Annotated in this window: 206 protein-coding genes, 2 tRNA genes, 4 rRNA genes, 1 pseudogene, 1 riboswitch and 2 other annotated features (2 of these 216 cut by a window edge); of the genes and pseudogenes, 70 read left to right on the top strand and 143 right to left on the bottom strand. The window is 37.1% G+C overall.

Translation table 11 applies throughout. The features are described 5' to 3' along the window. The 15 genes from AC4BC7_RS12850 to pth form a co-directional block, all read right to left on the bottom strand. A 23S ribosomal RNA gene (locus tag AC4BC7_RS12850) occupies positions 1-516 on the bottom strand; it reaches 2,399 nt to the left of the window's first position. Positions 517-696: 180 nt separating this feature from the next. After that, positions 697-769: transfer RNA gene (locus tag AC4BC7_RS12845), tRNA-Ala, on the bottom strand. 72 nt (positions 770-841) lie between these two features. Next, a 16S ribosomal RNA gene (locus tag AC4BC7_RS12840) occupies positions 842-2,399 on the bottom strand. A gap of 639 nt (positions 2,400-3,038) precedes the next feature. Beyond that, a complete protein-coding gene (gene lysS / locus AC4BC7_RS12835; RefSeq protein ID WP_207942039.1) occupies positions 3,039-4,532 on the bottom strand; it encodes a lysine--tRNA ligase in 1,494 nt (497 codons plus the stop codon). 102 nt (positions 4,533-4,634) lie between these two features. Further along, positions 4,635-5,633, bottom strand: a complete 999-nt coding sequence (gene dusB, locus AC4BC7_RS12830) for a tRNA dihydrouridine synthase DusB (RefSeq protein WP_207942038.1) — start codon at positions 5,631-5,633, stop codon at positions 4,635-4,637. Beyond that, on the bottom strand, positions 5,634-6,524 hold the full coding sequence (gene hslO, locus AC4BC7_RS12825; RefSeq protein ID WP_490503042.1) for an Hsp33 family molecular chaperone HslO: 891 nt from the start codon (positions 6,522-6,524) through the stop codon (positions 5,634-5,636). A gap of 121 nt (positions 6,525-6,645) precedes the next feature. Beyond that, positions 6,646-8,730, bottom strand: a complete 2,085-nt coding sequence (ftsH, locus tag AC4BC7_RS12820) for an ATP-dependent zinc metalloprotease FtsH (RefSeq protein WP_207942036.1) — start codon at positions 8,728-8,730, stop codon at positions 6,646-6,648. Between the two features lie 67 nt (positions 8,731-8,797). Continuing rightward, on the bottom strand, positions 8,798-9,346 hold the full coding sequence (gene hpt / locus AC4BC7_RS12815) for a hypoxanthine phosphoribosyltransferase (RefSeq protein ID WP_207942035.1): 549 nt from the start codon (positions 9,344-9,346) through the stop codon (positions 8,798-8,800). A gap of 175 nt (positions 9,347-9,521) precedes the next feature. Then, entirely contained in the window at positions 9,522-10,889 is a 1,368-nt protein-coding gene (gene tilS / locus AC4BC7_RS12810) for a tRNA lysidine(34) synthetase TilS (RefSeq protein WP_490503041.1), read from the bottom strand. A gap of 82 nt (positions 10,890-10,971) precedes the next feature. Continuing rightward, positions 10,972-11,427, bottom strand: a complete 456-nt coding sequence (locus tag AC4BC7_RS12805) for a S1 domain-containing RNA-binding protein (RefSeq protein WP_207942033.1) — start codon at positions 11,425-11,427, stop codon at positions 10,972-10,974. 183 nt (positions 11,428-11,610) lie between these two features. Next, positions 11,611-12,027 (bottom strand): septum formation initiator family protein, encoded by a 417-nt coding sequence (locus AC4BC7_RS12800; RefSeq protein WP_207942032.1) that lies wholly within the window; start codon positions 12,025-12,027, stop codon positions 11,611-11,613. A gap of 72 nt (positions 12,028-12,099) precedes the next feature. Then, positions 12,100-12,366 carry an RNA-binding S4 domain-containing protein gene (locus tag AC4BC7_RS12795; protein ID WP_207942031.1) on the bottom strand — a complete coding sequence of 89 codons (267 nt, stop codon included), beginning with the start codon at positions 12,364-12,366 and terminating at the stop codon, positions 12,100-12,102. Next, on the bottom strand, positions 12,366-13,955 hold the full coding sequence (locus AC4BC7_RS12790; RefSeq protein ID WP_490503040.1) for a putative polysaccharide biosynthesis protein: 1,590 nt from the start codon (positions 13,953-13,955) through the stop codon (positions 12,366-12,368). Before AC4BC7_RS12790 ends, AC4BC7_RS12795 begins: the two co-directional genes overlap by 1 nt. Positions 13,956-13,970: 15 nt before the next feature. After that, entirely contained in the window at positions 13,971-17,501 is a 3,531-nt protein-coding gene (gene mfd / locus AC4BC7_RS12785) for a transcription-repair coupling factor (protein WP_490503039.1), read from the bottom strand. A gap of 10 nt (positions 17,502-17,511) precedes the next feature. Beyond that, the gene (pth, locus tag AC4BC7_RS12780) at positions 17,512-18,072 is read right to left on the bottom strand and encodes an aminoacyl-tRNA hydrolase (RefSeq protein WP_490503038.1); all 561 of its coding nucleotides are present in this window, start codon (positions 18,070-18,072) and stop codon (positions 17,512-17,514) included. Between the two features lie 323 nt (positions 18,073-18,395). Between pth and AC4BC7_RS12775 the strand changes: the two genes are divergently transcribed. Next, the gene (locus AC4BC7_RS12775; RefSeq protein ID WP_490503037.1) at positions 18,396-19,385 is read left to right on the top strand and encodes an L-lactate dehydrogenase; all 990 of its coding nucleotides are present in this window, start codon (positions 18,396-18,398) and stop codon (positions 19,383-19,385) included. A 201-nt stretch (positions 19,386-19,586) separates the two neighbouring features. After that, positions 19,587-20,993 carry a L,D-transpeptidase family protein gene (locus AC4BC7_RS12770; protein WP_207942026.1) on the top strand — a complete coding sequence of 469 codons (1,407 nt, stop codon included), beginning with the start codon at positions 19,587-19,589 and terminating at the stop codon, positions 20,991-20,993. Between the two features lie 35 nt (positions 20,994-21,028). Here AC4BC7_RS12770 and AC4BC7_RS12765 read toward each other — a convergent pair whose 3' ends face one another. Both AC4BC7_RS12765 and AC4BC7_RS12760 read right to left on the bottom strand, forming a co-directional pair. After that, positions 21,029-21,751, bottom strand: a complete 723-nt coding sequence (locus AC4BC7_RS12765; protein WP_207942025.1) for a YebC/PmpR family DNA-binding transcriptional regulator — start codon at positions 21,749-21,751, stop codon at positions 21,029-21,031. A gap of 15 nt (positions 21,752-21,766) precedes the next feature. Then, positions 21,767-22,270 (bottom strand): VanZ family protein, encoded by a 504-nt coding sequence (locus tag AC4BC7_RS12760; RefSeq protein WP_490503036.1) that lies wholly within the window; start codon positions 22,268-22,270, stop codon positions 21,767-21,769. Positions 22,271-22,366: 96 nt separating this feature from the next. Between AC4BC7_RS12760 and AC4BC7_RS12755 the strand changes: the two genes are divergently transcribed. Continuing rightward, positions 22,367-24,169, top strand: a complete 1,803-nt coding sequence (locus tag AC4BC7_RS12755) for a M3 family oligoendopeptidase (protein ID WP_490503035.1) — start codon at positions 22,367-22,369, stop codon at positions 24,167-24,169. A gap of 89 nt (positions 24,170-24,258) precedes the next feature. On the opposite strand, the gene AC4BC7_RS12750 is transcribed toward AC4BC7_RS12755, so the two are convergent. The 3 genes from AC4BC7_RS12750 to AC4BC7_RS12740 are packed head-to-tail and all read right to left on the bottom strand — an operon-like array spanning position 24,259 to position 26,713. Continuing rightward, positions 24,259-24,720 carry a TspO/MBR family protein gene (locus tag AC4BC7_RS12750; protein ID WP_490503034.1) on the bottom strand — a complete coding sequence of 154 codons (462 nt, stop codon included), beginning with the start codon at positions 24,718-24,720 and terminating at the stop codon, positions 24,259-24,261. Positions 24,721-24,780: 60 nt separating this feature from the next. Continuing rightward, a complete protein-coding gene (locus AC4BC7_RS12745) occupies positions 24,781-25,476 on the bottom strand; it encodes a DUF554 domain-containing protein (protein ID WP_490503033.1) in 696 nt (231 codons plus the stop codon). Between the two features lie 49 nt (positions 25,477-25,525). Beyond that, positions 25,526-26,713 (bottom strand): MFS transporter, encoded by a 1,188-nt coding sequence (locus tag AC4BC7_RS12740; protein WP_207942020.1) that lies wholly within the window; start codon positions 26,711-26,713, stop codon positions 25,526-25,528. A 132-nt stretch (positions 26,714-26,845) separates the two neighbouring features. Between AC4BC7_RS12740 and AC4BC7_RS12735 the strand changes: the two genes are divergently transcribed. From AC4BC7_RS12735 to AC4BC7_RS12720, 4 genes are all read left to right on the top strand, one after another. Beyond that, positions 26,846-27,313, top strand: a complete 468-nt coding sequence (locus AC4BC7_RS12735; RefSeq protein WP_490503032.1) for a GNAT family N-acetyltransferase — start codon at positions 26,846-26,848, stop codon at positions 27,311-27,313. A 108-nt stretch (positions 27,314-27,421) separates the two neighbouring features. Next, on the top strand, positions 27,422-28,477 hold the full coding sequence (locus AC4BC7_RS12730) for an ABC transporter permease (RefSeq protein ID WP_207942018.1): 1,056 nt from the start codon (positions 27,422-27,424) through the stop codon (positions 28,475-28,477). A gap of 3 nt (positions 28,478-28,480) precedes the next feature. Then, on the top strand, positions 28,481-29,164 hold the full coding sequence (locus tag AC4BC7_RS12725) for an ABC transporter ATP-binding protein (RefSeq protein ID WP_490503031.1): 684 nt from the start codon (positions 28,481-28,483) through the stop codon (positions 29,162-29,164). Positions 29,165-29,221: 57 nt separating this feature from the next. Continuing rightward, entirely contained in the window at positions 29,222-29,821 is a 600-nt protein-coding gene (locus tag AC4BC7_RS12720) for a TetR/AcrR family transcriptional regulator (RefSeq protein ID WP_490503030.1), read from the top strand. A gap of 37 nt (positions 29,822-29,858) precedes the next feature. Here the strand turns inward: AC4BC7_RS12720 and AC4BC7_RS12715 are convergent, their stop codons facing one another. The 8 genes from AC4BC7_RS12715 to AC4BC7_RS12680 form a co-directional block, all read right to left on the bottom strand. After that, a complete protein-coding gene (locus tag AC4BC7_RS12715) occupies positions 29,859-31,739 on the bottom strand; it encodes a BglG family transcription antiterminator (RefSeq protein ID WP_490503029.1) in 1,881 nt (626 codons plus the stop codon). Between the two features lie 84 nt (positions 31,740-31,823). After that, positions 31,824-32,882, bottom strand: coding sequence for a tyrosine-protein phosphatase (locus AC4BC7_RS12710; protein WP_207942014.1), 1,059 nt, complete (start codon positions 32,880-32,882; stop codon positions 31,824-31,826). Between the two features lie 2 nt (positions 32,883-32,884). Further along, a complete protein-coding gene (locus AC4BC7_RS12705; protein ID WP_207942013.1) occupies positions 32,885-33,376 on the bottom strand; it encodes a PTS sugar transporter subunit IIB in 492 nt (163 codons plus the stop codon). After that, on the bottom strand, positions 33,351-33,794 hold the full coding sequence (locus AC4BC7_RS12700) for a PTS sugar transporter subunit IIA (protein WP_207942012.1): 444 nt from the start codon (positions 33,792-33,794) through the stop codon (positions 33,351-33,353). The genes AC4BC7_RS12705 and AC4BC7_RS12700 overlap by 26 nt, the downstream gene beginning before the upstream one ends. 21 nt (positions 33,795-33,815) lie before the next feature. Beyond that, positions 33,816-34,673 (bottom strand): PTS system mannose/fructose/sorbose family transporter subunit IID, encoded by an 858-nt coding sequence (locus AC4BC7_RS12695; protein WP_207942011.1) that lies wholly within the window; start codon positions 34,671-34,673, stop codon positions 33,816-33,818. Further along, on the bottom strand, positions 34,670-35,482 hold the full coding sequence (locus AC4BC7_RS12690; RefSeq protein WP_207942010.1) for a PTS mannose/fructose/sorbose/N-acetylgalactosamine transporter subunit IIC: 813 nt from the start codon (positions 35,480-35,482) through the stop codon (positions 34,670-34,672). Before AC4BC7_RS12690 ends, AC4BC7_RS12695 begins: the two co-directional genes overlap by 4 nt. 182 nt (positions 35,483-35,664) lie before the next feature. After that, on the bottom strand, positions 35,665-38,112 hold the full coding sequence (locus tag AC4BC7_RS12685) for a heavy metal translocating P-type ATPase (protein WP_207942045.1): 2,448 nt from the start codon (positions 38,110-38,112) through the stop codon (positions 35,665-35,667). An 8-nt stretch (positions 38,113-38,120) separates the two neighbouring features. After that, a complete protein-coding gene (locus tag AC4BC7_RS12680) occupies positions 38,121-38,528 on the bottom strand; it encodes a CopY/TcrY family copper transport repressor (protein WP_207942009.1) in 408 nt (135 codons plus the stop codon). Positions 38,529-38,718: 190 nt separating this feature from the next. Here AC4BC7_RS12680 and AC4BC7_RS12675 point away from each other — a divergent pair, with 190 nt between their 5' ends. From AC4BC7_RS12675 to AC4BC7_RS12665, 3 genes are read left to right on the top strand one after another with little or no spacing between them, the layout of a single operon-like run. Next, complete coding sequence (locus AC4BC7_RS12675) at positions 38,719-39,036, top strand: PadR family transcriptional regulator (protein ID WP_490503028.1); 318 nt, start codon at positions 38,719-38,721, stop codon at positions 39,034-39,036. After that, positions 39,033-39,617 carry a DUF1700 domain-containing protein gene (locus tag AC4BC7_RS12670; protein ID WP_490503027.1) on the top strand — a complete coding sequence of 195 codons (585 nt, stop codon included), beginning with the start codon at positions 39,033-39,035 and terminating at the stop codon, positions 39,615-39,617. The genes AC4BC7_RS12675 and AC4BC7_RS12670 overlap by 4 nt, the downstream gene beginning before the upstream one ends. Then, positions 39,614-40,621 (top strand): DUF4097 family beta strand repeat-containing protein, encoded by a 1,008-nt coding sequence (locus AC4BC7_RS12665; RefSeq protein WP_490503026.1) that lies wholly within the window; start codon positions 39,614-39,616, stop codon positions 40,619-40,621. Before AC4BC7_RS12670 ends, AC4BC7_RS12665 begins: the two co-directional genes overlap by 4 nt. Before the next feature lie 32 nt (positions 40,622-40,653). Here the strand turns inward: AC4BC7_RS12665 and AC4BC7_RS12660 are convergent, their stop codons facing one another. Continuing rightward, positions 40,654-41,352 (bottom strand): DUF4811 domain-containing protein, encoded by a 699-nt coding sequence (locus tag AC4BC7_RS12660; RefSeq protein WP_490503025.1) that lies wholly within the window; start codon positions 41,350-41,352, stop codon positions 40,654-40,656. Next, positions 41,349-42,827 carry an MDR family MFS transporter gene (locus AC4BC7_RS12655; RefSeq protein ID WP_207942004.1) on the bottom strand — a complete coding sequence of 493 codons (1,479 nt, stop codon included), beginning with the start codon at positions 42,825-42,827 and terminating at the stop codon, positions 41,349-41,351. The genes AC4BC7_RS12660 and AC4BC7_RS12655 overlap by 4 nt, the downstream gene beginning before the upstream one ends. Before the next feature lie 131 nt (positions 42,828-42,958). Between AC4BC7_RS12655 and AC4BC7_RS12650 the strand changes: the two genes are divergently transcribed. Then, a complete protein-coding gene (locus tag AC4BC7_RS12650; protein WP_207942003.1) occupies positions 42,959-43,435 on the top strand; it encodes a MerR family transcriptional regulator in 477 nt (158 codons plus the stop codon). A 54-nt stretch (positions 43,436-43,489) separates the two neighbouring features. Here the strand turns inward: AC4BC7_RS12650 and AC4BC7_RS12645 are convergent, their stop codons facing one another. The 4 genes from AC4BC7_RS12645 to AC4BC7_RS12630 all read right to left on the bottom strand — a co-directional run bounded on the left by AC4BC7_RS12645 (position 43,490) and on the right by AC4BC7_RS12630 (position 48,128). Beyond that, positions 43,490-44,353 (bottom strand): formylglycine-generating enzyme family protein, encoded by an 864-nt coding sequence (locus tag AC4BC7_RS12645; RefSeq protein WP_490503024.1) that lies wholly within the window; start codon positions 44,351-44,353, stop codon positions 43,490-43,492. Beyond that, on the bottom strand, positions 44,350-45,846 hold the full coding sequence (locus AC4BC7_RS12640; RefSeq protein ID WP_490503023.1) for a sulfatase family protein: 1,497 nt from the start codon (positions 45,844-45,846) through the stop codon (positions 44,350-44,352). Before AC4BC7_RS12640 ends, AC4BC7_RS12645 begins: the two co-directional genes overlap by 4 nt. Before the next feature lie 142 nt (positions 45,847-45,988). Then, on the bottom strand, positions 45,989-47,191 hold the full coding sequence (locus tag AC4BC7_RS12635; protein WP_207942000.1) for an NAD(P)/FAD-dependent oxidoreductase: 1,203 nt from the start codon (positions 47,189-47,191) through the stop codon (positions 45,989-45,991). Positions 47,192-47,225: 34 nt separating this feature from the next. Beyond that, positions 47,226-48,128: a prenyltransferase gene (locus tag AC4BC7_RS12630; protein WP_207941999.1), complete on the bottom strand. Its 903-nt coding sequence runs from the start codon at positions 48,126-48,128 to the stop codon at positions 47,226-47,228. 98 nt (positions 48,129-48,226) lie between these two features. On the opposite strand from AC4BC7_RS12630, the gene AC4BC7_RS12625 reads away from it, so the two are divergent. Continuing rightward, entirely contained in the window at positions 48,227-49,207 is a 981-nt protein-coding gene (locus AC4BC7_RS12625) for a polyprenyl synthetase family protein (protein WP_490503022.1), read from the top strand. A 119-nt stretch (positions 49,208-49,326) separates the two neighbouring features. On the opposite strand, the gene AC4BC7_RS12620 is transcribed toward AC4BC7_RS12625, so the two are convergent. Continuing rightward, complete coding sequence (locus tag AC4BC7_RS12620; RefSeq protein WP_207941997.1) at positions 49,327-49,665, bottom strand: hypothetical protein; 339 nt, start codon at positions 49,663-49,665, stop codon at positions 49,327-49,329. Positions 49,666-50,198: 533 nt separating this feature from the next. Here AC4BC7_RS12620 and AC4BC7_RS12615 point away from each other — a divergent pair. The 3 genes from AC4BC7_RS12615 to AC4BC7_RS12605 all read left to right on the top strand — a co-directional run bounded on the left by AC4BC7_RS12615 (position 50,199) and on the right by AC4BC7_RS12605 (position 52,701). Next, on the top strand, positions 50,199-50,939 hold the full coding sequence (locus AC4BC7_RS12615) for a LytR/AlgR family response regulator transcription factor (RefSeq protein WP_207941996.1): 741 nt from the start codon (positions 50,199-50,201) through the stop codon (positions 50,937-50,939). 138 nt (positions 50,940-51,077) lie between these two features. Beyond that, a complete protein-coding gene (locus AC4BC7_RS12610; RefSeq protein ID WP_207941995.1) occupies positions 51,078-52,388 on the top strand; it encodes a sensor histidine kinase in 1,311 nt (436 codons plus the stop codon). 100 nt (positions 52,389-52,488) lie between these two features. After that, entirely contained in the window at positions 52,489-52,701 is a 213-nt protein-coding gene (locus AC4BC7_RS12605) for a hypothetical protein (RefSeq protein WP_207941994.1), read from the top strand. Between the two features lie 207 nt (positions 52,702-52,908). Here the strand turns inward: AC4BC7_RS12605 and lrgB are convergent, their stop codons facing one another. The 4 genes from lrgB to AC4BC7_RS12585 all read right to left on the bottom strand — a co-directional run bounded on the left by lrgB (position 52,909) and on the right by AC4BC7_RS12585 (position 56,646). Next, positions 52,909-53,592, bottom strand: coding sequence for an antiholin-like protein LrgB (gene lrgB, locus AC4BC7_RS12600; protein WP_490503021.1), 684 nt, complete (start codon positions 53,590-53,592; stop codon positions 52,909-52,911). Beyond that, positions 53,589-54,014, bottom strand: coding sequence for an antiholin-like murein hydrolase modulator LrgA (gene lrgA / locus AC4BC7_RS12595; protein WP_207941992.1), 426 nt, complete (start codon positions 54,012-54,014; stop codon positions 53,589-53,591). Before lrgA ends, lrgB begins: the two co-directional genes overlap by 4 nt. A 159-nt stretch (positions 54,015-54,173) precedes the next feature. Further along, a complete protein-coding gene (locus tag AC4BC7_RS12590; protein ID WP_490503020.1) occupies positions 54,174-54,890 on the bottom strand; it encodes a LytR/AlgR family response regulator transcription factor in 717 nt (238 codons plus the stop codon). Between the two features lie 7 nt (positions 54,891-54,897). Further along, positions 54,898-56,646: a LytS/YhcK type 5TM receptor domain-containing protein gene (locus AC4BC7_RS12585; protein ID WP_490503019.1), complete on the bottom strand. Its 1,749-nt coding sequence runs from the start codon at positions 56,644-56,646 to the stop codon at positions 54,898-54,900. 168 nt (positions 56,647-56,814) lie between these two features. Between AC4BC7_RS12585 and AC4BC7_RS12580 the strand changes: the two genes are divergently transcribed. Genes AC4BC7_RS12580 through AC4BC7_RS12570 form a run of 3 tightly spaced genes read left to right on the top strand, consistent with a single transcriptional unit; the run spans position 56,815 to position 60,977 of the window. Then, a complete protein-coding gene (locus AC4BC7_RS12580; protein ID WP_490503018.1) occupies positions 56,815-57,882 on the top strand; it encodes a dipeptide epimerase in 1,068 nt (355 codons plus the stop codon). A gap of 22 nt (positions 57,883-57,904) precedes the next feature. Further along, a complete protein-coding gene (locus AC4BC7_RS12575; protein WP_490503017.1) occupies positions 57,905-59,320 on the top strand; it encodes a transglutaminase-like domain-containing protein in 1,416 nt (471 codons plus the stop codon). A 13-nt stretch (positions 59,321-59,333) separates the two neighbouring features. Further along, positions 59,334-60,977 (top strand): peptide ABC transporter substrate-binding protein, encoded by a 1,644-nt coding sequence (locus tag AC4BC7_RS12570; RefSeq protein ID WP_207941987.1) that lies wholly within the window; start codon positions 59,334-59,336, stop codon positions 60,975-60,977. Between the two features lie 114 nt (positions 60,978-61,091). Here AC4BC7_RS12570 and cydC read toward each other — a convergent pair whose 3' ends face one another. The 5 genes from cydC to AC4BC7_RS12545 form a co-directional block, all read right to left on the bottom strand. Next, positions 61,092-62,834 carry a thiol reductant ABC exporter subunit CydC gene (gene cydC, locus AC4BC7_RS12565; RefSeq protein WP_490503016.1) on the bottom strand — a complete coding sequence of 581 codons (1,743 nt, stop codon included), beginning with the start codon at positions 62,832-62,834 and terminating at the stop codon, positions 61,092-61,094. After that, a complete protein-coding gene (gene cydD / locus AC4BC7_RS12560; RefSeq protein ID WP_490503015.1) occupies positions 62,827-64,545 on the bottom strand; it encodes a thiol reductant ABC exporter subunit CydD in 1,719 nt (572 codons plus the stop codon). The genes cydC and cydD overlap by 8 nt, the downstream gene beginning before the upstream one ends. A gap of 4 nt (positions 64,546-64,549) precedes the next feature. Then, positions 64,550-65,563, bottom strand: a complete 1,014-nt coding sequence (gene cydB / locus AC4BC7_RS12555; protein WP_207941984.1) for a cytochrome d ubiquinol oxidase subunit II — start codon at positions 65,561-65,563, stop codon at positions 64,550-64,552. Continuing rightward, complete coding sequence (locus tag AC4BC7_RS12550) at positions 65,556-66,980, bottom strand: cytochrome ubiquinol oxidase subunit I (protein ID WP_207942044.1); 1,425 nt, start codon at positions 66,978-66,980, stop codon at positions 65,556-65,558. The genes cydB and AC4BC7_RS12550 overlap by 8 nt, the downstream gene beginning before the upstream one ends. A gap of 279 nt (positions 66,981-67,259) precedes the next feature. Next, entirely contained in the window at positions 67,260-68,033 is a 774-nt protein-coding gene (locus AC4BC7_RS12545; protein WP_490503014.1) for a sulfite exporter TauE/SafE family protein, read from the bottom strand. Between the two features lie 251 nt (positions 68,034-68,284). Between AC4BC7_RS12545 and AC4BC7_RS12540 the strand changes: the two genes are divergently transcribed. The 11 genes from AC4BC7_RS12540 to istB all read left to right on the top strand — a co-directional run bounded on the left by AC4BC7_RS12540 (position 68,285) and on the right by istB (position 79,252). Then, positions 68,285-69,367: a FecCD family ABC transporter permease gene (locus AC4BC7_RS12540; protein ID WP_207941982.1), complete on the top strand. Its 1,083-nt coding sequence runs from the start codon at positions 68,285-68,287 to the stop codon at positions 69,365-69,367. Between the two features lie 2 nt (positions 69,368-69,369). Further along, complete coding sequence (locus tag AC4BC7_RS12535) at positions 69,370-70,128, top strand: ABC transporter ATP-binding protein (RefSeq protein WP_207941981.1); 759 nt, start codon at positions 69,370-69,372, stop codon at positions 70,126-70,128. Between the two features lie 16 nt (positions 70,129-70,144). Beyond that, a complete protein-coding gene (locus AC4BC7_RS12530) occupies positions 70,145-71,158 on the top strand; it encodes an ABC transporter substrate-binding protein (protein ID WP_490503013.1) in 1,014 nt (337 codons plus the stop codon). A 13-nt stretch (positions 71,159-71,171) separates the two neighbouring features. After that, positions 71,172-72,179, top strand: a complete 1,008-nt coding sequence (locus AC4BC7_RS12525; protein ID WP_243430663.1) for an NAD(P)/FAD-dependent oxidoreductase — start codon at positions 71,172-71,174, stop codon at positions 72,177-72,179. A gap of 142 nt (positions 72,180-72,321) precedes the next feature. Next, positions 72,322-73,233: an ABC transporter ATP-binding protein gene (locus tag AC4BC7_RS12520; protein ID WP_207941979.1), complete on the top strand. Its 912-nt coding sequence runs from the start codon at positions 72,322-72,324 to the stop codon at positions 73,231-73,233. Then, positions 73,230-74,009, top strand: coding sequence for a DUF2705 family protein (locus AC4BC7_RS12515; RefSeq protein ID WP_490503012.1), 780 nt, complete (start codon positions 73,230-73,232; stop codon positions 74,007-74,009). Before AC4BC7_RS12520 ends, AC4BC7_RS12515 begins: the two co-directional genes overlap by 4 nt. 8 nt (positions 74,010-74,017) lie before the next feature. Beyond that, complete coding sequence (locus tag AC4BC7_RS12510; protein WP_490503011.1) at positions 74,018-74,683, top strand: response regulator transcription factor; 666 nt, start codon at positions 74,018-74,020, stop codon at positions 74,681-74,683. Positions 74,684-74,696: 13 nt separating this feature from the next. Then, positions 74,697-75,587, top strand: a complete 891-nt coding sequence (locus AC4BC7_RS12505) for a sensor histidine kinase (protein WP_490503010.1) — start codon at positions 74,697-74,699, stop codon at positions 75,585-75,587. Between the two features lie 324 nt (positions 75,588-75,911). After that, a complete protein-coding gene (locus AC4BC7_RS12500; RefSeq protein ID WP_490503009.1) occupies positions 75,912-76,901 on the top strand; it encodes a helix-turn-helix domain-containing protein in 990 nt (329 codons plus the stop codon). 195 nt (positions 76,902-77,096) lie between these two features. Continuing rightward, positions 77,097-78,524: an IS21 family transposase gene (istA, locus tag AC4BC7_RS12495; protein WP_093365140.1), complete on the top strand. Its 1,428-nt coding sequence runs from the start codon at positions 77,097-77,099 to the stop codon at positions 78,522-78,524. Next, the gene (gene istB, locus AC4BC7_RS12490) at positions 78,524-79,252 is read left to right on the top strand and encodes an IS21-like element helper ATPase IstB (protein ID WP_490502869.1); all 729 of its coding nucleotides are present in this window, start codon (positions 78,524-78,526) and stop codon (positions 79,250-79,252) included. The genes istA and istB overlap by 1 nt, the downstream gene beginning before the upstream one ends. A gap of 377 nt (positions 79,253-79,629) precedes the next feature. Here the strand turns inward: istB and AC4BC7_RS12485 are convergent, their stop codons facing one another. Further along, positions 79,630-80,673 carry an LLM class flavin-dependent oxidoreductase gene (locus AC4BC7_RS12485; RefSeq protein ID WP_490503008.1) on the bottom strand — a complete coding sequence of 348 codons (1,044 nt, stop codon included), beginning with the start codon at positions 80,671-80,673 and terminating at the stop codon, positions 79,630-79,632. A gap of 178 nt (positions 80,674-80,851) precedes the next feature. Between AC4BC7_RS12485 and AC4BC7_RS12480 the strand changes: the two genes are divergently transcribed. Beyond that, the gene (locus AC4BC7_RS12480) at positions 80,852-81,301 is read left to right on the top strand and encodes a DUF2188 domain-containing protein (protein WP_207941973.1); all 450 of its coding nucleotides are present in this window, start codon (positions 80,852-80,854) and stop codon (positions 81,299-81,301) included. A 42-nt stretch (positions 81,302-81,343) separates the two neighbouring features. Here AC4BC7_RS12480 and AC4BC7_RS12475 read toward each other — a convergent pair whose 3' ends face one another. The 14 genes from AC4BC7_RS12475 to AC4BC7_RS12410 form a co-directional block, all read right to left on the bottom strand. Then, positions 81,344-83,824, bottom strand: a complete 2,481-nt coding sequence (locus AC4BC7_RS12475) for an ATP-dependent Clp protease ATP-binding subunit (RefSeq protein ID WP_207941972.1) — start codon at positions 83,822-83,824, stop codon at positions 81,344-81,346. 5 nt (positions 83,825-83,829) lie between these two features. After that, positions 83,830-84,297: a CtsR family transcriptional regulator gene (locus tag AC4BC7_RS12470; RefSeq protein ID WP_207941971.1), complete on the bottom strand. Its 468-nt coding sequence runs from the start codon at positions 84,295-84,297 to the stop codon at positions 83,830-83,832. A 130-nt stretch (positions 84,298-84,427) separates the two neighbouring features. Further along, on the bottom strand, positions 84,428-86,647 hold the full coding sequence (gene pknB, locus AC4BC7_RS12465) for a Stk1 family PASTA domain-containing Ser/Thr kinase (RefSeq protein ID WP_207941970.1): 2,220 nt from the start codon (positions 86,645-86,647) through the stop codon (positions 84,428-84,430). Continuing rightward, the gene (locus tag AC4BC7_RS12460) at positions 86,644-87,384 is read right to left on the bottom strand and encodes a Stp1/IreP family PP2C-type Ser/Thr phosphatase (protein ID WP_207941969.1); all 741 of its coding nucleotides are present in this window, start codon (positions 87,382-87,384) and stop codon (positions 86,644-86,646) included. Before AC4BC7_RS12460 ends, pknB begins: the two co-directional genes overlap by 4 nt. Positions 87,385-87,397: 13 nt before the next feature. Then, positions 87,398-88,747 carry a 16S rRNA (cytosine(967)-C(5))-methyltransferase RsmB gene (gene rsmB, locus AC4BC7_RS12455; protein ID WP_490503007.1) on the bottom strand — a complete coding sequence of 450 codons (1,350 nt, stop codon included), beginning with the start codon at positions 88,745-88,747 and terminating at the stop codon, positions 87,398-87,400. A gap of 1 nt (position 88,748) precedes the next feature. Next, the gene (fmt, locus tag AC4BC7_RS12450) at positions 88,749-89,690 is read right to left on the bottom strand and encodes a methionyl-tRNA formyltransferase (RefSeq protein WP_207941967.1); all 942 of its coding nucleotides are present in this window, start codon (positions 89,688-89,690) and stop codon (positions 88,749-88,751) included. Continuing rightward, a complete protein-coding gene (def, locus tag AC4BC7_RS12445) occupies positions 89,683-90,174 on the bottom strand; it encodes a peptide deformylase (protein ID WP_207941966.1) in 492 nt (163 codons plus the stop codon). The genes fmt and def overlap by 8 nt, the downstream gene beginning before the upstream one ends. A gap of 15 nt (positions 90,175-90,189) precedes the next feature. After that, positions 90,190-92,550, bottom strand: a complete 2,361-nt coding sequence (gene priA, locus AC4BC7_RS12440) for a primosomal protein N' (protein ID WP_243430691.1) — start codon at positions 92,548-92,550, stop codon at positions 90,190-90,192. Between the two features lie 163 nt (positions 92,551-92,713). After that, entirely contained in the window at positions 92,714-93,019 is a 306-nt protein-coding gene (rpoZ, locus tag AC4BC7_RS12435; RefSeq protein WP_207941964.1) for a DNA-directed RNA polymerase subunit omega, read from the bottom strand. 5 nt (positions 93,020-93,024) lie between these two features. After that, positions 93,025-93,639: a guanylate kinase gene (gene gmk, locus AC4BC7_RS12430; protein WP_207941963.1), complete on the bottom strand. Its 615-nt coding sequence runs from the start codon at positions 93,637-93,639 to the stop codon at positions 93,025-93,027. Between the two features lie 143 nt (positions 93,640-93,782). Next, entirely contained in the window at positions 93,783-94,664 is an 882-nt protein-coding gene (locus tag AC4BC7_RS12425; RefSeq protein ID WP_490503006.1) for a YicC/YloC family endoribonuclease, read from the bottom strand. 15 nt (positions 94,665-94,679) lie between these two features. Continuing rightward, a complete protein-coding gene (locus tag AC4BC7_RS12420) occupies positions 94,680-94,898 on the bottom strand; it encodes a YdbC family protein (protein WP_490503005.1) in 219 nt (72 codons plus the stop codon). Between the two features lie 31 nt (positions 94,899-94,929). Further along, a complete protein-coding gene (locus AC4BC7_RS12415; protein WP_490503004.1) occupies positions 94,930-96,603 on the bottom strand; it encodes a patatin-like phospholipase family protein in 1,674 nt (557 codons plus the stop codon). 18 nt (positions 96,604-96,621) lie between these two features. Then, positions 96,622-97,335: a class A sortase gene (locus AC4BC7_RS12410; protein ID WP_490503003.1), complete on the bottom strand. Its 714-nt coding sequence runs from the start codon at positions 97,333-97,335 to the stop codon at positions 96,622-96,624. A gap of 188 nt (positions 97,336-97,523) precedes the next feature. On the opposite strand from AC4BC7_RS12410, the gene AC4BC7_RS12405 reads away from it, so the two are divergent. Beyond that, positions 97,524-98,312, top strand: a complete 789-nt coding sequence (locus tag AC4BC7_RS12405) for a hypothetical protein (protein WP_490503002.1) — start codon at positions 97,524-97,526, stop codon at positions 98,310-98,312. 301 nt (positions 98,313-98,613) lie between these two features. Here AC4BC7_RS12405 and thiD read toward each other — a convergent pair whose 3' ends face one another. Genes thiD through thiT form a run of 6 tightly spaced genes read right to left on the bottom strand, consistent with a single transcriptional unit; the run spans position 98,614 to position 102,646 of the window. After that, the gene (gene thiD / locus AC4BC7_RS12400) at positions 98,614-99,453 is read right to left on the bottom strand and encodes a bifunctional hydroxymethylpyrimidine kinase/phosphomethylpyrimidine kinase (RefSeq protein WP_207941957.1); all 840 of its coding nucleotides are present in this window, start codon (positions 99,451-99,453) and stop codon (positions 98,614-98,616) included. Beyond that, positions 99,454-100,074, bottom strand: coding sequence for a thiamine phosphate synthase (gene thiE / locus AC4BC7_RS12395; protein ID WP_490503001.1), 621 nt, complete (start codon positions 100,072-100,074; stop codon positions 99,454-99,456). Then, complete coding sequence (gene thiM, locus AC4BC7_RS12390; protein WP_490503000.1) at positions 100,071-100,892, bottom strand: hydroxyethylthiazole kinase; 822 nt, start codon at positions 100,890-100,892, stop codon at positions 100,071-100,073. Before thiM ends, thiE begins: the two co-directional genes overlap by 4 nt. Next, positions 100,889-101,362: an energy coupling factor transporter S component ThiW gene (gene thiW, locus AC4BC7_RS12385; RefSeq protein WP_243430689.1), complete on the bottom strand. Its 474-nt coding sequence runs from the start codon at positions 101,360-101,362 to the stop codon at positions 100,889-100,891. Before thiW ends, thiM begins: the two co-directional genes overlap by 4 nt. Before the next feature lie 53 nt (positions 101,363-101,415). Then, entirely contained in the window at positions 101,416-102,063 is a 648-nt protein-coding gene (tenA, locus tag AC4BC7_RS12380; RefSeq protein ID WP_207941953.1) for a thiaminase II, read from the bottom strand. 10 nt (positions 102,064-102,073) lie between these two features. After that, positions 102,074-102,646 (bottom strand): energy-coupled thiamine transporter ThiT, encoded by a 573-nt coding sequence (gene thiT / locus AC4BC7_RS12375; RefSeq protein WP_207941952.1) that lies wholly within the window; start codon positions 102,644-102,646, stop codon positions 102,074-102,076. Between the two features lie 66 nt (positions 102,647-102,712). Continuing rightward, a riboswitch (TPP riboswitch) is annotated at positions 102,713-102,814 on the bottom strand. Between the two features lie 161 nt (positions 102,815-102,975). On the opposite strand from thiT, the gene AC4BC7_RS12370 reads away from it, so the two are divergent. Together AC4BC7_RS12370 and AC4BC7_RS12365 are read left to right on the top strand one after the other, a co-directional pair. Next, positions 102,976-103,293 carry a cupin domain-containing protein gene (locus AC4BC7_RS12370; RefSeq protein ID WP_207941951.1) on the top strand — a complete coding sequence of 106 codons (318 nt, stop codon included), beginning with the start codon at positions 102,976-102,978 and terminating at the stop codon, positions 103,291-103,293. 10 nt (positions 103,294-103,303) lie between these two features. Continuing rightward, a complete protein-coding gene (locus AC4BC7_RS12365; protein WP_490502999.1) occupies positions 103,304-104,923 on the top strand; it encodes a peptide ABC transporter substrate-binding protein in 1,620 nt (539 codons plus the stop codon). Positions 104,924-105,326: 403 nt separating this feature from the next. Here AC4BC7_RS12365 and AC4BC7_RS12360 read toward each other — a convergent pair whose 3' ends face one another. The 13 genes from AC4BC7_RS12360 to treP all read right to left on the bottom strand — a co-directional run bounded on the left by AC4BC7_RS12360 (position 105,327) and on the right by treP (position 118,753). Then, positions 105,327-105,506 (bottom strand): hypothetical protein, encoded by a 180-nt coding sequence (locus tag AC4BC7_RS12360; protein ID WP_207941949.1) that lies wholly within the window; start codon positions 105,504-105,506, stop codon positions 105,327-105,329. Positions 105,507-106,008: 502 nt separating this feature from the next. Continuing rightward, complete coding sequence (locus tag AC4BC7_RS12355; protein WP_207941948.1) at positions 106,009-106,863, bottom strand: histidine phosphatase family protein; 855 nt, start codon at positions 106,861-106,863, stop codon at positions 106,009-106,011. A gap of 341 nt (positions 106,864-107,204) precedes the next feature. Beyond that, a complete protein-coding gene (locus AC4BC7_RS12350; protein WP_207941947.1) occupies positions 107,205-108,185 on the bottom strand; it encodes a ribose-phosphate diphosphokinase in 981 nt (326 codons plus the stop codon). A gap of 113 nt (positions 108,186-108,298) precedes the next feature. Next, the gene (gene glmU, locus AC4BC7_RS12345) at positions 108,299-109,672 is read right to left on the bottom strand and encodes a bifunctional UDP-N-acetylglucosamine diphosphorylase/glucosamine-1-phosphate N-acetyltransferase GlmU (RefSeq protein ID WP_207941946.1); all 1,374 of its coding nucleotides are present in this window, start codon (positions 109,670-109,672) and stop codon (positions 108,299-108,301) included. A gap of 91 nt (positions 109,673-109,763) precedes the next feature. Continuing rightward, complete coding sequence (ndk, locus tag AC4BC7_RS12340) at positions 109,764-110,165, bottom strand: nucleoside-diphosphate kinase (RefSeq protein ID WP_207941945.1); 402 nt, start codon at positions 110,163-110,165, stop codon at positions 109,764-109,766. A 203-nt stretch (positions 110,166-110,368) separates the two neighbouring features. After that, on the bottom strand, positions 110,369-111,190 hold the full coding sequence (purR, locus tag AC4BC7_RS12335) for a pur operon repressor (RefSeq protein WP_207941944.1): 822 nt from the start codon (positions 111,188-111,190) through the stop codon (positions 110,369-110,371). A 152-nt stretch (positions 111,191-111,342) separates the two neighbouring features. Beyond that, the gene (locus tag AC4BC7_RS12330; RefSeq protein WP_207941943.1) at positions 111,343-112,176 is read right to left on the bottom strand and encodes a metal ABC transporter permease; all 834 of its coding nucleotides are present in this window, start codon (positions 112,174-112,176) and stop codon (positions 111,343-111,345) included. Beyond that, positions 112,149-112,829 carry an ATP-binding cassette domain-containing protein gene (locus AC4BC7_RS12325; RefSeq protein WP_207941942.1) on the bottom strand — a complete coding sequence of 227 codons (681 nt, stop codon included), beginning with the start codon at positions 112,827-112,829 and terminating at the stop codon, positions 112,149-112,151. The genes AC4BC7_RS12330 and AC4BC7_RS12325 overlap by 28 nt, the downstream gene beginning before the upstream one ends. Before the next feature lie 12 nt (positions 112,830-112,841). After that, positions 112,842-113,765 carry a metal ABC transporter substrate-binding protein gene (locus AC4BC7_RS12320; RefSeq protein WP_490502998.1) on the bottom strand — a complete coding sequence of 308 codons (924 nt, stop codon included), beginning with the start codon at positions 113,763-113,765 and terminating at the stop codon, positions 112,842-112,844. 161 nt (positions 113,766-113,926) lie between these two features. After that, positions 113,927-114,778 carry a 4-(cytidine 5'-diphospho)-2-C-methyl-D-erythritol kinase gene (gene ispE / locus AC4BC7_RS12315; protein ID WP_207941940.1) on the bottom strand — a complete coding sequence of 284 codons (852 nt, stop codon included), beginning with the start codon at positions 114,776-114,778 and terminating at the stop codon, positions 113,927-113,929. A 284-nt stretch (positions 114,779-115,062) separates the two neighbouring features. Then, positions 115,063-115,650, bottom strand: coding sequence for a pentapeptide repeat-containing protein (locus AC4BC7_RS12310; RefSeq protein WP_490502997.1), 588 nt, complete (start codon positions 115,648-115,650; stop codon positions 115,063-115,065). 9 nt (positions 115,651-115,659) lie between these two features. Beyond that, entirely contained in the window at positions 115,660-116,463 is an 804-nt protein-coding gene (locus tag AC4BC7_RS12305; protein ID WP_207941938.1) for a Cof-type HAD-IIB family hydrolase, read from the bottom strand. Positions 116,464-116,719: 256 nt separating this feature from the next. Beyond that, positions 116,720-118,753 carry a PTS system trehalose-specific EIIBC component gene (gene treP / locus AC4BC7_RS12300; RefSeq protein WP_207941937.1) on the bottom strand — a complete coding sequence of 678 codons (2,034 nt, stop codon included), beginning with the start codon at positions 118,751-118,753 and terminating at the stop codon, positions 116,720-116,722. A 294-nt stretch (positions 118,754-119,047) separates the two neighbouring features. Between treP and AC4BC7_RS12295 the strand changes: the two genes are divergently transcribed. From AC4BC7_RS12295 to treR, 3 genes are read left to right on the top strand one after another with little or no spacing between them, the layout of a single operon-like run. Then, complete coding sequence (locus tag AC4BC7_RS12295) at positions 119,048-121,654, top strand: glycoside hydrolase family 65 protein (protein WP_207941936.1); 2,607 nt, start codon at positions 119,048-119,050, stop codon at positions 121,652-121,654. Between the two features lie 15 nt (positions 121,655-121,669). Then, the gene (pgmB, locus tag AC4BC7_RS12290) at positions 121,670-122,320 is read left to right on the top strand and encodes a beta-phosphoglucomutase (protein WP_207941935.1); all 651 of its coding nucleotides are present in this window, start codon (positions 121,670-121,672) and stop codon (positions 122,318-122,320) included. Positions 122,321-122,373: 53 nt separating this feature from the next. After that, positions 122,374-123,090, top strand: a complete 717-nt coding sequence (treR, locus tag AC4BC7_RS12285; protein WP_207941934.1) for a trehalose operon repressor — start codon at positions 122,374-122,376, stop codon at positions 123,088-123,090. A gap of 115 nt (positions 123,091-123,205) precedes the next feature. Here the strand turns inward: treR and AC4BC7_RS12280 are convergent. Then, positions 123,206-123,751, bottom strand: a pseudogene (locus AC4BC7_RS12280) (transposase); the annotation flags it as partial. A gap of 318 nt (positions 123,752-124,069) precedes the next feature. Between AC4BC7_RS12280 and AC4BC7_RS12275 the strand changes: the two are divergent. The 3 genes from AC4BC7_RS12275 (at position 124,070) to AC4BC7_RS12265 (ending at position 125,164) form a co-directional block, all read left to right on the top strand. Next, on the top strand, positions 124,070-124,276 hold the full coding sequence (locus AC4BC7_RS12275) for a hypothetical protein (protein WP_207941933.1): 207 nt from the start codon (positions 124,070-124,072) through the stop codon (positions 124,274-124,276). A gap of 69 nt (positions 124,277-124,345) precedes the next feature. Beyond that, positions 124,346-124,870, top strand: coding sequence for a hypothetical protein (locus AC4BC7_RS12270; RefSeq protein ID WP_490502996.1), 525 nt, complete (start codon positions 124,346-124,348; stop codon positions 124,868-124,870). A 108-nt stretch (positions 124,871-124,978) separates the two neighbouring features. Next, positions 124,979-125,164, top strand: coding sequence for a hypothetical protein (locus AC4BC7_RS12265; RefSeq protein ID WP_490502995.1), 186 nt, complete (start codon positions 124,979-124,981; stop codon positions 125,162-125,164). 798 nt (positions 125,165-125,962) lie between these two features. Here AC4BC7_RS12265 and AC4BC7_RS12260 read toward each other — a convergent pair. From AC4BC7_RS12260 to yfmF, 12 genes are all read right to left on the bottom strand, one after another. Then, positions 125,963-126,238: a hypothetical protein gene (locus AC4BC7_RS12260; protein WP_207941931.1), complete on the bottom strand. Its 276-nt coding sequence runs from the start codon at positions 126,236-126,238 to the stop codon at positions 125,963-125,965. Between the two features lie 138 nt (positions 126,239-126,376). Further along, positions 126,377-126,718 carry a P-II family nitrogen regulator gene (locus AC4BC7_RS12255; RefSeq protein WP_207941930.1) on the bottom strand — a complete coding sequence of 114 codons (342 nt, stop codon included), beginning with the start codon at positions 126,716-126,718 and terminating at the stop codon, positions 126,377-126,379. A gap of 13 nt (positions 126,719-126,731) precedes the next feature. Then, a complete protein-coding gene (locus tag AC4BC7_RS12250; protein WP_207941929.1) occupies positions 126,732-127,949 on the bottom strand; it encodes an ammonium transporter in 1,218 nt (405 codons plus the stop codon). A 157-nt stretch (positions 127,950-128,106) separates the two neighbouring features. Then, positions 128,107-128,547: a hypothetical protein gene (locus AC4BC7_RS12245; RefSeq protein WP_243430659.1), complete on the bottom strand. Its 441-nt coding sequence runs from the start codon at positions 128,545-128,547 to the stop codon at positions 128,107-128,109. 62 nt (positions 128,548-128,609) lie between these two features. Continuing rightward, a complete protein-coding gene (locus AC4BC7_RS12240) occupies positions 128,610-128,834 on the bottom strand; it encodes a hypothetical protein (protein ID WP_207941928.1) in 225 nt (74 codons plus the stop codon). Positions 128,835-128,900: 66 nt separating this feature from the next. Further along, positions 128,901-130,457, bottom strand: a complete 1,557-nt coding sequence (rny, locus tag AC4BC7_RS12235) for a ribonuclease Y (RefSeq protein WP_207941927.1) — start codon at positions 130,455-130,457, stop codon at positions 128,901-128,903. A 265-nt stretch (positions 130,458-130,722) separates the two neighbouring features. Beyond that, entirely contained in the window at positions 130,723-131,763 is a 1,041-nt protein-coding gene (gene recA / locus AC4BC7_RS12230; protein WP_207941926.1) for a recombinase RecA, read from the bottom strand. Between the two features lie 111 nt (positions 131,764-131,874). Continuing rightward, positions 131,875-133,119, bottom strand: a complete 1,245-nt coding sequence (locus AC4BC7_RS12225; protein WP_207941925.1) for a competence/damage-inducible protein A — start codon at positions 133,117-133,119, stop codon at positions 131,875-131,877. A gap of 126 nt (positions 133,120-133,245) precedes the next feature. Continuing rightward, entirely contained in the window at positions 133,246-133,827 is a 582-nt protein-coding gene (pgsA, locus tag AC4BC7_RS12220) for a CDP-diacylglycerol--glycerol-3-phosphate 3-phosphatidyltransferase (protein ID WP_207941924.1), read from the bottom strand. A 40-nt stretch (positions 133,828-133,867) separates the two neighbouring features. Next, entirely contained in the window at positions 133,868-134,749 is an 882-nt protein-coding gene (locus AC4BC7_RS12215) for a helix-turn-helix domain-containing protein (RefSeq protein WP_490502994.1), read from the bottom strand. Between the two features lie 102 nt (positions 134,750-134,851). After that, entirely contained in the window at positions 134,852-136,147 is a 1,296-nt protein-coding gene (yfmH, locus tag AC4BC7_RS12210) for an EF-P 5-aminopentanol modification-associated protein YfmH (protein WP_490502993.1), read from the bottom strand. A gap of 1 nt (position 136,148) precedes the next feature. Further along, on the bottom strand, positions 136,149-137,408 hold the full coding sequence (gene yfmF, locus AC4BC7_RS12205) for an EF-P 5-aminopentanol modification-associated protein YfmF (protein ID WP_490502992.1): 1,260 nt from the start codon (positions 137,406-137,408) through the stop codon (positions 136,149-136,151). A 146-nt stretch (positions 137,409-137,554) separates the two neighbouring features. Between yfmF and mscL the strand changes: the two genes are divergently transcribed. Then, positions 137,555-138,022 (top strand): large conductance mechanosensitive channel protein MscL, encoded by a 468-nt coding sequence (gene mscL, locus AC4BC7_RS12200; RefSeq protein ID WP_207941920.1) that lies wholly within the window; start codon positions 137,555-137,557, stop codon positions 138,020-138,022. A 40-nt stretch (positions 138,023-138,062) separates the two neighbouring features. On the opposite strand, the gene AC4BC7_RS12195 is transcribed toward mscL, so the two are convergent. The 10 genes from AC4BC7_RS12195 to gltX form a co-directional block, all read right to left on the bottom strand. Next, positions 138,063-138,506 carry a GNAT family N-acetyltransferase gene (locus tag AC4BC7_RS12195; protein WP_490502991.1) on the bottom strand — a complete coding sequence of 148 codons (444 nt, stop codon included), beginning with the start codon at positions 138,504-138,506 and terminating at the stop codon, positions 138,063-138,065. A 56-nt stretch (positions 138,507-138,562) separates the two neighbouring features. Continuing rightward, positions 138,563-138,808, bottom strand: a complete 246-nt coding sequence (locus AC4BC7_RS12190) for a Veg family protein (RefSeq protein ID WP_016176080.1) — start codon at positions 138,806-138,808, stop codon at positions 138,563-138,565. Between the two features lie 157 nt (positions 138,809-138,965). Then, positions 138,966-139,520, bottom strand: a complete 555-nt coding sequence (locus AC4BC7_RS12185; protein WP_490502990.1) for an RNA polymerase sigma factor — start codon at positions 139,518-139,520, stop codon at positions 138,966-138,968. A gap of 102 nt (positions 139,521-139,622) precedes the next feature. Continuing rightward, complete coding sequence (locus tag AC4BC7_RS12180; protein ID WP_207941917.1) at positions 139,623-140,165, bottom strand: NYN domain-containing protein; 543 nt, start codon at positions 140,163-140,165, stop codon at positions 139,623-139,625. Beyond that, the gene (gene rlmB / locus AC4BC7_RS12175; RefSeq protein WP_490502989.1) at positions 140,162-140,995 is read right to left on the bottom strand and encodes a 23S rRNA (guanosine(2251)-2'-O)-methyltransferase RlmB; all 834 of its coding nucleotides are present in this window, start codon (positions 140,993-140,995) and stop codon (positions 140,162-140,164) included. The genes AC4BC7_RS12180 and rlmB overlap by 4 nt, the downstream gene beginning before the upstream one ends. Before the next feature lie 54 nt (positions 140,996-141,049). Then, the gene (hemH, locus tag AC4BC7_RS12170) at positions 141,050-141,991 is read right to left on the bottom strand and encodes a ferrochelatase (protein WP_490502988.1); all 942 of its coding nucleotides are present in this window, start codon (positions 141,989-141,991) and stop codon (positions 141,050-141,052) included. 19 nt (positions 141,992-142,010) lie between these two features. After that, positions 142,011-142,403: a Mini-ribonuclease 3 gene (locus AC4BC7_RS12165; protein ID WP_490502987.1), complete on the bottom strand. Its 393-nt coding sequence runs from the start codon at positions 142,401-142,403 to the stop codon at positions 142,011-142,013. Further along, positions 142,403-143,809, bottom strand: a complete 1,407-nt coding sequence (gene cysS / locus AC4BC7_RS12160; RefSeq protein ID WP_490502986.1) for a cysteine--tRNA ligase — start codon at positions 143,807-143,809, stop codon at positions 142,403-142,405. The genes AC4BC7_RS12165 and cysS overlap by 1 nt, the downstream gene beginning before the upstream one ends. Next, positions 143,781-144,335, bottom strand: coding sequence for a serine O-acetyltransferase EpsC (epsC, locus tag AC4BC7_RS12155; RefSeq protein ID WP_207941912.1), 555 nt, complete (start codon positions 144,333-144,335; stop codon positions 143,781-143,783). The genes cysS and epsC overlap by 29 nt, the downstream gene beginning before the upstream one ends. Positions 144,336-144,658: 323 nt before the next feature. Then, positions 144,659-144,857 (bottom strand) — a binding site (T-box leader). Beyond that, positions 144,857-146,314, bottom strand: a complete 1,458-nt coding sequence (gene gltX / locus AC4BC7_RS12150; protein ID WP_207941911.1) for a glutamate--tRNA ligase — start codon at positions 146,312-146,314, stop codon at positions 144,857-144,859. Its footprint overlaps the feature before it by 1 nt. 330 nt (positions 146,315-146,644) lie before the next feature. Between gltX and AC4BC7_RS12145 the strand changes: the two genes are divergently transcribed. Continuing rightward, on the top strand, positions 146,645-147,100 hold the full coding sequence (locus AC4BC7_RS12145) for a helix-turn-helix domain-containing protein (RefSeq protein ID WP_490502985.1): 456 nt from the start codon (positions 146,645-146,647) through the stop codon (positions 147,098-147,100). A 75-nt stretch (positions 147,101-147,175) separates the two neighbouring features. On the opposite strand, the gene AC4BC7_RS12140 is transcribed toward AC4BC7_RS12145, so the two are convergent. From AC4BC7_RS12140 to AC4BC7_RS12125, 4 genes are all read right to left on the bottom strand, one after another. Further along, a complete protein-coding gene (locus AC4BC7_RS12140; RefSeq protein ID WP_490502984.1) occupies positions 147,176-148,294 on the bottom strand; it encodes a PIN/TRAM domain-containing protein in 1,119 nt (372 codons plus the stop codon). Positions 148,295-148,373: 79 nt separating this feature from the next. Next, positions 148,374-149,744: a DNA repair protein RadA gene (radA, locus tag AC4BC7_RS12135; RefSeq protein ID WP_207941908.1), complete on the bottom strand. Its 1,371-nt coding sequence runs from the start codon at positions 149,742-149,744 to the stop codon at positions 148,374-148,376. Positions 149,745-149,755: 11 nt separating this feature from the next. Continuing rightward, on the bottom strand, positions 149,756-150,259 hold the full coding sequence (locus AC4BC7_RS12130) for a dCTP deaminase/dUTPase family protein (RefSeq protein WP_207941907.1): 504 nt from the start codon (positions 150,257-150,259) through the stop codon (positions 149,756-149,758). 223 nt (positions 150,260-150,482) lie between these two features. Then, positions 150,483-151,460: a P1 family peptidase gene (locus AC4BC7_RS12125; RefSeq protein ID WP_490502983.1), complete on the bottom strand. Its 978-nt coding sequence runs from the start codon at positions 151,458-151,460 to the stop codon at positions 150,483-150,485. 261 nt (positions 151,461-151,721) lie between these two features. Between AC4BC7_RS12125 and proB the strand changes: the two genes are divergently transcribed. The 3 genes from proB to AC4BC7_RS12110 all read left to right on the top strand — a co-directional run bounded on the left by proB (position 151,722) and on the right by AC4BC7_RS12110 (position 154,046). Continuing rightward, the gene (gene proB, locus AC4BC7_RS12120) at positions 151,722-152,522 is read left to right on the top strand and encodes a glutamate 5-kinase (RefSeq protein WP_207941905.1); all 801 of its coding nucleotides are present in this window, start codon (positions 151,722-151,724) and stop codon (positions 152,520-152,522) included. A 2-nt stretch (positions 152,523-152,524) separates the two neighbouring features. Next, a complete protein-coding gene (locus tag AC4BC7_RS12115) occupies positions 152,525-153,769 on the top strand; it encodes a glutamate-5-semialdehyde dehydrogenase (protein WP_490502982.1) in 1,245 nt (414 codons plus the stop codon). 76 nt (positions 153,770-153,845) lie between these two features. Beyond that, entirely contained in the window at positions 153,846-154,046 is a 201-nt protein-coding gene (locus tag AC4BC7_RS12110) for a hypothetical protein (protein ID WP_490502981.1), read from the top strand. Between the two features lie 46 nt (positions 154,047-154,092). Here AC4BC7_RS12110 and AC4BC7_RS12105 read toward each other — a convergent pair whose 3' ends face one another. Then, complete coding sequence (locus AC4BC7_RS12105) at positions 154,093-154,785, bottom strand: PASTA domain-containing protein (protein ID WP_490502980.1); 693 nt, start codon at positions 154,783-154,785, stop codon at positions 154,093-154,095. A 174-nt stretch (positions 154,786-154,959) separates the two neighbouring features. Here AC4BC7_RS12105 and AC4BC7_RS12100 point away from each other — a divergent pair, with 174 nt between their 5' ends. Then, positions 154,960-155,457, top strand: a complete 498-nt coding sequence (locus AC4BC7_RS12100; protein WP_207941901.1) for an FUSC family protein — start codon at positions 154,960-154,962, stop codon at positions 155,455-155,457. Positions 155,458-155,494: 37 nt separating this feature from the next. On the opposite strand, the gene AC4BC7_RS12095 is transcribed toward AC4BC7_RS12100, so the two are convergent. Beyond that, positions 155,495-156,313, bottom strand: coding sequence for a ZIP family metal transporter (locus AC4BC7_RS12095; RefSeq protein ID WP_490502979.1), 819 nt, complete (start codon positions 156,311-156,313; stop codon positions 155,495-155,497). A gap of 141 nt (positions 156,314-156,454) precedes the next feature. Between AC4BC7_RS12095 and AC4BC7_RS12090 the strand changes: the two genes are divergently transcribed. Both AC4BC7_RS12090 and AC4BC7_RS12085 read left to right on the top strand, forming a co-directional pair. Continuing rightward, a complete protein-coding gene (locus AC4BC7_RS12090) occupies positions 156,455-156,727 on the top strand; it encodes a hypothetical protein (protein ID WP_207941899.1) in 273 nt (90 codons plus the stop codon). A gap of 111 nt (positions 156,728-156,838) precedes the next feature. Further along, the gene (locus AC4BC7_RS12085) at positions 156,839-158,461 is read left to right on the top strand and encodes an ABC-F family ATP-binding cassette domain-containing protein (RefSeq protein WP_490502978.1); all 1,623 of its coding nucleotides are present in this window, start codon (positions 156,839-156,841) and stop codon (positions 158,459-158,461) included. A 37-nt stretch (positions 158,462-158,498) separates the two neighbouring features. On the opposite strand, the gene AC4BC7_RS12080 is transcribed toward AC4BC7_RS12085, so the two are convergent. From AC4BC7_RS12080 to AC4BC7_RS12010, 15 genes are all read right to left on the bottom strand, one after another. After that, positions 158,499-159,143, bottom strand: coding sequence for a VTT domain-containing protein (locus tag AC4BC7_RS12080; RefSeq protein ID WP_207941897.1), 645 nt, complete (start codon positions 159,141-159,143; stop codon positions 158,499-158,501). Between the two features lie 151 nt (positions 159,144-159,294). Further along, the gene (locus tag AC4BC7_RS12075; protein WP_207941896.1) at positions 159,295-160,119 is read right to left on the bottom strand and encodes a PTS system mannose/fructose/sorbose family transporter subunit IID; all 825 of its coding nucleotides are present in this window, start codon (positions 160,117-160,119) and stop codon (positions 159,295-159,297) included. Further along, positions 160,119-160,907, bottom strand: a complete 789-nt coding sequence (locus AC4BC7_RS12070; RefSeq protein WP_207941895.1) for a PTS mannose/fructose/sorbose/N-acetylgalactosamine transporter subunit IIC — start codon at positions 160,905-160,907, stop codon at positions 160,119-160,121. The genes AC4BC7_RS12075 and AC4BC7_RS12070 overlap by 1 nt, the downstream gene beginning before the upstream one ends. 2 nt (positions 160,908-160,909) lie before the next feature. Continuing rightward, positions 160,910-161,380, bottom strand: a complete 471-nt coding sequence (locus AC4BC7_RS12065; protein ID WP_207941894.1) for a PTS sugar transporter subunit IIB — start codon at positions 161,378-161,380, stop codon at positions 160,910-160,912. Next, positions 161,361-161,795, bottom strand: a complete 435-nt coding sequence (locus tag AC4BC7_RS12060) for a PTS sugar transporter subunit IIA (RefSeq protein WP_490502977.1) — start codon at positions 161,793-161,795, stop codon at positions 161,361-161,363. Before AC4BC7_RS12060 ends, AC4BC7_RS12065 begins: the two co-directional genes overlap by 20 nt. Beyond that, positions 161,792-162,877 (bottom strand): tyrosine-protein phosphatase, encoded by a 1,086-nt coding sequence (locus AC4BC7_RS12055; RefSeq protein WP_207941892.1) that lies wholly within the window; start codon positions 162,875-162,877, stop codon positions 161,792-161,794. The genes AC4BC7_RS12060 and AC4BC7_RS12055 overlap by 4 nt, the downstream gene beginning before the upstream one ends. A gap of 210 nt (positions 162,878-163,087) precedes the next feature. Then, positions 163,088-163,888: a MurR/RpiR family transcriptional regulator gene (locus AC4BC7_RS12050; RefSeq protein WP_207941891.1), complete on the bottom strand. Its 801-nt coding sequence runs from the start codon at positions 163,886-163,888 to the stop codon at positions 163,088-163,090. A gap of 99 nt (positions 163,889-163,987) precedes the next feature. Continuing rightward, complete coding sequence (locus AC4BC7_RS12045) at positions 163,988-164,854, bottom strand: DegV family protein (RefSeq protein WP_207941890.1); 867 nt, start codon at positions 164,852-164,854, stop codon at positions 163,988-163,990. Between the two features lie 88 nt (positions 164,855-164,942). Next, the gene (locus AC4BC7_RS12040; RefSeq protein WP_207941889.1) at positions 164,943-166,235 is read right to left on the bottom strand and encodes an adenylosuccinate synthase; all 1,293 of its coding nucleotides are present in this window, start codon (positions 166,233-166,235) and stop codon (positions 164,943-164,945) included. A 219-nt stretch (positions 166,236-166,454) separates the two neighbouring features. Continuing rightward, positions 166,455-167,420 (bottom strand): tagatose-bisphosphate aldolase, encoded by a 966-nt coding sequence (lacD, locus tag AC4BC7_RS12035; RefSeq protein WP_490502976.1) that lies wholly within the window; start codon positions 167,418-167,420, stop codon positions 166,455-166,457. Then, entirely contained in the window at positions 167,417-168,469 is a 1,053-nt protein-coding gene (locus AC4BC7_RS12030) for an alcohol dehydrogenase catalytic domain-containing protein (RefSeq protein ID WP_207941887.1), read from the bottom strand. The genes lacD and AC4BC7_RS12030 overlap by 4 nt, the downstream gene beginning before the upstream one ends. Before the next feature lie 4 nt (positions 168,470-168,473). Continuing rightward, a complete protein-coding gene (locus tag AC4BC7_RS12025) occupies positions 168,474-169,817 on the bottom strand; it encodes a PTS galactitol transporter subunit IIC (RefSeq protein ID WP_490502975.1) in 1,344 nt (447 codons plus the stop codon). Between the two features lie 18 nt (positions 169,818-169,835). Beyond that, positions 169,836-170,114: a PTS galactitol transporter subunit IIB gene (gene gatB, locus AC4BC7_RS12020; RefSeq protein WP_207941885.1), complete on the bottom strand. Its 279-nt coding sequence runs from the start codon at positions 170,112-170,114 to the stop codon at positions 169,836-169,838. 26 nt (positions 170,115-170,140) lie between these two features. Further along, the gene (locus AC4BC7_RS12015; protein ID WP_490502974.1) at positions 170,141-170,584 is read right to left on the bottom strand and encodes a PTS sugar transporter subunit IIA; all 444 of its coding nucleotides are present in this window, start codon (positions 170,582-170,584) and stop codon (positions 170,141-170,143) included. Next, positions 170,577-171,353: a DeoR/GlpR family DNA-binding transcription regulator gene (locus AC4BC7_RS12010; RefSeq protein WP_207941883.1), complete on the bottom strand. Its 777-nt coding sequence runs from the start codon at positions 171,351-171,353 to the stop codon at positions 170,577-170,579. Before AC4BC7_RS12010 ends, AC4BC7_RS12015 begins: the two co-directional genes overlap by 8 nt. Positions 171,354-171,517: 164 nt before the next feature. Between AC4BC7_RS12010 and AC4BC7_RS12005 the strand changes: the two genes are divergently transcribed. Continuing rightward, positions 171,518-172,477: a 1-phosphofructokinase family hexose kinase gene (locus tag AC4BC7_RS12005; RefSeq protein WP_243430654.1), complete on the top strand. Its 960-nt coding sequence runs from the start codon at positions 171,518-171,520 to the stop codon at positions 172,475-172,477. Positions 172,478-172,546: 69 nt separating this feature from the next. On the opposite strand, the gene AC4BC7_RS12000 is transcribed toward AC4BC7_RS12005, so the two are convergent. From AC4BC7_RS12000 to AC4BC7_RS11965, 8 genes are all read right to left on the bottom strand, one after another. Continuing rightward, positions 172,547-174,472 (bottom strand): fructose-1,6-bisphosphatase, encoded by a 1,926-nt coding sequence (locus AC4BC7_RS12000; RefSeq protein WP_207941882.1) that lies wholly within the window; start codon positions 174,470-174,472, stop codon positions 172,547-172,549. Positions 174,473-174,569: 97 nt separating this feature from the next. Then, positions 174,570-175,940 carry a replicative DNA helicase gene (dnaB, locus tag AC4BC7_RS11995; RefSeq protein ID WP_207941881.1) on the bottom strand — a complete coding sequence of 457 codons (1,371 nt, stop codon included), beginning with the start codon at positions 175,938-175,940 and terminating at the stop codon, positions 174,570-174,572. Positions 175,941-176,044: 104 nt separating this feature from the next. Then, positions 176,045-176,497 carry a 50S ribosomal protein L9 gene (gene rplI, locus AC4BC7_RS11990; protein WP_207941880.1) on the bottom strand — a complete coding sequence of 151 codons (453 nt, stop codon included), beginning with the start codon at positions 176,495-176,497 and terminating at the stop codon, positions 176,045-176,047. After that, positions 176,494-177,960, bottom strand: a complete 1,467-nt coding sequence (locus tag AC4BC7_RS11985) for a GGDEF domain-containing protein (RefSeq protein WP_490502973.1) — start codon at positions 177,958-177,960, stop codon at positions 176,494-176,496. The genes rplI and AC4BC7_RS11985 overlap by 4 nt, the downstream gene beginning before the upstream one ends. A gap of 155 nt (positions 177,961-178,115) precedes the next feature. After that, positions 178,116-178,355: a 30S ribosomal protein S18 gene (gene rpsR, locus AC4BC7_RS11980; RefSeq protein ID WP_071874537.1), complete on the bottom strand. Its 240-nt coding sequence runs from the start codon at positions 178,353-178,355 to the stop codon at positions 178,116-178,118. A 24-nt stretch (positions 178,356-178,379) separates the two neighbouring features. After that, complete coding sequence (ssb, locus tag AC4BC7_RS11975; RefSeq protein ID WP_207941878.1) at positions 178,380-178,886, bottom strand: single-stranded DNA-binding protein; 507 nt, start codon at positions 178,884-178,886, stop codon at positions 178,380-178,382. A gap of 48 nt (positions 178,887-178,934) precedes the next feature. Next, positions 178,935-179,234 (bottom strand): 30S ribosomal protein S6, encoded by a 300-nt coding sequence (rpsF, locus tag AC4BC7_RS11970; protein WP_016176042.1) that lies wholly within the window; start codon positions 179,232-179,234, stop codon positions 178,935-178,937. A gap of 232 nt (positions 179,235-179,466) precedes the next feature. Continuing rightward, positions 179,467-180,912: a glycoside hydrolase family 1 protein gene (locus tag AC4BC7_RS11965; RefSeq protein WP_490502972.1), complete on the bottom strand. Its 1,446-nt coding sequence runs from the start codon at positions 180,910-180,912 to the stop codon at positions 179,467-179,469. A 156-nt stretch (positions 180,913-181,068) separates the two neighbouring features. Here AC4BC7_RS11965 and AC4BC7_RS11960 point away from each other — a divergent pair, with 156 nt between their 5' ends. Then, entirely contained in the window at positions 181,069-181,875 is an 807-nt protein-coding gene (locus AC4BC7_RS11960) for a MurR/RpiR family transcriptional regulator (protein ID WP_490502971.1), read from the top strand. Positions 181,876-181,916: 41 nt separating this feature from the next. Here AC4BC7_RS11960 and gyrA read toward each other — a convergent pair whose 3' ends face one another. From gyrA to dnaA, 6 genes are all read right to left on the bottom strand, one after another. After that, on the bottom strand, positions 181,917-184,334 hold the full coding sequence (gene gyrA / locus AC4BC7_RS11955) for a DNA gyrase subunit A (protein ID WP_243430676.1): 2,418 nt from the start codon (positions 184,332-184,334) through the stop codon (positions 181,917-181,919). A gap of 66 nt (positions 184,335-184,400) precedes the next feature. After that, complete coding sequence (gyrB, locus tag AC4BC7_RS11950) at positions 184,401-186,350, bottom strand: DNA topoisomerase (ATP-hydrolyzing) subunit B (RefSeq protein WP_207941875.1); 1,950 nt, start codon at positions 186,348-186,350, stop codon at positions 184,401-184,403. After that, positions 186,347-187,471 carry a DNA replication/repair protein RecF gene (recF, locus tag AC4BC7_RS11945; RefSeq protein ID WP_490502970.1) on the bottom strand — a complete coding sequence of 375 codons (1,125 nt, stop codon included), beginning with the start codon at positions 187,469-187,471 and terminating at the stop codon, positions 186,347-186,349. Before recF ends, gyrB begins: the two co-directional genes overlap by 4 nt. Next, entirely contained in the window at positions 187,458-187,694 is a 237-nt protein-coding gene (yaaA, locus tag AC4BC7_RS11940; protein ID WP_207941873.1) for a S4 domain-containing protein YaaA, read from the bottom strand. The genes recF and yaaA overlap by 14 nt, the downstream gene beginning before the upstream one ends. 226 nt (positions 187,695-187,920) lie before the next feature. After that, positions 187,921-189,051 carry a DNA polymerase III subunit beta gene (dnaN, locus tag AC4BC7_RS11935; RefSeq protein ID WP_207941872.1) on the bottom strand — a complete coding sequence of 377 codons (1,131 nt, stop codon included), beginning with the start codon at positions 189,049-189,051 and terminating at the stop codon, positions 187,921-187,923. A gap of 159 nt (positions 189,052-189,210) precedes the next feature. Then, a complete protein-coding gene (gene dnaA, locus AC4BC7_RS11930) occupies positions 189,211-190,548 on the bottom strand; it encodes a chromosomal replication initiator protein DnaA (RefSeq protein WP_207941871.1) in 1,338 nt (445 codons plus the stop codon). A gap of 644 nt (positions 190,549-191,192) precedes the next feature. On the opposite strand from dnaA, the gene rpmH reads away from it, so the two are divergent. The 5 genes from rpmH (at position 191,193) to AC4BC7_RS11905 (ending at position 195,635) form a co-directional block, all read left to right on the top strand. Further along, the gene (rpmH, locus tag AC4BC7_RS11925; protein ID WP_002293121.1) at positions 191,193-191,327 is read left to right on the top strand and encodes a 50S ribosomal protein L34; all 135 of its coding nucleotides are present in this window, start codon (positions 191,193-191,195) and stop codon (positions 191,325-191,327) included. Between the two features lie 121 nt (positions 191,328-191,448). Further along, positions 191,449-191,784, top strand: a complete 336-nt coding sequence (gene rnpA / locus AC4BC7_RS11920) for a ribonuclease P protein component (protein WP_207941870.1) — start codon at positions 191,449-191,451, stop codon at positions 191,782-191,784. A gap of 19 nt (positions 191,785-191,803) precedes the next feature. Next, the gene (locus AC4BC7_RS11915; RefSeq protein WP_207941869.1) at positions 191,804-192,631 is read left to right on the top strand and encodes a membrane protein insertase YidC; all 828 of its coding nucleotides are present in this window, start codon (positions 191,804-191,806) and stop codon (positions 192,629-192,631) included. 17 nt (positions 192,632-192,648) lie between these two features. Beyond that, positions 192,649-193,422 (top strand): RNA-binding cell elongation regulator Jag/EloR, encoded by a 774-nt coding sequence (gene jag, locus AC4BC7_RS11910; RefSeq protein ID WP_207941868.1) that lies wholly within the window; start codon positions 192,649-192,651, stop codon positions 193,420-193,422. A 215-nt stretch (positions 193,423-193,637) separates the two neighbouring features. Further along, on the top strand, positions 193,638-195,635 hold the full coding sequence (locus tag AC4BC7_RS11905; RefSeq protein ID WP_490502967.1) for a KUP/HAK/KT family potassium transporter: 1,998 nt from the start codon (positions 193,638-193,640) through the stop codon (positions 195,633-195,635). Positions 195,636-195,767: 132 nt separating this feature from the next. Here the strand turns inward: AC4BC7_RS11905 and AC4BC7_RS11900 are convergent, their stop codons facing one another. After that, positions 195,768-196,100: a heavy metal-binding domain-containing protein gene (locus tag AC4BC7_RS11900; RefSeq protein WP_490502965.1), complete on the bottom strand. Its 333-nt coding sequence runs from the start codon at positions 196,098-196,100 to the stop codon at positions 195,768-195,770. 237 nt (positions 196,101-196,337) lie between these two features. Here AC4BC7_RS11900 and mnmE point away from each other — a divergent pair, with 237 nt between their 5' ends. Together mnmE and mnmG are read left to right on the top strand one after the other, a co-directional pair. Continuing rightward, positions 196,338-197,732: a tRNA uridine-5-carboxymethylaminomethyl(34) synthesis GTPase MnmE gene (gene mnmE / locus AC4BC7_RS11895; protein WP_490502963.1), complete on the top strand. Its 1,395-nt coding sequence runs from the start codon at positions 196,338-196,340 to the stop codon at positions 197,730-197,732. Positions 197,733-197,748: 16 nt separating this feature from the next. Beyond that, complete coding sequence (mnmG, locus tag AC4BC7_RS11890) at positions 197,749-199,653, top strand: tRNA uridine-5-carboxymethylaminomethyl(34) synthesis enzyme MnmG (RefSeq protein WP_490502961.1); 1,905 nt, start codon at positions 197,749-197,751, stop codon at positions 199,651-199,653. Between the two features lie 106 nt (positions 199,654-199,759). Here mnmG and AC4BC7_RS11885 read toward each other — a convergent pair whose 3' ends face one another. Beyond that, positions 199,760-201,283: a class I adenylate-forming enzyme family protein gene (locus tag AC4BC7_RS11885; RefSeq protein ID WP_490502959.1), complete on the bottom strand. Its 1,524-nt coding sequence runs from the start codon at positions 201,281-201,283 to the stop codon at positions 199,760-199,762. 136 nt (positions 201,284-201,419) lie between these two features. Here AC4BC7_RS11885 and AC4BC7_RS11880 point away from each other — a divergent pair, with 136 nt between their 5' ends. From AC4BC7_RS11880 to guaB, 11 genes are all read left to right on the top strand, one after another. Then, complete coding sequence (locus AC4BC7_RS11880) at positions 201,420-201,668, top strand: DUF2922 family protein (RefSeq protein ID WP_490502957.1); 249 nt, start codon at positions 201,420-201,422, stop codon at positions 201,666-201,668. Between the two features lie 262 nt (positions 201,669-201,930). Beyond that, entirely contained in the window at positions 201,931-202,569 is a 639-nt protein-coding gene (locus AC4BC7_RS11875; RefSeq protein WP_207941861.1) for a FusB/FusC family EF-G-binding protein, read from the top strand. Positions 202,570-202,753: 184 nt separating this feature from the next. Then, positions 202,754-203,332, top strand: a complete 579-nt coding sequence (locus AC4BC7_RS11870; RefSeq protein ID WP_207941860.1) for a nitroreductase family protein — start codon at positions 202,754-202,756, stop codon at positions 203,330-203,332. A 238-nt stretch (positions 203,333-203,570) separates the two neighbouring features. Further along, entirely contained in the window at positions 203,571-204,389 is an 819-nt protein-coding gene (locus tag AC4BC7_RS11865) for a DUF6612 family protein (RefSeq protein WP_207941859.1), read from the top strand. A gap of 148 nt (positions 204,390-204,537) precedes the next feature. Continuing rightward, positions 204,538-205,254, top strand: a complete 717-nt coding sequence (gene rsmG, locus AC4BC7_RS11860; protein ID WP_490504432.1) for a 16S rRNA (guanine(527)-N(7))-methyltransferase RsmG — start codon at positions 204,538-204,540, stop codon at positions 205,252-205,254. Between the two features lie 11 nt (positions 205,255-205,265). After that, positions 205,266-206,030 (top strand): ParA family protein, encoded by a 765-nt coding sequence (locus AC4BC7_RS11855; protein ID WP_207941857.1) that lies wholly within the window; start codon positions 205,266-205,268, stop codon positions 206,028-206,030. Beyond that, positions 206,020-206,907: a ParB/RepB/Spo0J family partition protein gene (locus tag AC4BC7_RS11850; protein WP_207941856.1), complete on the top strand. Its 888-nt coding sequence runs from the start codon at positions 206,020-206,022 to the stop codon at positions 206,905-206,907. The genes AC4BC7_RS11855 and AC4BC7_RS11850 overlap by 11 nt, the downstream gene beginning before the upstream one ends. A 12-nt stretch (positions 206,908-206,919) precedes the next feature. Continuing rightward, the gene (locus AC4BC7_RS11845) at positions 206,920-207,108 is read left to right on the top strand and encodes a DUF951 domain-containing protein (protein ID WP_016176019.1); all 189 of its coding nucleotides are present in this window, start codon (positions 206,920-206,922) and stop codon (positions 207,106-207,108) included. A 7-nt stretch (positions 207,109-207,115) separates the two neighbouring features. Beyond that, complete coding sequence (ychF, locus tag AC4BC7_RS11840; RefSeq protein WP_207941855.1) at positions 207,116-208,228, top strand: redox-regulated ATPase YchF; 1,113 nt, start codon at positions 207,116-207,118, stop codon at positions 208,226-208,228. Positions 208,229-208,330: 102 nt separating this feature from the next. Beyond that, positions 208,331-209,023, top strand: coding sequence for a DUF1129 domain-containing protein (locus tag AC4BC7_RS11835; protein WP_207941854.1), 693 nt, complete (start codon positions 208,331-208,333; stop codon positions 209,021-209,023). A 162-nt stretch (positions 209,024-209,185) separates the two neighbouring features. After that, entirely contained in the window at positions 209,186-210,670 is a 1,485-nt protein-coding gene (gene guaB / locus AC4BC7_RS11830; protein WP_207941853.1) for an IMP dehydrogenase, read from the top strand. Positions 210,671-210,719: 49 nt separating this feature from the next. Here the strand turns inward: guaB and AC4BC7_RS11825 are convergent, their stop codons facing one another. The 5 genes from AC4BC7_RS11825 to AC4BC7_RS11805 form a co-directional block, all read right to left on the bottom strand. Next, positions 210,720-212,177, bottom strand: coding sequence for a polysaccharide deacetylase family protein (locus tag AC4BC7_RS11825; protein WP_490502952.1), 1,458 nt, complete (start codon positions 212,175-212,177; stop codon positions 210,720-210,722). A 107-nt stretch (positions 212,178-212,284) separates the two neighbouring features. Continuing rightward, positions 212,285-213,559: a serine--tRNA ligase gene (gene serS / locus AC4BC7_RS11820; protein WP_490502950.1), complete on the bottom strand. Its 1,275-nt coding sequence runs from the start codon at positions 213,557-213,559 to the stop codon at positions 212,285-212,287. Positions 213,560-213,617: 58 nt separating this feature from the next. Continuing rightward, positions 213,618-213,817, bottom strand: a binding site (T-box leader). 38 nt (positions 213,818-213,855) lie between these two features. Beyond that, a complete protein-coding gene (locus tag AC4BC7_RS11815; protein ID WP_207941850.1) occupies positions 213,856-215,037 on the bottom strand; it encodes a sensor histidine kinase in 1,182 nt (393 codons plus the stop codon). Then, positions 215,027-215,716 (bottom strand): response regulator transcription factor CroR, encoded by a 690-nt coding sequence (gene croR / locus AC4BC7_RS11810; protein WP_207941849.1) that lies wholly within the window; start codon positions 215,714-215,716, stop codon positions 215,027-215,029. Before croR ends, AC4BC7_RS11815 begins: the two co-directional genes overlap by 11 nt. Before the next feature lie 748 nt (positions 215,717-216,464). Continuing rightward, entirely contained in the window at positions 216,465-217,532 is a 1,068-nt protein-coding gene (locus AC4BC7_RS11805; RefSeq protein WP_490502703.1) for an IS30 family transposase, read from the bottom strand. A gap of 575 nt (positions 217,533-218,107) precedes the next feature. Here AC4BC7_RS11805 and AC4BC7_RS11800 point away from each other — a divergent pair. The 3 genes from AC4BC7_RS11800 to AC4BC7_RS11790 all read left to right on the top strand — a co-directional run. Further along, a 16S ribosomal RNA gene (locus tag AC4BC7_RS11800) occupies positions 218,108-219,665 on the top strand. A 72-nt stretch (positions 219,666-219,737) separates the two neighbouring features. Next, a tRNA-Ala gene (locus tag AC4BC7_RS11795) sits at positions 219,738-219,810 on the top strand. 180 nt (positions 219,811-219,990) lie between these two features. Then, positions 219,991-220,000 (top strand): 23S ribosomal RNA (locus AC4BC7_RS11790); it runs 2,905 nt beyond the window's last position.

Here is a 220,000-nt window from a genome sequence, read left to right as displayed (position 1 = left end):
TCACCTTTCCCTCACGGTACTGGTTCACTATCGGTCACTAGGGAGTATTTAGCCTTGGGAGATGGTCCTCCCGGATTCCGACGGAATTCCTCGTGTTCCGCCGTACTCAGGATCCTCCTAGGTGTCTTTCACATTTCGTCTACGGGGCTTTCACCCTCTTTAGCTAACTTTTCCAAGTTATTCAACTATCTGAAAGAACTACCATATCGGAGTCCTACAACCCCAAGATGCAAGCATCTTGGTTTGGGCTTTTCCCGTTTCGCTCGCCGCTACTCAGGGAATCGAATTTTCTTTCTCTTCCTGCAGGTACTTAGATGTTTCAGTTCTCTGCGTCTACCTCCTGTCAGCTATGTATTCACTGACAAGTAACATCCTATAAAAGATGTTGGGTTCCCCCATTCGGAAATCTCTGGATCAAAGCTTACTTACAGCTCCCCAAAGCATATCGGTGTTAGTCCCGTCCTTCATCGGCTCCTAGTGCCAAGGCATCCACCATGCGCCCTTATTCACTTAACCTTATCAACCTTACGGTTGGGTTTTGATAAAGATCTTCTAGCGATAGAAGTTTTATCAAGAAAAATAAGCAATTGAACTTATTAAAAAACTCATTCAACGCGGTGTTCTCGGTTTGTTTTGATTTCTTTACTTTAAATATCCAGTTTTCAATGAACAATACTTAACGACCATTGTCGTTAATGGAGCCTAGCGGGATCGAACCGCTGACCTCCTGCGTGCAAAGCAGGCGCTCTCCCAGCTGAGCTAAGGCCCCAATAAATTTAAGAGTAAACCTCTCAAAACTGAACAAAGGCAAACGATGTGTAGTTTCCGTAATATTCCTTAGAAAGGAGGTGATCCAGCCGCACCTTCCGATACGGCTACCTTGTTACGACTTCACCCCAATCATCTATCCCACCTTAGGCGGCTGGCTCCAAAAAGGTTACCTCACCGACTTCGGGTGTTACAAACTCTCGTGGTGTGACGGGCGGTGTGTACAAGGCCCGGGAACGTATTCACCGCGGCGTGCTGATCCGCGATTACTAGCGATTCCGGCTTCATGTAGGCGAGTTGCAGCCTACAATCCGAACTGAGAGAAGTTTTAAGAGATTAGCTTAGCCTCGCGACTTCGCAACTCGTTGTACTTCCCATTGTAGCACGTGTGTAGCCCAGGTCATAAGGGGCATGATGATTTGACGTCATCCCCACCTTCCTCCGGTTTGTCACCGGCAGTCTCGCTAGAGTGCCCAACTAAATGATGGCAACTAACAATAAGGGTTGCGCTCGTTGCGGGACTTAACCCAACATCTCACGACACGAGCTGACGACAACCATGCACCACCTGTCACTTTGTCCCCGAAGGGAAAGCTCTATCTCTAGAGTGGTCAAAGGATGTCAAGACCTGGTAAGGTTCTTCGCGTTGCTTCGAATTAAACCACATGCTCCACCGCTTGTGCGGGCCCCCGTCAATTCCTTTGAGTTTCAACCTTGCGGTCGTACTCCCCAGGCGGAGTGCTTAATGCGTTTGCTGCAGCACTGAAGGGCGGAAACCCTCCAACACTTAGCACTCATCGTTTACGGCGTGGACTACCAGGGTATCTAATCCTGTTCGCTCCCCACGCTTTCGAGCCTCAGCGTCAGTTACAGACCAGAGAGCCGCCTTCGCCACTGGTGTTCCTCCATATATCTACGCATTTCACCGCTACACATGGAATTCCACTCTCCTCTTCTGCACTCAAGTCTCCCAGTTTCCAATGACCCTCCCCGGTTAAGCCGGGGGCTTTCACATCAGACTTAAGAAACCGCCTGCGCTCGCTTTACGCCCAATAAATCCGGACAACGCTTGCCACCTACGTATTACCGCGGCTGCTGGCACGTAGTTAGCCGTGGCTTTCTGGTTAGATACCGTCAAGGGATGAACATTCTCTTCTCATCCTTGTTCTTCTCTAACAACAGAGTTTTACGATCCGAAAACCTTCTTCACTCACGCGGCGTTGCTCGGTCAGACTTTCGTCCATTGCCGAAGATTCCCTACTGCTGCCTCCCGTAGGAGTCTGGGCCGTGTCTCAGTCCCAGTGTGGCCGATCACCCTCTCAGGTCGGCTATGCATCGTTGCCTTGGTGAGCCGTTACCTCACCAACTAGCTAATGCACCGCGGGTCCATCCATCAGTGACGCAAAAGCGCCTTTCAGCTTTTTCTCATGCGAAAAAAAACATTATGCGGTATTAGCACCTGTTTCCAAGTGTTATCCCCCTCTGATGGGCAGGTTACCCACGTGTTACTCACCCGTTCGCCACTCCTCTTTTCCAGTGAACCGAAGTTCGGCGGAAAAGAAGCGTTCGACTTGCATGTATTAGGCACGCCGCCAGCGTTCGTCCTGAGCCAGGATCAAACTCTCATAAAAAGTTGAAACAATCTTTCGATTGTTAAGCTCATAAATAACGTTTGCTAGCATTACTGCTTGCTTGTTTTGTGTTACTTCTATCTAATAGAAGTGTCCTACACAATTGGTTCGTTTGCTTGCTTTGTTCAGTTTTCAAAGGTCTACTTTTGCTGTTCTAGCAACTTTTATATCATAACAGATTGATATTTCATTGTCAATGTTTTTTAAAAAAAGTTTTTTTCAAGAAGTTCAAACTTCTTGAATGCTTTTTGACAGCGACTTGATTATTTTAACAAACTCATTATTACTTGTCAACAACTTTTTTTCAATTAATCCGTTGATATTTCAACGTTTTTCTCGAATTCATTTTGACGACTTTGTTATAATATCATGTGTCATTTACTTCGTCAACTCTTTTTTTCAAAAGTTTTAAAAGTTTTTTTGTCGTTTAGGACAAGTAATAATATACCAAGGAAATCCCTTAAGGTCAATGAATTTCTTATGTTTTTTCGAAGTTTTTTTATTCCCGATTGTTGAAAAATAAAGTGCTTAAAAATGTTCGCCTTTAGATAGAAACATCCCCTTTTTTCTTATTTTTATTTCATTGAAACAAATAAAAAAGTCACGGATAAAATATCCGTAACTTTTTCTACTATATTATTAGCGCATTGTTGGGAACAATAAAACGTCACGAATCGATTGTGCATCTGTCAACAGCATCACTAAACGGTCAATTCCAATTCCTAAACCACCAGTTGGCGGCATACCATATTCTAATGCTTCTAAGAAATCTTCATCCACACCATGTGCTTCATCATTTCCTGCTGCACGTTCTTTTTCTTGTTCTTCAAAACGTTCTCTTTGATCAATTGGATCATTTAATTCTGTAAAGGCGTTCGCAAATTCCCGACCAACGATAAATAATTCAAAACGATCGGTAAAACGAGGATCTTCCGGATTTTTCTTTGCTAATGGAGATACTTCAACTGGATGACCATAAATAAACGTTGGTTGTTGCAATGTTTCTTCAACAAAGGTTTCAAAGAACTCGTTAATAATATGACCAATGCTCATCGCATCGGTAATTTCAACCTTATGTTCTTTTGCCAATTGACGAGCTTCTTCCACTGTCATTTCTTGCCAGAAATCCACACCAGTAATTTCTTTTACTGCATCTACCATGTGAATACGATTGAAATTAGATGCTAAATCTACTTCCTGACCATCATAAACAAGATGTGCGGTTCCTAATGTTTTTTCTGCTGCATGACGAATAATACCTTCTGTTAAATCCATGATATCTTTATAATCTGTATAAGCAGTATAACATTCTAGCATAGTGAACTCAGGATTATGCGTTGTGTCGATACCTTCATTACGGAACACACGACCAATCTCATACACTTTTTCCATCCCACCAACGATTAAACGTTTCAAGTGTAATTCCAACGCAATGCGTAGATATAAATCCATATCTAAGGCATTGTGGTGTGTAATAAATGGACGAGCGGCTGCGCCCCCTGCTTGATTGTGTAAAACAGGTGTTTCGACTTCTAAATAACCTTGGGCATCTAAGTAACGACGAATTTCACTGATGATTTGGCTACGTTTTGTAAAACGGTCAAAGCTTTCTTGATTACTAATTAAATCTAAATAACGTTGACGATAGCGTTGTTCAATATTTGTTAAGCCATGATATTTATCTGGTAATGGACGTAAAGCTTTTGATAAGATGGTAATCTCTTTTGCTTTAACGGATACTTCACCAGTATTTGTTTTCATAATTTGACCAGTAACACCAAAGAAGTCCCCTAAATCTGCATGTTTAAATACGTCATATGCTTCATCGCCCACTTCATCTTTACGTACATAAATTTGGATACGGCCTTCGCGATCTTGTAAATGTGCGAAACCAGCTTTTCCTTTCCCACGTTTAGTAACGATACGTCCAGCGATACTTGCTGTAAGTTCCATTTCACTTAACTCTTCTTTTGTACGTGGTTCAAATAATTCATGCAACTCGGCAGAATTATGAGTACGGTCAAATCGTTGGCCAAATGGATCAATGCCTTCTTCGCGCAATTGTTCCATCTTTTGTCGACGTACCAGCATTTGGTCATTTAATTCTTCTTGTGTTTGTCGTTCCTCTGTCACGAGTTTTCCTCCATTCTCTGATATGTTTCCTTTCTATAATGCCAATGTTGACAAAAAAAAGCAAGTCGAAGTTATTTCTCGACTTGAATTTTTCTTAGATAATTAACTCTTAACTGGTTGATTCTCAACTTTCTCAAGAAATTCTTCTAACAAGTGTACTGTGGTTGCGCGATTTTCAGATTGATTAATCGCGGCTTTCACTTTAGCTGCACGTGAAATACCTTTTAAATAGTACGCTGCATGTTGACGAAATTCTAAAGATGCTACTTTTTCACCCTTTAAGTCTATCAAACGGTCATAATGTAAGATAGCCGTTTCGATTTTTTCTCTTGGTGTGGGTTCAGCAATTAATTCACCAGTTTCTAAATAATGTTTTGTCCGACGAATCATCCATGGGTTGCCTAAAGCAGCACGACCAATCATCACAGCATCACAACCAACTTCGTCAAACATCTGTTTTGCGTCTTCTGGTGTGCGAACATCACCATTGCCCATAAACGGAATCGAAATATTCTCTTTAACTTCTTTTAAAATGTCCCAATTTGCTTGTCCTTCATACATCTGTACTCGTGTCCGACCGTGCATAGCAATTGCTGAGGCACCAGCGGCTTCAGCAGCTTGTGCATTTTGCACTGCAAAAACATGCTGTTCATCCCAGCCGATACGCATTTTAACAGTTACAGGTTTATCAATTGCTGAAGAAACAGCATGAACCATTTCATAAACTTTGTCAGGATCAAGCAACCATTTTGCACCAGCTTCTGCTTTAATAATTTTATTGACAGGACAACCCATATTAATATCAATAATATCGGCTGTCGTATTTTCAGCTACAAACTGTGCAGCTTCAACTAAAGAATCTTTATTGCCACCGAAAATTTGTAGACTTAACGGATGTTCCGTTTCATCAATATGCAACATACTCAACGTTTTTTTATTACGCATTTGAATCCCTTGGTCACTAATCATCTCACAGACAACTAATCCCGCACCGGCTTCTTTCACAGTTACTCGAAAAGCCGAATTTGAAATACCTGCCATTGGTGCAACGACGACACGATTAGGAATTTCTACGTTACCAATTTTCCACGTGTGTTCCATCTATTCTTTTTCTCCTGTGATTTCTTGAATCAATTCTTCCAATTCAGGTTCGTCAAAATAATATTTTTCTCCACAGAATGAACAAACTGCTTCTGCACCATGATCTTCATCAATCATTGCTTGAATTTCACTTGTGCCTAATGTGATAATCGCTGTCGCAAATTTTTCTTTTGAACACTCACAGTTAAATTGAACTGGTGAGTCTTCCAAAATCATGACTGCTTCTCCTTCAAAGATAATTTCTAAGATATCTTCTGGTGTTTTTCCTTCTTCTAATAATGAAGACACATTTGGTAAGTTTTTCAAACGTTCTTCTAATGCTTCGATTACTTCATCACTGGCACCTGGCATTACTTGCAGCATAAATCCACCAGCAGTTTTAATTGTATCATCTGTATTAACCAATACACTCAAGCCTACTGCTGAAGGAATTTGTTCAGAAACTGCTAAATAATACGTAAAATCTTCGCCTAATTCACCAGAAACAATTGGTGTTTGTCCAGAAAATGGTTCTTTCAAACCTAAATCTTTAATTACAGTAAATACGCCATTTGTTCCAACTGCTCCACGTACATCTATTTTTCCTTTTTCATTTAAAGGTAAGCTAATATGTGGATTTTGAATATAGCCTTTCACATCACCGTTCCCGTTACTATCAACAATAATCGCACCAGTCGGGCCGTCCCCTTGAATTTTAACGGTCATTTTGTCGTCACCTTTTAAGGTTGCACCTAATAGTAGTCCACCAACTAATGAACGACCTAATGCTGCGGAAGCTATATTCCAAGTATCATGACGACGTTGTGCTTCTGCTACAGTCTCTGTTGCATTGACTGCATAGGCACGAACATAGCCACCATACGCTAATGCTTTTACTAAATAATCTTTCATGGGTTGTTTTCTCTCCTTCATTCTTTCACTAGTGAATCATACTAGTATCTGCTTTTTTTTTCAACTTTATCGTTTTTAACAAGAGAAGAGGCTGCGACAGGAGTCACAGCCTACTTTTTTCTTATTCTTTTGAATCATCTTTATCCGCGTCTTGAGACTCTTCACGGATATGTGCAAAGTAATCTTTCGCTTCTTCAAAATCTTCTTTTTCTTCCGCTTGCTTCTCTGCATCTTTTGCTTCTAAAGCACGTTTTGCTTCTTCAAACGATTGCGCTTTTTCACTTGGGTAATCACTGTTTTCTGATCCTTCAGGCATTTTACCTGTTTCAAACAATGATTTAATTGCTTTGGCATCTAGCGTTTCAAACTCTAGTAATTTCTCAGCAATTAATTTATGTTGTTCGCTGTATTCTTCAATGATTTCACGTGCTTTCGTGTGAGCTTTCATTAAGATAGAACGAACTTCTTGGTCGATTTCAAAGGCAACTTGTTCAGAGTAAGCTTTTGTTTGACCATAGTCACGACCTACAAAGACTTGATGATTGCCTTCATATTGAACAGGTCCAAGTTTGTCACTCATTCCATATTCAGTAACCATACTACGTGCTAAAGCAGTTGCTTGTTCAAAGTCATTTGAAGCGCCTGTTGATTGAACGTTGAAGACAATTTCTTCGGCTGTACGTCCACCCAATAGTCCAACAATTTGTTCAAACATATCATCTTTTGTCATTAGCATTTGATCTTCTTTTGGTAAAGCAATCATGTAACCACCTGCACGACCACGTGGAATAATCGTTACTTTATGAACGATACGTGCACGGCTTAAAACTAAACCGACAATTGTATGCCCTGCTTCATGATAGGCAACCATTTCACGTTCACGTTTGCTGATAACACGATCTTTCTTCGCTGGACCAGCAATCACACGATCTTCTGCTTCATCAATATCCGAAGCATCGATTTTCTTTTTATTACGACGAGCAGCAACTAAGGCAGCTTCGTTTAAAACATTTTCTAATTCAGCACCGGCAAAACCTGGTGTTTGTTGTGCCACAACTTTTAAATCAACGTCATCTGCTAGTGGTTTATTACGAGCATGTACACGTAAAATTGCTTCACGACCTTTGACATCTGGGCGCCCAACAAGAATTTGACGGTCAAAACGACCTGGACGTAACAACGCTGGGTCTAAGACATCTGAACGGTTCGTTGCAGCAATAACGATAACACCTTCGTTACCACCAAATCCATCCATTTCAACTAATAATTGGTTAAGGGTTTGTTCACGTTCATCGTGTCCGCCACCCATACCAGCGCCACGTTGACGACCAACTGCATCGATTTCATCGATAAAGATAATCGCTGGAGCATTTTTCTTCGCTGTTTCAAATAAATCACGCACACGGCTGGCACCGACTCCGACAAACATTTCCACGAAATCTGAACCAGAGATTGAATAAAACGGTACGCCTGCTTCACCAGCAACGGCTTTTGCAAGCAATGTTTTACCAGTTCCGGGAGGTCCTTCTAAAAGAACACCTGCAGGAATACGTGCTCCTAATTCAGAAAAACGACGAGGGTCTTTTAAGAATTCAACAACTTCAACTAATTCTTGTTTTTCTTCTTCGGCTCCGGCTACGTCAGAGAAACGAACGCGGTTTGCTTTTTTGTCAGCTTCTTTGGCTTTCGATTTACCAAAGTTCATGACACGGCCATTACCGCCACCGCCACCACCTTGTTGTCCCATCATCATGTAGAAGAAGAAAATGATGATAACTAATGGTAAGAAACTAATTAATAGCGATAACCAAATACCGCTACTAGATTCCTCTTCAATTGTTGTTTTTACAGAATGTTCACTTGCCAGCGCAGTAACTTCGCTGAGAGTTGAGTCATTTGGCAAAATAATTGTAGTGAATCGTGTGGTTGTTGCTTGAGTTGAGCCTAGAACAGCTAACCCATTATTATTATTGATTTTTTGTTCTTCATTGTATTCGCCGACGATACGATAGACACCATTCGCGGGCTGTACTTTAAACTCTTTGATCTCGCCTTCTTCTAATTGTTCAGTGAACTTAGAATATTCGATTTCAGGCGTTTGGTTTCCACCATTCCCTAGGAAGAAGTAAACAACCATGACCATTGCCAGTATGACCAGCACATAGTATAGGGTGTTTCTTACTGTTCCGTTATTTTTTTTATTCATGCGGCCCCTCCTTGCCAATTTGTCTTACTTTGACCTTTCCATTGTATCACAAGTTTTTTAGAAACGGTCACTCTTTTGTTTCGTACACGCTTGGTTTTAAAACCCCTACATAAGGAAGGTTACGATATTGCTCTGCGTAGTCTAAACCATAGCCCACAACAAACTCATTTGGTACATCAAAACCAATGTAATCTGCTTCGATATCCACGACACGTCCTTCAGGTTTATCTAGTAATGTAACGATACGAACCGATTTCGCTTTACGGTACTTAAATAAATCAACTAAGTAAGCTAATGTACGACCACTGTCGATGATATCTTCAACAATTAACATGTCACGACCTTCAACATTTGTGTCTAAGTCTTTGATGATTTTTACTTCACCAGATGAGACAGTTGCATTACCATAACTTGAAACATCCATAAAATCTAATTCTAGGTAACAATCCATTTCACGAACAATATCTGCCATAAATGGTACAGCACCTTTTAAAACGCCGACCACTAGGGGATTTTTATCTGCGTATTCCGCTGTTAATTCTTTTCCCAATTCCTCGCAACGTGACTGGATTTCTTCTCTTGTAATTAAGATTTTTTCAATGTCTTTTTCTAACATTTTGTTTCTCCTTCCAAATTCTACTCCTGATGTGTGCGAACATTTCTTGAAAAAAGGGTTAGTTTACCCTTTCAAGCAAACCCCATTGTTCAGGCGGTTTGACTTCTTATCATCTCGATGATTTTCTTCTTAAAATCAAAAAGCAATTATTTTAACACTACAAATTGTAGCTCATTTATTTCATCCTTCGATAAAGCAGTACGTAGTGTATTTTATCAGTTTCTTTCGTAATACTCAAATAGGAAAAGACGTAAGGAATCACTCCCAAAATCTCATCTTGTTCGTTTGTTAAAATCCATGCTTCTTCTCGCTTATCGTTAGGAATTTTTTGATCAATAAAAATGCGGCTAATTTTTTTAGTTAAATGTGGTGTTAAAGCGATTTTATCACCATTTTGACGTTTTCTGAGGATGGTTACAGAAGGAAATTTTACCGCCAAATCTTGGCGATACTCTGACCAAAGTTTGACTTTTTCGGGAATTTTTTCTTCTCCTACCAAAAAAACACCTATCCACTCATCCTCTGACAAAAATTGTGACTCGCCAATTTTCAAGCGAACGGCTACCTCACTAGCCTGCTTTTCTTTTTTGGGCGCAATCGTGATATGCTGATAGGTTTTTTTGACCTGCCAGTGCTTCGCTAAGGTGAGCGTTCCTTGTGATGGACCAACTAAAAGCTCCATTAGTTGTTGAATCTGTTTCTCGGTAAGAACAATTTTCTGCTCTTGTTGTAGCTGTTGTTTTATTGCTTGTATAAAAAAATACTGCTTGGCTTCTGAAAGGTGTAAATAATGAGTTACATCAAAATGATACCCCACATTGTCTACTTTTAGATACTTTGTCAACCATTGTTGTTGCTGCTCAGCAATGATTTCTTGCGCCCAAATTGTTTGTTCTGACCATTGTTGAAAATGCTGCATGGCTTGCGAATTTTCTTTTTTTAAAACAGGCAACACTTGTGAACGCAAACGATTACGTTGCATGGCTAGAGACGTATTGGTTTCATCTTCAAAATACGGAACATGATTTTCTTGACTGTATGTTCGGATTTCTGCTTTGGTGGTTGTCAGCAACGGTCGCACAAGTCTCCCTGAACCAAATGACTGATTCAACCGAATACCACTACTACTAAAGAAATTTCCCTCACGAATCAACTTCATCAAAATGGTTTCCATCTGGTCATCGCTGTGATGTGCCGTCAATAAAACAGAATATTGGTGTTGCTTCATAATTTTTTCGAAAAAAGTATACCGAAATTTACGAGCAGCTGCCTCAACACCTGTTGTTGCAGGTTGCTCCCACCGCGTTTGATAGAAGGGAATCTGGCGCGTTTGACAATATTCAGTTAAAAAAAGAGCTTCCTTTTCAGATGCGGCTCGCAACTGATGATTCACATGAACCACGCCAAAAGATACGTGCAGTTGTGTCAATAAATGGAGCAACACCATTGAATCAACTCCAGTTGAAACAGCGACTAAAAGACGATCTGTGGGTTGCCATAATTGTTTCTCTTGCACTAATTTCGCCACTTTCGATACTAGCATGTTGGTTTCCTCCTTGGATTTAAAAACAAAAAACAGGTGAGGAGATTCGTCTCAAAATCTCCTACCTGTTCAAATTCAATCATTAATTACGACGACCACCACGGCCTCCACGTTTGCCTTCAGTGTTACGACGCAAAGATGATAAACGATCGTCACTGTCTTTTAAGAACGAACTCATTAATGAATCGAAGTCTTGTTTGTTATTCCCTGTGCTTTGTTGATTGTTATTACGTGGGAATGTTTTTTTCGGACTTGATCGATTAAAGTCTTTTTTCGGAAAGTCACGTTTCTCTTCTTTTGGCTTGTCTTCTGCCTTACGGATTGATAATCCAATTTTCCCATCATTACCAATGGTTGTTACAAGTACGGTTACTTCATCGCCAACTTTTAAAACATCATTAATATCTTTAACAAAACCATTCGATACTTCGCTGATGTGAACCAGTCCAGTTTTGCCTCCACCTAAATCAATAAACGCACCAAAATTTGTAATCCCTGACACTTTTCCAGGTAGTTTCGCTCCAACTTCGATTGACATAAAAAAATGTTCCTCCTAATTTTTGTCCCATTTTGAAAACTTCTTATGATTTCTTCATAAGATTCTCGTCATACGAGCAATCCCCATAGTTTCTACGGTTTTTTTATTTATGCTTTATACGTGCGTAGATTATTCTACACACACGTTGCACGACACAAGTTAATAAGCAATGAACAATGCGAATTATTCACTCGATTCAGTTGTTGAATCCTCTGCTTTCTCAGCGGCCTCATTCCCAGGTAAAGGGAAAATTAACTCACCTTCTTTTGAATACAAGAAACGGCTACGGGCAACTTTTGCGACATAATCATCGTCTTTTAGCAATGCCACGTCTCTATTTAAATCAGCCATTTTTTGTTTCACTTCTGCTTGTTTCACGATGGTTTCTTGTTTTACATCTTGCAATCGTTGCAGACGTAAATAATCGTTAAACAAGGAAATGCCGACACTCAAAAAAACAACGAAGGCGACTATAAAAACAGCCATTAAACGACGACGGCGAAAAATAATTTGTCGTTGTTGATACGCATATTTCGCATATTGTTCTTTGGCATAGTCTGTGTCTAAGATTTTCACATTATTTTTGACCTCTTTACTCACAGGTACTCGCTCCAATCTTTCTTGACTGTCTTTTTTATTATACCAACATCAGAAACGCTTGTCTAACCTAATTTACTCGAAATTATCGACTCTTTTTTCTGATAAAATTTCATACATTTTTGCTGCATCTTCTTTTTTAGTTGATTCATGTAATTCATTCACTTTTACTTCTAAAATACGGTTTCCAAATTGAATTTTTAAGGTATCGCCCACTTTGACTGAACTACTTGATTTTGCTAAAGTGCCATTAATTTGAATACGTCCTTTATCTGCTACTTCTTTCGCAACAGAGCGACGTTTAATAATTCTTGAAATTTTTAGAAACTTGTCTAAACGCATTATTTTCCTCCCATAAAACGTAATATTTTTTTGCCAAATGGAATCATTAGCCATTCGCGTAACGTTAATAATTCTAAACGTATCGCCAATTGGATAAAAATGGTTACGCCCACAACGACTCCTGACAAACTAAAAAGCAATGCTTGCAAACGACTGTCCGGTGCACCAACCACATACGTTAATAATCCATAAAAAACCCATAAACCAATAGCCATCCCCACGGCACATGTGATTAATTTACGACCAAAATGTCGTTCTCTCCAAAAAACATTAACCTGCGCATCTTCTTTTTTGATAAGATACCACAAGATGACGGTTAATCCTACTAAAGTTGATAAACTTGCACCAATCGTTCCAAATAAAACTGTTAATGGCCCAGTCACTACAAATTTAATTCCAATGCCCCAACCTGCTGCTTTTAATGAACGGCGAAAATAATTTTGACTTTGAGCAATACTTTGATAGGCCTGAATAGTTGCTGTTAATACAATCGCAAACACAAATAGCGTTAGCGCCATATTGCCAGCATTATCTTTAAACAGAGCATAATTAATATACGGCAATAATACCGCTAATCCAGTTGATGCAGCCAGCGCTAGACCAATTGTTAAACGAAGGTATATTTTAGCTGACTTCAAAAATTGTTCGCCTCGTTCTTCCATTAAACAAGCTGTCAGTGCGGGTAAAAAAGTAGCACTTAAAGCAGTTGCAGCGACTAATCCTAATTGTACTAGCGGTTGTCCACGATCATATACCCCTTTCGCAATCCGCGCACTTTGTTCAGCAACACCTTGAAACTCTAACGCATTTACGATAAAAAAAGAATCTACTAATTGAAATAAAATTAATAAACCACTATAAATCGATAGCAAGCCGCCTTCAACAAAAAATTTACGACGCATGCGTTGCGACACCGAGAATGTCTGCGGTATTCGTAAAAAGCGTTGCTTAGTTCCAAAAATTTTATGATCGTAATACATCAAAATCAGCCAAGCAACGACACCACCAACAAAGGCACCTGTCATGGCTAATGTCCCTACTTGATAAATAGTTAACGACAACCGGCGAAAAGCCGCAGCGGCAGCTAAAATGACACCCACGCGCAAAAATTGTTCAGAAACTTGAGAAATAGCAGAAGGCACCATCAATAAATTCCCTTGAAAATTCCCACGGTAAAACGATAAGGGCGGCACTAATAAAAATGTAAATGATACCACTTGAATCAACGGTTTCAACAAGCTATTTCCCATGATAGTCGCAATAACACCACTAAAGAAAAAGGTCAGCCCCCATAAACAAATCGAAAACCAAAATACTAAAGGGTAAATTTCATCTAACGTTTGTTGTTGCTTTTGCGGATTTTTTTGGCTTGCCACTAATTTTGAAATAAACTGTGGTAACCCCGATAACGCCAACGTCATAGCCAATCCATAAATGGGATAGACTTGTTGATACACATAAAACCCTTCGTCACCAACTAAGTTTTGAAAAGGAACGCGATAGACTGCACTCAATAATTTGGCGATAAAAGAAGCTAATGTTAATACAAAAGCGCCTTTCATCATCCGTTGCATTTGATTTCGAGCCATGGGGCATCCTCCTTGCTAGCGCTTTTGTTGTAGTTGCTCTTGGTAACGTATTTCACGTAAAGCCTTAACAAATTCTTGCACTTCATGCAACCAAACCATTTGTTTCATCCCTTTTGGCACGGTTAGTTTGATATGCATTTGTTCTTTTTCAACACCTAATGTCGCTTTTAATTTCGTAGCTGATAATGCTTCAAACAGTTGTTCAACAGTATAAGCTTTCGTCCCTGCTTTACTCAAAATAAATTGAATAATTGGGCCATGTTTACGAATCGTATCTATTAATGCCCGTTCACCATTCATCTTAATTTCACCGACCATTAATAAGTGAGCAACTTCGTCTGGGTATTCGCCAAAGCGATCGATTAAATCATCTTGTAATTCATCTAAACTATCCATACTTTCCAGTTCGCGAATGCGTTTGTAGATTTCAATTTTCTGACGTTCATCATCAATATATTCCGTTGGTAGGTAGGCATCAATTCCCAAATCAATTTCCACGGATGTTTTTTCCGTTTGTGTATTTTTGCCCTGCTTACGATCAACTGCTTCTGACAACATTTGTGCATACATGTCAAATCCAACAGAATCGATAAAGCCGTGTTGTTGCGCGCCTAATAAATTACCGGCACCACGAATTGATAAGTCCCGCATTGCAATTTTAAATCCAGAACCTAATTCGGTAAAGTCTTTGATTGCTTGCAGGCGTTTCTCACTGACTTCATTTAAGATTTTTTGTTGCTCATACATGAAATACGCATAGGCAACCCGATTACTTCGACCCACACGCCCACGCAATTGATACAACGTAGATAAGCCCATATAATCGGCATTTTCTACAAATAAAGTATTCGCGTTGGGAATATCGACGCCTGTTTCAATAATGGTTGTTGTAACTAAGACGTCAAATTGACCTTCGATAAAATCAAACAAAGTATTTTCCAACTGCACTTCTGTCATTTGCCCATGCGCATACCCAATCCGCGCATCTGGTACTAACGCTTGAAGTTCTTCAACTTTTTGTTCAATCGTATCTACACGATTATATAAGTAGAAAACTTGTCCGCCACGTGCCATTTCGCGCAAAATTGCTTCACGAATCGCTCCTGGATTGGTTTCCATCACATACGTTTGAATAGGGTAGCGATTTTCCGGTGGCGTTTCAATTACGGATAAATCACGAACGCCCAGCATCGACATGTGCAAGGTTCTTGGAATTGGTGTAGCTGTTAAAGTTAAAACATCGACTTGCGAACGAAGCTGTTTCAAACGTTCTTTATGTTTAACACCAAAGCGTTGTTCTTCATCAATTACCAACAAGCCTAAATCAGCAAATTCAATATCTTGAGATAAAATTCGATGCGTTCCTACGACAATATCTATTTTACCTTCTTTAATTTCTTTAATCGTTTCATTTTGTTGTTTCTTGGTACGAAAACGACTTAACAAACCCACATTCACAGGAAATCCTTCGAAACGATCAACCATCGTTTCGTAATGTTGTTGAGCTAAGATAGTTGTCGGCACTAAAAAGGCGACTTGTTTGCTTTCTTTGATGGCTTTAAATGCCGCCCGCAATGCCACTTCAGTTTTCCCAAAACCAACATCTCCTACTAACAAACGATCCATCGGTTTTTCTTTTTCCATATCTCGTTTAATTTCAGAGGTGCTACGTAATTGGTCGTCCGTTTCGCTGTATGGAAAAGCATCTTCAAATTCACGCTGATAGGCATCATCTGGCGCAAAAGCATACCCTTCTTCAGCTTCACGCTTGGCATAAAGTTGAATTAAATCATCTGCAATATCCTCAATTTTTTTCGAAACTTTCCGCTTAGTTTTTGCCCACTCGGTTCCACCTAATTTGTTAATTTTGGGTGATTTCGATTCAGAAGCGACATATTTTTGAATTAAATTTAGCTGAGTAACTGGGATAAATAATTTATCGTCATTTTGATAAACAATCGTCATATAATCTTGGTGAACGCCATCTACTTCTAAAGTCTGCATACCAATGTATTTACCAATCCCATGATTGGCATGTACGACATAATCGCCGGTTTTCAATTCATTGTAACTTTTTAAGCGTTCTGCATTGGTAACTGTTTGACGACGTGTACGTTTTTTGGTCACTTTTTGGAACAGCTCTTGTTCAGTAACTACGACAACGTGATCTTGCGGTAGTTCAAATCCGCTTTGCAACGTTCCTTCAACGATTTGAGAACGCCCTGTGAATAATCTATCCGGTGTTGTTTCGACTGCATAAATTTCATGGTCTCGAAAATCTTGCTCTAATTTTTTGGCACGTTCATGACTGCCAACTAAAAAGATAACCGTTTGTTGTTGTTTTTCCCAACGATCAATTTCAACCTTTAATAAACCCATTTGTCCAAAAAATTGTTGCATTGGACGATATTGAATATTGTGAATGGCTTGGAAACGTAAATTCCCCATGCCTTTTTGAAAGAGTGAAAAATACGTGGTGGTAAACGTTAAACGTTGGAATAATTGATGGAGATTGACGCCAAATGTTTGTTCAGAAAACACACGCAGTTCAGAAATTTTTTGCGTGTGCCATTCGCTTTCTTCACGTTCAATTTCACGATTGGTTTCCATGATACGACCATAATCATCAACTAATAATAAAGCATCTTTCGCAAAATAATCTAAAATGGTTTGTTTTTCTTGATATAAAAGATCCGTATAGAAATTGGCAGTGTCTCCTGGAATTCCATCTTTCCATGAAGCTATCAATTGACCAAAATAATCCGATAAAAATTGCTTATCGGTTGGCTCATTGGTCACTGCTAAGCGTTTGGTTAATAATTCTTGGAGCTTTTCACTACCCTTTACTAAGTTTTCTTTTGAAAAAACTAATTCTGTTGTCGGCAAAATCAAGACTTCATCCAAATTAGTCACAGAACGTTGGGTTTCCACATCGAAATAGCGCATCGAATCGATTTCGACATCGAATAGTTCTATACGCACAGGATATTCCGTATGTAGAGGATAAATATCAATAATACTTCCTCGAATGCTAAATTCACCCGGTTTACCAATCATCGTTTGGCGTTCATACCCCATTAACACTAATTGTTGTGGCAATTGCTCTACATCGATTTCATCGCCTACCTGCCATGAAAATTGGACTTCTTGCCAAGTCTTTAATGTAGGTAAAAATTTACGAATAGCTGCCACAGGTAATACGTATACACCTGGTTGGTTTGCAGCAATCGCATGTAAGGTTAATACCCGTTCAGCTTTGGCTTCTGGTGAAGCAAAGGCCATTTCTGCAGAAAGAACTTCATCTACTGGAAAAATATAAACATCGTCGATTACTTGACGTAAGTCTTCTACTAATTGGTTGGCATAATACAAATTCGCCGTCACAACAACGGTTGGACGACGGAATTTTTGATAGGTACTCGCAATCGCTAACGTTTTAGCAGAACCTGCTAATCCCGTCATTAATTGGCGCTGCATCTTCTCTTCAATGCCTTGATGCCACTCTTTAATAAAAGGAGTTTTTTCTATTAAATTAATTAAATCCATGCTTTCCCTCCTAATTAAAACGATTCATCGTAGCAATAAAATCATTTTTTTCGATAAAGTCGATAGTCGCTTCTACAGCTTTATCAATACTACCTTCAATTAATGGTTGATGCTCTTTTGAAAAACCACTCAAGACATGATTCACTACAGTCATGCCTGATTGCGGACGATCAACCCCAATTTTGATGCGATCAAATTCTTGTGTATTGAGATGCGAGATAATACTCTTCATCCCATTATGTCCCCCTGCGCTCCCTTTTTGACGAAGGCGAATTTTCCCTAAGGCTAAATCTAAATCGTCATAAATGACAACCAGTTCTTCTGGATAAACACCAAAATACGTCATTAATGGTCCCACTGCTCGTCCGGATTCATTCATAAATGTTTGTGGTTTAACTAATAAAACTTTTTCTCCGTTCACAAAAAAATCAGCAACTTCTGCTTCAAAAGGATTTTTTTTGAATGTAGTATTAAAGTGTTGCGCTAAACGATCCACTGCCATAAAGCCAACATTATGTTTTGTATGTTCATATTTTCTACCGGGATTTCCCAGTCCGACAATCATTTTCATCTATCTATCTCCATTTGTTCCATTTTTTTCAACCTCACGCAAAATGCTGGACAATTGTTCATTGTCCAGTTTCTCTGCGTATTTTTCTAAATTATAACATAATCCGTCCTAATAGCCCAAAATTCAATGCTTTAATAAGGATTTCTTTAACTATTTTACCTATTAAAGATAAATACAGATTTGTGAAGTAAGCATTTACAACTAGCACAGTTAAAAAAACTGTTATATTGTTTCATAAATCACATGACAAATCCTCGTGAAGATGGTAACATAGTAAATGTAAAGGAAATATTAAAACAAAAATTGGAAGGATTGATACACCAATGACTGCACAAACATTAAAGAAAGATCATCAAAAAGTTATTCTTGTTGGAGATGGCGCAGTAGGTTCTAGCTACGCATTTGCCTTAGTAACTCAAAACATTGCCCAAGAAATCGGCATTATTGATATCAACGTAGCAAAAACTGAAGGAGATGCTTTGGATTTGTCTCATGCCTTAGCTTTCACTTCACCTAAAAAAATCTATGCAGCCACTTATGCAGATGCACATGATGCTGATATTGTGGTTATCACTGCTGGTGCTCCTCAAAAACCGGGAGAAACACGTTTAGATTTAGTTCACAAAAACCTAAAAATCAATCGTGAAGTAGTGACACAGATTGTTGCGTCAGGTTTTAATGGGATTTTCTTAATCGCAGCCAATCCGGTCGATATCTTAACTTATTCAACTTGGAAGTTTTCAGGTTTCCCTAAAGAACGCGTAATTGGTTCAGGAACATCTCTAGATTCTGCACGTTTCCGTCAAGCATTAGCACAATTATTAGATGTTGATGCTCGTAATGTTCATGCTTATATCTTAGGAGAACATGGCGATTCAGAATTCCCTGTATGGTCTCACGCCAACGTTGCTGGGTTGCAAATTTACGAATGGGTTAAAAATCATCCAGAAGTTGATGAAGAAGCAATGGTTAACTTATTCTTTAGCGTGCGTGATGCTGCTTACACCATCATTGAGAGAAAAGGCGCAACTTTTTATGGAATTGCTGTTGCTTTAGCACGTATCACTAAAGCGATTTTAGGCGATGAAAATGCGGTATTACCTTTATCTGTTTATATGAATGGTGAATATGGATTATCTGACATCTATATTGGTGCACCTGCCATTATTAATGCACAAGGTATCCAACAAGTCATTGAAATTCCATTAAATGACGGCGAAAAAGATCGTATGGCCGCTTCAGCAAAACAATTGAAAGATATTCTAGATGCGGCTTTTGCCAAACTAGATGCTGAAGATGCTAAAAACAACTAATTTGTAACGAAGCGAGAAAATAGCAGAAGGGAACATGTCCATACTTTACGGTCATGTTCCCCTCTTTTTTAAATATTTATTAGAATTCATCCACTTTTTAAGCATTATTCTCGTTTTCAATTGTAAATATGCTATGATATTACTAACTTATTGTGTTGTATTGTAGCTCAATTTTAAATTTATGAGGAGTTGAATATCTTTATGTCTCTTTCTGGAAAACGTTCAATGACGTCTACGACTCAAAAAGTCATCATTGGCGTGTTGGTGGGTATTTTAGTTATTGTCGCAGGTTATTCTTATCGTAGTACATATTATGTTGATCGTTTTTTACCAAAAACATATGTTGAAGATATCAATGTAAGTGAGTTAACTGTAGAAGAAGCAAATAAAAAGTTGCATGATCGTTATGCAGCACAAGAATTTACTTTAAAAGAAAATGACCAAGAATGGAAAACCATTAATAAACATGAATTTGGTTTAAATACAGACTTTACTTCTGATTTAGAAAAAATGCAAAATGACCAAAGTCAATGGTTATGGGGTACAGCTTCCCTCGGCTCAAAACAAAATCTTTCTCTAAACGAAGCAGCTTTTGATGAAGATATTTTAGCTGACAAAACTGAAGAATTAAAAAAAGAACTTGATGAACTAAATAAAGATCGTCAAGTAACTGAAGATGCAAAATTAACTAAGGGCGAAGATGGTTTTGAAATTACTCCTGAAGTGACTGGTACCAAATTTGATGTTCAACAAACGATTGAAGATTTCAAAACAGAATTATTAACGGGTAAAGACGAATTAAATCTAGACACTTATAAAACAACACCGAAGATTACATCTGATAATGCAGAACTAAATAAAGAAGCAGATGCCTTAAATAAAATTGCGCATGTAAATGCTTCTTATACAATTAATGGAAACACGTTTGAAATTCCTAAAGATAAAATCATGGACTGGTTATCTTACAAAGATGGCAAAGCAGACATTAATCGCGACAAAGTCCGTGAATATGTTGCCTCTTTAGGGGAGAAATATAATACAAGTACCAATGATTCTAAATTTAATAGTACCAAACGTGGTGAAGTGACGGTTCCTGCTGGGACATTGAGTTGGACAATCGCACCAGATGATGAAACTGATGCCTTGATTGCTGATTTATCAAATGGTGAAGATTTTACTCGCACACCAATTGCTCAAGGAAGCGCCGATGCGGGAGCACCACTATTTAGTGATACTTACGTTGAAGTTGATTTACAAAATCAACACATGTGGTACTACAAAGAAGGCAAAGTGGTACTAGAAACCGATATTGTTTCTGGAAAACCTAAAACACCTACCCCTCCAGGAGTCTTTTATATCTGGAATAAAGAACGTAACGCTACCTTACGTGGAACAAATGATGACGGTTCAAAATATGCAGAACCTGTTGATTATTGGATGCCAATTGATTGGACAGGTGTTGGTATTCATGATTCTAACTGGCAACCTGCTTATGGTGGCGAATTATGGAAAACAGTTGGTTCTCATGGTTGCGTGAATACACCACCTGGAGTCATGGCAGAATTATTCGATATGGTTGAAGTTGGAACACCAGTTATTGTCCTATAAACAGAAAAGCTGAACGGCAATCGTTCAGCTTTTTTTTATTCTTCGATAGATGTATAAACTTCTGATACATCGTCATCATCTTCTAGTTTTTCGATTAATTGGTCAAATTGTGCTTTTTGTGCATCTGACAATACTGTAGTAGTTTGTGGCAACATCGTTAATTCAGCTTGTGCTAAGGTAAAGCTTTGTTCTAATTCATCACGAACTGTCGTAAAATCTTCAGGCGCTGTGTAAATTTCAAATACTTCCGGGGAGGTAATTAAATCTTCACCGCCGACTTCCAACACTTTCTCCAGCATTTCATCTTCATCCAAAGCTAAATTTTCTCTTTCAATCGCCAGATACCCTTTGCGGTCAAACATATAACTTACCGAGCCAGTTTCTCCTAGATTCCCCCCATTGCGACTAAAGGCAACGCGGACATTGGTTCCTGTTCGGTTGCGATTATCCGTTAGCGTTTCTACTAGAATCGCCACCCCACCTGGTCCATAACCTTCATAAACAACTTCATCATAGTTTGCGCCATCAGTTGAGCTGGTAGCTTTTTTGATGGCACGTTCCACATTATCATTGGGCATATTGGCTGCTTTGGCTTTGTCTAAAGCTAAACGCAATGCCGGATTTGAAGCACTGTCTGCCCCACCATTTTTTGCCGCAATATAAATTTCTCTTGATAGTTTTTGGAAAATTTTGCCTCGTTTTGCATCTTGAGCATTTTTTCTTCCTTGAATATTTTTCCATTTACTATGTCCCGCCAATTCTATCCTCTCCTTTTAGAAAATTCGTTGTTGCCGAAAGCCAATGAATATCCAACATAACAGAACTGCTGTTAACGCGCCAACTGAATCTAACATCACATCTTGAAATAACGGTGTGCGTCCATTGGTCATCATTTGGTGAAATTCGTCCATTCCTGCATAACCCGTTGCTGCCATCCAACCAAAGAAAGCCGACAAACCTAATGAGTTTAATTTAGGAAACAATCCCAAGAAAAAGCTACCACCTAAAACAAAATACGTCCCAAAATGCGCAAATTTCCGCACAAAAAATTCAATAAAAGCAAAATAACCTTTTGCTTGGATACTAACTTCGCTATCTGCATAGATAAAAGAAATTTTACTTAGCCACTCTTTGAACGGTTCATTTTTTAACAACACGGTAAGTAAACCAATTTGAGACTGCTCCTCATAGGATTGCGAAGAGCTATAAAAGAGAACTGCCATCACAACAAAACCGATAATTAAATAGGTATTTCCATTTTTCATACCTTTTTTCACTGTTTCATCACCTCAATATCTCATCTTAGCATTTTCTGTTTAGCAAAGAAACAGTTATGTTATACTGTATACGGAAAACAGAAGGGAGTTTTTTTCATGACTTATGCAATCAACTGGGATTTAGAAACTATTTTTCCAGGAGGAAGCGATTCAGAAAAATTAACACAACGTATGGCACAATTATCAGATGAAATTCATGCGTATCACCAAGCAGTAACGGCTTGGTCACCAACTGAAGATGCAACAGATGCCTTGGTGAAATTGTTACAATTAGCTGAAACCATTAGCAATGGCTTTGGGCAATGTTCGAGTTTCATCAATGCCCTACTTTCAAGTAATGTCAACGATAGTAAAGCAAAAATATTATCTGGCGACTTATACAGTAAATTACCAGAATATCAATTAGCACGTACTATTTTCTCTAAAAAATTAACAGAAATTGACGATAATACATGGACCACACAAATGGAAACGGAACAATTACAACCAGTTGCTTTCCGTCTAACAGAGATTCGTCGTGACGGGAACGAACTATTATCTGAAGCTGAAGAAAACATTATTAATACATTGAAATTGGATGGGTTAAATGCTTGGAGCGAACATTACGATACAATTGTCGCTAGTATCACGATTCCATTTACGCAAGAAGATGGAACAAAAATTCACTTATCAGCAGGACAAGCCTTTAATAAAATGATGGGTGATCCTGATGCCAACATTCGTCAAGAATTATTTGAGAAATGGGAGCAAGCTTGGAATGAAAAAGCTGATTTATTTGCAGATACTCTTAATCACTTAGACGGCTTCCGCTTGTCCACTCAAAAATTGCATGGAATTGATAACTACTTAAAAGAACCATTAGAATATAATCGTTTAGAACAAGCAACGCTAGATACCATGTGGGCAACGATTCAAAAAAATAAACAACCTATCGTTGACTTTTTAACACGTAAGGCGCAATTATTTGGGAAAGAAAAAATGGATTGGCAAGACCAAGATGCGCCTATTATTTTAGGCGAGATGCAAGAACGTACCTATTCGTTTGATGCTGCAGCGACATTTATCGTGGAAAATTTTGAGAAATTCAGTCCAAAAATGTCCAAATTTGCGCAAATGGCATTTGATAACGCATGGATTGAAGCGGAAGATCGTCCAGGCAAACGCCCTGGCGGTTATTGCACTAGCTTACCTGAAACACAAGAATCACGTATTTTCATGACTTATAGTAATTCTGTCAATGAAGTAGCGACGTTAGCACACGAATTAGGACATGCGTTTCACAGTAGTGTGATGTGGGACTTGCCTAGCTTAAATCAAGACTATGCGATGAACGTTGCCGAAACCGCTAGCACCTTTGCCGAATTAATTGTTGCTGATGCGACATTAAAAGAAGCAACGACCAAAGAAGAAAAAATCAATTTGCTGGATGCTAAAATGCAAAATGCAATTGCAATGTTCATGAATATCCATACCCGTTACATTTTTGAAAATAATTTCTACCAAGCGCGTCAAAAAGGGCTAGTTTCTGCTGAACAGATCACTGAAATGATGTTAGCTGCTCAAAAAGAAAGTTATTTAGATAGCTTAGGTACGTATCATCCCCATTTTTGGGCTGCAAAATTACATTTCTTTATTGATGATGTACCATTTTACAACTTCCCGTATACATTTGGTTATCTATTCAGCATGGGTATTTATGCTTATGCCAATCAAAAAGGTTCAAATTTTGAAGATGAATATATTGCCTTGTTACGCGACACAGCGTCTATGACAACCGAAGAATTAGCACAAAAACATCTACAAGTTGATTTAACAAAACCTGATTTCTGGCAAGCAGGTATCGATATGGTCTTAAAAGATATCAATGAATTTATGACGTTAACAGAAGAATATATTTAGACAAAAAAATAAACTATCCGGATCATCGAGAAAACGGCTGCGCTTTCGCACCTTTTTCTATCATCTGGATAGTTTTTTATCTACTTTTTTTAATTTAAAATAGCAATGCCAATGCATAAATAGCCTGCAAAGATACACCATAAGAGATACGGAACAAATAAATAACTTGCGAAAGGCTGAATCCGATAAAAAACTTTGATGCACGCTACAATTAAGAGAATCAGCGCAACAATCACGACACTCGCAAGCCAATAGTGACCGCCACCAAAGAAAATAATACTCCATGAGAAATTTAAAACTTGTTGAATAATAAATAACACAATTGCTGTTTGTTTTCCTTTATTAACTTTTGACGTAATTAATAGAAACAAGGCTGTCCCAATCATCGCATAAAGAATCGTCCACATAATTCCAAAGACACCGCCTGCTGGAGACAAGGGTGGCTTTTGCAACTCTTGGTAGACCGTTTGAATATCCCCCGCAAAAAAACTAGAAATAAAACCCGTTAACTCAATTCCAATCACACTCAGTAACCAAATAAGCCATTTCATCCAAATGACCTCCTCTTTTCTAGAGTAACACAAGCAAAATAAGAAACCTATCGATAACTATTAGTAGAAATATTGGATACACATCAACAACACCATTATGAGAATTCCTGGTAAAAAATTCGACACTCGAATGTAGCTGATTTTCAAAATATTCATTCCAATCCCCAAAATCATAATACCACCAATGGCACTAATTTCACCCATTAATTCGGTCATCAGTTCAGGAGGAATCAAGCGGACTAATACGCTTGCCGCTAAAACAATAGCCCCTTGATATAAAAGAATAGGAATCGAAGAAAATAACACACCAACACCTAAAGAGGCTGTCAACATAATGGATAAAAAGCCATCCATGACTGCTTTTGTGTACAGTGTTGCATGATTTCCAGAAACACCACTTTCAATCGAACCGACAATCCCCATGGAACCAATCACAAAAATAAGCGATGCCGTCACAAAGCCTTCAGCAAAATTACTATTAGAACGCGCAAATTTCTTTTCTAAAAATAGACCCAAGCGATTCATACCCTTTTCAATTCCAAAAAATTCACCAATCATTGCACCGATACACAAACTAATAATGACCATTGTAAAAGATTTGGTTTGAATAGCCATTTGGATTCCCAACGCAACGACCCCTAAACCAATTCCTTTTGTAACCGTATCTTTCATTTCTTCACTAATATTTCGCAACACCGCACCCAAGCAACCACCTAAAATAATTGCTGCACTATTGACGAGCACCCCATTTAACATCGATCTTCTCCTTTACATAAAATAAAAAAGGAGTAAAAATACTCCTCTTTTACACTTGTTCATTTAAAGCTTTAATCCCCGGAATTGTCATTAATACTGTCAAACTAACTAAGTAAATTAACGATAAGAATAAAACCACTGCTTGTAAATCATAATTATCCATTAAGAAGCCAATAACAATTGACGAAAAACCACCGACAGCTCGTCCTAAGTTCATAATGAAATTATTTGCTGTTGCTCGAATGGCTGTTGGGTATAATCGACTAATAATTGCGCCATAACCACCATACATTCCATTAATAAAATAACCAACTATAACTGCTGCGGTAATTAACGTCCACTGATTTCTAGCTAATACTAATAAATAAACTGAAAGTGCGGAACAAATTAAAAAGATTACGTATGAACGTCTGGCACCAATTTTATCCATGATTGTTCCAAAGGTTAACATTCCTACTGACATCCCTAAAATAGTACTAACCATCCATAAAGAAGAACCTGAAACCGACAAGCCCAAACGCGTTTGCATAATTGACGGTAACCAGTTCATCAGACCAAAGTAACCCGCAATTTGGACAGTAACCATTGCAGTTAAACCAATCGTTTGCCATGCTGTTTTAGGATTAGCAAACAATGACCATAAACTCGTGTTACGACCGCTTGCTTTTGTTTCTTCAAACGCTTCGGGTTCTTTCAAGTCCCGACGAATAAACAAGACCATAATGACTGGTAACACACCAATTACATAAAGCATTTCCCAACCAAATGTCGGAATAATCAATGAAGCTAAAATAGCAGCTAACATAGCTCCAACTTGTCCACCAATACCAGCCATTGACGTTGCTTTTCCTAAATGTTTCTTAGGGAATGTTTCGGAAATTAATGACATACATGCGCCATATTCTCCACCTGCACCAATTCCAGCAATAAAACGAAACAAATAAACCAAATAAATATTTGATGCAAAATACATTAATAATGATGCCACTGAAAATAAAATAACTGTTTGTGAGAAAACTTTGACACGACCATATTTATCAGCCATCAAGCCAAAAAAGATCCCACCTACTAACATTCCTAAATTGGTGATTGTTGCAATTAAACCTGCTTGTGTACCTGAAATCCCAAAGGTTGAAATGATAGAAGAGAGCGAAAAAGCTAGAAACATGATATCCATGTTTTCTAATGCGATTCCAGCAGAAGTAGACACTAAAACTTTTCGTTGATACTTAGACATTGCAAAACCATCCCCAACTCTATAAAATTAATTAAACCTTCAAAATTCTACATGAATTTTCTGAAACTTTCAAGCATAAAAGAATATTTTCAGTATTATTTTTGAATAAAACTACTCAAAAGGAGAAAAAACATGCTTATTCGCCCATTACAAGAAAAAGACAATGCTGCTATGGCAAAAATTATTCGTGACAATTTAGAATATTATCACTTAGATATTCCCGGAACAGCTTATTTTGATTCTCAACTAGATCAGTTATACGAATTTTATCATTCTCTACCAAATGCTGCTTATTGGGTGCTTGTGGAAAAAGAACAAGTGCTTGGCGGGGTTGGTGTTGCTCCGTTTACAGAAGACGTGGCAGAACTTCAAAAATTATATCTAAGCCCTAGTGCAAAAGGGAAAGGCTATGGACAACAACTGATGTCTCATGCTCTTCATTTTGCAAAAAAATACTATCAAGGGCTATATCTAGAAACATTTTCAACAATGGATAAAGCTCTTCAATTATATGAAAAAAATCAATTTGAAAAGTTATCTGCTCCACTAGGTTCAAGCGGACATGAGACCATGGATTGTTGGTATTTGAAACAATTTTAAAGAAGGAAATTCCTTCTTTTTGCATTACAAGTGACAAAATGTCACTTTTTCGTTACACTCTTTCTAGAAGTGACATTTTGTCACTATAAAACACAAGGAGGAATACCCATGTTTTTAGCAATCAAAGAAATGCGTTACGCTAAATTGCGTTATGGACTAATTATTGGCATGATGCTTTTAATTGCTTATGTCGTCTTTATGCTCTCTGGCTTAGCGCGAGGATTAGCAGAAGAATTTAAAAAAGGAGTGGAAGATTGGCAAGCCCAAGAAATCATTTTATCCGAAGAAGCCAATAAAACACTCACGGCTTCCCAACTGACCATGGATGATTTTGATCAAATTACAGCTAAACAAAAAGCACCAGTTGGTATCTATAATGGTGCCATCAAAGGAGCTGAACAAAATGTTACTGTTTTTGGTACAGCAGAAAAAGCTTTTTTACTCCCTACTCTTATCAAAGGGACAAGATTCAAACAGAACAATGAGATTATCATTCCTGAAAATTTAGCAAAAGATGGCTATCATCTTGGTGATACCATCAAAATTGGTAATTATCCAGAAGCGTTAACCATCGTTGGCATTACTTCAGAAAATTATTACACAGTGACGCCTGTTATCTATACGAATCTTGAAACGTGGACGCAACTCAAATTTGGAGATCAGCCCTTGAATAACCAACCCATTAATGCTGTGGTAACCAAAGAAAAGGCGCAACTTCCGTCTACAAATGAAAAGATGACATCCTTAACAACGCCTGAACTAATTGAAAATATTCCAGGATATTCTGCTCAAAATCTTACCTTGGATGCGATGATTTATTTCTTATTTGTGGTTGCAACCGCAGTGGTGGGAATTTTCATGTACGTAATTACGTTACAAAAAACTGCCATTTTCGGTGTGATGAAAGCTCAAGGGATTCGTAATAGCTTTCTTGCAAATTCCTTAATCGCACAAGCTTTTATCGTAGGGGTAATCGGAGTTGGATTAGCAATTTTCTTGGCATTTGGTACCAGTTTAGTATTACCAGATGCGATGCCTTTTGCCATTATTTGGTCACAGTGGGGCTTATACAGTGGGCTATTGATTAGTGTCGCAATAATTGGCGGGTTATTTTCTATACGAACAGTTACCAAAGTCGATCCCATTACAGCAATAGGAGGATAAAAAATGAAAGATATTTTAGTTATGAAAAATATTGTTAAGAGATTCGGTACCGGACATACTGAGGTGACCGCCCTAAAAGAAATTAATTTTACCGTCAAACAAGGGGAGTTCGTCAGTATTATTGGGCCTTCTGGTTCAGGAAAAAGCACTTTTTTAACAATTTCTGGTGGATTACAGACCGCAACTTCTGGAGACATTTTGATTAATGGACACGCCTTTTCAAATTTAAATGAAAAAAAACGTGCGGATTTACGCTTTAAAGAAATTGGATTTATTTTACAAAGTTCAAATCTCGTTCCTTTTTTAAAAGTTCATGAACAGTTTACTCTAGTAAAAAAAGTCGCTAAGCGAAAAGAAGATAATACACGCTTGGATTCCTTGCTTCGTTCATTGGATATTTATGATTTAAAAGAGAAATACCCACGTGATTTATCCGGTGGAGAACGACAACGAGTTGCCATCGCGCGTGCCTTGTTCAACGAACCAAGTTTGATTTTAGCAGATGAACCTACAGCGAGTTTAGATACTGAACATGCCTATGATGTCGTCAATTTATTGATTAAAGAAGCGCATGAAAAACAAAAAGCGACTATCATGGTCACGCATGATGAACGTATGATTCAACATAGTGACCGCATTTTTCATATGGAGGATGGACAATTAGTAGAACAACCTTTCCAACAGTGACAAAGAAAATCGTTGCGAGTATAATACAAGGAGACTGTATTGAAAAGGAGAAACATCATGCCAAAAGAAACCTTCCAAAATTTGTCTGTTGAAAAAAAGGCGTATATTGAACAAATTCTCTTGGAAAATTTTTATAATCGCCATGTCAGTCAAGTAAAAGTCTCTGAAATTGTTGAAGCCATGCAAATGTCACGAGGGGCTTTTTATAAATATTTTCAAGATTTAGAAGATGCCTATACGTATCTTATTCATAAATGTTCTATAAGTGTTCATAACGCCATTCTCTCGTCGATTCAACAACATGAGCAAGATTTTTTCTTAGGAATTGAACAATTTCTCATTCATTGTAGCGAACTTGATCGTAATAGTGACTATTGGAAAAAATTACAATTATTAACTCAAAATAATGAATTACAAGCAATGAAGCGTACCCAGATGTCGCCAAATTCTCCAATGGTTAAGCAATGGTTAACGCTACTTTCTGCAAATCATTTTGTGATGGATTCATTAGAAGAAGCCCTAAGTTTTTTATATTTCATCATGGCCTTAGTAATGAATTCCTTAACTGATTGTATCGTTAACGGTTGGTCAACCGAAGAACTAGTTATTGATTTTCGCTTTAGAAAAGACTGGTTATTGCAAGGAGTTACCAAATAAAGCAAAACGACTACTGAAATTGGCAGTAGTCGTTTTTTCATTGCTGTACATATCTGCGAAATTGAGAATCCCCATTTTTGATTTCTAATAGACCCTTGGATATATCTAGAAAAACAAATTGTAAGCTACTAATTTTTTTCCCACGAACGAAGACAGGTTCGGCAAAACGAAAAATAAAATAGCGATCTTCCATGGCTTCTGTCGCAAATAAATTCAGTAATTTATTAACTGATGGATGGCTATAATCAGCAGTGTTAATTACCATCTCAATAAATTTTTGAAATGTTTCTTGTGGTATATCAGGATGATAGTTGGTAAGTCGCCATAAATAATCACTAATTTGTAAAACGATCTCTGAAAACGTACCTGTTAATTCAATAATTTGTGGATGAACGAGATAATTAATTACTGAACCAAATTTTCGTTTTGAAACAAAAACGCGTGACCATAACAAACTAACAAAATTATGGCTTAAGAAAAAGTCAAAAGTCAAAGTGGGAATGGGAATTTTAGAAGTATCATAGTGGTAAGCATCTGATAAAAAAACAAAATCATAGTTTTTAAAATCTAGGTTTTCTAATTCATAAAAATAATGATAGTGATAGTGTACATTGTATTGACTGTATTGTTTTAACTTAACCATTAAGGTTTCGTTAGCAATTTTTCCTCCTTCATTAATTACAATAATACGCGTGGGCTCATATTCATTTTTTAAACGACAAGCCAAATTGTACAAGTGCATAACAAAGTCGAAAAATAAACGGTCATAAAAATCCGCTTCTTGCCATTGAGGTAGCTCACAGTAAATAGTACTTGCCAATGCAACAGAAGAGGAAAATTTTTTAATAACATGCTGTGTTGACCTTAAAACTTCTAGTTCTGTAAAATGATATGTTTTACGCAATTGAAATTGGTAAAAAAACTGTAATAAATAATTGGAGAAATCCGGATAAGCTGTCAACTGTAAGCCGTATTGCTGATAAATACGTTGCATAATACGTTGATGCATCGCTGAAACTTCTGGTAAAAGTAATTTGACTGTTTCATCTGTCCATTGACTAACTTCACTATTGTTAAAAAGAAACAAGGCAAATATCTCAATTTCTTGTGGTATGGTTAGCGGTAAAAGCTGTTGAGCAAGAGCGTATGTTGGTAATTGGCGAATCAGTTGGCTTTCTTTTTCAGAAAGGGTGGATTGCAACCCTTCACGTAATGGAAATATCAGTAAATATTTGATTACACGCCGAAAACCACTATCTGTTAATGGATAATTAGTTGCTGCCAAAACACTTCTTGCTTGTGCCATGACCTTTAATACTTCTTCTTTACGTAATCCATATTGCTCCAAACTCATCTCAAAAAACAATGGCGCTTCTGAATAACTATAAATATCTAATAAATCAATCATACATGAACGAATTGCTTGCTCTTGACCTTCGATAATCATGCCATAATAAGGCATCGATTGTAGAGATAGACCATAAAATTTTAAAAAATGACGAACGGCACGCATATCTTTATTTACCGTAGCAACACTCACGTTCATTGCTAGAGCAATATCTTCAATTTTAGTATATTCTCTTGTAGCAAAAAATTCGCGACAAATAAATGCGATTCGAAGGTTTTCACTAAAACGTTTATTCAAAGAAACATTTAAATAGTTTTTGCAATGACGATTGAGCTTTTCAATCCAATTAATTTGCTCCATTGGATAATCTAAAGCATATCCTTTTCCACGCTGATTAATAATTTGAATATCAGGTGATTGCTTAGCGAGGGCATCGTTAATAAAACTAATTTCTGCGTGTAAGGTTCGCAATGATATATTTGATGCTTGCATCAATTCTTCTGCTGAAACAAACTCTTGTGTTAATAAGATATTTAAAAGCTTAATTTCTCTAAATGTGAGTTTTTTCATTGTTACCCCTTTCATTTTTTTAATAAAATAACTGATGAAAGTCGACTTATTGTTCTCAGTCTGCTTCCACCAGTTATTTTAACCTTATTCTTCTTCTAAAAACAACTCTTCTAGAGCAGAAATTTCTTCATCGGAAAGTTCAAGAACGATTTGAGCATATTGCCGAATTGTTCCATAATTTGTAACTATTTTTTCAATTGATGCACAGATAAATTCTTCTTTTGTATCAAAAAGTGAGTATAAATATTGTGCAATTTTTTCATTCCCAGTTTCTTCTAAAAAACGATTATAATAACTGACATTTTTCTTCGCTCGAGCGCGATTCGTTAACATATAATCATAAACTAGAGAAGACGTTGGCACGCCTAAAAGTCCTTCTAAAACCATTAAAGCAAACCCTGTGCGATCTTTCCCACCGCGACAATGTTGCATCGTAGGAATATTTTCTGCTTGTGCAACAGTTTTTAACGTTTGTTTAAAGGCTTCAATACTTGTTGGACTGTCAACAAACGCTAATTGTTGATCAACCATCTGTTGCGCTCCTGTTTCACCGCTGGCAATTGCTTTTAATGCACGCTCTTTCATATCCTCACTTGTATCAAGATTTTGTGCTGATCCAGCAGCCATCGCTACGTGTGCTTGTGGATCAAAATTAAATGCCTGAGCTGCCTCACTAAAGAATGGATTCGGATCCTTATCCACTTCAAATGGACTTCTAAAGTCAATGACTGATTTCAATCCAATACTTCGTAAAAACTCAAATCCATCATCATTCAAATTTTGTAAATGATCTGATCGAAAACCAACACCCCACTTAATACGTTTACCTTCCTCAGTGCGATAGCCACCAATATCTCGAAAGTTATACATTCCTGACATTGGTAAAATTCGATAACCAAATAACAATGGTCGATGGTTTTCAAATTCAATAATAAAATAATTCACACGATCAGTATTATATGCAAATTCAAATGTTTGATTTTTTTGATCAGATTCTAAAATAAATTCTTTATCTTCTGTAAGAGCATTCCTCTCATATGTCCAATAAAGCTGATATTTGCCGATATCTTCTATATCTGTGACAATATTCAATTCATTTTGATTGTCTTCTAAAAAAAATGCTTCAACATAATCAATTCGCATATCTACTCTCCTTTTTTCACTTGACTTATATACGTCAATAACGGTGTGGGTGCATCATAGGCTGCCATTTGATAGTCGATTTTTACGCCTGAATCTACTAATGTTTTTAACGCTTCTTCTTCTTCTGCGGTAAAGCATAAATCATGATCATAACGAATTGTACGATCATTACGCTCACGCATGCCGCCATAATTCACTTCGGTGATATTCACACCACCTTCTTTTAATTTCAATAAATCCGCCGTACTACCTAAAATTAAAAAAGTAGATTTTTTTATTGGGTTTTTTTGATATACCCGAATGAATTTATCAACTCCAAAAACATGTACCATATAGCCTGGTGCCGCCATTTTTAATACTTGTGCTTGTACCGGATTACTTGCGGCACTATCGCTCACACAAATAATTTGTTCTGCTCCCACATGTCGTAACCATGAGCTTGCTACCTGTCCATGAATTAAACGATCATCAATACGTATCCATTGAATCGCCATCTTCTCCCATCCCCTCTTTAGCTTTTGCCGTAATATCTACTAATGAAACCCCATGTACACTTTCAATAATGTTTTTAGCTTGCTCCATATTTTCTGGATTGCTTAAAAACAACTCTAATAACATCGGGATATTCAAACCTGAATAAACTTGAACATCCTCTTTGGTCAATGTTAAATACGTGGCGATATTTGCTGGTGTTCCCCCAAAAATATCGACTAAAACCAACGTACCATTTCCTTTTTTACTTTGTTGATTGTATATATTTGTTAATTCCTCTAAACATTCTTCAGACGTGCGTCCTGCAGTAATTGATACAACAGCAGCATTTTCTTGTGGCACGCCTAAAATCATTTCAGCTGATTTTAATGCCTCTTGGGCAAACAAACCATGACTTGCAACGATTAGATTAATTGCCATGCAAACCTTCCTTTCTACTCCCTACACTAAAATTCCCATTACTGCTAACACTGTACCAATAGCTAAAATAGCGAAGATTAAATAAGTTAAATATTTTCTTGGCATGTAGCTGTGTAATTTAAATAAACTAATCGTGAATATTAATGGTAATAGTTTTGGTAAAATACCGTCTAATAGACTTTGAATACTGATAACCGTTTCATCCATCTTAATTTCAGTACCAACATTAATTTTCACGTATTGAGCAATTAATGCCCCTAAGACGATAACCCCTACCATGGTAGAAATGTTGATAATTTTTTGCATGACTTTTGCTTGTTCACCACTTTGGATAAATTCCATGCCCTTTTCATAACCAGCAATGATTCCGTAGTATTTTACGCCAATATTTAATCCGTTATAGATTAGAAACATTAAGATAGGCCCTAAGATACTCCCCTGCATCGCATAAGCTGCACCAATACTACCCGCAATGGCTTGAATCGTAATCTTAAATACGCTGTCTCCAATACCAGCTAAAGGCCCCATCATACCTGCTTTAATTGCTACAACAGCTTCTTTTTCATCTTCTTTCGTCGTTTCTTCGACCGCAGCAGTTATCCCTAAAATCATACCCGTCGCAGTGATTTGTGATAAAAAGTAAAGTAAATGTCGACGCATCGCTCTTGCACGTGTTTCTTTGTCTGCATCACCATATAAACGTTTCAATACGGGTGTCATTGCATTTAAGAACCCATTTGCCTGTGTATTTACCATCGTTGACGTTAAATTTAATCCCCAAATTTGTAAACGCCAGAAGACTTTATTTAAATCTTTACGAGTCAATTTTTCATAAGCCACACGTTGAGAACCATTATTCAATTGTTTTTCTTCACTCATAAGTCATACCCCTCATCTTCATCGATCGTTACTTTTGCGTTGGGCATAGCTGCCATCTCATTTTGACGATCGATAATTTCCATAATATAAGAATAAACGATTGCAAATGACAAGGAAATCAACGTAATTGGTAAAATACCTAGCTCAAGATAAGCTGATAGCACGAATCCTAATAATAAAAAGGGCCATAAAACACCTTTCATCATTAGTGTCATCAAAATAGATAAACCGACAGCAGGTAGAATTGCTGAAGCAGTACCTAAACCACCTAAGATATTGTCTGGCACGGCTGATAAAATTTTATCTACGATTCCTGCTTGGAAGTAAACAACAAGAAATGTTGGTACTGCTCGTAATAAAAATTGAATGATAAATGCAACAATATTGATTTTCATCATACCATCCAAGTCACCTTCATTGGCCAATCGATCTGCCCAAGGCTCGAAAAATTGTTTTAAGACACGTGACATCACTAGTAATTGTTGGACTAAAATTGCTACAGTTGTCGCTGCGGCTACACCCGCTGCAATTCCTTCTGGCGTAGCACCTGTCCCTGAAGTAATCGAAACGGTCACCCCTAAAATAGTCCCAACAATCATATCCGGTGTTTGATAACCTGCCATATTTCCTAAGCCCATCCACATTAACTCTAATGTTGCCGAAATAATTAAACCTGTTGTGATATCTCCTAAAATAATACCGACTAATGGACCAACTAATAATGGTCGACGCAGCATCTGTGGCGCTACATCATCATATGAACAATATCCCGCCCATGCAGCTATTAAAAGCGCTTGAACTAATGTCATGCTTGTTTCCTCCTTAAATTTGATACACTCAGTATATAAATGAAAGCGCTAAACCTCCATGTGGATTTTGTATTTTTTTATTAGCAATTAATTCTAGGGAAGTTTTTGCACATTAATAAGCAAAAAAATATCGCTAAAAAAAAGACATTCACCAATCAGATACTTGATGAATGTCTTTAAGCTTATTTTTTTGGTTTGAATCCTTTTAAACGCAACGCATTTAGCAAAACAGAAACTGAACTAAAACTCATCGCTGCTCCAGCAATCATTGGGTTTAATAACGGTCCACCAAACAGATGTAAAATTCCCATTGCTACGGGTATTCCCAGTACATTATAAGCAAATGCCCAGAAAAGATTTTCTTTAATATTTTTGATGGTCGCACGACTTAACTCAATAGCCGTCGGAACATCCATCAAATCACTACGCATCAAAACAATGTCCGCCGATTCAATCGCAACATCGGTTCCTGAACCAATCGCAATGCCCACATCGGCTTGTGCTAAAGCCGGTGCGTCATTAATGCCATCGCCAACCATCGCAACATGAAGGCCTTCATTTTGTAGATTTTTTACTTCTTTCGCTTTGTCTTCTGGTAACACTTCACTAAATACGCGGTCAATTCCTACTTGTTTCGCAATCGCTTCGGCAGTTCGTTTGTTATCGCCAGTAATCATCGCTACTTGAAGCCCCATTCGATGTAATTTATCGATGGCAGCCACACTATTTTCTTTAATCGTATCTGCAACGGCTACAATACCAATCAATTGCCCCTCTGCTGCCACAAACATCGGTGTTTTTCCATCATTCGCTAATTGATCAGCTCTAATTAGTGCATCTAATAAATCAATGTTGTTTTCTTTCATTAATTTTTGATTTCCTAGCAGTAAGCTCTGATTTTCGACTTTAACAGCAATCCCATGTCCAGGAATTGCTTGGAAATCGCTAGGAGTTTTTAACGACAATCCACGTGTTTGCGCACTTTCGACGATTGCTTCCCCTAAAGGATGTTCTGAACCTGTCTCTGCCGAAGCTGCTAATACCAAAACTTCTTCTTCTGCACTATGATTATAAGTAATGATATCAGTCACAATTGGTTTGCCTTCTGTAATGGTACCTGTTTTGTCAAAAACAATCGTTTGAATTTTTTGCGTTGCTTCTAATGCATCACCACTTTTGATTAAGACCCCATTTTCAGCACCCTTTCCTGTTCCTACCATAATCGCAGTTGGTGTTGCTAAACCAAGCGCACATGGACAAGCAATCACTAACACAGAAATTGTAATGCTTAATGCAAAGATCCACGATTCTTGTCCAAAGAAAAACCATGCCAATCCAGATAAAATTGCCAAAATAATGACTACTGGTACAAATATTCCTGAGACTTTATCGGCCAATTTGGCAATCGGCGCTTTTGAGCCTTGCGCATCTTCCACTAAACGAATAATTTGAGATAAAGTGGTGTCTTTTCCTACTTTCGTTGCTTTGAAACGAAAAGAACCATTTTTATTGATACTCGCTCCAATGACATTGTCTCCTTCACGTTTTTCAACTGGGATACTTTCCCCAGTTAGCATCGATTCATCGACTGTCGAATTTCCAGAAAGTATCCTCCCGTCGACAGGAATTTTATCACCTGGACGTACTACTACAATGTCGCCTGTTTGTACTTGTTCAATTGGTAGCTCAACTTCTTTGTCTTGACGAATAACACGAGCGGTTTTTGGTGCTAGCCCCATCAATTTTTTTATCGCATCAGATGTTTTACCCTTTGAGACTGCTTCAAAATATTTTCCTAATGTGATTAATGCCAAGATAACCCCTGCTGATTCAAAATATAAATCAGGATGGTTTCCATGATGTACGACAATCTTCCCCATTGCTAAAAGTGTCGTCATAACAATTCCCTGTAAAATAGCGGCTGACGTACCAATCGCAATGAGTGAATCCATGTTGGGATGTCCTTTAATTAATGCTTTAAATCCAACTGTGTAAAAAGAACGACCGATATAGACAATTGGCAAAGTTAAAATTAATTGCAACACCGCAAAAGCTGTTACGTTATGATCTGGATGAATAAAATTCGGCAGTGGTAATCCGACCATTGGCCCCATCGCGATGTATAGCAACGGCACCGCAAAAATTGCTGACCACAAAAAACGAGACCACATCTCTTGAATGTGCGCGGCTTTTTTATCAACTTTCGCTGATTCTTCACCAATAATTGCCTTGTAGCCAGCATCTGCAACGGCATTTGCTATCGTTGCAGTAGTCGCTTCTTCTGGATTAAAACGAACCACCATTTTTTCTGTTGCCAAATTGACGGATGCTTCTTTGACTCCTGCTACTTTTTTTGTTGCCTTTTCAACGGTTTGAACACACGAAGCACAGGTCATCCCTTCAATACTAAACGTTTGCTCAACCGTCGAATCAGCGACTTGATAACCCGCATCAGTGACCGCTTGTGCAATTTGTTCTTCACTGACATCTTCTGCGGTTACGCTAAGTTTTTCTGTTGCTAAATTGACAGTTGCTTCTTGTACCCCTTCAATTTTTTGAACAGCTTTTTCAACAGTTTGCGCACAAGATGCACACGTCATTCCTTCGATACTATAGGTTTCTTTCATTATTCTCTCTCCTAACATTGATGGTTTTCAGGAAGACAGTCACAAGTAATTTCTCCAACAACCTCTTTTGCTTGTAAAGCTGTCATCAAATCTGCTACGTCCTCAGCCGTTAATTCATTTTGTTGAATCAAATCCATAATAACTAAAGGAATTTTTTTCGTACACACTTTATTAGAAACGTCCTGACTGATTGCTAACACACTTGCTTCTTCCGTGATTAATGGACTATATAAATAACGATTACCTGTCTTCTTAGTCGTTACAATATTTTTTGCCACCAAACGCGTCAATAACGTCTTGACTGTGGAAGCTGTCCAATGAAATTTTTCTTGTAGCAACTGCGTAATTTCTTTACTAGTCGTTTGTTCTTGTGACCAGATAATACGCATCACTTGCCATTCTGCATTTGAAATTTGCATACAAACACCCTCTTTTGTTTACGAATGTAATCTTTATGTATTCACTATACAATTATCGTCTACAACTGTCAACAATTAATATCCCAATTTCTATTTGCTTTTTAAATTATTTCATAGTAGGATATATATAAATTATATATATAAAATATTTATATATAAAAAAGGCTTATCTATCAAGGATGTGAAAGAAATGTATTATCCCGTATCATCTGTTTTGATTGAATGTATCATTTTATCCGTTGTAGAAACAGCAGATTCTTATGGCTATGAAATTAGTCAAACCGTTAAATTAGTCGCTGATATTAAAGAGTCTACGCTCTATCCAATTTTAAAAAAATTAGAAAAAAATGGGGACTTAACGACCTATACCCAAATTTTTCAGGGTCGAAAAAGAAAATATTATTCACTGACACCCGTTGGCAAAGAACACTTACAGTTTCTAAGACATGAATGGTCAAATTACCGTGATAGTCTAGATGCAATTATTGAAGGAGGCATTCGAGAATGAATCGAGAAAGCTATTTACAACAACTAAAAAAATACTTAAAAAAACTTCCACATGAAGATTATGTTGATGCCATTGATTATTTCACTGAATATTTCGATGAAGCCGGAATTGAAAATGAACAGATTGTCATTAAAGAACTAGGCACACCCAAACAAGCCGCCAGTGAATTACTCAATCAATTAGTAGAAAAACAAACTCACGCGTCAGTCAAAACTTGGTCAATGAAGCGGACCTTCTGGCTAGCTCTTTTAGCAATTTTTGCGGCACCTATTGGGATTCCGCTTGCATTGACCGCTATTTTATTATTGTTTTCAGGTATCCTCGTTTTGTTTAGCTTGTTAGTAGCATTTATTTCGCTACTCGTTGCTGATTTCCTAGTAGCCGGTAAATTAATTTTGCGTGGTTTGGTGGCATTGCCTGTTTCATTTTCAGGTGGTGTGTCCTTGATTGGCTTAGGCGCTCTATTGATAGGCATTGGACTTTTAGTCTTACCCGTGATTCCTACAATTTGGAAAATTACTAAGCGTTGGAGCTTAAGCACCGTTACTCGTTTAACTAGAAAGCAGGTGATTCGTCCATGAAACAATTTTTACATCGACGAATTGCGTTAACCTTTATCGGTATTGGTTTTGTTTTGATTGCTTTGGGATTTATATTAGGAGGCAGAGAGTATGTCGCATATGCGAATTTGAATGATTTCAGTTCAAAAGGAAAACAAACTGTCAAAAAAATTGAGTTAGTCAAAGAACCTTTGAGCACCTTCCAAAACTTGGAAGTCAATTTAGATCTGGCTAACTTTAGTATTGAACCTTCCACTGACAATCAAGCGTATCTTTCCTATAGAAGTACCAATCGTGATGTTGCTTCTCCTTTGAATTACGAGGAAAAAGACAATACATTGATTCTTGAAAAAACACATTCGCGCAACTATTTTATTGATATTTCATTTTTTAACCATTTATTTAATTCTGATAATATCGCTCGGAGCGATCAAATCTCAGTCACTTTATATCTTCCAGAAAAAATGCTTGAAACTGTGACAATGAATATTGAGGCTGGCTCGGCCACAATCCGTAACTTACAAGCCAAACAGGCAACTCTTAGTTCACAAAAATTAACATTGTCAGATTCAAACATTAATTCTTTACAAGTGCTTAACGAAATAGATCATTCTATCTTTAACAATACCCAGATTGAAGAACTGACTATGCGTTCTGAATCGGGAAACTTAACTTTTGAAGAAACAACTGTTCAAAAAGGTGACATACACACTGAATTCGGAACTATCACTTTGACTGATAGCGCCTTTAAAAACACCAAATTTCAAACCGAAAGTGGCAATATCAAAGGTGAACAATTAACCTTTACCGGTGAGAACAATCTAAAAAGCGAATATGGTGACATCACCCTAGGTTTAACTAAAGAAACACTTCAACACACACAGTTTTTCTTACAGACAGAATATGGAAAAGTAATTGTGCCTCATTTAGAGGGCAAACAAACCAACACTTCTTTTACAAGTGTAGAAACAGCTAAAAACATTTTTAACGCCACCATTGAAAGTGGCAATATTACGATTAAATAGCAAAAAGCGTGGAATTTCTTCCACGCTTTTTGCTATTTTACTTCATTTAATAAATCTTGCATCATTTGATTTTGTAATTCAACTGTCCATTGATCAATCATTGTTTGTTGCTTTTCTTTATCCGTTGCTAATGACGGATCTTTTTGAATAGCTTCCATCATTTTCGCTTGAATTTCTTTTTGAGCAGCTTCTTTAAAAGAAGCTTGGCGTTCTTTAGCTAATTCGCCAAATTCTTTCATTTGATCGACACTCAACACTTCCCAAGTTTCAGGAATGTTAAAGGTGTTCTCTGCTTCGATAAATTCATGATTATTATTGACAATTCCGAAAAATAATTTATAAAAATCATTTTCATATTCCCAATAACTTTTTTCTGTAACTAATTCTGGGGGCGTACCTTCTGTTACTGTATTCGTCACATAATCTGTATCTGTTGGTTTTGGTTCTTTTGTGTCAGGTGTTTGATACAAATAAACTTTCTCAGAGCCATCTCCTAACGGCTGATAAAGTAACACATCTAGTCCATCCGCACTAGAAACCAACTCAATGGACTGTGTTTCTACTACTTTTTTCATTCCAAAATGACTGACGAAATTGGCCGTAACTAATAGTAAAGATAAGATAAAAATCCCACCGCAAACGACACCCACACCAGTTTGCCAAGATTTTTTCGCAAGTACAAAGGTAAACGCAAAACCGATCACGCTTAAAAGTAGAATAAAAATAATCATGCGTTAACCTCCTTTGGTTCAATTTCGATTGTTTTCTTATTATCTTTAATGAAGAACGCTACAACCACACCAATTAACCCAAAGATAATCGCAACCATGAAGGCTGAATGGTAACCAGACAATGTTGCATTCACAGCTTGTTCTTTATAGGCAAGTGGTGTTTTATCCAACATCGCTTCATCAGGTAAGTTTGCAGTCGTTACATTGGTTAACACACTAATTAAAATAGCTGTTCCAATCGAGCTAGCAACTTGACGGAACGTATTATTGACAGCTGTACCATGACTAATTAAATTCATTGGTAAAGCATTCATTCCAGAAGTAGTAACTGGCATCATTACCATTGAAATCCCAAACATTCGAATCGCATATAATACCATGATATACATAATTGGTGTCTCTGCTGTTAAAAAGGCAAATGGCGCTGTAGCAGCAGTTAGAATAATCATCCCAACAATTGCTAGACGACGAGCACCATATTTATCAAAGATAGCACCAGTTACAGGCATCATAACCCCCATCACTAAAGCACCTGGTAATAACATTAAACCAGAATGGAAGGCAGTCTCCCCATGAATATTTTGAATATATAATGGCACAACCATTTCTGCACCAATCATCGCCATATTAGTGACACCTGATAAAATCGCAGCAATGGTAAAAATAGGTGATTTAAATACGCGTAATTCTAAGAATGGTTGTGGTAAACGTAATTGTCTCCAAACAAAGAGTCCAATTACGACAACACCCAAACTAATATACCCTAAGACTTCTACACTATCCCAGCCTTTGTTTCCGACGCTTGAAAAACCGTAAAGTAAGGCACCAAAACCAACACTTGATAGCAACGCAGAGAAAATATCAATGCTTGGATTGGACAACGGAATCACACTACGCATTAAGAAAAACGCCAAGATTAAGACAATTACGGCAATCGGCAGAATCATGCCAAATAATTCACGCCAAGAATAATGGTCAATAATCCAACCTGATAATGTTGGTCCTAAAGCTGGTGCTAAACCAATAACGACACCAGACATTCCCATTGCCGCTCCACGTTTTTCTGGTGGAAAAATAGATAACATAATATTTTGTAGCAAAGGCATTGAAAGCCCGACACCACAAGCTTGGATCAAACGACCAACTAATAATATCGAAAAATTTGGTGCCATAAAACATGTCAATGTTCCTAATAAAAAGACAGACATTGCAAATAAATACAAGCTTCGTGAGCTAAATTTATTGATTAACCATGCACTAATCGGAATCATAATTCCATTTACTAATAAAAAGCCAGTTGTTAACCATTGAACATCGGATGCTGTAATATCAAATGCCTTCATTAATGCTGGAAAGGCAGTTGTTAACAATGTTTGGTTCAATACCGTACAAAAAGTACCAATTAATAAAATTGCCACTAATAACGTACGGTTATAAGGTTTTCCATAGATATCTAAAGGTTGTTTGTTGCTCATTTGTTCATCTCCTTTTTTCTTGTTCAGCATTGCATACTTTATTCCTTTTTTTTAACTTTGTCAACCAACTTGACACAGATGTAATTAAAAGTACAATAAAGAGAGAGACACGATAGAAAAGAGGAAAAAAAATGAAATCTTCTCTGCTAAAACAATTATTAGATAGTGATCATTTATTGGTAGGTATTAGTGAATTAAGCGACATGAGTGGCACGTCACCCAGACAACTACGCTATTGGGAAGAAAAAGGCTGGATTACTTCAGTTGCTGACAAAAATCACGCGGCCCGTCGTTACCGATTACCAACTGTCGTAAAAGTCGAGCTAATTAAATATTATTTAGACGAAGGTTTTACATTGAAAAAAGCAGTAGAAAAAGCAGATGAACGCATCAAAAAAGTGCATCATATCCGGAAAGTATTGTCTCAATCATTACGTGATATCGAAATTATTGATGACCGCTTTACAGTCTTTTCAATTAATCATTTTGAACCTGAACAAGAGCGTTTAGTTATTTTACATGATGGAAATGACGATACGTTACACTATCGTTTATTCTCCGCAGATCAAACCGTCAATTATGAACAATTGTGTAACGAATTGCATTAAAAAATATCTGAACGAAGGGAATGACACTCCTCTCGTTCAGATATTTTTTCTACCTCACAGTTCGAGGTTTACATCCCGTACACAACGAAATCCCATATTATTACTTGCCGACATGCCGGTATTGCCATTTCTAGCAGCAATTCGGTATCTTTTACAATAAGAAGCATGACATAAAAATGATCCTCCACGAATCCCGTACGCTGCATCGTCTACTTGCTGATACTTTTGCCAAAACTCTGCACCTGTTTTCGTTTGAAATTCTGTCAATGCTATTTTTTGAGGATTGACACACCATTCCCACACGTTACCAATCATTTGATAAAGTCCATAGCCATTTGGTTCAAAGCTTTGAACTGGAGCTGTTGCTAAGAAGCCATCTGCTTGGGTATTTTCATGAGGAAATTTTCCTTGCCAAATATTGCAATGATGCTGATTGTTGGCTAAAAACTCTGCGCCCCACGGATAGCGTTCAAAAGTCGTACCGCCTTTCGCTGCAATCTCCCATTCTACTTCTGTTGGCAAGCGTTTATTCGCCCATTGACAATAAGCCAATGTATCATTACGTGACACATGAACAACAGGGTGATCGAGACGGTTGGCTAAAGTAGCTTCTGGACCTTCTGGATGCCGCCAATTTGCCCCACGGACGGCAAACCAATTGGGATTTTGAGCAATCGAACGCTGCTTATCTTTCTCGGAAACAAAATAAGCAAAAACTGACGACCAACCAAAACGTTCGGAATCCGTTACGTAGCCTGTTTCTGTCACAAATTTTGCAAACTCTTCATTCGTGACGGTTGTTTCATCTATCCAAAAGTCCGTCACTTGTACAAGTATTTGCGGACCTTCGCAATCTTGTAAAAAACCATCGGGACGATTCGTTCCAATCTTGTATTCACCACCAGCAATCAGCTTCATGGGCGCACACCACGCATACGTAATGCTTGATATTCAAAAATCAAGTTATCATTATTTTCTATCATCCAATTATACAAGGCTTGGCGCATTTCTTGGACGATTGACTGATAGGCTTCTTGTTCGATTTTATTATCCATTTCATAAGGATCACTGGCTAAGTCGTACAATTCATCCACATCCCCACAATTAAATACATATTTGATGTCTTTTTTACGAATCATCCGTTGTGAAAATAAAATACTGCCAATCCCTGAACATTCCGTAACAACAGTCTCTGGCCAAACTAGATGGACATTTTCCATCAGTGGACGCATCGATTGTCCGTCTCGTTCGCGTTGTGCTTCCGACACACCCGCATAATCTAAAATTGTCGAATAAATATCGCAGCTCGTCACAAATTCCGTCAATTCTTGGCGAGTTTGTGATTTCGCTGGTTTAACAAACAGGGGAATACTCACCGTTTCATCATACATAAATATCGCTTTATCACAAAGTCCATCATGAATACCTAAAGATTCTCCATGGTCTGCGCTAAAAATAATAACTGTATCATCATATAAGTCATTGTCTTTCAAATAGCGAATAACTTCACCAATTTGATAGTCAATGTGCGACACACCAGCAAAATAATGCTTGACTACAGGTTCAATTTCTTCCCATGTAGTAAAATCTCCCCGTTTAACATCATGAATGCGGGGTTTCAATACGCCTTTATCTTCAAAATTTTCCCATGCAGGAATAGCGACATCTTTATATGGTTCCAAAAATTCTTGTGGCACAAAATAAGGTTCATGTGGTCCCCAAAAATTCAATTGGAAATACCACGGTGCTTGTTCTTTTTGAAATTCAGATAAAATCATCTTGGTCCGATGAACTAAAAAGCTTTCGATAGTCGTTTCAACACCAGTTGTTACTATCCCTGCTTGATGTTGTTGATAAAAACCATTGATAATTTGTTCAATTTTAAAATCTAAGTTGTTTTCTGCTAAATACTCTTGAAATTGTGGGTAATAGTGACCACCAAAGCCATGTCCGGGAAAATCATCGCCCGTATAACCTACTGTCGTGGGCAACGCATCATTGCGCAATCCAAATTCCGCAAATTGAATATCTCCCATATATTTTTGAATATACGCATCTTGTTTCACATTATCTACGCCTGATCCTAAATGCCATTTGCCAGTATAGCCTACTTGGTATCCCATTTTCACCAATTGACGACTCAATAGCTCAGGTGTATCTGCTAGTTCTTGAACCATATTGCCATAGTTATAAGAATTCGTTAGCATGCCATGATGCATCGGATATAACCCCGTTTGTAAGGACGCTCTAGCAGGCGTACAAATTGGACAGGTTGTGTAGGCATTCTCAAAAATGTACGACTCCTCACTTAATTCATCCAAATGAGGGGTTGTACACGGTAGATTTCCATAGGCTGATAACGTATCTTTACGCTGTTGGTCAGTTAAAATAAATAATATATTCGGTTGCATTCTTTTTCCTCCTTACTCAGTAACCGCTTTCCATTTATTATCTAGCGTGCCAAGAAATTAGACAACCCTTTTACACTATGTATCTTTTGCATACAAAAAAACTGCCAAACAGAAATTCTGTTTGACAGTTTGATTTTTCGGCTTAATGATATAAATCAAAACGGCCTTTCGCCATTACTTCTTTCACGCCACCTGTTTCAAGTAATGATTTGTTCATAATCATTTTTTTGATGAATGAAGCTGGATAGCCTTTAACGCCAGTTTTTCCAACCATACCAAATGCATGTGTGTTACCAATTGAAGCGACAGAACCTGCCGATTTGAAAACAAATCCTGGTAATGTTTGTCCTTTTGAACGACTAATAATGTGTTTTGCTGCATAATCGCCCATTTTCAACGCAATTTGCGCAGTTGTTGGATAAGGACGATTTGATTCTTTATCCATTACAGCAGCAACGTCACCAATGATGTAAATATCATCTTGTCCTGGTGCAGTTAAGTTATCGTTAACCATTACGCGACCACGACGTTCTTCAAAGCCAGATTCACCCATAACAAAACTTCCACTTACACCTGTTGTCCAGATAATTGTTGCTGCTTCTAATTCTTTTTCAGTGTCGCCATTTGCATAAACAACATGCTCTGGTTTGATTCCTTTAATTGCGCAACCTGTCATCAAATGTACATTCCATTTGTCTAAGTATTTCAAGCAATAGTTTGTTAATTCATCATTAAACATTGGTAAAATAGTTGGCGCTGCTTCTACGCAATAAATTTCGATAGCATCTGGATTGACCCCAGCAATTTTTGCGTAGCCTTTTTTCGCTTCAACAAGAGAACCAACTAATTCGATTCCTGTAAATCCAGCACCACAAACAACTAATTTTAAGTATTTTTTATCTTGTGTTGCTTTGTATTTCGCCATTGCATCTTTGATATGTTCATAAATTTTTACTGCTGATTCGATGTTAACCATTTCTAGAGCGTTTTCTTCTGCACCTGGAATACCGAATGTTTCTGAACGGAAACCTAAACCAACAATTAAGTAGTCATAATGTAAAGGTTTGTTGTTTTTTAATGTAACTTCTTTTTTATCTGAATCAATTTTTACGACTTCATCTTGAATGAATGTTGTTACTTTAGGGTTAACAACATCTTTAATGTCATACGTGATTTTTTCTTTTGGTTGTGTACCGGCAGCAACTTCATGTAAATCGGTTGCTTCATAGTGATACTCATTACGATCTACTAATGTGATGTGAAATGCTCCTGTTGCTTTCTTTTGTAACTCATATAAAGCTCGTAACCCAGCGTACCCAGCGCCTAAAATCGCTACTTCCTTCATAACTTTTCCACTTCTTTCTTTTCAATATTATTTATTATATAAGGATACCTAGCAAGTAGGTGATTACTTGTGCTGCTGAACCTACAGCGAGAATTCGCACGGCACAAATAAATGTTTCCCGTTTTACCTGTTTGTTTCTAAAAAGAGTTATTTGTTTCCAAATAAATGGTGCGACTAGAAATGTTAATAAGACTGTCACCGGTGCAATCTTTAGCACAACGGATAAGATAATTCCTAGAAAAGCTAGGATATTCATGCCCACAAACAAATTAATTGAACGTTGTTTTCCTAAATAATGAACTAAGGTGTAACGTTCATTTTTTTCATCTTCTTCTTTATCACAAATGTTGTTTGCAAGCATTAAATTCGCAATCCACATTGTATTAGGCAACGCAATTATAAAGATACTGAATATTTCAGAAAAATTCCAATGAAATGTTTCGAAAGTATTCAAATACACACAAATAAATGAAATCATAATACCCATAGTCGATCCAGAGAAAAATTCTCCAAGTGGTAGACTTGATAATGGTCTAGGTCCGGAAGAATAAAAAATACCGACTAAGTAGCAATACAATCCCATCCATAATAATGGCCAGCCCACGACAGCTGCTAGTGCAATCCCTAAGATTGCCGAAATAATAATCATGCTCGTCATTAACCAAAACACCAAGCGTAACGATAAATTTTCACGCCCAATAATATTGGTCTTTTGTTTGTAATCATGTCCTTCTGTTGCATGGTGATAGTCATTATAATTATCTAAAATATCTACTGCCATATTAAAAATAAACATTGCAACAAAATAAACGAGAACATAACCAAGATGCAGCGTACCATAATGATACCAACTATAACAAAGTCCTATCAAAAATGGCAGGACACTTGCCGTCTTAGCTTTCATCTCAACGAGCTCAAAAAAAACAGATAGTGACATCAGACACTCCTTTCTAAATTTGGACAGCATTACATTGCCTTTTTAAACGAAAATAAGTTAAAATAGAACTACTATCTAACATCGAAAGGGTTATAAACATGCTATCTTACTGGAACGATTATCCCACTATTCAAAATAAACTCCAAATCGTTTGCTCACTAATAGAGAAACAAATGCGAGTTCGCAATAAAGATATCCAAGAAACGCTGATTGATTTTTCACAAGCTGGCGGAAAATATTTACGCCCGGCTTTCTTTTTGTTATTCGCTTCCTTAGGAGACCCTGAAAAACAAGACGAAGAGCAATTAATCAAGATTGCAGCATCTCTTGAAATACTTCACATGGCAACGTTGATTCATGACGACATTATTGATGATTCACCATTGCGCAGAGGGACGAAAACTGTCCAATCACGCTATGGTAAAGATATTGCCGTTTATACCGGCGACTTATTATTCACAGAATTCTTTAAATTAATCATTGAAGCGATGAATGGCTCGAAATTTTTAGCCATTAATGCTCGTTCAATGCACCGTTTATTATTGGGCGAACTCGATCAAATGAACACCCGTTATAACAAAACAGAGACCATTCGTGATTATTTACGCAGTGTGAATGGCAAAACCGCTGAGTTATTCTGGTTAGCTTGTGCACAAGGCGCACATTTTGGACATACAGAAGCGTATGTCCAACGTATCGCTGGTCGTATTGGTCGAAATATCGGCATTGCTTTTCAAGTTTACGATGACATTTTAGACTATACCGCCGATGAAGAAACTTTAAAAAAACCAATTTTAGAAGATTTGGCACAAGGTGTGTATACCTTGCCTCTACTCTTAGCGAAAGCCGAACATCCTGCTGTTTTCTTGCCTTATTTAGAAAAAGAAGACAAAATCACCCCTGAAGAATCACAAGAGGTAGCAGATTTAGTTGTAAAATACCAAGGTGTCGAAATGGCAAAAGACATCGCCCGTCGCTATACACAAAAAGCGCTTGTTGATATCGAGATCTTACCTGATGGTGAAGCCAAAGAAATGTTGCAATTATTAACGACACAATTATTGTTACGCAGCTATTAATCAATTTATAGAACAAGACACTATGACAAAAATATCCGAAGATCGAGCGTAAGAAACAATCTGCTCTATCATTCGGATATTTTTTATTTAGATAAACTTGGCAACTATCTTCTTCTATTTTATTGAGAAAAATGGCTAAAAAATAAATAAGCTACCATGATTGAAAAACCTAAATCAACAATCAGAAAAGACATCCCCTCATATAATACTTGTGGCAATAGAATTTTGCCTAGGTACATGACAAAAAAGAAGACAACAATCCCTACAACAACACTTACCATTTGTACAATCAAGTCTTTCTGCTCGATTTTCTTACGTTTTCTATCAGAGGGCAATAAATTTTGTCCGCGACCAATTGGATTTGCTTGTCTTGTCATATTTGTATTATGGCGATCAAACTCACTGCTTTTAAGATACGATTGCTGCTCAAATTTCTTTTGCCGTTCTCTATCACTCATAAGATCAACGCTCCTTTATTTTCTGAACGAGATTTTCCATCAAATAATACCGCAACACCTAACACTGCCTACATTTTGCCTCACTTGTCTTATTTCAGATAAATAACTTTTACGAATCAACAATCTACCGAAACCGATTCTTTGCCAACAAATAGCATGTATATAAAAAATAGTTCTTTTTATCCTATAGAGAAAAATAGTTTCTAACAAAAAACTGCTTGATTAGACATCCTGTTCGCTGTCTAATCAAGCAGTTTCTGATTCTATACCAGGTTAGTTTAACAAATTTTTGTTGCTTATAACCAAAAATACCCTAAACGTAGCAAATTCGTGCCTGAACGTCGTAATTTTGATATTTGTAGCCAAATCAAGCAGAATTAATTGCCTTTTAAATGAAAAATGAGAGCAATAAAGAAACTTTTAGTCGAAACCTTCAAAATTCCCCTTTATTACGCACAAATCATGATATAATTTTGTAAATTGATTCCTTTAATTTCTATAAGAAACAATAAATGATTATATGGAGGAAAAAAATGATTAATGTATTTATTTGTGAAGACAATTTAATTCAGCGAACAAGATTAGAAACAATCATTAATAACTTCCTTTTAATGGAAGATATAGATATGAAATTAGCGTTAAGTACAGCGAATCCGGAAGAATTACTGACCTATTTACATCGCCATCCCCAATCACAAAGCATTTTCTTTTTAGATATTGACTTAAATCATACGCTAGATGGCATTCAACTAGGTTCACAAATTCGCGATTTATGTATTGATAGTAAAATTGTTTTTATTACGACACACAGTGAGTTAGCACCACTAACATTTAAATATAAAGTCGAAGCGATGGATTACATTGTCAAAGATGATCCTGAAGAATTAGCTTCTCGAGTGAAAGACGCATTGAATCAAGCAAAAAAACATTATTTAGCTGAACATAAAAAAGATGAAACACATATCCGCTTGCGAGTGGGTAGCCAAATTCGCTTATTCGAATTAGCAGATATTATGTTTATTGAAACATCGCCTGGTTCTCACAAGCTTGTTTTACATTTAACAAATAGTTTAGTGGAATTCTATGGTACGATTACCGAAGTTGAAAAATTATCCTCAGACTTTGTAAGAGTTCATAAATCATTTGTCGCAAATCAAAAAAATATTTTGCAAGTCGACACTAAGAATCGATATTTAACTTTTATAAATGGTGAAACTTGTTGGGCATCTTTTCGAAAACTGAGCCAGTTAAATAGAACCTTAACAGAAACATAGGCTATTTATATTGCACGCTATATACTAAAAAACATGATTCTGTTGCTTCCGAATCATGTTTTTATTATTGATATATAAACTGTAAAAAAATCATGCTATAATTTCGTAGCAACTGAATTTAGATTGGAGGTAAGTTTGATGTTTTATTTATTGGTGGCTTCAAGTGTTATTCAAATTTTTTGTAATTTTCTTATTTTAGATAAACTTCCTATTTTAAAAAAATATAACCTGTTTTTATCAAGTATTATCCTAATTATTTCATTTAACTTGAGTATTTATATTTCACAAATAGACACACTTGTTTTGTTTGTTCTACTTTTTTCTCTTTCTTACATGAATAATCGAACACAAATGTTTGGAAAAATATTATTTCATTTTGCAATAGCTTATTTTGTAGTCTTCTCCTTTAATTATTTATTCACCGATATAGTTATTAAAATCATATTGAGTGAAAATAGTTTATTAATGTTTCTCTGGTTTTGTTTTACTTTAACCCTCAATATTTCTCTTGCATTTTTTATCCGTCGTTTCTTACTATCCAAACTTACAAATAAGTTAAGTTTATTTGGTGGATACATATTATTCACACTAGTTTTTAGTTATCAGTTATATAAATTAAGTGAGTATGTCCAAATAAGTCCAACTGATTTGAAGCTAGATACACTTTTGCGTATTTTTAACATTTTTATTATTTTGCTAGTTATCAGTGGAATTATTAGTATTGTAATGGTAAAACGTCATCAAAAATTAGCTTTGGAAACACAGAAAAAAGAAATTGAATATCAATCGATGCAACTCTACACAGCAGAATTAAATAAACAGTATCAAGAAATACGAAAATTTAGACATGATTATATTAACATTTTGTCCTCCATGGAAAGCTATATGGAACTGGAACAGATGTCTGAATTAAAAGACTATTATCATCAACATATTCAACCAACGCGAGCCATTTTTTCCGAACACTTTACTAAATTAAATGACTTACAGAAAATTGAAGACCCAGCTATTCGAAGTATTTTTATGACAAAATTAGTATTAGCACAAGAAAAAAATATCTCTGTGCAATTAGAAATCAGCGAATTAATTCAACTTCCGGACTCAATAGATCCCGTCATTCTTGTCCGTATTTTCGGTATCTTATTAGATAATGCTATTGAAGAACTCACTATTTTGAACAAAGGCGAACTAGAAATTGCTATCTTTAAATTAGAACAAGATACTATATTCATAATTCAAAATACAGCACGTGTGAATATTGAACCGTTACATCAACTTAAAACAAATGGTTTCTCAACCAAAGGAAATCATCGTGGTATTGGATTAAGTACTGTAGATAATTTAATTAAACAAGTTCCAAATCTTTTATTAGAAACAATAATTGAGAATCAGTTATTTACGCAAAAATTAACGATTTTAACAGATAGATATCACAAATTACCTAACTAATTTGACGTTCAGGACAGAATAAGCGACGTTTACGACAAATTTCGTTTTTGGTATCTAATCTATAGTACAATCAGCTCAAATATATAAGGAGCTGAACAAAATGAAGAAAATCGTTATTGCTGCACTCATGTTTTGTATTATTGGTGGTAGTCAAGTAGCTCATGCTGAAGAGGTTACTTCTGCAGAAGATGTAACAACACTTTCACTTATCACACCCTTTGACTTTAAGAATTATCCACCTTCTACTTATGCTGGCAAAACTTTAGTAAAAGTAGAAAAAATCAAGAATGGTTATCGAGGCTGGTATATATGATTCGTGCAGTTCTTTCTGTTCTGCTGATTCTCTTGATTATAATGACTGTATTTCAACCATTTAATAGCCATATACAAATATTAATTATGATTGGAATTGCTATATTTGTAGCACTTCTTATGTTTAGAATGGCGCATCTGGAAGAAAACGATAACTAAAAAAAACCAAATGATTTCCCTTGTATTCAAGAGTAATCATTTGGTTTTTTTATATCCCAATCAATGTCGCAAATACGGGTACGACAATAACTGTAATTACGCCAACAACCACAACTGAAATACTTGCCATTGCTGCTTCGGTTTCGCCCATTTCTAATCCTACTGCTACACCAAGGGCATGGCCTGCTGCACCTAATGCTAATCCTTTGGCAACCGGATGTTGGATATGGAACCACTTCAATGCTATGCGACCTAATGCGTACGTCAATACGCCATTAAAGATAACTGTAAATGCAGTGATTGAAGCCACACCACCAACTGATTCAGAAATCGGTACGGCAATTGCTGTTGTTGCCGCTTGGGGTAAAATAGAAGCAATAATACTTGGATTCATTTGAATCAATTTTCCTGCAAGTACCACCGCAATTAATGAACCAAATGAGCCGATTGTTAATGCTGTTAAAATTTCAATCCAGTATTTCTTCAAGACATCTCTTTTTTTATACAAAGGAATCGCAAACGCAACGGTTGCTGGTTCTAAGAAGAAACTAATAAATTTGCCACCTTCGTTATATTCTTCATAACTAATGCCAGTAACTTTCAAGACTACTACGCCTAAAATCATCGCAACAAATAATGGCGTAAACAAGAAAAATCCTTTGCTTTTTTTAAATGCCCAACTACCAATACCAAAAACTACCAATGAAATGATAATACCCACGTATGGACTCATAATGACACGCCTCCTTTATGCTCTGTAGGAACGTGTTTTTCTGTTTTTTCAGTCGTTCGATTATCTTTAATGTGTAATAAGAACGCGCCTGTCCAACCTGTGGAAGCTAATAATGCTAAGGTTGCGACTAGGATGACAAACAGAATTTGAAAACCATATTGTTTCATAATATCCAATGAATTAATTAACGAAATTCCAGAAGGTACAAATAAGAAAGTAATGACTCGCGATAACGAATTACTCAAATCTTCTACTTGTTCTAATTTAATAATCTTGGTACATAATCCTACAAAAAGTAAAATCATTCCAATTACTGATGCAGGTACGGGAATCGGCATGATTTTAGTTAAACCATTGGCAATTAACATAATCAATGCAAAAATAAAGGCTTGTTGTAAAAATGAATATACTTTCTTTTCCATAAATCCCATCTCCTCTTGTTTTCTACATGTTTAGTATAGAATGGAAACGAATTTTTGGATGCAAAATTTCACGAGTTGCACGAAATCCAACATGAAATGCAAAAATAACCTCCTCACTTGCACAAAAAAACAAGTCTACCTAAATAGACCTGCTTTTCATTACTCCAAACCGACTTGCTCTCTAAAAATTTTCACATACGAACGACTGACAGGAACCCGCGAACCATTTTCCAAAATCACTTGAAGTGTATGATTGAACCACGGTTGAATCTCTTGAATTTTGGTACGATTTAAAATAAAACTACGATGCGTTTTCAAAAATAATTCAGACGGCAGTTTTTGTTCAATTTTATTTAATGTGCCGGTCATTTGATAATGTTGTTCTCTGGTTTCAATATTTAATTGTCTTTCCTCGACAGAGATTAAATAGATGTCTTCCGGAGCAACTAAATAAATACGGTCATCCCCTTGAATCGGAATGGCTTCAAATTTGGATGTTGCGACAACGTGTTGCGGAGTGATTTCTTTCATTGCTTTATCCAAGGCTTGATGAATTTTCTTTTCTTCAAATGGCTTTAACAGATAATCTTTCGCATTTACTTGAAAAGCTTGGAGCGCATAAGCATCATACGCTGTCGCAAAAATTAAATACGGCGCTTTTTTTAAATGAGTTAGTTTTTCTGCCAGTTCAAATCCACTTTCATTTGTTAAATGAATATCTAAGAAGATAATATCAGGTTTTTGGTCCATCATTTCTGCCATTGCTTCTTCGACAGATTCTGCTTCTGCCGTAGAGGTAATTTTTGGATGTTGCAGCACTAAGTAACTTAATTCTTCACGTGCTAACGGTTCATCATCCACAATTAATACGTGCATTTATTTCTCACCTCGGGTCTCTAATTGGAACTGCTAAACGCGCATGACTGCCACCAGTTGGACGATTTTCAATTTGAAATTTTCCATCGCCACCATAAAGATTTTCAATGCGTCGTGCCAAATTTTCCAATGCGGTTCCAGTTCCTTTTTCAGATTTCACTGGTTCTCTACCTAATAATACACGTCTATCTTCGGGAATACCAATGCCATTGTCCCAAACATCAATAATCAAATTTTTTTCAATTTTACGAACAACGACCTTTACATGATTATTCGTTTTTCGATTGCCAAACGCATGTCGGATAGTATTTTCTACCAGTACTTGAATGGCATATGGAGGTACATAATACTCGTCTGTTCCTGTTTCAATATCAAATTCTACTTGATAACGGTCTGGAAAACGAGCCTGTTCTAAAGACAAATACGCACTCACCTGATCAAGTTCTTGCTCTAAAGGAATCGTGGTTTGTACCGCACCTTGTAAATTCCCTCTAAAATACGTGCTTAATTGTAATAACAAACGTCGTGCATGCTCACTGTCTTTACGCATCAGTGCAGAAATTGTATTGATTGCATTGAAGAAGAAGTGCGGATTGACTTGTGCTTGTAAACTTTTAATTTCAGCTTCTTTTAATAATTTCGATTGCAGTTCAGCTTCTCCTAACTCGATTTGTGAAGAAAAAATCGTTCCTAAGCCTTCTGCTAATTGTTCTTCCACGTGTGTTAAATGTGTTGGATCCGTGAAATACATTTTTAATGTACCAACAATTTTTTGATGCGACAATAGCGGAATGACAATAGCCGCTTGCAGGGGACAATCAGGATGAGAACAACCTACCTCTGCTTTAGAATGAGCAATTGTCATCTTACCAGTTCGTAAGACTTCTTTTGACAACTCCGTAATCACTTCAAGCTCAGGAATGTGGTGGTCATCACCAGCGCCAACATGTGCCAAAATTTGATGATTATCCGTCATGCTAATAGCGCTAACTTTCGTATAATGTTGAATGATACGAGCGACTTTCTGACACGAATGCTCATTAAGCCCTTCCCGAAAATAAGGCAACGTTTCGGCAGCTAGTTCTAAGACATCATGCGTTTGCACAGCTTTTGCTTGTTCTTCTTGCTTTAATGTTGTGGTTAAAATAGATAGAAAAATAAAGGTTCCCACGCTGTTTAATAAAATCATTGGCAACGCAATTAAACGTACTAGCATCACCCCATCCATGAAACTACCACTAAAAAATAAAATAAAGAGCATTTGAATAACTTCCATAATAATACCCACCATTGCTGCTTGTGTAGCTTTGGGAAATTGATAATCTTTAGTCAATTTTTTCCCAAGAATTCCGGATAAAATACCAACAAGCAAGGAGGCTGGAATATAAAATAGTCCCGTTCCTGCTCCTTGAATCACTCGGTGAATCCCCGCAATTAAACCAACCGCTCCCCCAACAAATGGCCCCCCTATTAAACCAGACACACCAATGACTAAAGTCCGTGTGTTGGCAATTGACGCATCGCTACTCAAATACGTTAAGACATTGCTTGGAATAATCTGATTAGCCGTAATTTCAATTCCTGTAAAATTAGAAATAATGGCAAAAACACCAAAAATAAGTACCAATCGAATTTTAGAATGAATGGTTTCTCTACTCAATAAAACCTTTTTAAAATAAGACACATTAACCAATAAAAAAGCTAATAAAATAATTAATCCTACACGTTCCATCATTAAAATAAATAATTCAAACATTCTCACCGCTCCTCCTTTCTTATATTATCATTTAAACAAGGAGATTTAAAATGAACCTATTAATTATATGTGATAAAAATAATTTTTGAAAATTGACGAAATTTTCTGTCAATTTAATAAATATATGTTATACTCTTAGTTATTATTTTGATATTAGGAGGAGTCAACATGAAAATTGTTAGTATTGACTTCCAAACACAATCCATTGCGTTGAAAAAACCATTTACGATTGCCTTAGGAACGATTACTCAAGCAGACAATATTTTTGTCAAGATTACTACGGATGAGGGCATCGTAGGACTGGGCGAAGCAGCTCCCGAAACGTTCGTCACTGGTGAAACATTAAAAAGTTGTACAGCAGCGTTAGAACTGCTGACACAAAAGTTAATTGGCGAAAATCCTCTAAACATCGCTAAAATTCATGAAATCATGAACCGAGCAATGCTAGGAAATGGTGCCGCCAAAGCAGCAATTGATATTGCTTGCTACGATATTTTAGGAAAAACTGCAAACTTACCATTGTATAAATTGCTAGGTGGACATAGTGACTTTGTACAAACGGATATGACAATTAGCATTGACACACCTGCTGTGATGGCAGCTGAAGCTAAAAAATATGTCGACTTAGGATTTGAAGCCATAAAAATTAAAGTGGGCGTTGATCCAATTGAAGATGTTGAACGCATCATCGCTATTCGAAAAGCGGTAGGGCCAGACGTTCAACTCCGTGTGGATGCCAACCAAGGCTGGACACCTAAAGAAGCTGTGCGTGCGATTGAACGAATCAGTCCGTACAATATTGCATTTATTGAACAACCTGTTGCTGCTAAAAATATCGATGGGTTAAAATTTGTGCGTGACCATGTAACCGAAAACATTATGTCTGACGAAAGTGCGTTTGTGCCACAAGACGCCTTTTCATTAGTTAAAAAAGATGTGGTTGATTACGTCAATATCAAGTTAATGAAATGTGGGGGAATTTACCCCGCATTAAAAATTGCGGCAACTTGTGAAAGTGCAGGTGTTGCGTGCATGATTGGTTGTATGAGTGGCGAGACAAATATCAGTGTCGCCGCAGCTGCTCATTTAGCCGCAGCACAGCCAATTATTCGCTTTGCTGATTTAGATGCAACATTTGCTTTGAATCAATTAAATTATTCAGGTGTTATTGCTACTACCCCTGTGCCAGTTATTGATTTAAGTGCGAGTCCCGCTGGCTTAGGGATTCAATTGTAACAAATTATTAGGAGGTTTTTTTATGGAATCATTTGAGCTAAACGAAATATCTTATCTATCTACCCCGATTCCAGAAGATATTCAACGTGCGAAAGACTATGGCGATACCGCTTTAGCAAAAAAATTAATCGAGCATAAACTCGCAAAAAAAGAAACTAGTCAGACTTTAAAACGTCGCTTAGAAGGTGAATTAGCCATTCTTTCCGTTTTAGAAGCCGATCAGTTCCCATTTGATGAGCAAGAAGCCTTACGTTTGATGGCTGATGCTTTTGAAGACTTTGATTCACAAGAACTAGAAGATATCGTTGTTTCAGCTGATGTTGAATGGACGTATAAAGAGGGTAAAAAATATTATCATCGACGTTTCATTGAAAATTTGGTCAAAACCCGTCGTGATTATTATGAACGTTACCGTTATGAAGAAGGCAATACCATTGATAACGAACGTCAAACGGAACTAGATGACAATGTTGTTTTAATGAAACAAACACAAAAACGAACAGCTCGCATTCGTTTCAAACAATCGATTGCCCCCAAAGAAAAGTTAAGTACAGCAGATGGCCCTTTTTTAGCACATCTACCTTTACCACGTAATAATGGGAACATTCATCACACAAAAATCATTGAAACAAAGGGAAATGTGATTCATGTTGATGATGAAACAGCGATCCAACGTACCATTGCTTTTCAAACGGATGATCCAGAACAAGTTTTCTTTGAAGTGGTGCATGAATACGAAATTGAAGCAATCTATCATGATTTATTTACGTTGATGGAAGATAAGTCTTTTCCAAAAGAACTATCTGAAAGTGAGAAACTGCAATACAAAGAAGCACTACAAGAAAAAAGTCCACATATTATGTTTACCGATTTCTTGAAAACTTTATTAGCAGAAATCACTACAGAAGACATGACACTTGTCGAAAAAGCCTTCAAAATTTACGAATTTGTGACTACACAAGTGAATTATTCCTTTATGCGTGAATATTATACGATTCCAAATATCAGTGAATTTTGTGCGATGAATCAAAAAGGTGATTGTGGTGTGCAAGCCATTTTATTTATTACGTTAAGTCGCATGGCAGGAATTCCGGCTAAATGGGAGTCTGGTATCTATATATCAGAATATACACAAGGCTGTCATGACTGGGCAAAATTTTATCTGCCGACTGTTGGATGGGTATATGCCGATGCGTCATTTGGAGGAAGCGCATACCGAGGAAATAATGAATCGCGCTGGAAATATTACTTTGGAAACTTAGATATTTTCCGGATGCCAGCAAATGATGACATACAGACAGATTTCACGATTAGTAAAAAACAATTACGTGGCGATCCAATTGACAATCAACGCGGAGAATTCGAGAGCAGTCAACGAGGGTTCCGCTACAATGAACTTGATTGGGAAATGTCTTTAGTAGATTTTACATTATTATAAGGAGGAAACAAAAATGAAAAAAAAGGCGATTTGGTTATTCGCTAGTTTGCTGATGGTCGGCTCACTAGCAGCTTGTACAACAGGCAAACAAACAGATGATTCCGGCGAAGCAGCTGGTGAAGAAAAAGTAGTTAATTTAATGGAAGCAAATGAAATTGCTTCGATGAATACTTTAGTAACTCAAGATACAGGAAGTATTAATGCACAGGTTCACGTTTTTGAAGGCTTGTATCAAATCAACGATCAGAATGAGGTTGTTCCGGCAGTTGCCAAAGAACTTCCTGAAATTTCAGAAGACGGAAAAACCTATACTATTCAATTACGTGATGATGCAAAATGGAGTAACGGAGAAGATGTGACTGCAGATGATTTTGTCTATGCATGGCAACGTTTAGCTGACCCAGCGAACCAAGCAAACTATCTATTCTTATTAGAAGGTACAATTTTAAACGGAACACAAATCATTAATGATGGCATGTCACCAACCGAGTTAGGTGTCGAAGCAGTGAATGAAAAAGAATTAAAAGTACAATTGGAAAAACCGGTACCTTACTTCACGTCACTATTGACATTCCCAGCCTTCTTCCCGCAAAATCAAGAATTTGTTGAACAACAAGGGAAAGAATACGGTAATTCAAGCGAACAAATTTTATCAAATGGTGCTTTTAACATTGAAAATTGGGATCAATCATCAATGAAATGGGACCTGGTTAAAAATCCTGAATATTACGATGCAGATAAAGTAAAAATCGAAAAAATCCATGTAGATGTAGTCAAAGAAGCGGTTACTGCCTTTAACTTATTTGAAGATGATCAATTAGATATGGCGGAAATCTTTGGAGAATATGTCAAACAAAATCAAGACAATCCATTGATGCACACTGCACCGATGTCTCGTGTTTATTACTTTAAAATGAACCAAAAAATTGATGGTAAAGATACGATTTTTGCCAACAGTGATGTTCGTAAAGCCTTAGCTTACGCGCTTGATAAAGAATCATTGATTAATGATGTATTGGCTGATGGTTCCGTTGCAAGTTATGGTTACATTCCAAAAGGATTTGTTTACAATCCAGAAACGGGCGCTGACTTCCGTGAAGATGCAGGGAACTTGATGGAAACGGATAAAGACAAAGCGTTAGAACATTGGGATGCAGCTAAAAAAGCAATTGGTGATAACATCCAAATTGAAATGCTAACTTCAGATACCGATGCTGAGAAAAAAGTTGCTGAATTCATCCAATATCAACTAGAAGATGCTCTACCTGGTCTAAAAGTTGAAATTAAAGCTGTACCATTAAACAACTCGATTGAACTTACACGTAACAGCGAATACGAATTAGCAATTGGACGTTGGGGACCAGACTATCAAGATCCAATGACTTACCTAGCAAGCTTACGTTCACCAAACAACACGAATTATGAAAGTAAAGAATACAATGATTTGTTAGATAAAATTGAAAATGATTATGCCAATGATTTAAGCGTACGTTGGGATGCGATGGTTGAAGCTGAAAAAATTCTAGTCGAAAAAGATTCAGCAATCGTACCACTATACCAACAATCACGTGCATTATTGATTAATGAACACCTAACAGGGATTTATTACCCAAGCTTTGGTGCTTCAACCATTTTCAAATATGCTGAATACAACTAATCAAAAAAGAAATTAAATAAATACAAAAACATCCGAGCAATAGGCGACTTGTTAATTTACGACTGCTAAATCACAAGTCTTGCCTCTATTGTTCGGATGTTTTATCTTTTCATGTTAACGACCATCATCAATTGCTTTAAGTTTTTGATAACGGACATTCGTTTTGGCGAGTTCTTGAGGAGAACCGCTCATTTCTAATTGACCATCTTCAATGAAGATAACTCGTTGCATCTTCTCAATGCCTTGTAGATGATGCGTAATCCAAATAACTGTTTTCCCAGCTAATTCTCCAAAGAAGGTATCAATTAACGCTTGTTCGGTAATTGGGTCTAGACCTACAGTTGGTTCATCTAATAAAACAATCGGTGTATCTTTTAATAAGATACGCGCTAATGCCATCCGGTGACGTTCACCACCAGAAAAACGTAAGCCTGCTTCATCTACCATTGTATCCAAACCAGCTGGTAAGTTTGCAACTAACTCTTTTAAGCCAACTCGTTCAAGAACTTCCCACACCTCTTCTACGCTTGCCTGTTCATTACCAATGCGTAAATTATTCAAAATCGTCGTATGGAATAAATACGGTGCTTGCTGGATGACCCCAATATAATCTGAAATCGTATCTCCTAAGCGATAGGTTTCTACACCAGCTAACGTTAACTTTCCACTATTTGGAATCAAATCGCCACGAATTAACGTAGCTAGGGTACTTTTTCCTGAACCGCTACGTCCAAGAATCGCAATTTTTTCCCCTTGAGGAATTGTCAAACTCAAGTGATCTAAAACTTGACGTGTCCCCTGTTCATAACGAAACGAAAGAGCTTGCACCTCAATATCCAATGGACCATTTAGCTTGGTGACTGGTTCACTATCTGTTTTATCAGGTAAATTGTTTAATCGTTCCAACGAATCTTTATAAATATTCGTTTCTTGCGCTGCATCAGGTAACACTGCAAAGGCATCAACTAGCGGGAACACACATAAAACAAAGGCTGCAATCCAGTTCGCTGCGCCTCCATGGTCACCGACAAATTGTTGACTTGTCCAAAAGATGAGTAACACAACGATGAGACCAAAGACACTTTGTAACAATAAATTACGACGACGATTAAATCGGCGCAACTTATCTTGTACATTTAAAAGTCCAGCTTCTGATTCTTCATGTAATTGCACATATTCTTGTCCACGTTGACTGAAGATCCAATCTGAAATCCCTAAAACATTATCAGTTAAATCTGTATATAAGGCATTTTTCAATTGTTTTTCTTTTTCTTGTCGTGCACCATTCACTAAAACTGACCACAACGGCAGCAAGAATGTAACAATAAACAACATCAATGCCATCACTAAAGCAAACCACCAAGAAAAATAACCTAAACCAATAATCAAGAAAGCATACAAAATCCATGCAATGACTGTTGGAAAAATCGTACGTAAATACAAATTTTGAATATGGTTAATATCTTCTGCTAATAACCCTAAAATATCTCCCATTCGGTAGTTACGTTTAAAGAAAATAGCATCTTTTTCTAATGTGGTATACAGCTTCAAACGTAATTCTGAGGTCATTCTCAACACCCAGTTATGACTAACTAAACGTTCTACGTAACGAAAAACTGGTCGACTAACACCAAAGCCTCGTGTGAAAACAATCGGTACATAAATCATCAAAATATTTTCCGGCAACGATGCTGCACGACTAATCAAATAACCTGAGTTAAACATTAATGCTCCCGCAGAGAAAAAGGTTAGAAAACCTAAAACTAACGCAAGAACTAACGCTTTTTTGTATTTTTTCAAAAATGGTTTCACCCAAGTATCTTTTTTGAAAGCTTTAAATAGAGGAATATTATGCATGCTCTTCCCTCCTCATTTGTTGCGTGAGGGCGTAAAAATGACCCTTTTGTGCCGTTAACTCTGCAAAACTTCCTATTTCTACAACTTGTCCTTTTTCGATAACAATAATTTCATCCATTTGATGCATCCAATGCAAACGATGGGTTGCAAAAAAGACTAAACGGTTATCCATTAAAGGCAACATGCGCTCTTTTAATTCTACCTCAGTTTCAATATCCAAATGGGCGGTTGGTTCATCCAGCAAGAGAATTTTACGTTCTTTATCTAAGAATGCTCGTGCTACTGCAATTCGCTGTGCTTGTCCACCGCTTAATGCTCGCGCACCACCACCTAATTGCGTATTCAAACCATCTGGTAATTCGGCAACCAATTCAGATAACCCAGCGACATGCACTGCTTCTAAAATCTCTTCTTCCGTTGCTTCTGGTGTATAAAAGGCAATATTTTCACGTAAAGATGTTTGGAAAACGTAAGGATTTTGTGGAATATAAATCATTTGTTTTTGCCAATCTTGTTGTGCAAAGTTGTTCACTGATTGACCATCCAGCATAATCTCTCCAGAAGTTGGTTGTAAAAAACCACTCAACGTATTGATAAACGTTGATTTGCCAGAACCACTCATGCCGATAATTCCAATTTTTTTAAAGCCCTTCACTTGATAATCCACTGCTAATGCTTCTTGTTCCTCATAAGCTACTTTGACATCGGTTAATGCCAAGGTGGATTTGTTAGACCAGGTTGCCACAGCGACTTGTTCGCCTTCAATTTCAGGCTCTTCTAAAATTTCACGAATAGCTGTCATCGCATTTTTTCCATCTAACGTTGCATGATAGTCACTTGCAAAATCACGTACTGGTAAGAAATATTCTGGTGATAAAATTAAAACCGTTAATGCTGGAAACAATAAAATGCCACCTTCAATTAAACGTAGCCCTAACAATACCGCCACAATCGCCACTGATAACGTCGTAAAGAAATCTAACGCAAAGGTTGATAAAATCCCAATACGTAAGGTACTCATTGTTGCCTTACGGAATTGCTCACTTGTTTTAAAAATACTTTTGCCATATTTTTTACTCAAACCAAACATCTTCAATGTATCAATTCCTCGCAAAGAATCGATAAAATGATTGGATAAAATTTGAAAAGCTTTGTATTGTCGATCGGCTTTGGCTTGTGCGGCGTATCCTAAAATAATCATAAAAATAATAATTAATGGGAAAACCAACAACAAGACAACTCCCGATTCAATATCTAAAAAGAACACCACTGCCAAAATTGGCCAAGGAATAATCGTCATATTCATCATTTTTGCTAAAATCAAGTGAATATAATTTTCAACTTTACCAATTCCGTCTAACGCCATGGTAGTCATATTTCCTGTTCCTTGTTTTTGGACAATTTGGGGCCCAACACGGAAGATTTTTTCTAATAACTGCTGACGCAAATAACTCGCTTGTTCAGCTGAATAATGATCCAATAATTTATCACGTAAAAAAGTCACACCATGGCGTGCAAAATAAATCACAGCAAAAGCACCAATCATCAAATATTGATCGGTGATTTTTTCGCCACTCCATAAATTCGTGATAACTGTTGCTAATGTATAAGCTTGCCCAATTATAAAGAGGGCTTGCAAGGCTGAAAGCCCTGCAAGCATCCCCATAATTTTTCGAATATTGGGCAAACCGAGAATCGCTTTGTCCATCATAAGATTAGTACCCCGCTACATTTGTGTGTTTAATACGTTTTCTAAAGATATAATATGACCAAATTGTATAACCTAAAACAAATGGTAATAAGCCAATTGCTACAAAGCTCATAATTTTTAACGTATATGGTGAAGAAGAGGCATTTTCAATTAATAAATCGTATTCTGGACTAATTGAACTAATAATCAAACGAGGGAACAACCCTGTAAATAACAATGCCACTAGTGACACCAATGTTAAACCACTTGCAAGGAAAGCTGTTTTTTCTTTTCCTTTAAACAAGGCTAAGTTTGCGACAACTGTTAAAATAACCATTAACGCTAGGAAGATAACTGTTGATGTCAAACGAACTTCAAAGAAATCAGTGTTAAAGTACAACAAGATTGCAAAAGCCGCAAGTCCAACATACGCAACTCCATATAACGCTTGGGCATAGTTACGCGCACGCGTACGAATTGGTCCAGTTGTTTTTAATGAAATATAGTTTAATCCATGTAAATAAGATAATAAGGTTAATGCTACCCCACCTACAATTGAAAGAGGATTAACGTAATCCGTAAAGGTTGCACTTAAATCACCGTTGGCATTAATCGGCATACCTTGCACTAAACTAGTGAAAAGTAAGCCAAAACAAAATGGCACAATTAAACTCCCAATACTTAATGTCCAGCCCCAAATCCAACGTTTGTCAGCTGGCATGTGGTGACGGAATTCAAACGATACTCCACGAATAATTAAACCGACTAATACGAGTAACAAAATCAGATAATAACCACTAAATAGCGACGCATACCAGTATGGAAACGATGCAAACATTGCGCCTCCTGCAGTAACTAACCACACTTCATTTCCATCCCAAACCGGTCCAATTGTTTCAATCAATTGATCTTCTTCTTTTTCATTGTGTGCTAGTGTTTTCACAGACATCCCAACCCCAAAGTCAAATCCTTCGAGGAAGAAGAAGCCTGCAAACAAGACACCAATTAAAATGTACCAAAATAATTGTAGATTACTCATTAAAAGCACCTCCTGCAAATGGATCGATTGTAGGTTCTTCATGTTCTGCAGCTTCTAATGCATCGGGTCCTTTTTTCAATGTACGAACAACTAAATACACCATAATAGAACCTAGAATAGTAAATAACGTAAAGTACGAAATATTTGAAATGAGTAAGGATGTTGCTGAAACGTTTGGTGACACACTTTCTTCAATTGTAAATAATCCGTAAGCAGTCCAAGGATAACGACCTAACTCTGTTAATAACCAACCAGCTGTATTTGCTAAGAATGGTGCAAAAGTAGTCAATGCCACAATCCAAAGCATCCACGGCTTTTCGTAGAGAATTGGTTTCTTCTTCCGTGTGAAGAATAAGCCAACTATTGAGACCATCAACATTAACATCCCAAACCCTGCCATTACGCGGAAGTTCCAGAATAAAGCATTAACTGGTGGGAAGTAATTTCTTTCTCCATATTCTTCAATTAATCGTTCATTGATGGTGTTCATTCCATCTACTGAACCTGATAATTCATGATAAGATAAAATACTTAAAATATACGGTACTTCAATACCAAAGACACGTTCTTTTTCTTTTTCATTCATCCATGCAACTAGCGTCCAGGCTGCGGGATCTTCTGAATCTTCATACAATCCTTCTGCTGCTGCAAATTTCATTGGTTGTGTTTCCAACATTGCTTTCATTTGGAAGTCTCCTGCTGCTAATACCGCAACTGAACCAACTAAACCGACCCATAAACCGACCCGTAATGATTTTTGATATACGGTACGACTAAGCTCTGTTAAGCTGTTTTTCTTCAATAAACGGAAAGCCGCCATCCCAGCCACAGCAATCCCACCTAACGTAATCGCCCCTGCAATAACATGAGAGAACTCATACATTACTTTCGGGTTAGTAACTAAGGCCACGAAATCATTCATTTCCGCACGACCATTGTTGATTGTATAACCTACTGGATGTTGCATGAAACTATTGGCAACTAAAATCCAGAATGCTGACATCATTGACCCTACGAAAACCAACCACATAAAAACAACGTGTAATTTAGGGCTAACTTTATCCCAAGTAAACATCCACAAACCTAAGAATGTTGATTCCAAGAAGAAAGCAAGTAAGGCTTCCACGGCTAATGGTGCACCAAAAATGTCTCCCATAAAACGAGAATATTCTGACCAGTTCATGCCAAATTGGAATTCTTGAATAAGTCCTGTCACTACCCCTACTGCAAAACTCAGTAAGAATATATTTCCCCAAAATTTCGCCATTTTTTTGTAAAATTCATCTTTTTTCGTCACATAGAGAGTTTCCATAATTGCAACAACTAATCCTGTACCGATAGAAAAGGGTACAAAGAAATAGTGGAATACAGTTGTCATCGCAAACTGGATTCGAGCTAATGTAACAATATCCATAATGATTCCTCCTCTTCTTTATTTTAATCAAAATAAAGATAATTAAATCTGTGCGTGAACCCATGAAATAGTACTAAAATTACGTAATTTGTTACAAATTACTCTTGCTAATAATTTCTTTAAAAAATAATCGTTTCTCAGTAATTTTTTCCCTAAATCGTTCACTCACACTTCTTCATTATCAATGATATTCCTTTTTTGCGGAATTGCAATAAATAGGCTTAAAAAAGTGCTTTCTTTGCGCATTTATTTTAACTTTGTGAAAAAATAATATTATTTTTATTAAAATAAACGACTTGCGTTATAAATGTTAATTAATAAAACACATAAAATAATTCCTTGAAAGATAATCGTCACCTTTTTGGCAGAAAACATGCGACTCGCTCTTGCGCCCAATAAACCACCTAAAATAGCTGCTGGCACAACAAACCACAGCATTGTTAAATCATATCTCGCGAAACCTGTCGACGAAGCAATCGTGACTAATTTAGAAAGCTGTGAAAAGAAAATCGTACAAATCGAATACACTGTTGCATCTTTAATCGGCATTGCAAACATTAACATCAAAACTGATACATTGATCGGTCCCCCACCAATTCCTAAAAAACTGGCAAGAAATCCTAAAATCAATCCGCACAAAAGATACCAAGGAATGCCCTCCAACGTAAAATTTTTCCATTCATAACGAGAATAGAAAAAAGCAAATAGCAAGGTGATTATTGTCAAAATGATTTGAAGCAATTGAACCAGCTTTTCGTCTGCTACATGCAACAACGCTTCAAATAAAAGATTTCCAAAAATACCACCCAAAACGGCACCTAATGAAATCCAACTAACTAAGTCAAAACGAATGGACATCCCGTTTTTAACTTGGCGATAGGTTGAAACAATCGACATGACAAACACAGCGACTGTCGAATAAAAAGAAATGGCAACCACTGAATCCAGTGCTATAAAATCCAACACCGGTTTGATAATTACGCCACCGCCCATACCTGAAACAGAACCAATCGTGTTTGCAAAGATAATGACTAGAAAATACAAGAGACCTTTCATTCTTTCTTCCTCCTTTCCTTTAAAATGCTTCAAAATAAAGCCTTTTCTTTTAATGATACTCTTTCAAAAATAAAAAGCCAATGGTCGAAAATATTTATCTTGATGGAATAAAAAAAACAGAAAATTTGAATAATTCACAAAAAAATAGATTGAAAAATAAAAAATTGCGTGTTAATATAGCTGACAATGAGAATCGTTCTCATTTAAAAGAAGGAATTCTCATTAAGTTAAGCAGAACAGAAGGTGACTCTTTGCAATTAGCAAAAACAATTAATAAACCCACTCTCCCACGCAATGCGCAGTTTTCTATCACATTGGGATTCGTTGCACTTTTTATTTTTTCCATTTTGTTTTCATTAGGAAATGGCCAAGCCGATATTTCGTTTACTGATATTTGGCAAATCCTTTTATATAAAACAACTCACGGAGCACTCGGTTCGATTGATAATGTCAATCAATCCGTAATCAATATTATTTGGTTTGTTCGTACGCCACGAGTTTTAGCTGCCATTTTTATTGGCTGTGGGTTAGCGATTAGTGGCACGGTCATGCAAGCGGTGGTCCAAAATCCTTTGGCTGATCCGTATATTTTAGGAATTTCTTCTGGAGCTTCTCTGGGAGCGACCTTTGCTATTATGGTTGGCTTTGGAACGGCTAGTATTTTTTCACAAATTAGTTTATCGTTTAGCGCGTTTCTAGGCGCACTATTGGCAACTTTTTTTGTTCTTTTGCTTTCTAGTTTTGGCGGTAAAATGACTTCAATTAAGCTGGTCTTATCAGGTACCGTGATCAATTCTATTTTCGGATCAATTTCTAGTTTGATTGTCTTTTTAGCAAATAATGCAGAAGGAATGAAAACAGTCACGTTTTGGTCGATGGGAAGTTTGGCTTCCGCAAGTTGGGGCAAATTACCTCTTCTAGCTATCGTCACAATGTTGGTGAGTGTATTCTTTTCCTTCCAATTTCGAGTGTTAAACACGATGCTTTTAGGTGATGAAGCGGCCGTGACCTTAGGCATTCCCTTAGCAACCTATCGCAAGCTTTATATGGTGATTGCTTCATTGCTAACAGGTCTAATTGTAGCGAACTCCGGCATGATTGGTTTTGTTGGTTTAATTATTCCCCATATCGTGCGTGGTGTGTATGGTTCCGACCATAAAAAATTATTGCCAATGTCTGGATTTGTAGGTGCTTTATTTTTAGTTTGGACCGATTTATTGTCTCGTGTGTTATTACCAAATACAGATTTACCAATTGGTATCTTAACAGCAATTATCGGCGCACCGATTTTTATCTATATTATTCTTAAAAAAGAATATCGTTTTGGAGGTTAGGGATGTTAGAAATACAAAATTTGTCAGTCAAATTAGGGAAAAAAGATATCATTCAACAACTCTCTCTTTCCATGGAGACTAATCAGTTCGTAGGCATCATTGGTGCAAATGGGAGTGGCAAATCAACCTTGCTAAAAACAATTTATAAAGGTTTAGTACCGACAACAGGAAAGATTGTTTATAACGAGATGGATTTACTGCATACCCCTGCTAAAAAGGTGGCGCAAAAACTGAGTGTGGTTGGTCAATTTAATGAATTAAGTTTTGATTTTACGGTTTTTCAAATGGTTTTATTAGGTCGAACTCCTCATAAACGTTTGTTAGAAACTGATTCTCAAGAAGATTACGACATTGTTGAACATGCCTTACACGAAATGGGCTTAACAGATTACCGTGATGAAAGCTTTCTTTCTCTTTCTGGTGGTGAAAAACAACGGGTGATTTTAGCACGTGCACTGGCACAGCAACCAGAATTTTTAATTTTGGATGAGCCTACAAATCATTTAGATATTCGTTACCAATTAGAATTGATGGAAAGCGTCAAAAACCTGAATATCGGTATTTTAGCGGCTTTACATGATTTAGATTTAGCCGCAGCTTATTGCGATTACGTTTTTGCTATGAAAAATGGTGAAATTATCGCTGCCGGTACGCCGGAAGAAATTTTTACAGAAACATTAATTGAAGAATTGTACGGGATTCGCTGTGTCGTTTACCGCAACCCGATTACGGAACATTTAGCATTTCATTATTATATTTAGAATAGGTGGAACTTAGATGAAAAAAACATTAACTCTTTTAGCAACAGCCTTTATCTTTACATTAAGTGGCTGTGGAAATACAAATGATGCAACAGATAGCACAAGCTCAACGGATAACAAGTATCCCCTAACCATCAAAAACGTCACAAAAGTTGAAGGTGGTACAGAATGGACTGAAAAAGATCAAGTGTTTGACAAAGCGCCCGAACGCGTCTTAGCAAATACTCGCCCAGCAGCAGAGCTATTGTTACACTTAGGTTTGAAAGATAAGATTGCCGGTGTGGGAGCCGTGTTTGGCATGGATGATCCAGATGTGAAGGCTGAATTTGATGAATTAAATCATCTATCAGATGGGTACATCAATAAAGAAACGGCCTTGAGTGTTGACCCTGATTTGATTTTTGGTCGCGGTGGTTTATTTGATAACGCCGAATGGGGCAATGGAACTGTCGACTCCATTAATGAAATGGGTATTCCAACTTATGTACAAGAAACATCTACTCAAAATGCTACCTTCGAATCTGTTTACAATGACATTGATAACTTAGGAAAAATCTTTGATGTCGAGCCTGCTGCCGAAAGCTTCAAAGCAGATCTAAAAGAGCGTGAACAACATTTAAAAGATCGTGTCAAAGAAGTTGGCAAAGATCAAAGCTTTGTTATATTGTTTATGAGTGATCCAAGTGAAGTATCTATTTATCCTGCTTATGGCGAAAGTTTCTTTAACTCAATGTTTGATATGATTGGTTTAGATAACGTATTGCGTGATGTGCAAGGCGATGTTTCTTTAGAAACATTAATTGAAACAGACCCTGACGTGTTAATCGTTCCTGACTGGACAACAACGACAGCCGGTACAAAAAAGAACGACATGATTGATGCTGTGTTAAGCAATGAAAAATTATCAAGCATGAAAGCAGTCAAAAATAAACAAGTGTATTCAGTTGATTACAACTACATGTTTGGTTATGGCTACCAATCATTAGCGGGTATGGAATTATTAATTGACGAAATGTATGGTGAGGAATAGAAAGAGGGATTCGATGACACAATCAATGGTTGATGTGGTAATTATTGGTGGCGGTCCAGCTGGATTGTACGCTGCCTTTTATGCAGGTCTTCGTGATTTAACTGTAACAGTGCTTGAAGCACAAGACGAGCTCGGTGGAAAAATCAATTTTTATCCAGAAAAATTTGTTTGGGATGTCGGCGCACTTCCTGCAACACGTGGGATTGATGTACGTACGAACTTAATCCAACAAGCCCAAACGTTTAACGCAAACTTCTACACAAGCTCCAAAGCTGTAGAAATTACTAAAGAAGAGAACGTCTTCTATGTTGAAGATGAACAAGGACGCATTCACCCTTGCCGTACGGTGTTATTTGCAATTGGTGGTGGGATTGTTTCCCCTAAAAAATTAACTGTACCGATTGATACAGCCGTTCAAGACCATGTCTATTACGCCTTTCCAGACTATCGTATTTTAAAAGATACACATATGATTGTTTCTGGTGGTGGTGATGGGGCGGTTGATTATGCTAATGAATGCTTAAAATTTACAGATAATGTGACCATTATCTATCGTGGTGAAAAGCTAAAAGCCCATGAAGCTTCTGTCACCTCTTTTAAAGAAAATGGTGGAAAAGTAGTTCTAGCAAGCGATATTCGTGCGATTCGTCAAAATCCTGCGCAACGAATGGAACTCTTGTTAGACGATCATACCACTTTAACTGCTGATCATCTTTTAGTACAACACGGACATGATCGCGACAGTTCATTTTTAGATAAGCTTTCTTTTGAATTTAACCGCGAGCAAGATTTTTATTTGTCTTGTGATGAGCCGACAATTACTAATATTCCTGGTTGTTTTGCAGCAGGTGATATTCAATTTTCAAAAGGAAAAGTCTATTTGTTAGCTGGTGCCTTTCAAGAAGCAGCTTTGAGCGTCAATCAAATCAAGCAATATCTTGACCCTGAAAGCTATGGACATGGCATGGTTTCTTCTCATAATGAAAAATTTGATGATTTGAATCAAGCCTTAATTGATTAATGAATGGAGTTAGAACTTCTAAGTAAGAACGTTCTAACTCTTTTTTTGTATAAAAATTTACCTTTTCTTTATACTTTATTGGGAGAGTTTTTATTGCTAGCTGATATAGTCAGTATAGCTATTAATCAAAGGAGAATAACATATGGCAGAAATTATTTTAAAAACCAATCAATTAACTAAGACCTATAAGCACCAACATGCTCTAGATAATGTCAATGTCACTGTTCGTCGAGGCATGATTTACGGATTAATCGGTGAAAATGGTGCTGGAAAGTCAACCTTCATGCGCGCTGTAATGGGTTTGATTCATCCAACCAGTGGGGAGCTTAGCCTATTTGGCGGGCATACGCGCAAGGAGTTATTAGCTGCTCGCAGAAAAATCGGTCAATCTATTGAAACACCGGCATTGTATTTAGATTTAACAGGCAAACAAAATATGCAAATTCAAGTTGCTTATGGTGGCGTCAGCGAACGTCAAATTGAGGACCTCTTAGCTTTAGTCAAATTAAATAGTGCTGAGAAAAAGAAAGTCAAAAATTATTCACTTGGTATGAAACAACGGTTAGCGATTGCTATGGCCTTAGTAACTAATCCAGAGTTACTCATTTTAGATGAACCAATGAATGGCTTAGATCCTTTAGGAATTGTTGAAATTAGAGAGTTGCTAAAACAATTAGTCACAGAAAAAGGCTTAACGGTTATCTTGTCTAGCCACTTATTAAGTGAATTATCTGAAATCGCCACTCATTATGGCATTATTCACAATGGAAAATTAATCAAAGAAATGTCAAAAGAACAGTTAGAAACAGAAACAAAAAAATACATTGCTTTATGCGTGGACAATCCCGAACAAGCAATTGTAGTTTTTAACCAATTAAATATTCAAAATTATCGTTTAGTTGATACAGGAACTTTTCGGATTTTTGATCATAACGAACAGATTAGTCAAATCAACCAAGCCCTAGTACAGCAAGATATTGCGGTGACAAAAATCGATGTAGTTAATCAAACGTTAGAAAATTATTTTATGGATTTAATTGGAGGTGCCCAATGAGTTGTTTATTAGTTGCAGAAAAAATTAAATTAATTCACAGTAAAAAACTACTCTTTATTTTGATTCTATGCATTTTAACACCCCTTCTAGAAGGCATAAATAGCTTTTTTCTAGTGGAGAATGGCAACAGCTTAGAACTAGCGACAGATGTTGTTGTCAATGGTGCTACTGGGATTTTAATGGCGAAAAAAAATAGTTTTGTTCTCTTTACTATTTTTGCAATCTTTATTAGTTTTTCAGTAGGTGAAGAATTTCAAAATGGAACAATTCGCAATGCTCTTTCCTTAGGTGTCAGTCGTGAAAAAGTTTATTTATCGAAGTTTCTAACGGTTATTTTCATTATTTTATTGAGTATGTTCATCATGACAACTCTAGGAATCGGAATATTTAGTCTCTTTTTTGGGTTTGGTCACAATCCTGTTTCCTTCAATTACTATAGTTATGCTTTTTATACGTTAGTAGTCCAATTATTTATTTTATTAGCTAATTCATCCATTTATTTGATGATTGCATTTGGAAGTCGCCATATCGGGGTTTCTATGATTTATTGTCTGTCTTATACTGTAATCATGGTTTTTTTACCAGGACTCTTTTATAAAATTCCGCAATTAACTTTTTTAGTTGATTGGGTTGTACAAACTCATTTATTATATAAAGATTTTACACAATTAGCGACAATCGACCAATATCCAATGATTCTGCTTGTAGCAATTTCAACAATTGTGCTATCGTTTTTAGTAGGCGTCCTATTATTTCATAAAACAGATATCAAGTAGGTGAACAAATGACCAAAATTTTAGTCGTGGAAGACGATCCAGCGATTCAAGAAATGTTAAAAGCATGCCTCGAAAAAGCCAATTATCAAATTTTATCCGCTTTTTCTGGAACAGAAGGCAAACTCTTATTACAACAAACAGCCGTTGATTTAATTTTATTGGATTTAATGCTGCCAGGTATGACTGGTGAAGCCTTATTAACAAACATTCGTCAATTGTCTTCCGTACCAGTAATTGTAATTTCAGCCAAAAAAGATGTTCAAGAACGTGTCCATTTGTTGCAAAATGGCGTAGATGATTATCTGATCAAACCGTTTGATTTAGCTGAGTTACTCGCTAGAATTCAAATCCAGTTACGCCACCAAAGATACACTCAAAATACTCAAAAAATCGTCTACCAAGACATCGAACTAGATCTAGAAACCCATGAAGTGAGCGTAGCGAATCAACCCGTCAATCTAACAATGAAGGAGTTTCAATTACTCACGCTTTTTTTAACTTATCCGCAAAAAGTTTTTAGTAGACAAAATATTTACGAAACAATCTGGGAAGAGCCTTATTATGATAGCGACAAAACGATTAATGTACACATCAGTAATTTAAGAGCAAAGATTAATTTATCCAATCAATCGTATATTAAAACTGTTTGGGGAATTGGATTTAAATTTGACTAGTCTGGAGGCAATTATGGTTGTGATTTTAAGTTTATTACTGATTGGATTAGTGCTATATCTTTTTTTCTTAAAAAGAGAGATGCGCTTATTAACTAAATCTGTTCATAATATCCCAACAACATCAAAATATGGCAGTCGGCTTTTTAATACTTTTTATGAACGTGATTTAGTGAAGTTAGTTGATGAATTAAACACGATGATTGATACCTATGAAGCAGAAAGAGAACAGTTAAATGTGACTGAGCAAACGATTCAACATGCCATTACCAGCGTTTCTCACGATTTACGAACGCCTTTAACTGCGATTAAAGGATATCTGCAGTTATTGCAAAATGAGCAAGAGCTAAATCCAACACATCTGATACAAATTGAGACATCGGTTGAACGGTTGATTGTACTGACGAATGAATTCTATGAATTAGCTAAATTCACCATTGATTCAGAGCAAATGAATTGGCAAAAAATTGAAGTCATTCAAACAATTGAAACCATCTTTTTAAGCTATTACGAAAATTTTGAAAAACAAGGTATTCAAGTTGATTTTCCAACAGATTGCCCTACTTATTGGCTCATTACTGATGAACAAAAGTTTCAACGAATCATCGAAAATCTCATCCAAAATATTTTACGTTACGGACAAAGCACGGCTGCCCTTCACTACGAAGAAGAAAATAACCACTTGAAAATCTCCTTTTGCAACGATACCGACCGTTCTACCTTAGCAACTAATCGCATCTTTGAGCCTTTTTATACGGATAACATTAGTCGAACCAATCAAAACGGTTCGGGATTAGGGTTGTTTTATACTAAGAAAATGGTGGCTGAATTACATGGCACGATTACCGCTTCTTCAAAGGAAAACCTATTTTGTCTCACCCTACGCTTTGAAAGTACTTCTGATTAAACCATCAGAAGTACTTTTTTCTTTTACGCAAGACGCATTATGAGGAAATTTTATGCCTTATGAAATCTAAGAAAAAAAGAAAAACCGCGTTATCTTCGTATTTATAGAATGAGTAGCTAAAAACAACCCCCTGGAAATTCGCTCTTACTAAGAGAAAATAGTGCTTATTGGCTATAATTTCTTGCTTTTTTGGACTAAAATCTACGTAATTAAACGAATTACAATTAATTAAGCAGGTTTTTAGCACATTAAGTGTGCAAAATAGCCGTTAAGGAATTTTTATCTGGAAAACATCTTATGATATGTTTGCAATGAGGTGATGATATGTTCAAGTTATTGTTAGAAAAACCCGATCAATTAATCTATCAAATTTTTGGTTATTTACAAGAAACGAATCCATATTCGTTAACAACTTTAGCCTTCCACGTCAATAAAAAACCTGAAACTATCCGTCGTGCCTTACAAGAGTGGCAACAAGATGCGTATAATCGTTCAACAGGAATTGGCTTCTACATAAAAAAAGACGAAATCCACGGTATCTATGCCAAAGAACATGCGCAGCTTTTTTTTAGTACCTTGTTGCACCGTAGTGAGTCCTTTCAACTTCTATTGAAAGTTTTACGTCATCCGTATCGTTCTGCGACTCAGTTACAACAAGAAATGCATTTAAGTGCAGCGACTTTTCAACGACGTGTGCACCAATTACAACCAATTTTACAAAATTATCATTTAGAATTGTCCTTTATGCACCATCCTGTTTTAAAAGGCGACGAAATGCAAATTCGTTGGTTAACTTTTTTTGTCTCGTTGCTTGCCGATCCACCTTTTCATTTTTCACCCATCGATTGGTGGCATCGTTATGAAGAAATTTGTACCATTCGTCCACTATGGTTAGAGACCTGGCAACCACCTAAAACTGCCTATTATCAGCCAACATTCCAGTTAAATGAACGCGGCAGTATGTTTTTATGGCGACAATTAATTGGGTTAGAACCACTCTGGATGAAAAAAGAAATGGCTGAGATATTGTCTTTTGCTTTATCCGCACATACCAACCTAAATCCTATTAATTTTAGTGAGGTACTGCAAGAACTTCATCGCATCCATTGCTGTTGTTCTTTATTCAGCGGTACATTATTTTTTCCACCCATTGCTGTGTCAAAAGAAGCGCACTCGTTGACGCAAAGTTTCCGTTTATTATTGCCACAATATAATGATTTGTTAACAGAACATCCTGAATTGCCAATGTTGTATCAAGGAGTTTTAGAGAAATATTATTTTTTAGAACGCGGACTAATGATTTCAGAAGAATAAAAAAATTGACAAAAAAAACTAAATTCATGTAATGTACGAATGAAATGTTTGTGGCAAGATAGACGTACATACAATTGCAGCGCAAAAGTACATAACTCCGCAAGCAGCTTAGGGTAAAATAAAAAGCCATTGCGGGCGTCCTGAAATTCCTCTAAAGTTATAGTTCCGACACTGTAACTGGAGGTAAGAAAGGGAATGCTCGCAATGACCGATATTAATACTATCAGAAATCTACGAAACAATCACGATAAATCTATTCAACACATAGCTGACGAATTGGAAATCAACTGGCGCACCGCAAAAAAGTATGCAGATGAGGATCTTTTACCTGAGCCGAAGGTCCGAAAGAAAACGGGCATGATGTATGTGGAACACTGGGGAGGCATCGTTGCTCTCTGGCTTTCTGAAGATTCTAAGCTCCCGAAGAAGAAGCGTAGGACCGTTGACTTTATGACTAAAGAATTGAAGAACCAGGGGTTCCCCGGTTCGTATCGCACGGTTTGTGATTTCGTTAGGGACTGGAAAGCCACTCACTACGTTGAAGCCAATGAAGATCAAGGCTTTGAGCGTTTGGAACATCCTCCGGCGGAAGCGCAGCTGGATTTTGGCACCATGGAGGTCTGCCATGAAGGAGCCTTTAAGGATATCAAAGCACTCGTGATGTCTTTTCCTTATAGTAACGGCGGATTTGCGGTGGCATTACCAGCGGAGAATCAAGAGTGTCTACTTGAAGGAATGAAGGAGCTATTCCGACAAGTTGGCGGCGTCCCACGAAAAATTCGCATTGATAATATGTCTACGGCAGTAACGCAAGTAAAGTCGAAGACGGAACCAGCAGTGTTAACGGATGGGTTTCTGCAGTTCGCTACGCATTATGGGTTTGAGACACAGGTGTGCAACCCTAGAAGCGGAAATGAAAAAGGCAGCGTAGAAAATAAAGTCGGCTATGTTCGCTACAACTTCTTTCCGGCCACTCCAATCATGAAGGACTTCGCAAGCTTTAATGAGGCATTGGCGGTTCAATTAGCGAAAGACAGGGAACGCGTTCATTATGAGAAACATGTACTTATCAGTGAACTCTGGCTTGAGGAAAAAGCGGATCTTTTGGCATTGCCCGATGTCGCATATCCAGTCTTCAAGGAAATCGAAGTAAAAGCCAATAAGTACAACGAAATCAAGCTGGATGGCGAGCGAATCCATGTTCCTCGCGCCCGGAACCATTCCATCATCTACGGGCTGCTTCGCTTTGACTCCTATCAACTGGTTAGCACGGATGGTGAAATTATCGCTGAAGGCCCCCGGCCCTACATGATGAAGAAACGAGCGATTGACTGGCAAGCAATACTACTCGATTGGCGGCGCAAATTGCGTGCGATGCATTACTCTCGTTACTGGAAATATCTACCCGAACGCATCAAGCTCTATCTCAGCCATCCCGATTGGAAAGAACAGGCAAAGCGTGTAGATCAGCTTCTCGTTTTTCTCGTCACCAACGATATGTTAGGTATTGATCAGAACTTCTACGACCTTATCGGTTCTTCGAAAGAAACGGATGCCTATGATGTGGATTGGAATGACTATGATGCATTTCTCAAGTCATCTAATGGGGAGGCGGCGAGTTGATGGAAACCGATCGTTTAGAAGAGGTTTGTAAGCAGTTGCGGCTCTCTCATATTCCTAGAGTCATTGGAACGGAGGGCTTTGAAACCAAAGAAGATTGGTTGCTATTCCTGTTAGAGAATGAATTGAAGTGCCGGGAAGAACTAAAGACAGCTCGGCTCTTCAAACAGGCCAAATTCCCTGTACGCCGGACTTTAGACAACTACGACTGGCATGATCATATCACGCTGCCAAATCCGACCACAAAGGAAGAGTTAATCAGCCTCTCCTTTATCCGCCAAAAAGAAAACGCCGTTTTCGTGGGTACCCCAGGAACTGGTAAGACGCATTTAGCTTGTGCTCTTGGCCAAATGGCCACGCATGCTGGTGTTGAAACACGCTTCTGGCGAGTCTCTGAATTGGTGGGAGAATTGGAACGTCAATGGAAGAACAACACGTTGGAGACCTTCAAGCACCGCTTTGACAAGGTGAAGTTGGTTATCCTAGATGAGATGGGCTATGTGCCGTTCACTAAGGAAGGTGCCGAGTTGCTCTTCCAGCTGATCAGTGATTGGTATGAAACGAAAAGTATCATCATCACCAGTAATTTGGAGTTCAGCCAATGGAATAAGGTGTTTATCGATACACGTTTGACGGCGGCATTGGTGGACCGCTTAATTCATCACGCACACATTTTAAGCTTCACCGGAGAGAGCTTCCGGCTCAAAAACGCTCTATCAAGACCAAAATAATCAGAGAAAAATTTCAGGCGCAAAGGTGTGTACTTTTTCTTTGCAATATTGTGTAGGAAGGTCTTGCAAAACACATGAAATGCAGCATGATACTATTTTAGTGTAGAAAAAGAACACTATTATAACTTTTACTTTTCTCTACAACTTGACCTCTAAACATTTAGAGGTCATTTTTTAGTTAAGTTCACTAAAAATAAGCCGCTATCTTGTTCTCAAAACAAACTAGCGACCTATTTTCATCCTAAGTAATTACTCAGTAACTACCTATCATTCACCGATATATTTCAATAAAAAAAGATGAAATGTTGATTTATCAACATTTAAAAAGAAGTAAATACCTCGGAAATACCAAGATATTACCTAGGACTCTACTTTTTCTATTGTCCAAGCAATTCTTTGACACGCGGAACAACTTTTTCACCATATAACTGAATCGTACGGAAACGATCTTTTTGTAATTGTCCCCCAGCACCATAAACCAAGTCAAAGCGATTAACTCCCACTGTTTGAATCATATGAGCAATTTTTTGTGCGACTGTTTCAGGACTACCTACATAATACGAACCTTCTGTCACTTCAAAATCAAAACGCTCCCGAGTCATTGGTGCCCAACCACGTTCAGAACCAATTTGATCCATCGATTTTTTCATATATTTCCAAGCAATTTCTTGTGCTTCTTCATCCGTCTCAGCAATTACACCATGCGAATGCATACCTACTGGATGATTAGGTTGACCAAATTTTTTCGCCGCTTGTTGGTATAAATTAATATACGGACGGAAACGTGCTGGTTCACCACCAATAATAGCTAGCATGACTGGAAAACCATATTTTGCTGCTCGAATAATTGAATCGGGTGAACCACCTACGCCTACTTGAACGTCTAATCTTTTTTCCGTTTTTGGATAAATGTGAACATTAGTTAGTGATTGGGTAAAGTTGCCTTTCCAAGTGACGGATTCATTTTTTAATAGTTCATTAAACATTGCGATTTTTTCTTCAAATAATTCATTGTAATCATTTAAATCATAACCAAATAACGGGAATGATTCTGTAAATGAACCGCGTCCTAAAATAATTTGCGCACGTCCATTAGACAATGCATCAACTGTCGCAAAACGTTCAAATACTCGTACTGGATCGTCTGAACTTAAAACTGTTACACCTGTCCCTAAAATAATATTATCTGTGACAGTAGCTAACGCAGCTAAAACAGTATCTGGACTGGAAATTGAATATTCCTTACGATGATGTTCACCTAAAGCAATCACATCAATTCCTAGTTGATCTGCCAGCTTCCCTTCTTCAACAATCATACGTAACGATTCTGCGTAACTCAAACTTTCTTTGGTTTCATCGTGATACGCAACATCACCAAATGTGTCTAATCCAAATAGAATCTTATTTTCATTCATTGTCATATCTCTAACCCCTTTTAATCTTTTCTTCCTTTAACTATAACTAATTTTTCAATAAAGCCAACAAATATGCTTACTAATTGTAAGTCAATCTCGGAATATTGTTCAAAACTAATCTTTTTTGTTAGACTAAAGACAAGATGGATGTTAGATTAGTCACTTAATTTAGGAGGAATTTGATATGCCTTGGAGTATGCAAGATTATCCGGCTTCAATGAAAAATCTAGAAAAGTTGACCAGAAAAAAAGCCATTGCAATTGGGAATGCTTTATTAGCAGATCATTATCCTGAAGAGCGTGCCATTCCAATTGCGATTAGTCAAGCAAAAAAATGGATAGCTGACGCAACCGAACAAGAACGACATGACTTTGCACAGGAAAAAAATCCGACGAAAACCGACAAACATGAGGCAAATCCAGAAAATGCACGATTATTAGACGCAGCCGTTACGGTGAAATACCAAGATAATGAATGGCTTGTTATTTCTGAAGGTGCGAAACGAGCAAGTGAACGTTTCGATACTAAAGAAGAAGCCATTAAACGTGGAAAAGAAATCGCTGATAACAAAGAGAGCCACTTGAAAATCTATAAAATGGACGGTAGTTTACAAAAAGAGCAATCGTTTGAATAAAAAAATCGCGTAACCTAATTATTTGGGTCACGCGATTTTTATTTATACGTTTTGCAACACTTTATCTGTCTTTGGTTCTTTTACATTTAAGGTAATTGTTCCTTTTGATGCACCAATTGTTACTTGGTTGCCTAAATGTATTTGTCCAGAAAGTAAGGCTTCACTCAAGCGATCCTCTACTTCTTTTTGCAATGCACGACGGATTGGACGAGCACCGTATTCTGGATCAAAACCAGCTTTACCAATCACATCAAGTGCAGCTGGCGTGATTTTTAATTGAATGTCTTGTTCTGCCAAGCGTTTAATAATTGAACGGCTCATGATTTTCACAATCTCATGAATTTCGTCTTTATCTAATGAACGGAATACCACTGTTTCATCAATTCGATTTAAGAATTCTGGTCGGTAAGCTTTCTTCAACGCTTCTAAGATACGTTTTTGCATTGCGGTATAGTCTTTAGAAGCATCTACTACATTAAAGCCGACATTTTTCTCTTCACGTAATTCTGTGGCACCGATATTGGAAGTCATAATCAAAATTGTATTTCTAAAATCAACCCGACGACCTTTAGAATCGGTTAAATGTCCATCATCTAAAACTTGTAACAAAATATTAAAGACGTCTGGATGTGCTTTTTCAACTTCATCTAGCAAAATTACTGAATAAGGTTTTGAACGAACTTTTTCAGTCAATTGTCCACCTTCATCATAGCCGACATAACCTGGAGGCGATCCAATTAAACGGCTCGTACTATATTTTTCCATAAACTCTGACATATCTACACGAATTAAGGCATCTTCGCTACCAAACATCGCTTCGGCTAAGGCTTTAGCTAATTCTGTTTTACCAACACCAGTTGGACCTAAGAACATGAAGGAGCCGATTGGACGATTCGGATCTTTCAATCCACTACGCGCTCGGCGAATGGAACGAGAAACAGCTTGTACGGCCTCATCTTGACCTACCACACGTTGATGCAAGATTTTTTCTAAATCTAATAAACGTTCGCTTTCCTTTTTCTCCATTTGCTGTAATGGAACGCCAGTCCATTGTGACACTACGGCTGCGACATCTTCTGCTGTCACGCTATTTTCATAACCAGTAGCTTCTTTAACTTCTACAAAGGTTACTTCAGCTAAGTTTTGGCTAACTTCTTTTTCACGATGGCGTAAACGTGCGGCTGTTTCAAAATCTTGTTGACGAATGGCAGCTTCTTTTTCTTCCGCTAATTTCATTAATTCTTCTTGCAATAATGCCGCCTCAGAAACTTCATCTGCTTTATCCAAACGAACTTTTGCAGCTGATTCATCCATTAAATCAATCGCTTTATCTGGTAGTTGACGCGAATTAATGTAACGAACCGATAGTTGAACTGCTGCATGGAGCGCATCATCAGTAATTTCCACACCATGATGTTCTTCATAACGAGGGCGCAACCCTTTTAGAATTTCTTCTGCTTCTTCTGGAGTTGGTTCATCGACTTGTACTCGAGCAAAACGACGTTCAAGTGCTGAATCTTTTTCAATATATTTTTGATATTCATTTAACGTTGTTGCACCAATGGTTTGTAATTCACCACGAGCTAAGGCTGGTTTTAAAATATTCGATGCATCAATCGCACCTTCTGCTCCACCAGCACCAATTAATGTGTGTAATTCATCAATAAAGAGAATGATTTGACCATCTTGATAAATTTCATCAATGATTTTCTTCATGCGATCTTCAAATTCACCACGATATTTGGTACCTGCAACTAATGCACCCATGTCCAACATCATCAGACGTTTTTGCTGCATGTCTTTTGGTACTTCACCATTTACGATTTTTTGTGCTAAGCCTTCCGCAATGGCAGTTTTACCAACACCTGGTTCGCCGACTAAAACAGGATTGTTTTTGGTACGACGGCTAAGAATTTGAATCAAACGTTTGACTTCTTTGCTACGTCCGACTACAGGATCTAAGCGTTGTTCACGAGCTAATTTCGTTAAATCGCGAGCCAATGAATCTAAGGTTGGTGTCCCTTCTTGTTGCGGTTGTTGACGTTGTTGCGGGCGACGTCGGCTTGCATTGCTTTTTGATTGTACGCCCATTTTTTTCTTCAATAGTTGGCGCATTTTTGCCAAGCTCATTCCTAAATTCAACATAATACGTGACGCTAAAATTTCTTCATCACGTAATAAACCGAGGAGTAAGTGCTCCGTGCCAATTTGTTGGGCACCCAAACGTTTTGCTTCATCGCCAGCATAGGCAAAAATTTGTCTTGCTCGTGGAGAATAGGGTAAAAAGCCCCCTGTTGGATATTCTTTCATTGAACCATAACCGGTTAAATGTTCGATTTCTTCCCGAATATCATTTTCATTTACACGCATTTCGCGCAATGTTTTGCCGGCAATGCCATCTTGCTCGATAATTAATGCTAATAAAATATGTTCTGAACCTACAGATTGATGTTTAAAGTATTTTGCTTCTTCTTGAGCAATGGCCAGCACCGCTTTTGCTCGTTGTGTAAATAGTTCATCCATCGCACTCACTCCTTATCTTCATAACTTAATCGTTCTAAAATCCCGTGCATAATTGACGCACGAATGATATTTTCTTCCGCTGATTTTCCTAAAACGGCTTTGCTAATTGTCGTCAGTAATAAATTACCTTCTCGTTTTGACAGAATACCTTCTTCGTATAACTTCTGAATAATTGATACCGCATCTTTTTCAGAGATTGTTTTATCAAATAATTGATTGACTTGTTCTAAAAAATGATGATAATTCGCAATTTGAATTTTCTCAATTCGAATATAGCCTCCACCACCACGTTTACTCTCAACCGCATACCCACGTTGAATAGTAAAGCGAGTATTGATGACATAATTGATTTGCGAAGGTACACAGTTAAATAAATCTGCCATCTCTGCACGACGAATTTCTATCATTTCACTTTCCTCAAGAATCTTCTTCAAATATGCTTCGATTAAATCAGAAGTATTTTGATGACCCATTTAAACGCGACCTCCCTTGACTAATATTGACCTTAATTATAGCGAATTTTCAGAAGTTTGAAAAGAAGAAGGACTCTAAAGAAAAAAGGATAAAACAAAAGTTTAAACTTTCGCTTTATCCTTGCCCTTATTATTCATCTGTGGATGTTTCGCCAGTTACATTTGAACTCTCAGAAGTTGTCGTCTCACTGCTTTCTGAGTCAGAGCTAGAAGAACCATCGTCTTCTTTCCCGCTAGAAATAATTAGATGAACTGTCTCGTCTTTTTCTACAGAGGTTCCTGCAGAAGGATCCATTGAGATTACCCGTCCTTTATCTACAGAATCACTATATTCTTCTGATGTGGATACAGAAAGGTCTTGGTTTTCTAATAAAGATTTTGCAGCCGATTCAGTCATATCTGTCACATCTGGTAAATCAATTGTTTCAGGTGGCTCTGGACCTTTACTAATTTCTAACGTAATGGTCACATCTCCTGGTGAAATATCTGAACCAGCTTCTGGTGATTGTTTGACAATAGTGCCTTCCTCATTGTTGCTATAGACTTCACTAATATGCACTGAGTTATTGCCTAAACCAGAAGCATCTAGTTCACTTCGGGCATTGGTTTCTGTGTAACCAATTAAGTTAGGCATCTTCACTGTTTCTGGCCCTTTACTGATTGTCAACGTAATCTCTGTTTCTCCAGGAATAATATCAGCATTGGCTTCTGGTGTTTGCTTGATAACTAGACCTGCACTCATGTCACTAAATTCTTCGACAATCGTTACTGAATTATTCCCTAGACCATAATTCGTCAACTCTGCACGAGCATCACGCTCTCCATAACCGTATAAATTCGGCATCATGACAGGTTCTGCTCCTTTGCTGACAGTTAATTCAACTTCTGTCTCTTTAGGAACAACTTCTTCACCTTCTGAAGGGGTTTGGTCCATAATTTCATTAGCAGGTGTATCATTATCATAAACTTCTTCGATTGTTATTTGACTCTCGTCAAAACCAAGTTCTTTTAATTCTGCAATCACTTTATCTTTTTCTTGGCCAACGTAATCTTTCATTGCTACTTTTTTACTACCGGTACTAATATATAAGAGTACTTCTTTAGTTCGTTTAATAACCGCGCCTTCTTCAGGATCAGTCTTCACTACATGATTTTCAGGAATTTGATTACTTGGAAATTCTTTGGTTTCTGTGGCTACTTCAATTCCGGCGTCATGCAATGTTTCCCGTGCAGCCGCTTCTGTTAAACCTGCGACTTCTGGAATAGTTACTTGATTGCGCCCACCGCCAAATACTAAGTAATAAGTCAAACCCGCTACTGCTAAAAAGAGTAAGAGAGGTAAAAGCAACCAGCGTTTTCTTCTCTTTTTCTTCACCGGTACTTGCGGCTCTGGTTCTGGTATTTCTTTTTTAGGAGTCGGCATTTCTTTAAATGAATCCGGCATCGGCGTGTCTTCTGAAATAGGTGTTAAAATTTTAGTTTCATCCAACATCGCATGTGGTTCCCATAATGGTTCATTTAAGCGCTCTGGAGAAAGAGCTGTTTCAATGTCACGACGCATTTCATCGGCTTCTTTGTAACGATCACTTTGTTCTTTCGCAGTGGCTTTTAAGACAATGTTTTCAAGTGATTGCGGGACTTCTTTATCGTAAATACGAATCGATGGAATTTCATCTTGAAAATGTTTTAAAGCAATGGTTACTGCTGATTCACCATCAAATGGCACTCGACCTGTCAACATTTCGTACAAAATGATTCCAATAGCATAAATATCGGATTGATTCGTTGCCATGCTACCACGTGCTTGTTCAGGTGATAAATAGTGGACAGAACCAAGCATCGTATTGGTTTGCGTAATCGATGTTTCTGATAAAGCAATCGCAATCCCAAAGTCCGCAATTTTAACCACACCATCTTCGTTAATCAAAATATTTTGTGGTTTTAAATCACGATGAATAATCCGATGTTGATGTGCCAAAGCAACAGCTGAAAGAATTTGTTGCATAATATCCACAATTTCTGGATATGGAATAGGGTAGCGGGTTTGGATATAACGTTTTAAATCCATGCCTTTAACATATTCCATGACTAAATACTGCATATTGTCTTCTTCGCCTACATCATAGACAGAAACAATGTTAGGATGTACAAGTTCGGTTGCAGCTAGTGCTTCTCGCTGAAAACGACGAATAGCATCAGTGTCTTCTCGAAAGTCGTAGCGTAGGACTTTAACGGCTACTTCTCGATCTAAAATCAAGTCACGCGCTAAATAAACATTTGCCATGCCACCGCTACCGATATTACCTAAAATTAAATAACGACCGCTTAGTTTTTTCCCCGTCTCAATCATTGACTGACACCTCCAAGGTCCATCAATAATACCGTGATATTATCTACGCCACCACGCTCATTTGCAGCATCAATTAAACGTTCAATTGCTTCATCTAAGCAAGCGCTTGTTGCAATATATTCATAAATCAATTCTTCGCTGACCATATTTGTTAAGCCATCCGAGCATAAAATTAAGTAATCATTGTCAGCGATAAAATGCGTGGCAACATCCACTTCCACGGTTCCCGGCATTCCTACTGAACGAGTAACTACATTTCGGCGAGGATGATTAGCAGCCATTTCCAGCGTAATTTCCCCTGATTTTACCAAGGCATTCACTAGGGAATGATCTTCCGTTAGTTGAATTAGCTCATTTTCACGTAATAAATATGTTCGACTATCCCCTACGTGTGCCAAGGTAAACTGATCGTCTAAAATGACAACTGCTTCCAATGTCGTTCCCATTCCACTTAATTCAGGTGTAGCTTGTCCTCGTTGATAAATCGTTTCATTTTCAGCTTGAATGTGCTGAATTAGCCACTGGGCAGCTTTTTCACTATCTGAAATATCTGAGGCTTGCCATTTAGCGCCTATCTCTTCTACTGTATCGTGGCTGGCAACATCCCCAGCTTGATGTCCACCCATGCCATCTGCTAATAATGCTAACGTATATCCTTTTTGATTGGTAAATACGGCAGCGTAATCTTGATTAGTATTACGCCTTTTTCCTACATCACTTTTATAACGAATCTCCATATTTTTCACCTCATCATTTTTTGCGTAAACAGCTGATAAAAAATCCATCTGTCATATACTGGTGCGGATAAATTGTCAGCATCTTGTTCTCAATACTTGGTTTTAACACATCATTCACTGGAATATCAACTAATGTGAATTCTGGATGCTTTTGTAAGAAACGATAAACGACTGCCTGATTTTCTTCTGGTGCAAATGTACACGTACTATAAACTAACAAACCATTAGATTTCAAGGTAGGGGCGACACTTTCTAAAATGGCCAATTGAATCTCAGGTAATTTTTCAAAATCAGCTGGTTTTTTATTGTATTTAATATCCGGTTTGCGACGCATTAGTCCTAGACCTGAACATGGAGCATCCACTAAAATACGGTCAAATGTTTCTGACGAAAATTCTTCGGCTACCTTGCGAGCATCTAATTCTAACGCACGTACTACATCGGCAACGTGAAGACGTTCTGCATTTTCTTCAATTAAAGCTACTTTATGACGATGGATATCTAATGAAGTCACCATCCCACCTTTTTGTGCTTCTAAAAAGGTAGCAATATGTGTCGTTTTTCCACCAGGAGCTGCACAAGCATCTAACACTTGGTGGTTTGCTTCGATTTGCAAGGCTGGTGCTACTAGCATGGAACTTTCATCTTGAACAGTTAACACGCCTTCTTTAAATAAACGACTCCCAGCAATAAAGCCTTTTTCTGCAATGATGCCATACGGTGAAACACTGCTGACTTTTGCCTCGATACCTTCTTCAATTAATACTTGAACCGCTTCTTGACGCGTCATTTTGCGAGTGTCCACCCGACAACTCACATGACTGGCTTCAAATAGAGATAAGCCTAACTGACGAGTACTTTCTTCGCCAATTTCTTTCACTAATTTTTCAACTAACCATTTAGGCATACTAATTTCTGTCGCTAAACGATCGATTGGGTCTTTAATCGTGGTTAATTCAGGTATTCCTTGACGTTGCACATTGCGTAAGACGCCATTTACAAATTTCCCAATTCCAATGTTCCCGCGCACTTTTGCAATTTCAACTGCTTCGTTTAAAACAGCATGACTGGGAACTTTGTCTAAATAAAGTAATTGATATAAAGAAAGCTGTAATAATAATTTCACCCAATCATCCACTTTTTTCGCTTTAGCAATAAACGGTTGTAGATAAAATGAAAGTAATAATTGACGACTAACTGTGCCATATACTAATTCAGTGAGTAAACGACTATCTTTTTCATTTAATTGACCTCTATTAATACTCTCACGCAATAATAAATTTGAATAAGCGCCCCCTTTTTGTACACGCTCTAATGCATCTAGCGCGACAAAACGGACGGTCTTTTTGACATTGTTTTTCATGTTACTTCACCTGTTGCCCAACTGCGACTTGTTGCCCACTACCATTTAAAAAAGCACTAATAAGTTGTTTGCCTTTGCCAGCTGGTTGTAACTCATTAATCGCTAATACTGTCTGCTTACCACAAGCAATCCAAAGCTCTTTTTTACTACGATGGATAATTGTTCCAGGTTCAGCCTCGGTTGTTTCATCCAAAGGGGTAACTGACCATAATTTCCAGCGTTGGTCTTCATACATTGTAAACGCAATGGGCCATGGACGCATACCACGAACTTGACAGTCAATTTCTGTGGCAGTTTTATGCCAATCAACAGCTTCTTGCTCACGAGTAATATTAGGTGAAAATGTCACTTGTTCTTCATCTTGCGGAATTGGTTTTAACGTTCCATCCAAAATTTTTGGTAAGGTCTCTAATAACAACTCTTTTCCCAATAAACTCAATTTATCAAACATCATTCCTACGTCATCTTGATGAGTGATTGGTAGACTAGCTTGAGAATAAATGCCACCTGCATCCATTTTTTTAATCATTTCCATAATCGTTACGCCAGTTTCTTTTTCACCATTCATAATCGAGTAATGCACAGGTGCACCTCCACGATATTTAGGCAGTAATGACGCATGGACATTAATTGCGCCATGAGTTGGAATTTGTAATAAACGTTCTGGTAAAAATTGACCAAAGGCTGCCGTAACAATCAAATCTGGTTGTAATTCATCAATTTTTTCCATTTCGGGTGAACCTGAAATTTTCTCAGGTTGTAAAACCGGAATAGCTAAACGGACAGCTGCTTCTTTTATAGGTGTGGGCGTAATGATTTTTTTACGTCCAACAGGGCGATCTGGTTGGGTAACTACTGCTACCACTTCATAGCCATGCTCCACAAGTCCTTCTAAGATTGGTACTGAAAATTGGGGGGTACCCATAAATACAATTTTAGTCATGGTCATGCTCCTCTACATAAGCTTCTAATTCTTCTTCGGGAATTCGATCAATCATCGTATCAATAAATAATTTACCGTTCAAATGGTCAATTTCATGTTGAAACGCACGCGCTAAATAGCCAAACGCTTGAACTTCCATTTCAATTCCTTCACGGTCATAATAACGGACAGTAACTTCTTCAGCACGTTCCACCGTTCCATACATATGCGGAATGCTTAAACAACCTTCAACATCGATATCGCTGCCTTTTGCTTCGACGATTTCTGGATTAATTAGTTCAAATAACTCACCCTCTTCAACTTCCACTACGGCTACTTGAATATTTTTACCAATTTGTGGGGCAGCAATCCCAATACCATCATGTGCTAACATTGTTTCATACATATCTTCTAGTAACTGCACTAATTCATCCGTCACCACCGTAATCGGTTCGCATGGCTGGCGGAGCTTTTCATCAGGGTTAATAATAATAGGATATCGCATAATTTCTCCTTTAGTTTAAATAAAATTAAGTGGTTCATTGTCAATTGATACATAAAGATTTTTACGCTGATCTTTTTGGCTTTCTTCCAAAATTTCACGCAACAAGCCTTGCAGCAAGGGTTCTCTTTTATATTTGATAATAAGTTGGTAATGGTAACGATTTTTCACTCGTGCCACACCACTAGGAATGGGGCCTAATAAAATACTTTGCGGACTCAATGTTTGTCTAACCTGTTGCGCAATTTGAAACATTTTTTTGGCAACCACTTGTTCTTCAGGATGGCTACAAGAAATTTTCACTGTAAAATAATACGGTGGATACCCGCTTTGATGACGCATTTGCATTTCTTTTTGATAGAATTGTTCGTAATCTTGGGCTTGCGCCAATACAATGGCATGATGGTCAGGATTGAAGGTCTGAATGATGACTTCTCCTGCTTTTTCGGCACGACCAGCACGACCACTCACTTGCGTTAACAATTGAAAGGTTCGCTCACTCGAACGAAAATCAGGTAAATTCAATGCTGTATCCGCATTTAACACACCCACCAATGTAATATTAGGAAAATCGAGCCCTTTGGCAATCATCTGTGTTCCTAGCAAGATATCTGCCTTTTGTTCTCCAAACGTTTGTAGTATCTTCTCATGAGCACCTTTGCGACGAGTCGTATCAACATCCATCCGGACGATACGTGCTTCTGGAAAAAGAGCTTGCAATTCTTCTTCAACTTTTTGTGTTCCCGTACCATAGTAGCGAATCTTATTACCACCACAATCCGGGCAACGATGTGGAATCGCTTCTTCATGTCCGCAATAATGGCAGCGCATCGTTTTCGTATCCATATGTAAAGTTAAAGAAATATCACAGTTCGGACAAGGCAGAACATACCCACAATCACGACACATAACAAAAGAAGAATATCCTCGACGATTTAATAACAAGACAATTTGTTCTTTTTTTGCTAAACGATCGGTAATTTTCTCTTGTAAAATTCGAGAAAACGTACTGGTATTTTTTTGCACAAATTCATCTTTTAAATCCACTACTTGCACGCTTGGCAATGTCGCATTTGGATTTGCTCGTTGACTCAAATGTAACAGGTGATAGACCTTTTTTTGTGCCCGAGCACGTGATTCCAAAGAAGGGGTGGCGCTACCTAAGATTACCGGACAGTGATGGTATTTCCCACGCCAAATGGCTAAATCACGCGCATGATACCGCGGAGCTTCCTCTTGCTTATAGGAAGCTTCATGTTCTTCATCAATAATAATCACACCGATATTTTCCAAAGGGGCAAAGATAGCTGAACGTGCTCCAACCACTACTTGCGCTTCTTTTCGTTCGATTTTACGCCATTCATCGTATTTCTCACCATAAGATAAGCCACTGTGTAAGACTGCTACAGCTTCGCCAAAACGACTCTTAAAACGTTCAACCATTTGAGGCGTCAACGCAATTTCTGGCACCAGCATCATCGCCGTTTTACCTTGAGCTAATAAAGAAGCTATAGTTTGCAAATAAACTTCTGTCTTCCCACTTCCAGTGATTCCTTCTAATAGGAAAACATCAGACTTCTCCTGCGTGGCTGAAGATAAAATCGTCTCTACGGCTTGTTGTTGCTCATTATTTAAAGCCAACGAATGGGTCTGTTCGAATGTGCGATGCTTGTAAGGATCTCGATAAGCTTCGACCTCTTCGAAGACTAACCAACCATTATCAACTCCTTGATTTAAAATCGAAGTTGTCAGTCCCTGTTCTTTATAAAACGAAATGGGTTGGGTTGGATGCTCTACCAATAATTCGACTAGCTGTTTTTGACGTTTCGCTGTTTTTTTGATGGTCTCTATCACGCTTGAAAGTCGGTCGGGATTAATCAAACTTTTCACATAACGAATGGTTTTTACTTTATTTTTATTTTTTACAACGTACTGAAGCTCAACAACATTTTCGGCACGTAATTTTTTGAATTGATTTAATAAGCCGAGTGATTCTACTTCTTGCCAAGCGAGTGATTCACTCTCTGAAAAATACGTATGAATCGGATGATTTCGGTCGATTAACACGAAATTTTTTTGATATTCTGCTTTCATAACACTAGGTAGCATCGTTTGAAAACAGGTAATTTTAAATGCAAAAGTGGTTTCTTTCATATAATCAGCTAATTGCAGTAATTCCTGATTTAACACTGGAGCTAAATCCAAGGTACGAATAATCGGTTTTAAGGTGGTTTCCGCTTCTGTATCTAATAACCCAGTCACAAACCCTTGAATATGACGATCCGAATTACCAAATGGTACCTCGACGCGCATGCCAACTTCAATGACTTCTGCTAGTTTATCTGGTACAAAATAAGTAAAGGGTTGATCTGTCTGCATTGTCGGTACATCGACAATGATTTCTGCTAGCAATGACCTCGTCCTCCCTTCATGGTTTCCTACATTTTACTAAACTTGACAAGTTTTGTCTGTAAAGCAAAAAAAATTTAACTTTTACAACCAAAAGGAGTCTGGAATATTTCTTTTCCAGACCCCACACTCATTATAATTTTTGTTCTTGGCGAATACGTGCTTCTAATTCTTTTTGTTCTTGTTCTTTTTGAGCACGACGTTCTTCTGCTTCCATTTTCAAACGTGCGCGTTTTACTTCTGGATGTGGATCACTGATAACTGTCTCAGCTTCGATTTCTTCTAATGCTTGACCCACGCTTTTTACTGAGTCAAAATTATCTAAGGTCGCTTGTGCGCCAGCGTCTAATTCATGCGCACGTTTACTAGCTAAAATAACTAATGAATATTTTGAATTCACACGATCCAACAATGAATCGATTGATGGTTTTAACATCATTATTTCTACAACTCCTCTAACATTTTTCTATATTTTCCAATTACGCGTTCTACGCGGAAGTGTTCGCTTGAAATGATATCTTTAATTCGTTGTACGGCTAAAGGAACTTCATCATTGACTACGGCATAATCATACAAGGCCATCATTTCAATTTCCTCACGAGCAATCCGCATACGTTCATCAATAACTTCGATTGAGTCAGTCCCACGTCCAGTAATTCTTGAACGTAATTCTGTTAAATCTGGTGGTGTTAAGAAAATAAACACTCCATCTGGCACTTTCTCTTTTACTTGTAAGGCACCTTGTACTTCGATTTCTAAGAAAACGTCTTTTCCTTCGTCTAGTGTTTTTTGCACATAAGACAATGGCGTACCATAATAATTTCCTACATATTCTGCATACTCTAGCATTTCACCAGCAGCAATTAGTTCTTCAAATTCTTCATGACTGCGGAAATAATAATCCACACCCTCTACTTCTCCGATACGTTTTTTACGTGTTGTCATTGAAATAGAATATTGAAAATCGTTATCTTCACTATCAAATATTGCTTTACGTACTGTTCCCTTACCAACGCCGGAAGGTCCAGATAATACGATTAATAATCCTCGCTCTGTCATATTGACGTCCTTTCACTGTTCGATTTGCTTAACGTCTATTTTGCACTTTTTTTCAACAACTTTCAAGAATTACTTTATTATAACGAGAATTTTATTAAAAAACTACTTAAATGCCCGTATAATCGAGTGATTTGACTATTCCCTTACTCCACATTTTGCACTTGCTCGCGAATTTTTTCAATAATTGTTTTCATTTGAACGACTGCATTTTTAATAACAATTGGACTTGATTTCGAACCAATGGTATTGACTTCCCGATTCATCTCTTGAATCAGAAAATCTAATTCACGACCCACTGGTTTGTCTGATTGAAGCATGGTTGCCATTGATGCTAGATGAATCGTCATTCGGTCTAATTCTTCATGAATATCGCCACGCTCCAATAAGATAGCCATTTCGGTCAACAAACGGTCTTGATCAATTGTGGCACCCAACCAATCCGTTAATTTCTTCTCAAATTTCTCTTTATAATCTGCTTCGTATACGTCAACGAATGCCGATAATTCCACAATTTTTTGTTGCAATGCGTGGCTATTTTCTGCTAAGATTTTTTGAATTCCAGCACCTTCCACTTCACGACTAGCATTGTTGGCTTCTGCAGCTTCTTTAATCGCAGCCAGTACTGAAACTTCTAAATCTTGGTCTTCTGTTTGCTTTTCTTGAATATCGATAAATTCTTGATGATTAATTAAACGTTTTAAAATGGATTTTGCAGGCAAGTCTGTATCAAAACGTGCGTGCGCTTCTGTTTGCATATTTGTGACTAATTCTTCCATTAAGTCCCAATGGATAGCCACTTCTTTATGGCTGTCACCTTTTTCTTTTAACGTGATATAAACTTCTACTCGTCCACGTTGTAAGGTTTCTTTAATCGTTTGACGAATTGCTTGTTCATAGATATTTAATTGACGCGGATTGCGTAATTGAATATCTAAAAAACGATGATTCACACTTTTTATCTCTACTTCAATTTGATAATGTTCTGACTCACACCGTGCTTTTCCAAAGCCTGTCATACTTTTCATTGCCAAAAAACTCCTTTACATTGATGTTAGGGTTTGTTTCAATGCCGCAAATTCTTCGTTGGATAACGTAACCCCTTTACCCATTTTTTCATGACCGGGGCTCCAATCACGCAAATCAAATTTTGGTGCTCGTCCATTCCAGCTCACCAAATTTAGTTCTTTTCGCCAACCTTTTGGATTTTCTGACAACACGGCGATTTCTTCAACGATTTCATAGGAAAACTCACTTGCCATTTCACATGCCTCTTTTCTAGGTTCATTTCTTTTATTGTAACGTATTTGTTGGATCGTGTACAAATTCTGTTGTCTCTAACAAATACACTAAAAACTTTGCTGTCACTAACATCACAGGTGCCAATGAAGCAATTTGTTGAGGAACTGCTTTGTTTTCTTTGATGATTTGATATAAATGGGACAGTTGATTTTTTTCAGATAATACAAAACGCTGTGTATGATACGTCGCTACCCATTCAGTAATGGATAAAGTCCCAATTACTAGCCGTTCCTGATTGAATGTCTGTTGCATTTTTTCTAAAAATAGTTCTTTAGTATAAACATGCGTGGCTTCTAAGCCAAAAAAGCGCCCAGCTAGCTCTACTAAAATCAGACCGCCTTGTTCAACGGGAGCTTTATGATGGTAAAGTTTACTCACTTTTTTCCAAAAATCCGGGCGTTTCATTAAAGTTAAATACAGTGGTTCATTTTGTAAATAACGCAAAAATGCTCGCCATTCTTTTTTCCACGCCGTAGCTAACGTAAAGGTATACCAATAACCGTTAAATTGTTCGAAAGCTTTCATCGTTTCCAAGTATCCTAAACGATAATTGCTTTCCGAACGATTGCTATCAAAGACCAAAAGATTGCCCAATGACCATGGCGAACAATAATTGACTACCGCTACTTCTTCTGGAATCGTCAGTTTTTTGGCAATTCCTGGACCTTTAATGTCCACACAAATACATTCTGTTGCGCCATGAGCTAAAGCAACATCTATCGGTAAATTATTACGATAACCGCCATCAACGTATTGTTCTTGATCGATTTCCATCGGGACCATGCCTGGATAAAAAGAAGCTGAGGCCGTTAACCATTTTAATTCCTCTAATCCATTTGTTATATCATAGTGATGAACAACTTCTTGTAGGGACGGAAAACGTGTCGTACAGACAAATAATGGGATTTGGCTTTGCTGCATTTTTTCTTCATCAAACGTTTGCATCAATAAATCTTGTAAAGGCTGTGAGCTGGCACCATTTTCCTTTAAAGCAGTGGTTGCTAAGGAACTAACTTGTTGAATCAGTTCTTTAAATGTTTGATTCGTCGCACACGCTTCAGGAAAAGCTAACACTTTGTCTGTACTAATAGTTAGCCACAATTCACGTGCTACTTCGACATCATCCATCAAAACTAAGGCCCCATTCAATGCACCAACGGATGTTCCTGTAATTAAATCTATCGGTATTCCTACACTTTTTAACGCTTGCCACACACCAATTTGGTAAGATCCTCGTGCGCCACCCCCACCTAAGACTAAAGCGGTGCGATAAGTAAAAACTTTTTTTAAGCCTTGCGCTGTTTGTTCATAGCCATTTGCGCACAACCATTGCGTCATCATTTCACCCAATTGCAACGGAACAACAAATTCTTCCACAAAGCGCTGACGTAAAAAAGTTTCAATTAATACTAAACTTTTTTTCCAAGAAAATTTTTCTATTGGCACATACAATAAATTACGCAAAATCGCTTGTTTGCTATCAAATTCTATTGCTAAAAAAAGATGTTCTGAACCAATTAATTGCCACGCTTGATTTTTTTTGGCTTGTTTTAAAAATGCTTCCCTCGCTACAGAATGAGAGGTATAAAAAGGGATAGCTAATTGACTTGTCGAAAAGGTTGTCGATTGCTTCAAATCAGATAAAAATAATTTTTCGCTATGCATTCTCTCTTCCTCCTAAAATCAATAGGCTTTTTTCTCCATTTGAAAGGCAGCGAGCATCGCTTCACTTCCTTGTTCTACTGCGGTGACTTCAGTCAATTCGCCTTGCACCATCCAACGTGTCACAGCACTTGCCTCACCACAAGTAATCAGTGTAACCAGTTTTTTATCAGGCACATCTTCAATTACCTCTACTTGAGTAGGATCGATACGCGTCGAAACAGTCACTTGATACGTATAAATATTTTCTAAATCCGTTAAATAAACGACATCACCGACTGCTACTTGATCCAAATGAGAAAATAATAAATCGGATTCTTCCAAGCGATGACTAGCTAAAGCATAATTTCCAGTTCCTAGCGTTTGATCGGGATGGAAGGTTCCTGCCCCATACCATAAACTTTCATTGTCTAATCCCTTAAAGATCGGTAAATTAATGCCTACACTGGGAATCGCCACGCCCGCAATAACGGGTAAATCCGTTTGCTGCAATTGCGCTTGTAACACTTTTTCTGTACTTACTGCTTCAACCGCTTCAAAATCAAAGCTAGTTTCCTTTGCTTCATTTGCTACGATTTTTTCACGTGAAACCTGCGAAATAGTATAGTCGCCACTCTTTTTTTCGATGAGGACATTTTTTATTTTGTTATTGAAAATTAGTGCTAATCCTAGCAGAATTAATAAGACAATCAGCAAATTAATGAACAAATTTTTTATTTTTGATTTTTTTTTCATCGCGATTCGCTCCATTCATTTTCTCTTCCCATCATATCACAGAACTTTTGTTGGATAAAAATCATAAAAGATTTTTTGCAAAACGCTCCATTTTGTAATCAATTTTTAAAGGAAAAGAAACAAGCTTTTTTAAACCCTTTATTGTAGAATATAGCTATGGCTTAACAACACAATGGGGGAGGTTGGACATGACGAATTTGGTTTACGTACATATTGATACAATTAGTAATGCGGTATTAACGCAAGGAATTACCATACAAGATTTTCATCAAGGGATTGTTCACCAACCCAAGAATTTATTACTCTTAAATCCATCAAGTGATTTAGGAGATTACGAATCACACACAGCCATGAAAGTGATTCGGGGGAACGAAGCCGTAGATAATTATTTTCGAACAATTGAAAAGATGCGCTTAGTAGAAGAAACCAAATGGATTGATTTTACCGATTTAGCAATGTTGAAAGAACTGACACCATTAGAAATTTCCGAATTGCTTTATTTCGGACATATGAAGACCCATTTACATTCACCATTTTTTTACAAATTACAAAATAACTTTGTCTATTTTGATTTAAAAGATAATATTGCACGCACATATTATCGTTATTTAGATGAATTTTATCGAATTCTAGCAAATAAATTGACGCAAATTGTTTTTGAAATTATGAATCAAAAACGTGGTCTCTTCAGAAAACCACAACCAATTGAAAAATTAAATGTCGACTTAGTGAAATCTTTACGTGAATTTATGCGAGAAGGTCTAGTTTTTTCATTTACGCAAGCCATTAAAACAGAAGATACCTTCCAGATTCCTATTTTTGTGGTTGAAGATACCCGTTTTCGGATAGCAACACCACCCTTTAAAGACGACGCATTAATTGGTCATTTATCGTATCATTTAACAACTAATGTTTGGCAATTAGATATTGATGAAGACCATCTCGCCTTTGCTTCATTATCAAGCACTCATTTTTAAATTATCCAAGTAGACTGTGACAGCTGTCGTAGTCTATTTTTTTATAAAGAGGAACCTCATAAAAACAGTACTAGAATTATTGATCTCAAAAAAAGATTTTCGCTTGAACCATTCGCTGCTACATCGATGAGTCATTCAGTCTTACAACAAGACAAGATGTATTATTGAACAAACGGATAATTGGGAATAAATAATCGCTATCTATGTAATGAATGAATACTTGAAAAAGGCTATCCTGCAACAGATGATACCGATTATTTACCATAACAATTGTCGAAAAAAAAAAACGCGAGCGAGACATTTAATATGTCTCATTCGCGTTTTCTTCTACTCGAACATCTTCGCTCAATTGTGCCCAATGATTGGTTGGACCATGACCATGACCAACAAAAATCCCTTCTTGAATAGCTCCTTGAATGAATTTTTTGGCAGTAATAATCGCTTCTTTGACGGTTGCTCCTTTTGCTAATTCAGCAACAATACAAGAAGAGAAAGTATCGCCTGTACCATGGGTATTTTTGGTAGCAATTCGTGGCGTACGTAACCAGAAACTAGTTTGATCTGCCAAAAGAACGTAGTCAGCAGACTCAATACCTTCTTTGTGTCCACCTTTCATCACAACATGTTGTACACCCAGTTGTTGTAAATCACGAGCGGCACGTTGCATATCGGCTTCTGTTTCAATCGCATAACCGACTAAAACTTCGGCTTCAGGTAAATTTGGTGTGACAATGGTTGCTAGTGGTAATAGTTCTTCTTTAATTAATTGAATCGCATCTTCTGTTAATAAAGGATGTCCTCCTTTAGCAATCATCACCGGATCGACAACTAATGGACCAAAATCATATGTTTTCAAATTTTTAATAACTGCGGCAACATGCTCGCTGTCGGCTAACATACCTGTTTTCGACGCTTTAATGGCAAAATCAGCAGCTAAAGAAGCAAACTGCGCATCAATGAATTCACAGGGGATGGGGTAACTTTCTTGTACCCCCAATGTATTTTGAGCGGTTAACGCAATGACAATGCTCATACCAAAAACTTGTCGCGCTTGAAAAGTTTTTAAATCAGCTTGAATACCTGCACCACCACCGGAATCTGAACCGGCAATCGTTACTACTTGCGGTGTGCTATTTTCCATTTATTTCCCCTCCCATTCTTGAATTTTTTTACGCATGTTTTGAACTTTTTCCGCAACAGATTCAGCCTTCATAATTTCGCTAACTACTGCTACACCAGCAATGTTAAGTCCATTAAAGCTTGACAATCGATCTTCAGTAATTCCTCCAATAGCTACTACTGGGATGGTAATTGCCTCGGTAATTTCTTGTAATGTTGCCAGCGAAGTTAAGGGCGTATCTTTGGTTTTTGTTGGAAAAATTGCACCTACTCCCAAATAGTCTGCCCCTTCTTGTTGCGCTTCTTGCGCACGGTCAATCGTTTTAGCTGAGACTCCTAACCACTTATTGCCAATGAGTTGACGAGTAATTGCTACAGGTAGTTCATCATCACCAATATGCACACCAGCCGCATCAACAGCTAAACAAATATCCACGCGGTCATTAATTATCAGAGGTACACTATAACGATCGGTAATCGCCTTGACTTGTTGCGCTAATTCATAAAATTCACGTGTAGAGAGTTTTTTTTCACGTAGCTGCACTAAAGTTACGCCATTTTGACACGCCTCTTCAATGATTTGTAGAAACTCTTCGGTATTGCCATAACGTTGTGTCACTAAATATAAAGCTAATTCCTTCATCGTTTTCTCCCCTTCACTTGTTGGCTCCAAGTAATATCTTGTGATAATAAGGACAATTGATTCAATGTTTCATGACGAAAATCCGCTAAGCCAACTGTTGGTACTAATTTTTCTTTCGCTCGTTCACCACAACAGTTCAAATAACTAACACCTAAAATAGTTGCTTCTACTGCCTCATAGCCCGCACCTAAAAATGCCGTAATTAGCGCACCGACTAAATCCCCTGTTCCAGTAAAGCAATCCAACTCTGGGACGCCATTTTCTAATAACCACACTTGCTCCCCTTTAACAACGATATCTTTTTTACCTGTTGCTAAATACGTAATCTCTGGGTCTTGCTGTTGCAAGGCTTGGATTAATTCGGTAATTGCTGTGTCTTCTTGATCAAACGCGCTGCCATCAACACCTCGGCCAGCAGAAGTTAAGCCACAAAATGCGCGCAACTCTGAAATATTGCCTTTTAACACACTTGGTTGTTGTTTAGCTAGTCGATGTGCTAAATCAAAGCGTAAAGGCGTCGCTGCCGCCCCAACGATATCAACCACTGCTTTTTTGGCTGATTTGTTGGCTAATTTGCTGGCTTCCACGAGTGCTTCTTCACGGGCAACTGACATTCTTCCCATATTTAATAATACGCCATCTGTGCTTTTAAATAAATCTGGAAATTCCCGAATGTCTTCTGCCATAATCGGTTTGGCACCAACAAACAATAAACCATTTGCTAGTAGTTCATTGGTAATTTCATTCGTAATACAATGAACCAAGGGCGCTTTTTTCAAAGGTAAATAGTGTGCGAGTATTGCTTGCCAATTTGTCATATCGAGACTCCTTTGTATAATCGTTGAATTTTTTGAATCACTGCAATCGTTTTGGCTTTTTGCCAAATGAGAAAGGCAATCACTGAACCAATACAAGCTGCACCGATAAAACGAGGGGTATACATCAACCAATAAAAATCACTGCTACTACCTGTGAACCAAACCATTACAGGATAAGACAATAATGAACCAATGATTCCTGTACCAATAATTTCTCCAACCATCGAAGAAACGACAGAAGGATACAAACGATAACCCAGCCCTGCAAAAAAAGCACCGAATACTGCCCCAGTAAGAGCCAACGGGGGAATTCCTAATAAAGTTATCCGAATCACACCACAGACAAATGCCATGATTGTCCCATAAAGCGGTCCTAATAATACACCTGCTAAGACATTCATCACACTCGACATAGGTGCCATACCTTCAATTCGAAACAGTGGTGATAACACAACATCTAACGCAATCATCATTGCTAGATACGTTAATTTCTGTAATTTTTGGTTTCCCATAATGGACTCCTTTATCTATTGAAATAATACGCCATATCCCAAAAAGCTTCTTCCATTTTGACACTTGTCACAAATGCTTCTATCATCTGATGGCGTTCGCTTGCTGTTGCTTTTTGATATAACTGATTCAATAATTCTTTTTCTTGAGCAACAATTGCCATACTTTCTGGTGTAATACAGGTTTCAATCCAACGCTGATACACTGGGTGTGGTGACCCCGAAGACAACGCTAAACCAATTTCTTGATACAACCAAGCACAAGGTAATAAACTTGCAAAAGCAACAGAAACAGAGTGCTGTAATTGCTGATGCATATGTGCAACATAACGTTTTGGGACCGTTGCAAGCGGCGTTTGTTGAACTTCTTGTTCCGTAATCTGCAATCGTTCAAAAAAAGTTTCGCGAATACTTATTTCGCCCGCTACTAAACGCTTCGCACCTTGTTCCATCATCATTTTTATTTGTGGAAGTTCTGTTTGTTGACCAATAGCTAGGTAAACGGATTGTAACGATTCCAAATAATAGCGATCTTGTAATAAATAATAACGAAAACAACTTTCCGATAATGTTCCTTGATGTAATTCCTGAATAAACGGGTGTGCCAAGCTATTTTCCCAGCTTCTCTGAGCAGCATCGCGGGCAATTGTTACAAAATCCATCAACTACTCCTTATCTCAAGGTATCTTTAGGAACGAAAATCGTTGGATTCATGCGATAAAGCACCAATAAAACAATTGTCGTCACAAGCGCCGTTGCCAAGCCACTAATGCCATTCATTACTAAAGAAAAGACGACTGGACTCATGCCCCATAACGCATACATTCCCCAAAAGACCCAACCAGCTACAAAATGCCAGAAGTATCGTGCCAAAGCTCCGATAAAGACTCCTGAAACAATTTGTTTGCGAGCAGTTATCGTATCTCCCGCAGCAATTGCTTTTTGTAATTTAGTTGCTGCAAGACCTGTTAAACCAGCAAAAGTAAAGGCAATAGGGTATTCGATTAAGACTTGAATGACACTTAAAAAGTAAACTTTGGCAGCTGGGAAGTGCAAAATCCCCCAAATGAACGCTGCTAATAAACCGGCTTTAGGACCACGTCGCAACGCATAAACGGCAATGGGAATTTGTCCGAGTGAAATAGAAAAACTTGAACCAATGTCTAAAGGAATAAATGATAAGACCATCGCTAAAGCGGCCAAAATAGTTCCTTCCACCCAAATTTTTGTTGTTGATGAACGCATAAAAAAACTCCTCCTTCAGAATCTTTACAATTCACAAAGGAGAAGTGGATGATATATCTAATGTACACTTCAACTCGTCACAATTCCTACGCTCGAATGATCGAAACAGGTACGGAGGGTTTAGAGTAAACTCAATCTCAGCCCAAATGGACTCCCCTTTGCGAGTAGATTCTATTTAATTTTAACTACAGCAAAAGCATAGCATAGTTTTTAGGTATTGAAAACCTTAATGCAATTTTTTTCTCTTTTAATCCGTTAAAAACTTTTGAACGATTGACATTGTAACGGTTTCAAGTATTATTAGGTGTAATAAAGAGAGGAGCGCTGCTATGATTATTAAACCAACTCTGGCTGAAAAGATGACTATCTTTTTTGACCAAAAGAACCAACCCAATGAGCGTGTCACGATGGGCTTAATTACGCTACAACCCGGTGAAAAAAGTCCAGCAGAAGGTTTTGCTCGCCACGACCAAGATGAATATTCGTACGTCATCTCTGGCACGGCACATACAATCTTGGAGGATGGACAAGATTTACTTGGCAAACCAGGTGATGCGCAATTAATTGAAAAAGGCGAAGGTCACATCAATTATAATGACGGCGATGAACCCGCAGTAGTTGTCTGGATGTTAGTCGACCGTAACTAGGAGGAATAAAATGAATAAAAAGGGAATTTGGTTAGGTGCCCTTGCTGCTTTCGCACTAGTAGGATGTTCAACAGGCGCACCAAAAGAAGAAGAAGCAACACCAATTAATTTGATGTCTGCATCAGAATTAACAACGTTAGATACCTCTAATATGTTAGATTTTCCAGATGCAATTACTCACACAGCAGCTTTTGAAGGTTTATACGCGTTAGATGAAAATGATGACGTCATTCCTGCCGTAGCGAAAGAATTGCCTGAAATTTCTGAAGATGGTAAAACTTATACGATTACTTTACGAGACGATGCTGTTTGGAGTAATGATGAACCAGTAACTGCATATGACTTTGAAGCTGCTTGGAAAAAAATGATTGATCCAAAAAATGCTTTGATTTATAGCTTTTTATTAATTGATACGGTTGAAAATGCGGCAGCGATTTCAGTAGGTGAAAAAGAAGTGGATGAACTAGGGGTAAAAGCTTTGGACGACCAAACTTTGGAAGTTCATTTAAGTGAAGCCAAACCTTATTTTACGTCATTGCTCACTTTTCCAACATTCTTCCCACAAAATCAAACAGCATTAAAAGAATTTGGAGATAATTATGGGAAAGATAGTGAAAGTGTGGTTTATAACGGACCCTTCATCGTCGAAAACTGGAAACAATCTGAAACAAGTTGGGATTTAGTGAAGAACGACAAGTATTGGGACAAAGCCAATGTCAAAGCCGAAAATATCCATTATGATGTCATCAAAGAAGCTTCAACTGCTTTGAATTTATTCAATGATGGTCAATTAGATGTCGCTACCTTAACAGGTGAGTTGGCAAAACAAAATTTAAACAATGAAGACTTCCATTCCTATCCAACTGCAACGATGAACTATATCCGCATGAATCAAGTTCGCGGAGGCAAAGATACCCCACTTAAAAATATTAATTTACGTAAAGCGCTTGCGTTAGGTATCGACAAAGAAACCTTAGTGAACAATGTCATGGCAGATGGTTCAAAACCTCTGTATGGTGCAGTAACAGAAGGATTTGTTAGCAATCCAACCACCGGTGTTGATTTCCGTGAAGAAGCGGGCGATTTGATGGAATACAACAAAGACGAAGCCTTGAAGTATTGGGAAGAAGCCAAAGCCGAATTAGGCGATGACATCACACTTGAATTAATGGTTACGGATGACGGTGGTTACAAAAAAATGGGAGAAAGTATTCAATATAGTCTCCAAGAAACATTCCCTGGTTTAACTGTCGAATTAAAAGCTTTACCAACTGAAACAGCCTTGAACTTAGGACGAGACAGCGATTACGATTTATTCTTGATTTATTGGACACCAGATTATAAAGATCCAATTTCAACATTAAAGACCCTATATTCTGGCAATGACCGTAACTACTCAAACCCAGCCTATGATCAATTACTTGACGATGCCTCGATCAAATACGCGAACGATTTAGAAAAACGTTGGGAAACATTGATAGCAGCTGAAAAAGAAGTCATTGAAACAAACCCAGGCATGATTATTATCAGCCAAAATCAACAATCTGTGTTACAAAATGACGCAATTGAAGGCTTAAACTATCATACCTTTGCCGCACCATTAACGTTGAAAAATATTTATAAGAAATAAAAAGCAGTGAGATGCTATATGACGTATTTGTAGTGAACGGTTTTAAACGATGACGTCATCACTCTTTTTAATAACAATAATCCGAACGATACAAAGAGATTCTAACAGCTCTCATTTTGTATCGTTCGGATATTTTTTTATTTTATTTGTCTTTCTTCCTATTACAATATCATACAGTAACAATTGTTTCGTAGTATCTTCAGCATTTGATTCTACAAACTGAATATATTTATAGACTACTTTCTCCTTATACGACTATCTAACTAAATTGTAACTAATTTTTGTTTGGCAATTGGATTTAAACTATTCCAAACACCATTAACAGTTTGCCCTGTTTCTTTTTTACAGATTTAGGATTACTATAATACGAACATCTATCTTCCGTAATAGTTATCATCATATATTAATCATTATCAAGATAAAAAAATAAAAAAATGCCAATCATGAAACCCAAAATATCGCTGCCATTTTCTTTTATTAAATAAATGAAAGACCAATTGCCATCTATTCCGTTTGAAATTAACTGTGCCATCAAATAAAAAATATACAGGATAAATATGTTTTTTTTCTTCTTATAGCTCATAAAACAACTCCTTTTACTTAGAAAAGACCATTTAGTTTTTAGTAAGTTTATGCACTGAATTTCGTCGTATTCTTTCGTTACAAAAATAATTTTTTCTTCACTCGATAGTGCAACCATCATCCTATTTGGATTATAATTAAAGGACCCATCCTTTAAACTTACATGTCCTATTTTTTACGTACGCTTATATATTTTCATTATAGTAACATAAATTTTTAAACAAAAATCGTTTTTGCCCAAACGTCAAGAATTTATGCTTGAACGTCCTATTTTTAAGAAAACAAATAAAAAACACTCCTCTTGTACTTGCCAAACTTTCACCTGTAGTAAGAATAAATACGTGCCGTTTTTGAATTATTTTAACATTGTCTATCAATTTTACTTTTAATGATTCTAGTGACTCTATTCTTTAATTGGTTAAAATCTTCGGATGCAACTACGTTTTGAAACGCAAAAAAAGAGGCCTTTTGACCAGCCTCTTCGTTCTCATTCTTATTTATATCTATTTTGCTGCCGCTTCGCCTGCTTCAGCGTAGCTCATATCATTAACAGATTCTAGTGTATATTCGCCATCTTTGTATTTGATGATATTCACACTAGCATTTTTCAATCCACCTTCTGGTACTTCAAAATCTTCAAACAACGTATCCAATAAAGCAGAAATACTTAAACCATGAGATGTAATTAAGATATTTCCTGTACCTGGATTCTTAGCTTCTTCATCAACAATTGCATCTAATCCTTCTGTTAGACGATCGGTAATTGTTTGGTAATCTTCCGCAGGCCAATTGATACCTTCTTCAATACCTTCTTTTTTCATGTGTTCTTTATCTAATTTAGCCACACTATCAGCAAATTCTGCTGGATCCAAATTCGCCAAAAATTCTTCTAGAGTTACGCCACGATCATCAGCAATATCTTGCCACATAGTATGATTTAAATCACCTTCATAAGTGCCAAAATTGAACTCACGTAAACGGCGATCTGTGTGAACTTCTAAATGATCAGATGCTGTATTTTCATCCATAATCAAGTTTGCTGTTTGAACTGCACGACCACTGTCACTGCTGTAAACTGCTTGGAAATCAACATCTTTCAAACCAATACCTGCTGCGGTAACAACTTCTTCACCTGCTGGCGTTAACACTGCATCTGACCATCCTTGAACACGGTCTGTCGTATTTAACATTGTTTTTCCATGACGGACAACATATAATGTTAGCTCATCAGCAACTTCATCTTTCACAGTTGTCGACTCAGCAACCGTTTCGCTTGTAGTGGTACCACCACTTTGACAACCTGTTAACACTAATCCAAATGAAAACAATACACCTGCAGCAACCAATAATTTCTTCATATTCTTCTTCCTCCTAGTTTTCCCCAGATTAAAAATATTTTTCCAAAACAACAAAAAAAGCCCATAACTGTCCCTTGTAGCTTGGATGCAGTTATAGGTTATGCTCTTTACAGATAACATTCCTAATCAAATTTTATGTACATTTTCGTTTGACGAAAACCTACAATGAAAAGGCTATCATAATTTTTATTGACTGTCAAACACATTTTTGAAAAGGGTTGCATTTTTTTGTTTTTGATAAAAATAGCTTTATAGAAAGTAAAATACCCAAACTATATAGAGCCAATGCTCGATAGTTTGGGTATTTCTATTTTATTTCAACTTATATTGTCAGTCGATATTTATTTGATAAACGCTTCTTTTGATTCAAATAATGGGCTGACTGGTTTGTTCTCATGGATACGTTTGATTGCTTCTGCCATTAAGTTGCCAACGCTAATTTCGTCAATCTTATCAATTTTGCGTTCTTCTGGTAAATTAATTGAATCAGTTACAACTAAACGTTCAATTGCTGATGCTTCAATACGTTCTAAGGCTGGACCAGACAAGACTGGATGTGTACAAGACGCATACACACTTTTGGCACCAGCTTGTTTCAACGCATTGGCTGCTAAAGTAATTGTTCCTGCTGTGTCAATAATGTCATCAATTAATACACAAATTTTGCCTTCAACATGACCAATGATATTCATCACTTCTGCAACATTCGCGCGTGGACGGCGTTTGTCAATAATAGCAATTGGTGCTTTTAAGAATTCTGCTAATTTACGAGCACGTGTCACACCACCATGGTCTGGTGATACAACTACGACATCATCGCCTTGAATATTATTTTCTAAGAAATAATTTGCAATTAATGGTGCACCCATTAAATGGTCCACTGGAATATCAAAGAATCCTTGAATTTGTGATGCATGCAAGTCTAGTGTTACCATACGGTTTGCACCGGCTTTTTCGATCATATTTGCCACTAATTTTGCTGTAATTGGTTCGCGAGAGCGTGCTTTACGGTCTTGACGAGCATAACCATAATAAGGCATGACAACGTTAATTGTTTTTGCACTAGCACGTTTTAAGGCATCAATCATGATTAATAACTCCATTAAGTTATCATTTACAGGGTTGCTTGTTGATTGAATGATGTATACATGCGCACCACGAATACTTTCTTCGATGTTGACTTGGATTTCACCATCACTGAATTGTTTGACTGAACATTTACCTAGTTCTACACCTACTGCAGCAGCGATTTTTTCGGCTAATGGACGATTAGAGTTTAGCGCAAAAATCTTTAATTTTGGATCAGAATATTGATTCGACATGAGAACCTCCACTTTCTATACATTCGACTAGTAAAAAGACTACAATCTACTAGAATCATCTTCCTAGTAAATAGTAGTCATTTTTTACAAATAAATCAAGACTTTCGGCTAACTTATTGCATATAAGGGAAATTTTTTGCGTAATCTTCTTTAATTACTTGGCGTGCACGTGCAATGGCTAACGCATGTTCTGGTACATCTTCTGTGATTGTTGAACCTGCCGCAATACAACTATTGGCTGCCACATTGACTGGTGCAATAATGTTAGCACCTGAACCAATGAAGCTATGGTCACCAATAACCGTTTGATATTTGTTTTTGCCATCATAGTTCACGAAAACAACGCCACAGCCAACATTGATGTCTTTGCCTAATGTCGCATCGCCAACATACGTCAAGTGGCCTACTTTGGTGCCTTCACCAACAGTGGCGTTTTTCACTTCGACAAAGTTACCGATATGCGCATCTGCCATGATTTCGGCTTTTGGACGTAAATGCGCATACGGGCCCACATCTGCTCCGGAATGAACCGTGCTTTCTTCGACTACTGATGATTTGACCACTACATTGTCCCCAATGATACTGTCAATGATTTGTGATTGTGCGGTAATCACACAGTTTTCACCAATGACTGTATTGCCTTTTAAGTACACACCTGGTTCAATGACCGTTTCTGCACCAATTTCAATGCCTGCATCGATATATGTCGCTGCTGGATCAACAAAAGTCACACCATTCAACATATGTTGATGATTGATCCGCGTACGCATAATACGATTGGCTTCTGCGAGTGCTACACGATCATTCACCCCTAATGATTCGTCAAAATCTTGGGTTTGATACGCAGCTACATTTTTGCCTTCGTCTTTTAAAATTTCAATAATATCGGTTAAATAATATTCACCTTGCGCATTATCGGTGTTTAATTTTGTTAAGGCATCGAATAATAATTCGTTATCAAAACAATACGTCCCAGTATTGATTTCTTTGACTTGTGCTTCTTCTGGAGTCGCATCTTTTTGTTCCACAATACGGTCCACAATGCCCACATGGTCCCGCAAAATCCGACCATACCCTGTTGGATTTTCTGCATGAGCAGTTAAAATGGTCGCAGACGCACCTTTTCCTTGATGGTATTCAAATAAATTGTCCAAGGTTTCTGACGTTAATAATGGCGTATCGCCACTAATGACTAACGTGGTGCCTTTTTTACCTTTTAAGAAATCTGCCGCTTGCATGACTGCGTGTCCTGTCCCTAATTGTTCTGCTTGTAAGGCATATTGACTACGCTCGCCCAATTGCGATTGAACTTTATCTGCTCCGTGACCAACAATTGTCACGATTTCTGTTGGTTTCGTTTCTTCCACACGATTAATAATATGTTCCACCATTGGTTTGCCGCATACAGGGTGTAACACTTTATATAAAGTTGATTTCATACGAGTGCCTTTTCCTGCGGCCAAAATAATTGCGTAACGTGTATCCACGTAACTCACTCCATTCGATTTTTGCTTTTTTAAGTGTAGCCCAATTATGGGAACTTTTCAACTATATCGGTGCATTTACAGCTAGACCAATTTATTTCCCAAAGAAGCGGGCAATTTCAATTTGTGCAGCTTCTGGTGAATCTGAAGCATGAACTAAATTACGGGTTTGATTCACGCCGTAATCACCACGAATCGTGCCAATGTCTGCTTGTAATGGATCGGTTGCGCCAATCAGTCTTCGCACACGGGTCACCGCTTGCTCTCCTTCTAAAATAAGTAACAAAACTGGTCCCTCTGTCATATATGCGACTAACTTCGGAAAAAACGGCTGATTAATGAGATGACTATAATGTTCGTTTAAAACAGTCTCTTTCAATATCGTCATAGTGACTGCTTTCATTTTTAGGTTCGCAGCTTCAAATCGTTGAATAATTGAACCAACTAACTGACGTTCTACGCCATCGGGTTTGATAATTACAAGTGTTTGTTCCATAATGTCATGCTCCTTCGCTTAGTATTAGCTCTAGTTTACAAAAAGCCTCTCATTATGTAAACGTATTCTTCTTATCTCAACTTACTGAACCTATCAAATATTACTATGTCCCACGTTTTCTACTCTTTTTTTATCTTATTAGCTTCATCGTCACACTGTTCAAAAAAACTGAGTTCCAACACGGCATGTTGGAACTCAGTTTTTTATTCTTCATCAAAATAATTTCCAGGTACTACAGAAATTGTTTTGGTTTGCGTATTTACATCTTCGACAAATAATAACGAATTGTATTCTTTTACCGCGCGTTCTCCACGGAATTTCGCCTCAGCAAACACGGTTACTCCAACTAACTCAGCTTCGAATTCTTCAATCAATCCTTGCATTCCGTTAATTGTTCCACCGCCTTTCATAAAGTCATCCACGACTAAAACACGTGAACCTCGTTTTAGACTGCGTTTCGATAACTCCATTTTTTCGATGCGTTCAGACGAACCAGATACGTAATTGACACTTACAGTCGAACCTTCTGTAATTTTTGAATCACGACGCACAATTACAAACGGAACGTTCAAATAATAGGAAACTGCTTGAGCAATTGGAACACCTTTTGTTGCAACGGTCATCACAGCATCAATTTTTTCTCCTAAATATTTAGAGGCAATAATTCGCCCGACTTGGCGTAATAATTCTGGTTCTCCCAATAAATCAGATAAATAAACATAACCACCTGGAAGCAGACGGTCTTGTTCTGACAAACGTTCAGATAAGGCAACAACATATTCTCTGGCTTCTTCTTTAGAAATCATAGGTACAAAAATAACGCCGCCTGCTGCACCAGGAATGGTATCTAGCAGTCCTGTTCCTCTTTCTCTAAATGTTTTTTTAATGATGGCTAAATCTTCACTAATTGACGACTTCGCTGACTCATAACGTTTCGCAAAAAAAGTCAATGAAATCAATTCATGAGGATGATCCAATAAATAATGGGTCATATCAATTAATCGTTCACTACGACGAACCTTCACACACTTCAACTCCTTTTCTAAATTGTTTCTCCTTATTATAAAGCTTTTCACAGATTTTTTCGAGTATTTTCTTGTTTATTTAAAAAAATGTTCGTACTTTATTAACAGTAAATAAAAAAAGTGCAAGAAATTTTCGTTTCTCACACTTTTTGTTAATTTTTTGCTTGTTTTTTCCGTTGAATCATAATAATCAGACGACGAATAAGATTCACAACTAAAAAGAAGGCAATGAAAACCAGGGTAATCGTTGCTCCTGGTGGGGTTGATAGATAATAAGAACTCGTTAAACCAGTCATCATTCCCACTAATCCAATAATCACACTAATCAAAATCACCATATTAAAGCTCTTTCCTAAACGCATACTAATAGCTGCAGGTAAGACCATAATAGCTGAAATAAGTAATGCACCCGCAATCGGAATCATCACAGCAATCGCAACACCCGTTAACACATTAAACATCATTGACATCCAATGAACAGGTAAACCATCGACATGCGCTGTATCTTCATCAAAGGTTAAGACATACATTGGTTTTTTAAACAATAAAAATAACACTGTAGTAATTACAAATAAGATACCTAAGAAGACCACTTGATCTGAAGTAATCGTGACAATCGAACCAAACAGATAGGATTGTATACTTGTCGATGAGTTACCACCACTCAGGTTCATCAAGACTAAAGCTAAAGCTAAACCACCCGACATTAAAATAGCAATCGAAATTTCTGAATAACTTCGATACATCATACGCAGATATTCAAGCAAAATCGCAGCTAAAATAACAACTAACATCGTAGTAATCGTTGGATTTAAATTTAAAAAGAAACCCAATGCTACACCAGCTAAAGAGACATGCGACAAAGTATCTGCCATCAGTGATTGACGACGAATAACTAAAAATACGCCTAGCATTGGAGCAATCCCAGCAATAAAAATAGCGGCTAAAAAGGCCCTTCTCATGAATTCATATGAAAGCATCTCCATTGAGAATCCTCCTTTCGTACTAAGCGAATTTGGCGATCAGCATAGTTTTTAATATCTTCATGATCATGAGTAATCATCAAAATCGCTTTTCCATGTTGATGCGCACTGTGACGCAACAAACGATAAAAATTATTACGTGACTCTTCATCCATTCCTGTGGTTGGTTCGTCTAAAATAAATAAATCTGGATCCGTCGCAAAAATACGTGCCAAACTAATACGTTGTTTTTGCCCACCGGATAATTCACCAATTCGTTTGTGGCGCATTTCCCACATTCCCACAGCTTCTAACGCTTTTTGCACATGGTCATGGTCGCGTTGCGTTAATTTTTTGAACCAACGATTTTTCGGATAACGTCCAGAACGGACTAATTCCAAAACTGTACTAGGAAAACCAACATTAAATGAGGCGATTTGTTGCGGAATATACCCCACACTTAGACGTTTGCCTTCTGTATTTTTTTTGGCAATCGTCACTTGACCTTTTGCTGGTTTTAACAATCCTAATGTTGAGCGAACTAGTGTCGATTTGGCTGCACCATTTTCACCTGTTAAAATAACAAATTCACCTGCATCTACATGATAATTCACGCCTTCTAAAACCGGCTCATCATCATAGTAAAATGTTAAATCTTTTACTTCTATATAATGCACACGTGCGCCTCCTTATTGAATACTTGCTTTTAATGCGTCCAGATTGTCACGCATCACACTGATATAATCTTCGCCTGCTTTTAGTTGTTCATTTGTTAAACTTTCCAATGGATTTAACACTTCCAATGAAATACCTGTTTCTTGAGCTAAGGTTTCTGCAACTTTTGAAGAAGCATTTTCCTCAAAATAAATAACTTTGACATTATGTTCTTCTACGTAATGTTTTAATTCTGCTAAACGGCTAGGACTTGGTTCTTCGTCTGGAGAGATACCAGCAATTGATTCTTGCGTTAATCCATATTGTTTTGCTAAATAAGCAAAAGCTGCGTGTTGAGTCACGAACGTTTTGTTTTTTGCATCTTTGAAAGCCGTTTGGAATTCTTGATCTAACGCATTTAGTTCTTCTAAATACGCTGCCGCATTTTTTTCAAAAGTTGCTTTTTTCTCTGGGAATTTTTCAATTAATGCATCGCGAATCGTTTCAACTTCTTTCATTGCTAATACTGGATCCACCCAAACATGTGGGTCATGTTCATGGTGATGTTCTTCGGTTTCATGGTCATGGTCGTCTTCTGCGCCGGCTTCCATTAAATCAATTTGACCAGCCGCTTCGATAAAGGTTGTTTGTTGTGTATCAACACTTTCACCTAAACGTTCCACCCATGTTTCCAAGTCTTCACTATTGTAGACAAGAGCATCCGCTTCTGAAATTTTAGCAATATCTTTGGCACTTGGCTCGTAATCATGTGCTTCGGTACCAGCAGGAATTAATAATTCCACTTCACCTTCATCGCCAACGACCTGCTTACTAAATTCATACATGGGATAAAAAGTTGTCATAATTTTTAATTCATCAGTTGTTTCTTGACTTTGTCCACACGCACCTAACAGAAAGCTACCAATTAAAAATATGCTTGTTAAAAGGATTTTTTTCATTTTTTTACGATCCTCACTTTTTCTTTGAATAAACAAATCGTAAAGTTTACGATTTGATGACAGGGAATAATGTATCAAACAGCGGGCATTTCGTCAAGGAAAAGGCGAGCAAATAAAAAACGAAGCCTTCTTATCAAAGAAGGTTCGCTTTTTTTCTAGCATCATTTTAAGGTGCGTACAAGATACACTTCGTCACAAAAGCCTTTTAGACCGTTAACAATGCGCTGTGCACGCGAATATTTCTTGCATAAAGCAAAGACGGTTGGACCACTACCACTCATCAAGGCTGCATCAGCGCCATATTTTAGCATACGGTCTTTAATTTGCTGAATCACGGGATGTTTCGGAATCGTCACATCTTCTAAACTATTGCCCATATGCGCTAACATCATCTCATAATCTTGGTTTAAAATTGCTTCAGATAATTGATGCATGTCGGGATGAGACAGTTGTTCCAGTTCGACTTGTTGGAAAATTTTACGCGTAGATACACTGATACGTGGTTTAACTAACACCACCCAACATTGGGGCATCGGAATCAATGGTCTAACAATTTCTCCTTTACCTGCAATAAACGAAGTCGTGCCGTACAAACAATAAGGAACATCTGTACCAACTTCTACGCCCATCGACACTAACTCATCCATAGATAAGTCGAGTTGCCATAAACGATTCATTCCTCTTAAAGCCGCCGCACAGTCGGTACTGCCACCACCTAAGCCAGCAGCTACTGGAATATGTTTATCAATAGAAATTTTAATACCTTCTTGAATCCCGTAGCGTTCTTTTAAAATTGCCGCTGCTTGATAGACATTATTACGTTTATCAATCGGCAAAAATGCTTTATTTGTCTCCACAATGATTTTATTTTCAGGGAGCGTTTCAAATGTTAAACGATCCGCTAAATCTACACTAGACATGACCATCTCAAGTTCGTGATATCCATCTTCTCTTTTACGCAGAATATCTAAGCCCAAATTGATTTTTGCGGGTGCTTTCTCTATAATTTCCATATTTCCACCTACTCGAAAATAGTCGTGTTGTATTCTATCATAGCAAATTTCACTTGTATAGGCACTGAGAAACTTTTATTTCTAGAAATATTTTTAATAGATTGTAATTAAACCTAGTTCTATCAAGCTATTTTAACTAAAAAAGAGGTCGTAACGTAAAAAAATAGCCGAACTATATAGAGTGAATGACGCACATTCTAATGAATTTGCGACCAGGTTCTGCTGGCAAGCTCTAATATAATTCGGATATCTCTCGGTTAAATAGGCTTATACAATCCCCTGCCCTATCGAATTTTCACACCCATCATCGCCATCATCTGTACTGCTTGATATTGAGAAATGACCGCACCCTTCATTAGTTGTGGTGAGAAATAGAGTGTCTCAAACTCACTAGTTGAAAAATCAACTTGTGCTAACTTCGTCTCGGAAAAATCTGCTTGATTCATTTCACATTGATCAAAAAGCAATTTTTTCTTAATTGTTACCTGTTGAAAAAAGGCTTCTCTTAAAGAAACTTGCTCAAATACATTTTTCTCCATCACAGAATCGCTAAAATTGAGATAATCGCCACGTGAGTCAATAATTCGAGTTTCTTTCCAACGATTAGTTGAGAAATTTGTTCCTAAAAGTTGACAATGGTTAAATGAACAACGATAAAAGACACTATCTGAAAAATCTTGATTTGAAAACACACTATTTTTAAACGTGCAGTCTAACCACTCACTGTATGTAAAGCGTTGTTTTTCAAACTCACAGCAATCAAATACTATATCAGAAAATGAGATACCCTTTCCAGATGGTAGCAAACGACAATTTCGGTATGTCTCGCCGGCTTCTAGTTGATCAATCGTTAACGTTTGATTTTCAATCATCTACTTCTCCTATTGTGATAAAAAGTCTTCAAGCACCTGTAAAACGCCACTTTCATTATTCGAAGGTGCGATAAATTTAGCCGTTTGTAAAACTGCTGGAGCCCCATTGGCCATCGCATAACTGTGTCCTACATACGCCAACATTTCTAAATCATTATGGCCATCGCCAAATGCCATCATATCTTGTGGGTCGATTTGCCAATAGTCAGCTAAAAATTTTAAGCCATTCGCCTTATGATAATGGGGCAAAATAATATCGACGCTCCCATGACCACTGGAAACAGCCTGTGCTTTGTCTGGAAATGCCGCCGAAATCGCTCGTGCAATTTCTTCTGTTTGTGCAGTTGGCACTCCTAAGGCAAATTTTACGTATTTTTCTTTTTCAAAATCTAACGCTAATAAATCATCAACTTTCTCTAACGCATGACAATAAAATGCCACAAATTGCTGAAATTCTGCGGGCAGATGGCGTTCCATATACGCACTTTGAATACTATTTAATACCATATTGACTTCGGGATAATTTTCTCGTAAAAAATGAATCATCGAGATCAGTGTTTCTTTTTCAAAATGACTTTCGCGAATCAACTCATTTTGGTCGTAAATCAACACACCATTTTCTGCCACAAAGGTCAATTCTTGACTCTCTGGAAAAAAAGAAGTCAATTGTGCGTACTGATTCCCACTAGCAACCACAAATTTAATCTGGCGTTGCTTTAGTTCGGCTAAAATTTTTTCAAAACGTCCTCGGTCATACGTCTTATCGGCCGTTAAAAATGTCCCATCCATGTCAACTGCAACTAATTGAACCATAAGCGCCTCCTTAAAGTTATTACTCAAACCATAGCATAGATGTCAGTGACAAGACAAGATAAAAAAAATAGATTTTAATCTTGAACGAGATTATTCAATAAATAAAAATTTACCATGTTGGCCCCTAGATATTGTTAAAATTTATTAACCAAATAAAATGCATTTGTTTTCTATCCTTCTTGTAACAACAAAATATGCTAGAAAATCTTTGAGTTAAAGATTTTCTAGCATATTTGTTATTGTTATGAAATTTTGTTTAGCTTAAAATTTCGGCTCTACCAATCGGTGTTTTAGCAGTAGCTTCACCTAACGTTACAGTTAGACCAGCAACACGATCTGCATTCGTAATGACGGTTACAATATCGGTTGCTTTTCCAGCAGCTATTACTGCTTCCAAATCCATTTCCGCTAATTCAGTTTCAGACGTAACATTGTCACCGGCTTTGACCTTAACAGTAAATGGTGCACCTTTTAATTCAACTGTATCCAAGCCCATGTGTACAAGTACTTCCGCACCTGCTGGGGTTAAAATTCCAATTGCATGTTGCGTATCAAAAACACTCGTAATTGTTCCAGTAACTGGAGAAAAGACATGTATATCGGTTGGTTGGATTGCAAAGCCATCGCCCATCATTTTTTGAGCAAATACAGGATCATTCACTTCGCTAATTCCGATTACTGTTCCATTAACTGTAGCAAATAATTCTTCTGTTACCACTTCATTTGATGCAGTTGTTTCTGGTGTTGCTTCTACTGCAACCGGTACGTCTACTGCGTCACCTGCTGCAACAGCTTGTTCACCAACACGATCGATTTTGTTGAACCATCCACGTTGACGGAATACAATCGTTAAGATAAATGGCACGACAATCGCAATAGCCATCGCAATCGTAAAGGCGAACCAACCACCACCGATATTTCCGTTAATAGCTAAGATACCTGGTAAACCACCAACCCCAATTGCATTGGCACGAACGCCCATGATATTACTGAACATTCCAGCAATACCTGAACCAATCATCGCTGCGACAAAAGGATACACATATTTTAAGTTAATCCCGAACATCGCAGGCTCAGTAACGCCTAACCATGAAGAAATCCCTGATGGTAATGAAATTTCTTTTTCTTTTGTATCTGTACGGTGCAAGAACAATACCGCAAATACTGCTGCACCTTGTGCGATATTTGATAAAGCAATCATTGGCCACAAGTTCGTTGTACCAAAATCAGCAATTAATTGTGCGTCAATCGCAAGCGTTGTATGGTGCAATCCAGTAATAACTAATGGTGCATAAACTGCTCCAAAGATAGCACTAAACAACCATGAAATCGGTGATTCTAATCCAGCGTTTACGACATAAGAAATTCCTGTACCAATCTTCCATCCAATCGGACCTAAAATAGTATGAGCGAAGAAAATGGCTGGCAATAAGGAGAAAAGTGGGACAAAAATCATTGAAATAGCTTCAGGAATTCTCGGTCTAAAGAATTTCTCCAAATAAACCAGAGTAAATCCGGCTAGCATCGCTGGAATAACTTGCGCTTGGTATCCAATCATATTGACATGAGCAAAACCAAAGTCCCAGAATGGAATATCTGCTGCCGCTGTACTATTCACAGCGTAAGCATTTAGCAATTGTGGTGAGACTAACGTAATCCCTAGGACAATCCCTAGAATTTGAGTAGTTCCCATTTTACGAGTAATACTCCAGGTAATTCCTACTGGTAAGAAGTGGAAAATGGCTTCCCCTGGTAACCATAAGAAACTATTTACGCCTGACCAAAATTGTGAGACATCAACAATTGTCTGATAAATAGGTGTACCGTCCACATTGGTTGCGGCTACACCGTCAACAATTTTTTGACCAAGTGCTGCAATTTGTACACCTTCTAATAAATTACGAAAACCTAAAATCAAACCTCCGACAATAATAGCTGGTAATAATGGTGTAAAAATTTCGGCTAAAACAGCAATCGCTCGTTGTAACGGATTTTGATTTTGTTTTGCCAAAGCCTTTCCTTGTTCTTTTGAAACGCCTTCAATTCCTGAAATTGCTGAAAAATCATTGTAAAATGTTGAGACATCGTTTCCAATGATTACTTGGAATTGTCCAGCATTCGTAAACATACCCTTAACACTTGGTATCTCCTCGATTGCTTTTTCATTCGCTTTTGCTGGATCATTTAAAACAAAACGCATCCGTGTTGCACAGTGTGTTACTGCTGCAATGTTTTCTTTTCCTCCAACAAATTCAAGCAATTTCTCGGCATCAGCTTGATATTTTCCCATTGTTATATCCTCCTAACACTTGATTTGTATATACATGTGTACTTACAAACTAATCATAACTTGTGACTCTTTATAATGCAAGCGTTTTATTATTTTTTCGCAAAAAAATTTTATTAAAATCGTTGAAAACGTTGATATACCAACTTTAAAAACAAATATTTTCATTCATAAAATTTATATTTTTAAACCTTTTTCCCATTTTCATAAATAAAAAACAAATAAACTCGTTGTAAAAGCTTTCATTTTCCGTTATACTTTGGTTGCATGTATAGACAAGTAGAAAGGGGAAATAAAATGAAAATAGATGTACAAGCTACAAAATGGACGGTTACTTTAGCAAATGACACAACAATTGGCTTAGAGGGAGATATTACAGACCGTATCAAGCAATTAACTGAAATAATCAGCAAACATGAGGTCACTCAAGGTTCAATTAACAAAGAAGAAATCGTTAAAATCGATGGACAAATCGTTGAATTAGCTCAATATTTAACTGAAAAAACCAACCGTCCATTTGTTGTAGGAGCAATTGACAATGCCACAAATATTCCATGGGAGGTTGTTTATCACGGCTATATACCAGGAAAAGATGAATATTCTGTTGAATCATTATTAACAGTCGGCAATGGTTTTTTAGGTTTACGTGGAACCACACCAGAAATGGAAATTGCGGATGAAAACTATCCAGCACTTTATTTAGCAAGCTTATACAACACTGCTGCTTCGCAAGTCGCTGATCGTACCATTTACAATGAAGATTTCGTTAATGCACCCAATCTACAAAAAATCTTTCTAATCGTAAATGATGAACGGGTAGACATTGCTAATAACCAAGTGCTTTCAATGAAACGTCGCTTAGATTTAAAAACTGGTTTATTTGAATCTTGGACTACGGTTCAATTGACGGATGGGAAAGAATTAGCCATTCATACGAAAAAAATTGCCAGCATGGCAAATGTGCACCAATTTAACCTTTCTTATACCTTTACACCGTTGAATTTTTCTGGAGATATTACAGTGGTATCAGAAGCAGATGGTGCCGTTTATAACTATAATGTTGCCCGCTACCGTAGCTTGTCACGTGAACATTTAGAAGTAACCAAGCGACAAACAAATCACAATTATGTGGCATTAACAGCCAAAACAAACACATCAAATATCACAATTGCCCAACAAGCTAAATTATATTATGACGAAACGTTAGCCGAATTAACAACCGAAGAAACGGATACCAAAATTAGTCAAACATTAACCCTTCAAGCACAAGAAGGAACGGCTTATACCTTTGAAAAAACCGTTCTTGTCGACCAATATCGCGAACATGAAGACATCCCAACGATCGATTTTTCTGCTGATTTTCCTACTTTTGAAGAAAGTTATCAAGCATCAGCTGCAGCTTGGAAAGCTTTGTGGGCGACCGCTGGCATTGAAATTGACGGCGATCTAATGTCACAAAAAATGTTAAACTTACACACGTTCCATTTATTAGCTTCAGCTTCACCAAATGGCAATAAGAATTTAGATGCCAGTGTGACAGCTCGTGGACTTCATGGAGAAGCCTATCGTGGACATATTTTCTGGGATGAATTATTTATTTTACCGTTTTATATTATTCATTTTCCTGAAACAGCCAAAGAATTATTGCTCTATCGTTACCGCCGTTTGGAAATGGCGAAAAAAGATGCGAAAAAAGCCGGATATGAAGGTGCTATGTTCCCTTGGCAATCTGGTTTAGATGGAACAGAACAATCACAAGAACTACATTTAAATCCAATCAGTGGTGAGTGGAAAGAAGATCATAGTCGTTTGCAACGTCATGTTTCCTTAGCGATTGCTTACAACGTATGGCAGTACTGGCACAATACGAATGATGTTGCATTTATGGAAAAATATGGTTTAGAGCTAATGTTGGAAATCGCTCAGTTCTGGCAAAGTGCCGCAACTTTCGATGAAACAACACAACGTTACTTTATCGACCGTGTGATGGGACCAGATGAGTTTCATGAAAGCTATCCAAATGCTGAAAAAGGCGGTTTGAAAAACAATGCCTATACAAATATGATGGTCGTGTGGTTATTTGAAGAAATTGAACGTCTTAACGAACAACTCTCATCAGAAATTGTCCAATCCATTCAAGCCAAAGCAGGGATTACACAACAACAAATAGAAAAAATGGCTGCCATGAAACATCAATTAGGTTTAGAAATTAACGAAGACGGGATTATCGCCCAATTCGAAGGGTATTTTGACTTAAAAGATTTAGATTGGGATCACTATAAAGAAAAATATGGCAATATTTACCGTATGGATCGCATCTTAAATGCAGAAGGCGAATCAGCAGACGCGTATAAAGTTGCTAAACAAGCGGACAGCTTAATGATTTTCTATAATTTCTCCAAAGAACAAGTGCGCTTAATTTTAGAAGATTTGAACTATCAATTGCCTAATGACTACGTAGAACGTAACTTAAATTATTACTTAGAACGTACGTCTCATGGTTCTACTCTTTCTCGTGTCGTTCATGCTCAATTAGCCGCAATGGTGGATGACCAAGATTTAGCTTGGAAACTTTATCAAGAAGCTCTATACTCAGACTATCGTGATATTCAAGGCGGTACTACTGCTGAAGGAATTCACGCGGGTGTAATGGCAGCAACCTTATTTATTCCATTAACAACCTTTGCTGGATTAGATATTCGCAAAGCTATGATTAGCTTTGAGCCAAATTTACCAGCAGCCTGGAATGCTATTACATTCAACTTAACTATTCGTGGCATTCATTTACACGTCACAGCTACAAAAACAGCTTTACAAGTTACTGCAGACCAAGCAACAACAATTGAAGTGAACGGTCAACCAATTGAATTAACAGCCAATAAACAAGCAACTATCAACTACTAAGGAGCATATTATAAGATGAAAAAAGGATTTGTATTTGATTTAGATGGTGTCATTACTGACACAGCCAAATTCCATTACTTAGCATGGAAAGATTTAGCTGATGAAATCGGCATTGAAATTGATTTAAAATTCAATGAACAATTAAAAGGCATTAGTCGTATGGATTCATTGGAACGTATTTTAGCTTATGGAAACAAAGCGGATGCTTACACAACAGAAGAAAAAGAAGCCTTAGCAGAAAAGAAAAATACACACTATGTTGAATTGTTACAAGACTTAACGCCAGACGATTTATTGCCAGGAGTCCAAGAATTTTTAAATGAAGCAAAAGCTCAAAACGTACCATGTGCCATTGCTTCAGCTTCTAAAAATGCGCCATTTATCTTAGAAAAATTAGGCGTTCAAGAGGCATTCGATGCAATTGTTGACCCTGCCACATTAACAAAAGGAAAGCCTGACCCAGAAATCTTTATCCGTGCAGCAGAAGCTATCAAGATTACCCCAGCTGAAGCAGTTGGCTTTGAAGATGCTCAAGCTGGTTTAGATGGCATCAAAGCAGCTGGCATGTATGCGGTGGGTGTATATTCTGGTGAAGAATTACACGGTGCTGATTTAATTGTCAATAAATTAACAGATGTTTCTGTTGCTGAATTATTACAAAAATAGTGGTTTGCTTTCCTAACTCCCTGTCGCTATAATGGATTGGAGGAGGGTGAGTGATGAATAAATTCAAAGAAATTTTTCTAGATTTAGAACAAAAAATATTAGCCAAAGAATATCCGCCCCATACACTGTTACCAAGTGAAAACCAACTGATTAAAATGTATAGTGTTTCTAGAGAAACTGTTCGTAAAGCCCTAAATTTATTACGTGATGCTGGTTATATCCAAAAAAAACAAGGCAAAGGTTCGATTGTCTTAGACTTAAATCGTTTTGATTTTCCAATTTCTGGACTAACCAGTTTTAAAGAATTACAAACAGCTCAGCAAATTCCCAGTGAAACCAGTGTGGTAGAGATTCGCAAAATTGCGGTCTCTCCTTCGTTACACGAGATTACCGATTGGCCTGTCGCAGCTGAAGCATGGCGCCTCATTCGTCAACGTCGAATTGATGGCGAGGTCGTGATTTTAGACAAAGACTATTTGATTGCTGATATCATCCCTGAGCTACCTGAAAACAAAGCGGAAAAATCAATTTATGATTACTTTGAAAATGATTTAGGCTTAGAGATTGCCTACGCACAAAAAGAAATTACAGTGGACCCTGTCAATAAAGAATTACGTGATTTGATGAATCTACATCCAGAAGATCAACACGTTGTTACTGTCCGTAGTTTAGTGTATTTAGAAGATACTCGTTGTTTTGAGTATACCGAATCGATTCATCGTTTAGACAAATTCCGCTTTGTAGATTTTGCGCGACGCCGAAAAGTATAAAAAAGTTCTCTGAGACTGTAAACAAATAGATTGAGAATCTCTCATTTAGAGATTTTCAGTCTATTTTTTTAAAATTGTCAAAAAAAAAAATAAAGATCTCTTACCCTTTTACTAACCACGTCGCCAATTTTTTCAGGTTCATGGCAGCAAACGTAAGCATCGTGTGTACGGCAACTTTTTCCAAGGATCGGTATTTTGTCCACCGCAAACCATGCTTTTCTTTCGCATCGGCAAAGACTCGTTCAATTGTTTCTTTGCGTCGCTTATATAAGTGTTTATTGGTTTCTGTATAGCGTAATTCCTCTGCCTGATCCAACGAATCTTGCCAGATATGACGAGTAATGATTTTTTGATGTTTTTGACTCCGTGTACATTTTTCTAATAACGGACAGTGTTTACAAATAGAGGGTTTTGATTTGTATTCTCGGTAGCCGTCACGTGAAATCGTTGAAAAGGACAACACTTGATTTTCTGGGCATAAATAACAATCAAAAAATTCATCATAAACAAAGTCATTTTTTCGAAAGAGTGGTTTATCTCCTCGAGGTCTTGTATATGGTAATACAGGGCGTAATCGATTAGATAACAAGTAACGAGCAATCGCTACTTGGCTATCATTTATATTTCCAAGAGTGACGATTGTTCCAAGATAATGGACGTTTATGAGTTGGAGATTGCTAGGCTAATCGATACTGAAATCAGTAATTTATAAAAAATATGACGTTCAAGCATGAATTTACGACGTTTAGAACAAAAGTGGTTTTTTATAAAAAATTAAATATATAATTAAGCCATATTAAATATAAGGAAATGAAAAAGAAGTTTTGGGTAAGTGTGGTTGCAACAATAATGTTTATTAGGAGTAATTTCTCCATCGTTTCAAACTATCGTATTAGCTAATGAAATCGAGGAAGAAAGAGAATTAGTAGAAGAATTTCCAGAAGGACAACAAACTTTTTATTCTGCTGAAGAATTAATTATGTATCAAGAAGAAATAGCAAGAAGTGAAGCTGCATTGAGGTTTTTAGAAAATAAATATGAAGATGTCTCGTTGGAAGATACTCTTAATGATTTAGATGATGCAGAAAATGTTGAAGAATACACGTTAACTTCTGAAGATGCAGCTTTAGTTATGAAGGTAGACAATGCTACAGGAGGTGATAGCAAATTTCCGTTGGATCCTTAAATTTTACGGTTCAGAAACATTTTGATTAAAAAGTATTAGACAAAAATTATTTTACGAGGAGGTTAAAATATGAAAAAGAGAAAAGTTGTTCAAGTTATACTTATTATCGTGTTGGTTGCCCAGATATGCTTTCCTATTTTTTCAAGTAGTAATGTAGGAGAAAAGGTTTTGGCGGATGCTCTAGCAAACGTGGAAGAGGGAATTCTCTCAGATACTTCTAAAATGACTGATGAAGAGTTAGTTTCTATGATTTCAGAAACGGAAACAAATAACCCAGAGTTAGTAGCGGTGCGTGAGGAAATAGCAGAAGTGTTTGATGAAAACACAGAGCTAGATATTCAAGTCCTGAACAATGAACAAATTGAAACATTTGAAAATTTAATTGAGGTAGTAGTTGATGACACTGCTTTCCCTACACAAGAAGATGCTCACGATGTCAAATCCGTCTTGATGGATTTTTTTAATTCAGAAAGCAATCTTTATAAAGATATAGAAGCAACTAGTGAAGAGATGATTGATCGAATTGATGAAAATCATTCCAGTATTTTTGACCCAATTAGTGGAGAGGATGTTTTTGCGGCTTCACGTGGATGATTGTCTGTTTGGGTGTTAAGCGTAGCTACTAATCTCGCAATTAATTTTGTCATTGGTGGCATAGGTGGTAGCCTTATGGGAGCAATAAGAAAGTATGGAGTAAATTGGGTGAGAAATACGTTCAAAAGTAGAGTAAAGGCGCGACTTACTAGAGCGGGATTGGGAATTGTTGCTGGATATTATGGCGTTGTTTGGGAATTCGTTATGGCCGCTTGGGATCCGGGTACAGCCTTTGCGAAATGGGTAGATAGAAGAGATAAGATTAGAAATAATGGATGGATTGAGTTATGGTAAGTAAAAAATGGAAAAAACAATTTCTTTTTAGTGGTATAACAGCTGGAATAGCTTATCTTATTTTTTATATAACTAAAATTAGTGGATCTCATCTTTTATTTGGGGTAGGAATACTTGTGAGTATTTTTTTGTATTGGATTGCATTTGTTAAGGATTGGAAATGAAAGATGTGAACTACTCACCACTTCAAGCATTAAGAACCAATAGGTTTAGCTAAGGGGTGAGTAGTTCACATATCTATTGAAGAATACTCCATTATAAACATATAAATCCATGATATAATCAACTTTGGCATTTAGTCTACTAACGCTTCTATAGGTTAGGGGGTGACATCTGCATGCTTGAAACTATTCTAACGTTGGTTATCGCCACCGAACCTGTTCCTAAAAAGACCAGAACGAACGTGCCAATAAATTCTGCGCAATATTTTCGCATAAAAATCACTCCTTTGTTATTCTATTTTACTGAAGTGTAGCATAGATCAAAAAATTAGTAAGCCTTGATAAATCAATGATTATAAGATGATTAATCGGACATTTTTTTCGTATAGTTGTATAAAGTCTGACGAAAAGGAAATAAAAGACTATAGACAAATAGATTGAGAATTATCTTATTCAGAGATTTTCAATCTATTTTTTTTAAATTAGCAACATGGTTAGATAAAGGCAGAAAGCCTTTTTCGCTATTTTTGAGTAAAAACAAAAATAAAATGTATAATCACTATTTTTTAGGATTATACATTCTATTTGTCTACAGTCTGAGTTCTAACGTTCAAATTGAACGTTAGAACTTTTTTGTTTATAACCCACCTAAACTTGCTAAATAGAAATCTAACATGTAATAACGATGGTCACTTTTTGAATAAATCGATTTTTTATCTTTTAATTGTTTAATTAATTGGTTTCGTTGTTCAGAAGTCACTTCTTCCCAATCATTTGCTTGCATACTGCAATAAAAACGAAATGGCAAAGCTTGCTCTACTTTGACTTCTAAAAAATCTTTCGGATACCCCGATGCCACATAATCCACATCCGTCATCAATTCACCAACATAATTTAAATATTTTTCAACCATAGTAAGAACCTCCTTGAACTTTTGTTATAACACAATAAATATTGTACTATAACAAAAGCGTTTTCACAAGACCTTTTGAGATTCAATTCAACAAAAAACAGCGCATATTCTACTAAATACACGCTGCTTGTTTTGTCATTAAATTGCGTTTTCTCCACGTTCTTTGGTACGAATACGAATAACTTCTTCTACATTATAGATGAAGATTTTTCCGTCGCCCACTTCACCAGTGTGACAAATCGCAATAATTTCATCAGTAATTGCTTCTACTTGCGTATCTTCCACTATTAACCAAATCGCAATTTTAGGCAATAATGTTGGAATCACTTTTTGTCCACGAACAAATTCTGCCACACCTTTTTGATTTCCGTGACCTAAAACTTGAGTGACTGTCATCCCGCTAATTTGAAAATCTTTATCTAAAGCAAGTTTTAATTCTTCTAATTTCTCTTGACGAATAATCGCTTCAATTTTTTTCATACGCGCACTCCTCCTAAGAATCTAAGCCCATAAATGTTGGGTAGGCTGTCTCATCGTGTTCTGTTTTATCCATACCTAATGCTTCTTCTTGTTCAGTTACACGGATTGGCATCACTAACTTAATAACAAATATAATGATGTAACTGATAATTCCTACATAAACGAGCGTAAACACAATACTTAAGATTTGTGAGATAAATAAAGACGTTTCTCCATAAATTAAACCACTATAACCACCTACTGCTGGATCAGCGAAGATTCCTGTTAAAATTCCTCCAATGATACCACCAACACCGTGACAGCCGAATGCATCTAAAGAGTCATCTAAACCTAAGCGATGTTTTAATTTTGAAATGAAATAATAACAAATCGGACTAGTAATGGCACCAATGATAAATGAAGACCATAGAGAAACAAAACCAGCACCCGGTGTAATTGCAACGAGACCAACAATCGCACCTGTACATGCTCCAACAATTGTTGGTTTACCAATCGTTAATTTTTCAACTAATATCCATGATAGCATCGCACTTGCAGCAGCCGTGTTAGTTGTTAATAACGCATGAACTGCCAAACCATCTGCAGCTAGAGCTGAACCGGCATTAAAACCAAACCAGCCAAACCATAACAAACCAGCGCCTAATACGATAAATGGAATATTGTGTGGACGGTATTCCGTTTGATGAAACTCACGACGTTTGCCAACGACAAGCGCTAATATCAACCCAGCAAACCCTGAACTGATATGCACGACATTTCCACCTGCAAAGTCAATTGAACCAATTTCATGTAAAAATCCGCCGCCCCATACCATATGAGCCATTGGATAGTAAATTAAAATCAACCAAAAAGCAATAAAAGTAAAAATTGCTGAAAAGCGCATACGACCGACAACTGAACCTGTAATAATCGCTGCGGCAATAATTGAAAACATCATTTGAAATGCTGCAAATAATGATTCGGGAATCCCACCTGCATCTTCAGCTGTGACGCCATTAAAGAACATTTTATCAAAATTTCCAACAAATGAGTTCTCTCCACTAAATGATAGTGAATAACCAATAATAATCCATAAGACGGATGCTAATCCGATTGTTGCGATGACCATCATCATCGTGTTTAAAATATTTTTTCTTCGTTCTAATCCTCCGTAGAAGAATGCTAATGCTGGCGTCATAAGAAAAACTAGTGCCGCACATAGCAAAATAAATGCAATATTTCCTGTATCCATAGTACCGCCTCCTTTTATGTTAGAAATCATAACATCACTTTTTTAGTAAATCTAGTGTTTTTGTAAAAAAAGTGAAAATAATCTGAAAATTATAACTTTTAATGTTATGTTTTATTACATGGGAAAGCGATTTTTATTTGAAATAAGTCTTCATCATTTATTCCAATACGTTACCTCTTAAAATGACACGCCCATCTCCTAATCCGGAAGAAAAAACCTCTCCCTTTTCGTTAAATTCTAATTCCAACACATATTTCGTTTCCATTGAATCAATATAGGGAAAACCTTGTAAACGATGCGTTTCTCCAGAGAATTTATAATCTATAATCACAGACATATCTTGATCATTAGGCAAAATATTTTGGTTGGTTACACTGTGAATAGTGTGCGGTGCTACGTTCATTGAAAACAAAATTTGTTCCGCTTCTGATTGTAAGACATTAATCTGCAACGGTTGGTTGGTTTGATTTTGAATGGTTATACTTAATCCATCTTGATAGTATTTGAAGCGACCTTCTTTATTACCAAATACAATAAAACCTAACGCCCCACTAATTATCATTCCCCAGGTTAAGATTAAGCCGATTTTACTTTTCATGTGATACCTCCTGCCTATTACACTGAAAAAGCATGGCAAGTCTTAAAAACAAAGCCACGCTCCTACTTCTGTTTATCTAGTTTGTGATGTGTCTCTTTTTTTCGTTTTTTTCGTATTCGCAACATTTCAATCAGTAATAAAATGAGACTTGTAAAAAAACCCGAACCAATAAAATCTTGATTGATGACATATTCAATCGTTATGCCAATAAGACTAGCCATAATCATCACCAAAATAAGATGGAGATACGGATGAGTTTTAATGAATTGTTGGTCGTTTTTACGCATAAAATCACCTCTTCTTGTAGTATAACATGAAAAAAGACACCCTCTTTTAAGAGGATGCCTTTTTGACTATTTAGCGTAATCTGTTGCACGTGTTTCACGAATAACAATTACTTTAATATTTCCTGGATAATCCAGTTCATCTTCAATTTTCTTACGAATGTCTCGTACTAAACGAACAGCATCCATATCTGAGATTTCTTCTGGTTTAACCATTACACGCACTTCACGACCGGCTTGAACAGCGAAACTGTAATCAACTCCGGCAAAGCTGTTAGAAATATTTTCTAAGTTTTCTAAACGACGAATATAGTTTTCAAGTGATTCACTACGCGCTCCCGGACGAGCCGCAGATAATGCATCCGCCGCTGCTACCAAAACAGAAATGACAGATGTTGCTTCTGTATCTCCGTGGTGAGAAGCGATGGCATTGATTACCACTGGATTTTCTTTGTATTTCGCAGCTAGTTCTGCACCAATTTGTACATGAGAACCTTCAATTTCATGATCTAGTGCTTTTCCGATATCATGTAAGAGACCTGCACGTTTTGCTAACTGAATATCTTCACCCAACTCTGCTGCAAGAACACCTGTTAACTTCGCAACTTCAATTGAGTGATTCAAGACGTTTTGACCATAACTTGTTCTAAAGCGTAAACGTCCTAAAATCTTGATTAAATCTGGATGTAAAGTATGCGCACCAACTTCAAAGGCTGCTTGTTCACCATATTCGCGAATGCGTTCATCCATTTCTTTCCGTGATTTTTCAACCATTTCTTCGATTCTTGCAGGGTGAATCCGTCCATCTTGAATCAATTTCTCTAAAGTCATCCGCGCAATTTCACGTCGGATTGGATCAAAACCAGATAACACTACTGCTTCTGGTGTGTCATCAATAATTAAATCGATGCCTGTAAGTGTTTCTAATGTGCGAATGTTTCTTCCTTCGCGACCGATGATACGACCTTTCATTTCATCATTTGGTAAAGTCACAACAGAGACAGTTGTTTCAGATACTTGATCTGCTGCGCAACGTTGAATAGCTAATGAAAGTAAGTTTTTCGCTTTGCGATCCGCTTCTTCTTTTGCACGTTGTTCAGATTCTTTTACCATAACCGTTAATTCATGATTCAACTCTGCTTCGGTTGATTTCATAATGATTTCTTTTGCATCTTCTCTAGACAATGCAGCAATTCGTTCTAATTCTGCTTGTTGTTCGCCAATTAGTTTTTCAACTTCTTTTTCTCGCTCGTCTATTAATTGTTGTTTTTCACTGACTTTATGTTCTTTATTAGCCAACGAATGTTCACGTTTTTCCAAAGAATCATCTTTGCGATCAAGTAATTGTTCTCTTTGTAGTAAGCGATTTTCTTGTGATTTTAACTCAAGTCTACTTTCTTTCAACTCACTTTCAATTTCTGATCGGTACTTTTGAGTTTCTTCCTTAGCTTCTAACAACGCTTCTTTTCGTAAAGTCTCTGCTTCTTTTTTGGCAGTATTTAAAATACTAGCTGCAGTATTTTTCGCGCCGTTCACAGCTTTTTCATGGCGAGAATTTGTGACAAAAATACCAGCGAATAGACCGACAATTAATCCGATGATAGCGAGGAGAATGTTAAGTCCCATTGATGAATCACCTCCATACTATCTTTCTTATTTTCAATTTGTAGTTTTTTGATAAACAAACATTAGAATAAAATTATCAATATGCCTACTTGCATATGTGTGCTATACACACAATTTTATTCTAATGTTTGTAAGGAAGAGTGTCAACTTAAAAAAGACGAGGTGCCTCGAAAACGCATGCGCTACCATTGTTTTAATTTCGCTTTTTTTATATAAAAAATTACGGTAAGAAAACTAAACAAGTTCTTACCGCAATCTTATTTGCTTATTTTCCTAAAGGAAGTTCTTCCTGTCCTTCTTCCTCTAATGTTTCACCTGTTCCAATACCATACGCATCACGGACGCGTGCGGATACTTCAGTAACCATTTCTGGATGATCTTTCATATAATTTTTGACATTTTCACGACCTTGTCCAATTCTGTCACCTTTATATGAATACCATGCACCACTTTTATCAATGATGTCTTTTTCTGCGGCCATATCTAATAGCTCACCAACTTGAGAAATTCCTTCTCCATACATAATATCTACTTCAGCTACTTTAAATGGTGGTGCTACTTTATTTTTGACAACTTTAATTTTAGTACGGTTCCCAATAATATCCGTACCTGATTTTAATTGTTCGGCACGACGCACTTCTAAACGAACAGTCGCATAAAATTTCAATGCACGTCCACCAGGTGTTGTTTCTGGGTTACCAAACATAACACCGACTTTTTCACGAATTTGGTTAATGAATAACGCAATTGTTTTCGTTTTGTTGATAGTACCTGACAATTTACGTAACGCTTGAGACATTAAACGTGCTTGCAACCCAACGTGAGCGTCACCCATTTCGCCGTCAATTTCGGCACGTGGTACTAAAGCTGCTACGGAGTCAATTACGACAATATCTACCGCGCCACTGGAAACTAACGCATCGGCAATTTCTAACCCTTGTTCACCTGTATCTGGTTGTGAAAGTAACAATTCATCAATGTTCACGCCTAATTTTTCAGCATATTGAGGATCTAGCGCGTGTTCCGCATCAATAAACGCCGCGGTACCGCCTTGTTTTTGAACTTCTGCAACAGCATGTAAAGCAACCGTTGTTTTACCAGAACTTTCTGGACCGTAAACTTCTACAATACGTCCTCGTGGAAAACCACCTACACCTAAAGCGACATCCAATGCTAATGAACCACTTGGGATTGTTGAAATACGTTGGTCTGCTTTTTCACCAAGTTTCATTACTGCGCCTTTACCGAAGTTCTTTTCAATTCTTTTTAATGCAGCATCTAAGGCTGCTTTACGATCATCTGCCACTCGGATAATCCTCCTTATATTCAAATCATGTCAATTACATGGTTTTTCTTCATGTATCTATAATACCTTGTCTTCTAACAAAAAGCAAGAATTATGCGAACAAACATTCGCCTATCGATTCAATAATGCTCGCCGTATTAAATCCAAGCCAGTCATCACTGCGCTGTGTCGAATATAACTACGATCTCTTGTAAAATGATAGTTTTGACTATGGACTCCTTGTTCGTTAGCTAAGGCAATCCAAACCGTGCCAGCTGGCTGTCCTTCTAATTCATTGGGTCCTGCTACCCCACTAAAGGCAACTGCATAATCGGTTTGCGCTAATTTCCGAGCATTAATTGCCATTTGTTCAACACATTCTTGACTAACAGTTCCCACTTGTTCTAAAAATTCTTTCTCAATTCCTAAAAAATTAGCTTTCGTTTCCGCTGAATACGTAACAAACCCGCCAGGAAAAACTTCAGAAACACCGGAAATATCACCCAACGCTGCTTGAAAAGCTCCAGCGGTTAAACTTTCTGCAGCAGTCAATGTCTGTTGATTTTTTTTCAATAATTCAACGACAACATTTGCTAACGAATTTTCTTCTCCGTAACCATAGAAAAATTCACCCACACGTTCTTGAATAATTTTTTCTAAGTCATCAAGTTGTGCCAATCCCTGAGCTTCATCTGTCGTTTTGACTGTTAAACGCAACGTTACTTCATTTGGTTTTGCATAAGGAGCAATCGTTGGATTTGTTTGCCCTTGAATTAAATCAGCTAAATCAGTCACTAACTGTGATTCACCTATACCATAAAAACGCAATACACGAGAAATCAATTGATCTTTCTTTTGGAATTTTTCTTTGAGTAATGGAACTACTTCATTATAAAACATCGGTTTTAGCTCGTTTGGCGGCCCAGGAAGTAATAAGTAATGATTTCCCTTATCAGAAGTATAAAAGATACCTACGGCTAAACCAGTGCTATTTTGTAAGGAAATACCGTCTTTAAAAATTAACGTTTGCAATAAATTATTTTCGGTCATGGGACGTTGACGCTTCTCAAAAAAAGAAAGCAGCTTTTGATAGCCTAATTCATCACGTATTAATTCTTGACCTACATGGGCTGCTGTGACCTGTTTCGTTAAATCGTCCTCAGTTGGACCTAAGCCTCCACACAGAACAATGAGTTCACTACGTTGATCCGCTAACGCCAATAACGATGCTAAACGTTCTGGATTATCTCCAACAACGCTATGATAATACACATCAATCCCTAAGCCTGCTAACTCTTCTGATAGAAAAGTGGCATTGGTATTTACTACTTGCCCTAATAACAATTCAGTTCCTACTGCAATAATTTCTGCCTTCATGTGTCACGCTCCTACTCTAATATACGTCATTTATCCTTTTTTATTTTAAATCATTAAAGAATTTTCTCAAAGAAAGTCGTTTGCATCAAAAAAAGTCAAACATCCTAACGATGCCTGACTTTCTTTTTACATTGAGCCCTTAAATACTGCTGTATTTTTTGCAAAGTAATCTACACCCGAATAAATCGTGAAGATTAAGCAAATATACAACAGGATTTGGTCTACTGGTACGCCAATTAAATTAAATGGTACATTGTCGATTAACAAGAAAATAATCGCTAGCATTTGTGTCGCTGTTTTGATTTTCCCAGGCCAAGCAGCCGCCATCACTTCGCCACCTTCGACTAATAATAGACGTAAACCAGTAACTGCTAACTCACGACAAATAATAATTGCTACTACCCATGCTGGAGCTTTTCCTAATTCAACTAGCATAATAAAAGCTGTCATGACTAACATTTTATCTGCTAGTGGATCAGCAAATTTTCCAAAGTTGGTCACTAGGCCTTGCGCACGCGCAATGTAACCATCTAGCCAATCCGTAAAGCTTGCTATGGCAAAAATAATAGTAGCCACTAGATGTGTCACTGATAGGTTAACGGAACCTATAGACAACGTTCCCCAGTCTAGCGACGGTATGGCTAAAATTAAAATAAAAATCGGTATCATCAAAATTCTTAAAACAGTTAACTTATTTGGTAAATTCACTTACGTTCCCCTTTTCTTTCGCTTTGGCTATAAGACATAGTTACTCTTGATAAGAAATAGTGAAATGAAGATTTTTTTGTAACAATTCAAACCTTGAATCACTAAAATCAACAACTTCTCCATCGGCTTTCACTTCAATGTTTGCACTCTCGCCTAAGATAACCATGGCTTGTGTCACGCCTTCTGGTAAAGTTATGTTCGCTTCTTCTTCTGGTTGTAATGTTTGTTGAAATACGTAATTATTATCTACCAAAACGCCTATCCAGCAACGATCCGTTTTCCCTACAAACGTCAACTCAAGAGGATCATTTGCTTCTGAAATGGTAAATATTGCATCAGTTTGTGTTGATTCTTCACGTTTGATTGACAGCTTTTTTTCAGGTTCTGACTCGCTTGATTGCTGCTCACTAGAAACATGAGTTGACGCTTCGGTATTGGAAACAAGAGATTGGTCTACAGTGATAGATGGTTGACTTTGATTGCCAATAATCGGTGTTGCATGGCGATCTTGCCATGTCATATACCCAACAATTGTAATAATTGTTAATGCTACCAAACCTAATAAAACCATTGGCGTATATTCAGTTAGTGTCTTTCTACGTCGTACAGTCTCTTCGTGTTGCGCTTTACGTGAACCACTTACTTTTTCAGGTTCAGGGCGCTTAGGAGGTTCTTTTTCAAAACTATCTTTCCCATCAAATACTGCTACTAAATAGTCCCCATCTTCGCCTACTACTGCTGCATATTCACGAATAAAAGAGCGCACATAATACTCTCCCGGCAATACATCAAACGCACCTCGTTCAATTGCTTCTAAGTAACGTCTTTGAATTTTGGTCTGCTTTTGCAATTCATTGATGCTGATATTTTTTTTTCTTCGGGCTTGCCGTAAACGATCTCCAATAATTAGTTCATTGCCCACTCGTCCATCTTCTCCAGTCTTTAAAATCAATATAACCTAGAATACCATAAATAAAACCCGTTGAGGATAGCTAATTGTGCAGTCTCAAACAAATTTTAAAACTTATTTTTCTAATGGTGACAAATAAAAACGACTAAATGCTTCTTTTTTAATAAATTGATGACCTGCATGTAAAACATTTTCTAATTGAATCGATTGAATCACTGCTGGTACATCAAATAAGGTGACATCGCCAAACAAGTCTTGTGTAAACTGATTGGCGATAAATTCTAATGAGTTTAACGATTGGAAGTATTTCCCAAGCATTTTTTTCTTCAAAAGAACCAAATTCTCTTCGTTGACTTCCGAATCTCGGTCGAAGTTCAAAAGTAGTGCTTCAATTGCTGCGGAAAATTCATCTGGATGGTCGGAATCTCCAGAAAAGTCAGCAAAATGAAAACTGCGGTCTAATGAAAACTCAAAGCCAAATGTATCGTCAATCACACCGTCATTGTACAAGCGTAAATAATTCTTACTTGTATTCCCAATTAACAATTGGAACAATAAATTAAGCGAGGTTCTAAAGCGCAATAACTCCACTTCTTCTTTTGGTAAATTTTCTTGAAATCCTTTGATTCCTACAACTACTTTTGTACGATTCACCGGCATTTGCACCGTGCTAAACGGAATAATATCTGCTACGGTTTCTTCTGGGAAATAACGTTTGATTTCACGAATTTCTGCAAAAGATTTTGCGGCTTGATTGTCACGAATCAACGTTAACATCTCTTCTGGATCAATATTTCCAACAACAAATAAGGTCATATTACTTGGATGATAAAACGTATGATAACACGCATATAGATCTTCAGCGGTAATGTCAGCAATACTTTCAACCGTTCCCGCAATATCAATGTGTAACGGATGTTTAGGATACAGATTTTTAAGAATGCCAAAAAATTGTCGCCAACTTGGGTCATCATCATACATTTGAATTTCTTGTCCGATAATCCCTTTTTCTTTTTCGACTGTTTCTTTTGTAAAATAAGGATCTTGAACAAAATCAATCAGCGTCAACAAGTTTTCTTCAATGTTATCCGTTGCCGAAAAAAGATAACTAGTTTTAGTGAAACTCGTAAAAGCATTCGAAGACGCACCTTGTTTTCCAAATAATTGGAAGACATCCCCATCTTCTTTTTCAAATAATTTATGCTCTAAAAAATGGGCAATTCCATCAGGCACACGTCGCGGTTCGTCACCGACATACCCGAATTCATTATCGATGGACCCATAATTCGTACTAAATAATCCATATGTTTTGTGAAAACCTGGTTTTGGCAAAACATATACTTTCAATCCATTAGGTAAAACCTCTTTATAAAGTACTTCATTGAGTTGCTCGTAAACTTTTTTCTCCATGTTATTCCTCTCCATCTAAAACAAAAATTGCTTGTAAAGTGATGTCTTGTGCCACAGCTTGGATTTCTTCTTTAGTGACTGCCATCAAGGCCGTCAGAAATTCTTCTTCAGTTAATTGCGTGTCTGGTAACCACTGATTCAAATAAGCCGTTTCGATTAATGCTTGCGGACTATCTAAAGACAATAAAAATTGATTGCGTAACATCGCTTTTGTTTGGGCAATTTCTTCTTCAGTGAACTCACCTGCACAGAGACTTGCCAATTGTTCGTTTACCAATTCCAAGACACGGGTCCGATTTTTTCCATCAATTCCTGTTTGGACAGTGACTAATCCGCGAAAGGTATCAACACTACTTGACGCATAATAGGCTAAACTTTCTTTTTCACGGACATTTAAAAAGAGTTTCGAGTGCGGGAAACCACCAAATAATCCATTAAAAACCATTAAAGCAAAGCGACGATGATCGCCATAATAAACAGAAGTCTGAAAGCCCATGTTTAATTTAGCTTGCGTGACTGGTTCATAAACTACTTCTTCATTTACAGTAGCAAGCAATGGTTGATGATAATAAATATCTGGATGTTGACGCTCGGTTTTAGGAAATTCCCAGTTGGTAAAAGCTTGCTGCACCTGTTCTTGCGTGATGTCGCCTACCACAAAAATATCAATTTGATCGTTGTGCAACATCTCGTGATACGTTGCCACTAGCTCTTGCGCAGTAACATTTTCTAAATGCTTAAAGTCACCAAAGCTAGGTACTTTTTGGTTTTCATTTTCATTAAAATATAGTTCTTGTAAACGTAGTGAAGCCATTGTTTGCTTGTCTTCATGCAAGCTTTTCAAATAGGCAATTAAATTTTCTTTTTCCAAGCGAAATGTCTCTTCCTCAAAGGCATCTTTTTTGATATTAGGATAAAAAAGGATGTCTTTTAAGAAATCCATTCCCTCGGTAAATACCTGGTCATTACCAATGTATTTACCATTTACTAAAGATAACGCAACATTTATTTGATGTAGGTTGCCTTTTTTTCCTACATTTAAACCAAAACTAGCACCATATAATTCAGCTAATTTAGCACTTAAATCAGTTTGATTTGGATAATGTAAACTATTTGTTTCAAGTAGACTTGTTAATAATGTTCGTTTCGCTGCTGTATCTTTGCTATGTGATGCTGAAAAGCGAATAAACGTTCGAATCGTTTTATATTTTTCAGTTGGAATTACCGTTAATTGAATACCAGGTTGTAATTGGATCGCCATCTTTTTGCTCCTTTGTCTTTGTCATTCTTAAAGATTATAACATAGGGGACTGATTACAGAAAATTAACAGAATTCTAGCTTTATTGTTTTTCAATTACTTACGATTCCGTTATACTACACTTATCAATAAAGAAAGGAGAATTCATATGAAAAAATTATTTACAGAATTTAAAGAATTTATCGTCACTGGTAATGTTATTGATTTAGCAGTCGGGGTTGTTATCGGTAGTGCGTTTACAGCAATAGTTACACGAGTTGTTGAAGGTTTAATTACCCCATTAATTGCATTAGTTATCAGTTTATTTACCAACTCTACAAGTATGGACGATTCTATTGGCGCGTTAGTATGGTCACCAAGAAAAGGCGTAGTCTTTGATTTTGGTAGTGTGATTACAGCTATTATTACATTCTTAATTACTGGTTTCGTTTTATTCGCAGTGGTTAAAGGCATTAATAAACTACAAAGCTTCAACAAAGCCCCTGAAGAAGAAGAGGAAGAAGAAGTAACTGCTGAAGATTACTTAGCAGAAATTCGCGATTTATTACGTTTACAATCTGGTCTACCAGTTGACGTTGAAATTGTTGATGAAGATAAAAAAGAGGATAACGTCTAGCACGCCTCTATCTTATAATCAAAAAAAGCCAAACTATGCTCTAATAGTTTGGCTTTTTTTGCATGTCTAGATGTGGAATACCGTCTTCTAAATATTCATTTGAAATGGCTTGAAAACCAAATGCACCGTAAAAGTCTTGTAAGTGCGCTTGTGCACTAATTTTAATTGGTTGTAAGGGATAATTTTTTTCAATAAAAGTCATGACTTCGGTAATAAGTCTCTCACCTAGACGTTGGCCACGCATTTCTTTTGCGACTAAAACCCGACCAAAATGAAGACTCTCGACTTCTTGATAAATCCGAGCATATGCCAATACCTTTCCTGTTTCATCAGCAAACCACAGATGAATGGCATCCAAATCAATGGCATCAACTTCTTGATAAGGACATTCCTGTTCAACCACAAATACTGCTACTCGAATTTCCATTAGGCGATGATATTCAAGCGTTGTTAGTTCTGAAAAGTTTTTCATTCTAATTTGCATTAATTTCCTCCACTAAAAAAGAGCTTGCGTATGCGCCAAGCCCTTTTAATTTCTTATTAGACTGCTTCAGATAGAAATTCAATTTCGACTGTTTTAGTCAAAATATCTGAGTAACTATATGAAACACGTTCAAACGAATTTTCATCTGGATCAAGATCCACCACAAATACTGATGGGTATGTTTCTGTTAAGATTCCGCGACGTTCTGTTTGACGTTTTCTTCCAGTCTGAGCAACCAGCATGATTTCGCTGCCGATACGACCTTCTAAGTCTTTTTTGATTGTAGCTAAAGTTGTTGGCATCCCGTTCACCTCGAAATCTATTTTAACATAATTGTCTAAAAATTTCAAGTTTACCACAATACAAATAAAATTTCAACTTCAATATGCTGAGAAAGAGAAAAAATAATGCACAAAATTTTATCATTTTGCAGGTACGTATGAAAACAAGACGGAAAAACTAGTCTGTTTTTAATTTTCTCAAGTGCTGTGTAATTTTACGTTTGGAACGGTCATAGGCACTGCGTAAGGCTCGTTCTGAAGTAATGCTAGCATGATTGCCTAAGACATATACAGCAAACGCTTCTTTCTCTAGTGCTGACAAGAGGTCTTGACATTCCTCTAACGTTTCTTGCACGAGAATATGGTCTAAAGGATTAGCTGACATGCTATAATCTGGCGCTAGTTCGTTGCCTTCTTGTAAAAATTTCTGCTCATAAGAAACCGTCTGTTGATTACTTTTACGTTTATAGGCGCACTCTTTTCGAACAAAACTACGAATACGATTTTCAAATGCTCGTTTGAAAAATGCGCCTAAGGTTGTCCCAAAACCAGGTTCAAAACTTTGTAGGCAATCATGGAACGTAATCAGTCCTTCTTGAAGCCAATCTTGATCGTCAAAATCGCGTAAAAAATATTTGTTACGGATGCTATAAACTAGTGGGCGATAATGCGAAAATAATTCCCGCAATGCTTCGTCATCGCCTTTTTTTGCTTGTCGAATTAACTGCTGCATAAAAATAAAAGCTCCTTTCATCAACTGATGAAAAGAGCATAACATGATTATTTTTCAGATTCTCTCATTGATTGCCTCAACTTTTGACAATTTTTGATTTACTCATTTTTTATTGCGTGGCTTTTTTTGACTTAATTCTTTTAATTTCTGTTCTAAAGCACTTAATTGCTTTTCATCCCAAGGAGAGTTACGACGATAATTGGTAAAATGAATATCTTGTTGGTGTTGATGAATAGTTTTTTCCGTTTTTTCAACTGTTTTATATAACTCACGGGCAGAGGTTCGTAAAGCCCCTTGAGAAAAAACAACCCATTGTTCAGCTAAATCACTCGTCGCAACTGTTACTTGCGTCAAACGATTGTTCAGTTCCCCTGCTACGCGTTCGATATAGCTATCTGCTGTTTCGCCTTCTTCGGTAAAAACCACTTCCAATTGATATTTCGTATAATTTTGAGTAATTCCAGGAACCAATTGCGCATCAAAAACGACAATCACTCGAATGTTTTCATATTTAGCATAGTTAGATAAACGTTGCAGCAAAGCCTCACGTGCATCTTCTAAACGGTCTTGATTTTTTAGTGTCACTAATTCCGGCCAAGCACCAATCATATTGTATCCATCCACTAGCAACAGTTGTGTTTTCATAGACTATCGCCTCGTTGACGAAAGGCTTCATACATTAATAAACCAGCTGCCACAGATGCATTTAAACTTTGAACGTGACCAACCATTGGAATGGTCAACATTTCATCCACTTCTTTTTTCAAGCCTTCGCTCATACCACGACCTTCATTCCCAATGATTAAGGCAATCGAACCTTGGGCGTTCCATTTTGAGTATGGCGTTCCTTGCATGTCGGTACCAAAGATCCAAAAGCCTTTTTCTTTTAATTCTTTAATTGCTTGATGAATGTTTGTTACACGAGCAACCGGTACATGCTCAACTGCGCCAGTTGAGGTTTTTACAACGACTGGCGTAATCCCTACTGCCCGATGTTTGGGAATAATAATACCATCAACTCCACTGGCATCGGCCGTACGCAAAATCGAACCAAAATTATGCGGATCTTCTAAGTTATCTAAAATTAAATAAAATGGATTTTCTTTGCTTTGTGCCATTAGTTCAAGCAATGACAAATATTCATAAGGAGTAATTGCTAAAATTAAGCCTTGATGAACGCCTTGATTACTCATTTGATCTAATTTTTGTTTTGGTACCCATTTAACAGGTACCGATTGTTCACGTGCGACTTCTTTTAATTCATCAATTTTGTCGCCACTTGCATCTTCTGAGACAAATAATTTATTGCCACGACCTTGTTTCAATGCTTCAACTACAGCATGGTGACCAAAAACAAAATTTTCTTCGATTTCTTCATCGGTACGGACAGTGGTTTTTTCTTCACGCGCATTTGGACGACGGCGGTCATTGTTTTTAGAACTGTGTCGCTTCTCATTTTTAAAATTTTTCTTCATCTTTCTCATCCTTTGTATAAAAAGCCCACCCCAGTAAACTGAGGCGGCTTTTAATTAATTTGTCGCAAGTTGTTTTAAAATTTCAGCTAATTTTGGATCATCGTTAAATGGTGGTAAGTAATAAAAAGCTTCACCACCATTTTCCATAAAATAGCCTTTATTCTCTTCTTCTAATTCTTCAATAGTTTCTAAACAGTCTGCTACAAATCCGGGCGCAATCACTAACACTTTCTTAATCCCCTTTTTAGGAAAATTGGTTAATGTCGCATCTGTAGCTGGTGTTAGCCATTCAGCGGGACCAAATTTAGATTGATAGGTTTGATAAAAAGGCACTTCGCCAATTTGTTGCATGATTAATTCAGTCGTTCGGGTACATTCACTTGGATAATTATCGCCATCAGACACATAAGAAACGGGAATACCATGATAGCTAAATAATAAGGCATCTACAGATTGTTTTTCTAATTGATTTTTGATTTTATCCGCAAAATATTGAATGTACAGTGGATGATCGTAAAAGGAACGAACAAAATGCAAATTCACGATTTTATCACTTTTAACAAAATATTTCATCACATCATCAAAAACCGAACCCACTGTTGTCCCTGAATATTGCGGATATAACGGTAAAATAGTTAAATCATCAATTCCTTCTGCTAATAATTGATCAATCGCTTCTGGAATAAAGGGATGACTGTACGACATGGCTAAAGCAACTTTGGTGTCAGGTAACAATTCTTGTAAATACGCTTGTTGCTGTTTGGCATAGATTAATAACGGCGAACCTTCTTTGCGCCAAATACTTTCGTACAACTTCGCAGATTTCTTCGGACGCGTACGTAAAATAATCCCATTTAAAATTGGTTTCCAAATAGCTGCCGGTGTTTTAATTACACGCGGGTCAGATAAAAATATTTTTAAATATTCTCTTACATGTGTCGTAGTGGGACTTTCAGGTGTTCCCAGGTTCACAATTAGAATCCCTTTTTTCGTCATGTTACTCTTCCTTCTGCTTCTATTTTTGTTCAGCGACTGTTTCAATACACCACTGAATCAATTCTTCCAAACGTTCTTTTTGTTCTGTCAAATGCAAATAACCCATTAAGGCTTCAAATCCAGTTGAAATACGATAGGTGGTGATATCTGCATTTTTCGCACTTGTATGACTTTTACTATTTCGCCCACGACGATAAAAATCTTGTTCTTCGGCTGTTAAAATATCTTCCTCTAACATTTTTTGCACTAAAGCGGCTTGCGCTTTGGCTGAAACATAGTGAGTTGCCATGCGGTGCAGTTGATTCGGTCGAGTTTGTCCTTGTGATACCAAGTAGTCACGAATATATACCTCATAAATCGCATCGCCGACATAAGCTAACGCTAAACCATTTAATTGTCGATAATCTCTCATTATTCTTTTCTCCATCGAGTTCCTTGCGGGGTATCTTCTAAAAGAATCCCTTGTTCTTTCAATAAATCGCGAATTTCATCACTTCGACTAAAATTACGATCTTTACGTGCTTGATTACGTTCTTCAATTAACGCATCAATTTCGGAATCTACTAGTTCTTCTTGAAAAACAATCCCAAAAATTTCTAATAGTTGTGTGAATGTTGCACTTACTTCTTCTAAAATTGCTTTAGATACTTCGCTTTGTTCACTGTATAAATTTAACCACTTCGCTAATTCATAGATAACCGTAATCCCATTTGCTGTATTAAAATCGTCATCCATTTCTTCAATAAAGCGTTCGATTAACGTTTGAATTTCTGCCAGTTTTTCCGTATCGTTTGGTAAAGAATCTTGAGCATCTGCTAAACGGAAGCCCGCATTTTCATAAGCTGTTCGTAACCGCTGCAGATTTGTGGTTGCTTCTTTTAAGGTTGTTTCGCTATAACGAATTGGACGGCGATATTGAGTAGTTGCCATAAAGAAACGCAAAACTTGTGGATCAATTTGTTGAACCATCTCATGAACTGTCACAAAATTACCTAGGGATTTACTCATCTTTTCATCGTCATCACCAATGGTTACATAACCATTATGCATCCAATAATTTGCAAAAGTTTTGCCTGTTTTCGCTTCACTCTGAGCAATTTCGTTCTCATGATGAGGAAATTCTAAGTCTTGTCCACCCCCGTGAATATCGATGGTATCACCAAGTAATTTCGTTGCCATTACCGAGCATTCGATATGCCAGCCTGGACGACCTTGTCCCCATGGTGACTCCCAAGAAATCTCTTCTGGTTTTGCTGATTTCCATAAAGCAAAGTCTAACGGGTCTTCTTTGATTTGCTGCTCTTCACCTGTACGCTGACTAGCACCAACTTCTAGTTCATCTATTGATTGATCACTTAGTTTCCCATAAGATTCAAACTTACGTGTTCGGTAATACACATCACCTTCTGCTTCATAAGCATATCCTTTGTCGATTAACACTTGAATAAAATCAATAATATCATCAATGTGGTCCATCACCCGAGGATGTGCGCAAGCGGGTTTAACATTTAAGGCTTGAGTATCTTCAGTAAATGCTTCGATAAAGCGATCTGCAACTTCAGGTGCCGTAATCTTTAATTCTTTAGCAGCTCGAATAATTTTGTCATCGACATCGGTAAAATTCGATACATAATTCACCTCATATCCGCGAAATTCCAAATAACGACGAATCGTATCAAACGAAACCGTGCTCCGACCATTTCCAATATGAATGTAGTTATAAACGGTTGGTCCGCAAACATACATTTTAACTTTACCTTCTTCTAGAGGATGAAATTCTTCTTTTTTTCTACTTAGTGTATTGTAAATCTTGATCATTCGTAATTTTCTCTCCTTTCATTCGAACAACTTTTGCTGGGATGCCTACTGCTGTGGCATCAGCAGGAATGTCATGTAACACAACTGCTCCAGCACCAACTTTTGCTCGTTCACCAATCGTTACAGGTCCTAAAATCTGAACATGAGCGGAAATTAGCGCGCCTCTTTTAACTGTCGGATGACGTTTCGTTTTATGTTTGCCAGTTCCGCCTAAAGTCACATTATGGTGCAAAATCACGTCATCTTCGACTTCTGCGGTTTCACCAATCACTAATCCCATTCCATGATCGATAAAAACACCACGACCAATTTTGGCTCCAGGATGAATTTCAATCCCTGTCATAAATCGCCAAAATTGAGCATTCATTTTTGCTAATAAATACCATTTATGTTGATATAAAAAATGAGAAATACGATGCCAAAATAACGCGTGGATTCCTGGATAAGTCAATATGACTTCTGCAGTCGAACGTGCGGCTGGATCATTGTCTTTTACCGCTTGGACGGCTCGTTTTAGCCAACTCATGTTCATTCACCTTCTTTGTTTGTTTTTTTACCTACTGATTAGCTGTAGCAAGTGAGTCGAAGGAAGGACTACCCTCGCTTCGCTCTGCTCTGCTCATCACTACTCTTCGTTCCGTTCGCATCAAGAACTAAGTAATAAATTACTAACTTCTTGAAGAATCAACTCTCTGCTCCTTTTAGTCGCTGAGTCGTTGTGATTCGGGGAAAAGGGGACTACCCTCGCTTCGCTCTGCTAGTGCTGTTCATCATCAACTCTCTGCTCCTTACAGTCGCTGAGTCGTTGTGATTCACAGCAAAAAGCGTCTTTCAAATAGGTTTCCCTATTTAAAAGACGCTTTGGGCGTGGTTCCACTTTTATTTGCAGAATTTCTCTGCCTCATATAAGCGTAACGGGCTTTTGCCGTCTTTGGTTTTTACCAAAGCCACTCCCAGGTGCATTTCTAAGTCCTTTTTGATTGCTTTCACCATCCGCAATCTCTCTTTAAAAAAGGAAACTTGTACTTCGTCTGTTCATTGTGTTTATTATAAAACTTGATTTAAATGGGCTAATGCTTTTTCTTTACCTAATAATTCAACGGTATCTGGTAATTCTGGTCCGTGTGTTTGGCCTGAAACGGCAACGCGGATTGGCATGAATAGGTTTTTACCTTTAACGCCAGTTTCTTTTTGAACAGCTTTAATGGCTGCTTTAACCGTTGGCGCATCTACAACGTCCATTGCTTCTAATTGCGCTTTAAAGGCTTGTAAAACGGTTGGAACAGTTTCACCTGCTAAAACTTCTTTAGCTGCTTCATCCAACACAGGATGTTCTGTAAAGAATAAATTAGATACTTCCACGATTTCTGCTGCATAACTCATTTGTGGTTGATACAAGCTGACAACTTTTTTCAACCATTCTAAACGTTCTGGGGTTGGATTTTCTTCCATGCGACCATCTGCGATTAAATAAGGTAAGCACATATCTGTCAATGCATCTAGATCTAATTGTTTCATGTAATGGTTGTTAATCCATTCTAATTTCTTGCCATCAAAAGCGGCAGGAGATTTGCTTAAACGATTTGGATCAAACATTTTAACGATTTCTTCTTGAGAGAACAACTCGTCTTCACCCACTGGCGACCAACCTAACAAAGCAATAAAGTTAAACATTGCTTCTGGTAAATACCCTAATTCACGGTATTGTTCAATAAATTGTAGGATAGACTCATCACGTTTACTTAATTTTTTCCCTGTTTCTGAGTTAATAATCAAGGTCATATGACCAAAGCGCGGTGTTTCCCAACCAAATGCTTCATAAATCATCATTTGTTTTGGTGTGTTCGCAATATGATCATCTCCACGCAATACATGCGTGATTTTCATTTCATGGTCATCAACTGCCACTGCAAAGTTATAAGTTGGCATTCCGTCACGTTTTTGGATAACAAAATCGCCACCTACATTATCTGATTCAAAAGCAATTTCACCTTTAACGATATCATCAAATTTGTATTCTACATTTTTTGGTACACGGAAACGAATAACTGGTTGAATACCTGCTGCTTCTTTTGCTTGTTGTTCTTCAACAGAAAGGTTGGCACATTTGCCACCGTAACGAGGGATTTCGCCACGCGCACGTTGCGCTTCACGTTCTTCTTCTAATTCTTCTTCTGTACAATAGCATTTGTACGCACGATTGCTAGCTAATAGTTGGTCAATTAATGGTTGATAAATATCTTTACGTTCAGATTGACGATAAGGACCATACACACCTGGATTTTCTGGAGATTCATCCCAATCAATGCCTAACCATTTTAAGTTTTCTAATTGGCTTTTTTCGCCATCTTCAATATTACGTTTTTGATCGGTGTCTTCAATGCGGATAATAAATTCACCGTCATTGTGACGCGCATATAAATAGTTAAATAATGCTGTTCGAGCATTTCCGATGTGTAAATGCCCAGTTGGACTTGGTGCATAACGTACACGTACTTTTGTCATTGTCATCTTCCTCTTCTTTTGAATGCGAATGCTAACAATTAGCTTCGATAATAGATTCCTGCTTATCTACAAAATAAGCCTTTCAGCTAGAATTGTACATTTAATAAGCAGATTAGTAAAGTCAACCGACTAACTAATCCGTTTTTCTAGCTATTTTTTATTTTTCTTAGTTAAATCAACACATCTGCTGCTTGCTTTAGTTTCAATTTATGCTTTTACATAAGTAAACCAACAAAAGCGAACCTGTCAAACTTGCAACGATACGGTTACAGCGTGCTACGATAAAGTTCTTACCCAAAAATAACCAATCAGTTAGAATGATAAACGGAGGTGAGTCAAATAGATTTTCATAAAATACTTAAAGAGGAACGAAAGAAGCACAACTTATCGCAAGAAGAATTAGCGAACCTCTTAACTATCAGTCGACAATCCATCTCGAAATGGGAACGAGAGAAAGGCTATCCCACAATTGAAACATTGATTCAATTAAGTGACATATTTAACATTACAATTGATGAGTTTTTGAAAGGAGATGTTTATTTGAAAAATAAAATTATTACGGACAGCAAAAAGCTTAAATATCCTAAATTAAAGACTTTTTTTGATACTGTCACTATGCTTGGTTTATTATTAATTGTCGCCAAAATTGTCCTGTTTATTTTTACAAAATTAACTACGGTTGAATTTTCATTTTTGTCGGGATCAATTGTTTATTCATTTGGACCATTGGCACTGATTGTTATCGGTTCAATCGGTACAGATATTTTCAGCAAAAAGTATCAATAAAAATAAACGATCCGAACAATAGAGAACCTGCTCTTCATTCTCTATTGTTCGGATCGTTTTATCTTTATTTAAGTCTTAATTTTCTGGGTTATCGATTCCGCGACCAGAATGAGCAGGTTTCGCAAAAATCATTCGTCCAGCAGCGGTTTGTAGAGCGCTGGTCACGATAACTTTAATTCGTTCATTCATATAATGTTGTCCGTCTTCTACGACAACCATCGTGCCATCATCTAGATAAGCAACTCCCTGTTGGCGCTCTGTTCCGGCTTTTACGACCAAGACTTCCATCGCTTCACCAGGAATGACGACAGGTTTTACTGCATTCGCTAAAGCATTAATATTTAAAACAGGTACATTTTGAAATTCTGCCACTTTATTTAAATTGTAGTCGTTCGTTACCACGACACCATCTAATAATTTTGCTAATCGTAACAATTTACTATCCACTTCAGTAATATCTTCAAAATCACCATCGTACATCTCAACGGTAATGCCTTCTTCTTTTTGTAACGCATTTAAAATATCTAAACCACGACGTCCACGAACGCGTTTTAAACTGTCACCTGAATCAGCAATATATTGTAATTCATACAAGACAAAATTCGGAATCATGATAACGCCTTCTAAAAAGCCTGTTTTAGCAATATCATAAATTCGTCCATCGATAATAACACTTGTATCTAAAATTTTGTATTTATGAAAAGAATCTTCTAATTTACGATCCAACAACTGTTGCTCTGTTTGTGGTTCGGCTTTTTTATTTTTTGAACCAAAGATTTTTTTCCACTCTTCAATACGTGTTGTTCCAATTTGAAAACCTAAATAGCCCAATAAACACATGACTAAAATCGGCGCCACACTATTAACAAAAGGGACACTCCAATTATACAACGGGATAGAAACAATTACCCCGATAATTAAGCCAATAATCGTACCAATCGCCCCAAATAATAGGTAGGTCAGACTAAATTCACTTAATTTTTTTTCGATTTTTTTAATCCCAGCTGAAATTTGGTTTACCACTAGCAAAGAAAATAAATAGAAAATAATTGCACCTAATAAGCTATTGGTAACCGTATTATTTAGCCAGTCATTATCTGCTTGACCAATAGTATTCCAAGCAAGTGGTAATAAAGATACACCAATACTTACTCCGGCAATGACCATTAGCACTGTAATGACACGTTTTTGCATATTCCATCCTCCAATTCTCATTCAGTATGTATTCATTTTCTCATACTGAATGAGTTTAATCTACGTTGTTTTATTTTTCTTAACGAAAAACCCGTTTTAATGCTTCATCTAATGTCGCTACACCGACTACCTTAATTCCTTTAGGCGGTTCCCAATTGACTAAGTTGTTTTTGGGAACATAGACTTTTTTAAAGCCTAATTTTTGTACTTCTTTCACTCGTTGCTCAATTGCATTTACTCGGCGAATTTCACCGGTTAACCCAATTTCACCAATAAAACATTCGGTTGCTTCCGTTCCTTTTTCTTTATAACTCGAAGCAATACTAATCGCAATCGCTAAATCAATGGCTGGTTCGTTTAATTTCACACCACCAGCTGCTTTTAAATAAGCATCTTGATTTTGTAACAACAATCCGGCACGTTTTTCCAAAACTGCCATAATCAGCGAGACACGATTAAAATCGAGGCCGGTAGTAGTTCGTTTGGCATTTCCAAACATCGTAGGAGTCACCAAGGCTTGAATTTCTACTAAAATCGGACGACTGCCCTCCATGGCAACGACAATTGCTGAACCTGTCGCGCCTGCTAAACGTTCTTCAAGAAAAACTTGTGAGGGATTAGCGACTTCTTCCAATCCACCTTCACGCATTTCAAAAATACCAATTTCATTCGTTGAACCAAACCGATTTTTGACTGCTCTTAAAATACGGAAGCTCTGGTGTTGTTCCCCTTCAAAATACAATACAGTATCCACCATATGCTCCAACATTCTTGGACCAGCAATCGATCCTTCTTTCGTCACATGACCAACGATAAAAATCGCAATGCCGTTTGTTTTGGCAATCTTTAAAAGTTCTGCAGTGGTTTCACGCACTTGGCTGACGCTTCCGGCAACGCTACTAATATCTGGTTGAGTCATTGTTTGAATCGAATCGATAATTACATAATCGGGTTCTAAACTTTCAATCGCTCGGCTAATATCGTGCATATCTGTTTCTGCGTATAAATAAAATTCATTATCCACCACGCCTAAACGTTGCGCACGCATTTTAATTTGTTCGGCACTTTCTTCGCCCGAAACATACAACACTTTCCCACCTGTTGCGGCAAGCTGCTGTGAGACTTGTAATAATAGTGTCGATTTACCAATCCCTGGATCACCACCAAGTAAGACCATTGAACCAGGAACGACACCGCCACCTAACACGCGATTTAATTCACCTAGTTGCGTTTGCACACGAGGTTCTTTTTTGGGAATAACATCCGCTAATTTCGTCGGTTGCATTTTTTGCCCAGTTAATGTCGTACGTGTACGACGATCAGACGTATCTTGAATTTTTTCTTCTACCATTGAATTCCAGCTACCGCATTGCGGACATTTTCCTAAATAACGAGGAGAAATATAGCCACAGTGCTGACATTCAAATTGGGTTTTTGCTTTTTTTGCCATCTTGTCCTCCTTTATTTATCAGAAGAACCAAACCCGCCTGTACGTTCTCCAATTGTTTCGTCTTGATCGGCTTTTAAAAATGGTAAGAAAATCCCTTGACCAATTCGTTCACCTTTTTTAATCGTGACATCACGTAAACCAAAATTCGTAAATTGGAACATGATATGGCCTTCATTTGCTTCATTATTATAATAATCGCTATCAATCACGCCTACCCCATTACTTAAAACTAAGAAACGTTTCAACGGATTGCTAGAGCGATTGGCTAATTGTAAAAATTCTTCATCGCCCATGTAAGCTTTAATCCCTGTCGGTACTAATACCGGTTTGATTTTCTTTTCAACTGCTTGATTGTTCCCAATGCTACGTGAGAAAAATTGTTTCCAAATGCTCGGAATCACGACATCTGCAGCAGCTTCAAAATCATAACCTGCTGCATGATTGGTTGCTCTTATAGGTAAATTGATTGCTTGTCCTTCAAAACTTGTTACACGTTCAAATCCTCGTTTTTTCATCATAAACCTCCAATAAATACTATGCCTATTTTAACATAAGTTCGCATAAAAATTGAAAGTTAATGGTCTAGATATTAGCTTACTCAAAAAATACGAAGAAAGTTTGTTTCTTCTGTTGAGAAAATTTAAAATTATTGGACATTTCTCGCCTAAGTATGGCAGCACACGAAATAAGATGAATGAAAGGGTGCTTTCATTCATCTTATTTCTACTATAAAGTTACTTAAATCAACTGTAAAAACTCAGTATCGGAAAGGGTGGTGTTTTCGATTGCCTTTAAGATGGCTTCTGAAAGTACATTCGCTGCTAACGTACCAACAATATTCAAATCCGCCGCCACTTCTCCTAGTGAAAAGGTGTAAATTGCATCGCCGTCTGCCATCGTGTTGACTGGTCGCACGGAACGAGCCAAACCAGTTCGCGCTATGGCAGCAATTCGATTCATTTCAGGTGCTGAAAATTTTCCATTCGTAAAAATTGCTGCTAACGTAGTATTAGCGCCGTTGGTTAATGCTTGTTGCGCTTGAATCATGAGTTCATCTGTTGGCAAAAAATCGCTGCGGTTGGGTGTCACTACTCCTGCTACTTTCTCTCCCGTTTGATAGTTAAAAATATCGCCAACTGCATTAACAACAACCATGGCGCCAATTTTCAGTTCTCCCACTTGAACCGCAAAATAACCAATGCCCGCTTTTTGACTTTGCTGCATGCCACATAGTTTTCCAACTGTTGCACCAGTTCCCGCACCAACATTTCCAGAAAGTGGTTCTTCAGCCTTTTCAGCCGCAACACAAGCCGCATAGCCCATGTCAGCATCAGGACGGATTTTAGAATTTCCCATATTTAAATCAAAAATACACGATTGAACGACTAAAGGAACCACGGCATCCACTACCGTATAGCCTACGTTGCGCTCTTCCAAATAACGCATAACCCCATCTGAAGCGGCTAATCCATAAGCAGAACCACCTGAAAAAACTAGTGCATTGATTGATTTATCATCTGTTAATGGTGATAATAAATGAGCTTCACGGCTTGCCGGCCCACCGCCACAAATATCTAAACCTGCTGTATTCTTCGCTAACAAGGCAACAGAGACTCCCGTCATGCCGTCTTGATTCTCAACTTGACCAAAACGCACGCCTTCAATGGTACTGATAGGAATAATTTTCCAGCTAAGACTTTTTGTATTTTTTTCCATAATTTGCTCCTGCTTTCCTCCAATTTTTTTAGATGTTTTTGCCATGACTAATTATTTAGTTTAATTGTAAGCAACTTTTCTTTATTTCGCTAGCGATATTTTGTAGAATTGCTCCTAACCAATATTTTGGTATAATTTTTAGCAAAGGATTTTTCCTCTCACATTTACTCTCAATTTTTCTGAATTTTGAAAGAATTTACATGACGAAATACCTTTTTGCTAGTACAATAGAAGCACTATATAAACTAAAAGAGGTAGCTTATGCGAAAAAATTTATACAAAGCCGAACGTATCGTCATTAAAATTGGAACCAGTTCCTTAATCTACCCCAATGGCAATATTAATTTAGCTGGTATCGATGAATTGGCTTTTGCATTAACAGATTTAAGAAATCGTGGGAAAGAAGTCATCTTAGTTTCTTCTGGTGCTGTTGGTGTGGGGATGAATAAATTAAATATGAATCGTCGTCCTGCATCGATTCCTGAACAACAAGCAGTCGCAGCAGTCGGACAAGCTGAGTTAATGTCGATTTACGGTCAACGCTTTGGAACTTACAGCCAACAAACAGCGCAAGTTTTATTAACTCGAGATGTAATTGAATTTCCTGAGAGTCGCAAAAACGTAGTGAATACCTTGGATCAATTGCTAAAAATGGGCATTATTCCGATTATTAATGAAAATGATACGGTCGCTGTCGATGAATTAGACCATACCACAAAATTTGGCGACAATGACCAACTTTCAGCCATCGTATTGCAATTAATTGATGCGGATTTATTAATTATGCTGTCAGACATTAATGGCTTTTATTCAGATAATCCCGCTACGAATAAAGAAGCGAAGTTATATTCTCGCGTAACTGAAATCAATGATGATTTATATTCTCGTGCAGGTGGAAAAGGCAGTCAATATGGCACAGGTGGCATGTATAGTAAACTAAAAGCTGCGCAACGCGTCTTGGAAAATCATAGCGCGATGGTTTTAGCCAATGGCAAACGTCCAAAAGTTATTTTTGATATCGTCAATGGAGAAGAGATTGGAACATTCTTTAAGGAGGAATGAATATGACAGATTTACACACATTAGGTCAACAAGCAAAAGAAAGTGCGTATCAACTCGGTTTATTAGATACTGCCACAAAAAATCAATTGTTGGAAAAAATGGCAGATGCACTTGAAGCAAATATTTCTGTGATTTTAGAAGCCAACGAGCAAGATTTAGCAAAATCAGATGATTATGGCATCAAAGAAACCATGAAAGACCGTTTACGTCTAACAGAAGACCGTATTAAAGACATGGCAGATGGGATGCGACAAGTCGTTCAATTACCAGATCCAATCGGTGAAGTGGAAAAAATGTGGAAAAATGCAGATGGTTTGATGATTGGACGCCAACGTGTTCCTTTAGGTGTTATCGGAATTATTTATGAATCACGACCAAATGTCACTACTGATGCAGCAAGTTTATGTTTCAAAACAGGGAATGCTGTCATTTTACGTGGGGGAAAAGAAGCCTTTTATTCAAATCAAATTTTAGTGAAAATTTTGCAAGACACACTAATCACCAATGATTTTTCGCCTTATGCGATTCAATTTATTGATGATACCTCACATGCAGTAGCTAACGAATTGATGCGTTTAACCAAATATTTAGATGTATTAATTCCTCGCGGGGGTGCTGGTTTAATCCAACGTGTGAAAGAAACTGCGACCGTTCCTGTAATTGAAACTGGAACAGGTAATAATCATGTCTATGTGGATAAAGATGCACAATTACAAATGGCACTAAACATTACAGTCAATGCCAAAGTACAACGCCCTTCTGTCTGCAATTCGATTGAAACCTTATTAGTTCATCAAGATATTGCTGAATTTTTCTTACCAGAATTAGCGGAAACATTAGATGGAGAAGTTGAATTGCGAGGCGATGCACGTGCTCAGCAGTTCTTACCACATGCGATTTTAGCTACTGAAGAAGATTGGGCAACTGAATATTCGGACTATATTCTTGCCGTTAAAGTGGTAGATTCTATTGAAGAAGCCATTGCGCATATTAATCAATATAACACGAAGCATTCTGAAGCAATTGTCACTGACAATTACTTCGCTTCACAAAAATTCTTAAAAGAAGTTGATGCAGCTGCGGTTTATGTCAATGCTTCTACACGTTTTACAGATGGGTTCGTCTTTGGTTTCGGTGCAGAGATTGGAATTTCTACCCAGAAGCTTCATGCGCGTGGACCAATGGGCTTACCAGAACTAACCTCAACGAAATACATTGTCTATGGAGATGGTCAAATTCGCGGATAATCCTTCTTAAGACGGATGTTTTTCCTGTTTCTTTTTGATAAATTAAGTACAAGAAGAAAAACAGGAGGAAAAAATGATGAATAATTCGACAGTATCAAATATTATTAAGTTAGTGGTTGGTTTGATTATCGCAAGTTTCGCTATTAAGATTCTTTTATCCTTAGTAGGTGGCTTGTTCTATGTAGCGTTTAAATTTGGTATTCCTTTATTAATCGCCTTCTTCATTGTCCGTTGGTTAACCGGATCTAGAAGAAGTCATAACCGTCGATCTTACTAATAACATTCAGATAAAAAACAGCTGACTTTTTGAAAAGCCAGCTGTTTTATTTTTTCTTTTTAAAAAAGAATGATTTTTTGGGAACTACTGTTTTAGGTGTTTTTTCTGCTAGTAATTTTTTACTTTGATTCACTACATAATCGTTCACATAATACAATTGAATGATACTACCTGCTTTGACATATTTATGAAACAAATCCAATTTAGGGTCGGAATCGACGACAATATTTTCATGTGTATACGCATATTTTTTGTGTGGCGTAGCTAGTTTTAAGACAGGTTTTAACCCCACATTTAGTAAAAAATCTTTGGCTTCATCCACATGCATACCAATCATATCTGGCAATTCACGTTGCCGTGATTCTGAAATGACTTGTTCATTGACATAATACAGCTTAATTAATGAGCCAATTTTCGCTGTTTTTCCTTTAGGTGCAATGGCGACCACTTCGCCATCTATTTTATTTTGATATTTTTTATTAGGTTGGACTAAAACTTCTTGTGTAATAAATCCTAGTTTCTCCAAAATATCTTTCGCCCGTGTAACATGCAATTCAATGACTTCTGGAACATCTTTGTATAATTTTTTATTTTCACGTCGGCTATCTAACTCTTTGGAAATAATTGGTGCTGTCTCTTCAATTGTTTTATTAATTAATTCTGTAGAATCAGGAATAATTCGTAAGACTTTTCCTATTGGTCCGAGAAGTTTCCCAATACGACCTGTTTGTTTTCCCATCTTCCTTCCTCCTATTAAGAAAATCCGTTCTCATTGTTATTATATCAAAGAATAGCTAAGACAACACTTGAGACACGTTGCCATTGTCTTGATTAGAAGTCTAGTTTTCATTTTATCTTCAGGAAATTTATTGCTATACTACCAATTATCTAACAAACAACGGAGGAAGTTTTTTTGAAAATCGGGTTACGCACTATCAAAACTGGACTAAGTGTCTTTATTTGTATCTTAATTAGTATTATTTTTCATCGAGAAACGTATGTAGTAGCTGCACTTACGGCAATTTTTACTTTACGCGAGGACATGATTAATACCTTAAAATTTGGCAAACATCGCGTAGTTGGCAATACTTTTGGTGCCATGTTTTCCATTGTTGCGATTTTTCTTTTTAAATTATTTGGCGATGGGAAAGAAATCCAACTGATCATTATGCCGTTATTAATTATTTTTATGATTTCTCTGCTGTCTCATTTCGGTTATCAAGAAGGAACAGTCGGTGCATGTGCCACACTCTTAACAATTTTGTTTATGATTCCAGAAACAGAATCGTATCACTATGCGTTTGCTCGCGTAGTAGATAGTTTTATCGGAATGTTTGTAGCAATCGGTGTAAATCAGTTATTACCCAATCGAAAAATGCTAAAAGACTTGGAAAAACAGTTGAAAAACTGAATTCCAAGTCTTTTTTTCGACCCTGTTAAGCATTTTTTTATCCCAACGCCACATCTAAAATCATCATAATGACAAAACCTAACATCGTCCCAAATACGCCAAAATGACGTCTAGTAGGTGATGAAAGTTGGGCCTCTGGAATTAGTTCTTCGACAACGACATAAATCATTGCACCGGCCGCAAAAGCTAACGCATAAGGCAAAATCATCGTCATTTTGGTCACTAATAACGCACCAATCACCCCAGCAATCGGTTCAACCAATCCTGATGCTTGCCCATGGAAAAAAGCTTTGGTTCGACTTAACCCTTCTTGTTGTAAAGGAATCGAAACTGCCGCTCCTTCTGGGAAATTTTGAATTCCAATTCCGATTGCTACTGACAATGCGGCTAAAACGGCAGCTCGAGGGTCACTAGCGTTGGCGGCTGCACCAAACGCTACACCGACAGCTAATCCTTCTGGAATATTGTGCAGTGTAATTGAGAAAACCAACAAAATAGTTCGCTTAAAATGACTCGGTATGCCTTCTGGTTGCTCATTTTGTCCAAAATGTAAATGCGGTAAAATTTTATCAGCGACATATAGAAAAATACCACCTAAACCAAAGCCAATACTCACAACTAACCATGGAATATCGCCATTTTCTGTTGCTCGCTCAATCGCTGGATCTAATAACGACCAAAAACTTGCTGCAATCATTACGCCCGAAGCAAAACCTAACATCGTACTTAATACGTTGCGGTTAATACTTTTAAAGAAAAAAACCAATGCGGCACCTAATGCTGTCATAAAATAAGTAAATCCTGTGCCTACTAATGCTTGTTGCCAAGGTTGTAAACTTACTAACCAATCGACCATTTTTTTCCTCCACTATTTTTAATCAATGATATCGCTTTTATTTTAAGGTTAACCAAAAGAAATATCAAGGAAAGGGGGTAAAATACTTGATTATCTTCAATAACAAAACCTGCTATACTAATAAAAAAAGAGGAAAATGTTATGTTGCGAAAAATAGTGACTGTTGGGTTAGCAGTTTTAGTTATTGCAGTTGTTTGGATTCCTATGACACGAACATTTCTCGTCGGATCGGCATTCGGTGATTGGTTCGCAATTATTCTGTCACTCATCTCTGGTGTCATTTCAATCGTTTCTTATAAGAAAGAAAAATCACCGATTCATCTCACCACCTTGATTATTAGTTTCAGTCCACTGATTTTTATTGTCCTGTTTTTTCTATTAATTTTATTTAAACTCATTCCGTTTGCGCCTTGAAAAAATCCATGAAATCGTGAATTCCAACGCAATACCTTGAAACTTTTGACTATCACCGATATAATGCTAGGAGACCTTGGTCTAGAATACATGTAAAAGTGAGGAAAAGAATTGATTACAGTAAGTGATGTTAGTTTGCATTTTTCAGATCGCAAACTTTTTGATGATGTGAATATTAAGTTTACACCCGGAAATTGCTATGGTTTGATCGGTGCAAATGGTGCTGGTAAATCAACCTTTTTAAAAATATTATCCGGAGAAATCCAACCGTCAACAGGAAATGTTGCCTTAGGTCCTGATGAACGTATGGCTGTTTTAAAACAAAATCACTTTGATTTTGAAGAATACACAGTCATTGAAACAGTCATTATGGGACATAAACGACTATATGATGTAATGAAAGAAAAAGATGCCATTTATATGAAAGAAGATTTTAGTGATGAAGATGGTATCAAGGCTGCTGAATTAGAAGGTGAATTTGCTGAATTAAATGGTTGGGAAGCTGAACCAGAAGCTGCTGTTTTGCTTCAAGGATTAAATATCCCAGAAGAATTACACCAACTACACATGAGCGAATTAACTGCTGGACAAAAAGTGAAAGTCTTATTAGCACAAGCTTTATTTGGTCAACCAGACGTTCTATTACTAGACGAGCCGACCAATGGATTAGATATTCAATCAATTGCTTGGTTAGAAGAATTTTTAATTAACTTTGAAAATACAGTTATTGTCGTTTCTCATGACCGTCACTTCTTAAATAAAGTATGTACGCATATGGCTGATTTAGATTTTGGTAAAATTAAATTATATGTCGGAAATTACGATTTCTGGTTAGAATCAAGTCAATTAGCTGCGAAATTACAGTCACAATCAAATGCCAAAAAAGAAGAACAAATCAAAGAATTACAAGAATTTATCGCACGATTTTCTGCGAATGCATCAAAATCAAAACAAGCAACTTCTCGTAAGAAAATGTTAGATAAAATTACCTTAGATGACATCCAACCTTCTTCTCGTCGTTACCCATTCGTTGGTTTCAAACCAGAACGTGAAATCGGCAATGACTTGTTACAAGTAGAAAATGTTAGTGTGACAATCGATGGGAAAAAAATCTTAGATAACATCTCATTTACCTTAAATAAAGACGATAAAGTAGCTTTTGTTGCTAACAATGATATTACGACAACTACATTATTTAAAGTGATTATGGGCGAATTAACTCCTGATACAGGGACTGTTCGTTGGGGTGTCACAACAAGTCAATCGTACTTACCAAAAGATCCTAGTGCAGAGTTTGATAACAACTTGACTATTTTAGATTGGTTACGCCAATATGCCAGCAAAGAAGAAGACGATAATACGTTCTTACGTAGTTTCTTGGGAAGAATGCTATTTTCTGGGGATGAAGTCTTGAAAAAAGTCAACGTCCTATCTGGAGGCGAAAAAGTGCGTTGTATGTTATCAAAAAATATGCTTTCAAAAGCTAACGTTTTAGTTTTAGATGATCCAACCAACCATTTAGACTTAGAATCAATTTCTGCTTTGAATGAAGGTTTAATGGCGTTTACTGGCTCATTATTATTTGCTTCACATGACCATCAATTTATTCAAACTTTGGCTAACCGCATTATTGTGGTATCTGCTAATGGAATTGTGGATCGTGCAGAAACAACGTATGATGAATTCTTAGAAAATGCTGATTTGCAAAAACGTGTCGCTGCGTTATATGAATAAAAAAAGGGTTAGTGAATACGAGATTCACTAACCTTTTTTATTGTGCTTGTCTTCTAGTTTGCCAACCTTTTGCCATCGAAATTAGCATCGGCAATAAAGAAACAAAAATAATTCCTAACATAATCATTGAAAAATGTGCATTGATAAAAGGAATGTTTCCTAAGAAAAATCCTGCCAATGTGGCTAATAACACCCAACAACAGCCACTAATCACATTATAAAACATAAACGTACTGCGATTCATCTTAGTTGAACCAGCAATAAATGGTACGAATGTTCGAATAAATGGTAAAAATCGACCGATGAAAATGGTATATTTTCCCTTCTCATTAAAGAATTCTTCCGCTTTTTGCAGTTCTTCCGCTTTGATAAAACGTGATAATTTTCCTTCATATAAGGCATGTGTTCCAAAGCGACGACCCAAACTATAGTTAATCGTATTTCCTAAAATTGATGCTACAATACAAGTTATCAAAATCAAAGGTAAACTCAAACTATTACTAATTGCAGCTAAAGCTCCTCCTGCAAACAACAAAGAATCTCCCGGTAAAAACGGAAAAACGACTAAACCTGTTTCAATAAATAAAATAGCAAATAATAACGGATAAATTCCCGCACCATATTGTTGTACTAAATATAGTAAGTGTTCATCCACGTGCAAAATAAAATCAATAATAATCATCTTATCCCATCCATTTTTTCATAGTTTCGTTTCACTATTTTTTATCATACCATTTTTACCAAAAAAGAGCAGATGAAAAGACAAATCGTAAGAAATAATCAAAAAAATCTGTTCTAAACACTCGACAAGTGCACTAGAACAGATTTTTTGGTTATAAAATGCCGAAGTATTTCAAGAAAACAGTAATGACCATTATACATAGAATAATCGTAGCTGCATGTTTTCCATTTGTTTTTTTCAAAATACGATACACAATAAATGTAACCAATAGACTTAAAACAGAGGGCATAATTTTATCTAGCATATCTTGTACAGCAATAACGTTCTCCCCAACTTCACCGGTCACGCTCGAACCTACTGAAATTTCAAGGGGGGTCGCAACCTTAATAACAGAAGCAATTAAGGACCCTACCACCATCAAACCAACAACATTTGCCATAGATGAAATTCGTTGAATAATGTTACTATCTTGATTTTCATTTAAAAATTGAATGCCTTTTTTATATCCATAGATAACTGCGTAATAACGACCTACCATGTTGACGATATTATACATGATAAACATAAAGATAGGTCCGATAATACTCCCACTCAAAGCAAATGAAGCACCAATACTTCCTACAATTGGAACCCAAGTAAATTTCACTAAACTATCGCCTAGTCCAGCTAAAGGACCCATCAACCCTGTTTTTAAAGGATTAATCCCTTCTTTTTCGTCTGGACCAGTAGATTCTTCCATTGCTGCAGTTAGACCTAAAATAGCTGCATCGCCATTTACATGTGAATTATAGAACACAGTATGACGAATCATTGCTTCTCGCAATTCTTCTTTATCAGGATAAATTTTCTCTAAAGCCGGCGCAATTGCTCGCATAAAACCTACACCTTGAAGCGTCTCATAATTTAAAGGAATACGCATGGTGTTTAAACGCATAAACATTACCCAAAGATCTTTTTTTGTCAGTTTTTGCTCCATTATAAATCATACTCCTCTTCCTCTAAATTGGATGAAACAGCTTGAACGACTTGTGGTTTTTGAATGGCTAAATCATAAATATAAGCAATAACGAGTGCAATTAACGTAATTGGCAAAACATCTAGATTGATATACGATGCCAAAACAAAGCCTAAAATCAAAAACAACCACATCTCTACTTTTTTAATCATAGACATCATTAATAGCGCAATACCAACAGCTGGAATAATCTTACCTGCTGTTCCTAAACCACTAATAATAAATTCCGGTAATAAATCAATCACTTTTTGAATTGCACCTGCCCCAAATTGTAAAGCAATAAATGTTGGTAAAGCTCTGGCAACTCCTGTCAAAATTGCTGGAGGATATATTAGCCATTTGGTTCCTTTTACATCAGCATTATCTGCTAAACGCTGTGCCCAACCATTTAATGAGACATTGACTGTTTCAATTAATACCAATAATTGTTGCGCTAACAAAGCGGTTGGTACAGCTAAAGTTACCGCAGTAGCAACTGTAGTTTCTAAATTTCCATCTCCACGACTCATAATGGCTAAAGAGGTACTAATTAATGTACCAGTGATAATATCTGGTGCCATATAGGCGCCCACATTTCCAATTCCCATCCACATAATTTCTAATGTAGCACCAATCGCTAATCCAGCTTGAACATCCCCCAAAATAAAGCCAATAATTGGCGCTAATAAAAGTGGTCGACGAAATAATTTTGTACTCACATCGTCAATCCCAACGAAAAAAGCAAAAACTGTAATAATAAACGTTGTCATTTTTACAGCACCTCTTTCATTTTGATAATACTTTCACTTGGTACCATCTGAATTTCAATATCCATACCTTTAGCTAACATTCGTTCAAAAGATTCTCTTTCTGTTGGCGTCAATGAAACAGCTTTGGTCAACTTCGCTCTTTCCGCATTGCCTCTCATGCCCCCAACATTTAATTTGGGAATCTCATAACCAGCGTTTACCAAAGTTTCAACGTCAAATGGTGACGCAAATAAAAGCATGGTATTACGACTAATTGGGTTTTTTTGAATGATATTTAAAAATTTTTCTGGTGGAAAGATATGCAATTTAATAGTTGGTGGTGCACTCATTTTTAATACATTTGCTTGAATTTTATCGTTGGCGACTGTTTCATTTACGATAATCACTTGCTCAATCTGATGAACATTTACCCAGGTTGTTACAACTTGACCATGAATCAAACGATCATCAATTCTACAAAATTTCACACTCATCTTCATCTTCTCCTTTTTTAAATAGCTCCGTTATATTATTAAAACCTGCATGATATGAATTTTCTAAAGAAGTCGCAATCTCTACTAAGCTTCGTTCCCGATTGGTTAATAAATCCAATAACAAAGGTAAATTCAACCCACTTAAAACTAAAACGTTTTCATCTGTTAAAACAAAACGACCGCTAACATTAGAAGGCGTTCCTCCTAAAATGTCTACTAAAATAACTGTTCCTTTACTTCTATCTAAGTGATTCAATACATTTTGCATCCCTTGAATAGCATCTTGTAAAGTATCGTCCATCCCAACAGTTACAACACCACAATTTTCTTGAGTGCCGACGATCATTTCGGCACTTTTTAAAGCATATTTAGCAAATTCCCCATGGCTAGCTACAACTACAGCGACTTGTGTCATTTGTTCATTCCCTCCTCTAAATAAAACTCTCGCATCGTATCAATTTGTTCTTGTGTCAAACCAAAATGCTGAATGAAATAATCCGTTGTTGTTGGATATAACTCTTTGATACGCTCAATACTTGCTCGAATAAATTCTTCTCTGGTTTCAATCATTGCCATTAAATACGCAAGATAGTCTTCATTTTTTGTCAGTTCTTGATAAAGTTCATATTTTAATTGGTTTCTATCTTTACGAATAATCCCAGTTAAAATATAATCATTCACAATTTCTTCTTCTTTGACACCTAGTAATAAAAGTAAAAACATTGATCCTAAACCAGTTCGATCTTTTCCTCCACGACAATGATGAACTAAAGGTGCATTTGCTACGTCGGCACATGTCTGTAAAAATTTCTTATATGCTTCTTTAGCTGGTTCAGAAGTAATTAAAAATTGATAGTCCTCGATAACATTTTCACCTTTACCGTTAATGTATTTTGATTCTATTTTTCCCTCTTCTAATTGGCGGACAAGTTTAACATTTTCTTCATTCAGATCAACCGCATTGGCTGCCGCTTCCGAAAAACTTGATTGAGGATCACAATGAACAGTTTGAATAACGGTCGCAATTTGTTTATTCGGATTAACAGTTCTTTCGTGTTCGGAACGATAATCAACAATTGTTTTCAAATTCATTTTTTCTAATAATCGTCTGTCAGTTTCATCTAACTTAGATAACTGATCGCCTCTGAACAATAATCCCCAACGAGTCACGCGACCATCTGTTGTTTGATAGCCTCCTAAATCACGAAAATTAATCGCTTGCTTTAATTGAATAACTCTTTCTGAAAAGATGTTTGTTTCAAAATCTTCTCCTTTAATAACAAAGTAGTATGGCCCTTCATCGACAGGAAGCGTCACACGAAACATACTGTTTTTACTTTCTCCAATTTTTTTATTGATAGCTTCTAAATGTGGACGATTTCCTGAAAATAATTGATAAGTGTTCTCCTTGGCATTGTCCATTGAAATAAATAATTGCTCTTCCTCACGTTTTATAGTGACATTCGGAATTGTATATGGTTGTACGTAAACGCTCACAAAATACCCCTTTCTTAATTACCTTTATTTTCCTTTCTAAGGACATCATACATTCTGAAAATAATTATTGCAATATAAAATATTGGTAATAATTTTCAAATTTATTGCCTTTTCTTTAGAAAATAATTTAAAAATTAGTTTCTGCTTATTTTCACACAAAAAAAAGACTGAAAATAATTTTCTTTATTTTCAGCCTTTTTTTATTTTTTTTTAAATATCTCCAATTGATTCCCTCGTTTTAAACATCTTTTCTCTAAACTCAGCATTTTTAAGTAAATAAGTGGTAATAACATCAATTAAATAAATATTTGAGAATTGAGAATTAGTAAATTTTTCATTATCAATAAATCTTGTATTGTATACATGAAAAACTAAATCACTTAATTCTGCAATGGGATTTTCCGAATAGCTAGTAATCGAAACGACGATAGCGCCTTGTGCTTTAGCTATTTCAACCGTTTCTAAAATTGATTCGGTCGTTCCTGAATTAGAAATAGCAATGTATAAATCTCCTTCTTCTGCAATGCTTGCATGCATCAACATCCATAAAGGATCCGTATAACTAATAGCATATAAACCCATTCGCATCAAACGAACTCGAAAAATATCTGCGGTTACGCCTGAATTACTGGCGCCAATGACAATAATTCTTTTCGCTTGATTCAGCAACTCTACCAACTCTTCAATTTGATCCGTATCAATTAAACGTTGCGTATTTTTAATAACATTTTGATAATAAACAAATACTTCATCAACAATTCCATGTGATTCATAAATTTCTTGCGTTTCATTTTGTGCATTGATATGAAATTTCATGTCCGCATAACTTTTACAATCAATTTTTTTAACAAATCTAGTGACTGAAGCATTAGAAGTGCCCGTGTTTTTCGCTAACTCTGCAATATTCATATTTTTTATTTGATGGCTAAAACGTAAAATATAATCAGCAATTTTTCGTTCTTGTTTGGAAAAATTCAAATAGTTTTTTTGTATTATCATTAACACATCCATTTTGTTAGCTCCTTTTAACTTAAAAACATATACAGTCATATTATTACTATCAAAGTAAATAGCAAGTGTTATGAATCATAACAAATGAACGATAATCCATTATCTTGAATTTTTGCCCATCGAAAACAATGCAAAACAACCGTATCCAGTATGACTAGCAATGGTTGGACCAAGCGAATATCGTGTAATCGGCACATGCGGATACTTTGCTTTTAATTCTTTAAATATTTGCTGCGCAGTTTCTTGATCACCGCTATGCGCAAAATATAGTTGATTCACAATCGTCAAATCCAAATCGTGAGCAGTCTCCGCAATTATTTTCTGAATGGCTTTATTGCGCCCACGGATTTTATCAACATTTTGTAACTTACCTTCTGTGTCTACTGTGATAATCGGTTTAACATGCAATAAGCCTCCGATTGTAGCTGCGGCTTTCGAAATACGCCCACCTTTTTCAAGATGTTTTAAATCGTTCACCATCACCCAAGAACGCAAATTCATTTTATATGTTTCTAACCACTCAACAATTTCTTCTAATGATTTTCCTGCTTTTTGTAAGCGCGCTGCTTCCATCACTAGCATCCCTTCACCTAAGCTAGCAGCTTTCGTGTCAACACAATAAATAAGTGCTTGCGGATATTCTTCTTTCAATAACTCTACAGCTTGTAAGGCACTACTGTAGGAACCACTGAGACCTGAAGAAAAACCGATATATAAAATAGGGACATTATTTTCCACATGCGGACGAAAATATTCCATATAACGTCCAATGTTGATTTGTGAGGTGGTTGGTTGTTTATTTTCTTGTAAACTTTTTAAAAATCCATCATAATCAAATGTTTGACCTAAATCATCGACGTACTCTTTTCCATCGAGTGTTAAAATCATTGGAATATACGCAACATCTGCCTGATCGAGGATTTCTGCGGGTAAATCACAACACGCATCAGTAATAATTTGAAACATCTCTTTCCCCTCCTGACCTAGTACTATTATTATACCAAAAGAAAAAAGATTCATCAGAAAATGTGTTTTCTGATGAATCTTTGATTAATTAAATTTGAGACCAAACACTTTCTAAAATGTTCGTTTGGTTACGATCTGGACCTACTGAGAACGTAGAGATACGTACACCAACTAATTCAGAAATACGACGAACATAGTTACGCGCATTTTCTGGTAATTCAGCTAATGATTTACAGCCAGTAATATCTTCTGACCAACCTGGTAATTCTTCGTATACTGGTTTACAACGATTTAATTCTTTTAAGCTTGCTGGATAATGATAAATTAATTCACCATCTAATTCATAAGCCGTACAAATTTTCACTGTTTCTAAACCACTCAATACGTCAATTGAGTTTAATGATAAGTTGGTAATTCCTGATACGCGACGAGAGTGACGCATCACGACTGAGTCAAACCAACCTACACGGCGTGGACGACCAGTTGTTGTTCCATATTCACGACCAACTTTACGAATCGTTTCGCCGACTTCATCAAACAATTCAGTTGGAAATGGACCATCACCTACACGAGAAGTGTATGCTTTACAAACACCAACCACTTTATCAATTTTAGAAGGACCTACACCACTACCGATAGTTACACCACCGGCAACTGGGTTGGAAGATGTAACAAATGGGTATGTTCCTTGGTCAATATCTAACATAACACCTTGAGCACCTTCGAATAAAACACGTTTGCCTTCATCCAATGCATCATTTAAAATAACCGAAGTGTCAGTTACATATTGTTTAATTTGTTGTCCATATTCATAATATTCTTCAAAAATATCATCAAATTCAATTGGTTCTGAATCAAACATTTTAACGAATTGACGATTTTTTTCTTCTAAATTAATACGTAAACGTTCTTCAAAAATTTCTTTATCTAACAAATCAGCCACACGGATACCGACACGAGCAGCTTTATCCATGTAAGCTGGTCCGATACCTTTAATTGTTGTTCCAATCTTGTTATCGCCTTTTGCATCTTCTTGCAATTGATCCAATTTGATATGGTAAGGCAAAATGACATGTGCACGATCTGAGATACGTAGATTTTCTGTGCTAACTTCATGATCTTTTAAATAAGCTAATTCTTTTACTAGAGATTTCGGGTTGACTACAACACCATTTCCGATCACGCTAATTTTTTCTTTATAGAAAATTCCAGATGGGATTAAGTGCAATTTGTATGTGACACCATCGAATTTGATTGTGTGACCTGCATTATCTCCACCTTGATAACGAGCGATGACTTCTGCATTTTCACTTAGGAAATCGGTGATCTTCCCTTTTCCTTCATCGCCCCATTGCGTACCTACAACTACCACTGATGACATATGAATACCTCTTTCTTTATTTAGTGCATTCCTAAATTATTGTAACAAGTTTTGAAAGTAATTTCAATAAAAATCGAATATTCACATACTTTTAATTATTAAAAAAAGAAAAATACGAACATTTATATTATAAAAATGATTTTTTTTAAAAAAACACGAACTTATCAGATGATATTTACGAAAAAAACTATCAACCATACGATTGATAGTTTTCCTTTTTTAGTATTTAACAGGGGTTGCTGTTTCAGCTAAGACGGCATTCAATTCATCCACGTTTTGTTTCCCTTGAGTACGTAGCCAGTTAATCGCGGCTTCTTCTCCATCTCGAATGAAAACTTCTACGCCATCTGCCCAAGTTGCCCGACCACATAAGACACCATTAAAGGTTGAACCGGCAGCTTTAGCAAAACGTAACGTCTCACGGAATAAGGCTGCTGAAACGCCGGCACTTAAAAAGATAAAAGGTAATTCGGTCGCAGCTGATTGTTCTGCATAATATTTTGCTGCCTCATCTTTTGAATAAACCACTTCCTCTGTAGCATAGCCCTCAACAAAATTCATATTCACTGGTACTTCAACCTTCAAGACATCAACATGATATTTTTCATCTGAAAAAATCTTCATCATATCGTTGACTTTATGCGGTTTTACTTTTGCATACTCCGCACTATTCGCATCTAAACCAGCAGCGTCATAAGAAACTAATTCTAAGAAAAATGGTAACTCTTCTGCTACACATTCTGAGCCTAAACGTTCAATAAACGCATGCTTCTGTTCATTAATCTCCTCTGCTTCATCGACATCATAATACAACAAGAATTTACACGCATCAGCACCCGCTTCTTTTAAGCGACGTACTGACCATACATCTAAAATATCTGGTAATCTTCCTGGAACAGTTGCATCATAACCCGTTTTCTCGTATGCTAATAATAAGCCACTTTCTGGATCTTTCTGTTTGGCCGCAGGTAATCCGTATTCGGGGTCTAGTAATATGGAAGATGTGTAGGGTGTTAATTCTTTTGAGACTAAAGTTTTAAATTCTATAATGTCTTCCGAAGTGGCTTCTTCTTTATACTTCGTAATCATTTTTTTCATCGCACCGCGTTGATCGATGGCTAACGCTGCAATCACTCGCTGGTCATTTAACGTCTTACGTAATCGCTTATCTTTCAATTCACTCACTCAACTTCTCCTCCAATTTCATATAATACTTTGACTTCTTTTGACTCTTTTTCGCGCATTTTTTCAAAAGGAATCGCTTGATCTTCTAAGGAATAAATCCCGGTAATTAACGGTAACGTATCAATCTCACCTGTCGCTAAGTAGCGTAAAGCCGCATGCCATTCAAAACCTGGAAATGGTGCTGAATAAGACATCCATGAACCCGTTAATTCTAATTCACGACGTAAAATTAATTCAAATTCTTCTGCTTCAAATTTTACAGGGCGCGTACAAGTTCCAACAAAAACAACTTTTGCTTGGCGATCAGCATATTTAATTGCTTGCACTTGGGTAAGATGATTTCCCGCAGTTTCAAAAACGACCGAAGCTAGTCCGTTTTCTTTAAAATGTTGCTCTAAATCTGTTGTTAATGGATTGACGACGATATCTGCGCCAATTTGTTTTGCTAATGCTAATTTTTGTTCGTTTAAATCAATCACGGTAATTTCACCAACGCCACGTGCACGTAATGCTAACACGGTCATTAAACCAATCGTGCCTGCACCTAGAACTAACGTTTTATCACCGGATTTTGTTCGAATTCGTTCAATTCCATGAATTGCTACGGTCAGTGGTTCAATGGTAGCCGCGATTTTTAAAGCCAATTCTTTCGGAACGACTAGACAGTTTTCTACAGGAGCAATCACGTATTCAGCCATCGCACCTTGTTGTCTTGATCCAATAAAACTATAATTTGGACATAGTTGTGGACGACCACTACGGCATTGTTCACATTCATTACAGGGAACTAATGGCGCAACTGCTACACGTGTGCCTTTTTTCAATTGTACACCTTCACCAACTTCAGCAATAGTTCCTGAAAATTCATGTCCTAAGATTTGTGGAAATTGATGCACGCCACCGTCGAAATACCTTGGTAAATCAGACCCGCAAACGCCAACATAGGCAACTTTTATGAGTACTTCCCCTTTTTGTGGTGTGGGAATAGCTAAGTCTTGTAGCTCAAATTTTTCAACACCTGTTACTGCTAATGCTTTCACTTTTTTCACCTTCCTACGCTTCTTCTTCTACATACAATTTTCCTTGTTTGTATTTGGCATATGTGTATGCCACACAGAAACCGTAAAGAACAACGATTACAAAGAAACCAACACCCATTTCCAACGTGATACCTTTAGCTAATAGATAAGTGATTGGTGATCCTGCTTGGTCCATTGAAGAAATTTGTTCACCAGCTTTTGTCAAACCAACTTGTTGACCTAACGCTTGTTGAACAGGTGCCATTTGATTAGCAATCCATAACGTCATCGTCATAATAGCAGTACCTGAAAATAGCGTACGGAAAATGTTTCCTTTATGAACACCGACTGCAATTGCTACAAAGAAACCAATTGTTGCTAAATCGCCAAATGGTAAGATATTGTTGCCAGGAAGTAAGACTGCAATCAAAATAGTTAATGGTACAAATAACATAGAAGCTGCAACAACAGCTGGATCACCCAACATTAAAGCACAGTCCAAACCAATTCGAAAATCACTCCCAGAAAAGCGCTTGTCTAACATCGAACGAGCTGCTTCTGATATTGGAATTAAGCCTTCCATAATCAATTTTACAACCATCGGCATCAAGACCATAACCCCAGCCATTTGTACAGCTAATGTAGCAGCTTGACCAATTGGATATTTCGCTAACAACCCAATGACAAAACCTAAAATTGCGCCTACAACAGTCGGTTGTCCAAAAACACCTAGACGTTCTTCAATTTTTTCTGGTGTTAAGGTAACTTTGTTCAAACCAGGAATTCGCTCGATTAAGTCATCAATTGGTTTAGCAATGACACCCATATAAGCAGATGTTCCATGAGGCATTGCAATTCCTTCTAATCCAAAATATTCATCTGTTACGGGGGTAAAAATATCCCCTAGTTTATAAATAACCGCCGCATGAACAATAACACCAACAATTCCCCAAACATAACTTCCTGTAGCGACCTGCACCATAGCTCCAGTAAAAGCAATATGCCAAATATTCCAGATGTCAACGTTTACAACTTTTGTCATCTTAGTAATTAACATCAGAATATTGACACCAATCGAAATTGGAATTGCAATTAACCCCATACTTGATGCCCAAGCCATTGGTGCTGTTCCAGGCCAACCAAGGTCGATAACGTTTAAACCTAAGTTATAATTATCTGCCATTGATTTTGCAGCATCTCCTAAGTTCTGTGTCATTAAACTAATAACTAAGTTAATACCAACAAATCCAATTCCAACCGTTAAACCAGAACGAAGTGATTTACCAATTCCTTGTTTGAGTAACAGCCCAATAATGAAAATGATTAAAGGCAACATAACTGTTGGGCCTAAATCAACGATATACTGAATGACTCCCACAAAAATTCCTCCTCTTTATTATTTTAGAACGTCTAAAATTTGTTGTTCTAATTTGTCAATGCCAATTCCTGAAATGAAAGCAACCCCATGAATTGTTGGTACGCCAAAGTCTTTTTTCACTTTTGCAGTGGTAACAATTAAATCTGCACCATCTTTTTCTGCTTCTAATTCAGTGATTCGGGTTTGTTTAACCTCACCATCAATTCCGTTAGCTTTTAATAATTCACGAATGCGATTTGCAGCGACCGTTGATGTTGCAATTGCTCCACCACATGCGACAATAATTCTTTTTTTCATTCTTTTTTCCTCCTAAAAAACTTATTTTATAAATGCGTATTCACAACAGTCTCGAATTCTTCCAGACTTTTTGCTGCTAAGGACTTTTCAACCAATTCGCCACCTTGAATTTTTTCAATCAGGTTTTGTAATTGAGCTAAATGTGTGGCACCTTCCCCAAGTACTAGCATAAAAAATACTTTAGGCAAGACTATATCTTCTTCATCTCCTCCCATCTCATTGAATGCCACTTCATGTTGATTGACGATACACAAAATCGTATCATTTTTTACAAACGTACCATCCGTATGCGGAATTGCCACGGGCGGTACTGTTGGTAATCCAGTCGGAAAATCTTTTTCGCGTGTATTTAACTCCGCTTCAAATTCAGGAGACACATAGCCATTTGCAACCAAATAATTGGTCGCAGTTTTAAATAACTCCTCTTTCGTTTTAAAATCCGTATCGAATAAAAATTCTTTTTTAATCATGGCTGTCGTTCCCTTCTGTTTTAATAATTTCGATAGTTTGTTTCAAAAATTCTTCTTCAACTTCTGAGTCTTTGACATCTGTCGTAATGACAATATCTAAATCTTCTAAATCAGATGTTTTATAGAGCGCTGATTTTCCAAATTTGGTTTCATCTGCTAATAAAATCACCGTTTTACTATGGTGTAACATCGCTTTAGAAATTTCGATTTCACCCATATGATAATTGGTCACTCCTGATTTAATGTCGATACCAGCACATCCGAAAAATCCTAAATCGACAAAAATTTCTTTGGCATTATTTAATCCAAATGTACCAAAAAGCGAATCTTCATTTTTTCGAACATTGCCACCTAAAATAATTAATTGAATGCCAGAAGAACGAATCAATAAATTTACAATCGGAATACTATTGGTGACTACTGTTAAATCTTCAAAGTCCACCAGTTTTTTTGCCAAAGCGTATGAACTTGTTCCGTAATCTAAGTAAATAGTGTCACCTGGTTCAATAAATTGATAGGCACGTTCAGCAATCTTTTCTTTTTTCTCTTCATGTTCTGCTCGACGACGCTCATAATCCGTTTCTGTATTTGCTTCGTCTAAAACTGCTCCACCATAGGTTTTTTTCAATAATCCTTCTTCTTCCATCTCCATAATGTCTTTTCGGACAGTTTCGCGTGATACGCGTAATTGTTTACTTAAATCAAGAATACGCACGGATTTTTTTTCTCTTAAAATGGTTAAAATTTGTTCTTTACGATTGTCTGCCATAACTTACACCGTCCTTTGTAATCGTTACCATCATATTACCATATTTTTTGCAACTTGCAACATTTTTATTTTGCATTTTGCAAAATTATTTAATTTTTGCAAAATAATTGCCAAATAAATAGTATTTTATTGTATAATGAAGGCAATAAAACGAAGGAGTGTTGATGATGATCCATTTGATTTGCCCCAATCCTGCTATTGATCGAACTTTGTTGCTAAAAAAAATTGAAACCGCTATTCCGAATCGCCCTATCGAAGTAAGAGAATCGCCAGGTGGGAAGAGTTTTAACGTTGCTTATGCCCTTACTTATGAAAAAAATTCTCCTGAAATCACTATTCATACCATGCTAGGAGGACTTTATGGCACTCACTTAACACAACTCGCACAAGAAAAAGGCTATGCTCTCAAAGCGACAACTGTTGCAACAAACACGCGACTTTGTAATATTCTGGTTGATATGACAGACCAAACAATCGTACCTGTTTACGAAGCAGGCTTTGAATTAGACGCAGCAACCTTACAACAATTTACACAGACACTACTCGAATCTTTAAACGAAGGTGATTTTTTAGTTTTCTCAGGTTCATTGATGAAAGGCATGCCTGCTGATTATATTTGCCAAATAACAGATGAACTTGCAAAACGTAACCTTTCTGTAAAACTATGCGTAGATACGAGTGGGGAAGCCCTTAGACAGACCTATCAGCAAACAACACCTTATTTAATCAAAATTAATGACGAAGAAATTCAAGATTTATTCCCAGAAAAAGAACTAGCTACAGTAACCGATTATCTGACGCTTCTTTCCAACGATATCAATCCAGAAATCCCCAATTTTATTATTACCCTTGGGAAAAAAGGGATTGTTGGACGTTTAAATCAAACTTTTTATACTGGTTCTGCATTACCCATAGAAGCTAAAAATCCAATTGCATGTGGTGATTTCTTTCTTGGACGTCTGGTCAAAGGCATGTATCAACAAACAACACCTGAAGAAACCTTAACAAGTGCTTTACTCTTTTCTACTTGCAATGCTATGAACTGGTATCCTGAAGTAACTGAGCAGCAAATGACAACAATTTTCCCAACGATTACTGTAACAAAAGAATCTCAAATCCAATAAAAATATCCGAACTATAGTTTTGTGACATCTATAGTTCGGATATTTTATTGTTATTATAAATTTTTTAATTTAACATTTTTCATAATTTTGGTATAACGTCTCCAAAGCATTCATTTCTTGCTTTAATTTTTGCCCGATATTCGTATTGCCAACTGTGGTTCGAGTATCCACGCTTTCAATGAGACGTTTTGTTGATAGAATATCGCTGCCTTCTGCGACTGCTTCGTCTACCGAAGAGAATGGTTGGTGGGCAACTAATTGGAGACCATAGCTATTAGAAAGTAACGTATAACCTGCCAATCCCGTCTCTTTTTGATAGCTTTTCGCAAAGCCACCGTCAATCACTAACAAGCGCCCATTGGCTTTAATTGGGCTTTCACCTTTTTTAGCTTTTACAGGCGTATGACCATTAATAATATGTCCGGTGATTGGTAAATCAAATAAGGCTAAAATATCTTGGCAAATGTGTTCTTCATTACGCAAATGATAATAGGCATTTTTTTCTTCCTTATGCGTTTTTTTATCTTCAATGTAGTAGCGTTCAAAAGTAGTCATAGCATTTTTGCCAAATAAAGAAGAGCATTCGCCTGTCCACAAATACCACAACAAATCTGTTGCCAAATCATCCGAAACAGAATAATCCTTGTAGCTTTTACGCACTTGTTTTTCAAAATAATCCAACAATTCTTTTCCTGCATATTGTTTTTGATTAATCCGAAAAGATTTAAAATCGCCATTTTCATGTAAAGGAATGCATCCATGTAATAATAAATTACCGTTATAACACAAATACATACTGCCTTTTTCAATTAAAAAATCTGTGTGACGACGAAGTTTTTCCGATGCTTGAAACGATAACATCAATTTGTTTAATAAGCGTTCTTCTTCTTCAGTTAATGCGCAAGGATTCGAGGGATCGACAGTCGGTGCTTGGAAATTAACCAGTGGATAGTTTGTGCCTTTTAAGGTAATTTCTTGCGTATCATAATCAATATTTTTTAGCATATGTCGGTCATTCATGCGAAAATCTGGCCGACGATTGATTAATTGTCCTTCTAATTTGAATTGTAAGATCGTTGTTGCTTGTTGAACGACATTTAGATGTTCTTTTTCGGACTCTGTTAATTCATCTTCATCAGGGGCTAGTTTTGGGGCAAATTTATCATTGGCAAGATAATGTTGTTTACTGTATTCAACTAAAGGCCGAACATTGATACCATACCGCTCTTCAACAATATCCAAGTTCCCATAACGGGCGCAAATTCGTAGCAAATTCATAATCGCAATGGGAGAACCTGCCATCGCAGCCATCCAAACAATGTCATGATTTCCCCATTGAATGTCCACGGAATGATGTTGAACCAAACGCTCCATAATAAAATCAGGGGCTGGACCCCGGTCATAAATATCACCGACGACATGCAAATGATCGACTACAAACCGTTGAATTAAGTAACATAAATCTTTAATTAAAGCGGATGCTTGATGGAGCTGAATAATTTTATCAATAATTGCGTGGAAATACCCTTCTTTTCCCGGCTCTTTTTGAGATTCTGTTAATAGTTCTTCAATGATATAACTAAACCGTTTCGGTAATGCTTTACGTACTTTTGAACGCGTGTATTTACGACTCGAAAAGTTAATGGTTTGAATGAGTAACTGAATTTTTTCTCCGTACCATTGCTCTCGTTCACCTTGAGTCATCTGGGCTTTTTCTAGCTGCATTTTTTCTTCTGGATAATAAATTAAAGTCGCCAAATCATCAATATCTACAGACGTATTGGCAAAACATTCCACTAATTTTTCTTTAACACTTCCCGAACCATTACGTAAGACATGATCAAATGCTTCAAATTCACCATGAACATCACTCACAAAATGCTCTGTCCCCTTTGGTAAATGCAAAATAGCTTCTAAGTTAATAATCTCGGTAACAACATTTTCCTTATTTTGAAATTTTTCTTTTAATAAAGCATAATATTTTTCCTTTGACATAGACTCACCCCGTTTGTTCAGTACTATATCAAAATTATTTAACTTGTACAAGATTAAAATACAAGTCATTAAAAAAAAAGAACCGCCAAAGCAGTTCTTAAGCAAATTCTTCCCTTGGAGAAAGCGAAGAAAATTTATTATATTCTTTGATAAAGAGTAATTCCACCGTTCCACGAGCACCACTACGGTTTTTTTCAATGATGACTTCGATAACGTTATCGTTTTGTGGTTCCTCACCATTTTCATCCTCATCGCCTTCTCGTTGATAATAATCATCACGATATAAAAAGGCCACAATATCGGCATCTTGCTCAATCGAACCCGATTCACGAATATCACTTAAAACCGGACGCTTGTCTTGACGTTGTTCAACACCACGGGATAGCTGAGACAAAGCAATCACGGGTACTTTTAATTCTTTGGCTAATTTTTTTAATTGACGAGAAATTTCTGATACTTCTTGTTGACGACTTTCACGCCCTGTTCCTTCAATCAATTGCAAATAGTCAATTAAAATTAATCCCAAGTTACCTCTTTCTTGGGCTAATTTACGACAGCGTGCGCGAATTTCTGAAATTTTAATCCCGGGTGTATCATCGATATAGATACTAGCACGGGATAAACTCCCCATTGCAACAATTAAATTTCGCCATTCATCATCTGTTAATTGCCCGGTACGCAAATGACTTGCTTCGATCGAACCTTCTGCACAAAGCATCCGACTTACCAATGATTCAGCGCCCATTTCCAAACTAAAAATAGCGACCGTATTATCGGTTTTTGTCCCTACATTTTGAGCAATATTCAATGCAAATGCAGTTTTACCTACAGCTGGTCGTGCGGCTAAAATAATTAATTCTTCTTTTTGTAATCCTGCTGTCATTTTATCTAAGGCTTGATACCCCGTTGGTAGGCCAGTGATTTCTTCATCATTTTGTGCCAAACGGTCAATATTTTCAATTGTTCGATTTAAGACATCCGCAATGGATTGAAAGCCTGTGCTATTTCTTTTTTCGGATACTTCTAAAATGCTTTTTTCTGCATCATCAACAATTGCTTGAACTTCTTCATCTTGCTCGAAACCTTTCGTGACTATTCGGTTGGCAGCTTGAATTAAATTACGCAAAGTTGCTTTATCATCCACGATTTTTGCATAATGGGAGACACCTGCTGAAGAGGGAGACGCTTGACCTAGTTCAGTTAAATAACTAATTCCACCTACATCTTCTAAGGCATTGCTTTTTTCAATTTCAGCTTTTAATGTAATCAGATCAATCGCTTCATTGCGGTCATTCAATTGAATCATGCACTGAAAGATAATTTGATGACTGCGACGGTAAAAGTCACGGGGCTCAATCAATTCCATTGCTTCGATAATGGCATCAGAATCAAGGAAAACGGCCCCCAAGACGGCTTGTTCTGCTTCGATATCTTGTGGTGGCACACGATCTTGCCAAACTTCATTCATACGTTTCTCTCCTATACTTAGTCAGTCCATTTATTCTACAATTATTTGGCTAAAATGCAAAGCGCAAGGCAGACCCGAACTCTCGAAATCTGCCTACGTGTGTATTATTCGCTAACTACATGTACCTTAATAGTTGCTGTAACTTCTGGATGCAATTTGGCTGGCACATCAGTAAAACCTAATGAACGAATCGGTTGTTTCAAATCCACCTTACGTTTGTCTACTTTAACGTTGTATTGTTTGTTTAGTGCATCTGTAATTTGTTTGGAAGGAATTGAACCAAATAGACGACTATCAGCACCTGCTTTTGCTTTAATTTCAACGACTGTTTCTTCTTTTTCTAAGAAATCTTTGAGCGTTTGTGCTTCTTTAAGTGCTTCAGCATCTTGTTTTTCTTTGGCTTTTTTCTTGCCTGACATTTCTGCTAAGCTTTCACGATTTGCTTCTTTTGCCAGATTATTTTTAATTAAATAGTTTTGGGCATAACCAGTCGGTACTTCTTTCACTTGCCCTTTTTTGCCTTTTCCTTTAACGTCTTCTAAGAAAATAACTTTCATGTTGATTGCTCCTTTTCTTCCAATATTCTTAATTCATTAAATAGCATTTCACGGACTTTTTCAAGCATTTGCCCCTCAATTTGTGTAGCAGCATTTGTGAAATGTCCTCCACCACCGAAGTTTTCCATTAATCGTTGCACATTCACTTTACCCGAACTACGGGCACTAATTCCTATACGTTGATCCAAACGTTTTGTAATAACAAAGGCCGCTTGAATATCATTCATCGAAAGCAACGTATCCGCAGCTTTCGCAATTGTTACGTTATCATATTCTTTATCTTCAGGACCCACTGAAACAACGATTTCTGGTGTGATATATTCACTACGAGAAACTAACTCGCTAATTTGCAAATACGCCTCTAAATCTGAACTTAATAAATCATGAACAATGGATAAATCGGCTCCATGATTTTTCAAATAGCTTGCCACGTCAAACGTTCGTCCAGTTGTACGAACAGCGAAACTTTTCGTATCCACATAAATTCCAGCTAACAATAATGTAGCGGTGATTTTTGATAACTGATGATTTTTATTCGCTTGATATTGAATCAATTCTGCTACTAATTCTGATGCAGAAGAAGCAGAGGCTTCAATGTATGTCAAAAGCGGATTTATCGGGAATTCGTCTCCGCGACGATGATGGTCAATAATGACAATTTTTTCCACGGCTTCATATACTTCTTCAGAAATTGACATCGAAGGTTTATGATAGTCAACCATCACTAAGACACTTTGTTTATCTAACAATTTCAAGGCCTCTTTACTTGAAATAACTAGATTTTTAACTTCAGGATAATTATCTATTTCTGCTAAACCACGGGTAATATCTGCAGTAACTTCTTCGCGATTCAAAATAATATAACACTCTTTAGATATAAATTTGCCTAAAGTAGCCACTCCAAAAGCAGCACCAATAGCATCCATATCGGGATAACGATGCCCCATAATAAAGATTTTTTGGTTATCTTTAAAAATGCGATTTAATGACATGCTCATCGCACGCGAGCGTGTTCTAGTTCGTTTAATGGTTCCATCAGTATTCCCACCAAAAAATTGTGGTTTTGCCTGTGGATCCGTATGCTTTACGACAACTTGGTCGCCCCCACGAGCCAACGCCATATCCAGATTACTTTGAGCAATTTCACCGATTTTTTCAGCAGATGCTTCTCCATAGGCAATTCCCATACTAATCGTTAACACTAATTCATTATGGACTTCTGAATTTTTAATATGTTGTAATAAATCAAAATTTTTCTCTTGCATTCGTAAAACATCGGCTGTATCAGCTACAAAAAAATAACGTTCTGAATTAATACGTTTATAAAAAACATGGTACTCACTCGCCCAATCAGAAACTAGCGTTGTGACTAATGTATTGAGGTAAGAAATATGTTTGTCATCCATTTTATCAATTACGTCATCGTAATTGTCTAGTGAGATAATACCAATTGCTGTTGTCATAGTTTACTCCTTAATCTATCTCGATTCATCTATAATGAACGCCAACAAAATGAAAACTTTACCTTTTATTTTACCACAAATTGGTGAAACTTGCTTTTTCATTTTCTTTGGTCAAAAAAAGATCCCACTAGCTAAACCAGTGAGATCTTGGAAAATTAATTTTCTTCGCCTACGAATGGAAGTAATCCCATAATACGTGCGCGTTTAATAGCAACTGTTAATTTACGTTGGTTTTTAGCACCAGTACCAGTTACACGACGTGGTAAAATTTTACCGCGTTCTGAAATAAATCTTTTTAATAATTCAATGTCTTTATAATCAACGTGTTCGATATGGTTAGCTGCAAGATAGTCTACTTTACGACGTTTGCGTCCGCCTCTTCTTTGTTGTGCCATCCTATTTCCCTCCTATCAAATTTCTTAGAATGGTAAATCGTCATCTGAAATGTCGATTGATGAACCCCCGAATGGATCAGAGTTGTCTCGATCAAAACTAGGCATTCCGTTTGATTGTTGAGATGTTTGATTTTGATTGTAGCTGTTTCCAAAGTTTGATTGATTTCCACCAAAATCGCCGCCATCGTTTCCACGACGTTGTTCGCTAGTTGAACGAGATTCTAGTAATTGGAAGTTTTCTGCTACAACTTCAGTAACATAAACTCTTTGACCTTGTTGGTTTTCATAGTTTCTTGTTTGAATTCTTCCTGTCACTCCAAGCAATGTACCTTTACGGGCATAATTTGCTAGTGTTTCTGCTGATTTTCTCCAAATCACACAGTTAATAAAATCTGCATCTCTTTCGCCACTCTGATTCGTAAAATTACGATTCACTGCTAATGAGAAAGTAGCAACAGCCGTACCACTTGCGGTATAACGTAAATCAGGATCTTTTGTCAATCTTCCTACTAATACAACGTTGTTAATCAAAATTCATCATCCCTTCATCGTTATTTTTGTTTCACGTGAAACAATTTATTAAGCTTCTTCTTTAACAATCATGTGACGAATAATGCTGTCGTTGATTTTAGCAAGACGGTCAAATTCGTTGATTGCATTTGCGTTTGATGGAGAAGACACTTTAACGATGTGATAGATACCTTCACGGAATCCGTTCATTTCATATGCTAGACGGCGTTTTTCCCAAAGTTTTGACTCAAGAACTTCCGCTCCGTTATCAGTCAAAATGGCGTCAAAACGTTCCACTAAAGCAGTTTTTGCTTCTTCATCAATGTTTGGACGAATAATATAAAGAATTTCATATTTCGTATTTTCCATTGATTTTCACCTCCCTATGGACTTTGGCCCCTAGTACAATCTAGGAGCAGAGAATGGTCTTTTAAGACTACTCACAAAGATGAATTATACACTGTTTTTCTTCTCCACGCAAGTTTTTTATCATGATTGTTAAATCGAATGAATTTGATTTTCATAAGTAATTACGCAATTTAAACAAAATAACTAGAAAAAAAACGAAGCAAGTAATATTTCTACCTGCTTCGTTCACAAATTAAGCTAAATCTGAGCCATTGGTGGCAATAACTTTTTTATACCAGTCAAATGAATCTTTTTTCGAACGAGCTAACGTTCCATTGCCTTCATCGTCTTGATCGACATAAATAAAACCATATCGTTTAGACATTTCACTTGTACTTGCACTAATTAAATCAATGCAGCCCCAAGGTGTGTATCCCATTAAATCAACACCTTCTTCAATCGCTAAAGACATTTCTTCAATATGGTCACGCATATAATCAATCCGATAATCATCGTGGATAGAACCATCTGCTTCAACTACATCTTTTGCGCCTAACCCATTTTCTACGATAAATAAAGGTACTTGGTAACGATCATATAATTTATGAAGTGTCACACGCAAACCGACTGGATCAATTTGCCAACCCCAATCACTTGATTTTAAATATGGATTTTTCTTTGATCCCAACAAGTTACCGGCCGTTTCATCTCCTGATTTATCAGATGAGGCAATACTACTCATATAGTAACTAAATGACATAAAATCAACAGTGCCTTCTCGTAGTAATTGATCATCGCCAGCTTCTTTTTTTATCATAATTTGGTGATCGGTAAAGAATTTGTTCATGTATGCTGGGTAATATCCACGAATTTGCACATCACTAAAGAATAAATTGGTATGATCAGCATAGATACTTTCCATGACATCATCTGGATTAGAGGTTTCTGGATAAGCTTCCATCCGAGCCAACATATTTCCAATTTTAGCGTCTGGAATAATCTCATGACATGCTTTTACAGCTAATGCACTACCTAAAAATTGATGATGTGCTGCTTGATATTGCGCTTGTAACAGATTTTCAGTTTTATCTGCTAAAATTCCACCACTTAAATATCCAGTCATTCCAATGATATTAATCTCGTTGAAGGTCAACCAATATTTTACTTTATCTTTGTAACGATTGAAAACAACGCGCGCATACCGTTCAAAATGAGCGATTGTCTCACGACTTTCCCAACCATTATATTTGAACGCTAACCCTAATGGAAATTCGTAATGTGATAATGTTACTAGAGGCTCAATTCCATACTTTAAACATTCGTCAAATACATCGTCATAAAATTTTAAACCGGCTTCGTTTGGCTCTAATTCATCGCCATTTGGAAAAATACGTGGCCATGAAATCGATAGACGAAACGTTTTAAAGCCCATTTCTGCAAATAACGCAATGTCTTCTTGGTAACGGTGATAAAAATCAATGCCGTAACGTTTAGGATAAATTCCTTCTTGATCTGCTTTAGCAAATTCAACATCGGCAGTAGTCATTGGTTCTAACAGCGAGAATTTGGTCGGATCATCTAATCTAGTATATTTCGCTGTGTCTGCGGTCGACCAACCTTTACCGTCTTCTAAAAAAGCTCCTTCAAACTGATTGGCTGCTGTGGCGCCACCCCATAAAAATCCTTCTGGAAATCCCATCGTTTGTCCATTCCTTCCGTTGTTGGTTTTCTTATTTCTGAGGATAGTGTATCATGAAACCAACTGATTATTTTTTCTAATCACACGTCAATTTTTCATTTTCAATTAAAATTTTCATGTTTATGAAAATTTTTGTTTTAGAAAGGAAGCATGCACATGTTTGATTATCAAGATTTCCTTAAATACTTAAACACAGCGAACAAAAACGACACTTATTCGCGAATTATTCTTTATATTTTAACGTATCCAGAAAAAGTTCCTACCATGAGTATTTCCGAATTAGCCGATGAATGTTTTGTTTCAGCCGCAACGATTTCGCGATTTTGCAAGCAATTTAAACTAAATTCCTATGCCCATTTGAAAAAAGAAATCACCATGGCAAATAAAATGTCACATTTTCAAGGATTACGCATGTCTAAAAAAGAAGCCCAACAGCTTCAAACAAATCCTAAAGAGTATCTTCAAGAGTATGCAAATGAAATCAAACAATCTATCGATGATGTGGTTGCACATTTGGATTATACAGAAATTGATGAGTTACTTCACAAAATTTATCAAGCACAAGAAGTGATTTTAGTTGGTTATAGCTCAACACTAGAATTAGCTAAAAGTATGCAGACGTCACTTATGATTAGTCATAAACTTACCTTGGTACCTGAAGAAGAAAAACTACTGAACCTGATTGTGCAACAGGCTACAGAGAGCACATTGATTATTGTCTTTTCTTCTTTCGGCATGATTTTTAGTAAAAATACTGATTTGATAAATAAAATTACCAACAGCCCAGCGCATTCAGTCTTAATTACACAGCATACCAAAAATGTTTTTACAAATTTTTTTGATCAAACGATTCATGCCACCAGCAATAACTACTTACAAATTGGTACCTATCCATTGACCTTTTTTATTGATTTCCTTGTCCGACGTTATGCAACGCTCTATGGCAAATCTATCCATGAGTAAAAAAACTGACGCACTAAATAGCTAGTGCGTCAGTTACTTTTTTATTCTGATCCTTCTGGTGTCTCCACAAGTTCATCGACTTCTGGATCGACCGTTGCCATCGTCACAACTTTAGCATCTTCTTCCATTTTCATTAAACGGACCCCTAATGTCGCACGTCCAGTTTGTGAAACTGTTTCGGCACTAAAGCGGATAATAACCCCTTTATTAGTGATTAGCATAATATCTTCTGCCCCCGTTACTGTTGTTAAACCAGCTAATGGACCATTTTTCGCTGTGATATTCGCTGTTTTAATTCCTTTACCACCACGGCCTTTAATTGGGTATTCGCTACCAGCTGTTCGCTTACCATAACCATTTTCGGTAATCACTAAGACTTCATCATCTTCACGAATGACCGCAGCGCCTACGACATAATCTTCTTCACGTAAGCGAATACCACGTACACCAGCGGCAGTTCGTCCCATATCACGAACAACTTCTTCTTTGAACGTTACAGAGTATCCTTTATGCGTGCCAATAATCATGACGTCGTCGCCTTTCGTTGATAAGACGTTGACTAATTCATCGCCCTCTTTTAAACCAATCGCAATTAAACCATTGCTACGAATATTAGAAAATGCCATAACAGATGTCCGTTTGACTACTCCTAATCTAGTTGTGAAGAATAGATAATTGCCTTCTTCTGGTTTATCAGAAACTGAAATAATCGTTTGAATACGTTCGCTTGAATCGATTCCTAATAAATTAATTACCGGAATTCCTTTGGCAGCTCGACCATATTCTGGAATTTCATAGCCTTTCGAACGGTAGACTTTCCCTGCATTGGTAAAGAATAACAAGGTGTCATGTGTAGAACAAGAAACCAATGTGCGCACGAAGTCTTCATCATGAATCCCCATACCTTGAACACCACGTCCACCACGACGTTGCGCACGAAATTCGCTATTAGCTACACGTTTAATATAGCCATTATTCGTTAAAGTAATTACGATTTCTTCTTCTTCAATTAAATCTTCATCTTCTAAACTCAATACTTCGCCGACTAATAATTCTGTACGACGCGCATCACCGAAACGTTGACCTAATTCATGTAATTCTGTTTGAATAATTTCTGCCACACGTTCTGGACGAGCTAGAATATCGGCTAAATCTTCAATTAATTTCAATAAATCTTGGTATTCAGCTTCAATTTTGTCACGTTCCAAACCAGTTAAACGACGAAGACGCATATCTAAAATAGCTTGCGCTTGGCGATCAGATAAATCAAATTTTTCAATCATCGTTGCTTTTGCTTCGCCATCCGTTTTTGACCCACGAATAATCGCAATAATCTCATCAATGTGATCTAACGCAATTCGTAATCCTTCTAAAATGTGGGCACGTGCTTCAGCTTTTTCTTTTTCGAAAATGGTACGACGTGTAATCACTTCTTTTTGATGCTCTAGGTAATCTTCTAAAATACGTTTTAGACTTAATACTTTTGGCACGCCTTTTTCAATTGCCAACATATTGAAACCAAACGAAGATTGTAACGCCGTCATTTTGTATAAGTTATTTAAAATAACTGATGCACTGACATCACGACGAACATCAATGACAATTCGCATCCCTTCACGAGAAGATTCATCACGTAAATCAGTAATACCTTCAATTCGCTTGTCTCGATGCAATTCAGAAATTCGTTCAATTAATTTCGCTTTATTAACCATATATGGTAATTCTGTAACTAAAATACGTTCTTTACCATTAGGCATTTCTGTAATTTCTACTTTTCCTCGAACGGTAATAGAACCTTTCCCCGTTTCATAAGCACGGCGAATACCTGATTTACCCATGACTAAACCACCAGTTGGAAAGTCTGGTCCAGGTAAAACTTCCATTAACTCATTAGTTGTCACTTCAGGATTGTCCATCAATAGATCAATGGCTGCGATAACTTCATTTAGGTTATGAGGGGGAATGTTCGTTGCCATTCCGACCGCAATCCCTGTCGTTCCGTTAACTAATAAATTAGGAAAACGCGCTGGTAAAACTTGTGGTTCACGTTCTGTATCATCATAGTTACTTGCATAATCTACTGTATTTTTATTGATGTCACGCAACATTTCTACAGCCAATTTACTCATTCGTGCTTCGGTATAACGCATAGCCGCCGCCCCATCGCCATCGACGGAACCAAAGTTTCCATGACCATCTACAAGCATGTAACGGTAACTAAATGGTTGCGCCATACGAACCATTGATTCATAAATAGCACTGTCCCCATGTGGATGATATTTACCCATAACATCACCAACAATACGTGCCGATTTTTTATGCGGTTTGTCCGGTGTTACCCCTAATTCATTCATCCCATACAAGATACGACGATGAACTGGTTTTAAACCGTCTCGAACATCTGGTAACGCTCTGGCAACAATGACACTCATGGCATAATCGATAAAGGATTCGCGCATTTCACTGGTCAGATTGACGTCATGAATATTTTTCTTTTGATCTTCCAAAATTTCTCCTCCTTATCGTTAAATATCAAGATTTTTAACGTAGTGTGCATTTTCTTCAATGAACGCGCGACGTGGTTCTACTTTGTCACCCATTAACATTTCAAAAACTTGGTCTGCTTCAATGGCATCATCTACACTAACACGTAACATCATACGATTTTCTGGATCCATCGTAGTTTCCCACAATTGATGGTCATCCATTTCTCCTAAACCTTTATATCGTTGAACAGTTGGTTTTGGTGTTGCTGGTAATTCACTAATAACACGCTGCAATTCTTCTTCGGCATTTTTGCCTGGTTGAATGTAGGTAATGTTTTTTCCTTGTTTCACCCCATACAATGGTGGTTGCGCAATATAAACATACCCTGCTTCCACGATTGGACGCATATAACGATAGAATAAGGTTAATAATAACGTACGGATATGAGCACCATCGACATCGGCATCGGTCATAATAACAAGTTTATGATAACGCGCTTTTGATACATCAAAATCAGCACCAAAACCTGTTCCCATAGCAGTAAATAAGGAACGAATTTCTTCATTAGCTAAAATTTTATCCATGCTGGCTTTTTCAACGTTTAAAATTTTCCCACGAATAGGTAAAATCGCTTGGAATTCACGGCTACGTCCTTGTTTCGCTGAACCACCGGCAGAATCTCCTTCGACGATAAATAATTCTGTTTTTTCAGGATCATTACTTGAACAATCGGCTAATTTACCAGGTAAATTGCTGATTTCCAAAGCACCTTTTCGACGAGTCACTTCACGCGCACGTTTCGCTGCTAAGCGCGCTTTAGAAGCTAATAAACCTTTTTCAACTACTTGACGTCCTACAGAAGGATTTTCCATTAAAAATTTAGAGAAATGTTCTGAAAATAGGCGATCTGTAACAGTTCGCACTTCTGAATTACCTAATTTGGTCTTTGTTTGTCCTTCAAATTGTGGATCCGGATGTTTAATAGAAATAACTGCTGTTAACCCTTCTCGAACATCTTCTCCAGTTAAATTCTCATCGTTGTCTTTCATCAATTTTTGCTTACGAGCATAATCATTAATTACACGAGTTAACGCTGTTTTGAATCCAAATTCATGCGTTCCACCTTCGTAAGTATGAATATTATTCGCAAAACTTAAAATATTTGAATGATACCCATCTGTATATTGCATGGATACTTCGACTGTAATTTCTTGTTGCTCCCCTTCAAGAAAGATTGGTTCTGGGAATAAGACATTTTTGTTGGCATTCAAATGTTCAACATAGCTTTTAATTCCGCCTTCATAATGATATTCACGTTTAACTGGTTCTGCTTCACGGCGATCTTCAATTGAAATGAATAACCCTTTATTTAAAAATGCTAATTCACGAACACGTGTCGCTAATTTTTCAAAGTTAAAGACTGTTGTTTCTGTGAAAATTTCTGGATCAGGAATGAAATGGACGTCTGTTCCGCTACGGTCAGTTTCACCGATCACTTCTAAATCAGCGACAACTTTTCCACGACAGTACTCTTGATAATAAATTTTACCTTCTTTATGGACTTTTACATCTAAAGTAGTCGACAAGGCATTAACCACTGACGACCCTACTCCATGCAGACCACCAGATACTTTATAGCCGCCACCGCCAAATTTTCCTCCGGCATGCAAAATAGTAAAAACCGTTTCAACAGCTGGTCGACCTGTCTTGGCTTGAATATCTACTGGAATTCCACGACCATCATCAATAACTGTAATACTGTTATCTTCTTCAATAATGACTTGAATACTTGTAGCAAATCCTGCTAAAGCTTCATCAATAGAATTATCCACAATTTCCCATACTAAATGGTGTAATCCTTCTGAGCTAGTGGAACCGATATACATTCCAGGACGTTTTCTTACTGCTTCTAGTCCTTCTAAGACCTGAATCTGACTTGCATCATATTCTTTTGCGCGTTCATTTAACATTTTCTCTTCTTCTGTCACTCCGCACTCTCTCCTTCTAGTTGACCTTGACGAACGTAGAAAATTTCTGGTTCAACGGTCATTTTATCTTTCACATGTTCTAACGTCGTCGTTGTTAAAAACGTTTGAACTTTGCCTTCAATTGTTTCAAGTAGATGCAGTTGTCTCGCATCATCTAATTCACTCATGACATCATCTAGTAATAAGACGGGATATTCCCCAGTTTCTTCTTTCATCAAATCAATTTCAGCTAATTTCACACTTAATGCAGTGGTACGTTGCTGACCTTGCGAACCAAATGTTTGAACATTTCTTTCATTAATCAAAAAAATCAAATCATCACGGTGTGGTCCCGCTAATGTGACTTGACGAAAATGTTCTTTGTTTTTGACTTTTTCTAAGGCTTGACGAAAAGCTGTTTGAACAGCTTCTAGATTATCCCACGGAGTATCTGGGACACTTGAAATATATTTAATCACTAAAGTTTCTTTATTTTGACTAATTTTTTGGTGGAGCTGACTCGCCCAATATTCCAAACGTTTAACAAATTTTTGTCTTGCAATCAGAACTTTGCTTCCAAATTCTACTAATTGCTCTGTTAAAATTTCTAAATATAACTCATCCGTTTGCTTTTTTTCAGCTAATTGCTTTAAATATTGATTGCGTTGTTTCAAAACTTTTTGGTATTGCACCAAATCGTATAAATATACAGGGTCAATTTGGCCAATTTCCATATCTAAAAATTTACGGCGTAATTGGGGACTACCTTTCACTAAAGATAAATCCTCTGGGGCAAATAAAATAACGTTGAGTTGACCAATATAACTACTTAGTTTTTTTTGTTCTATGTGATTTACTTTGGTTTTACGGCCTTTTTTGGTTAAAAATAACTCCAAAGGGACCGAAGTATGTCTACGTTCAACGTTTCCCCTAATTGAGGCTTGCTTGGCATCCCATTGTATTAATTCTTGTTCATTTGTGGTTCGGTGACTACGCGTCATCGCCAGTACAAAAATACTTTCTAAAATATTCGTCTTCCCTTGCGCATTTTCCCCTAAAAAAATAACTAGGTTCTTGGTAAACGTCAAAGATAAGTTGTCATAATTTCGAAAATTTTGTAACTGAAGATTACTCAGACGCATGGTCGTTATCCTTTATCATAAAGAAGGTACCGACTTCTGGAATCTCAATCATCATGCCATCATATAATTTGCGACCACGGCGATTTTCTGGCTCTCCATCAATAAAAACAGTATTTTCAGCTAAATACCATTTGGCTTGACCGCCACTACTGATAACATTCACTTCTTTTAAAACTTGACCCAGTGTCATGTAATCTGATTTTAAAATGATTTTCTCTTTCATTTTTTCCCTCAATTCTACTTAGAGACATATGTTTATATTATACCTCTTTTAAAGGAATAAAACAAATTTATCCGCATATTTATCGTTTTTAGAAGTTTTAATTCATTTAGACAAATTTTATTTAAAATTAAAAGAAGGGCTTAAAATCGATTTTAAGCCCTTCTTTGTATAATTCTCTTTTTAGAATCGTCTTTCAAGAAATTTTCAAAGTTAATGAAAATCTAGATTAATTTGTACGAACTGGTGTAATTAATTGAATAAATTCACCATTACCTTCTGTTGGTTCCAATGTAAATGGACGAATTGCTGAAATAAAACGAATACTGATCGTTGTTGCACCAAACGCGCGTAAAGAAGCTTTCATGTAGTCTGGATTAAATGAAATATCTAGTGGGTCACCAGAAACTTTTTCGTAATTTAAGACTTCTTCCACTTTTCCGATTTCTGGAGAGTTTCCATATAAAATAACTCCATCGCTAGCGATATGCAAACGCACGATGTTATTACGACCTTCATGAGATAGCAATGACGCACGCTCAATAGCTGCTAAAAGTTCCGGCACACTAAAATCAATTTCTGTATTAAAGCTAGTTGGAATCAAACGATTCGTATCAGGATACGTTCCTTCAAGTAAACGAGAATAAAACTTCATGGTTTTAGTTTCGAATAATACTTGGTTATCCATAATGCTAATTTTTATTTCTTCTTCTTCATCGCCTACTGAACGAGAAAGCTCTGTTAAACTTTTTCCTGGAATAACGATATTAAAAGCTTCTGAGCCACTTTCTAACGGAATAATTCGTTGGCTTAAACGATGAGAATCGGTCGCAACAGCTAATAGCTTTTGATTTTCTAAAATAAAATGAACCCCTGTTAAGATTGGACGACTTTCATGTTGAGAAACCGCAAATACAGTTTCTCCAATTAATTTATTTAAGACATGAATGGGGATAGTAATTTGATTTTGACTATCCACAATTGGTAGATGTGGATAACTATCTGCGTCTAAACCATTCACAGTAAAGTTAGCTTTACCCGAAGTAATGTTCACTTGATTATTTTCAATCACTTCCATTGTGAAATCATCTTCAGGTAAACGACGAATAATTTCTCCAAAGAAACGAGATTGTAAAACCACGGCACCTGTCTGCTCAATCACCATTTGCGCATTTTCATCCGTGACACTTAAAAATGATTCAATTGAAATTTCCGCATTGCTTCCTGTTAAAGTCAGACCATTTGCTGAAAGTTCTATTTTAACTCCAGTTAAGATTGGCATAGTCGTTTTTGATGAGATTGCTCGTTGAACAGTTTGTAATTCTTGAATAAAGGTTGAACGATTTAACGTTACTTTCATGATAGCTTCTCCTTTTATATTAATTTAAAGAATAAAAATAGTAGTAGTAGTAGGGCTGTTGATACTGTGGAAAACTCGATAAAAACACAAGAAAATAAAGTTATTCATCTGTTAATAAACTGGGGGTAACTTCGCTTCTTTTTTTCTTAGTTATACACACTAATTTAGTAGTAATCCTTTTATCTCAGAAATTTCATTTTGGATCGTTGAATCATGTTTTAATAATTGCTGAATCTTTTCGTGCGCGTGAATAACTGTGGTATGATCTTTGCCACCGAATTCGGCGCCGATTTTTGGTAAAGAGTTATCTGTCATTTCTCGAGCTAAAAACATAGCAATTTGACGTGGCACAACAATGCTTTTCACACGTTTTTTGCCTTTTAAGTCTTTTAATTGAATATGATAATAACTTGCTACTTCTTCTTGTATTTGTAAAATAGATACTTGACGCAATGGCTCGCTGGACTGAAGTGCTTTCAGTGCTTCAGCGGCTAAACTGGTTGTAATATCAGCGCTTTGAATTGTCGCAAAAGCTTGCACACGAACTAAGGCGCCTTCTAATTCACGAATATTGGAATCAATTTGTCCTGCGATATAACTCAACGTATCATCAGGAATTTCCAAATTTTCTGCTTCTGCTTTTTTTCGTAAAATAGCAGTTCGTGTTTCTAAGTCTGGTGGAGTAATATCTACAGATAACCCCCACGCAAAACGCGAGACTAAACGTTGTGGCAACGTTGGAATTTCATTTGGCAAACGATCACTTGTCAAAACAATTTGTTTATTGTTTCGATAAAGTTCTTCAAATGTATTAAAGAACTCTTCTTGCGTTCCTTCTTTATTTACCAAAAATTGAATATCATCGACTAATAATAAATCAACTGTTCGATATTCATTTCGAAAATCTTCCATTTTGTTTTTTTGAATCGAATTAATGAAATCATTAGTGAAATTTTCACTACTCACATATTTAATTTTGGCATGTGGTCGTTTAGCGAGCATTTGATGACCAATTGCGTGCATTAAATGGGTTTTTCCAAGACCAACCCCACCATAGAAAAAGAGTGGATTGTAAATGGAGCCTGGGTCTTCCGCAACAACTAGCGCTGCAGCGTGAGCCATTTGATTGCCTTTTCCGATAACGAATGTATCAAACGTATATTTAGGATTTAACATAGAAATGTTTGGTTCGTTGGTTGTCGGTAATTCTATATTTTTTTCCGTTCCACGTTGTTTATAGACATCGGATTCGTCTGGTGTAACAAAAATTGGAAGAATTTCTTCACCACTCATCATAAAGAATGTTTCAAGAATTTTTCCCGCGAGGTTTTTTTCCCAATAATTCTTTTGAATAGCTGTAGGTACTTCAATAATTAGTTCATTATTTTGAAAAGAAAGAGGCATAGCAGGTTCGATCCATGTATTGTAACTAACTGGATTCATTTCTTTTTTATAGCTGTCTTGCAACTCTTTCCATATAGCATCCAGAGATGGCATCGCAAATCCTCCTGTAAAATAGTCGATAAAGATAGATAGTACTAATTTATCATGGATTAAAGAAGTTTTCCACAGTATCGAATAAAAATGAGAAAATTAATTTTGTTTTTCCACACTGTTGATAAAAAAATAAAAAGAAATCCACAAGCTGGTAAAACTGTTATCCACAGAAAATAAATTTGTGTGAATAACTATAAAAATAAAAAAGTTATTCACAATTAGGTGTTGAATACTTTTGCTGATATATAAGCTTTTATAGATTAATATCCACAGAAAAAAAGAGGCTGTTGATAACTTTTTAACCCCCTGTGAATCTGTGTATAACCATCGAATAACTCGAGAATAAGTCACTCATGAAAAAAAATTATACACAGAGATATCCCCAGCTAAATTTTCGATATTGTGGATAAATAAATAGATTAAAAAATAGAGAAAAAAAGGAGAATTTTATCGTTTTGTAATAAAAATGAGGAGAAAATTTGTTTTTTGTTCTTTCTAATAAGAAAGAGCAATTGACGTCTTTCTTAAATCTTTCAAAAAGGTATTTTCACTTTTTTATTGACAAAACTAGGAGGTACTAGTTATACTATCAAAGTATGTCGTAAAGTAATCGATAACAGAACACTTGTTGGAGGTGGAAATAAATGAAAAGAACGTATCAACCAAATAAACGTAAACGTCAAAAAGTTCACGGATTCCGTAAACGTATGAGCACTAAAAATGGACGTCGTGTTTTAGCTAGCCGTCGTCGTAAAGGCAGAAAGGTTCTTTCTGCATAAGCCACTGAACCTCAGTGGTTTTTTTTTATGCACTTTTTTAGCTGAAAAGCTGAACCGATATTGCAAATTATGGTATTATTGGTTAGTGAGTATCTAAGTAGAAGGAAATGATGAAAAGGACATGAGAAAGGCATATCGAGTCAAAAAAGAGAAAGAATTTCAAAAAGTTTTTCAAACAGGACAATCATTTGCGAATCGCAAATTTGTGGTATATGTATTACCTAAAGACCAACCGCATTTTCGCGTGGGAATTTCTGTCGGGAAAAAAATCGGTAATGCAGTCGCACGCAACGCTGTGAAGCGTAAGATTCGGGCGAGTATTTTCGATATGAAAGACATGATCAATCCGAATTTGGATTTTATCGTCATCGCTAGACCATCCGTTTCAAATTTATCTTCCCAAGAAGTGTACTCGAATTTGCTGCATGTATTCAAACTTGCAAAAATAATCAGTTAAGGGAAAGGAAAATTGTTCAGTGAAAAAAAGAAAGCGTCTCCTACTGATGATGGGTCTTGTGTCATTAGTAGTATTATTATCAGCTTGTGGAACAAGCGAAGTCTCTGCCCAAAGTACTGGCTTTTGGGAAAGATATGTAGTTTATTACTTTGCGGAGGCTATTAAATGGTTATCAGTTGGTGGATCACGTGGAATGGGGATTATTCTCTTTACCTTGATTATCCGTATTATTTTATTACCATTGATGAATTTCCAAACAAAAAGTATGCGTAAAACGCAAGAACTACAACCGAAATTAAAAGAACTGCAACAACAATATTCATCAAAAGATACTGCGACACAACAAAAGTTACGTGAAGAACAACAACGTCTGTATGCTGAAAATGGTGTTAATCCATACGCAGGTTGTTTACCATTAGTTGTTCAAATGCCAATCTTGATGGCGATTTGGCAAGCAATTTCTCGTGTACCAGAACTAAGAGAAGGTAGCTTCATGTGGTTAAAAGTGTTAGGAAATCCGGATCCATACTTTATTTTGCCAATTTTAGCGGCAATCTTTACATTTGGAAGCACATACTTATCAAGCATGAGCCAAGTAGAATCAAATCCTAGTATGAAAATCATGACGTATACGATGCCTGTGATGATTTTAGTCATGGGGATTAATTTACCAAGTGCCCTATCGCTTTATTGGGTAGTTTCTAATGCTTTCCAAGTAGGTCAAACGTTATTAATTAATAATCCATATAAAATTATTCGTGAACGTGAAGAAACCGCACGTCAAGAAAAAGAACGTGAACGTGCTTTACGTAAAGCACAAAATCCGAAGAAAAAACGTAAAAAATAACGAAAGGAGCATAAACGATGCCAATCTATGAAGGTCAAACAGTCGAAGAAGCAATTTCTGCCGGTCTTGCGGCACTGGGATTAACAGAAAGTCAAGTTACCGTTGAAGTATTAGACGAAGGGAAAAAGGGATTTTTGGGAATGGGTAAAAAAAATGCCCGTGTTTCTTTAAATCCAGTTTTAACAGAAGAAGTTGTGGAAACAGTCGAAGAAATCATTGAGGATGTAGTTGAACCTGAACTTGCTGAATCTGTGGTTGAAGTAGATGTGACGGTTGCCCCCGTTGAACCTGAAGTACCAAAAGATAACACCGTTTTAGAAAATTTAGAAGATGATGAAGCGTTAATGCAACTTGCTTTGTATTTAACAAATATCTCTCGAGAATTAAATGCACCTGCGCTAGTAAAAACGACTCGTGAACATGGAACAATAGTGTTTCAATTAGAGACGCAAAAACAAGGGATTTTAATTGGTAAACATGGTAAAACATTAAATGCGTTGCAATATCTTGCGCAAGTATTTATCCATCGTGTGGCCAAAAATAAATTGTCTGTTGTCGTTAATGTCGGCAACTACCGTGAAAAACGCCAAGCAATTTTACAACGTTTAGCCGAACGTACAGCGGAAAAAGTTGATCGTACAGGTCGTCCCGTCTTTTTAGAACCAATGCCTGCTTTTGAACGCAAACAAATTCATGCCGCATTGAGTAAAAAAGACTATGTAACAACCCATTCTGAAGGCGACGAACCGTATCGTTATTTAGTCGTTGAACCGGCGAAAAAATATTTTTAACTAAAGAATTGACAAAGAACTCCAAAATGTAGATAATGATGTCCATTAGGGGAGTAGCACATAGATTTATTCTATGATTCTAAGTCAACATCAAGTGTGTAAACACTGGTTTAGAATATAAAGGCAAGACCTAGGTGAGCAGAGCTCATCTAGATCTTTTTTCTTTTCCTCTATGTCAGTTGAAAAATTTTTAATTATCAGAAGGAGGAAACAATATGTTAAAAGATCATAAAAAGGTTTCAGCTGCAGGATTATTAGTATCAATGGGGGTTGTTTATGGGGATATTGGTACTAGTCCGCTCTACGTAATGAAAGCAATTGTTGAAGAAAATGGTGGGTTAAAAAGCCTACAACTCGATTTTATTTTAGGCGCTGTTTCGCTAATTTTTTGGACCTTGACGTTGCTGACAACTATTAAATACGTCATTATCGCTTTAAATGCCGATAATCATGGAGAAGGGGGGATTTTTTCGCTTTATACGCTAGTCAGAAAATCAGGTAAATATTTAATTATTCCTGCAATGATAGGCGGGGCTGCACTATTAGCAGATGGAGTGTTGACGCCAGCAGTCACTGTCACAACAGCGATTGAAGGCTTACGAGGCATTCCTTTGTTTTACGATACATTCGGAAACGATCAAAACGTGATAGTGATTATCACATTGGTTATTTTGTTGGTACTTTTTGGAGTGCAGCGTTTTGGAACGGATTTAGTTGGTAAAGCATTCGGTCCAGCAATGTTTTTATGGTTTACTTTTTTAGGTGTTGTTGGATTAATTAATTTTAGCGGTGATTTGTCGGTCATCCGGGCATTAAATCCAGTCTATGCGATTAAATTATTGTTTAGTCCAGAAAATAAAGAAGGTCTGTTTATTTTAGGAAGTATTTTCCTAGCAACTACCGGAGCAGAAGCTCTTTATTCTGACATGGGTCACGTTGGTAAAAATAATATTCGTGTGAGTTGGCCGTATATAAAAGTCTGTTTGATGCTTAATTATCTTGGGCAAGCAGCTTGGTTGTTACAAGCCTATAAAAATCCTGTATTTTTAGAACAAGAGCATATTAATCCATTCTTTATGGCTTTGCCAAATGATTGGATGGTATTTGGTGTCGGATTTGCTACCTTAGCCGCTATCATCGCTTCACAAGCCTTGTTATCCGGTTCATTTACGTTAGTTTCTGAAGCAATCAAGTTGAAATTACTTCCTCGATTGAAAATCGTCTATCCAGGAACATCTATTGGTCAAATGTACATTCCAGCAGTCAATCTAATTTTGTGGATTTGCTGTTCGCTTGTTGTTGTCACGTTTAGAACTTCTACCCACATGGAAGCCGCGTATGGTTTATCCATTACAATAACCATGTTAATGACGACCTTGTTACTTTATTACTATTTAACTCTTAGTGGAAAAAATAAATGGTTTGCGTTGGTATTAACGGTTTTCTTCGGCTTTATTGAAACGATTTTCTTTGTTTCGAGTGCTGTAAAATTTTTCCATGGTGGTTTTGTAGCCGTTATTATGGCTTTAATCATTTTATTTGTGATGGTTGTGTGGGAATGGGGGAATATTATTGCAGAAAGAGCTTCAGAAGATGTTAATTTAAATGATTATCTCCCTCAATTAGACAAATTGCGACAAGATTCTACCATTCCTATGTATCAAACCAATGTTGTGTTTTTAGTACCAAATCTTACAGGCAATTGGATTGGTCGCCAGTTTCTTTATTCTATTTTAGATAAGCGTTTGAAAAAAGCAAAGGTCTATTGGTTTGTTAATGTCAATGTAACCGAGGAGCCGTACACTCAAGAATATGAAGTTGATATGATGGAAACTGATTTTATCGTAAAATTAAAATTACACCTTGGTTTCAGAATGAACCAAGATGTAAATGTCTATATTCGCCAAGTGATTAATGATTTGATGAAAGATGGTCGCTTACCAAAACAACCGCAAACTTACTCTATTACCCCTGGACGTGAGGTGGGTGATTTTCAATTTATTTTAATTCAAAAATCACTTTCGAATAACTGTGAATTAAGTAAATGGGAGCGTCAAGTGATGGAAATGAAGTTATCTATCAAACGTTACACCACTTCTCCTGAAAACTGGTTTGGTTTAGAATACAGTGAAGTAAAATATGAAACCGTACCTTTAGTTATTGGTGAGACACGTAAAACACATTTAATAGAAAAGACTAGATCTGTCATGTAACAGATTCACCGATGTTTCCTTGACTTCATGCTCTTTTACAAGTATAGTCTACAGTAGATCATTCTTATCAGAGCAAATACTTTGATATAAAAAAAGCCTGACTTTTCGACAGGCTTTTTTTTATTGGAAAAATTAACCACCAATGGTTGATTGTGTGAATTGCACGACTGTTCCATAAGCAAAAATTTCTATAATGTTATTGTCAGTATGCTCATGCTCAAAATGGCAGTTAATCACTGCATTTGCACCGTATTCATAGGCAGTTTCTTTTAATTTATAAGCAACGTCAGCTAATAATTCATTGGGGTTGTTCGTCGGATCAAATAAATCAACATCAATCTTAGCCGTCGCAAAAACAATGTCACGCACGACATAGGGTTTATTGACATTCCCTGTAGATAAAATAATATGATTGATGCGTTCATCGCCACCGTGTTTATAATTGATGTTTTCTTCAGTATTCATAACTGATCCCTTCTTTCCGCAAGTCTATGCACCTATATTTTAGCTTTTTTTGGATGTTTGCGCAAAACTTAACTTATTTAAAATGCAAGTGAGTTGGAAACTTGTCACTATTGAAAAAATATGCTACTCTATGACAAGAATTTAATCAGACAAGCAGTCAAAGTGCGAAGTCTACTCGTGAAATTTAACGGGTGGAGTGGGCACTTTTTTTGTGTCAAAAATTAGGAGGGACTATTCGTGGCGGAAATTACGCAAGAATTTGATACGATTGCAGCAATTTCGACTCCCCCGGGAGAAGGAGCAATTAGCATTGTTCGTTTAAGCGGCGATCAAGCTGTTGCTATTGCAGACAAAGTATTCAAAGCCAATAAATCATTAGCAGATGTCGCAAGTCATACAATTAATTACGGTCATCTTTTTGATCCAAGAACAGAACAATTAGTAGATGAAGTGATGGTCTCTGTCATGCGTGCACCAAAAACATTTACGCGAGAAGATGTCATTGAAATCAATTGTCATGGTGGCATTGTTGTTGTCAATCAAATTTTACAACTACTATTACGCCAAGGTGCACGATTAGCTGAACCAGGTGAATTTACTAAACGTGCCTTTTTAAATGGACGTGTCGATTTGTCACAAGCAGAAGCAATTATGGATTTAATCCGAGCGAAAACTGACAAAGCAATGAAATTAGCTTTAAATCAATTAGATGGTAATTTATCAAATTTGATTCGTGCGTTACGTCAAGAAATCCTTGAAACACTGGCACAAGTAGAAGTGAATATTGACTATCCAGAATACGATGATGTGGAAGAAATGACCACACGTTTATTATTAGAGAAAGCAACGCATGTGCAAGCACAAATTCAGGCATTGTTACAAACTGCACAACAAGGAAAAATCTTGCGTGAAGGTCTTAATACTGCGATTATTGGTCGACCAAATGTAGGGAAATCAAGTTTATTGAATCATTTGTTACGTGAAGAAAAAGCGATTGTAACCGACATTGCTGGAACCACGCGGGATGTTATTGAAGAATACGTCAATGTTCGGGGTGTACCTTTAAAATTAATTGATACAGCAGGCATTCGTGAAACAGAAGATATTGTTGAGCGAATTGGTGTTGAACGCAGTCGAAAAGCTTTATCAGAAGCTGACTTAATTTTATTAGTGTTAAATCAAAGCGAAGAACTATCGCCTGAAGATCGTCAATTGATTGAGATTACCACTGGCACAAAACGTATTATTTTGTTAAATAAAGCCGACTTACCATCAAAATTAAATCGTAAAGAACTAGAAGAATATGTTGTAGGCGATGCTGTTTTTGACGTATCTGTTTTACAAAATGATGGTTTAGACCAGTTAGAAAAAGCGATTGCTGATTTGTTCTTTGGCGGGCAAACAGCAGATAAAGATGCTTCTTATTTGTCAAATACACGTCATATTGCTTTGCTAGAAAATGCCTCACAAGCGCTAGGCGAAGTGGTAGAAGGCATTGAAGCTGGTATGCCTGTTGACCTTGTACAAATGGATATGACACGCTGTTGGGACTATTTAGGTGAAGTAGTTGGTGATAGTGTGCAAGATGAATTAATTACACAATTGTTTAGTCAATTCTGTTTAGGTAAATAAGAAAGGAAGTAACACAATGCAAGAATATCAAGGTGGCGCATATGACGTCATTGTTGTCGGTGCAGGTCATGCAGGTTCAGAAGCTGCTTTAGCCGCAAGCCGTATGGGAAATAAAACACTATTAATCACAATTAACTTAGATATGGTTGCTTTTATGCCATGTAATCCTTCTGTTGGTGGTCCAGCCAAAGGTGTTGTTGTGCGTGAGATTGACGCATTAGGTGGCGAAATGGGCAAAAATATCGATAAAACCTATATTCAAATGCGTATGTTGAATACTGGGAAAGGGCCAGCAGTGCGTGCGTTACGTGCCCAAGCTGACAAACACGCCTATGCATCAGAAATGAAACGTACAATTGAAAATGAAGAAAACCTAACATTGCGTCAAGGAATTGTGGAACGTTTGATCGTTGAAGACGGCGTATGTAAAGGCGTGGTAACCGCAACTGGTGCACGTTATGAAGCAAAAGCCGTTGTAATTACTGCTGGAACAGCTTTACGTGGTGAGATTATTATTGGTGAGTTGAAATATTCTTCTGGTCCGAATAATTCCCAACCTTCCGTAGCTTTAGCAGATAACTTAAAAGAACTAGGACTAGAAATTGAACGCTTTAAAACAGGAACACCTCCACGAGTGAAATCAAGCACGATTGATTACAGTGTGACTGAAATTCAACCAGGTGATGAAGCGCCCAATCATTTTAGCTTTAGCACGCCAGATAGTGCCTATAAACAAGAACAAATTCCTTGTTGGTTAACGTACACTAATCCAGGAACACATCAAATCATTCAAGCAAACTTGCACCGTGCGCCGATGTTTACTGGGATTGTCGAAGGGGTTGGTGCACGTTATTGTCCATCAATTGAAGATAAAATTGTTCGTTTTGCAGATAAAGAACGTCATCAATTATTCTTAGAACCAGAAGGCTTAAATACCGAAGAAGTCTATGTACAAGGTTTATCTTCTTCGTTACCAGAAGATGTGCAAGAAAATGTCTTGCATTCGATTGCTGGTTTGGAAAAAGCAGAAATGATGCGAACAGGTTATGCCATTGAATACGATGTGGTTGTTCCCCATCAATTGCGTCCAACGTTAGAAACAAAAGTTATTGAAAACCTTTATACAGCTGGTCAAACCAATGGAACAAGCGGGTATGAAGAAGCAGCAGGTCAAGGTTTAATCGCCGGAATTAATGCTGGATTGAAAATTCAAGGCAAAGAGCCACTTGTTTTAAAACGCAGTGATGGCTATATCGGTGTGATGATTGACGATTTAGTAACTAAAGGAACCAATGAACCGTATCGTCTTTTAACTTCTCGTGCCGAATATCGTTTATTATTGCGCCACGACAATGCTGATTTACGTCTAACTGAAATGGGTCATGTCATTGGTTTAGTAAAAGAAGATCAATACCAAGACTACGTAGCCAAAAAAGCCGCTGTTGAAGCGGAAATTGAGCGCTTGGAAGGTATCCGTATCAAACCAACTAAAGAAGTACAAGCATTCTTAGAAGCAAAAGGCTCAGCGACCCTAAAAGATGGTGTCTTAGCCAATGAAATCTTGCGCCGTCCAGAAATTGGTTATCAAGAAATTGCTCAATTTATTCCAGTCAATGAAGCATTAACCAATCGTGAAATTGAACAAGTAGAAATTCAAATTAAATACGAAGGTTATATCAAAAAAGCGATGGAAAAAGTAGAGAAATTAAAACGCATGGAAGCAAAACGTATTCCAGAAAACATCGATTATACTGCAATCAATGGATTAGCAACCGAAGCAAAACAAAAATTACAAAAGATTCAACCAGAAACAATTGCTCAAGCAAGCCGAATCAGTGGTGTAAATCCAGCCGACTTGAGTATTTTAATGGTCTATATCGAACAAGGAAAAATCGCGAAAACAACTTCAAACCAAAATTAATAAAAAATGCAAGAGAATAACTGTGAAGGCTATTCTCTTGCATTCTTTTAGCTAAATGTTTCATGTGAAACAACCGAGTATATTCTTATGCTCGGTTGTTTTTGTTTTAAAATGTATGATTTTTTAATGCTTGTTCAATTTGTAGGCGTTGCACTTTCATGGTAGCTGTGCGAGGAATTTCTTCAAATTTTCGTAGCAGTGGTTCGTTTAAATGCGGTAAATCAGCAATTTTTTCCCACCAGGCATCCCAATTCATTTCTTTCCCAGTGACAACTGAAATAATGGGTTGCGGTTGTTGATCTTGATCACGGACGATAACTACTTCTTCTAGAAAGTCTAAGTGATCAAGTAAATAATCTTCGATGGCAAGATTGCTGTTAATTTTTTCAATTAAATCTACTTGACGATCTTTTAAGAATAAATGCCCCTGATCGTCAATCATACCGTAGTCTCCGCTATCCCACCATTCGTTATAAACTGTTTCTTGGAAGCGTGCGTCTTCTTTGTAATAAGTAAGTGCACGGCCTTTTGATAAAAATTGGATGTGTCCATCTGTATTAGCCGGTAAGACATTCCCGTTTTTATCAGCAATACGTGCTTGAGTTAAACCTTCTAAACCAATTCCCATATCGCGAGCATCATTTCCTTTTAATGAAACTAGCGTATGTTTTTTAAGAATCATCGGTCCACATTCGCTTTGTCCATACACTTGTAGAAAAACTGCTTCTTCGTCTCCAGAAGCTTCCAAAAAGCGTGCCATGGTTTGATTATTGATGGCATCAAAAGTCGAATGATAGTAGCGAATACTGTGAAACGCTTCAGGGTGTTCTTTGGCATAAAAGGACCATTGTACAAAGTTATTTGGGTGCGTTTCTAACGCAATCGGCTGATAACGAGTTAACATCACACCTACTTTTTGACTATCTGCAGTATTTAAAGGCATTAAGGGGAACCCCATCGCCATAGCAGAAGTCATACCAATATTAAAGCGAGAATGAACAGGTGAGATATGAAAAGCTAATAATTTTTTTTCTGTAATTTTTTCAAAAATAGTTCGTTGCCATAAGGTTCGCCAGCCCATTGAATTTGCTGAATGACAAATTAATTTTGGAATACCAGTAGTTCCAGAAGTATGAGTCATATAGCTGATTTCATCTAACTCTAATTGAAGCTGTGGGACTTCTAACGGAGTTTGTTGAAGTAAATAGCTTACAGCTAGATGTTTATTATTGGAACTATTTTCAATTGCTTGGACCACATTCGCCGTTTGGTCGTCAAAAAGAATGAAAGGATCTTCCAGACGTTCCACAAAAACAGTCATAGTTTCTACGGGGAAATGATAGGAAACCATCACTGGGATAGCACCTAAATAAGAAACAGCTGTTGCTAATAAATAAGTATCAAATTTTGGGCTTTTAAAAATAACAACTTTATCTCGTGCTTGCACGCCACAGCGGGCTAATTGATACGCTCGTTGCTGAATGATAGCTAAGCTTTCAGCATAAGTGGTTTCTAAGGGTAATTCTGGGAAAGCTGGCAATACTTCATCAAGAATTAGTTGTTGTGAGGGATAATTGAGTGCTGCTTGTTCATAATTTGTATATAAATTTAACGGGGTGTATTGATCCATATAAAAGGACTCCTTTAATAATATTTTCTTTATCATAGCATATTTTGTGAGTGATTATACAATTGAAAATAAAAATTTTATAAAAAAGCGACAATGATGTTTGTGTAATCGTTTATTAATATTAGGAGGGATGGAGATGAAAAAATTAAAGTTACTCTTTTTAACAAGTGAAGGAAAACGACATATATTTTATCCACAAGTTGATTCAGATAAAATTACGGACAAAGAAATTCAAAAAATTATCCAACAGTTGCTTATTGTGGATAAGTCTCAGGCTCAAAATGGGAGCCATTTATTTGCAACACTAGAAAAAGCTGTTTGGATTGATAGACAGTCTACGATTCTTTTTAGAAGATATAAAAATGGAATAATCTACGGACGATAATTGTGCTTTGTTGCACAATAGAAAAATAATAATTTCACAAGTTGTTAAATCAAGGATCGAAGTGTTTCACGTGAAACATTTCGATTGATATTTTGGATGTTTCCACGTATGATAGGTCAGTAATATAATTGAATCAACTAAAGGGGATGATAGAATGGTACGTACTGTATCTTCTGTAGAAAGACAAATTGCTGATCGTTAATTCGGATGCTTTGTCTGATTTCTTCAAAGCATCTATATGTTTGAAGAAAGGAAATTTATAATGAACCCAATAATCCAACCATATCAATATTTTGCTATTCAAAAACAAGTCCAATATTTAATTAATTCGTATCAATCTGTGAATGACCACGAAACAATTCAGACAATTCAAGCGCTGACTGTCGAAAAAATTGATGAAATTGTTCCAGAACGCTATCCAGAAATTGAAGCACTCAAGACATTTATTTTGGATAGGTCCTTAACAAGAGCGAAAACCGAAAGTTATTTTGAAACGTTAAAAGCAGCGGTGATTCCGTTTAATCAACCTTCAAATAAGCAGATTGAAAAAGCATTTCGAAAAACTAAAAAGTTAAAGATTCCGGCATGGGAAGGACTTGATTTAAGAGAACACTCTTATATAGGCTGGAATGATCCCGGCAGTCAGAAGAAATTTATTTTGTATTATCAAGATGAGAAGCTGCAAGGAATTTCTGGGCAATTAAGTCCCACTATTTTGAAAAATGTCTGTTCAATTTGTCAAAAAGTATCGAACGTCTCGATGTTTTTAGCGACAACTAAAACGAGTGGTGATGGGACATACACCAAAAAAGGAAATTATATCTGTGCGGATAGTGAACAATGCAATCATCAATTGCATGATATGGTTTCATTTTATACGTTTGTCAATCAAATGAAATAATTGGTAATATAAGAACCTGATACAAATTGTTTAAAACGAAGTACCTGAACGATAGAGAGCCTGAAACAATGCTCTTGTGTCGTTCGGGTATTTTTTTGAATCTTGTATAAGCTTTAATAGTTGTTTTCTCATTTTTTTCTAAGTAAACTAATAAGTGAGAATGATTCTCAAAGGAGGAGATAGAATGGTTACAGTTAGTGAAGCAATTGTTGAACGTCGGACATCCAAAAAGAGTTTGAGTAAAGAAGTTCCATTAGAGTTAATTTATGAATTATTAGAAAAAGCACGCTTTGCTCCTTTTCATAAACGTGAGCCTTGGCAAGCAAAAATTATTACGACGCAAGAAGAAAAAGCGTTTCTATACAATGAAGTGATTAAGCGTTATGAAGAAAATGGTGTGATTCATGATGAAGCAAGTCGAGAAAAAATGACTAAAAAAATGACGAACTTACTTAAAAATGCGCCAGCAACGATTTTATTCGCAAGAGAAGTTATTCCAGACAACAAACGCTTAGATTCAGATTCGATTCAAGCGACGGCTGCTTTAATTCAAAATTTCTCATTGGTTGCCTATGAAGCAGGTTTGGTTGGTTTTTGGGCATCAAGTAAATTTGTAATGGATCAAGAATTAGCTAAGCGCTTAGGTTTTCCTGAAAATTATGAAGTAATAGCGAATTATCGTCTGGGTTATCCTGATCCAGAAATCAAAAAGAATCGAGCGAAACGAGCAGATGTTAAAACATGGGCAACGCCTTTATTATAAAATTAAAAAAATAATATAATTAAAAGATATCCGAACGATATGAGATAAGCTGTAGTCATTAACATAGATTTGTAATAAATGTCGACTGTAATGAACCATCTTATTCTATAAAGTTCGGGTATTTTTCGTAGACAGGGGGAATAGTCCTTGCTATTTTTTGTTTTTAAACATGAAAAAAGAATTTAATTCCATCACATGTTACAATATAAGGGTATAAATTATTTAGGAGGGAACAACGATGAAAAAAAGAAAGTTAGTCTGGGCGTCGATTGCTTTATGCGCAATTACTTTATCTGCGTGTAACAACAATGAACAAGCAACAACAAATGAAACGGTCGCGACCTCTGAAAAACAAGCAGGCAATTTGTCTAAGGAAGAAGTTTTACAGAAAGCTTCTGAAGCATCACAAAATATTAAGAGTGCAGAAATAACAATGGACATCAAAATGGATATGATGATGAACGAACAAGAAAATAAGGTGGATACAAGCTCTGTCGTTCAATATACGCTAGACCCTTTTGCAATGAAGACTGAAACTAGTTTCCCCGTAGATGGTCAATCTCAAACGACAACTAGCTACATGGATAAAGAAGCATTGTATTATCAAGTTGCTGGATCAGACGAATGGCAAAAACAACCACTTGAAACATCAGGTGTGGATGTGGAAGATTTAATTGATACGTATTCTTCATCGGATATTTTTGATTCATTTGAAGAATATCAAGACAAAGTAGAGCTTACAGAAGCTGGCGAAAATTATGTGTTGTCATTTACTGGTAGTGGCGAAGAATTAAAAGATTTAGCTGAAAAAGTTTTAACATCTGGAAATACAGGGACAGAAGCAGACATGTCTAGCATGATGGATCAAATGAAAATCAATGATTTTTCTTATGAATCAATCATCAGTAAAGAGACTTTCTTGCCAGTTTCATTTACGTCTATGATGGATTACGAAGTTGAAGCAGATGGGTATAAAATTTCTGCTAAAATGGATCAAACTGGTTCATTTGATAAAATCAATCAAATTGACGCAATTGAAATTCCAGCAGCGAAATAAATTTAGAAAAAGATGGCTGAGTGAGGTGCTTAGTCATCTTTTTTTGCGTATTCTTATAGTCGAACTATTGCATGATTAGCGGTTTTGCGTTAAAGTAGTAACTAGTCTGTGAAACATTTTTTGTTTCACGAAAAGAAAGGAAATGGCTATGTTACCTGAAGAATTTCAACAAGAATTACGTACTCAAGGCATTGAGTTGAACCAAAAACAAATGGAACAATTTGAATGCTACTACGAACTATTAGTTGAATGGAACGAGAAGATGAATCTGACTGCAATTACTGAGAAAAAAGAAGTGTATTTGAAGCATTTTTATGATTCAATCACCTTGGCATTATCCGTACCATTAAATGAACAAGCTTCCTTATGTGATGTCGGTTCAGGTGCAGGATTTCCAAGTATTCCTTTAAAAATTGTCTTTCCTCAATTAAAAATTACAATTGTTGATTCACTAAATAAACGCATTACTTTTTTACAAACCTTAGTCGATGCACTCGGTTTAAATGACGTGTCATTGTTTCATGATCGTGCGGAAACTTTTGGACAAAATGTAGCACATCGCGCTTCATATGATTATGTTACAGCCCGTGCAGTTGCTCGCTTAAATGTGTTAGCTGAATTATGTTTGCCTTTAGTGAAAAAATCTGGCTTTTTCTTTGCTTTAAAAGCAGCTAAAAGCGAAGAAGAATTACTTGAAGCAAAACTAGCAATTGCGATTTTAGGTGGTAAATTCATAGAAGATAAAGAAATTCATTTACCTGTTACCAATGATGAGCGTCATACATTAATTATTGAAAAGAAAAAAGAAACACCCAAAAAATATCCTAGAAAACCAGGATTACCAAATAAACAGCCAATCAAGTAGGAGGAAGAGCCATGGCACGAATTATCTCTGTTGCAAACCAAAAAGGTGGCGTTGGTAAAACCACCACAACGGTCAACTTAGGAGCATGTTTAGCCTATGTTGGCAAAAAAGTTTTACTAGTAGACATTGATGCACAAGGCAACGCGACAAGTGGAATCGGAATTAAAAAGGCAGACGTACAGACAGATATTTATGATGTATTAGTGAATGAAGTGCCGATTCGTGAAACCATTTTAGCTAGTTCAAGAGAAAATTTAGATATTGTTCCTGCCACGCTTCAATTGGCTGGTGCCGAAATCGAACTAGCAACGAAGATGGCTAGAGAAACACGTCTAAAAGTGGCTTTAAAAGAAGTAACTGCGCAATATGATTACATTTTAATCGATTGCCCACCTTCATTAGGGACATTGACCATCAATGCGTTTACTGCAAGTGACTCCATTTTAATTCCTGTACAGTGTGAATATTATGCGTTAGAAGGATTAAGTCAATTGTTGAATACCGTTCGTTTAGTACAAAAACACTTTAATCCAGATTTGGAAATTGAAGGTGTCTTGCTGACTATGTTTGATGCACGAACAAATCTAAGTAGTGAAGTTGTTGAAGATGTTCGTCGTTATTTCCAAGAGAAAGTATATCAAACTGTTATTCCACGAAATATTCGCTTATCTGAGGCACCAAGCTATGGTTTATCGATTATTGATTATGATTTACGATCAAAAGGTGCCGAAGTTTATCAGGCTTTAGCAAAGGAAGTGTTAGCTCGTGAAAAATAAGGGGAAAAGTTTAGGCAAAGGCATCGATGCGTTGTTTCAAGATTTAGCTGGACTTGAAAATGTAGATGTAAAAAAAGACGAAGTGCTAGAACTTTCTTTAAATGAACTACGCCCTAACCCGTATCAACCGCGCAAAACGTTTGATGAAGTTTCTTTACAAGAATTAGCGAATTCCATTGAGCAATCTGGCGTGTTTCAACCAATTATTGTGCGTAAATCAGCAGTCAAAGGGTATGAAATTATTGCGGGTGAACGCCGTTTCCGAGCCTCAAAATTAGCAAAAAAAGAAACGATTCCTGCCATTATTCGAGAGTTTGATGAAGAATCCATGATGCAAGTGGCGGTTTTAGAAAATTTACAACGTGAAGATTTAAATCCGTTGGAAGAAGCGGAAGCCTATGATATGCTAATGAAGAATTTGAAACTGACTCAAGCAGAAGTTGCTGAACGCTTAGGAAAAAGCCGTCCATATATTGCGAATTATTTACGATTATTATCTTTGCCAAAGTTGGTCAAAGAAATGATGCAAGATGAACGTTTGTCGATGGGGCAAGCCCGAACGTTATTAGGCTTGAAAAACAAGGAGCAAATTTTAAAATTAGCTAATCGTTGTGTGAAAGAAAATTTAACCGTGCGTCAATTAGAACAGCTTGTTTCTACAATGAATGAATCCAAAGATAAGAAAAAGGTTCCTCGAATCGTGAAAGAAAAGCCGTATTATTTACGTGAAAGTGAAGATCGTTTGATGGATAAGTTTGGAACAAGTGTCGAAATCAATGAAAAAAAAGGCAAAGGTAAGATTGAAATCGAATATTTGTCTCAAAGTGATTTAACGCGAATTTTAGATATTTTAAACATTCATTTTGATGAAGCATAAGGAGAGAAATCTATGTATGACTTAGGCGATAAAGTAGAAATGAAAAAACCGCATGCATGCCAAACAAACCGTTGGGAAATTATCCGTATGGGTGCGGATATCAAAATTAAATGCGAGAAATGCGGTCACATTGTAATGTTACCACGTCGCGAATTTGAAAAGAAAATGAAGAAAATTTTAGAAAAAAAAGAGAAAGAGTGAAGAAAACATGGCATTAACAGCTGGAATCGTTGGTTTACCAAACGTAGGAAAATCAACTTTATTTAACGCGATTACAAAGGCTGGTGCAGAAGCAGCGAACTATCCTTTTGCAACGATTGATCCAAATGTGGGGATGGTTGAAGTACCAGACTGGCGTTTACAACGACTAACTGAATTGGTCAATCCTAAAAAAACAGTACCGACAACCTTTGAATTTACTGATATTGCTGGAATCGTAAAAGGTGCCAGCAAAGGAGAAGGACTAGGAAACCAATTTTTGAGTCATATTCGTCAAGTTGATGCCATCTGTCACGTTGTTCGTTGTTTTGATGATGAAAACATTATGCGTGAACAAAATCGTGAAGCAGACTTTGTAGATCCTTTAGCAGATATCGATACAATCAATTTGGAATTGATTTTAGCAGATTTAGATTCCGTTACTAAACGTTATACACGTGTCGCAAAAATTGCGAAAACAAAAGATAAAGATGCGTTAGCTGAACTAGCTATTTTGGATAAAATCAAACCTGTTTTAGAAGAAGGTTTATCTGCTCGTACGATTGAATTTACATCGGAAGAAGAAAAATTCGTCCGTTCATTATTCTTATTAACAACCAAACCAGTGTTATATGTAGCCAATGTTTCTGAAGATGAAGTGGCGGATGCAGATAGCAATGAATATGTTAAACAAGTTCGTGAATTTGCAGCTAGTGAAAATGCAGAAGTAATTATCGTAAGTGCTCGTGCAGAAGAAGAAATTGCCGAGTTAGATGAAGAGGATAAAGTAGAATTCTTAGAAGCACTAGGTATTGAAGAATCTGGATTGGATCAATTAATCCGTGCAGCTTATGATTTATTAGGTCTAGCAACCTATTTTACGGCGGGCGAGCAAGAAGTTCGTGCATGGACCTTCCGCAAGGGAATCAAAGCACCTCAAGCGGCAGGGATTATCCATTCTGACTTTGAGCGTGGTTTTATCCGTGCAGAAACTGTTTCTTTTGAAGACTTAGATAAATATGGAAACATGCAAGCAGCGAAAGAAGCTGGACGTGTTCGTTTAGAAGGAAAAGAGTATATCGTGCAAGATGGCGATGTTATGTTATTCCGCTTTAATGTATAAACTAACGATTTTTGCAGTAAAGTGCTACCAAAGCAAGGAACTAGTATGGTAAAATAGCCTGTGGAAATGTTGTTAGGGAAGGCGAAGGGAGAACCGAGAGTCATGGAACCAGAAACTCTACGAGGATATGTTTCAGAAAATCGTGAATTAGAAAAACAATTAACAAAAAGAAACCAACAGTATATTTTTGATTTGAAAAAATCACTTGAAGCAGCGAACTTATCTGAAGAAGAAAAAGCGATTGCTTTACACGAAATATTACCTGTTTTAGTTAAAGAACAAAAAGGTGGCCGAACAGCACGCCAATTGTTTGGAACGGTTTCTGAACGAACAGAAGCAATTTTAAATAAACCAGAAGAAGTCAAAGAAACATCACCTGTCATGATGTGGTTAGATAATACGTTATTAATTTTAGGTATTTTCGGTATTATGATGGGCGTCATGGGTCTCTTTGCTCGTGATAGTGCACAAGTGTATGGGATTATCACATTCATTTCGATGGCAATGGTCGGTGGATGGGTCTTTTATGTGATGTATAAATATATGTATCAATATGAGCGCCCAGGTGCAGATAAATCACAGCGTCCAAAAATGTGGAAGATTATGTTGATCTTAATCGGTTCATTTTTCTTATGGATTGCGACAATTGCAGTAACGTCAATTTTACCAAGTTCAATTAATATTGTACTTGATCCAATTGTTTTAGCAGTGATTGGTGCAGTTGCGATTGGGTTACGTTATTACTTGAAGAAAAAATACAATATCGTGGGTAGTTTATCTGTTCCACGAAAATAATAGGAGACGAACAAATAACCTTTTCTGTGAGAGAAGGGCAGTTTGTTCGTTTTTTCTTACTTAATTCTTAGTTATTTAATCTTTTTATTTTGAATAGTTGACTTATGGCATAATTTTTGCTATTTTCATTAAAATATAAAAATTTGAGGAGTGGTTACGAAAATGTCCAACTGGGAAACAAAGTTCGTGAAAAAAGGATTGACTTTTGATGATGTATTACTGATACCTGCTGAAAGTCGTGTATTGCCAAATGATGTTGATATGAGTGTTCAATTAGCTAAGAATTTAAAATTGAATATTCCAATTATTAGTGCCAGTATGGATACCGTAACAGATAGTAAGATGGCGATTGCCATGGCGCGCCAAGGTGGTTTAGGTGTTGTTCATAAAAATATGAGTATTGCAGCGCAAGCCGATGAAGTTCGCAAAGTAAAACGTTCTGAAAGTGGCGTTATTATTGATCCATTTTTCCTAACGCCTGAGCATTTAGTAGCGGATGCTGAAGAGTTAATGAGTCGTTATCGTATTAGTGGTGTTCCTGTTGTCGAAACAATGGAAAACCGTAAATTAGTCGGAATTATGACAAACCGTGACTTACGATTTGTAACAGATTATCATATTCCAATTTCTGATGTAATGACAAAAGAAAATTTAGTGACTGCACCTGTAGGAACATCGTTGAAGGATGCTGAAAAAATCTTACAAAAACACAAAATTGAAAAATTACCAATCGTTGATGAAGCTGGTCGCTTGAGTGGTTTAATTACGATTAAAGATATTGAAAAAGTAATCGAATTCCCAAATGCAGCAAAAGACGAACACGGTCGTTTGTTAGTTGCAGCAGCAGTTGGGGTAACAAGTGATACCTTTGAACGTGCGCAAGCTTTATTGGATGCTGGTGCGGATGCTATCGTTATTGATACGGCACATGGTCATAGCGCAGGCGTATTACGCAAAATTAAAGAAATTCGTGCAGAGTTTCCTGAAGCAACATTAATTGCCGGCAATGTAGCAACGGGTGAAGGAACGAAAGCCTTATATGATGCTGGTGTTGATGTGGTTAAAGTCGGAATTGGTCCAGGGTCAATTTGTACAACTCGTGTCGTTGCAGGTGTGGGTGTTCCTCAATTAACAGCTATTTACGATGCTGCATCCGTTGCTCGTCAATATGGGAAAGCAATTATTGCTGATGGTGGTATTAAATATTCTGGTGATATTGTCAAAGCATTAGCTGCCGGAGGTTTTGCGGTAATGTTAGGGAGTATGTTGGCTGGTACGGATGAATCTCCGGGTGAATTTGAAATTTTCCAAGGTCGTCGTTTCAAAACGTATCGTGGCATGGGATCATTAGGTGCGATGGAAAAAGGGTCAAGCGATCGTTACTTCCAAGGTGGCGTGAATGAAGCGAATAAGTTAGTTCCAGAAGGTATCGAAGGTCGTGTAGCGTACAAAGGGAGTGCAGCAGATATCATCTTCCAAATGATGGGTGGATTAAAATCTGGTATGGGCTATGTCGGTGCAGCGAACTTGAAAGAATTACGCGACAATGCGCAATTTATCCAAATGAGTGGCAATGGCTTGAAAGAATCCCATCCACATGATGTACAAATTACTAAAGAAGCACCAAACTATTCAATTGAATCATAAAAAAATAAACCGTTGTTTCCTCGATCGAGGAGACAACGGTTTTTATTAATTAAATTTCACGAGCATCCGTTTGTCCAAAGTATTGATACAACGGTTTTTCTTTTTGCTCCAATAATTGACTTGTCGTTACGAATTCATAGCCTTGTGCACGTAAGTTATCAATAACCGTTCCTACGGCATCAATCGTTGTTGGATGAATGTCATGCATCAAAATAATTCCACCTTCAAAGGCTGTTTGATTGACACGATCGATAACTGCTTGTGTATTTTTTGAATCCCAGTCATAAGAATCAATATCCCATTGAATAATTGGTTTACCAATAACTTCTGCTGATTCTGGACTAATCGCTCCATATGGCGGACGTAAGGTACGTGGTAAAATCCCAGCAGCATTGTAAATTGCTTTGTCGGTTAGACGAACTTGTTCTTTTAATTTGTCTTTAGGAATCGCATTTAATTGTGGATGTGAATACGAATGACTGGCAATTTCATGTCCTTGTTCATGCACATCTTTAACAATTTGAGGGAATTCCTCGGCCATTTGACCTAGCATAAAGAAGGTTGCTTTTACATCTTTTTCAGCCAAAAGTTGTAACAATCGTGGTGTAGTGTCTCCACCAGGTCCATCATCAAAGGTCAAAGAAACATATTTTTTATTGGGATCTAAAGCAGTTGTTTCTTCTGATAACTGACTTGGATCAACTAGATCAGTTTGGATAAATGATTGCACATCACTATAATCAAGCGTCAATTTATCGACCCCTGTTTTATTTTTCGGTAAAGCTATTTCTAAATGCTCTGGTGTATACGTAGCATTTTCAAATTTAATACGTGGTAAATCTAAAACAGCATCTAAAATATCTTGTGGTTTTTCCGCATCATCCAATAATTTTTGTTGGATAACTTGTTGAATGGCTAATAAATTAGCTTTTGAACCAATTAAAGCTTTAGATGTAATTTCTTCTCCCGTATCTGTGTTGATATAAATCGCTTTTTCCGTCCGTTCATTTTCTTTTTTGAAGGTTTGTTCATTGGATTCCCAATCGTATGTTTCGACATTTAAGGCGTATGTTGCAAGATGATCGGTTCGTTTTTGTTTTTCCACGCAACCTACTACGATAGCTTGTTTCGGATGTTTAAGTTTTTTTCTTTCTTGTTTCATTAAATGAGTCAATTGTTCTTCTGTATTTTCATAAGGTAGTTCTTTTTCTTCTTTAGGAATGTAAAGAATTTCTTTGATATTATCGTTATTCAGTTCTTTTTTCTCACTAACAACGCCATTTTTTTCTTGTTCTTGCTCGATTTCAGCAACTAAATTCGTTGTTTCTTCATCAAGTTTTTCTTGGAGTTGTTGCTCTTGGATTTTGCCATATACTACATATGTTCCACCACTGACGATAATCAGCACACATGAAAGAAATGCAATCCATAAAAAATAAGGGAGTTTTTTGGGTGATTGTCCTGAGTGTCGATTACTGCGTCTATTGTTTGTGTTTTCTGTAGTCATAATTCCTCTTCTTTCATTTTCTAAAAGTGATTACTAATACTGTAACATGATTGAAATATTCAATCAACGAAAAAACCGTAAATGAAAACTTCATTTACGGTTTTTGCTTATTTTTCAATTTTTGTTAGTCCACCCATATAAGGAACTAATACTTCAGGAATTGTGACACTTCCGTCTGCATTTTGATAATTTTCTAACACGGCAGCAACGGTACGACCGACTGCTAAACCAGAACCATTTAAGGTATGTGCATATTGGATTTTATTCTCCGCATCACGGTAACGAATCATGGCACGACGCGCTTGGAAATCTTCACAGTTAGAACATGAACTGATTTCACGGTACGTATCTTGGGCTGGAATCCAAACTTCTAAATCATACGTTTTGGCAGCAGAGAAGCCCATATCACCTGTTGACAAGGCCATTACACGGTAAGGTAAATTTAGTTTTTGGAGAATTGATTCAGCGTCAGCGGTCATTTTTTCTAATTCATCATAAGAATGTTCCGCATCACTGAATTTAACCATTTCTACTTTATTGAATTGATGCAAGCGAATCAAACCACGTGTATCACGTCCTGCACTACCTGCTTCTGAACGGAAAGCTGGACTTAATGCCGTAAAATAAATAGGCAACTGATCTTGGTCTAAAATTTCGTTACTATAGTAATTTGTTAACGGTACTTCAGCTGTGGGAATTAATGTTAAGTCAGAGTTTTCCAATTGGAAGACATCTTCTTTAAATTTTGGAAATTGTCCCGTACCAAACATCGCTTGGCTATTGACTGCATATGGTGTAATCATTTCAGTATATCCATGTTCATAAACATGTTGATCTAACATAAAATTATACAAAGCTCGTTCTAAACGTGCACCTAAACCAGTATAGTAGACAAAACGACTACCAGAAACTTTCGCTCCTCGTTCAAAGTCTAAAATACCTAAGTTTTCCGCAATTTCCCAGTGAGGTTTTGCTTCAAAGTCTAATGATTGAGGTTCACTCCAACGACGTACTTCTACGTTGTCATCTTCGTCTTTTCCGATTGGTGTACTTTCATGGGGAATATTTGGTAGAGTTGTAGCGATTACTTTCAATTGTTCATCAATTTGAGCCACTTCGCTATCCAAAGCTTTGATTTTACCGCCCACTTCTTTCATTTCAGTAATTTTAGCAGTTGCGTCTTCTTTAGAGCGTTTTAATTGAGCAATTTCTGCCGAAACATCATTGCGGTATTTTTTTAAGTCTTCTACTTGGACTAATAAGCTACGACGGTCTTCATCTAATTTTAGAAATTCAGCGAGAACTTCTTCAGAAACGCCACGTGTTTTTAATTTTTGTTGCACAGTGTCGAAATTTTGACGAATCATTTTAATATCTAACATCTTTTTTCCTCCTATTATATGAATAAAATAAAAAAACTATTCCATCCCTAGCAAAATAGCTTGGGACGAAATAGTTGTTCGCGGTGCCACCCAAGTTCGGCATACGCCGCACTTGTCCTCGTAACCTGAGGGAAGGTTCTTTCTTTCAAAAGACGCATGGTAAGAATTGGATTCCAATATAGCTTCTACTGATTTTCACCAACCATCAGCTCTCTTTTTAGAAGTCTAATTTGTACTAGATTCTTTGCATATTCTCTATTTAATTGGTTTTAGCATAGCCGAATTTTTTATTTTCGTCAACCGTTGTTATTAGGTTGTGGTACTTTGTTGCGATGTAACGGTAAATGAATAATAAAAGAAGTCCATGTATGAGAGGATTTAGCATAAATATACCCCCCATGCAAAGCAACGATGCTTTGGGCAATTGCTAATCCTAATCCGGTTCCACCTGTTTCTTGTGAACGCGATTCTTCTACCCGATAAAAACGGTCAAAAAGTGAATCCAATGCGCGTTTAGGAATCATTTTACCATTGTTTTTAACTGTAATAACGACTTCAGTGCCAACCTTTTCGACTTCCATTACAATTTTTGTGGCGCCTTTGCCATATTTTAGGGCATTCGTTAACAAGTTGTTAAAGACGCGCACTAATTTTTCTGTATCACCGTCCATAATAATTTGTGCAGGACGCGCAACAGTTTGTACCTCAATTCCTTTTTTGCTAGCTTCTAATTCAAAGTCAGCAGCTAGTTGTTCGACTAACTGTACCATGTCAAATTTAATTAAATTAACTGGCACACTGGGTTGCCTAACCTTTGTATATTCAAATAAATCATCAACGAGCGATTTCATTTGCTTAGCTTTCACGTAAGCAGTGTGCGTGTATTTCAATAAATCTTCTTCTGAATGGTATTGTCGATCTTCAATTAATCCCAAATAGCCAATAATTGAGGTTAAAGGAGTACGAATGTCGTGACTAACGTTGGTAATTAATTCATCTTTGGATTTTTCAATTTTTCGTTCTTCTTCAATCGCAGCAACTGTACTATCAACTAAGCCATTAATGCTGCTCACCACGCGATTCAAGTCACCTCTTAGTTCAAAAGGAATGCGATGGTCATAATTTCCTTCTGCAATATAATGTAGTTCGCTAATTATATGTCGTAATTGCATTTGACGATAGCGACGAATCAAGCGCCAATATAAAAAAGCAATGTCCAACACAAGGAAGACGGGAACTAGAATATTTTTTCCACTTAAAAAGATTTCCGTGTCTAAATTTTCGACAAAACTATTGCGTGATTCAAAGATTGCCTCGTTTAAAGCAGGAGTATTATTTATAATAGAAGAAAGAATAAGCAAGATTGCAATATTTACGATAATTAATAGAATAATCGTAATAATTGATTCTGCAAATAACTCACTGATTTCTTTAGAAGTAAGCGTGACTCGTTTTCTTTTTTCTGCTTTATTTTGCATCTATTTTGTATCCAACTCCCCATACTGTTTGAATAATTTTTTCACCGCCAGTTGCTTCTTCAATTTTATCACGCAAATGACTCACGTGAACCATGACTGTTTTTGCAGATACGACGCTTTCTTGTTTCCAAACACGCTCAAAAATTTCATCGGCACTGAAGACACGGTTTGGATGGGAAGCAAGTAAGTATAAAATCCCAAATTCTAAAGCAGTCAATTGAATTTCTTTTCCATCAATTGTTTTTACTTCATGTGAATCACGATTAATAATCAATGAACTTACTTCCAAAACATCTGGTTGAGCAGAAGCAACTTGCATTTTAGTACGACGTAAAAGTGATTTAACACGAGCCATCACTTCTAATGGATTAAAAGGTTTTGTTACATAATCATCAGCGCCTGCAACTAAACCTTTAATTTTATCCATATCTGTTGTTTTAGCAGTTAACATAATAATAGGGATTTGTGATTCTTTACGAAGCGTTTTGACAACTTGCATGCCGTCAACTTCTGGCATCATAATATCCAGAATCAATAATTCAATGTCGGGTGTCGTCCGCACTTTAGAGAGAGCTTCTTTTCCATCATAAGCTTTGATTGTTTCATAGCCTTCGTTGTGTAAATAGATACTAATCAATTCAACAATTTCTTTATCATCATCTGCGACTAAAATTTTCATATAATGTCCTCCTATAGAACAATAGTATTTAATAGTATTTTATCAAAAAATAGAGAAAATAGATAAATTTCCACCTAATCTTTAGAGAATATAAGAAATTACAAAAGCAAACGAAATCTAAAAACGAACGATGAATGGATAAATTTGAATTTTACGAAGTATTTCGCTATAAAAACGAACAAAAAAAGGTTGAGGATGAGAAGAAAGGGATGTAATAAGAAACGTTGATGTATCAATGTTTTTTCTGTTGACGAATAACAAAAATCTTGGTATATTATTACTTGTCCTAAGCGACAAAAAAATTCTTTAACTTTTTGAAAAAAAGAGTTGACGAAGTAAATGACAGATGATATTATAACAAAGTCGTCAAAAACACATTGGTTATATACGTTGAATTAACAATGAAAATAACCAAAATAAATTGTTGACGAATAACAATACATCTGTTATGATGATTGAGTTGCTGTTAAGCAATCAATAATTTTGTTTGAAAAATTATGCTTAATTGCAATATCAAATGCATAAAAAATTTTAAAAACCTTTATAGACAGCGAATTACTCAATAATCCAGTATTACCAATGCTTTGAAGCCATTGACGGCAGGGAGTGTTTCATCCCTTACCATTTTTCAGGTGAGTTGTTGGTGGTTCTGACCCAAGAGGATAGGTTAGCTGAGTCAAGAGAAGGAGCAAAGCGGCTCTTGACTCAGCTAATCTATTCTCTTATCCTATAGAACCAACAAAACACCTTAAGCTGCTTGTAAATCGGCCAGTTCTTCCTGAAGGCGTTCTGCAGGTGTTGTATAGCCCATTATTTTTCTTGGTTTGTGGTTGATCGTATCGGTTACTTCCAGTAAATACGAATAGGACAATGGACGCAGAGTGACTCCCTTTGGGATAAATTCTCGGAGCATGCGGTTATGCCTTTCGTTCGTTCCTTTCTCCCAAGAAGCATACGCATGAGTAAAGAAAACCTGAACGTCTTCAGCAATGCTTTCGATAAGAGACAGACTTGAAAACTCAGAGCCGTTATCAGTTGTGAGTGACTTGAACTGTTCTAGCCCCTGTTTTTTCATCAAGTCAAGCACGCCTTTTTGAACCAGCGCTGCGCCTTTTCCCCAAACTTTCTTAGTGAGGCAGTAGCGTGTTTTCCGTTCAACCATAGTGATGATGACAGGCTCATTTTTTGTTTTCTTACCTAATACTAAATCAACTTCCCAATGCCCAAATTCTTCCCTCGAGAGTACTTCTGGAGAGCGTTCTTCGATACTGCGTCCCAAGTGTTTAGCGTTATGACCTTTAGGTTCAGAAACGGTTGTTTTTCGTGGCCGCATCCTAGTCTTCATAGGCAAATCGATATTACGGATTGGAAGTACGGCAGCATTTATCAAAGCGTAAACGGTCTTCGTGCATGGTACGCGTTCGTCAGGGTGCAACTTTCTATAAGAGTGTACAAAAGTATCCACACTATAAATCCGCAACCCCTTCTTGGGTGCTAGATTTTCAGGTAAGGCAGCAAGGAAAGCCGCAGAATATTTATTATGATCCCGCGCATGCGAGTTCTCACGATTTTCTTTATAAACCCGTGCGCCTGAGGCGGCAATATACTGCTCGTAATAATTGCGCTTATAGTCAAGCTGGCGCGTTCTACCGCGTTTCAACTCACGAGAAACAGTGGGTTGGCTGACCCCTAATTCTCGCGCCATTTCAGCTTGTTTATAGGTGCCGCTTTTCGCCATCTGTTCCAGCATTCCGCGTTGGATGTCAGTAAGTTGTTTGAAGGTGCGCTTTTCTGTGATACAATTATTTTTGGTCATGTAGATACCCCTTATACTTTTGGTTTGGTTGCTAACAAGTATATCGTATCTACATGATTTTTTCGTTTATTTCCTTATGCATTTCATTTTACAATTTACCACTTAAATAATAAGTGTTGAATTCTTTCTTTTTCTATTGACTTATACTTGGGAAACATGGTATATTATTCAACGCTGGTTTTGAAAGAAAACGATGAAAAATATTTCTGAAAAAAATTGAAATAAAGAGTTGACTTAAAATGAATCCAGTGATATTATAACAAAGTCGCCAATATGAAATTGCGATTGCCATTTGTTTTAAAAGTGTTTTTTGCTTTTTAAAATAACATCGAAAAATATTTTTATAACATGAAGATTAAAAATATTTTCGAAAAAGTAGTTGACATTTTATTATTAAACTGATATGATATAAAAGTTGCTGATGCAGCAAGGTAGACCTTTGAAAACTGAACAAAGCAAGCAAACGAACCAATTGTGTAGGACACTTCTATTAAATAGAAGTAACACAAAACAAGCAAGCAGTAATGATAGCAAACGTTATTTATGAGCTTAACAATCGAAAGATTGTTTCAACTTTTTATGAGAGTTTGATCCTGGCTCAGGACGAACGCTGGCGGCGTGCCTAATACATGCAAGTCGAACTCTTCTTTTCCGCCGAACTTCGGTTCACTGGAAAAGAAGAGTGGCGAACGGGTGAGTAACACGTGGGTAACCTGCCCATCAGAGGGGGATAACACTTGGAAACAGGTGCTAATACCGCATAATGCTTTTTCTCGCATGAGAGAAAGCTGAAAGGCGCTTTTGCGTCACTGATGGATGGACCCGCGGTGCATTAGCTAGTTGGTGAGGTAACGGCTCACCAAGGCAACGATGCATAGCCGACCTGAGAGGGTGATCGGCCACACTGGGACTGAGACACGGCCCAGACTCCTACGGGAGGCAGCAGTAGGGAATCTTCGGCAATGGACGAAAGTCTGACCGAGCAACGCCGCGTGAGTGAAGAAGGTTTTCGGATCGTAAAACTCTGTTGTTAGAGAAGAACAAGGATGAGAAGAGAATGTTCATCCCTTGACGGTATCTAACCAGAAAGCCACGGCTAACTACGTGCCAGCAGCCGCGGTAATACGTAGGTGGCAAGCGTTGTCCGGATTTATTGGGCGTAAAGCGAGCGCAGGCGGTTTCTTAAGTCTGATGTGAAAGCCCCCGGCTTAACCGGGGAGGGTCATTGGAAACTGGGAGACTTGAGTGCAGAAGAGGAGAGTGGAATTCCATGTGTAGCGGTGAAATGCGTAGATATATGGAGGAACACCAGTGGCGAAGGCGGCTCTCTGGTCTGTAACTGACGCTGAGGCTCGAAAGCGTGGGGAGCGAACAGGATTAGATACCCTGGTAGTCCACGCCGTAAACGATGAGTGCTAAGTGTTGGAGGGTTTCCGCCCTTCAGTGCTGCAGCAAACGCATTAAGCACTCCGCCTGGGGAGTACGACCGCAAGGTTGAAACTCAAAGGAATTGACGGGGGCCCGCACAAGCGGTGGAGCATGTGGTTTAATTCGAAGCAACGCGAAGAACCTTACCAGGTCTTGACATCCTTTGACCACTCTAGAGATAGAGCTTTCCCTTCGGGGACAAAGTGACAGGTGGTGCATGGTTGTCGTCAGCTCGTGTCGTGAGATGTTGGGTTAAGTCCCGCAACGAGCGCAACCCTTATTGTTAGTTGCCATCATTTAGTTGGGCACTCTAGCGAGACTGCCGGTGACAAACCGGAGGAAGGTGGGGATGACGTCAAATCATCATGCCCCTTATGACCTGGGCTACACACGTGCTACAATGGGAAGTACAACGAGTTGCGAAGTCGCGAGGCTAAGCTAATCTCTTAAAACTTCTCTCAGTTCGGATTGTAGGCTGCAACTCGCCTACATGAAGCCGGAATCGCTAGTAATCGCGGATCAGCACGCCGCGGTGAATACGTTCCCGGGCCTTGTACACACCGCCCGTCACACCACGAGAGTTTGTAACACCCGAAGTCGGTGAGGTAACCTTTTTGGAGCCAGCCGCCTAAGGTGGGATAGATGATTGGGGTGAAGTCGTAACAAGGTAGCCGTATCGGAAGGTGCGGCTGGATCACCTCCTTTCTAAGGAATATTACGGAAACTACACATCGTTTGCCTTTGTTCAGTTTTGAGAGGTTTACTCTTAAATTTATTGGGGCCTTAGCTCAGCTGGGAGAGCGCCTGCTTTGCACGCAGGAGGTCAGCGGTTCGATCCCGCTAGGCTCCATTAACGACAATGGTCGTTAAGTATTGTTCATTGAAAACTGGATATTTAAAGTAAAGAAATCAAAACAAACCGAGAACACCGCGTTGAATGAGTTTTTTAATAAGTTCAATTGCTTATTTTTCTTGATAAAACTTCTATCGCTAGAAGATCTTTATCAAAACCCAACCGTAAGGTTGATAAGGTTAAGTGA

This window comes from Enterococcus sp. AMC1623, assembly GCF_058216495.1.
The sequence above is the reverse complement of the archived record's forward strand: the minus strand, read 5'-3'. Positions and strand labels throughout refer to the sequence as shown.

Coding starts and splice junctions, on each gene's coding strand:
- AC4BC7_RS11825 (WP_490502952.1), bottom strand. CDS start 212,177: ATGACTACAGAAAACACAAACAATAGACGCAGTAATCGACACTCAGGA.
- AC4BC7_RS11885 (WP_490502959.1), bottom strand. CDS start 201,283: ATGGATCAATACACCCCGTTAAATTTATATACAAATTATGAACAAGCA.
- AC4BC7_RS12420 (WP_490503005.1), bottom strand. CDS start 94,898: ATGGCAAGTGAGTTTTCCTATGAAATCGTTGAAGAAATCGCCGTGTTG.
- serS (WP_490502950.1), bottom strand. CDS start 213,559: ATGTTAGATATTAAAATGATTCGTCAAAATTTCGACACTGTGCAACAA.
- AC4BC7_RS12520 (WP_207941979.1), top strand. CDS start 72,322: ATGGCAGAAATTATTTTAAAAACCAATCAATTAACTAAGACCTATAAG.
- AC4BC7_RS12475 (WP_207941972.1), bottom strand. CDS start 83,824: ATGGATGAACTATTTACACAACGAGCAAAAGCGGTGCTGGCCATTGCT.
- AC4BC7_RS11865 (WP_207941859.1), top strand. CDS start 203,571: ATGAAAAAAAGAAAGTTAGTCTGGGCGTCGATTGCTTTATGCGCAATT.
- AC4BC7_RS11905 (WP_490502967.1), top strand. CDS start 193,638: ATGTTAAAAGATCATAAAAAGGTTTCAGCTGCAGGATTATTAGTATCA.
- cydB (WP_207941984.1), bottom strand. CDS start 65,563: ATGAGTAATCTACAATTATTTTGGTACATTTTAATTGGTGTCTTGTTT.
- AC4BC7_RS12805 (WP_207942033.1), bottom strand. CDS start 11,427: ATGTCAATCGAAGTTGGAGCGAAACTACCTGGAAAAGTGTCAGGGATT.
- istB (WP_490502869.1), top strand. CDS start 78,524: ATGGAAACCGATCGTTTAGAAGAGGTTTGTAAGCAGTTGCGGCTCTCT.
- rpmH (WP_002293121.1), top strand. CDS start 191,193: ATGAAAAGAACGTATCAACCAAATAAACGTAAACGTCAAAAAGTTCAC.
- rsmG (WP_490504432.1), top strand. CDS start 204,538: ATGTTACCTGAAGAATTTCAACAAGAATTACGTACTCAAGGCATTGAG.
- lrgB (WP_490503021.1), bottom strand. CDS start 53,592: ATGAGTCCATACGTGGGTATTATCATTTCATTGGTAGTTTTTGGTATT.
- AC4BC7_RS12425 (WP_490503006.1), bottom strand. CDS start 94,664: ATGAAAAGTATGACAGGCTTTGGAAAAGCACGGTGTGAGTCAGAACAT.
- rpsF (WP_016176042.1), bottom strand. CDS start 179,234: ATGGAAAATACGAAATATGAAATTCTTTATATTATTCGTCCAAACATT.
- AC4BC7_RS12505 (WP_490503010.1), top strand. CDS start 74,697: ATGGTTGTGATTTTAAGTTTATTACTGATTGGATTAGTGCTATATCTT.
- AC4BC7_RS12050 (WP_207941891.1), bottom strand. CDS start 163,888: ATGGATGTGTTAATGATAATACAAAAAAACTATTTGAATTTTTCCAAA.
- AC4BC7_RS12140 (WP_490502984.1), bottom strand. CDS start 148,294: ATGCAAAAACGTGTCATTACAGTGCTAATGGTCATTGCCGGAGTAAGT.
- mnmG (WP_490502961.1), top strand. CDS start 197,749: ATGCAAGAATATCAAGGTGGCGCATATGACGTCATTGTTGTCGGTGCA.
- AC4BC7_RS12355 (WP_207941948.1), bottom strand. CDS start 106,863: ATGAAGAAATTATTGGTTGCTGCAGGTGTATTGTTTTCATTTGGATTA.
- AC4BC7_RS12080 (WP_207941897.1), bottom strand. CDS start 159,143: ATGATTATTATTGATTTTATTTTGCACGTGGATGAACACTTACTATAT.
- AC4BC7_RS12405 (WP_490503002.1), top strand. CDS start 97,524: ATGACGAATTTGGTTTACGTACATATTGATACAATTAGTAATGCGGTA.
- AC4BC7_RS12320 (WP_490502998.1), bottom strand. CDS start 113,765: ATGAAAAAAATCCTTTTAACAAGCATATTTTTAATTGGTAGCTTTCTG.
- AC4BC7_RS12610 (WP_207941995.1), top strand. CDS start 51,078: ATGTTTTATTTATTGGTGGCTTCAAGTGTTATTCAAATTTTTTGTAAT.
- gmk (WP_207941963.1), bottom strand. CDS start 93,639: ATGACAGAGCGAGGATTATTAATCGTATTATCTGGACCTTCCGGCGTT.
- cydD (WP_490503015.1), bottom strand. CDS start 64,545: ATGATGGACAAAGCGATTCTCGGTTTGCCCAATATTCGAAAAATTATG.
- AC4BC7_RS12480 (WP_207941973.1), top strand. CDS start 80,852: ATGCCTTGGAGTATGCAAGATTATCCGGCTTCAATGAAAAATCTAGAA.
- AC4BC7_RS11855 (WP_207941857.1), top strand. CDS start 205,266: ATGGCACGAATTATCTCTGTTGCAAACCAAAAAGGTGGCGTTGGTAAA.
- mfd (WP_490503039.1), bottom strand. CDS start 17,501: ATGGATTTAATTAATTTAATAGAAAAAACTCCTTTTATTAAAGAGTGG.
- AC4BC7_RS12750 (WP_490503034.1), bottom strand. CDS start 24,720: ATGAAATGGCTTATTTGGTTACTGAGTGTGATTGGAATTGAGTTAACG.
- rnpA (WP_207941870.1), top strand. CDS start 191,449: ATGAGAAAGGCATATCGAGTCAAAAAAGAGAAAGAATTTCAAAAAGTT.
- AC4BC7_RS11900 (WP_490502965.1), bottom strand. CDS start 196,100: ATGAATACTGAAGAAAACATCAATTATAAACACGGTGGCGATGAACGC.
- yaaA (WP_207941873.1), bottom strand. CDS start 187,694: ATGAAAGAGAAAATCATTTTAAAATCAGATTACATGACACTGGGTCAA.
- rlmB (WP_490502989.1), bottom strand. CDS start 140,995: ATGAAGAAAAATTTTAAAAATGAGAAGCGACACAGTTCTAAAAACAAT.
- proB (WP_207941905.1), top strand. CDS start 151,722: ATGCGAAAAAATTTATACAAAGCCGAACGTATCGTCATTAAAATTGGA.
- AC4BC7_RS12615 (WP_207941996.1), top strand. CDS start 50,199: ATGATTAATGTATTTATTTGTGAAGACAATTTAATTCAGCGAACAAGA.
- AC4BC7_RS12310 (WP_490502997.1), bottom strand. CDS start 115,650: ATGATTGAAAATCAAACGTTAACGATTGATCAACTAGAAGCCGGCGAG.
- AC4BC7_RS12530 (WP_490503013.1), top strand. CDS start 70,145: ATGAAAAAAACATTAACTCTTTTAGCAACAGCCTTTATCTTTACATTA.
- AC4BC7_RS12525 (WP_243430663.1), top strand. CDS start 71,172: ATGACACAATCAATGGTTGATGTGGTAATTATTGGTGGCGGTCCAGCT.
- AC4BC7_RS11805 (WP_490502703.1), bottom strand. CDS start 217,532: ATGACCAAAAATAATTGTATCACAGAAAAGCGCACCTTCAAACAACTT.
- AC4BC7_RS12245 (WP_243430659.1), bottom strand. CDS start 128,547: ATGAAAAGTAAAATCGGCTTAATCTTAACCTGGGGAATGATAATTAGT.
- AC4BC7_RS11880 (WP_490502957.1), top strand. CDS start 201,420: ATGAAAAAATTAAAGTTACTCTTTTTAACAAGTGAAGGAAAACGACAT.
- AC4BC7_RS11965 (WP_490502972.1), bottom strand. CDS start 180,912: ATGGGATTTCCAGAAGGATTTTTATGGGGTGGCGCCACAGCAGCCAAT.
- AC4BC7_RS12575 (WP_490503017.1), top strand. CDS start 57,905: ATGGAATCATTTGAGCTAAACGAAATATCTTATCTATCTACCCCGATT.
- def (WP_207941966.1), bottom strand. CDS start 90,174: ATGCGATATCCTATTATTATTAACCCTGATGAAAAGCTCCGCCAGCCA.
- AC4BC7_RS12185 (WP_490502990.1), bottom strand. CDS start 139,520: ATGCAGCAGTTAATTCGACAAGCAAAAAAAGGCGATGACGAAGCATTG.
- AC4BC7_RS12680 (WP_207942009.1), bottom strand. CDS start 38,528: ATGCAAATTTCAAATGCAGAATGGCAAGTGATGCGTATTATCTGGTCA.
- AC4BC7_RS12755 (WP_490503035.1), top strand. CDS start 22,367: ATGACTTATGCAATCAACTGGGATTTAGAAACTATTTTTCCAGGAGGA.
- AC4BC7_RS12675 (WP_490503028.1), top strand. CDS start 38,719: ATGTATTATCCCGTATCATCTGTTTTGATTGAATGTATCATTTTATCC.
- AC4BC7_RS12485 (WP_490503008.1), bottom strand. CDS start 80,673: ATGACAATGAATGAAAATAAGATTCTATTTGGATTAGACACATTTGGT.
- AC4BC7_RS12730 (WP_207942018.1), top strand. CDS start 27,422: ATGTTTTTAGCAATCAAAGAAATGCGTTACGCTAAATTGCGTTATGGA.
- pth (WP_490503038.1), bottom strand. CDS start 18,072: ATGAAAATGATTGTCGGACTGGGAAATCCCGGTAGAAAATATGAACAT.
- cydC (WP_490503016.1), bottom strand. CDS start 62,834: ATGCATAATATTCCTCTATTTAAAGCTTTCAAAAAAGATACTTGGGTG.
- AC4BC7_RS12350 (WP_207941947.1), bottom strand. CDS start 108,185: ATGTCGAATCAATATTCTGATCCAAAATTAAAGATTTTTGCGCTAAAC.
- AC4BC7_RS12275 (WP_207941933.1), top strand. CDS start 124,070: ATGTATCAAGAAGAAATAGCAAGAAGTGAAGCTGCATTGAGGTTTTTA.
- mscL (WP_207941920.1), top strand. CDS start 137,555: ATGAAAAAATTATTTACAGAATTTAAAGAATTTATCGTCACTGGTAAT.
- AC4BC7_RS12065 (WP_207941894.1), bottom strand. CDS start 161,380: ATGAGTGTGAAATTTTGTAGAATTGATGATCGTTTGATTCATGGTCAA.
- thiT (WP_207941952.1), bottom strand. CDS start 102,646: ATGCGTTCATCAACAACAAAAATTTGGGTGGAAGGAACTATTTTGGCC.
- AC4BC7_RS12415 (WP_490503004.1), bottom strand. CDS start 96,603: ATGCATAGCGAAAAATTATTTTTATCTGATTTGAAGCAATCGACAACC.
- AC4BC7_RS11815 (WP_207941850.1), bottom strand. CDS start 215,037: ATGCAAAATAAAGCAGAAAAAAGAAAACGAGTCACGCTTACTTCTAAA.
- AC4BC7_RS12260 (WP_207941931.1), bottom strand. CDS start 126,238: ATGGTTGAAAAATATTTAAATTATGTTGGTGAATTGATGACGGATGTG.
- AC4BC7_RS12695 (WP_207942011.1), bottom strand. CDS start 34,673: ATGAGTGAAGAAAAACAATTGAATAATGGTTCTCAACGTGTGGCTTAT.
- AC4BC7_RS12635 (WP_207942000.1), bottom strand. CDS start 47,191: ATGAAGGAAGTAGCGATTTTAGGCGCTGGGTACGCTGGGTTACGAGCT.
- AC4BC7_RS12470 (WP_207941971.1), bottom strand. CDS start 84,297: ATGGGTCATCAAAATACTTCTGATTTAATCGAAGCATATTTGAAGAAG.
- AC4BC7_RS12130 (WP_207941907.1), bottom strand. CDS start 150,259: ATGAAAAAACGAGGATTTGAACGTGTAACAAGTTTTGAAGGACAAGCA.
- AC4BC7_RS12650 (WP_207942003.1), top strand. CDS start 42,959: ATGAAATCTTCTCTGCTAAAACAATTATTAGATAGTGATCATTTATTG.
- AC4BC7_RS12190 (WP_016176080.1), bottom strand. CDS start 138,808: ATGCCAACAACTTTAGCTACAATCAAAAAAGACTTAGAAGGTCGTATC.
- AC4BC7_RS12110 (WP_490502981.1), top strand. CDS start 153,846: ATGAATAATTCGACAGTATCAAATATTATTAAGTTAGTGGTTGGTTTG.
- hemH (WP_490502988.1), bottom strand. CDS start 141,991: ATGACGAAAAAAGGGATTCTAATTGTGAACCTGGGAACACCTGAAAGT.
- cysS (WP_490502986.1), bottom strand. CDS start 143,809: ATGATCAAGATTTACAATACACTAAGTAGAAAAAAAGAAGAATTTCAT.
- rplI (WP_207941880.1), bottom strand. CDS start 176,497: ATGAAAGTTATTTTCTTAGAAGACGTTAAAGGAAAAGGCAAAAAAGGG.
- tenA (WP_207941953.1), bottom strand. CDS start 102,063: ATGGATTTTGTAACAATTGCCCGCGATGCTGCTCAGAGAAGCTGGGAA.
- AC4BC7_RS12295 (WP_207941936.1), top strand. CDS start 119,048: ATGAAAATAGATGTACAAGCTACAAAATGGACGGTTACTTTAGCAAAT.
- AC4BC7_RS12090 (WP_207941899.1), top strand. CDS start 156,455: ATGTTGCGAAAAATAGTGACTGTTGGGTTAGCAGTTTTAGTTATTGCA.
- AC4BC7_RS12195 (WP_490502991.1), bottom strand. CDS start 138,506: ATGCAAATTAGAATGAAAAACTTTTCAGAACTAACAACGCTTGAATAT.
- AC4BC7_RS12240 (WP_207941928.1), bottom strand. CDS start 128,834: ATGCGTAAAAACGACCAACAATTCATTAAAACTCATCCGTATCTCCAT.
- AC4BC7_RS11985 (WP_490502973.1), bottom strand. CDS start 177,960: ATGACAACAGCAATTGGTATTATCTCACTAGACAATTACGATGACGTA.
- AC4BC7_RS11845 (WP_016176019.1), top strand. CDS start 206,920: ATGTATGACTTAGGCGATAAAGTAGAAATGAAAAAACCGCATGCATGC.
- AC4BC7_RS12045 (WP_207941890.1), bottom strand. CDS start 164,854: ATGTTTCAAATTATTACTGATGCGTGTTGTGATTTACCCGCAGAAATC.
- hslO (WP_490503042.1), bottom strand. CDS start 6,524: ATGAAAGATTATTTAGTAAAAGCATTAGCGTATGGTGGCTATGTTCGT.
- epsC (WP_207941912.1), bottom strand. CDS start 144,335: ATGAGTTGGCTAAAACGAGCCGTCCAAGCGGTAAAAGACAATGATCCA.
- AC4BC7_RS12670 (WP_490503027.1), top strand. CDS start 39,033: ATGAATCGAGAAAGCTATTTACAACAACTAAAAAAATACTTAAAAAAA.
- dusB (WP_207942038.1), bottom strand. CDS start 5,633: ATGGAACACACGTGGAAAATTGGTAACGTAGAAATTCCTAATCGTGTC.
- AC4BC7_RS12690 (WP_207942010.1), bottom strand. CDS start 35,482: ATGACATTAGTTCAAGCGCTTTTAATAGCTGCATGGGCGGGATATTGT.
- AC4BC7_RS12165 (WP_490502987.1), bottom strand. CDS start 142,403: ATGAGAGATTATCGACAATTAAATGGTTTAGCGTTAGCTTATGTCGGC.
- AC4BC7_RS12105 (WP_490502980.1), bottom strand. CDS start 154,785: ATGGGAAAACAAACAGGTCGTATTGGGAAACTTCTCGGACCAATAGGA.
- lrgA (WP_207941992.1), bottom strand. CDS start 54,014: ATGGAAAAGAAAGTATATTCATTTTTACAACAAGCCTTTATTTTTGCA.
- AC4BC7_RS11870 (WP_207941860.1), top strand. CDS start 202,754: ATGGTTACAGTTAGTGAAGCAATTGTTGAACGTCGGACATCCAAAAAG.
- yfmH (WP_490502993.1), bottom strand. CDS start 136,147: ATGGAGAAAAAAGTTTACGAGCAACTCAATGAAGTACTTTATAAAGAG.
- AC4BC7_RS12570 (WP_207941987.1), top strand. CDS start 59,334: ATGAAAAAAAAGGCGATTTGGTTATTCGCTAGTTTGCTGATGGTCGGC.
- ychF (WP_207941855.1), top strand. CDS start 207,116: ATGGCATTAACAGCTGGAATCGTTGGTTTACCAAACGTAGGAAAATCA.
- croR (WP_207941849.1), bottom strand. CDS start 215,716: ATGAAAATTTTAGTCGCAGATGATGATAAAGAAATTGTTGAATTGATT.
- AC4BC7_RS12305 (WP_207941938.1), bottom strand. CDS start 116,463: ATGGTTCAATTAGTTGCAGTTGACATGGATGGGACATTTTTAACGGCC.
- radA (WP_207941908.1), bottom strand. CDS start 149,744: ATGGCAAAAAAAGCAAAAACCCAATTTGAATGTCAGCACTGTGGCTAT.
- thiD (WP_207941957.1), bottom strand. CDS start 99,453: ATGGAAAATAGCACACCGCAAGTAGTAACGATTGCCGGTTCAGATTCC.
- AC4BC7_RS12180 (WP_207941917.1), bottom strand. CDS start 140,165: ATGAAAACACAACTGTTGCTAGTGGATGGATACAATATGATTGGTGCT.
- AC4BC7_RS12795 (WP_207942031.1), bottom strand. CDS start 12,366: ATGCGTTTAGACAAGTTTCTAAAAATTTCAAGAATTATTAAACGTCGC.
- rpsR (WP_071874537.1), bottom strand. CDS start 178,355: ATGGCACAACAAAGAAGAGGCGGACGCAAACGTCGTAAAGTAGACTAT.
- gltX (WP_207941911.1), bottom strand. CDS start 146,314: ATGACAAAAGTACGTGTACGTTATGCACCAAGTCCAACTGGGCATTTA.
- AC4BC7_RS12605 (WP_207941994.1), top strand. CDS start 52,489: ATGAAGAAAATCGTTATTGCTGCACTCATGTTTTGTATTATTGGTGGT.
- AC4BC7_RS12360 (WP_207941949.1), bottom strand. CDS start 105,506: ATGAGCTATAAGAAGAAAAAAAACATATTTATCCTGTATATTTTTTAT.
- AC4BC7_RS12705 (WP_207942013.1), bottom strand. CDS start 33,376: ATGGCGATTCAATGGATACGTATTGATGATCGTTTAATTCATGGACAG.
- AC4BC7_RS12535 (WP_207941981.1), top strand. CDS start 69,370: ATGTTAGAAATACAAAATTTGTCAGTCAAATTAGGGAAAAAAGATATC.
- AC4BC7_RS12545 (WP_490503014.1), bottom strand. CDS start 68,033: ATGAAAGGTCTCTTGTATTTTCTAGTCATTATCTTTGCAAACACGATT.
- AC4BC7_RS12630 (WP_207941999.1), bottom strand. CDS start 48,128: ATGTCACTATCTGTTTTTTTTGAGCTCGTTGAGATGAAAGCTAAGACG.
- thiM (WP_490503000.1), bottom strand. CDS start 100,892: ATGACAAATTGGCAAGCAATACTCGCACACTATTTACCTTTGAAAAAA.
- AC4BC7_RS12700 (WP_207942012.1), bottom strand. CDS start 33,794: ATGGCAATTAATCTAATCGTTGCAAGTCATGGTTTGTTTGCCCAAGAG.
- gyrA (WP_243430676.1), bottom strand. CDS start 184,334: ATGCGCGAATCCTTTATCGATTATGCCATGAGTGTCATTGTTGCCAGA.
- AC4BC7_RS12370 (WP_207941951.1), top strand. CDS start 102,976: ATGATTATTAAACCAACTCTGGCTGAAAAGATGACTATCTTTTTTGAC.
- AC4BC7_RS11960 (WP_490502971.1), top strand. CDS start 181,069: ATGTTTGATTATCAAGATTTCCTTAAATACTTAAACACAGCGAACAAA.
- AC4BC7_RS12735 (WP_490503032.1), top strand. CDS start 26,846: ATGCTTATTCGCCCATTACAAGAAAAAGACAATGCTGCTATGGCAAAA.
- AC4BC7_RS12665 (WP_490503026.1), top strand. CDS start 39,614: ATGAAACAATTTTTACATCGACGAATTGCGTTAACCTTTATCGGTATT.
- yfmF (WP_490502992.1), bottom strand. CDS start 137,408: ATGGCGATCCAATTACAACCTGGTATTCAATTAACGGTAATTCCAACT.
- tilS (WP_490503041.1), bottom strand. CDS start 10,889: ATGCTAGTATCGAAAGTGGCGAAATTAGTGCAAGAGAAACAATTATGG.
- recF (WP_490502970.1), bottom strand. CDS start 187,471: ATGCGTCTGAGTAATCTTCAGTTACAAAATTTTCGAAATTATGACAAC.
- AC4BC7_RS12740 (WP_207942020.1), bottom strand. CDS start 26,713: ATGTCTAAGTATCAACGAAAAGTTTTAGTGTCTACTTCTGCTGGAATC.
- AC4BC7_RS12590 (WP_490503020.1), bottom strand. CDS start 54,890: ATGCACGTATTAATTGTGGATGATGAACCGTTAGCACGTGAAGAATTA.
- thiE (WP_490503001.1), bottom strand. CDS start 100,074: ATGAAGGAATTAGCTTTATATTTAGTGACACAACGTTATGGCAATACC.
- priA (WP_243430691.1), bottom strand. CDS start 92,550: ATGCAGACAGATCAACCCTTTACTTATTTTGTACCAGATAAACTAGCA.
- rpoZ (WP_207941964.1), bottom strand. CDS start 93,019: ATGATGTTAAAACCATCAATCGATTCATTGTTGGATCGTGTGAATTCA.
- guaB (WP_207941853.1), top strand. CDS start 209,186: ATGTCCAACTGGGAAACAAAGTTCGTGAAAAAAGGATTGACTTTTGAT.
- AC4BC7_RS12125 (WP_490502983.1), bottom strand. CDS start 151,460: ATGGAAAAAAATACAAAAAGTCTTAGCTGGAAAATTATTCCTATCAGT.
- AC4BC7_RS12745 (WP_490503033.1), bottom strand. CDS start 25,476: ATGTTAAATGGGGTGCTCGTCAATAGTGCAGCAATTATTTTAGGTGGT.
- AC4BC7_RS12250 (WP_207941929.1), bottom strand. CDS start 127,949: ATGGATACAGGAAATATTGCATTTATTTTGCTATGTGCGGCACTAGTT.
- treP (WP_207941937.1), bottom strand. CDS start 118,753: ATGGGAAAATATCAAGCTGATGCCGAGAAATTGCTTGAATTTGTTGGA.
- gatB (WP_207941885.1), bottom strand. CDS start 170,114: ATGAAAAAAAGAATTATTGTCGCATGTGGTGGAGCAATTGCAACATCA.
- hpt (WP_207942035.1), bottom strand. CDS start 9,346: ATGTTAGAAAAAGACATTGAAAAAATCTTAATTACAAGAGAAGAAATC.
- thiW (WP_243430689.1), bottom strand. CDS start 101,362: ATGATTGCGTTAGATGTTGTGTTATCACCACTGTTTCGAATTGAAGGT.
- rsmB (WP_490503007.1), bottom strand. CDS start 88,747: ATGAAAAACAATGTCAAAAAGACCGTCCGTTTTGTCGCGCTAGATGCA.
- AC4BC7_RS12000 (WP_207941882.1), bottom strand. CDS start 174,472: ATGTCAAAGGAAAAATATTATGCTTTATTAAAAGAAAAATTTCAAAAT.
- AC4BC7_RS12655 (WP_207942004.1), bottom strand. CDS start 42,827: ATGAGCAACAAACAACCTTTAGATATCTATGGAAAACCTTATAACCGT.
- AC4BC7_RS12500 (WP_490503009.1), top strand. CDS start 75,912: ATGTTCAAGTTATTGTTAGAAAAACCCGATCAATTAATCTATCAAATT.
- istA (WP_093365140.1), top strand. CDS start 77,097: ATGCTCGCAATGACCGATATTAATACTATCAGAAATCTACGAAACAAT.
- AC4BC7_RS12720 (WP_490503030.1), top strand. CDS start 29,222: ATGCCAAAAGAAACCTTCCAAAATTTGTCTGTTGAAAAAAAGGCGTAT.
- AC4BC7_RS12580 (WP_490503018.1), top strand. CDS start 56,815: ATGAAAATTGTTAGTATTGACTTCCAAACACAATCCATTGCGTTGAAA.
- AC4BC7_RS12015 (WP_490502974.1), bottom strand. CDS start 170,584: ATGATTAAAAAAGAATTTTTATTCGATACGGATTTTAAAACGAAAGAG.
- AC4BC7_RS12790 (WP_490503040.1), bottom strand. CDS start 13,955: ATGGCTCGAAATCAAATGCAACGGATGATGAAAGGCGCTTTTGTATTA.
- ispE (WP_207941940.1), bottom strand. CDS start 114,778: ATGGAAATTATAGAGAAAGCACCCGCAAAAATCAATTTGGGCTTAGAT.
- AC4BC7_RS11875 (WP_207941861.1), top strand. CDS start 201,931: ATGAACCCAATAATCCAACCATATCAATATTTTGCTATTCAAAAACAA.
- ftsH (WP_207942036.1), bottom strand. CDS start 8,730: ATGAATAAAAAAAATAACGGAACAGTAAGAAACACCCTATACTATGTG.
- dnaN (WP_207941872.1), bottom strand. CDS start 189,051: ATGAAAGTAACGTTAAATCGTTCAACCTTTATTCAAGAATTACAAACT.
- AC4BC7_RS12060 (WP_490502977.1), bottom strand. CDS start 161,795: ATGACACAAGTCGCTGTAGTTGTAGCTAGCCATGGGGAATTTGCTAAA.
- jag (WP_207941868.1), top strand. CDS start 192,649: ATGCCAATCTATGAAGGTCAAACAGTCGAAGAAGCAATTTCTGCCGGT.
- AC4BC7_RS12005 (WP_243430654.1), top strand. CDS start 171,518: ATGATGATCCATTTGATTTGCCCCAATCCTGCTATTGATCGAACTTTG.
- AC4BC7_RS12410 (WP_490503003.1), bottom strand. CDS start 97,335: ATGAAAAAAAAATCAAAAATAAAAAATTTGTTCATTAATTTGCTGATT.
- AC4BC7_RS12585 (WP_490503019.1), bottom strand. CDS start 56,646: ATGTTTGAATTATTTATTTTAATGATGGAACGTGTAGGATTAATTATT.
- dnaB (WP_207941881.1), bottom strand. CDS start 175,940: ATGAATGAAGTTTGGCAAGATCGTGTGCCACCACAAGATATCGAAGCA.
- AC4BC7_RS12075 (WP_207941896.1), bottom strand. CDS start 160,119: ATGGAGCAAAAACTGACAAAAAAAGATCTTTGGGTAATGTTTATGCGT.
- AC4BC7_RS12010 (WP_207941883.1), bottom strand. CDS start 171,353: ATGGCAGACAATCGTAAAGAACAAATTTTAACCATTTTAAGAGAAAAA.
- AC4BC7_RS12620 (WP_207941997.1), bottom strand. CDS start 49,665: ATGAGTGATAGAGAACGGCAAAAGAAATTTGAGCAGCAATCGTATCTT.
- AC4BC7_RS12115 (WP_490502982.1), top strand. CDS start 152,525: ATGACAGATTTACACACATTAGGTCAACAAGCAAAAGAAAGTGCGTAT.
- AC4BC7_RS12040 (WP_207941889.1), bottom strand. CDS start 166,235: ATGTCATCAGTGGTAGTTGTAGGTACGCAATGGGGCGATGAAGGAAAA.
- AC4BC7_RS12270 (WP_490502996.1), top strand. CDS start 124,346: ATGAAAAAGAGAAAAGTTGTTCAAGTTATACTTATTATCGTGTTGGTT.
- pgmB (WP_207941935.1), top strand. CDS start 121,670: ATGAAAAAAGGATTTGTATTTGATTTAGATGGTGTCATTACTGACACA.
- fmt (WP_207941967.1), bottom strand. CDS start 89,690: ATGACTAAAATTGTATTTATGGGTACCCCCCAATTTTCAGTACCAATC.
- AC4BC7_RS12775 (WP_490503037.1), top strand. CDS start 18,396: ATGACTGCACAAACATTAAAGAAAGATCATCAAAAAGTTATTCTTGTT.
- AC4BC7_RS11835 (WP_207941854.1), top strand. CDS start 208,331: ATGGAACCAGAAACTCTACGAGGATATGTTTCAGAAAATCGTGAATTA.
- AC4BC7_RS12515 (WP_490503012.1), top strand. CDS start 73,230: ATGAGTTGTTTATTAGTTGCAGAAAAAATTAAATTAATTCACAGTAAA.
- ndk (WP_207941945.1), bottom strand. CDS start 110,165: ATGGAACAAACACTTGTAATTATCAAACCCGATGGCGTAGAACGTCAG.
- AC4BC7_RS12725 (WP_490503031.1), top strand. CDS start 28,481: ATGAAAGATATTTTAGTTATGAAAAATATTGTTAAGAGATTCGGTACC.
- AC4BC7_RS12770 (WP_207942026.1), top strand. CDS start 19,587: ATGTCTCTTTCTGGAAAACGTTCAATGACGTCTACGACTCAAAAAGTC.
- treR (WP_207941934.1), top strand. CDS start 122,374: ATGAATAAATTCAAAGAAATTTTTCTAGATTTAGAACAAAAAATATTA.
- AC4BC7_RS12645 (WP_490503024.1), bottom strand. CDS start 44,353: ATGAAGCTGATTGCTGGTGGTGAATACAAGATTGGAACGAATCGTCCC.
- AC4BC7_RS12255 (WP_207941930.1), bottom strand. CDS start 126,718: ATGAAAAAAATTGAAGCGATTATTCGTCAAGAGAAATTAGAAGAATTA.
- AC4BC7_RS12510 (WP_490503011.1), top strand. CDS start 74,018: ATGACCAAAATTTTAGTCGTGGAAGACGATCCAGCGATTCAAGAAATG.
- AC4BC7_RS12070 (WP_207941895.1), bottom strand. CDS start 160,907: ATGACAACGTTTATTATTACAGTTTTTGCTTTTTTCGTTGGGATTGAC.
- AC4BC7_RS12640 (WP_490503023.1), bottom strand. CDS start 45,846: ATGCAACCGAATATATTATTTATTTTAACTGACCAACAGCGTAAAGAT.
- AC4BC7_RS12330 (WP_207941943.1), bottom strand. CDS start 112,176: ATGGAGATGCTTTCATATGAATTCATGAGAAGGGCCTTTTTAGCCGCT.
- AC4BC7_RS12710 (WP_207942014.1), bottom strand. CDS start 32,882: ATGCGAATTGATTATGTTGAAGCATTTTTTTTAGAAGACAATCAAAAT.
- AC4BC7_RS12715 (WP_490503029.1), bottom strand. CDS start 31,739: ATGAAAAAACTCACATTTAGAGAAATTAAGCTTTTAAATATCTTATTA.
- AC4BC7_RS12625 (WP_490503022.1), top strand. CDS start 48,227: ATGCTATCTTACTGGAACGATTATCCCACTATTCAAAATAAACTCCAA.
- pknB (WP_207941970.1), bottom strand. CDS start 86,647: ATGATTGAGACGGGGAAAAAACTAAGCGGTCGTTATTTAATTTTAGGT.
- AC4BC7_RS12660 (WP_490503025.1), bottom strand. CDS start 41,352: ATGATTATTTTTATTCTACTTTTAAGCGTGATCGGTTTTGCGTTTACC.
- dnaA (WP_207941871.1), bottom strand. CDS start 190,548: ATGCCATCTCTGGATGCTATATGGAAAGAGTTGCAAGACAGCTATAAA.
- rny (WP_207941927.1), bottom strand. CDS start 130,457: ATGGGACTTAACATTCTCCTCGCTATCATCGGATTAATTGTCGGTCTA.
- AC4BC7_RS12460 (WP_207941969.1), bottom strand. CDS start 87,384: ATGGAGATTCGTTATAAAAGTGATGTAGGAAAAAGGCGTAATACTAAT.
- AC4BC7_RS12365 (WP_490502999.1), top strand. CDS start 103,304: ATGAATAAAAAGGGAATTTGGTTAGGTGCCCTTGCTGCTTTCGCACTA.
- AC4BC7_RS12095 (WP_490502979.1), bottom strand. CDS start 156,313: ATGGTCGATTGGTTAGTAAGTTTACAACCTTGGCAACAAGCATTAGTA.
- AC4BC7_RS12225 (WP_207941925.1), bottom strand. CDS start 133,119: ATGAAGGCAGAAATTATTGCAGTAGGAACTGAATTGTTATTAGGGCAA.